This window comes from Citromicrobium bathyomarinum, from assembly GCF_021021475.1.
In the GTDB taxonomy this organism is placed as follows: Bacteria; Pseudomonadota; Alphaproteobacteria; order Sphingomonadales; family Sphingomonadaceae; genus Alteriqipengyuania; species Alteriqipengyuania bathyomarina.
On the sequence record NZ_JAINWL010000001.1, the window covers coordinates 615654 to 835070 of the forward strand.

237 protein-coding genes and 1 tRNA gene (1 of these 238 cut by a window edge) are annotated in these 219417 nt (G+C 65.6%); 103 read left to right on the forward strand and 135 right to left on the reverse strand.

Annotation, left to right across the window (positions count from 1 at the left end; translation table 11 throughout):
- Nucleotides 1-228: 228 nt before the first annotated feature.
- The 32 genes from K7H93_RS03080 to K7H93_RS03235 all read right to left on the reverse strand — a co-directional run bounded on the left by K7H93_RS03080 (nt 229) and on the right by K7H93_RS03235 (nt 20798).
- Complete coding sequence (locus tag K7H93_RS03080) at nt 229-912, reverse strand: SRPBCC family protein (RefSeq protein WP_230782432.1); 684 nt, start codon at nt 910-912, stop codon at nt 229-231.
- Nucleotides 913-981: 69 nt separating this feature from the next.
- Complete coding sequence (locus tag K7H93_RS03085; protein ID WP_054523769.1) at nt 982-1629, reverse strand: adenylate kinase; 648 nt, start codon at nt 1627-1629, stop codon at nt 982-984.
- A 60-nt stretch (nt 1630-1689) separates the two neighbouring features.
- The gene (gene secY, locus K7H93_RS03090) at nt 1690-3054 is read right to left on the reverse strand and encodes a preprotein translocase subunit SecY (RefSeq protein ID WP_010234711.1); all 1365 of its coding nucleotides are present in this window, start codon (nt 3052-3054) and stop codon (nt 1690-1692) included.
- A gap of 106 nt (nt 3055-3160) precedes the next feature.
- Nucleotides 3161-3694, reverse strand: coding sequence for a 50S ribosomal protein L15 (gene rplO / locus K7H93_RS03095; RefSeq protein ID WP_010234709.1), 534 nt, complete (start codon nt 3692-3694; stop codon nt 3161-3163).
- Between the two features lie 96 nt (nt 3695-3790).
- Nucleotides 3791-3970, reverse strand: coding sequence for a 50S ribosomal protein L30 (gene rpmD, locus K7H93_RS03100; RefSeq protein ID WP_010234707.1), 180 nt, complete (start codon nt 3968-3970; stop codon nt 3791-3793).
- A gap of 6 nt (nt 3971-3976) precedes the next feature.
- Entirely contained in the window at nt 3977-4834 is an 858-nt protein-coding gene (gene rpsE, locus K7H93_RS03105) for a 30S ribosomal protein S5 (protein WP_230782435.1), read from the reverse strand.
- Complete coding sequence (rplR, locus tag K7H93_RS03110) at nt 4834-5178, reverse strand: 50S ribosomal protein L18 (protein ID WP_054526092.1); 345 nt, start codon at nt 5176-5178, stop codon at nt 4834-4836. The genes rpsE and rplR overlap by 1 nt, the downstream gene beginning before the upstream one ends.
- Before the next feature lies 1 nt (nt 5179).
- Nucleotides 5180-5713 carry a 50S ribosomal protein L6 gene (gene rplF, locus K7H93_RS03115; RefSeq protein ID WP_010234701.1) on the reverse strand — a complete coding sequence of 178 codons (534 nt, stop codon included), beginning with the start codon at nt 5711-5713 and terminating at the stop codon, nt 5180-5182.
- Nucleotides 5713-6108 (reverse strand): 30S ribosomal protein S8, encoded by a 396-nt coding sequence (gene rpsH, locus K7H93_RS03120; protein WP_029140270.1) that lies wholly within the window; start codon nt 6106-6108, stop codon nt 5713-5715. The genes rplF and rpsH overlap by 1 nt, the downstream gene beginning before the upstream one ends.
- A gap of 11 nt (nt 6109-6119) precedes the next feature.
- On the reverse strand, nt 6120-6425 hold the full coding sequence (gene rpsN, locus K7H93_RS03125) for a 30S ribosomal protein S14 (RefSeq protein WP_010234696.1): 306 nt from the start codon (nt 6423-6425) through the stop codon (nt 6120-6122).
- A 43-nt stretch (nt 6426-6468) separates the two neighbouring features.
- On the reverse strand, nt 6469-7053 hold the full coding sequence (rplE, locus tag K7H93_RS03130) for a 50S ribosomal protein L5 (protein WP_029140269.1): 585 nt from the start codon (nt 7051-7053) through the stop codon (nt 6469-6471).
- On the reverse strand, nt 7046-7366 hold the full coding sequence (gene rplX, locus K7H93_RS03135; RefSeq protein WP_029140268.1) for a 50S ribosomal protein L24: 321 nt from the start codon (nt 7364-7366) through the stop codon (nt 7046-7048). Before rplX ends, rplE begins: the two co-directional genes overlap by 8 nt.
- Complete coding sequence (gene rplN, locus K7H93_RS03140) at nt 7366-7734, reverse strand: 50S ribosomal protein L14 (RefSeq protein WP_010234690.1); 369 nt, start codon at nt 7732-7734, stop codon at nt 7366-7368. The genes rplX and rplN overlap by 1 nt, the downstream gene beginning before the upstream one ends.
- A gap of 61 nt (nt 7735-7795) precedes the next feature.
- Complete coding sequence (rpsQ, locus tag K7H93_RS03145; protein ID WP_010234688.1) at nt 7796-8089, reverse strand: 30S ribosomal protein S17; 294 nt, start codon at nt 8087-8089, stop codon at nt 7796-7798.
- A gap of 10 nt (nt 8090-8099) precedes the next feature.
- The gene (rpmC, locus tag K7H93_RS03150; RefSeq protein ID WP_010234686.1) at nt 8100-8315 is read right to left on the reverse strand and encodes a 50S ribosomal protein L29; all 216 of its coding nucleotides are present in this window, start codon (nt 8313-8315) and stop codon (nt 8100-8102) included.
- Nucleotides 8315-8749 carry a 50S ribosomal protein L16 gene (rplP, locus tag K7H93_RS03155; RefSeq protein WP_010234684.1) on the reverse strand — a complete coding sequence of 145 codons (435 nt, stop codon included), beginning with the start codon at nt 8747-8749 and terminating at the stop codon, nt 8315-8317. The genes rpmC and rplP overlap by 1 nt, the downstream gene beginning before the upstream one ends.
- Nucleotides 8750-8770: 21 nt before the next feature.
- On the reverse strand, nt 8771-9466 hold the full coding sequence (gene rpsC / locus K7H93_RS03160; RefSeq protein ID WP_010234682.1) for a 30S ribosomal protein S3: 696 nt from the start codon (nt 9464-9466) through the stop codon (nt 8771-8773).
- A 1-nt stretch (nt 9467) separates the two neighbouring features.
- A complete protein-coding gene (gene rplV / locus K7H93_RS03165; RefSeq protein WP_010234680.1) occupies nt 9468-9845 on the reverse strand; it encodes a 50S ribosomal protein L22 in 378 nt (125 codons plus the stop codon).
- Nucleotides 9845-10120 carry a 30S ribosomal protein S19 gene (gene rpsS, locus K7H93_RS03170; RefSeq protein WP_010234676.1) on the reverse strand — a complete coding sequence of 92 codons (276 nt, stop codon included), beginning with the start codon at nt 10118-10120 and terminating at the stop codon, nt 9845-9847. The genes rplV and rpsS overlap by 1 nt, the downstream gene beginning before the upstream one ends.
- Before the next feature lie 8 nt (nt 10121-10128).
- Complete coding sequence (gene rplB / locus K7H93_RS03175; RefSeq protein WP_010234673.1) at nt 10129-10965, reverse strand: 50S ribosomal protein L2; 837 nt, start codon at nt 10963-10965, stop codon at nt 10129-10131.
- Nucleotides 10966-10982: 17 nt separating this feature from the next.
- Nucleotides 10983-11291: a 50S ribosomal protein L23 gene (locus K7H93_RS03180; protein WP_197635652.1), complete on the reverse strand. Its 309-nt coding sequence runs from the start codon at nt 11289-11291 to the stop codon at nt 10983-10985.
- A complete protein-coding gene (gene rplD, locus K7H93_RS03185; protein WP_197635651.1) occupies nt 11284-11907 on the reverse strand; it encodes a 50S ribosomal protein L4 in 624 nt (207 codons plus the stop codon). The genes K7H93_RS03180 and rplD overlap by 8 nt, the downstream gene beginning before the upstream one ends.
- A 2-nt stretch (nt 11908-11909) precedes the next feature.
- Entirely contained in the window at nt 11910-12749 is an 840-nt protein-coding gene (gene rplC, locus K7H93_RS03190; protein WP_230782436.1) for a 50S ribosomal protein L3, read from the reverse strand.
- 322 nt (nt 12750-13071) lie between these two features.
- A complete protein-coding gene (gene rpsJ / locus K7H93_RS03195) occupies nt 13072-13383 on the reverse strand; it encodes a 30S ribosomal protein S10 (RefSeq protein WP_010234663.1) in 312 nt (103 codons plus the stop codon).
- 163 nt (nt 13384-13546) lie between these two features.
- The gene (gene tuf, locus K7H93_RS03200) at nt 13547-14737 is read right to left on the reverse strand and encodes an elongation factor Tu (protein ID WP_197635650.1); all 1191 of its coding nucleotides are present in this window, start codon (nt 14735-14737) and stop codon (nt 13547-13549) included.
- A 95-nt stretch (nt 14738-14832) separates the two neighbouring features.
- Nucleotides 14833-16965 carry an elongation factor G gene (gene fusA, locus K7H93_RS03205; RefSeq protein ID WP_230782437.1) on the reverse strand — a complete coding sequence of 711 codons (2133 nt, stop codon included), beginning with the start codon at nt 16963-16965 and terminating at the stop codon, nt 14833-14835.
- Nucleotides 16966-17085: 120 nt separating this feature from the next.
- Nucleotides 17086-17556, reverse strand: a complete 471-nt coding sequence (rpsG, locus tag K7H93_RS03210; protein WP_010234654.1) for a 30S ribosomal protein S7 — start codon at nt 17554-17556, stop codon at nt 17086-17088.
- A 143-nt stretch (nt 17557-17699) separates the two neighbouring features.
- A complete protein-coding gene (rpsL, locus tag K7H93_RS03215) occupies nt 17700-18071 on the reverse strand; it encodes a 30S ribosomal protein S12 (protein ID WP_010234651.1) in 372 nt (123 codons plus the stop codon).
- Nucleotides 18072-18523: 452 nt separating this feature from the next.
- Complete coding sequence (locus tag K7H93_RS03220) at nt 18524-18982, reverse strand: hypothetical protein (RefSeq protein ID WP_230782438.1); 459 nt, start codon at nt 18980-18982, stop codon at nt 18524-18526.
- A gap of 84 nt (nt 18983-19066) precedes the next feature.
- The gene (locus K7H93_RS03225) at nt 19067-19279 is read right to left on the reverse strand and encodes a cold-shock protein (RefSeq protein ID WP_230782439.1); all 213 of its coding nucleotides are present in this window, start codon (nt 19277-19279) and stop codon (nt 19067-19069) included.
- Nucleotides 19280-19584: 305 nt separating this feature from the next.
- Complete coding sequence (locus K7H93_RS03230) at nt 19585-20502, reverse strand: reverse transcriptase family protein (protein ID WP_230782440.1); 918 nt, start codon at nt 20500-20502, stop codon at nt 19585-19587.
- Nucleotides 20499-20798, reverse strand: coding sequence for a helix-turn-helix transcriptional regulator (locus tag K7H93_RS03235; protein WP_230782441.1), 300 nt, complete (start codon nt 20796-20798; stop codon nt 20499-20501). Before K7H93_RS03235 ends, K7H93_RS03230 begins: the two co-directional genes overlap by 4 nt.
- Nucleotides 20799-21531: 733 nt before the next feature.
- Between K7H93_RS03235 and K7H93_RS03240 the strand changes: the two genes are divergently transcribed.
- A complete protein-coding gene (locus K7H93_RS03240) occupies nt 21532-22104 on the forward strand; it encodes a hypothetical protein (protein WP_230782442.1) in 573 nt (190 codons plus the stop codon).
- A gap of 141 nt (nt 22105-22245) precedes the next feature.
- Here K7H93_RS03240 and K7H93_RS03245 read toward each other — a convergent pair whose 3' ends face one another.
- From K7H93_RS03245 to K7H93_RS03255, 3 genes are all read right to left on the reverse strand, one after another.
- Nucleotides 22246-22929, reverse strand: a complete 684-nt coding sequence (locus K7H93_RS03245; protein ID WP_230783148.1) for a Fe2+-dependent dioxygenase — start codon at nt 22927-22929, stop codon at nt 22246-22248.
- A 23-nt stretch (nt 22930-22952) separates the two neighbouring features.
- Nucleotides 22953-25286 (reverse strand): TonB-dependent receptor, encoded by a 2334-nt coding sequence (locus tag K7H93_RS03250; protein WP_230782443.1) that lies wholly within the window; start codon nt 25284-25286, stop codon nt 22953-22955.
- Nucleotides 25287-25517: 231 nt separating this feature from the next.
- Nucleotides 25518-26267 carry a PilZ domain-containing protein gene (locus K7H93_RS03255; RefSeq protein WP_230782444.1) on the reverse strand — a complete coding sequence of 250 codons (750 nt, stop codon included), beginning with the start codon at nt 26265-26267 and terminating at the stop codon, nt 25518-25520.
- Nucleotides 26268-26789: 522 nt separating this feature from the next.
- Between K7H93_RS03255 and K7H93_RS03260 the strand changes: the two genes are divergently transcribed.
- Nucleotides 26790-28448 (forward strand): hypothetical protein, encoded by a 1659-nt coding sequence (locus K7H93_RS03260; RefSeq protein WP_230782445.1) that lies wholly within the window; start codon nt 26790-26792, stop codon nt 28446-28448.
- Here K7H93_RS03260 and K7H93_RS03265 read toward each other — a convergent pair whose 3' ends face one another.
- The 4 genes from K7H93_RS03265 to K7H93_RS03280 all read right to left on the reverse strand — a co-directional run bounded on the left by K7H93_RS03265 (nt 28449) and on the right by K7H93_RS03280 (nt 33027).
- A complete protein-coding gene (locus K7H93_RS03265) occupies nt 28449-29252 on the reverse strand; it encodes a LysR family transcriptional regulator (RefSeq protein WP_054526101.1) in 804 nt (267 codons plus the stop codon).
- Nucleotides 29253-29349: 97 nt separating this feature from the next.
- Nucleotides 29350-30582 carry a M16 family metallopeptidase gene (locus K7H93_RS03270; protein WP_230782446.1) on the reverse strand — a complete coding sequence of 411 codons (1233 nt, stop codon included), beginning with the start codon at nt 30580-30582 and terminating at the stop codon, nt 29350-29352.
- A gap of 679 nt (nt 30583-31261) precedes the next feature.
- Entirely contained in the window at nt 31262-31660 is a 399-nt protein-coding gene (gene apaG, locus K7H93_RS03275) for a Co2+/Mg2+ efflux protein ApaG (protein ID WP_010234635.1), read from the reverse strand.
- A 95-nt stretch (nt 31661-31755) separates the two neighbouring features.
- Nucleotides 31756-33027, reverse strand: coding sequence for a Glu/Leu/Phe/Val family dehydrogenase (locus tag K7H93_RS03280; protein ID WP_230782447.1), 1272 nt, complete (start codon nt 33025-33027; stop codon nt 31756-31758).
- A gap of 216 nt (nt 33028-33243) precedes the next feature.
- Here K7H93_RS03280 and K7H93_RS03285 point away from each other — a divergent pair, with 216 nt between their 5' ends.
- Nucleotides 33244-33552, forward strand: a complete 309-nt coding sequence (locus K7H93_RS03285) for an excalibur calcium-binding domain-containing protein (protein WP_082385021.1) — start codon at nt 33244-33246, stop codon at nt 33550-33552.
- Nucleotides 33553-33592: 40 nt separating this feature from the next.
- On the opposite strand, the gene K7H93_RS03290 is transcribed toward K7H93_RS03285, so the two are convergent.
- Nucleotides 33593-34798 carry a trans-sulfuration enzyme family protein gene (locus tag K7H93_RS03290; protein WP_230782448.1) on the reverse strand — a complete coding sequence of 402 codons (1206 nt, stop codon included), beginning with the start codon at nt 34796-34798 and terminating at the stop codon, nt 33593-33595.
- Nucleotides 34799-34953: 155 nt separating this feature from the next.
- Here K7H93_RS03290 and K7H93_RS03295 point away from each other — a divergent pair, with 155 nt between their 5' ends.
- Entirely contained in the window at nt 34954-36249 is a 1296-nt protein-coding gene (locus tag K7H93_RS03295; RefSeq protein ID WP_230782450.1) for a phospholipid carrier-dependent glycosyltransferase, read from the forward strand.
- Nucleotides 36250-36345: 96 nt separating this feature from the next.
- Here K7H93_RS03295 and K7H93_RS03300 read toward each other — a convergent pair whose 3' ends face one another.
- The 5 genes from K7H93_RS03300 to K7H93_RS03320 form a co-directional block, all read right to left on the reverse strand.
- Nucleotides 36346-37434 carry a glycosyltransferase gene (locus K7H93_RS03300; protein ID WP_230782453.1) on the reverse strand — a complete coding sequence of 363 codons (1089 nt, stop codon included), beginning with the start codon at nt 37432-37434 and terminating at the stop codon, nt 36346-36348.
- Nucleotides 37435-37462: 28 nt separating this feature from the next.
- Nucleotides 37463-38059, reverse strand: coding sequence for a DNA repair protein RecO (gene recO / locus K7H93_RS03305; protein ID WP_230782455.1), 597 nt, complete (start codon nt 38057-38059; stop codon nt 37463-37465).
- Between the two features lie 161 nt (nt 38060-38220).
- Nucleotides 38221-38457: a hypothetical protein gene (locus tag K7H93_RS03310; RefSeq protein ID WP_230782456.1), complete on the reverse strand. Its 237-nt coding sequence runs from the start codon at nt 38455-38457 to the stop codon at nt 38221-38223.
- Between the two features lie 152 nt (nt 38458-38609).
- On the reverse strand, nt 38610-39032 hold the full coding sequence (locus K7H93_RS03315) for a GFA family protein (RefSeq protein ID WP_222825831.1): 423 nt from the start codon (nt 39030-39032) through the stop codon (nt 38610-38612).
- Nucleotides 38999-39853: a sterol desaturase family protein gene (locus K7H93_RS03320; protein ID WP_230782458.1), complete on the reverse strand. Its 855-nt coding sequence runs from the start codon at nt 39851-39853 to the stop codon at nt 38999-39001. The genes K7H93_RS03315 and K7H93_RS03320 overlap by 34 nt, the downstream gene beginning before the upstream one ends.
- A 185-nt stretch (nt 39854-40038) precedes the next feature.
- On the opposite strand from K7H93_RS03320, the gene K7H93_RS03325 reads away from it, so the two are divergent.
- The 7 genes from K7H93_RS03325 to K7H93_RS03355 all read left to right on the forward strand — a co-directional run bounded on the left by K7H93_RS03325 (nt 40039) and on the right by K7H93_RS03355 (nt 46724).
- Nucleotides 40039-40692 carry an iron-containing redox enzyme family protein gene (locus K7H93_RS03325; RefSeq protein ID WP_230782459.1) on the forward strand — a complete coding sequence of 218 codons (654 nt, stop codon included), beginning with the start codon at nt 40039-40041 and terminating at the stop codon, nt 40690-40692.
- Between the two features lie 11 nt (nt 40693-40703).
- Nucleotides 40704-41363, forward strand: a complete 660-nt coding sequence (locus tag K7H93_RS03330; RefSeq protein WP_230782461.1) for a GNAT family N-acetyltransferase — start codon at nt 40704-40706, stop codon at nt 41361-41363.
- Between the two features lie 40 nt (nt 41364-41403).
- Complete coding sequence (locus tag K7H93_RS03335) at nt 41404-42090, forward strand: hypothetical protein (protein ID WP_222825827.1); 687 nt, start codon at nt 41404-41406, stop codon at nt 42088-42090.
- A gap of 117 nt (nt 42091-42207) precedes the next feature.
- Complete coding sequence (locus tag K7H93_RS03340) at nt 42208-43143, forward strand: fatty acid desaturase (protein WP_230782463.1); 936 nt, start codon at nt 42208-42210, stop codon at nt 43141-43143.
- Nucleotides 43140-44315, forward strand: a complete 1176-nt coding sequence (locus K7H93_RS03345) for a phytanoyl-CoA dioxygenase family protein (protein ID WP_230782465.1) — start codon at nt 43140-43142, stop codon at nt 44313-44315. The genes K7H93_RS03340 and K7H93_RS03345 overlap by 4 nt, the downstream gene beginning before the upstream one ends.
- Nucleotides 44312-45496, forward strand: coding sequence for a CapA family protein (locus K7H93_RS03350; protein WP_230782466.1), 1185 nt, complete (start codon nt 44312-44314; stop codon nt 45494-45496). Before K7H93_RS03345 ends, K7H93_RS03350 begins: the two co-directional genes overlap by 4 nt.
- On the forward strand, nt 45489-46724 hold the full coding sequence (locus K7H93_RS03355) for an MFS transporter (RefSeq protein WP_230782467.1): 1236 nt from the start codon (nt 45489-45491) through the stop codon (nt 46722-46724). The genes K7H93_RS03350 and K7H93_RS03355 overlap by 8 nt, the downstream gene beginning before the upstream one ends.
- Nucleotides 46725-46854: 130 nt before the next feature.
- Here K7H93_RS03355 and K7H93_RS03360 read toward each other — a convergent pair whose 3' ends face one another.
- From K7H93_RS03360 to K7H93_RS03370, 3 genes are all read right to left on the reverse strand, one after another.
- Nucleotides 46855-47100 carry an accessory factor UbiK family protein gene (locus K7H93_RS03360; RefSeq protein WP_010234617.1) on the reverse strand — a complete coding sequence of 82 codons (246 nt, stop codon included), beginning with the start codon at nt 47098-47100 and terminating at the stop codon, nt 46855-46857.
- Nucleotides 47101-47156: 56 nt separating this feature from the next.
- Nucleotides 47157-47711, reverse strand: coding sequence for a TspO/MBR family protein (locus K7H93_RS03365; RefSeq protein WP_010234614.1), 555 nt, complete (start codon nt 47709-47711; stop codon nt 47157-47159).
- A gap of 108 nt (nt 47712-47819) precedes the next feature.
- Entirely contained in the window at nt 47820-48575 is a 756-nt protein-coding gene (locus tag K7H93_RS03370) for a TlyA family RNA methyltransferase (protein ID WP_230782468.1), read from the reverse strand.
- 35 nt (nt 48576-48610) lie between these two features.
- Between K7H93_RS03370 and K7H93_RS03375 the strand changes: the two genes are divergently transcribed.
- The 3 genes from K7H93_RS03375 to K7H93_RS03385 all read left to right on the forward strand — a co-directional run bounded on the left by K7H93_RS03375 (nt 48611) and on the right by K7H93_RS03385 (nt 51578).
- Entirely contained in the window at nt 48611-49165 is a 555-nt protein-coding gene (locus K7H93_RS03375) for a hypothetical protein (protein WP_230782469.1), read from the forward strand.
- 520 nt (nt 49166-49685) lie between these two features.
- On the forward strand, nt 49686-50801 hold the full coding sequence (locus K7H93_RS03380) for a branched-chain amino acid aminotransferase (protein WP_230782470.1): 1116 nt from the start codon (nt 49686-49688) through the stop codon (nt 50799-50801).
- Nucleotides 50802-50906: 105 nt separating this feature from the next.
- Nucleotides 50907-51578 (forward strand): hypothetical protein, encoded by a 672-nt coding sequence (locus K7H93_RS03385; protein WP_230782471.1) that lies wholly within the window; start codon nt 50907-50909, stop codon nt 51576-51578.
- A 68-nt stretch (nt 51579-51646) separates the two neighbouring features.
- On the opposite strand, the gene K7H93_RS03390 is transcribed toward K7H93_RS03385, so the two are convergent.
- The 6 genes from K7H93_RS03390 to K7H93_RS03415 all read right to left on the reverse strand — a co-directional run bounded on the left by K7H93_RS03390 (nt 51647) and on the right by K7H93_RS03415 (nt 58681).
- The gene (locus tag K7H93_RS03390; protein ID WP_230782473.1) at nt 51647-52885 is read right to left on the reverse strand and encodes a GGDEF domain-containing protein; all 1239 of its coding nucleotides are present in this window, start codon (nt 52883-52885) and stop codon (nt 51647-51649) included.
- Nucleotides 52886-52926: 41 nt separating this feature from the next.
- Nucleotides 52927-53814, reverse strand: coding sequence for a DMT family transporter (locus K7H93_RS03395; RefSeq protein WP_230782475.1), 888 nt, complete (start codon nt 53812-53814; stop codon nt 52927-52929).
- Between the two features lie 93 nt (nt 53815-53907).
- Nucleotides 53908-54303, reverse strand: a complete 396-nt coding sequence (locus tag K7H93_RS03400; protein WP_230782478.1) for a hypothetical protein — start codon at nt 54301-54303, stop codon at nt 53908-53910.
- A 58-nt stretch (nt 54304-54361) separates the two neighbouring features.
- Nucleotides 54362-56434: an NAD(+) synthase gene (locus tag K7H93_RS03405; protein ID WP_230782480.1), complete on the reverse strand. Its 2073-nt coding sequence runs from the start codon at nt 56432-56434 to the stop codon at nt 54362-54364.
- 95 nt (nt 56435-56529) lie between these two features.
- On the reverse strand, nt 56530-57552 hold the full coding sequence (locus K7H93_RS03410) for a sensor histidine kinase (RefSeq protein WP_230782482.1): 1023 nt from the start codon (nt 57550-57552) through the stop codon (nt 56530-56532).
- Nucleotides 57553-57667: 115 nt separating this feature from the next.
- Nucleotides 57668-58681, reverse strand: a complete 1014-nt coding sequence (locus K7H93_RS03415) for a DNA topoisomerase IB (RefSeq protein ID WP_230782484.1) — start codon at nt 58679-58681, stop codon at nt 57668-57670.
- Between the two features lie 224 nt (nt 58682-58905).
- Between K7H93_RS03415 and yghU the strand changes: the two genes are divergently transcribed.
- Nucleotides 58906-59766 (forward strand): glutathione-dependent disulfide-bond oxidoreductase, encoded by an 861-nt coding sequence (yghU, locus tag K7H93_RS03420; RefSeq protein ID WP_230782486.1) that lies wholly within the window; start codon nt 58906-58908, stop codon nt 59764-59766.
- A gap of 123 nt (nt 59767-59889) precedes the next feature.
- Here the strand turns inward: yghU and argE are convergent, their stop codons facing one another.
- On the reverse strand, nt 59890-61041 hold the full coding sequence (gene argE, locus K7H93_RS03425) for an acetylornithine deacetylase (RefSeq protein ID WP_230782488.1): 1152 nt from the start codon (nt 61039-61041) through the stop codon (nt 59890-59892).
- A gap of 84 nt (nt 61042-61125) precedes the next feature.
- On the opposite strand from argE, the gene K7H93_RS03430 reads away from it, so the two are divergent.
- Nucleotides 61126-61200, forward strand: a tRNA-Gln gene (locus tag K7H93_RS03430).
- A gap of 37 nt (nt 61201-61237) precedes the next feature.
- Here the strand turns inward: K7H93_RS03430 and K7H93_RS03435 are convergent.
- The gene (locus K7H93_RS03435; RefSeq protein WP_230782490.1) at nt 61238-63109 is read right to left on the reverse strand and encodes an ABC-F family ATP-binding cassette domain-containing protein; all 1872 of its coding nucleotides are present in this window, start codon (nt 63107-63109) and stop codon (nt 61238-61240) included.
- A gap of 81 nt (nt 63110-63190) precedes the next feature.
- Nucleotides 63191-65011, reverse strand: coding sequence for a DNA helicase RecQ (gene recQ, locus K7H93_RS03440; protein ID WP_230782491.1), 1821 nt, complete (start codon nt 65009-65011; stop codon nt 63191-63193).
- A 134-nt stretch (nt 65012-65145) separates the two neighbouring features.
- On the opposite strand from recQ, the gene ubiM reads away from it, so the two are divergent.
- Nucleotides 65146-66318, forward strand: coding sequence for a 5-demethoxyubiquinol-8 5-hydroxylase UbiM (gene ubiM, locus K7H93_RS03445; RefSeq protein WP_230782493.1), 1173 nt, complete (start codon nt 65146-65148; stop codon nt 66316-66318).
- A gap of 44 nt (nt 66319-66362) precedes the next feature.
- Nucleotides 66363-67403: a fatty acid desaturase family protein gene (locus K7H93_RS03450; RefSeq protein WP_230782495.1), complete on the forward strand. Its 1041-nt coding sequence runs from the start codon at nt 66363-66365 to the stop codon at nt 67401-67403.
- Nucleotides 67404-67413: 10 nt separating this feature from the next.
- Here K7H93_RS03450 and K7H93_RS03455 read toward each other — a convergent pair whose 3' ends face one another.
- The 4 genes from K7H93_RS03455 to K7H93_RS03470 are packed head-to-tail and all read right to left on the reverse strand — an operon-like array spanning nt 67414 to nt 72998.
- On the reverse strand, nt 67414-70344 hold the full coding sequence (locus K7H93_RS03455; RefSeq protein ID WP_230782496.1) for a CHAT domain-containing tetratricopeptide repeat protein: 2931 nt from the start codon (nt 70342-70344) through the stop codon (nt 67414-67416).
- Between the two features lie 7 nt (nt 70345-70351).
- Nucleotides 70352-70966, reverse strand: coding sequence for a hypothetical protein (locus tag K7H93_RS03460; RefSeq protein WP_010234574.1), 615 nt, complete (start codon nt 70964-70966; stop codon nt 70352-70354).
- A complete protein-coding gene (locus K7H93_RS03465; RefSeq protein WP_230782497.1) occupies nt 70966-72285 on the reverse strand; it encodes a sensor histidine kinase in 1320 nt (439 codons plus the stop codon). Before K7H93_RS03465 ends, K7H93_RS03460 begins: the two co-directional genes overlap by 1 nt.
- A gap of 29 nt (nt 72286-72314) precedes the next feature.
- Complete coding sequence (locus K7H93_RS03470) at nt 72315-72998, reverse strand: response regulator transcription factor (protein WP_010234570.1); 684 nt, start codon at nt 72996-72998, stop codon at nt 72315-72317.
- A gap of 290 nt (nt 72999-73288) precedes the next feature.
- Here K7H93_RS03470 and K7H93_RS03475 point away from each other — a divergent pair, with 290 nt between their 5' ends.
- From K7H93_RS03475 to K7H93_RS03505, 7 genes are read left to right on the forward strand one after another with little or no spacing between them, the layout of a single operon-like run.
- Nucleotides 73289-73639, forward strand: a complete 351-nt coding sequence (locus K7H93_RS03475) for a hypothetical protein (protein WP_156323719.1) — start codon at nt 73289-73291, stop codon at nt 73637-73639.
- On the forward strand, nt 73639-74778 hold the full coding sequence (locus tag K7H93_RS03480; protein ID WP_230782498.1) for an SEL1-like repeat protein: 1140 nt from the start codon (nt 73639-73641) through the stop codon (nt 74776-74778). The genes K7H93_RS03475 and K7H93_RS03480 overlap by 1 nt, the downstream gene beginning before the upstream one ends.
- Nucleotides 74779-74793: 15 nt before the next feature.
- Complete coding sequence (locus K7H93_RS03485) at nt 74794-75669, forward strand: tetratricopeptide repeat protein (RefSeq protein ID WP_230782499.1); 876 nt, start codon at nt 74794-74796, stop codon at nt 75667-75669.
- Nucleotides 75669-76286: a hypothetical protein gene (locus tag K7H93_RS03490; protein WP_230782500.1), complete on the forward strand. Its 618-nt coding sequence runs from the start codon at nt 75669-75671 to the stop codon at nt 76284-76286. Before K7H93_RS03485 ends, K7H93_RS03490 begins: the two co-directional genes overlap by 1 nt.
- On the forward strand, nt 76277-76903 hold the full coding sequence (locus tag K7H93_RS03495) for an SEL1-like repeat protein (RefSeq protein WP_230782501.1): 627 nt from the start codon (nt 76277-76279) through the stop codon (nt 76901-76903). The genes K7H93_RS03490 and K7H93_RS03495 overlap by 10 nt, the downstream gene beginning before the upstream one ends.
- Complete coding sequence (locus tag K7H93_RS03500; protein WP_230782503.1) at nt 76900-77730, forward strand: hypothetical protein; 831 nt, start codon at nt 76900-76902, stop codon at nt 77728-77730. The genes K7H93_RS03495 and K7H93_RS03500 overlap by 4 nt, the downstream gene beginning before the upstream one ends.
- Nucleotides 77727-78539, forward strand: a complete 813-nt coding sequence (locus K7H93_RS03505; RefSeq protein ID WP_230782505.1) for a tetratricopeptide repeat protein — start codon at nt 77727-77729, stop codon at nt 78537-78539. The genes K7H93_RS03500 and K7H93_RS03505 overlap by 4 nt, the downstream gene beginning before the upstream one ends.
- Before the next feature lie 34 nt (nt 78540-78573).
- On the opposite strand, the gene K7H93_RS03510 is transcribed toward K7H93_RS03505, so the two are convergent.
- From K7H93_RS03510 to K7H93_RS03520, 3 genes are read right to left on the reverse strand one after another with little or no spacing between them, the layout of a single operon-like run.
- Nucleotides 78574-79998: an efflux transporter outer membrane subunit gene (locus tag K7H93_RS03510; protein WP_230782506.1), complete on the reverse strand. Its 1425-nt coding sequence runs from the start codon at nt 79996-79998 to the stop codon at nt 78574-78576.
- On the reverse strand, nt 79998-83243 hold the full coding sequence (locus K7H93_RS03515) for an efflux RND transporter permease subunit (RefSeq protein ID WP_230782507.1): 3246 nt from the start codon (nt 83241-83243) through the stop codon (nt 79998-80000). Before K7H93_RS03515 ends, K7H93_RS03510 begins: the two co-directional genes overlap by 1 nt.
- A gap of 3 nt (nt 83244-83246) precedes the next feature.
- Nucleotides 83247-84428 (reverse strand): efflux RND transporter periplasmic adaptor subunit, encoded by a 1182-nt coding sequence (locus K7H93_RS03520; RefSeq protein ID WP_230782508.1) that lies wholly within the window; start codon nt 84426-84428, stop codon nt 83247-83249.
- A gap of 120 nt (nt 84429-84548) precedes the next feature.
- Between K7H93_RS03520 and K7H93_RS03525 the strand changes: the two genes are divergently transcribed.
- Complete coding sequence (locus K7H93_RS03525) at nt 84549-85169, forward strand: TetR/AcrR family transcriptional regulator (RefSeq protein ID WP_230782509.1); 621 nt, start codon at nt 84549-84551, stop codon at nt 85167-85169.
- Nucleotides 85170-85197: 28 nt separating this feature from the next.
- Here the strand turns inward: K7H93_RS03525 and bchJ are convergent, their stop codons facing one another.
- Entirely contained in the window at nt 85198-85824 is a 627-nt protein-coding gene (bchJ, locus tag K7H93_RS03530) for a bacteriochlorophyll 4-vinyl reductase (protein ID WP_230782510.1), read from the reverse strand.
- Nucleotides 85814-87439 carry a magnesium-protoporphyrin IX monomethyl ester anaerobic oxidative cyclase gene (gene bchE, locus K7H93_RS03535; RefSeq protein ID WP_230782511.1) on the reverse strand — a complete coding sequence of 542 codons (1626 nt, stop codon included), beginning with the start codon at nt 87437-87439 and terminating at the stop codon, nt 85814-85816. The genes bchJ and bchE overlap by 11 nt, the downstream gene beginning before the upstream one ends.
- Nucleotides 87440-87580: 141 nt before the next feature.
- Between bchE and K7H93_RS03540 the strand changes: the two genes are divergently transcribed.
- The 11 genes from K7H93_RS03540 to K7H93_RS03590 all read left to right on the forward strand — a co-directional run bounded on the left by K7H93_RS03540 (nt 87581) and on the right by K7H93_RS03590 (nt 96688).
- Entirely contained in the window at nt 87581-88279 is a 699-nt protein-coding gene (locus K7H93_RS03540) for a Crp/Fnr family transcriptional regulator (RefSeq protein ID WP_010234539.1), read from the forward strand.
- Between the two features lie 76 nt (nt 88280-88355).
- Nucleotides 88356-90044, forward strand: a complete 1689-nt coding sequence (ccoN, locus tag K7H93_RS03545; protein ID WP_230782513.1) for a cytochrome-c oxidase, cbb3-type subunit I — start codon at nt 88356-88358, stop codon at nt 90042-90044.
- A gap of 9 nt (nt 90045-90053) precedes the next feature.
- A complete protein-coding gene (gene ccoO, locus K7H93_RS03550; protein ID WP_230782515.1) occupies nt 90054-90800 on the forward strand; it encodes a cytochrome-c oxidase, cbb3-type subunit II in 747 nt (248 codons plus the stop codon).
- A complete protein-coding gene (locus K7H93_RS03555) occupies nt 90797-90961 on the forward strand; it encodes a cbb3-type cytochrome c oxidase subunit 3 (protein WP_010234532.1) in 165 nt (54 codons plus the stop codon). Before ccoO ends, K7H93_RS03555 begins: the two co-directional genes overlap by 4 nt.
- Entirely contained in the window at nt 90951-91856 is a 906-nt protein-coding gene (gene ccoP / locus K7H93_RS03560; protein ID WP_054526137.1) for a cytochrome-c oxidase, cbb3-type subunit III, read from the forward strand. The genes K7H93_RS03555 and ccoP overlap by 11 nt, the downstream gene beginning before the upstream one ends.
- The gene (ccoG, locus tag K7H93_RS03565; protein ID WP_420840372.1) at nt 91849-93429 is read left to right on the forward strand and encodes a cytochrome c oxidase accessory protein CcoG; all 1581 of its coding nucleotides are present in this window, start codon (nt 91849-91851) and stop codon (nt 93427-93429) included. Before ccoP ends, ccoG begins: the two co-directional genes overlap by 8 nt.
- Nucleotides 93426-93872 (forward strand): FixH family protein, encoded by a 447-nt coding sequence (locus K7H93_RS03570; protein WP_010234524.1) that lies wholly within the window; start codon nt 93426-93428, stop codon nt 93870-93872. The genes ccoG and K7H93_RS03570 overlap by 4 nt, the downstream gene beginning before the upstream one ends.
- Nucleotides 93869-96016, forward strand: coding sequence for a heavy metal translocating P-type ATPase (locus K7H93_RS03575; protein WP_420840373.1), 2148 nt, complete (start codon nt 93869-93871; stop codon nt 96014-96016). Before K7H93_RS03570 ends, K7H93_RS03575 begins: the two co-directional genes overlap by 4 nt.
- Complete coding sequence (gene ccoS, locus K7H93_RS03580) at nt 96013-96201, forward strand: cbb3-type cytochrome oxidase assembly protein CcoS (protein WP_230782517.1); 189 nt, start codon at nt 96013-96015, stop codon at nt 96199-96201. Before K7H93_RS03575 ends, ccoS begins: the two co-directional genes overlap by 4 nt.
- Complete coding sequence (locus K7H93_RS03585; protein ID WP_054523720.1) at nt 96188-96418, forward strand: hypothetical protein; 231 nt, start codon at nt 96188-96190, stop codon at nt 96416-96418. Before ccoS ends, K7H93_RS03585 begins: the two co-directional genes overlap by 14 nt.
- A 12-nt stretch (nt 96419-96430) precedes the next feature.
- Entirely contained in the window at nt 96431-96688 is a 258-nt protein-coding gene (locus K7H93_RS03590) for a hypothetical protein (RefSeq protein WP_230782518.1), read from the forward strand.
- A gap of 38 nt (nt 96689-96726) precedes the next feature.
- Here K7H93_RS03590 and K7H93_RS03595 read toward each other — a convergent pair whose 3' ends face one another.
- Complete coding sequence (locus tag K7H93_RS03595; protein ID WP_230782519.1) at nt 96727-98040, reverse strand: radical SAM protein; 1314 nt, start codon at nt 98038-98040, stop codon at nt 96727-96729.
- A 177-nt stretch (nt 98041-98217) separates the two neighbouring features.
- Here K7H93_RS03595 and K7H93_RS03600 point away from each other — a divergent pair, with 177 nt between their 5' ends.
- Both K7H93_RS03600 and K7H93_RS03605 read left to right on the forward strand, forming a co-directional pair.
- Nucleotides 98218-98886: an OmpW/AlkL family protein gene (locus tag K7H93_RS03600; RefSeq protein ID WP_230782520.1), complete on the forward strand. Its 669-nt coding sequence runs from the start codon at nt 98218-98220 to the stop codon at nt 98884-98886.
- Nucleotides 98887-98911: 25 nt separating this feature from the next.
- Nucleotides 98912-99283, forward strand: coding sequence for a carboxymuconolactone decarboxylase family protein (locus K7H93_RS03605; protein WP_010234513.1), 372 nt, complete (start codon nt 98912-98914; stop codon nt 99281-99283).
- A gap of 9 nt (nt 99284-99292) precedes the next feature.
- Here K7H93_RS03605 and K7H93_RS03610 read toward each other — a convergent pair whose 3' ends face one another.
- Nucleotides 99293-100009: a Crp/Fnr family transcriptional regulator gene (locus K7H93_RS03610; protein ID WP_010234511.1), complete on the reverse strand. Its 717-nt coding sequence runs from the start codon at nt 100007-100009 to the stop codon at nt 99293-99295.
- A gap of 88 nt (nt 100010-100097) precedes the next feature.
- Complete coding sequence (locus K7H93_RS03615; protein ID WP_230782521.1) at nt 100098-101006, reverse strand: LysR family transcriptional regulator; 909 nt, start codon at nt 101004-101006, stop codon at nt 100098-100100.
- 126 nt (nt 101007-101132) lie between these two features.
- On the opposite strand from K7H93_RS03615, the gene K7H93_RS03620 reads away from it, so the two are divergent.
- Together K7H93_RS03620 and K7H93_RS03625 are read left to right on the forward strand one after the other, a co-directional pair.
- A complete protein-coding gene (locus K7H93_RS03620) occupies nt 101133-101831 on the forward strand; it encodes a pirin family protein (protein WP_230782522.1) in 699 nt (232 codons plus the stop codon).
- Nucleotides 101832-101858: 27 nt separating this feature from the next.
- Nucleotides 101859-102452, forward strand: a complete 594-nt coding sequence (locus tag K7H93_RS03625) for an FMN-dependent NADH-azoreductase (protein ID WP_230782523.1) — start codon at nt 101859-101861, stop codon at nt 102450-102452.
- 58 nt (nt 102453-102510) lie between these two features.
- On the opposite strand, the gene K7H93_RS03630 is transcribed toward K7H93_RS03625, so the two are convergent.
- From K7H93_RS03630 to K7H93_RS03650, 5 genes are all read right to left on the reverse strand, one after another.
- Entirely contained in the window at nt 102511-103200 is a 690-nt protein-coding gene (locus K7H93_RS03630; protein ID WP_230783151.1) for a retropepsin-like aspartic protease family protein, read from the reverse strand.
- A gap of 60 nt (nt 103201-103260) precedes the next feature.
- A complete protein-coding gene (gene egtD, locus K7H93_RS03635) occupies nt 103261-104247 on the reverse strand; it encodes an L-histidine N(alpha)-methyltransferase (RefSeq protein WP_230782525.1) in 987 nt (328 codons plus the stop codon).
- The gene (gene egtB / locus K7H93_RS03640; protein ID WP_230782527.1) at nt 104247-105512 is read right to left on the reverse strand and encodes an ergothioneine biosynthesis protein EgtB; all 1266 of its coding nucleotides are present in this window, start codon (nt 105510-105512) and stop codon (nt 104247-104249) included. The genes egtD and egtB overlap by 1 nt, the downstream gene beginning before the upstream one ends.
- Before the next feature lie 136 nt (nt 105513-105648).
- Nucleotides 105649-107019, reverse strand: a complete 1371-nt coding sequence (locus K7H93_RS03645; protein WP_054523712.1) for a class II 3-deoxy-7-phosphoheptulonate synthase — start codon at nt 107017-107019, stop codon at nt 105649-105651.
- Nucleotides 107020-107136: 117 nt separating this feature from the next.
- Nucleotides 107137-110187, reverse strand: a complete 3051-nt coding sequence (locus K7H93_RS03650; RefSeq protein WP_230782529.1) for a M16 family metallopeptidase — start codon at nt 110185-110187, stop codon at nt 107137-107139.
- 139 nt (nt 110188-110326) lie between these two features.
- Between K7H93_RS03650 and K7H93_RS03655 the strand changes: the two genes are divergently transcribed.
- From K7H93_RS03655 to K7H93_RS03695, 9 genes are all read left to right on the forward strand, one after another.
- Complete coding sequence (locus K7H93_RS03655) at nt 110327-110905, forward strand: NifU family protein (RefSeq protein ID WP_054526146.1); 579 nt, start codon at nt 110327-110329, stop codon at nt 110903-110905.
- Between the two features lie 44 nt (nt 110906-110949).
- Nucleotides 110950-111558 carry a malonic semialdehyde reductase gene (locus K7H93_RS03660; RefSeq protein ID WP_230782531.1) on the forward strand — a complete coding sequence of 203 codons (609 nt, stop codon included), beginning with the start codon at nt 110950-110952 and terminating at the stop codon, nt 111556-111558.
- Between the two features lie 87 nt (nt 111559-111645).
- Nucleotides 111646-112245 (forward strand): tRNA (adenosine(37)-N6)-threonylcarbamoyltransferase complex dimerization subunit type 1 TsaB, encoded by a 600-nt coding sequence (tsaB, locus tag K7H93_RS03665; protein WP_230782532.1) that lies wholly within the window; start codon nt 111646-111648, stop codon nt 112243-112245.
- Complete coding sequence (locus tag K7H93_RS03670) at nt 112242-112724, forward strand: GNAT family N-acetyltransferase (RefSeq protein ID WP_010234485.1); 483 nt, start codon at nt 112242-112244, stop codon at nt 112722-112724. The genes tsaB and K7H93_RS03670 overlap by 4 nt, the downstream gene beginning before the upstream one ends.
- Before the next feature lie 131 nt (nt 112725-112855).
- Nucleotides 112856-113299, forward strand: coding sequence for a Ros/MucR family transcriptional regulator (locus K7H93_RS03675; RefSeq protein WP_029140253.1), 444 nt, complete (start codon nt 112856-112858; stop codon nt 113297-113299).
- A gap of 147 nt (nt 113300-113446) precedes the next feature.
- Nucleotides 113447-113869: a Fur family transcriptional regulator gene (locus tag K7H93_RS03680; protein ID WP_010234482.1), complete on the forward strand. Its 423-nt coding sequence runs from the start codon at nt 113447-113449 to the stop codon at nt 113867-113869.
- Entirely contained in the window at nt 113841-114779 is a 939-nt protein-coding gene (locus K7H93_RS03685; protein WP_230782534.1) for a lysophospholipid acyltransferase family protein, read from the forward strand. The genes K7H93_RS03680 and K7H93_RS03685 overlap by 29 nt, the downstream gene beginning before the upstream one ends.
- Before the next feature lie 40 nt (nt 114780-114819).
- On the forward strand, nt 114820-115530 hold the full coding sequence (gene gntA, locus K7H93_RS03690; protein ID WP_276530709.1) for a guanitoxin biosynthesis heme-dependent pre-guanitoxin N-hydroxylase GntA: 711 nt from the start codon (nt 114820-114822) through the stop codon (nt 115528-115530).
- Entirely contained in the window at nt 115527-116117 is a 591-nt protein-coding gene (locus K7H93_RS03695; RefSeq protein WP_230782537.1) for a DUF1989 domain-containing protein, read from the forward strand. Before gntA ends, K7H93_RS03695 begins: the two co-directional genes overlap by 4 nt.
- A gap of 24 nt (nt 116118-116141) precedes the next feature.
- Here K7H93_RS03695 and K7H93_RS03700 read toward each other — a convergent pair whose 3' ends face one another.
- Entirely contained in the window at nt 116142-116681 is a 540-nt protein-coding gene (locus K7H93_RS03700; RefSeq protein WP_230782538.1) for a hypothetical protein, read from the reverse strand.
- Between the two features lie 87 nt (nt 116682-116768).
- Between K7H93_RS03700 and miaB the strand changes: the two genes are divergently transcribed.
- Nucleotides 116769-118106 (forward strand): tRNA (N6-isopentenyl adenosine(37)-C2)-methylthiotransferase MiaB, encoded by a 1338-nt coding sequence (gene miaB / locus K7H93_RS03705; RefSeq protein ID WP_230782540.1) that lies wholly within the window; start codon nt 116769-116771, stop codon nt 118104-118106.
- 18 nt (nt 118107-118124) lie between these two features.
- Here miaB and K7H93_RS03710 read toward each other — a convergent pair whose 3' ends face one another.
- From K7H93_RS03710 to K7H93_RS03725, 4 genes are all read right to left on the reverse strand, one after another.
- Nucleotides 118125-119021 carry a hypothetical protein gene (locus K7H93_RS03710; RefSeq protein ID WP_230782541.1) on the reverse strand — a complete coding sequence of 299 codons (897 nt, stop codon included), beginning with the start codon at nt 119019-119021 and terminating at the stop codon, nt 118125-118127.
- Nucleotides 119022-119240: 219 nt separating this feature from the next.
- The gene (locus K7H93_RS03715) at nt 119241-120155 is read right to left on the reverse strand and encodes a hypothetical protein (protein WP_010234474.1); all 915 of its coding nucleotides are present in this window, start codon (nt 120153-120155) and stop codon (nt 119241-119243) included.
- Between the two features lie 137 nt (nt 120156-120292).
- Nucleotides 120293-120907: an RcnB family protein gene (locus K7H93_RS03720; protein WP_230782542.1), complete on the reverse strand. Its 615-nt coding sequence runs from the start codon at nt 120905-120907 to the stop codon at nt 120293-120295.
- Between the two features lie 182 nt (nt 120908-121089).
- Nucleotides 121090-122121 carry a hypothetical protein gene (locus K7H93_RS03725; RefSeq protein WP_230782543.1) on the reverse strand — a complete coding sequence of 344 codons (1032 nt, stop codon included), beginning with the start codon at nt 122119-122121 and terminating at the stop codon, nt 121090-121092.
- 225 nt (nt 122122-122346) lie between these two features.
- Here K7H93_RS03725 and K7H93_RS03730 point away from each other — a divergent pair, with 225 nt between their 5' ends.
- Nucleotides 122347-123390, forward strand: coding sequence for a PhoH family protein (locus tag K7H93_RS03730; RefSeq protein WP_054523703.1), 1044 nt, complete (start codon nt 122347-122349; stop codon nt 123388-123390).
- Nucleotides 123391-123437: 47 nt separating this feature from the next.
- Nucleotides 123438-123728, forward strand: coding sequence for a GIY-YIG nuclease family protein (locus tag K7H93_RS03735; RefSeq protein WP_230782544.1), 291 nt, complete (start codon nt 123438-123440; stop codon nt 123726-123728).
- Nucleotides 123729-123823: 95 nt separating this feature from the next.
- On the opposite strand, the gene K7H93_RS03740 is transcribed toward K7H93_RS03735, so the two are convergent.
- The 6 genes from K7H93_RS03740 to K7H93_RS03765 all read right to left on the reverse strand — a co-directional run bounded on the left by K7H93_RS03740 (nt 123824) and on the right by K7H93_RS03765 (nt 130623).
- Nucleotides 123824-124741, reverse strand: coding sequence for an OmpA family protein (locus K7H93_RS03740; protein ID WP_230782545.1), 918 nt, complete (start codon nt 124739-124741; stop codon nt 123824-123826).
- A gap of 243 nt (nt 124742-124984) precedes the next feature.
- Complete coding sequence (locus tag K7H93_RS03745; protein WP_230782546.1) at nt 124985-126052, reverse strand: serine hydrolase domain-containing protein; 1068 nt, start codon at nt 126050-126052, stop codon at nt 124985-124987.
- An 84-nt stretch (nt 126053-126136) separates the two neighbouring features.
- Nucleotides 126137-126919 (reverse strand): helix-turn-helix domain-containing protein, encoded by a 783-nt coding sequence (locus tag K7H93_RS03750; RefSeq protein ID WP_230782547.1) that lies wholly within the window; start codon nt 126917-126919, stop codon nt 126137-126139.
- Nucleotides 126920-127018: 99 nt separating this feature from the next.
- Nucleotides 127019-128221 carry a GGDEF domain-containing protein gene (locus K7H93_RS03755; RefSeq protein WP_230782549.1) on the reverse strand — a complete coding sequence of 401 codons (1203 nt, stop codon included), beginning with the start codon at nt 128219-128221 and terminating at the stop codon, nt 127019-127021.
- A gap of 178 nt (nt 128222-128399) precedes the next feature.
- Complete coding sequence (locus K7H93_RS03760; RefSeq protein WP_230782551.1) at nt 128400-129890, reverse strand: sensor histidine kinase; 1491 nt, start codon at nt 129888-129890, stop codon at nt 128400-128402.
- Between the two features lie 76 nt (nt 129891-129966).
- Nucleotides 129967-130623, reverse strand: coding sequence for a DUF2239 family protein (locus K7H93_RS03765; RefSeq protein WP_230782553.1), 657 nt, complete (start codon nt 130621-130623; stop codon nt 129967-129969).
- A 77-nt stretch (nt 130624-130700) separates the two neighbouring features.
- On the opposite strand from K7H93_RS03765, the gene K7H93_RS03770 reads away from it, so the two are divergent.
- The 4 genes from K7H93_RS03770 (at nt 130701) to K7H93_RS03785 (ending at nt 133624) form a co-directional block, all read left to right on the forward strand.
- A complete protein-coding gene (locus K7H93_RS03770) occupies nt 130701-131042 on the forward strand; it encodes a GIY-YIG nuclease family protein (protein WP_230782555.1) in 342 nt (113 codons plus the stop codon).
- 172 nt (nt 131043-131214) lie between these two features.
- On the forward strand, nt 131215-131697 hold the full coding sequence (gene ybeY / locus K7H93_RS03775; RefSeq protein ID WP_230782557.1) for an rRNA maturation RNase YbeY: 483 nt from the start codon (nt 131215-131217) through the stop codon (nt 131695-131697).
- A gap of 24 nt (nt 131698-131721) precedes the next feature.
- On the forward strand, nt 131722-132660 hold the full coding sequence (locus K7H93_RS03780) for a hemolysin family protein (RefSeq protein ID WP_230782559.1): 939 nt from the start codon (nt 131722-131724) through the stop codon (nt 132658-132660).
- Between the two features lie 79 nt (nt 132661-132739).
- Nucleotides 132740-133624, forward strand: a complete 885-nt coding sequence (locus K7H93_RS03785; RefSeq protein WP_230782561.1) for a LysR substrate-binding domain-containing protein — start codon at nt 132740-132742, stop codon at nt 133622-133624.
- Nucleotides 133625-133702: 78 nt separating this feature from the next.
- Here K7H93_RS03785 and K7H93_RS03790 read toward each other — a convergent pair whose 3' ends face one another.
- Entirely contained in the window at nt 133703-134164 is a 462-nt protein-coding gene (locus K7H93_RS03790) for a peptidylprolyl isomerase (RefSeq protein ID WP_054526160.1), read from the reverse strand.
- A 117-nt stretch (nt 134165-134281) separates the two neighbouring features.
- Between K7H93_RS03790 and mgtE the strand changes: the two genes are divergently transcribed.
- A complete protein-coding gene (mgtE, locus tag K7H93_RS03795) occupies nt 134282-135742 on the forward strand; it encodes a magnesium transporter (protein WP_230782562.1) in 1461 nt (486 codons plus the stop codon).
- Between the two features lie 50 nt (nt 135743-135792).
- Here mgtE and K7H93_RS03800 read toward each other — a convergent pair whose 3' ends face one another.
- The 4 genes from K7H93_RS03800 to K7H93_RS03815 all read right to left on the reverse strand — a co-directional run bounded on the left by K7H93_RS03800 (nt 135793) and on the right by K7H93_RS03815 (nt 137864).
- Entirely contained in the window at nt 135793-136182 is a 390-nt protein-coding gene (locus tag K7H93_RS03800) for a hypothetical protein (protein ID WP_230782563.1), read from the reverse strand.
- Nucleotides 136183-136426: 244 nt separating this feature from the next.
- Nucleotides 136427-136984 carry a gamma carbonic anhydrase family protein gene (locus K7H93_RS03805; protein WP_230782564.1) on the reverse strand — a complete coding sequence of 186 codons (558 nt, stop codon included), beginning with the start codon at nt 136982-136984 and terminating at the stop codon, nt 136427-136429.
- A 37-nt stretch (nt 136985-137021) separates the two neighbouring features.
- Nucleotides 137022-137411 carry a PaaI family thioesterase gene (locus tag K7H93_RS03810; RefSeq protein ID WP_230782565.1) on the reverse strand — a complete coding sequence of 130 codons (390 nt, stop codon included), beginning with the start codon at nt 137409-137411 and terminating at the stop codon, nt 137022-137024.
- 3 nt (nt 137412-137414) lie between these two features.
- The gene (locus K7H93_RS03815) at nt 137415-137864 is read right to left on the reverse strand and encodes a YiiD C-terminal domain-containing protein (RefSeq protein ID WP_054523689.1); all 450 of its coding nucleotides are present in this window, start codon (nt 137862-137864) and stop codon (nt 137415-137417) included.
- A gap of 235 nt (nt 137865-138099) precedes the next feature.
- Here K7H93_RS03815 and K7H93_RS03820 point away from each other — a divergent pair, with 235 nt between their 5' ends.
- The 5 genes from K7H93_RS03820 to K7H93_RS03840 all read left to right on the forward strand — a co-directional run bounded on the left by K7H93_RS03820 (nt 138100) and on the right by K7H93_RS03840 (nt 140982).
- Nucleotides 138100-138546 (forward strand): TetR-like C-terminal domain-containing protein, encoded by a 447-nt coding sequence (locus K7H93_RS03820; RefSeq protein ID WP_230782566.1) that lies wholly within the window; start codon nt 138100-138102, stop codon nt 138544-138546.
- Between the two features lie 40 nt (nt 138547-138586).
- Entirely contained in the window at nt 138587-138976 is a 390-nt protein-coding gene (locus tag K7H93_RS03825; protein ID WP_230782567.1) for a DUF1489 family protein, read from the forward strand.
- A gap of 66 nt (nt 138977-139042) precedes the next feature.
- Nucleotides 139043-139288: a hypothetical protein gene (locus K7H93_RS03830; RefSeq protein ID WP_010234413.1), complete on the forward strand. Its 246-nt coding sequence runs from the start codon at nt 139043-139045 to the stop codon at nt 139286-139288.
- A gap of 148 nt (nt 139289-139436) precedes the next feature.
- Nucleotides 139437-139781 (forward strand): DUF4168 domain-containing protein, encoded by a 345-nt coding sequence (locus K7H93_RS03835; RefSeq protein ID WP_054523685.1) that lies wholly within the window; start codon nt 139437-139439, stop codon nt 139779-139781.
- Nucleotides 139782-139959: 178 nt separating this feature from the next.
- Complete coding sequence (locus K7H93_RS03840) at nt 139960-140982, forward strand: restriction endonuclease (protein ID WP_230782568.1); 1023 nt, start codon at nt 139960-139962, stop codon at nt 140980-140982.
- Between the two features lie 18 nt (nt 140983-141000).
- On the opposite strand, the gene K7H93_RS03845 is transcribed toward K7H93_RS03840, so the two are convergent.
- From K7H93_RS03845 to K7H93_RS03860, 4 genes are all read right to left on the reverse strand, one after another.
- Complete coding sequence (locus K7H93_RS03845; RefSeq protein WP_230782569.1) at nt 141001-141288, reverse strand: hypothetical protein; 288 nt, start codon at nt 141286-141288, stop codon at nt 141001-141003.
- 255 nt (nt 141289-141543) lie between these two features.
- Nucleotides 141544-142227: a DsbA family oxidoreductase gene (locus K7H93_RS03850; RefSeq protein WP_230782570.1), complete on the reverse strand. Its 684-nt coding sequence runs from the start codon at nt 142225-142227 to the stop codon at nt 141544-141546.
- On the reverse strand, nt 142224-143129 hold the full coding sequence (nudC, locus tag K7H93_RS03855; RefSeq protein WP_230782571.1) for an NAD(+) diphosphatase: 906 nt from the start codon (nt 143127-143129) through the stop codon (nt 142224-142226). Before nudC ends, K7H93_RS03850 begins: the two co-directional genes overlap by 4 nt.
- Complete coding sequence (locus K7H93_RS03860) at nt 143122-144435, reverse strand: serine hydrolase domain-containing protein (RefSeq protein WP_230782572.1); 1314 nt, start codon at nt 144433-144435, stop codon at nt 143122-143124. Before K7H93_RS03860 ends, nudC begins: the two co-directional genes overlap by 8 nt.
- Before the next feature lie 110 nt (nt 144436-144545).
- Between K7H93_RS03860 and K7H93_RS03865 the strand changes: the two genes are divergently transcribed.
- On the forward strand, nt 144546-144767 hold the full coding sequence (locus K7H93_RS03865; protein WP_010234394.1) for a hypothetical protein: 222 nt from the start codon (nt 144546-144548) through the stop codon (nt 144765-144767).
- A gap of 7 nt (nt 144768-144774) precedes the next feature.
- On the opposite strand, the gene K7H93_RS03870 is transcribed toward K7H93_RS03865, so the two are convergent.
- Nucleotides 144775-145827, reverse strand: coding sequence for an A/G-specific adenine glycosylase (locus K7H93_RS03870; protein WP_230782573.1), 1053 nt, complete (start codon nt 145825-145827; stop codon nt 144775-144777).
- Between the two features lie 29 nt (nt 145828-145856).
- Between K7H93_RS03870 and K7H93_RS03875 the strand changes: the two genes are divergently transcribed.
- The 4 genes from K7H93_RS03875 to K7H93_RS03890 all read left to right on the forward strand — a co-directional run bounded on the left by K7H93_RS03875 (nt 145857) and on the right by K7H93_RS03890 (nt 151490).
- A complete protein-coding gene (locus tag K7H93_RS03875) occupies nt 145857-146459 on the forward strand; it encodes a DUF721 domain-containing protein (protein ID WP_230782574.1) in 603 nt (200 codons plus the stop codon).
- Nucleotides 146459-147169 (forward strand): thioredoxin domain-containing protein, encoded by a 711-nt coding sequence (locus K7H93_RS03880; RefSeq protein ID WP_230782575.1) that lies wholly within the window; start codon nt 146459-146461, stop codon nt 147167-147169. Before K7H93_RS03875 ends, K7H93_RS03880 begins: the two co-directional genes overlap by 1 nt.
- 102 nt (nt 147170-147271) lie before the next feature.
- Nucleotides 147272-148045, forward strand: a complete 774-nt coding sequence (locus K7H93_RS03885; RefSeq protein ID WP_010234385.1) for a DsbA family protein — start codon at nt 147272-147274, stop codon at nt 148043-148045.
- A gap of 22 nt (nt 148046-148067) precedes the next feature.
- Nucleotides 148068-151490: an AAA family ATPase gene (locus K7H93_RS03890; RefSeq protein ID WP_230782576.1), complete on the forward strand. Its 3423-nt coding sequence runs from the start codon at nt 148068-148070 to the stop codon at nt 151488-151490.
- 19 nt (nt 151491-151509) lie between these two features.
- Here the strand turns inward: K7H93_RS03890 and K7H93_RS03895 are convergent, their stop codons facing one another.
- Nucleotides 151510-152124 carry a LysE family translocator gene (locus tag K7H93_RS03895; protein WP_230782577.1) on the reverse strand — a complete coding sequence of 205 codons (615 nt, stop codon included), beginning with the start codon at nt 152122-152124 and terminating at the stop codon, nt 151510-151512.
- A gap of 64 nt (nt 152125-152188) precedes the next feature.
- Between K7H93_RS03895 and K7H93_RS03900 the strand changes: the two genes are divergently transcribed.
- Nucleotides 152189-152641: an Lrp/AsnC family transcriptional regulator gene (locus K7H93_RS03900; RefSeq protein WP_230782578.1), complete on the forward strand. Its 453-nt coding sequence runs from the start codon at nt 152189-152191 to the stop codon at nt 152639-152641.
- Between the two features lie 22 nt (nt 152642-152663).
- Here the strand turns inward: K7H93_RS03900 and K7H93_RS03905 are convergent, their stop codons facing one another.
- Genes K7H93_RS03905 through rpmF form a run of 5 tightly spaced genes read right to left on the reverse strand, consistent with a single transcriptional unit; the run spans nt 152664 to nt 155860 of the window.
- Nucleotides 152664-153134, reverse strand: a complete 471-nt coding sequence (locus K7H93_RS03905) for a MerR family transcriptional regulator (protein ID WP_230782579.1) — start codon at nt 153132-153134, stop codon at nt 152664-152666.
- Nucleotide 153135: 1 nt separating this feature from the next.
- Nucleotides 153136-153540, reverse strand: a complete 405-nt coding sequence (locus tag K7H93_RS03910; protein ID WP_255351380.1) for an integration host factor subunit alpha — start codon at nt 153538-153540, stop codon at nt 153136-153138.
- Between the two features lie 51 nt (nt 153541-153591).
- Entirely contained in the window at nt 153592-154572 is a 981-nt protein-coding gene (locus tag K7H93_RS03915; protein WP_338080277.1) for a beta-ketoacyl-ACP synthase III, read from the reverse strand.
- Nucleotides 154569-155651, reverse strand: a complete 1083-nt coding sequence (plsX, locus tag K7H93_RS03920; RefSeq protein WP_230782580.1) for a phosphate acyltransferase PlsX — start codon at nt 155649-155651, stop codon at nt 154569-154571. Before plsX ends, K7H93_RS03915 begins: the two co-directional genes overlap by 4 nt.
- Before the next feature lie 26 nt (nt 155652-155677).
- Nucleotides 155678-155860 carry a 50S ribosomal protein L32 gene (gene rpmF / locus K7H93_RS03925; protein WP_010234375.1) on the reverse strand — a complete coding sequence of 61 codons (183 nt, stop codon included), beginning with the start codon at nt 155858-155860 and terminating at the stop codon, nt 155678-155680.
- A gap of 232 nt (nt 155861-156092) precedes the next feature.
- Here rpmF and K7H93_RS03930 point away from each other — a divergent pair, with 232 nt between their 5' ends.
- Nucleotides 156093-156491: an MAPEG family protein gene (locus K7H93_RS03930; protein ID WP_230782581.1), complete on the forward strand. Its 399-nt coding sequence runs from the start codon at nt 156093-156095 to the stop codon at nt 156489-156491.
- Nucleotides 156492-156525: 34 nt separating this feature from the next.
- Here K7H93_RS03930 and K7H93_RS03935 read toward each other — a convergent pair whose 3' ends face one another.
- Complete coding sequence (locus K7H93_RS03935; protein ID WP_230783153.1) at nt 156526-157167, reverse strand: MBL fold metallo-hydrolase; 642 nt, start codon at nt 157165-157167, stop codon at nt 156526-156528.
- Between the two features lie 118 nt (nt 157168-157285).
- Between K7H93_RS03935 and K7H93_RS03940 the strand changes: the two genes are divergently transcribed.
- Nucleotides 157286-157687, forward strand: coding sequence for a cytochrome c (locus tag K7H93_RS03940; RefSeq protein ID WP_230782582.1), 402 nt, complete (start codon nt 157286-157288; stop codon nt 157685-157687).
- Nucleotides 157688-157716: 29 nt separating this feature from the next.
- On the opposite strand, the gene K7H93_RS03945 is transcribed toward K7H93_RS03940, so the two are convergent.
- On the reverse strand, nt 157717-157962 hold the full coding sequence (locus K7H93_RS03945) for a Flp family type IVb pilin (protein ID WP_230782583.1): 246 nt from the start codon (nt 157960-157962) through the stop codon (nt 157717-157719).
- A 292-nt stretch (nt 157963-158254) separates the two neighbouring features.
- On the opposite strand from K7H93_RS03945, the gene K7H93_RS03950 reads away from it, so the two are divergent.
- Entirely contained in the window at nt 158255-158761 is a 507-nt protein-coding gene (locus K7H93_RS03950) for a hypothetical protein (protein WP_230782584.1), read from the forward strand.
- A gap of 3 nt (nt 158762-158764) precedes the next feature.
- Here the strand turns inward: K7H93_RS03950 and K7H93_RS03955 are convergent, their stop codons facing one another.
- Nucleotides 158765-159460: a S24 family peptidase gene (locus K7H93_RS03955; RefSeq protein ID WP_230782585.1), complete on the reverse strand. Its 696-nt coding sequence runs from the start codon at nt 159458-159460 to the stop codon at nt 158765-158767.
- Nucleotides 159461-159572: 112 nt separating this feature from the next.
- Here K7H93_RS03955 and K7H93_RS03960 point away from each other — a divergent pair, with 112 nt between their 5' ends.
- The gene (locus K7H93_RS03960; RefSeq protein WP_226661047.1) at nt 159573-159773 is read left to right on the forward strand and encodes a hypothetical protein; all 201 of its coding nucleotides are present in this window, start codon (nt 159573-159575) and stop codon (nt 159771-159773) included.
- On the forward strand, nt 159763-160110 hold the full coding sequence (locus tag K7H93_RS03965) for a hypothetical protein (protein WP_230782586.1): 348 nt from the start codon (nt 159763-159765) through the stop codon (nt 160108-160110). Before K7H93_RS03960 ends, K7H93_RS03965 begins: the two co-directional genes overlap by 11 nt.
- Nucleotides 160111-160201: 91 nt before the next feature.
- Here the strand turns inward: K7H93_RS03965 and K7H93_RS03970 are convergent, their stop codons facing one another.
- From K7H93_RS03970 to cysS, 4 genes are all read right to left on the reverse strand, one after another.
- Complete coding sequence (locus K7H93_RS03970; protein ID WP_230782587.1) at nt 160202-161632, reverse strand: aldehyde dehydrogenase family protein; 1431 nt, start codon at nt 161630-161632, stop codon at nt 160202-160204.
- A 28-nt stretch (nt 161633-161660) separates the two neighbouring features.
- Complete coding sequence (locus K7H93_RS03975) at nt 161661-163322, reverse strand: acetolactate synthase large subunit (protein WP_230782588.1); 1662 nt, start codon at nt 163320-163322, stop codon at nt 161661-161663.
- 66 nt (nt 163323-163388) lie between these two features.
- A complete protein-coding gene (locus tag K7H93_RS03980; RefSeq protein WP_230782589.1) occupies nt 163389-164327 on the reverse strand; it encodes a D-2-hydroxyacid dehydrogenase in 939 nt (312 codons plus the stop codon).
- 119 nt (nt 164328-164446) lie between these two features.
- Complete coding sequence (cysS, locus tag K7H93_RS03985; protein ID WP_230782590.1) at nt 164447-165898, reverse strand: cysteine--tRNA ligase; 1452 nt, start codon at nt 165896-165898, stop codon at nt 164447-164449.
- Between the two features lie 100 nt (nt 165899-165998).
- Between cysS and K7H93_RS03990 the strand changes: the two genes are divergently transcribed.
- A complete protein-coding gene (locus tag K7H93_RS03990; RefSeq protein ID WP_230782591.1) occupies nt 165999-166586 on the forward strand; it encodes a DUF998 domain-containing protein in 588 nt (195 codons plus the stop codon).
- Here K7H93_RS03990 and K7H93_RS03995 read toward each other — a convergent pair.
- From K7H93_RS03995 to K7H93_RS04005, 3 genes are read right to left on the reverse strand one after another with little or no spacing between them, the layout of a single operon-like run.
- A complete protein-coding gene (locus K7H93_RS03995) occupies nt 166583-166999 on the reverse strand; it encodes a hypothetical protein (protein WP_230782592.1) in 417 nt (138 codons plus the stop codon). The genes K7H93_RS03990 and K7H93_RS03995 overlap by 4 nt on opposite strands.
- 59 nt (nt 167000-167058) lie before the next feature.
- Nucleotides 167059-167544 carry a DUF8051 family protein gene (locus K7H93_RS04000; RefSeq protein ID WP_230782593.1) on the reverse strand — a complete coding sequence of 162 codons (486 nt, stop codon included), beginning with the start codon at nt 167542-167544 and terminating at the stop codon, nt 167059-167061.
- Between the two features lie 12 nt (nt 167545-167556).
- The gene (locus K7H93_RS04005) at nt 167557-168234 is read right to left on the reverse strand and encodes a nitroreductase (RefSeq protein ID WP_230782594.1); all 678 of its coding nucleotides are present in this window, start codon (nt 168232-168234) and stop codon (nt 167557-167559) included.
- A gap of 119 nt (nt 168235-168353) precedes the next feature.
- Between K7H93_RS04005 and K7H93_RS04010 the strand changes: the two genes are divergently transcribed.
- A complete protein-coding gene (locus K7H93_RS04010) occupies nt 168354-169025 on the forward strand; it encodes an N-acetylmuramoyl-L-alanine amidase (RefSeq protein WP_230782595.1) in 672 nt (223 codons plus the stop codon).
- Between the two features lie 18 nt (nt 169026-169043).
- Here the strand turns inward: K7H93_RS04010 and K7H93_RS04015 are convergent, their stop codons facing one another.
- From K7H93_RS04015 to fsa, 5 genes are all read right to left on the reverse strand, one after another.
- Nucleotides 169044-169340: a type II toxin-antitoxin system RelE/ParE family toxin gene (locus tag K7H93_RS04015; protein ID WP_230782596.1), complete on the reverse strand. Its 297-nt coding sequence runs from the start codon at nt 169338-169340 to the stop codon at nt 169044-169046.
- Nucleotides 169337-169621, reverse strand: coding sequence for a ribbon-helix-helix domain-containing protein (locus K7H93_RS04020; protein WP_230782597.1), 285 nt, complete (start codon nt 169619-169621; stop codon nt 169337-169339). Before K7H93_RS04020 ends, K7H93_RS04015 begins: the two co-directional genes overlap by 4 nt.
- 68 nt (nt 169622-169689) lie before the next feature.
- Nucleotides 169690-170139, reverse strand: coding sequence for a hypothetical protein (locus K7H93_RS04025; RefSeq protein WP_230782598.1), 450 nt, complete (start codon nt 170137-170139; stop codon nt 169690-169692).
- A gap of 23 nt (nt 170140-170162) precedes the next feature.
- On the reverse strand, nt 170163-171986 hold the full coding sequence (cobT, locus tag K7H93_RS04030) for a cobaltochelatase subunit CobT (protein ID WP_230782599.1): 1824 nt from the start codon (nt 171984-171986) through the stop codon (nt 170163-170165).
- Between the two features lie 10 nt (nt 171987-171996).
- On the reverse strand, nt 171997-172650 hold the full coding sequence (gene fsa / locus K7H93_RS04035) for a fructose-6-phosphate aldolase (protein WP_230782600.1): 654 nt from the start codon (nt 172648-172650) through the stop codon (nt 171997-171999).
- Nucleotides 172651-172707: 57 nt separating this feature from the next.
- Here fsa and K7H93_RS04040 point away from each other — a divergent pair, with 57 nt between their 5' ends.
- Nucleotides 172708-173349 carry a DUF2490 domain-containing protein gene (locus tag K7H93_RS04040; RefSeq protein WP_230782601.1) on the forward strand — a complete coding sequence of 214 codons (642 nt, stop codon included), beginning with the start codon at nt 172708-172710 and terminating at the stop codon, nt 173347-173349.
- A gap of 14 nt (nt 173350-173363) precedes the next feature.
- On the opposite strand, the gene K7H93_RS04045 is transcribed toward K7H93_RS04040, so the two are convergent.
- Nucleotides 173364-174056: a DUF4197 domain-containing protein gene (locus tag K7H93_RS04045; RefSeq protein ID WP_230782602.1), complete on the reverse strand. Its 693-nt coding sequence runs from the start codon at nt 174054-174056 to the stop codon at nt 173364-173366.
- 59 nt (nt 174057-174115) lie between these two features.
- Between K7H93_RS04045 and K7H93_RS04050 the strand changes: the two genes are divergently transcribed.
- From K7H93_RS04050 to K7H93_RS04065, 4 genes are all read left to right on the forward strand, one after another.
- The gene (locus tag K7H93_RS04050) at nt 174116-176293 is read left to right on the forward strand and encodes a primosomal protein N' (RefSeq protein WP_230782603.1); all 2178 of its coding nucleotides are present in this window, start codon (nt 174116-174118) and stop codon (nt 176291-176293) included.
- A 71-nt stretch (nt 176294-176364) separates the two neighbouring features.
- Complete coding sequence (locus K7H93_RS04055; RefSeq protein WP_230782604.1) at nt 176365-177885, forward strand: tetratricopeptide repeat protein; 1521 nt, start codon at nt 176365-176367, stop codon at nt 177883-177885.
- A 65-nt stretch (nt 177886-177950) separates the two neighbouring features.
- Nucleotides 177951-179525: a cryptochrome/photolyase family protein gene (locus K7H93_RS04060; RefSeq protein WP_230782605.1), complete on the forward strand. Its 1575-nt coding sequence runs from the start codon at nt 177951-177953 to the stop codon at nt 179523-179525.
- On the forward strand, nt 179522-179995 hold the full coding sequence (locus tag K7H93_RS04065) for a carboxymuconolactone decarboxylase family protein (RefSeq protein WP_230782606.1): 474 nt from the start codon (nt 179522-179524) through the stop codon (nt 179993-179995). Before K7H93_RS04060 ends, K7H93_RS04065 begins: the two co-directional genes overlap by 4 nt.
- 8 nt (nt 179996-180003) lie before the next feature.
- Here the strand turns inward: K7H93_RS04065 and K7H93_RS04070 are convergent, their stop codons facing one another.
- On the reverse strand, nt 180004-180759 hold the full coding sequence (locus K7H93_RS04070) for a siderophore-interacting protein (protein WP_230782607.1): 756 nt from the start codon (nt 180757-180759) through the stop codon (nt 180004-180006).
- Between the two features lie 128 nt (nt 180760-180887).
- Here K7H93_RS04070 and K7H93_RS04075 point away from each other — a divergent pair, with 128 nt between their 5' ends.
- Together K7H93_RS04075 and K7H93_RS04080 are read left to right on the forward strand one after the other, a co-directional pair.
- A complete protein-coding gene (locus K7H93_RS04075; protein ID WP_230782608.1) occupies nt 180888-182267 on the forward strand; it encodes an NAD-dependent succinate-semialdehyde dehydrogenase in 1380 nt (459 codons plus the stop codon).
- A 70-nt stretch (nt 182268-182337) separates the two neighbouring features.
- Nucleotides 182338-182943, forward strand: coding sequence for a TetR/AcrR family transcriptional regulator (locus K7H93_RS04080; RefSeq protein ID WP_230782609.1), 606 nt, complete (start codon nt 182338-182340; stop codon nt 182941-182943).
- On the opposite strand, the gene K7H93_RS04085 is transcribed toward K7H93_RS04080, so the two are convergent.
- The 4 genes from K7H93_RS04085 to ada all read right to left on the reverse strand — a co-directional run bounded on the left by K7H93_RS04085 (nt 182940) and on the right by ada (nt 186660).
- Nucleotides 182940-183923 carry a hypothetical protein gene (locus K7H93_RS04085; RefSeq protein ID WP_230782610.1) on the reverse strand — a complete coding sequence of 328 codons (984 nt, stop codon included), beginning with the start codon at nt 183921-183923 and terminating at the stop codon, nt 182940-182942. The two genes, K7H93_RS04080 and K7H93_RS04085, sit on opposite strands and share 4 nt — an antisense overlap.
- Before the next feature lie 85 nt (nt 183924-184008).
- A complete protein-coding gene (locus tag K7H93_RS04090; protein ID WP_230782611.1) occupies nt 184009-185094 on the reverse strand; it encodes a transporter in 1086 nt (361 codons plus the stop codon).
- A 66-nt stretch (nt 185095-185160) separates the two neighbouring features.
- Nucleotides 185161-185559, reverse strand: a complete 399-nt coding sequence (locus K7H93_RS04095; RefSeq protein ID WP_230782612.1) for a hypothetical protein — start codon at nt 185557-185559, stop codon at nt 185161-185163.
- Nucleotides 185560-185616: 57 nt separating this feature from the next.
- On the reverse strand, nt 185617-186660 hold the full coding sequence (gene ada / locus K7H93_RS04100; protein ID WP_230782613.1) for a bifunctional DNA-binding transcriptional regulator/O6-methylguanine-DNA methyltransferase Ada: 1044 nt from the start codon (nt 186658-186660) through the stop codon (nt 185617-185619).
- Between the two features lie 80 nt (nt 186661-186740).
- On the opposite strand from ada, the gene K7H93_RS04105 reads away from it, so the two are divergent.
- Complete coding sequence (locus K7H93_RS04105; protein ID WP_230782614.1) at nt 186741-188399, forward strand: trypsin-like peptidase domain-containing protein; 1659 nt, start codon at nt 186741-186743, stop codon at nt 188397-188399.
- Here the strand turns inward: K7H93_RS04105 and K7H93_RS04110 are convergent.
- The gene (locus K7H93_RS04110; protein ID WP_226661110.1) at nt 188396-189229 is read right to left on the reverse strand and encodes a TauD/TfdA dioxygenase family protein; all 834 of its coding nucleotides are present in this window, start codon (nt 189227-189229) and stop codon (nt 188396-188398) included. The genes K7H93_RS04105 and K7H93_RS04110 overlap by 4 nt on opposite strands.
- Nucleotides 189230-189472: 243 nt before the next feature.
- On the opposite strand from K7H93_RS04110, the gene K7H93_RS04115 reads away from it, so the two are divergent.
- The 8 genes from K7H93_RS04115 to K7H93_RS04150 are packed head-to-tail and all read left to right on the forward strand — an operon-like array spanning nt 189473 to nt 195575.
- A complete protein-coding gene (locus K7H93_RS04115; RefSeq protein WP_010234281.1) occupies nt 189473-190027 on the forward strand; it encodes a F0F1 ATP synthase subunit delta in 555 nt (184 codons plus the stop codon).
- A 43-nt stretch (nt 190028-190070) separates the two neighbouring features.
- Nucleotides 190071-191600 (forward strand): F0F1 ATP synthase subunit alpha, encoded by a 1530-nt coding sequence (atpA, locus tag K7H93_RS04120; RefSeq protein WP_197635467.1) that lies wholly within the window; start codon nt 190071-190073, stop codon nt 191598-191600.
- Nucleotides 191601-191624: 24 nt separating this feature from the next.
- Entirely contained in the window at nt 191625-192503 is an 879-nt protein-coding gene (locus K7H93_RS04125) for a F0F1 ATP synthase subunit gamma (protein ID WP_230782615.1), read from the forward strand.
- Entirely contained in the window at nt 192503-192898 is a 396-nt protein-coding gene (locus tag K7H93_RS04130; RefSeq protein WP_230782616.1) for a hypothetical protein, read from the forward strand. The genes K7H93_RS04125 and K7H93_RS04130 overlap by 1 nt, the downstream gene beginning before the upstream one ends.
- 18 nt (nt 192899-192916) lie before the next feature.
- A complete protein-coding gene (gene atpD, locus K7H93_RS04135; protein ID WP_010234273.1) occupies nt 192917-194386 on the forward strand; it encodes a F0F1 ATP synthase subunit beta in 1470 nt (489 codons plus the stop codon).
- Between the two features lie 7 nt (nt 194387-194393).
- The gene (locus K7H93_RS04140; protein ID WP_230782617.1) at nt 194394-194882 is read left to right on the forward strand and encodes a hypothetical protein; all 489 of its coding nucleotides are present in this window, start codon (nt 194394-194396) and stop codon (nt 194880-194882) included.
- Between the two features lie 5 nt (nt 194883-194887).
- Nucleotides 194888-195145: an ATP synthase F1 subunit epsilon gene (locus tag K7H93_RS04145; protein WP_054526215.1), complete on the forward strand. Its 258-nt coding sequence runs from the start codon at nt 194888-194890 to the stop codon at nt 195143-195145.
- Between the two features lie 40 nt (nt 195146-195185).
- Nucleotides 195186-195575 (forward strand): VanZ family protein, encoded by a 390-nt coding sequence (locus K7H93_RS04150; protein WP_230782618.1) that lies wholly within the window; start codon nt 195186-195188, stop codon nt 195573-195575.
- Between the two features lie 9 nt (nt 195576-195584).
- Here K7H93_RS04150 and K7H93_RS04155 read toward each other — a convergent pair whose 3' ends face one another.
- From K7H93_RS04155 to glmU, 3 genes are read right to left on the reverse strand one after another with little or no spacing between them, the layout of a single operon-like run.
- Nucleotides 195585-195887: an HNH endonuclease gene (locus tag K7H93_RS04155; RefSeq protein WP_230783154.1), complete on the reverse strand. Its 303-nt coding sequence runs from the start codon at nt 195885-195887 to the stop codon at nt 195585-195587.
- Nucleotides 195877-196485 (reverse strand): hypothetical protein, encoded by a 609-nt coding sequence (locus K7H93_RS04160; RefSeq protein WP_230783155.1) that lies wholly within the window; start codon nt 196483-196485, stop codon nt 195877-195879. Before K7H93_RS04160 ends, K7H93_RS04155 begins: the two co-directional genes overlap by 11 nt.
- Before the next feature lie 5 nt (nt 196486-196490).
- Nucleotides 196491-197846 carry a bifunctional UDP-N-acetylglucosamine diphosphorylase/glucosamine-1-phosphate N-acetyltransferase GlmU gene (gene glmU / locus K7H93_RS04165; RefSeq protein WP_230782619.1) on the reverse strand — a complete coding sequence of 452 codons (1356 nt, stop codon included), beginning with the start codon at nt 197844-197846 and terminating at the stop codon, nt 196491-196493.
- 60 nt (nt 197847-197906) lie between these two features.
- Here glmU and K7H93_RS04170 point away from each other — a divergent pair, with 60 nt between their 5' ends.
- The 4 genes from K7H93_RS04170 to K7H93_RS04185 all read left to right on the forward strand — a co-directional run bounded on the left by K7H93_RS04170 (nt 197907) and on the right by K7H93_RS04185 (nt 203300).
- Nucleotides 197907-198596 (forward strand): HAD-IA family hydrolase, encoded by a 690-nt coding sequence (locus tag K7H93_RS04170; RefSeq protein ID WP_230782620.1) that lies wholly within the window; start codon nt 197907-197909, stop codon nt 198594-198596.
- 123 nt (nt 198597-198719) lie between these two features.
- A complete protein-coding gene (locus K7H93_RS04175; RefSeq protein ID WP_230782621.1) occupies nt 198720-200870 on the forward strand; it encodes a prolyl oligopeptidase family serine peptidase in 2151 nt (716 codons plus the stop codon).
- A gap of 244 nt (nt 200871-201114) precedes the next feature.
- Nucleotides 201115-202044: an SDR family NAD(P)-dependent oxidoreductase gene (locus K7H93_RS04180; protein ID WP_230782622.1), complete on the forward strand. Its 930-nt coding sequence runs from the start codon at nt 201115-201117 to the stop codon at nt 202042-202044.
- Nucleotides 202045-202142: 98 nt separating this feature from the next.
- The gene (locus tag K7H93_RS04185) at nt 202143-203300 is read left to right on the forward strand and encodes a hypothetical protein (protein ID WP_230782623.1); all 1158 of its coding nucleotides are present in this window, start codon (nt 202143-202145) and stop codon (nt 203298-203300) included.
- 64 nt (nt 203301-203364) lie between these two features.
- On the opposite strand, the gene K7H93_RS04190 is transcribed toward K7H93_RS04185, so the two are convergent.
- Genes K7H93_RS04190 through K7H93_RS04205 form a run of 4 tightly spaced genes read right to left on the reverse strand, consistent with a single transcriptional unit; the run spans nt 203365 to nt 206384 of the window.
- Nucleotides 203365-203718, reverse strand: coding sequence for a DUF2794 domain-containing protein (locus tag K7H93_RS04190; protein WP_010234252.1), 354 nt, complete (start codon nt 203716-203718; stop codon nt 203365-203367).
- Entirely contained in the window at nt 203718-204443 is a 726-nt protein-coding gene (gene epsC / locus K7H93_RS04195; protein ID WP_230782624.1) for a serine O-acetyltransferase EpsC, read from the reverse strand. Before epsC ends, K7H93_RS04190 begins: the two co-directional genes overlap by 1 nt.
- Nucleotides 204444-204472: 29 nt before the next feature.
- Complete coding sequence (locus K7H93_RS04200) at nt 204473-205063, reverse strand: P-loop NTPase family protein (RefSeq protein WP_230783156.1); 591 nt, start codon at nt 205061-205063, stop codon at nt 204473-204475.
- A gap of 46 nt (nt 205064-205109) precedes the next feature.
- The gene (locus K7H93_RS04205; RefSeq protein WP_230782625.1) at nt 205110-206384 is read right to left on the reverse strand and encodes a heavy-metal-associated domain-containing protein; all 1275 of its coding nucleotides are present in this window, start codon (nt 206382-206384) and stop codon (nt 205110-205112) included.
- Nucleotides 206385-206456: 72 nt separating this feature from the next.
- Between K7H93_RS04205 and purM the strand changes: the two genes are divergently transcribed.
- Both purM and purN read left to right on the forward strand, forming a co-directional pair.
- Entirely contained in the window at nt 206457-207554 is a 1098-nt protein-coding gene (gene purM, locus K7H93_RS04210) for a phosphoribosylformylglycinamidine cyclo-ligase (protein WP_230782626.1), read from the forward strand.
- 135 nt (nt 207555-207689) lie between these two features.
- Nucleotides 207690-208649, forward strand: a complete 960-nt coding sequence (purN, locus tag K7H93_RS04215; protein ID WP_230782627.1) for a phosphoribosylglycinamide formyltransferase — start codon at nt 207690-207692, stop codon at nt 208647-208649.
- Between the two features lie 113 nt (nt 208650-208762).
- On the opposite strand, the gene K7H93_RS04220 is transcribed toward purN, so the two are convergent.
- The 5 genes from K7H93_RS04220 to K7H93_RS04240 form a co-directional block, all read right to left on the reverse strand.
- On the reverse strand, nt 208763-209728 hold the full coding sequence (locus tag K7H93_RS04220; protein WP_230782628.1) for a diguanylate cyclase domain-containing protein: 966 nt from the start codon (nt 209726-209728) through the stop codon (nt 208763-208765).
- A gap of 230 nt (nt 209729-209958) precedes the next feature.
- Complete coding sequence (gene ndk, locus K7H93_RS04225; protein WP_010234237.1) at nt 209959-210381, reverse strand: nucleoside-diphosphate kinase; 423 nt, start codon at nt 210379-210381, stop codon at nt 209959-209961.
- A gap of 97 nt (nt 210382-210478) precedes the next feature.
- The gene (locus tag K7H93_RS04230) at nt 210479-210973 is read right to left on the reverse strand and encodes a DNA polymerase III subunit chi (protein WP_230782629.1); all 495 of its coding nucleotides are present in this window, start codon (nt 210971-210973) and stop codon (nt 210479-210481) included.
- Nucleotides 210922-211074: a DUF2256 domain-containing protein gene (locus tag K7H93_RS04235; protein WP_230782630.1), complete on the reverse strand. Its 153-nt coding sequence runs from the start codon at nt 211072-211074 to the stop codon at nt 210922-210924. Before K7H93_RS04235 ends, K7H93_RS04230 begins: the two co-directional genes overlap by 52 nt.
- A gap of 21 nt (nt 211075-211095) precedes the next feature.
- Nucleotides 211096-212556 (reverse strand): leucyl aminopeptidase, encoded by a 1461-nt coding sequence (locus tag K7H93_RS04240; RefSeq protein WP_230782631.1) that lies wholly within the window; start codon nt 212554-212556, stop codon nt 211096-211098.
- Between the two features lie 143 nt (nt 212557-212699).
- On the opposite strand from K7H93_RS04240, the gene K7H93_RS04245 reads away from it, so the two are divergent.
- The 5 genes from K7H93_RS04245 to K7H93_RS04265 all read left to right on the forward strand — a co-directional run.
- The gene (locus K7H93_RS04245; protein ID WP_230782632.1) at nt 212700-215030 is read left to right on the forward strand and encodes an LPS-assembly protein LptD; all 2331 of its coding nucleotides are present in this window, start codon (nt 212700-212702) and stop codon (nt 215028-215030) included.
- Between the two features lie 139 nt (nt 215031-215169).
- Nucleotides 215170-216570, forward strand: coding sequence for a peptidylprolyl isomerase (locus tag K7H93_RS04250; RefSeq protein ID WP_230782633.1), 1401 nt, complete (start codon nt 215170-215172; stop codon nt 216568-216570).
- 4 nt (nt 216571-216574) lie between these two features.
- Complete coding sequence (gene pdxA, locus K7H93_RS04255; protein WP_230782634.1) at nt 216575-217462, forward strand: 4-hydroxythreonine-4-phosphate dehydrogenase PdxA; 888 nt, start codon at nt 216575-216577, stop codon at nt 217460-217462.
- Nucleotides 217459-218283 carry a 16S rRNA (adenine(1518)-N(6)/adenine(1519)-N(6))-dimethyltransferase RsmA gene (rsmA, locus tag K7H93_RS04260; RefSeq protein WP_230782635.1) on the forward strand — a complete coding sequence of 275 codons (825 nt, stop codon included), beginning with the start codon at nt 217459-217461 and terminating at the stop codon, nt 218281-218283. Before pdxA ends, rsmA begins: the two co-directional genes overlap by 4 nt.
- Nucleotides 218284-218324: 41 nt before the next feature.
- Nucleotides 218325-219417, forward strand: the 5' portion of a protein-coding gene (locus tag K7H93_RS04265) for a hydrolase (protein WP_230782636.1). Its footprint extends 119 nt past the window's final position; 1093 of the gene's 1212 nt are visible here — the first part of the coding sequence; its start codon is at nt 218325-218327; the stop codon falls past the right edge of the window.

A 219417-nucleotide genomic window follows, 5' to 3' on the forward strand; every position in this document is an offset into this window, starting at 1 on the left:
GATGCAATGAATCGGACGAACGGCGCACATAGGCGTGAGAGCGCATAGCGTCAACAGCTACGCGCGAATAATCGCGCCGGCCGCGAAAGCGACCATACGCGACCCTGTTCGTGAGACCGAATCTAGCCCGTGTGCGGGGCTCTGTCAAAACCGGCGTGCGGCAGATGTCCCCCACAACTGCGCGGCACAGCCGCCGCTTGGTTGCGACCGCGCCCTGAACGAGAACGATCAGCGCCCTTCGGGAATGCCGGTGGTCGGCGTCTCCTCGCCCTCCCCGGTGCCCGCGCCGAACGCCGAATCGAACGAATCGCCGTCCTCTTCCTCTGCTGCATCGATCGGGCCCCCCAGCGCCTTGGCCAGGCCGAGCACCTGTTCGCCAATCACCCCGTCAACCGCCTTGGATATCTCGTCGATCTTGAACCGCATCGTTCCGCCGACGACGTATTCCCACGTGATCCGCGTGCCCGCAGGCTCACCCTCCTCGCGCTCAATCGGCTGAAGCGTGATCGTCATCACCCCGTCGACCGGCTCGCTCTGCAGCGGCCCCAGCCCGCCCCGCATGCGCAGCACCTTGTGCGGCACTGCCTGCACCACCATCATATGCTGAACGCTGCCTTCCAGGCCGTAGCTGTCGGGCCCGTCCTCGGCCGGGATCTTCTCGCAGAAGCAGCCCCCCGCCTGCGGCGTCAGCGTCATGTTCGATGCGTCGGCAGACCAGGTGCGGGAATCGTTCCACCAGTCGCCCGGCGCGATCAGCGCGAGCCACGCGTCCTCGGGGCTGGCGTCGACATCCACCGCGTGACGGACAACGAAATGGGTGGGCGAGCTTTCGGTCACCTCGGCACCAGCAGGCACGGCGGCAATCAGCGGCGCGGCCAGCAGGGCCAGGGCTTTGGCGGCAGTACGGATCATCGAGAGGCTCCCTTTCACGCGCCCGCTATTCCACGGGCGCGCGGCAAAGGAAACCGCCTAGGAGGCAGATCAGCCTTCCAGCAGCGCGTCGATGCTGGAGCTAACCTCTTCGATCGAGCCCATCCCGTCGACCCGCGCAACCAGCCCCTGTTCCTCATAGTAGGGCAGGATCGGCGCGGTTTCGGAGCGGTAGACCTCCATGCGGTGACGCACGGTCTCTTCGTTGTCGTCGGGCCGGCGCTTGAACTCGGTGCTGCCGCACTTGTCGCACACGCCTTCGGTCTGCGGCGGCTTGTGCCGGTCGTGATAGCCCTCGCCGCACGCGGCGCAGGTGAACCGGCCGGTGATCCGGTCGACCAGCGCTTCCTCGTCGACCTGGAGTTCGATCACCCGGTCGAGCTTGCGGCCATGCTTCGCGAGCAGCGCATCGAGCTGCTCCGCCTGCGCACGGGTGCGCGGATAGCCGTCGAAGATCGCGCCGGTATCGGCCGACATGGAAGCCAGCTCGTCGTCGATCAGCGCAGAGACGATATCGTCGGAGACGAGTTCGCCCGCGTCCATGATCGCCTTGGCCTGCTTGCCGACGGGCGTGCCCGCCTTGACCGCTGCGCGCAGCATGTCGCCGGTCGACAGCTGGCGCATGCCGTGATGATCGACGAGCCGGTGCGCCTGCGTCCCCTTGCCTGCGCCCGGAGGCCCCAGAAGAATGATGTTCATGATGCCTGTGTCCCCTCGCCACGCTCGATCAGCGCAGGCGGCTTAGAGGCAGCGGGCGCCTTAGCGCAACCGCCCCTTCAGCTTCGCCTTCTTGATAAGGTCGCCATACTGGTGTGCCAGCAGGTGTGACTGGATCTGGCTGATCGTATCCACCGTCACGTTGACCACGATCAGCAGGCTGGTGCCGCCGAGGAACAGCGGAATGCCGGTCTGCGCGATCATGTATTCGGGCAGCACGCAGACCAGTGTCAGGTACGCCGCGCCGACCACGGTAATACGGGTCAGGACATAATCCAGATATTCGGCAGTCCGCTTGCCCGGGCGAATGCCGGGAATGAACCCGCCATTTTTCTTCAGGTTATCCGCAGTTTCCTCCGGATTGAACACCACCGCCGTGTAGAAGAAGCAGAAGAACACGATCAGGATCGCGTACAGCGCCATGTAGATGGGCTGCCCATGCTGGAGGTAGAAGTTCAGCTGGTTGATCGTGCGCCCCACCCCGCTGTTGGGGTCGACCGAGCTGCCAGCGAACTGGCTGATCGTTAGCGGCAGCAGCAGCAGCGAGCTGGCGAAGATCGGCGGGATCACGCCCGAGGTATTGATCTTGAGCGGCAGGTGGCTGCGATCCGCCTGCATCATGCCGCGCTGGGTCGCACGCTTGGGATACTGGATCAGCAGACGGCGCTGCGCGCGCTCCATGAAGCTGATGAACAGGATCAGGCCGATGATCATGACGATGAAGCCGATGATCACGCCCGCGCTGATCGCACCGGTCCGCCCGCCTTCGAACATGTTGCTCGCAAAGCTCGGGAACTGGGCGACGATGCCGGCCATAATGATCAGCGAGACGCCGTTGCCGATGCCGCGCGCGGTAATCTGTTCACCGATCCACAGGAGCAGCATGGTTCCGCCCACGAGGCTGATGACCGCGCCAATGCGGAACATGATGCCCGGGTCGACGACCGCCTGCAGCCCGCTCTGCGCACCATAGCTTTCGAGCCCGGTGGCGAGGAAGTAGCCCTGGATGACACACAGGAACACCGTGCCGTAGCGGGTGTACTGGTTGAGCTTCTGGCGCCCGGTCGCGCCTTCTTTCTTCAGCGCCATCAGCGTGGGATGCAGGGCCGAGGCCATCTGCACCACGATCGAGGCGGTGATGTAGGGCATCACGCCGAGCGCGATGAGGCTCATGCGCTCAAGGCTGCCGCCCGAGAAGGTGTTGAACAGGTCGAGCACGCCTCCGCGCGTCTGGTCGTACAGGTCGCCCAGGATCTGCGGGTTCACACCCGGCAGAGGGACGAAGCTGAGGAAGCGGAACGCGATCAGGGCAACGACCGTGAACCAGATCCGCTGGCGCAGTTCCGTCGCCTTGGAGAAATTCGCCAAACTGAGGTTGGACGCGAGATTATCGGCGCGTGATGCCATGAGAAAACCGTGATCCTGCAAATTCGACCGGGCTATGCCGGCTGCCGCAGAGAGAGATAGGTGTGGCGGGCGCGGTTGTCGAACCCCCGCGCCCGATTACCCGAAATCAGGCCTTGGAGCCCGCTTCCTTGTTCGCCTTGGTGCGAGCAGCCTTCTTCTCGTGCTCGGGCTGCTTGGCGGCGATGACTTCCACCTTGCCGCCGGCCTTCTCGACCGCTTCGATCGCGCCCTTGCTGGCGCCGGCCACCGTGAAGGTCGCCTTGGTGGTCAGCTCGCCCTTGGCCAGCAGACGTACGCCGTCCTTGCCACCGCGGGCCAGGCCTGCGGCCTTGAGCGCTGCGTGGTCGATGTCCTTCTTGGCGTCGAGCTTCTTGGCGTCGATGAACTTCTGGACCATGCCCAGGTTCACTTCCGCGTAGTCCTTGCCGAAGGGGTTGTTGAACCCGCGCTTCGGCAGACGCATGTGCAGCGGCATCTGGCCGCCTTCGAAGCCCTTGATCGCGACGCCTTCACGGGCCTTCTGGCCCTTCTGGCCGCGCCCACCGGTCTTGCCCTTGCCCGAGCCGATGCCCCGGCCGATGCGCATGCGGCCCTTGCGGGCGCCTTCGTTGTCGCTGATCTCGTTGAGTTTAAATGCCATGATGCACTCGCTTTCGCTTTTCTTCGCGCTGATAAAAATGGAAACGGCCCGCTACACCGAGCGGGCCGCCGCCGTCAATTCCAGTCGAAGGGCCGTTTAGCCCTCGACCACCTCCACCATGTGCGGCAGCTTTGCGATCGCGCCGCGCACTTCGGGGGTATCTTCCAGTTCGACCACCCGGTGCATCTTGCCCAGGCCGAGGCCGATCAGGATCTTCTTCTGGCTTTCGGGACGCCGGATGGGCGAGCCGATCTGCTTGAGCTTGATCTTAGCCATCAGTGATTACTCCGTGAGAGCCGCGGCATCCGCCTCGGCTTCCGCTTCGCTGGTGCCACCGCGCGACAGCAGGTCGGCGACCTTCTTGCCGCGACGCTGCGCCACCGACTTGGGCGAGCTCTGATCCTGCAGCGCATCGAAGGTTGCGCGGATCATGTTGTAGGGGTTGGACGTGCCGACCGACTTGGTCACCACGTCGGCCACACCCAGGCTTTCGAACACGGCGCGCATCGGACCACCGGCGATGATGCCGGTACCCGGAGGCGCGGTGCGGACGGTCACCTTGCCGGCACCGAAACGGCCCTTACCGTCGTGGTGCAGCGTGCGGCCTTCCTTGAGGGCGACGCGGATCATGTGCTTGCGCGCAGCGGCCGAAGCCTTGCTGATCGCCTCGGGCACTTCGCGGGCCTTGCCGTGGCCGAAGCCGACGCGGCCCTGGCCGTCGCCAACCACCACGAGCGCGGCGAAACCGAAGCGCTTACCGCCCTTCACCGTCTTCGAGACGCGGTTGATGTGAACCAGCTTCTCGATGATGCCGTCATCTTCTTCCTGACGACCACGATTGCCATCGCGGCCACCACGACCGCGACCACGGCCACCATCGCGGTTACCACCGCCACGATTATCGCCACCGCGACCACCACGCCCCTGGCGCGGCTGGCCCTCGGCACCCTGTGCGGGGCTCTGGTTGTCAGCTGCTTCGGAAGGCGTGTCGGCGATCGCCGGCTCTTCCTTCGTCACCGCATGCTCGGTTTCCGCTTCCGCGACGTTTGCGTCGGCCTTGGCCTTCGCAACTTCGGGGGTTTCGGGAACGCCGGGCGCCTGCTCGGGCGTGCTTTCGGTGTTGTTTTCGTCAGCCATCATCAGAACTCCAGCCCGCCTTCACGGGCGGCATCGGCCAGCGCCTTGACGCGGCCATGGAACAGGAACCCGCCGCGATCGAAGACGACCGTGGTCACGCCCGCCTTCTTGGCGGCGTCCGCGATGCTCGAGCCGACCGTCTTGGCGGCGTCGATATTCGCGGTCGAGCCTTTCACGCCCAGCGTCGATGCGCTGGCAAGGGTCTTGCCGGCGGAATCGTCGATGATCTGCGCGTAAATGTGCTTGCCGGTGCGGTGGACCGACAGGCGCGGCTTGCCACCGGCATTCTTGCGAAGCGCGGTGCGCACGCGCTGGCGGCGACGTTCAAAGAGGGAAAGCTTTGCCATCTTACTTCTTCTTCCCTTCCTTGCGGAAGATATACTCGCCCTGGTACTTGATGCCCTTGCCCTTGTACGGCTCGGGCTTGCGCCAGCGGCGGATTTCAGCGGCGAACTGGCCAACGGCCTGCTTGTCGATCCCGCTGATGATGACCGTGGTCTGATCGGGCGTTTCCACCTTCAGGCCTTCGGGCACGGTGAGGTCGACGTCGTGGCTGTAACCGAGCTGCAGCTTCAGGGTCTTGCCCTGGGCGTTCGCACGGTAACCGACACCGCTGATCTGCAGCGTCTTGGAAAAGCCGTCCGTCACGCCTTCGACCAGGTTCGACACCATCGTACGCTGCATGCCCCAGTGGCTGCGCGCAGGCTTGCTGTCGTTGACCGGGTCGACCGCGATCGAGCCGTCTTCCAGCTTGTACGACACGAGGTCCGACAGGCCCATGGTGAGGGTGCCCTTGGGGCCCTTCACCGAAAGGGTGCCGTTATCGATCTTGGCCTCGACCCCACTCGGGATCGCAACCGGACGTTTGCCGATGCGGCTCATCAGAACACCTCCGCCAGCACTTCGCCACCGACGTTCTGGCTGCGGGCTTCCGCGTCGGAAAGCACGCCGCGCGGCGTCGAGACGATCGTGATGCCAAGGCCGTTGCGCACCGTCGGCAGCTCGCGGCTGGCCGAATAGATGCGACGGCCCGGCTTGGACACGCGGGCGACATGCTTGATCGCAGGTTCGCCTTCGAAATACTTCAGTTCGATCCGCAGCGCCTTGTGCTTGCCGGTGTCGTCTTCGCTGTAGCCACGAATGTAGCCTTCGCGCTGGAGCACTTCGAGCACGTTCGCGCGCAGCTTGGACGCCGGCGAAAGGACGGAGTCCTTCTTCGCCTGCTGGCCGTTGCGGATGCGGGTGAGCATGTCACCCAGGGGATCGGTCATAGCCATCTATCGATTCCTCACCAGCTCGACTTGGTCAGGCCAGGGATCATGCCCTTGTTGCCCAGGTTCCGCAGTTCGATGCGGTTGATGCCGAACTTGCGGTAGTAGCCGCGCGGGCGACCGGTCGTGGAGCAGCGGTTGCGGACCCGGGTCGGGTTCGCGTTGCGCGGGATTTCAGCCATCTTCAGGCGCGCGATGAGACGCTCGCTCTCGTCGAGCGAGGTATCGTCGGCAATCGCCTTAAGCTTTGCGTACTTGTCCGCGTACTTCTTGACGAGCTTCTTGCGACGCTCGTTCTTGTTGATGGAACTCAGTTTCGCCATTGGACTTAAGCTCTCTTCGTTTCTTGCTTCAGCGGAGAGCGGCTCACGCCGCCTCCTTCTCTTCGTCGGCCTTTGCTTCGGCCGGGAACGGGAAACCGAACAGGCGCAGCAGTTCGCGTGCTTCCTCGTCGGTCTTCGCGGTGGTGGTCACGATGATATCCATGCCCCGGACCTTTTCGATCTGGTCGTAGGAGATCTCGGGGAAGATGATCTGCTCCTTCAGACCCATGGCGTAGTTACCACGGCCGTCGAAGCTCTTCGGGTTCAGACCACGGAAGTCGCGAATGCGCGGCATCGCGATCGTCACCAGACGATCGAGGAATTCGTACATCCGGTCACGACGCAGGTTGACCTTGCAACCGATCGGCATGCCGTCGCGCAGCTTGAACTGTGCGATCGACTTCTTGGCCTTGGTGATGACGGGCTTCTGGCCCGCGATCAGCGCCATTTCCTCGGCTGCGGTCTGGACCTTCTTCTTGTCCTGGCTCGCCTCGCCCACACCCATGTTGAGCGTGATCTTCTCGAGCTTGGGGACCTGAAGACGGTTCGTGTAGCCGAATTTCTCGGTCATGGCCTTGACGATTTCGTTCTCGTACTTGGCCTTCATGCGGGGCGTGTAATCAGCCATCGATGGTCTCCCCGGATTTCACGGCGACGCGCACTTTCTTGCCGTCGCGTTCTTCGATGCGCACGCGGGTCGGCTTGCCGTCCTTGGGATCGGCGAGAGCCACCTTGGCGATGTGCATCGGCGCTTCGTAGCGATCGATCCCGCCCTGCGGGTTCGTCTGGCTGGGCTTGCGGTGACGGGCGATCATGTTGACGCCTTCCACCACGACCTTGCCGTCTTTCGGCAGAACCTGGGCGACCGTACCGGTCTTGCCCTTGTCCTTGCCCGAAAGCACGACGACGTTGTCGCCCTTCTTGATCTTGGCCATGCCCATTACAGCACCTCCGGAGCAAGCGAGATGATCTTCATGAAGCCGCGGCCGCGCAATTCGCGCACCACCGGGCCGAAGATACGGGTGCCGATCGGCTCTTCGTTCTTGTTGACGAGCACCGCGGCGTTCGAGTCGAAGCGGATCACGCTGCCATCGGGGCGGCGGACATCCTTCTTCGTGCGAACGATCACCGCACGGTGAACGTCGCCCTTCTTCACTTTCGCGCGCGGCTGGGCTTCCTTGACGGAAACCACGATCACGTCGCCGACGCTCGCGAACCGACGCTTAGAGCCACCCAGCACCTTGATGCACTGGACGCGCTTTGCGCCGCTGTTGTCCGCGACGTCGAGATTGGACTGCATCTGGATCATCGATCCGGTTCCTTCTCTTGGCTTGCCGGGACAGTTGCCCGGCAGTTCCTAAAACGTCTGTTTAGCTGTTGCTCGCGGCTTCGACGTCGAGGTCGGCATCAACCGCCTGCACGCCACCCGCGACGACCCGGTCCTTCACGGCCCAGGTCTTGGTCTTCGAGATCGGCTTGGTCTCTTCGATCCGCACGATGTCGCCGAGTTCGTACTCGTTCTTCTCATCGTGGGCGTGATACTTCTTCGAGCGCCGGATGATCTTCCCGTACAGCGGGTGCTTCACCTTGCGTTCGACAAGCACGGTCACGGTCTTGTCGGTCTTGGTGGAAGTGACCCGACCAATCAGAATACGCTTGGGCATGGTCTACTCCTTACGCCTTGCTCTTCGCCGCAGCGGCGCGGGTGCGCTCGCTCTGCAGCGTCTTGATGCGCGCGATCGTCCGGCGGACCTCCTGAACACGAGCGGGACGCTCGAGCTGGTTGGTCGCTGCCTGGAAACGCAGGTTGAACGCCTCACGCTTGAGCTCGGTAAGCTCCGCGGTCAGCTGGTCGTCGCTCTTGGCGCGCAGATCTTCAGTGGTGCTCACTATTCGCCTCCCAGGTGCGAGGTGTCGCCCAGACGCGCGACAACCTTGGTCTTGATCGGCAGCTTCATGGCGGCACGTTCGAACGCTTCGGCGGCCAGCGGGCCGGACACGCCGTCGAGTTCGAACAGGATGCGGCCCGGCTTCACGCGTGCGGCCCAGTATTCGACCGAACCCTTGCCCTTACCCTGCCTGACTTCGGCAGGCTTCTTGGACACGGGCACGTCGGGGAACACGCGGATCCAGAGGCGCCCCTGGCGCTTCATGTGACGCGTGATCGCACGGCGGGCCGCTTCGATCTGGCGAGCGGTGATCCGCTCGGGTTCCATCGCCTTCAGCCCGTAAGAGCCGAAGTTCAGTTCGGTACCGCCCTTGGCATTGCCATGGATCCGGCCCTTGAAGGCCTTGCGATACTTGGTTCGTTTCGGTTGCAGCATGGTTCTTTCCTAATCCTGCAATCAGCGCGCCGGACGCACGCCGGAAGTCTGCGCTTCCATCATCAGGCGGTCCTGCGCGGTCGGATCGTGGGCGAGGATCTCACCCTTGAAGATCCAGCACTTGATGCCGATGATGCCGTACGCGGTCAGCGCTTCGGCTTCGGCATAGTCGACGTTCGCACGCAGGGTGTGAAGCGGCACGCGGCCTTCGCGATACCATTCGACGCGCGCGATTTCCGCACCGCCGAGACGGCCGCCGCAGGTGATCCGGATACCTTCGGCACCCAGACGCAGCGCGGACTGCACGGCGCGCTTCATCGCACGGCGGAAGGCCACACGGCGAACCAGCTGGTCCGCAATGCCCTGCGCAACGAGCTTGGCATCGATTTCCGGCTTGCGGATCTCGACGATGTTCAGCTTCACTTCGCTTTCGGTCATGCGCGAAAGCGTCGTGCGCAGCTTCTCGATGTCGGCGCCCTTCTTGCCGATGATGACACCGGGGCGCGCAGCGTAGATCGAGATGCGGCACAGCTTGGCCGGACGCTCGATCACCACCTTCGAAATCGCGGCCTGCGGCAGCGAATTCACGATGTGCTTGCGGATCTCGATGTCTTCCTTGAGCAGCTTGGCATAGTCACGCCCTTCGGCGTACCAGCGGCTGTCCCAGGTGCGGTTGATCTGCAGGCGCAGACCGATCGGATTGCTCTTCTGGCCCATCTTACGCTTCCTCGACTTCGCGCACGACGATGCGCAGGCGGCTGAAGGGCTTCAGGATGCGGGTCGACTTGCCGCGACCGCGCGTGTGAAACCGCTTCATCGTGATCGACTTGCCCACGCTTGCCTCGGCGACGACCAGTGCGTCGACGTCGAGATCGTGGTTGTTTTCGGCATTGGCGATCGCGGAGGCGAGCACCTTGCTCGCGTCCTTGGCCATCGCCTTCTTCGAAAAGGCGAGGATGTTCAACGCCTCTTCAGCCTTCTTGCCGCGGATCAGCTCGGCAACGAGGTTCAGCTTCTGGGCCGACCCACGGATCGTGGTGCCAACTGCCAGCGCCTCGTTATCGGCGACGCGACGGGGAGCTTTCTGCTTGCTCATCAGCGCTTGCCCTTCTTGTCTGCGGCGTGACCCGGGAAGGTGCGCGTGGGCGCAAATTCACCGAGCTTGTGGCCGACCATCTCTTCCGAGACGGACACGGGAATGAACTTGTGGCCGTTGTAGACGTTGAACGTCAGCCCAACGAACTGCGGCAGGATGGTGGAGCGGCGCGACCAGGTCTTGATCGGCGCGGTGCTGGCCTTTTCCTGTGCGTCCTCGGCCTTCTTCAGAAGGCTGAGTTCCACAAACGGACCTTTCCAAACGGAACGTGCCATTGCTGCGATTACCTCTTCTTCTTCGCGTGGCGCGAACGGATGATCATCTTGTCCGTCTGCTTGTTCTTGCGGGTGCGGGCGCCCTTGGTCGGCTTGCCCCACGGGGTCACCGGATGGCGGCCACCGCTGGTCTTGCCTTCACCACCACCATGGGGGTGATCGACCGGGTTCTTGGCGACACCGCGGGTAAGCGGACGACGGCCCTTCCAGCGGGTGCGACCGGCCTTGCCGAAGTTCTGGTTCTGGTTGTCGGGGTTCGAGACCGCGCCAACCGTACCCATGCAATCGGCCCGCAGGTAACGCTGCTCGCCCGAGTTGAGACGCACGATGACCATGCCACGGTCGCGACCGACCAGCTGGACGTAGGCGCCTGCCGAACGGGCGATCTGCCCGCCCTTGCCCGGCTTCATCTCCACGTTGTGGATGATGGTGCCGACCGGCATGTTGCCCAGCGGCATCGCGTTGCCCGGCTTGGTGTCGACCCGCTCGCCCGCGATCACCTTGTCGCCAACGGCGAGGCGCTGCGGCGCGATGATGTAGGCCAGCTCTTCGTCGGCATACTTGATCAGAGCGATGAAGGCGGTGCGGTTGGGATCATATTCGATCCGCTCCACGGTGCCTTCCACGTCCCACTTGCGGCGCTTGAAGTCGATGTAACGATACTTCTGCTTGTGACCGCCCGCGATCCCGCGGCTGGTGACGTGGCCCTTGTTGTTGCGACCGCCGGTCTTGCGCTTGCCTTCGGTAAGCGCCTTGACCGGCTTGCCCTTGTAGAGCCCGGACTTGTCGACCAGGATCAGGCCGCGACGGGCCGGACTGGTCGGCTTGTAATTCTTGAGTGCCATGGTTCCGTCCTAGCTCCTCAGATGCCGCTCGTGACGTCGATGGAATCGCCGTCCTTGAGCGTCACGATCGCCTTCTTCATGTCGTTGCGACGGTAGGGCTTGCCCCGCCAGCGCTTGACCTTGCCCTTGGTGACGATGGTGTTCACCCCGGTCACCTTGACGTCGAACAGCGCTTCCACCGCATCGCGGATCTGCGGCTTCGTGGCGTCGTTCGCCACCTTGAAGACCACTGCGTTGTTCTCGCTCGCGAGCGTCGCCTTTTCGGTGATGTGCGGCGCGAGGATCACGTCGTAGTGCCGCGCGTCGATTTCCTGCTTCTTAGCCATTGAAGCGCGCCTCCAGCTTTTCGACCGCATCCTTGGTGAGGACCAGCGTATCGTGCTTCAGGATGTCGTAGACGTTGGCGCCGATCGCCGGGATCACGTTGACGCCGGGCAGGTTGCCCGCAGCCATCTTGAAACCGTCGTTCACGCTTTCGCCGTCGATCACCAGCACCTTGCCGTTGAAACCGGCCTTTTCGAAGTGACCCTTGAGAGCCTTGGTCTTGGCGTCCTTCAGCTCGAGGCTGTCGACGATGACCAGGCCGTCCTTGGCCTTGCTCGACAGCGCCATGCGCAGGCCGAGCGAACGGATTTTCTTGTTCAGCGACGGGTTGAAGTCGCGCAGGCGGGCGCCGTGCGCCTTACCACCGCCGATGAAGATCGGAGCGCCGCGATCGCCGTGGCGAGCGCCGCCCGAACCCTTTTGGCGACCGAACTTCTTGCCGGTGCGGGCCACGTCCGAACGCTCACGCGTCGGGCGGGCGGTCGCGCGGCGCTTTTCCAGCTGCCACGTCACCACGCGGTGAAGGATGTCGGCGCGAGGCTCGACACCGAACACGGCATCGTTGAGCTCGATCTCGCCGGCCTTACCGCCGTCGATTTTCTGTACCGCGATCTTCACGATCAGGACTCCTTGCCTTCGTCGGTGCCTTCGGCGTCAGCCCCGGCATCCTGCTGCTGCATCAGCTTTTCCTGCTGCTCGGGCGTCACTTCGGTGTGCACCTCGTGCTCCGCACCGCTCTCGACCAGGCCGGCATCGGCGTCGTCGCTCGAGAATTCGTCGGCGTTGCGGCGCATCGCACCGGGGAACGGCGCATCGGCCGGCATCGGCAGCTTCACCGCGTCTGCAACCAGCATCCAGCTGTTCTTCGCGCCGGGCACGGAGCCCTTGACGAACAGCAGACCGCGCTCGGTATCCGTACGGACGATTTCGAGGTTCTGCTGCGTGCGCTGACGGTCGCCCATGTGGCCAGCCATCTTCTTGTTCTTGAACACGCGGCCCGGATCCTGACGGTTACCGGTCGAACCGTGCGAACGGTGCGACAGCGAAACGCCGTGCGTGGCGCGCAGACCGCCGAAGCCCCAGCGCTTCATCGCACCGGCAAAGCCCTTGCCCTGCGTGTAGCCCTGCACGTCAACCTTCTGGCCGGCGATGAAGTGATCGGCGGTGATCGTCGCGCCGACGGGAAGGAGCGCGTCCTCACCCTCGACGCGGAATTCCGCAACCTTCATCTTCAGGCCAACTTCCGCCTTCGCGAAAGCTTCGCGCTGCGACTTGTTGACGTTCTTCTGCTTCGCTTCACCCGAACCGACCTGGACGGACCAATAGCCATCACGGTCTGCGGTGCGGTTGGCGGTGACCTGGCACCCTTCCAGAGCGAGCACGGTCACGGGAACGTGCCGGCCGTCTTCCTGAAACAGGCGGGTCATCCCGACCTTCTTGGCGATTACGCCAGTGCGCATCGTTAAACTCCTAAACCAGAGGCACGAAGGGACCATTCCCGCCGTGCGTGACGGGCCGTTATCAACGACCCCAGCCCGAAGTTTTGATGCATCGCCCGTCCGGGCTGATTGCGCCCATGCAACAAGGCATGAAGCGCGAGACGGGAGACGCAGCCCGGAGCATGCTCCGGCGGTATCTCAAGTGAAGAAGACCCGAAGACCTTCCGAACGCGACCCTCGCAAAAGCGAGAACCCGTGCCGCACGAGGCGGACTTGAAAACTCGTCCGGTCGTTTAACGTCCGACCGGAAGGACCAGCGCCCGGCCTGGCCGGGCAGCCAAAATCAAGCCAGCTTGATTTCGACGTTCACGCCCGCGGCGAGGTCCAGCTTCATCAGCGCGTCGACCGTCTGGGCGTTGGGCTGCACGATGTCGAGCAGCCGCTTGTAGGTGCGCACCTCGAACTGCTCGCGCGACTTCTTGTCGATGTGCGGGCCGCGGTTCACGGTGAACTTCTCGATGCGCGTCGGCAGGGGAATAGGTCCACGGATGAGCGCGCCGGTGCGGCGTGCAGTATCCGCGATCTCGCCCGTTGCCTGGTCGAGCACGCGGTGGTCGAAGGCCTTGAGGCGAATACGGATATTCTGTGCGTCCATGTCCTAGTCTACCGATGCGAAAGAGCCACGAAGAGCCACCCCGTCTGGGCCACCCTTCAAAAATAAAGAACCGCCCCACCAAACCGAAGTTTTCGGTGAGGGGCGGCCCTCGTGAAATCTGACCGGCGGGGAATCGAATCCCCCGCCGGTGGAAGCGCCTATATTAGACGGTGATCTTGCTGACAACCCCCGAACCGACGGTGCGGCCACCTTCGCGGATTGCGAAGCGAAGACCTTCATCCATCGCGATCGGCGCGATCAGCTTGACCGAGATGGTCACGTTGTCGCCCGGCATCACCATTTCCGTGCCTTCGGGAAGGATCACTTCGCCGGTCACGTCGGTGGTGCGGAAGTAGAACTGCGGGCGGTAGTTGGCGAAGAACGGCGTGTGACGGCCACCTTCGTCCTTCGACAGCACGTAGACTTCGGCGCTGAACTCGGTGTGCGGCGTAACCGAACCCGGCTTCGCGAGGACCTGGCCACGCTCGACGTCTTCACGGGCAACGCCGCGAATCAGGGCGCCGATGTTGTCGCCGGCTTCACCGCGATCGAGCAGCTTGCGGAACATTTCGACGCCAGTGACGGTCGTCTTCGAAGTGTCCTTGATGCCGACGATTTCGACTTCGTCGCCAACGTTCACAACGCCGGTTTCGACACGGCCGGTCACAACCGTACCACGACCCGAGATCGAGAACACGTCTTCGATCGGCATCAGGAAGGCCTGGTCGACCGGACGCTCCGGCTGCGGGATGTGCTCGTCAACGGCCTTCATCAGCTCGATGATCGAATCCTTGCCGATGTTGTCGTCGCGACCTTCGAGAGCGGCCAGAGCCGAACCCTTGACGATCGGAATGTTGTCGCCGTCGAAGTCGTAGGCGCTCAGCAGTTCGCGAACTTCCAGCTCGACGAGCTCGAGGATTTCCTCGTCGTCGACCTGGTCGACCTTGTTCAGGTACACGACCAGCGCGGGCACGCCGACCTGACGCGAGAGCAGGATGTGCTCACGGGTCTGCGGCATGGGGCCGTCGGCAGCGTTCACCACCAGGATCGCGCCGTCCATCTGCGCCGCACCGGTGATCATGTTCTTCACATAGTCAGCGTGGCCAGGGCAGTCGACGTGCGCGTAGTGGCGCGCTTCGGTTTCGTATTCGACGTGCGCGGTCGAGATCGTGATCCCGCGCTCGCGCTCTTCCGGCGCCTTGTCGATGTTTGCGAAATCGACGGCCGCACCGCCATAGGTTTCAGCCATCACCTTGGTGATCGCCGCGGTCAGCGTGGTCTTGCCGTGGTCGACGTGACCGATGGTGCCGATGTTGCAGTGCGGCTTGTTCCGCTCGAACTTTTCCTTCGCCATTTCTCTTAATACCTCTGTCTTAAATGGGAATTTGTGCGGGAAAGAAGGCGGCGCCCGCTCAAAATCAGGCGCCGCCCCTAAACCGATCGCTCGCCTTAGGCAAGCTTCTCCTTGACCTCTGCCGCAACGTTTGCGGGCACTTCGTCATAGTGCGAGAACTGCATCGAGTACTGCGCGCGTCCCTGAGTGAACGAACGCAGCTCGTTGACGTACCCGAACATGTTGGCCAGCGGCACGAATGCCTCGACCGCCTGCGCGTTGCCGCGCGTGTCGGTGCCCTGGATCTGGCCACGACGGCTGTTGAGGTCACCGATGACGTCACCCAGATAGTCTTCCGGGGTCACGACTTCCACCTTCATGACCGGTTCCAGCAGCTTGATGCCTGCCTTCTGGGCCACTTCGCGCATTGCACCGCGACCGGCGATTTCGAACGCGATCGCGCTCGAGTCGACGTCGTGGTACTTACCGTCGATCAGACGGATCGAGAAGTCGATGATCGGGAAGCCGACCAAGTGACCGCTCTCGGCCTGCTCGCGGAAGCCCTTTTCGATCGCCGGGATGTATTCGCGCGGGATGTTACCGCCCTTGATCTCGTCGACGAATTCGATGCCAGCGCCGCGCTCACCCGGGGTGACGACGACCTTGACCTCACCGAACTGACCCGAACCACCCGACTGCTTCTTGTGGGTGTAGGTCACTTCGACTTCGCGGCCGAGGTATTCGCGGTAGGCCACCTGCGGCGCACCGACGTTGGCTTCGACCTTGAACTCGCGCTTCATGCGATCGACCAGGATGTCGAGGTGAAGCTCGCCCATGCCCTTGATGATCGTCTGGCCCGATTCGTGGTCGGTGCTGACGCGGAAGCTGGGATCCTCGGCAGCTAGGCGGTTGAGCGCAACGCCCATCTTTTCCTGGTCGGCCTTGGTCTTGGGCTCCACCGACAGCTCGATCACGGGCTCGGGGAATTCCATCCGCTCGAGAATGATCGGCTTGGCCGGATCGCACAGCGTGTCGCCGGTGGTCGTATCCTTCATCCCCGCCAGAGCGACGATGTCGCCGGCGAATGCTTCTTCGATGTCCTCACGGTTGTTGGAGTGCATCAGCAGCATGCGGCCGATCTTTTCCTTCTTCTCCTTCACCGAGTTCAGGACCGAGCCCTTGCTGAGCTTGCCCGAATAGATGCGGGTGAAGGTGAGCGAACCGACGAACGGGTCGTTCATGATCTTGAAGGCGAGCGCGGCGAACGGCTCGTCGTCGGACGACGGGCGGGTTTCTTCCACGTCGCTGTCGGGCAGCACGCCCTTGATCGCGGGCACGTCGAGCGGGCTCGGCATGTAGTCGATCACCGCGTCGAGCAGGGGCTGCACGCCCTTGTTCTTGAACGCGGAGCCGCACAGCACGGGCACGAAGGCGCGGGCCATGGTGCCCTTGCGGATCAGCTTCTTGAGCGTCGCCACGTCGGGTTCGTTACCTTCGAGGTACGCTTCCATGACGTCGTCGTCCTGTTCGACGGCGGTCTCGATCAGCTTCTCGCGGTATTCGGCAGCCTTGTCGGCCATGTCCTCGGGGATCGCGACGTGCTTGTAGCTCGCGCCCAGACCTTCCGATTCCCAGATGATCGCACGGTTGCCGACCAGGTCGACCACGCCCTGCAGATTGCTCTCTGCGCCGATCGGCAGATAGAGCACCAGCGGGGTCGCGCCGAGACGTTCGATGATGCTGTTCACGCAGTAGTAGAAGTCTGCGCCGGTACGGTCGAGCTTGTTGATGAAGCACATGCGCGGAACGCCGTACTTGTCGGCCTGGCGCCATACGGTTTCGGACTGGGGTTCGACGCCCGCGACGCCGTCAAAGACCGCGACCGCACCGTCGAGCACGCGCAGCGAACGTTCGACTTCGATGGTGAAGTCGACGTGGCCGGGGGTGTCGATGATGTTGATCCGGTGCTTTTCCTGGTTCGCACGCAGGGCTTCGGGATCGGACATCGGGTCCATCGTGGGATCTTCGGCGGTCCAGAACGTGGTCGTCGCGGCCGAGGTGATGGTGATCCCGCGTTCCTGTTCCTGCTCCATCCAGTCCATCGTCGCGGCACCATCGTGCACTTCGCCGATCTTGTAGGACTTGCCGGTGTAGTAGAGGATACGCTCGGTCGTGGTGGTCTTGCCGGCATCGATGTGCGCCATGATGCCGATATTGCGATAGCGCTCCAGCGGATAGTCGCGGGCCATTGTCAATTCCTCGGAAGAGTCAGAGTGAGGGGGGAGCCGGATAAGCCACCCCCATATGGGGTCTTTTGTGACCGGTTGAAGACGCGCCCGCCGTATGCGCGGCGCGCCCTGCCCCGGATCCTACCAGCGGTAGTGGCTGAACGCGCGGTTCGCATCCGCCATGCGGTGCGTGTCTTCGCGCTTCTTGACCGCGTTGCCGCGATTGTTCGCCGCATCCATCAGCTCGCCCGAAAGACGCGCCGCCATGGTCGTTTCCGGACGACCGCGCGCGGCGGTGATCAGCCAGCGGATCGCCAGCGCCTGCGCACGCTCGGGGCGCACTTCCACAGGCACCTGGTAGGTCGCACCGCCGACGCGGCGGCTGCGCACTTCGACCTGCGGCTTGATGTTGTCGAGCGCGGCGTGGAACAGTTCGACCGGGTTGGCCTTCGCCTTGGTCTCGACCGTGTCGAGCGCGCCGTAGACGATCTTTTCCGCGACGGCCTTCTTACCATCGAGCATCAGGTTGTTCATGAACTTCGAGAGCACCAGATCCTTGAACTTGGGATCGGGCAGGATTTCGCGCTTCTCTGGGCGACGACGACGACTCATTTCAGTGTCTCCAAAATCTCAGATACGTCGGCCCGGACCTGATCCGGGCCAGTGCTTTATTCTTCCTGCGAATCGCCTTCATGCGATGGGGCGCAAAGGAAGAAGCACCACCCCGGATCGCGTCCGGGGTGACGGGGAATGGCTTACTTGGGCCGCTTGGCGCCGTACTTCGAACGGCTCTGCTTGCGGTCCTTGACGCCCTGCGTGTCGAGCACGCCGCGCAGCACGTGGTAGCGCACGCCGGGAAGGTCGCGCACACGGCCGCCGCGGATCAGCACGACGCTGTGTTCCTGCAGGTTGTGGCCTTCGCCCGGGATGTAGCTGATGACTTCGCGCTGGTTGGTCAGGCGAACCTTGGCCACCTTGCGCAGAGCCGAGTTCGGCTTCTTCGGGGTCGTCGTATAGACGCGGGTGCAGACGCCGCGCTTCTGCGGGTTCTGCTCCATCGCAGGGACCTTCGACTTGGTCTTCTGCGGGGTGCGGCCCTTGCGGACCAGCTGGTTGATCGTCGGCATATTAGTCCTTCGGTTAAACTAACCGGCCTCGTCAGGTCCGTTTGCCCTTCACAGCCGGATACGGCGCGAAAGCGCCACCGGCTCAGGACAAACGGGCTTGAGCGGGACCGTCCATCTTGCTGGATGGCTTCGCGTGTGCGTTCGAATGAAGTGTATCGGGGTCGTCCATCGCGAGTCCCCGCGGAAGCTGGGACCTTGCCTCTGCCCGGCGCAGCGCCTGCGGCACGAGACCCCAGCGTGCGCTGGGGATCACGAACAAACGAGCCTGAAACGCTCCACCCGAACACGCCCGCAAGGGGCCATCCGGATTACTCTGACGGCTGCCCGGCCCTGGTGGGGCTCCGAAAAACGAAAAGGCCATCGCGAGTCGCGACAGCCCCGGGACAAAACCGGCAATGTTCAGCTCTATAAGCCTTGGCGGGAGCTAGCCCTCGCCTCGGTTGGTGGTGCGCTTAGTTGGATTTGGGGGCTGGGTCAAGGCCGTCGGTTGGCGGCGCGGCGCTCAATTGGCGCAAGTGTTCGGCAAGCGCCAACCCCAGATCCTGGTAGCGATACGGGCCGACGTGATATTCGGGTACCGATCTCTCGGCCACCCCGAAAGGCAGGGTCGGCCCGGGCAGGTCGGGCGGATCAAGTGCGCCGCCCTCATCTTCCCACGCCTTCATCGGCTCCGCTGGCTCGCCAGCCTCCGATGGTTCGGTGTAGGAGCCATAGATGATGGTCGCGTGCCCCTGCGGCGGGGCGGGATTGCTGGCGGCACCGGCACTCGGTCGCACGTCGCGCAACGCGCGGATGCGCTCGGCATATTCGGCAACCTTGGCGAAATGGTCGTCGCGCGCGGCGGTATCGCCGGAAGCACTGGCCCGCATGACTGCGGCCTGGTGCGCGTGAAGCAGTTCGTTCAGTTCCATGGAAAACCCCCTAAGTGCCGTGCAAACCGGTAAGGCAGCGGCCCCGGGCGCAGCGCATGCGCCGGACCCGGGGCCGCCATCGGATCAGGCCTTCTGGGGCTCCAGGTTGGTGGCCTGCGCCTTGGCACCGCTGACCTGCTTCGTTTCGTATCCGAAGCGCTGGCCCTGCTTGGGCTCGGCAGCGTCATCCTTGAGGTCGGCCTTGGAGAAAGCGAGCGCATCGCCGCCCTTTTCGGGGGTGATCATGCCACTGCCCTTGCCGGTGTCGTAGCTGTGAATCTTGCCATAATGAGTCATGATTTTATCTTTCGATTTCGCGCAGGCGTTCATCAGCGACCGCTTGTGCGCGGGCTAAGAGGCGAAATGGAAAGAAGGAAGGGCAACTGGCCCTCGGGACCGTCGATCGCGACTGGTAGCTGACTAATAAATGGTGCCAATTCGCTCAGTTACAAGGTGCTGGTAGGAGCTACAGGCAAAGAAAACGGGTTATTACGTTTCTCGACGGGCTTGGGGTATTACTTTCTATGGTCCGCTGTATAGGCGCCCGCGGGAGCTAGCCATCGCCTCGGTTGGCGGTGTGGGTGATTGGATTTGGAGGTGGGTTAAGGCGCACTCTGACCATCATGCCCTTCGACCTGACGCCTCTGCGCAATACGCCCTGCGATCTTCCGGTCGATCATTTCCCGCTCCTTCTCGCGAGAAGCCTGGCGTTGCGCTCGCAGTTCCGCCAACCGCTTGAACTGACGATTAGGCAATCGAAGACCACCGTTGGTCACGATTACGCCGGTAATATCGGCGGGACGGCAAAAGAGACCAACCTCCTTGTCTCGGCGCAATCGCATACCGTGCTTGTGTACTATTTTCTTCACACCCCAGACGGCCTCACCCGGGATCACCGGGCCAGAAATTGTTAGGTCATCAGCGTAGACACTGTGAATGAGCCCCCGCTCGTCAACCAAACGCGCGATCTCATTCCACATTCCAACCTTTGAGTAGAAGGCTACGACCGGACTACAGGGCGAGCCTTGCGGCAAAGAACCATCCTTGGTGACCAATGACGTCAAGATCGATGCAACATCCGGCGGGCAGTGGAGTTCATTCAAAAACATTCCGGCAACTGCCGATGTGGTGCAACTTGGGAAATAATCTGCAATATCCAGCATGCAGAAAGCGGTCGAGCCAAGATGTCTCGCCGCATTATCGACATATGATCGACCTTTGACCGGACTAAAGAGCCAATCAGGGGGGCGCGCACTGGATAATAGTCGGCCTATTCGGCGTTGAACCTGCTTGAGATGCGGATGCGGGATATCGATAGGCCGGAATGCGCGAGCCTCATCCGCATCCGGCTCTTCCGAGCGCCACTCGTCACCCTTTTTGGACTTCCATCGCCGGACGTAAGGCAAGTCTAAATTTAAAGCAGCAGCCAGTGCCTCAGGCTTGAGCAACAAACGTTCAGCTAATAGCCTCCGATTTGAAATGCGAAATAGCGCATTTCCTCTAAGTGAAGCTACCTTCACCTTCCCTCTTCCGAGCGCGCCTCAATAAGCTGCAACAAGCTTAGAACTTTTGAAGCGATGTTTTTGCGAATTCCTTCGCCAGATTTCGCACTTTGCACATTCTCTGAAAAGAAGATTATCTCAGATACCGGAATGCCGAATTCAGAAGAATATTTCTCCAGTAAATCAATAGAAGGGTTCTTCATTCCCTTCTCTATTTCAGAGATATGAGAACTTGAAGCCCCTAGGCGACTTGCAAGCTCATTCTGCTTCAGGTCGTTGAAAACTCGAATGAGCCGGAGAGCCTCTCCTAACATGGTAAACTCCTTTCCAAGCTCAGCTAGATATAGGTTAGCGATCACTCAAAGAATTCGAAAACTCTCAGCGCGAACCGTAAGACACGATAGACACAGAAACCGACTTTGAGGGCCAGTCTCAGAGTTCGCGGATTTCTGAGCTGCCCCAGAAACCCGTTACGCTCTCGCCCGATTTTACTCGGTCGATCACGCGATCGCTGTTGTCGGTGTGAGTCAGAAGAATCAGACATATCTAATTCCTTTCTTCGTTGGCCCCAGCACACAGCCCACCGCGGACTGCACTGACTGGGGGCTCTCACCCAACGAAGAGTCGGACCCGACAACTTCACCAAATATCTAGACGCGATAGCGGCTCTAGCTATCGCGTCTGCTTCCCCCGCGCGCCCTCGGACCCCCGGGGCCCGGCCTTGAGCGGAAAAAACGGTAGAGGCTAAGCCTCCTCGCTCCATAATCGAAGCTCAGTATGAGAACTTGTTCCGAAGAACTCACATTCCCTACATAGCGGACGCTTTCCGCATTGCAAGGATTATATTCGCTCTGAGCGAATTATTTTCATCTGTCCTACTCCGCCACGTTCTGCAATCTACCTGCGGCTATGCCCTCAGATGAGTCTTTCGATGGGTCCGCCGAGGACCGTCGCTCAAACACGCCCTCCCCGGCTCCACGCGATACAGGTTCCGCTTCGGGGCAAGCCGTCTGCCACCGGCGGACGGGTCGCCAGGCGACCTCCGCCGTGGCCTATACCGGTGATCTGCCCGAGGACGACGATCCGCTGCTCTCCTTCGCGCCCTACCTGCACACACATCCGCGCTCCAACTCGATCACGCCCGAGCGGCAGCGGCGGTTCGTCGCCACGCTCGCCGCGACGGGGATCGTCACGCAGGCGGCGCGTTCCATCGGGAAGAGCGTGGAGGCGCTCTACAAGCTGCGCAGCAAGCCCGGGGCGGAAGGGTTCGCCGCCGCGTGGGATGCGGCGCTGGAGCGGGGGATGCAGCGGCTGGAGGATTGTGCGCTCGAACGCGCGCTCAAGGGCACGCCCACGCCGATCGTCTCGGGCGGGAAGCTGCTCGGCACGTGGGACAAGCCGGACAACCAGCTGCTGCGCTTCCTCCTCCAGCATCGCCTGCCCCAGCGCTACGGCATCCAGAATCTCGGCCCCGGCCATCCGGTGTACGAGAGCATCCGCAAGGAGGTGCTGGAGGAACAGCGCCGCAAGGACGCGGTGAGCGAACAGGAAGTGTTCGATTCGCTCGAAAAGAAGCTGTCGCTGATCCGCGAGCGGTACGGGATTGCGGAGGGGAGTTAGCGCCAGAGCGATCCCGTCCCTACACCCGTTCGTCCTGAGCTTGTCGAAGGGCGACCGCGCCAACGCCCTTCGACAAGCTCAGGGCGAACGGTGGGTGGGGAGGCGCGCTCAGAGCGAAGGGACTCGCAACAGTGGCCCGCCTCAGCTCTGCGCCCAGCGGCGCACGAGGTTGTGGTAGAGCTGGGTGAGCTTGAGCACCTGGTGGTCGGTCGCGCCGCGATCCGCGCTCAATGCCTGGACGCTGGTGTCGAGGTCGAACAGCATTTCTCGCGCCGCGTTGTCTGCCACCAGCGATTGCAACCACAGGAAGCAGCTCACCCGCTCGCCCCGCGTCACCTCGGCCACGCGGTGCAGCGTGGTGGAGGGGTAGAGCAGCAGCGAACCGGCGGGGTACTTGTGGCTCTGCGCGGGGCTGTTGCCCTCCACGATCAGCTCGCCCCCGTCATACTCCTCCGGCGGGGTGAGGAACAGGGTCGCGGACAGGTCCGTGCGGATGCGCGCGCCGGTGGCCGCGTGGTAGCGCACGGCATTGTCGACGTGCAGGCCGAAGGTCTCGCCCACGCCGTAGCGGTTGAACAGCGGGGGGAAGACCGTGTGCGGCAGGGCGGCGGAAAGGAAGGTGGCGCTCTCCATCAGCGCGCTGCTGACCACCTGCTGGGCGGCGCGGGCGGCCTGCCCATCCTCGGGCAATTGCCGGTTGCGCTTGGCCTTGGCTGCGCCCGCGCCGCTGGTCGCGTTGCCATCGACCCACGGCGCGGCGAGGAGGCGGGCACGCAGGTCCGCCGCCTCCTCGCTCGTGAGCACATCGGGGATGTGCAGCATCATCATCGCAGCCTCGCTTGCGCCTGTCAGAAGTTGGCGGTCAGCGTGAAGAAGGCCGACCGGCCCGGCGCGATATAGCTGAACGGCGAGCCGGAGCGATAGATCGCATCGTAATAGCGCTTGTCCGTCAGGTTGAGCACGTTGACCCGCGCCTCCAGATTGTCACTGATGCGATAGCGCGCGACCGCGTCGAACCGGGCGTATCCCGGCACCATCGCCGTGCCTGCGAGCTGGCTGCCGCCGTACATCTCGTCCTGGTAGTACACCTGGCCGCCGATCTCGAACCGGCTGGTGACCATCACCGTGGCGAGCAGCTGCGCGGTGTGCTGCGGGATGTTGGCGAAGCGGCGGCCGACATTGTCCGGGTTGGCCGATTCGGTGATCGTCGCATCGGTGTAGGTATAGCCGCCGAACAGCTGGAGCGTGTCGGCGATCGAGCCGGCGAAGGTCAGCTCCACGCCCTGGCTGCGCAGCGTGCCCACATTGGTGTAGGGCTGTCCGCGCCCTCCGCTTTCGCGCGCGTTCTCCTTCTCGATCCGGAACGCCGCCGCGGTCAGCAGCAGGTTGCCGCCGAACAGTTCCGCCTTGGCCCCCGCTTCCCACGAGGTGTTCTGTTCGGGCTGGAAGTCGATCGTGTCGGTGCTGATCCCGTCATAGCTCGCCCCCGCCCCGTCGAGCTGCTCGCCGCTGGGGTTCGAACTGGTCGCGTAGGAGACATAGAGGGTCGAGGAGGCGGAGGGCTTGTACACCGCCGAAGCCTGCCAGTTGAAGAAATCCGCGCTGTAGCTGAGCGATTGCGCAGGCTGCGGGCCGAAGAACCCGTCCGACGGGGGGCTGTAATAATCGACATCGAAGGTATCGAGCCGCCCGCCCAGGACCACGCGGAACGCGTCGGTAAACTTGATCGTGTCAACCAGATAGGCCCCGAAATTGCGCGCCTTGGTGACGGTCGGCCCGGTCTGGGTATCGGGCCCGATCGGGATCTCGTAGCCCAGCACGGGGTCCGGATCGAACAGGTCGTAGACGAACCCGCCCGGCACCGCGATGACATTGCCCTGCGCATCCTCGACCGCAGACGGCACGTCGAGCCGGTAGGCATCGATCCGCTCGTCGCTGAAATCACCGCCGAGCACGATTTCGTGCGTAATCCCGCCGGTGCGCGCGGTCGCAGTCGCGTAAGTGCTGTTCGCCCAATAGGAATTGTTGCGCCAGCTGCTCTTCATCGCCGGGCTGACGGTAAATTCGCTCTCTGGCACCGGCACGCCGCCGCTGCGCGGGCAGTCGCCGTTTGCATTGCGTTGCACGGTGCACAGCTTGGGCTCGCTCACCGCGTAGCGGTTCCAGGTCTCGCCATAGCGGGTGATCGAGTGGAACGAGAGGTCCGCAATCGGGCTCCATTCGATCTCGACCGTGCCGATGTCCGCGCCGTTGGAAATGAAGTCGCGGCCCACCACGCCGTAGAAATTGTCGCGATCGACCAGATAGGGCTGCTGCGTGGTCGAATCGAACGGGTGGCCGTAATCGGGCACCCCGTCGAGGCGGTAGAGATAGTAGTCGGCATTGATGCTGAGCGTATCAGTGATCGCGAGCGTGCCCGCGATCGCCCCGCCGTAGCGGCGCGCACCAACATAGTCGCGGCCCGGCGTATCGGCATCGTGATACAGGCCGTTGACGCGGATCGCAGCCGCATCGCTCAGTTCGTAGTTCGCATCGATCGTGCCGCGATAATAATTCTCGGTCCCCACGCCGCCCTCGGCGACGACGAAGTCGTTGCCGAACTGCGCGCGCTTGGACTGCAGGCTGACCAGCCCGCCGGTGGTCCCACGCCCGCCGAACACCGCGCTGGGGCCCTTGATCACCTCGAGCTGTTCGACCGCGAATATCTCGCGGCTGGTCACGCCCGGATCGCGCAGGCCATCGATATAGACGTCGTTTCGCGCCTCGAACCCGCGGATGAAGATACGGTCACCGAAAGCATTGCCACCCTCGCCCGTACCCAGCGTCACGCCCGGCGTACTGCGGACGATCTCGCGGAAGCTGGTCGCGCCGATATCCTCGATCACTTCCTTGGTGATGACCGTCTGCGACTTGGGCGTGTCGAGCACCGAGTCGGTGAATTTACCGTCACTCGATTCCGCCTTGTAGGGCGCTTCGGGCTCCGCATTCACGTTCACGTCGGGGCGCTGGCCGGTGACAACGATATCGGGATTGCGCTGCTCGTCGGCGTGGGCCGGAACCGCGATGAACGCCGCGCCGAACGCGCCGGCGAGCAGCGCGGTGCCCTGTCCGCTGGCCGAGGGGCGACCGGCGGAGCGGCGGGTGGACGGGCGTGAACCACGGAAAAAATTGGAATCGGACAAAAAAAACCTCCCTGAAGCTGGGAGGCGCTATTGCGAGTGCGTAGCATTAGTGCAAGTCCAATTCGGTACGGGCCGGTCTTTTCTTCCTCGCTGCATCGCTGATGCCACGATACCGCGCGCAAACGGCTGGCGGCGGGCGCATCCACACGAGCCGCCACGCAAACTGCCACGCAGGGCCATCGGCCCGGGTGGTTTGGGGTTTGCGGCAGCCAGCCTCTTGCTGACGGCGTTCTAGAGGAAGCGTCGCAGCGGTACTTTAGGGCCGGACGGAGGCTGCGGCCCCTCGTCGTCCATCTCCGGCTCGCGCTGCGGGGCAGGTGCGCCCGGGTCGGCCGGGGTCGGCCGGGTCATCACGCGCGCGCTCGGCCCCTCGCCTTCGACCAGCTGCATCAGCTTGGCAGGGGGCAGCGGGCGTTCGAAGCGGATACCCGCAACCTCTCCATCGATCCGCACCAGCGTGGCGTTGTGCAGCGCCTGCCCGCCCAATTCGATGGTGCACAAGGTGCCCGGCGCAATGCCCTGAAGCCCCTTCGCCGCGAGACCCGTCAACGAAATATCGGTCAGTTCGCCCCAATGGCCGCGGCAGGCGGCCCACACCCGCACCGGCACCCGCACCGGGATGCGCGTGGCGCGCTGACGGGGCACCGCAAGCGGCTGCGGCGGGCCGGAAATATTGGCGAGGCCCAGCCGGTTGCCCTTGACCCAGGCGACCCGCGCCTCGACCTGCGCGATCCCGTCCCACCAGTAGACGACCGCGTCGCCGGGATTCACCGCGACCAGCGCCTCCAGCATCGCGCCGCCATCGCTGACATTGCGCAGGATCGCAGGGTGCGCCTCTCCCCGAACCATCAGGCAGGCGAGTTTGAAGGTCGCAATCTGCCGTTCGTTCTTGCGGCGATCGCCCCCCTCGGCCACCTCGCCATGGCCCGCGTCGACCGCTTGGCCGCGCTGATAGTCGGCGATGTTCGTCAAGTTCGACATTCCTGAAACCCATGGTGTCTCGGTTGGCACGGCGGGCGGACGCAAAGCCCCCCCCGCCGCTTTGCTAGCGGACCATGGTTAGGATCGGGTAACCGGCCGAATGGGTATTTGTGTGGCAGGCTTTGCCGCCACGAATTCTCTGCGAGCGCGGACCGGTGAGAGGCGCAGGGGCTGCCCTGCAGAACGCCGAAAAGGGGCCGGACGCACTGCAGGGCAGCCATGCTCCGCCCCGCTCGAGATCGCAGCGGGTGGAGCGACGATGGCAGACGCCCCGGAGCCACGGGGTGATGGTGGCTCGCCGGGTTGGCCTTGGGGAAGGGTTCGGGAACGCCTGCCATGGTTTGTCTTATGCATCGGTCAAGCATTGCAAGGCAGTGTTTCACGGCGAACGTCACGTTACATGGCGGATAAAAAAGGATTTTCGTAACCAATATTGTGATATGCCCATGGCAGGCGAGCCAAATACTAACGCGAATTTTAACTGTTACAGCGTGTCGGCTAGCCGGAAAGGCAGGCTGCGATGTGACCGCAGAGCCCGTTCCAGCATATGATTTCGCGGATGAACTTTCCGCCGAAGTCGCGCGGGTTCTTGCCGATCCGGCATTCGTAAAGGCACCCGTGCAATCGCGCCTGCTCAGCTATCTGTGCGAACAGACCCTGGCAGGGGAAGGTCCGCTAAGCCAATATGCTATCGCGGTCGACGGGCTGGGCCGCGAAGAAGGCTACGACCTGACCAGCGACAGCTATCCCCGGGTTCAGATATCGCGCCTACGCCGCAACCTGACCGACTACTACACCCGCATCGCGCCGGGACACGGGCTCGCGGTCCATCTCGACAAGGGGGACTACCGGCTCCACCTTGCCCCGCCCGGGAAGGCCTATCCGGAACGACTGGGCAACAGCCATGCCGAGCCGCAGGACGATGCCGACGCTGCGCGCACCGTGCCCTCCGATGCCGCACGCCCGGCACGCGGATCGCGTGATCTGCTGCTGCGCGCGGCAGGCGCACTCGCCGCGCTGGTGATCCTCGCCTTCGGCCTGTCCAACCTCTTCTCCGGGAGCTGGGGCGGCACAGGCTCGGCGGGCGCAGCAGCGCCGCGGATCGCGGTCGAGGTGGACATCGCCCCGCCCGCGCTTGGCAAGCTCGGCGACCCGCAACTGGCCGAGCATGTCCGCTTTGACATGGAAAGCCAGGTCGCCGGTTCGTTTATCGCCACCCTCGCGCGCGCAGGTACCGCAGCCGATTACCGGCTGACGCTGCACAGCGCGCCCGCCCTCGACGCGCCGGATCGCCTGCGGCTCGAACTGTTCGATCGCGAGGGGGCGCGCGCCTATGTTTCCACCCTTGCCCTGCCCGCCAACAGCGAGACGCTCGACGCAGTGCTTGGCGGGGAGCTGGCCCAGTTGCTGACCCCGGACGGACTGGTCGCGCAGCTCGAACTCAAGGCGCATGACAGAGCGAGGAGCGACTATCTGTGCTTCCTGCGATCAGAGAGCGCCGCGCGGCCGACCGTCACCTCGACACATATCTTGCCCGCCCTGCTCGACCGCTGTCTCGCGCGCTATCCGCGCAGCGATTACGCGCCCCTCTGGCTCGCGCGCAAAGCCCTCCTCCTCTATCAGGCGGACCTGCGGCAGGGCCTGCCGATCCGCCGCGAGGGCGAGGCTTGGGATCTGACCACCCGCGCGCTGGAGGCCGATCCCTTCAACAGCTACGCCAATGCGCTCGCCGCGCGGATCGTGCTCGCCGATGGGGAGTGCGCCGCTGCCGAAAGCTATTTTCTCAACATGATCGAGCGCGGTGGCTATTACCCCGTGCTCGCAGGGATGATCGCGACCGAGGCCGCGCCCTGCGGATCCGAGTTCGCGCAGGCCGCCGGCGACTGGCGCGCCCGGATCGGCGCGATGTCGCGGGGCAACCGGACGCTCGACCCGCTCAGCCAGCTCTACGTCATGCTCGCTGTTCTGGCGCTGGAGGATCGTGCCACGGCCGAACGGCTCGCCAGCACCCGGCCGATCCAAGAATCCTCCGCCGATGTGGAAGGCATGCTCGACGAACTGATCCGCGCGGTCGAGAGTCGCGACTATGCGCGCTCCAACGCCACCGAGATCGAGGCGCATCTCGCCCGCTTCGTGTGGAACCCGCAGGCGCGCACCGCGATCATGCGCAGCTTGCGCTGATCAGATCGACGCCTTGAGGTACTCGACCAGCGCGCGGACCTTCTTCTGCCGCCATTGCGGCGGCGGCGCGACCAGCCAGTAGGACCGGCGGCCTTCGACCGGCCCTTCCTCCACGCGCACCCGCCCCGCATCGATCGCCTCGCTCGCCAGAGCGAAGGGCAGCCGGGCAGACCCCATCCCCGCGATCACGCTGGCAAGCGCCTGGCCCGCACTGCCAACCGCAATGCACGGCTCCGCGTCGGTATCGCGACCATCGCCGGGCCAGCCGACGCTGCGCCCCTTGGCATGCGGGCTGTCGACCGGGCCGACGGTGACCCACAGCGGCTTGGAAATCTGCTCGCCGGGAAACTCTTCTGGCCCCTCGGCCAGCCAGATCGCGAGGTCGAGATTGGCCTCGGAGAAATCCGCCCGCTCGCGCTCGCGCAGCTGGAAGCGCACGCCGGGCCGCTCGGCCTGGAACGCGGCGAGGCGCGGGGCGAGCCAGCTTTCGAGGATGCCGCGCGGCGCGCCGATGGCGTAGCGATCGACCGCCTGCCCCGCCTGCATCGCGGAGACGCTTTCCTCGAACCGGAGGAAGCCCTCGCGCAGATTGTCGAGCCCGGCCTCGCCTTCCTCGGTCAGCTCCAGCCCCTTGCTGGTGCGGCGAAACAGCACGGTGCCGAGGTGATCCTCCAGCGCGCGGATCTGCTGGCCGACCGCGGCGGGCGTCACCGCCAGCTCGTCCGCCGCCTTGGTGAAGGAGAGGTGCCGCGCGGCGGCATCGTATACGCGCAGGGCGTTGAGGGGCAGGAGCGTGCGCTTCATATCGCGCGCATCGCTAGCCAGCGAGGGCGCTTGCGGCAAGCCGGGTTACGCCAGAGCCACATCTGTGGGAACGGCGGCGCGGCCAAGATGCCTATGCCTAGTGCGGGATCTGACACGCTTCCTCGGGTACGGCATCATTGATGGCCTTACGAATGGCTGCGTTTGCATTCGTCTGCGAGGCGAGGTCGGCTGAGGTCACACGCAAGTGCCGGCTGCCTTGCGCCCTTTGGTCCAGCCACCACTTGCGCCCTTCGGAAGCATCCAGGCCTGGCAGCAGAGACCTTGCAACCGCCAGCATCTCGCCGGGCGGAAGCAGATCACGATCCAGCGTCGCGGCATTGGCCAGCTGCAACGCCAAGTCGAAGTTCGCGGCTTCGTTCGCGCGGCCCGCACGTTGTTCGAGTTCCGCGATCAGGCTCTGCTTCGCCGCAGCCCATTCGGCCTCGGTGAAGCCGGTCTGCCCGATGTCGCACGCGGTTTGCACGAGGTTGGCGGCGGCTTCGCGCCAGCGACCCGGGACAAAGTCGTCCCACATGACCAGGAAGCGGAAATTGTTCGCGCCGTTCTCTATGAAGAACCCGTAGCTGCCAGCCGGGTAGGCTTCGCGGCCTGTCGCGAGGCGGTTGTTGATCACGCGCATCATCAGCAGGTCGAGCAGATCGGCTTCGGCCTGGCTCGCTCGCGATGTGAGCGGCTCGTATGGCATCGTGAGCGAGAATGTCGCGCCCTCGCGCGCGTAGCGCAATGCCGAGTGACTGACCGGTGCGATGCGCCCGCTATCGAATGTCGGGACGGGGGCGTGCTCCGGCGCGGGCCCTTCGCCCTGCCAATCGCCAAACTGCGCGTCGATCAGTGTCGCAATCTCGTCAGGATCGACGTCGCCGACGATCACGATGGTGGTGTTTTCCGGCCGATAGAGGCGCTGATAAAGCGCGCGAACGGCGTCTGGGCTGGCAGTCGGCACGTCGTCGGAGTTCTGGGCATCGATCAAGTCGGTCGGCGATCCGGGAGCGATCGCCGCAATCAAACCAGCATGGATATCATTGCCAAGCCGCTTGTCCGCCATCTCGCGCATCACGGTGTCGCGCTGCTCGTCGATGATGTGTGCCGGAAAGAGGAGCTCGCTTGCAACCTCACGGTAGAGACCAAGCAATACGTCTAGATCGGCAGTCTGGTTGGTCCGGGAAACGACAAAGTAATCTGACTCTCGCCAGGTCGTGGTGCCGCCTGCCGGACTGGGCAAGGAAAGGGGAAAGCCGACCTGACGGAAACGACGAATTTGGTCGGGCGCGGATCGCGTCGAACTGGCGAAGGCGAGATGTTCGATCAAGTGCGCCAGCCCGCGTTCCCCGGGTCGGTGTTCGGCAAGGAAGCCCCCTTTTCACCCGGACTCTCATGGCCACCCCCGGTTCCGCTGACGTTCGCGGAAGAATGACATAGCGCAATCCGTTCGGCAGTTGCCCCCGCATAATGGGACGCCAACTCTCTTCAGGAGAAGTCGGCTTTTCCTGTTCGATCGCGGAAGGCTCGTCACCCGGACGAGCAAGCTCCTGTGCGAAAGCGCATGTCGAAGCCGTCAAGGCGACAAGAGACATCAAGCGGACGGAAAACCTGGTCAACAAAGCCCCCTCTCCCTTCAGGCTAGGTTGCTACACGAATATGATTATCGTTCCGAAAGAAAAGCATACGTCTCGCCAACAGAGCCAGCTTTCGACAATGCCCGTCTCGCAGCCAGCGAGTTAGTTTTGGCAGAAGCGGTATTCTGCGCCGGAATTGCCATGAGCATACATGCATTGAACGCTGCGAATTCATCTGCGCGGCCTCGGCTCCCACCATCGGTGGTCGCTTATGGACGCACAGCGCAAGCGCGGCGCTTGGGGCACCACATCCAGCCTTTCTGGCGGCCGACAGGCGAAGCAACCCGGGCTGGCCCAACGCTCCATCGCACCATATTGCCTAGTCCCGATCTGCGGCCGGTCGTCGCAACGACGATTGCCGAGCGCGCGCTCTCAGTGCGCGGTGGCAGGCGCCGCGAGGGGGAAGAAGGGAATGCGCACCTCGATCGGGGAGCCGTCTTCGCGATGGAAGGTGTAGAAGCCCTCCATCGATCCGAAAGGCGTCGTCAGCGGGCAGCCGGAGACGTAATCATGGCTGCGTCCCGGGGTGAGCACCGGCTGTTCGCCGACCACACCCTCGCCATCGACATGGCGGACGAGGCCTTGCGCATCGGTGATCCGCCAGTGGCGGGTCATCAGCTGGACCCGCTCGCGCGAGGCGTTCTCGATCCGGATATGGTAGATCCAGAACCACTTGCCCGCTGCAGGATCGCTCTGCTCGGGCAGGAAATTGACCGTGACCCTGACGGTTATGTCTTCGGTCGTGGCGGCGTGGTCGAACAGGTTCTTCATCACGATTCGCGAGCGTAATGCGATTTGGGCCGAGGGCAAGGCGGTGCGTCGTTTCTTGCCCACAGGCCGACGCGCAGCTTGCCCCGCCCCACAGCTCAGCTCTTGCCGAAATCCGCCCGCGTCCCGTGCGCGGAAATCGCGGCACACAGGCGGCGCAGCGCCACCGCATAGGCCGCCGTGCGCATGTCGGTGTCGCACTCCTGCATCACCTCGCGCACATTTTCGGACGCTTCGGCGATCGTGTCTTCCAGATAGTCGTCGACATCGTCGGAGTTCCAGTCGATCCCCTGCCGGCCCTGCACCCACTCGGCGTGGCTGATCGTCACCCCGCCGCCATTGGCGAGTATATCGGGCACCACCTCGATCCCCGCATCCTGCAAGGCTTTGTCGGCGGCGGGCAGGATCGGGCGGTTGGCGAGTTCGACGATCGCCTTGCACCTGAGCGCCTTGGCATCCTCCGCATCGGCGATCACTCCGCCCAGCGCGGCGAACACCAGCACGTCGCATTCGGTCGCCAGCACCTCCTCGGTATCGTCGGACGACTGCGCATCGCCCTTGCCATAGGCGGTGACCTTGCCTTTCTCCTCCTTCACCCGCGCCAGCGCCTCGATATCGAGCCCATCCGGGTCGGACACCGTGCCGGAGGAATCGGCAACCGCGACGATTTTGTGCCCCGCATCGGCGGCGGCCTTCGCGAACCACAGCCCGGCATTGCCGAAGCCCTGCAGCGCGACGGCCAGCCCGCCATCCTCGCCCAGCCCGGCAAGGTCGCGCATCTCCTCCAGCGCGATATGCGCGCCGCGCCCGGTCGCGGGCGTGCGCCCCGGCATGCCGCCCAGCGACACGGGTTTACCGGTGAAGGCATGCGGCTGGATCGAGCCCGCGATCTCCGAATATTCGGAGACCATCCACGCCATCTCGCGCTCTCCGGTGGCGACGTCGGGCGCGGGCACATCGCGATCAGGGCCGAGAATCTTGGCCGTCGCACGCACGTAGCCGCGCGCCACGCGCTCCTTCTCCATGGTCGAAAGGTCGTGCGCATCGACCTCGACCCCGCCCTTGCCGCCGCCGAAGGGCAGGCCCATCAGCGCGCATTTCATGGTCATCAGGAAGGCCAGCGTCTCGACCTCGTCCGAGTGGACGCTGGGGTGGAAGCGGATGCCGCCCTTGGTCGGCCCGAGCGCGGAGTTGTACCGGCAGCGCCAGCCTTTGAGCGCCAGCGCCGAGCCATCGTCGCGCCGGATATTGACCGAGGCGGACAGCGTCTCGATCGGGTTGAGCAGATGCGAGACGACCTCCTTGTCGAGCCCGACCATCTCCGCCGCCCGCGTCATCCGCTCCTGCGCAGCTTCGAGTAGTTCGCCCATGTGTGTCGTCTCCTGTTTTTCTGCATTCACAGGAGAGAACGTGTGGGCGCGGCGGCGTTCCGGCGGTTCGCGGGGCGATGGCGCAGGGGAAGAAGGGAAACACCAGCCCCGGGCCCGACTGGAGCTGGTGCTTTTCCTGCGCGCATGTGCGGTACCACTGCCGCCCGCGCCCGGAATTCATTTCTCAAGATCGCAGCAACATGCTTAGCTCGCACCATGCGGCTGACTATTCTCGCCTCGCTCGCACTTCTATCGACCCCGGTTACCACGGTAGAGGTATCCGCCCACCCCGGCGGGCTCGATGCCAAGGGATGCCATAACAACCGCAAGACCGGCGACTATCACTGCCACCGGCAGCGGCGTGCAACCCGGCCCGCGAGTGGAAATTCGGTCGATGGCAGCGTCTATTTCCCGAACTGCACCACCGCCCGGGCAGCGGGTTTCAGCAATATTCGTCGCGGGCAACCCGGCTATCGCCCGGAGCTGGACCGCGACGATGACGGGATTGCCTGCGAGTCGAATTAGCCCGGCGATGGGGCCGCAAAAGTGGAGGCTTCAGCCCCGGTCAGAACCCCGCCGCGCCCAGCGCCCGGTCGATATCCTCGCGCAGATCCTCGATGTCCTCCAGCCCGACATTGATCCGCACCAGTCCCTCGGTCACGCCCATCTCGACGCGCGCCTCTTCGCTTAGGCCCGCATGCGTGGTGCTGGCGGGATGGCAGGCGAGGCTGCGCGAGTCGCCGATATTGTTCGACAGATCGACCAGCTCCAGCGCGTCGAGAAAGGCGTGCGCCTTGGCGCGGCTGCCGAGATCGAAGGCGAAGATCGGCCCGGTGGCGCGCATCTGCTTCAAGGCGAGCGCGTGGCGCGGGTGGCTTTCCAGCCCGGGATGCAGGATGCGCGGCACGCGCGGTTCCATGAATGCGCCCAGCGCAACGGCGTTCTGGCTCTGCCGGTGCGCGCGCAGGTCGAGCGTCTCCAACCCTTTCATCACCACCCACGCATTGAAGGGCGAGAGGTTGGGCCCGGTGTTGCGCTGGAACGGCAGCAGCACCTCGTCGATCCATTGCTTCGTCCCGCACACCGCGCCCGCGAGCACGCGGCCCTGCCCGTCCATCAGCTTGGTCGCGCTATACGCCACCACGTCCGCGCCGAACTCCATCGGCCGCTGCAGCGCGGGCGAGGCAAAGGCATTGTCGACCACGGTGGTAATCCCGTGCGTCTTCGCGACGCCGCAGACATGCTCCAGATCGACCACGTCGAGCGTCGGGTTGGCAGGCGTTTCGAAGAAGAACACCTTGGTGTTGGGGCGGATCGCGGCTTCCCACGCGGCATTGTCTGCGCTGTCGATGACCGTCGTCTCGATCCCGAAGCGCGGGAGCAGGTGGTCGACCAGCCAACGGCACGAGCCGAACGCGGCGCGCGCGGCAACGCAGTGGTCGCCTGCGGAAAGCTGGCACAGCAGCGCGGCGGTCATCGCGGCCATCCCGCTCGCCTGCACGCGGCATGCCTCGGCCCCCTCCATCAGCGCGATGCGTTCTTCCAACATCGCGACCGTGGGGTTCTGGAGGCGCGAATAGGTCATCCCCTCAGCCTCGCCCGCGAAGCGCGCGGCGACTTCGGCCGCATTGTCGTAGGTATAGCCCGAGGTGAGGAACAGCGCCTCGCTCGTCTCGCCATGCTCGGATCGCCATGTACCGCCGCGCACGGCCTGCGTTGCGGGGCGCCACTTGAAAGTGACGGAGCGATCCATTCCGGTGGTCTTCTTCATGGGGCCACCGGCTAGGCCCGTGCGCGCGTGCGGGCAAAAGGAAATTGCTTCTCGGCAGCCAAGCCACACTGCGTGGCCAATCGGCAACGCGGGCACCGCGATGATCATCGGCCCGCTTGTCGCCGTGCCTCGTCGCCCGTATCGCATGGCCCGCAATGACCCGAGCGCACGCGACCCGCGTTCCTGCAAGCGACGATCCCTTGCTGGCCTGCCTCGGCCTGACGCTGGGCTTTTTCCTGCTGTGCCTGTGGCGGCTGTGGCTGCCCAGCGGGCCCTACTTCGATGAAATCCATTACCTTCCTGCCGCGCGCGAGCTGCTGACAGGGTTCGACTATCGCAACCCGGAACACCCGCCGCTGGGCAAGGAGATCATCGCGGCCGGTATCTGGCTGCTGGGCGACGGGCCGTGGGGCTGGCGGATCTTCTCCGCGCTGGCGGGCGCGCTCGCGCTGTTTGCCGGGATGCGCGCGCTGTGGCACGCGAGCCACAGCCGCGATGCGACGCTGGCCTATGGCGTGCTGCTGGCGACCGGCTTCCTGCTGTTCGTCCACGCGCAGATCGCGATGCTGGACATCTTCATGGCGGCCTTCTTCCTCACCGCGCTGTGGCTGTTCGCGAGCGCCTGCCGCCAGCGCCGCGAACCGCGCGCGCGGCTGGACCTGATCGCGAGCGGGATCGCGCTGGGCCTGTCGATGGCAGCCAAGTGGAACGCCGTGCCGCTCGCCCCGCTCCTCGGCCTGTTCTTCCTCGCGATGCGGATTGATGCTGGCACCTCGCGCGAACGTTTCGCCGACGGGGATGCCAGCCCGGTGCGCGGGGTCTCGCTGGTCGAGGCGGCGCTGTGGCTGGGCGTGTTGCCGCTGACGGTTTACTCCGCGACCTTCTGGCCCGCCTTCCAGGTCGAGAACGGGCCGTTCGCAGGGATGGACCTGCTCGGCGCGCATATGCACATGCTGGAATTGCAGGAGAGCGTGAAGGAAGCGCATCCCTACCAGTCGACCTGGGACCAGTGGGTGCTGAACACCCGCGCGATCTGGTACCTGTACGAGGTCACCGACGGCGCGCAGCGCGGGGTGATGCTGATCGGCAATCCGCTGACCATGTGGCTTGGGCTCATCGGAGCCGCATGGTGCGCCTTCGCCGCGCCGTTCCGGCGCCGGGCCGACGCGGCCTTTGCGGTGACGCTCTACGCGGCGAGCATCGGCTTCTGGATCGTCGCAGCCAAGCCGATCCAGTTCTACTACCACTATTTCCTGCCCAGCTGCTTCCTGCTCGCCTGCCTGGCGCTGCTGCTCGCGCGGCTGCGCGCGACGGGGTTCGGCTGGGCCTACTGGGCAGTGCTGGCGGGCAGCGTGGGCGTGTTCGTCTATTTCTACCCGATCCTGAGCGCGGCGCAGCTGTGGGGCGAGCAGGCGTTCAACCAGTGGATGTGGCTGGCTGGGTGGCGTTAAGGCCTCCTCCCGCTTGACGGAGAGCTCAGGTAGGCGTGTACCCAGGCTGACGCCGAAGAACCCCCTCCCCATGAAGAGGGCAGAACCGGCTGCCCTTTAGACCCGCCCCCACACAAACCGGTTCGACAGCGCGTAATTCCACACCGCGGCGACCACGATCCCAGCCAGCGCGGCGAGCAGCCAGTAGGTGCCGCGCGCCTGCAGCAGGCTGGCCAGCGCGACATTGGCCAGCGCTCCGACCGAGCAGGCCACGCAGAACACCGCCCAGCCGCGCAGCACGGCGGGCACGCTGCGTAAGCGCTGGTCGCGGTAGGTCAGCCAGTTGTTGAGCCAGAAATTGAAGCTCATCGCGGCAAAGGTCGCCAGCGCCTGCGCGGCGGTGAAGCCGCTGCCCAGCATCCGGTAGACGACCGCCAGCACGCTCAGATGGACCAGCACGCCCGCCCCGCCGACCGTGCCGAACAGCGCGAAACGCGTGGGCACGATCCGGCCGAGATGCCGCTCGTACAGGCCGACCAGAAACTCGAACGCCACCGCCCGGTCGAGCTTGCTCTCCCCCGCTTGCCGCGCGGCGAAATGCATCGGCACCTCGGCCACCCGCAGCCGCTGGGGCGAGGCGGACAGGATGTCGAGCAGCACCTTGAACCCGATCCCCGACAGACGCGGGGCGAGCGCGCGCAGCCGTGCGGTCTCCATCGCGAAGAACCCGCTCATCGGGTCGCTCAGCTCGACCCCGGTTAGCATCCGCGCGAGCCGGTTGGCCAGCCGCGATCCGCGTTCGCGCCGCGCGCTGGGCAGGCCATCCGCGCTCGCCCCCTCGGCAAAGCGGGAGGCGACCACCAGGTCCGCCGCGCCGCCGCGCAGGTGTTCGAGCATGTGCGGGATCAGCGCGGGGTCGTGCTGCAGATCGGCATCCATCACCACGACCACGGGCGCGGCGGTGGCGCACGCGCCCTCGATCACCGCCGAGGCAAGTCCGCGCCGCCCGATCCGCTGGATGATCCGGATCTTGCGGTTGTGGAGCGCGATCTCGCGCAGCGCATCGGCGGTGCCGTCGGTGCTGTCGTCGTCGACGAAGATCGCTTCCCAGCGCAGTTCCGCCAGTTCCGCGTCGAGCTTTTCGATCAGCGGGACGATATTGTCGCGCTCGTTGAGCGTGGGCAGGATGACCGCGATTTCAAGCACTCAGGTGTGACCCCCAATGGCCGAAAAGTCAGGCAATCCGCGCCAGCCGCTCCAGCAGCCGACCGCGCGCGGCCATAGCATCGCCATGCCGCTCGGCAAGCAGGTAGCGCTCAAGCGCGGGGCCGAGCGCACCCAGCGCGGCGAGCGTTTGCGGCAGATCGCCCGCCTCGGGCTTCATCCCGCCATAGCCAAGCTCGCGCAGCAGCAGCACCTCGTAGGAGAGCAGCGCGGGTGCCCAGCCGCGTGCGGAGGGCGCATGGCAGATCGCATCGAGCAATCCGCCCAGCGCATCGTAGAGGCTGGGATAGGGATTGCGCTCGGGCAGGGTCGAGGCGGTCAGCGCCGTGACCCACAAAATCGCAGCGGCGGGCAGCGGCTCGTTCAGCCACGGCGCGCGGCTGGTCACCAGCTCGACCTTGCCGAAGGGCAGTTGGCTGGCCGAGCGTGCGCGGATATCCGCCTCCACGCTGTTGCCTGGGATCACGACGGGCCGCAGCCGCCGCCCCTGCCCACCCGCGACATAGGCCGCGACCATCCCCGCCTCTTGCGTAAGCGCGCGCAGGATCACTGCATTCTCGCCATGCGGGCGCGCAGCGAGAACGATTGCGGGGGCCTTCAGCTGCATGAGTTACCGGCGTACGCGCTGCGGCGGATTCGTGGTCGTATGGAGCGAGCGCCGAGCATCGGTGCGGACTAGCGGGTCGCTGCCGGTTTGGCGAGATTGTGCTGGCCTGAAGGTCGGTTGGGCCCCTGCCTGCGCAGGGGCGACGATCTGTTTCGCGAAGCCTACCCCGCCATTGCCTCATTCGACGCCTTGACCGCCATCGAGCGCGGGCGGGCCATCGACCAGTTGGCCTGCATCCGCACCTCCGGATTTGGCGCGCACCAGATTTCTCCGGTGGCGTCGATCGCGGTCACCCACAGCAGGTTGTGTTCCTGCCCGTAGTCGATGACGCCCAGCGCATAGCCGTCTCCCTTGCCCAGGACATGGAGCGGGATTGGGGGATCGAGTTGTGTGAACATGGCGCGACAACCTCTCTTGCAGCGAGAGAACGCACGCAAAGGCCGGGCGCACCCGATCCAACATTTCATAGATTTCGATGCAAAAGCGGTGGCTTACCGCCAGCGGGCGGAGTTACTTGCGTTTGCCTTCCAGCGCATCGAGCCGCGGCGCTTCAGCGCGTCGCAAACTGCTGATATTCGTCCAGCGCCTGCCAGCCGAGCCAGGGCTCGTCATGTTCCATCCAGATATGCGCGATCGGTCGCTCTCCCGGATCGTCGTCCAGGGTGGCGACGCGCAATACCAGCTGGTCGGAACCATCGAGCATGGCGGCCAGCTGACTGCCGCACACCGAACAGAACATGCGATGCTTGCCTGCGGAGGATTCGAACTGCGAGAGCCGGTTCTCCCCCCGGGTCCATCGAAACTGGTCACGGCGAACCCGGGCAACAGTTGCGAAGGGTGCCGAATGCGCTTTGCGGCATGTTCGGCAATGACAATGGCCGATCGGCCCATCGAGCCGGTCAAGCTCGAACCCGATAGCCCCGCAAAGGCAGCTCCCCCTCAGCGCGGGTTTTGCGTCCCGTGTTCCCGCCACATCTCGACTCCCCTGTCTTGCACACTCGTGTCCTGTACATTCCGGTCGTGCGCAATGGCGTTCCGCGCATCACCGCCGTCTCGCGAGGTTACTTCGCGGAAGACCTCCTTGTAACGCGGATGCTCGGTGCCCATCAACCGGTCCCACCAGGTAAAATAGAGGCCGAAATTGTGCCGGAAATGACCGGTGTGGTGCAGGTCGTGATGCGTGGTCGTGGTGAATTGATCGAGAACGACGTTGTCGACGGTAAACCTGGGGAGGATTTCAACGCCGGTGTGACCGAGCACGTTTCGGGTCAATGCGAAGATCACGAAGACCTGCACGACAGCCACAGGCGTGCTGACGATCCCGAACCACAGCGGGAAGAACGCCGCATGTACGACCGCTTCCGGGATATCGAACGAATAGGAGGCAAATGGCGTCGGGGTGACGGACTTGTGATGCGTGAGATGGAAACGCCTGAACACTTTGGGGTGATGAAACAGCCTATGGCTCCAGTAGAAATAGGCGTCATGCACCACCAGCATCAGCACGAATACGCCGGCGCATTCCAAAATCGTCGCCCGACCACTGGTGTCGAGATGCATCCAGCCCTGTGATGAGCCGATCAGAACAATATACGCGCTAAGCGAGAAAACGACCAGACACACCAGCGACTGCCCGATCTCGCGGCGATAATCGTGCCACCCGATCCGTTGCCGACGGATCACCCTTCCGCGGAACCGAGTGCGGCCCACGGCGATGGCGAGCAGCCAGGCAGCGGTCGCAAACGCGAAATAAAGCGCCAAACGACCTTCGAAAACGAGCCAGAAATCAGACAAACCGGCACCTCCGATGTATTTTTCAGATCACAACCTCTCACTTCACCTAATCAAGAGCGCGCAATAAATATAATATAATTACCTCCGGAACGGTTGCTAAGTAACATTCATTATCGACTTTCTTGCTGTTGCCACCACCGAACCCGAACGCCAGCCTGTGGTCATTCGATCGGGGGGAGCATTCAATGCAAGCTGAACAGGTGCGGTCGCTTCGCGCGACAGCGGATCGGGCGATCGAAGACTTCGCCGACAACAAGGTAATAAAGGCCATCAAGGCGGGCGAATGGACGCGTGCGGATTACCAGTCGTTACTTTTGACGATATTCCCGCAGGTCCATCAGGGCACAATGTCCTTTGCGCTGGCCGCGGGGAACTGCGCGACCCGGCATTCCGCCGTGCGCGAGTTTCTCGTCCACCACGCTGAAGAGGAAATGCTGCACTACCAGTGGATCGCCGACGACCTGCGCTCGATAGGCTATTGTGGCCCAGACCCGCGCACGCTTCTGCCCGGCCCGCATGTGCAGGCCTATATCGCCTTCAACTTCTACAACGCGCATCACTTTCCGCCGTCCCGCATCGCCAGCTCGCTGGTCCTTGAAGGGCTGGGTGCAGCGCTCAAGGCCGAAGACCTTCTGCCCTTCCTGGAGAAGGAGGGCCTGACGCCTGCGAATTTCTCCTTCTTCCTCTCTCACGCCACCACCGACAAGCAGCACATCCAGGATCTGTGGGACGTGATCGCCGAAATCGAGATCGACGACGAAGGGTTCGAGTGGTTCCTGCACGCATGCCGAACCGCCGGATTCTACTACAAGTCGATGTACGACAGCACGATCGACTAGCGGGGGCGGCGATGGATTTGCATCAGCAGGTGGAAACGATCGACGTGCGCATTCGCGAGGGCGCGTGCGCAGGCGAATTCGCCGCTGCCGTGCGCGAGCTGTGGCAGGACATTTATGTCGCCGAACTCGGCTGGGTCACCGGAGAGGCGATCCGTCACAACGACGAATACCACGAATACTCGACCTATGTGCTGATCGATCTGGTCCGCGACGGAGAGCCGATCATGCCGGTTGCCACGGCTCGGATCGTGGAGGATTCGCAGCAAGGCCTTCCGATCGAGCGCTTCCTGCCACTCGGCCCGCTCAAGGAAGACCGGCACCTCATCGAAGTGCAGAAACTCATGGTCCGGCCCAGCTTCCGGTCGCGGCGGTTCCCCTCCGCCCCGCTTGGGCTGATGTCGCTGATCATGCAGCGCTCGATGCAGTTCGCGGTGACGAACAATGCATCGATGATCATCGCCGATGTCTTCGACGATCCCCAAGTCAGCCCGATAGGCCCGCTCAGGCAGATCGGCTTCGAGCAGATCGGCGTACCTTTTGTCGACACCGAACTGGGATCGCCAGTGGCCAGCGTCGCAATGGCGATCAGCCGGGGCATGTTTTTGCGCTCGCTGGTCGGCGGTGCCGATACGACCATGCTGCGCTTTCTTCGCGGCGAACTCAGCCGGTGAGAATGAACCGAGCCCTGTGGCTCCGACTTAGGAGGTTTCAATGCCAAACGCGCTTTCGATCGGCCAGCCGGGTGATCCGCTCTACGACGCGGTCGCCACGATATACGTCAATTTCTATCTCTCCGAACTGCGCATCATAGATCTGTGCGCCAGGTGGATACCAAGGCGGCATATCACGCGCGAGAAGTACTATCTGGTGCATCATGCCAACGACGAGGTTCGTCACGCCGAGCTCTTCAGGAAGGCGTTCGAAAACCTCGGGGGCACGATCGACGAAGCAGCAATCGAAAAATACCAGGTCAGGGACATGGAGGATCGCTTCGACCGGCTGTTCCGGTCCGATGACGAGATCGAAGTGCTGATCGGCCTCAACATGTACGCCGAAGGCGTCCTCGCGATGATGGAATTGCGCCAGCTCGGAAAGAACGCCCCCGAACTGTTTCCAGATTTCCTGCAGATCGCCCAGGACGAGAAAACCCATCTGGCTTTCGGAGCGAAGGTGCTCGGCCGGATTCTGGAGGATGAGCCAGAACAGCGTCAACGCGCGACCGAGATCGCGCGCGGCTACCGGGAACATCTGGGCTCTTACCTGGCCACTACCGTATCCGACATGATCGATTTCGGGGTGTCGATCAGCGCACTGGACGAGGATTACCGGCAGCAGGCGATCGAACTCTACGAAGAGATCATGGACCGCATCAATATCGATGTGCGCCTGGTGCACTGACGCATCGACGACACGCCGACGGGTTGGCCCCTTCATCCGGATAGCTTGATGAACCACGCAAACACCAGTCTTCCCGACCGCCAGCGCGAAGTCCGCGAATACCTGGGGCCGGACCGCGTGCGCGCGCTCCAGCGGCCGATCCGGGTGCTGGACTACGGCATGATCATTGCGCTTCCGGCGCTTTCGATCGCCGTTCTGGCAGCATGCTTCCTCGTCCAGTCGCCGGTCGCGCTGGTGCTTCTGACACTCGCGCAGGGCGCCATCTTCCAGCTGTTCGGGCTGCTGAATCACGAATTCTTCGTCCACCGCAAGGTCGGCGGGCGGTTTGGTCATGGCCTGTCCATGCTCTTCACAGCCCCGATCCAGCTCAGTGCGACACGCTACGCCGATGCCCACTGGGCACATCACGAGAACGTGGTCACGCCCGAGGATTCCGAAGCTTACAAGAGCGACATCGACACCCGGCTCAAGCGGTATCTGTTTATGACCGCAATCGGCACCAAATGGGCCGCATCCGGCAAGATGGGCGTAGGACGCGCGCCCTATTTCGCGCTCCGTCGGCCCACCGCGAGGGCGATTTCACGCGCGCGCGTGGAGGCGACCTTGTCGGCGCTGATCCTGGTCGGTGCGGTTGTCGCGGCGTTCTTCGCACCCAAGGCGATTCTGTTCGGATATCTGCTGCCTTTGCTGCTGGTCCTGCCCGCACTCAATGCGATCCGCATCCTCATCGAACATGCCGAGATTCAGCCCGATAATCCGTTTTCGATCGCGTCTAGATTTCGCTGCGGTGTGTTCGAAGAGATCCTATTCCTGTTCGATTCGGGCGAATATCATCTGATCCATCATTTTCTGCCCAATGTGCCGTTTTACCGGATGCGTACCGCACGCGCCGCGCTGCACGACTTTTTCGATAATCGCGATGTTCGCCGCACGCGTGGTTGGTGGCGCCTGCTGCGATCCTGGTACTTGGGCAATCGCAGACACGGAACGTGGTGGTCCGCCCAAACCGCGCCAGTGGCAAAGTCCACCATCGTCGGAGGGCGGCAGGGATGAAAGCGATCCTCGAAGAACTCAACGATACCCAGATCACCGCAGAGCTGGCGGCAATTGGGCGACTCTCGCCGGTCCAGTCGGCCAAGCTCAATGCGCTTTTCGCGTATTGCATGGCGCTGAAGGCGAAAAATCTGGCGCTGATTAAGGATCACGGCTTCTACATTGCGGGAGCCGAGTACAACAGCAAGCAGGCGATAGACCTTGACGGTCACATCCCCGCAAGGCTCGCCCAAGCCGATCTCGATCTGTTTTCCATGCACGGCGTTGCCGGCCCTTTCAGGTTGATCGACGACGCCGAGGCGCGCGATCTGGAACGCCACATCGAAGACCTGGCCTTCTCACGCGACAACCCGGTCTATCGTCTTATCGCCGGCAGGGATCGCGCGGAAGCGGACCTGCTGCTCGAAGAGCGAGACGTCATTCTGGGCGTGAACATGTTCATGTTCGACACGCGGGTTCGCGCGATCTTCAGCGATCCGGATTTGCTTGGAACGGTCAAGGATCTCATCGCGACGGACCGCGTCACCTGCTGGCGTTCACAGATCTTCCGACAGATGCCGGACGGGTCGCGCACCTTCTATCATCAGAATGTCGATTTTGCGGATATGAGCCGCCACCCTTCGTTTGCGCACCGGTCCGGGAAACGGTTCGAACCGAACTCGGCGCTCTCGATCTGGATTTCGCTGAGCGACTCGACGATCGAGTCCGGGACGATGTCGATTCTGGCGGGGAGTTTCGTCGACACCCGCGCCTACGATCTTCAGAAATACTTCCTGAACAACATCGATCACATGTTGAATGCGGTTTCCTTCTTCCCCCCCATACAGATCCGGGAGATGCTGAAAATATTCCTCTTTTCCCGAGGCGGCCATCGGGGAAAGTCGAAGGTGCTGATGATCCTCGCGCAATTCTTCTACGAGGACTTGTTCCAGGGCGAGTTCACCGAAATTCCCTTCATCGCAAAGCCAGGCGAGTATTACGCGTTCACATCTTTCAACCTGCACGGCTCGCGCCCCACCGCGCCGGGCCTGCGCCGCTCGACCTTGGTGGGCCGCTACGTCGACGACCACAGCGTCGATGTCGGCGACAACGACTTCATCCTTCCGATCAAGGGCGGCGGGGTGCCGGTATCGCCGGCCGGTGAAGGATTTATCGCAAAGCTGAATGCATGAGGCCGCAGCCGGCTCTTGCGCGTTCCGCTCGTGCCGCGGCAGAACCATGGCCAAAAGCGCTTAAGCAGGCCCGAACTCAAGCCGAACTGGCGCGCTACGGCCGCTATCGCTGGTGGGTGCGCGCTTTCTGGGAGATTCGCTTCTTCTTCCCCAAATGGCGACTGCCCGCGTCCTTTCCACGCGCGCCGATAGCTGCGGGCCAGCGTGCGGCCGACGATATCACGCTGGTTTTCGGCGGCGATGTGATGGTCAAAACCGGCGATCGGCCGGTTGTATTCGCCCCCTCTCTGCAGGAGACCTTGGGCTCCGCAGACATGTTCTTCGGCGCTCTGGAGGCTCCTGTCGTTGCGCGTGATCGGGATGAAGCGGTGCGCTATCCGCGCGGGCTGACAATGCCCCCTTTCGCGATGCCACTGGAATTCCTCGAACGGCAATGCGCGCTGGCCGGACTGGCACCGGAGCGCGTCTGCCTGTCCGTCGCAGCCAATCATGCCGGTGATCTGGGTGTCGAGGCATTCCATCATGGCTGCGCGCTGCTGAAAACTAGGGGTTTCCAGATCGTCGGCGAGCACGTGGCGGATGGTCGCCTGGCCGATATCGTGCAGATCGGCGAGCTGCGGCTCGCCATTCTGGCGTGGACGCGCTGGATGAATGACGATCCCTTCGAGTGGGAACGGCCGGGGGTCAATCGCCAATTCCATGTGGATGCGAGCGATCTCGCTGCGGAGCTGACGGATCGGCTTGCCGGATTGGCGATCGCGCTGCCGCATTGGGGTTACGAGATGCGGACAGAACCCTTGTCGGCCAATCGTCAGCTGGCCACCGACCTGCGCCGCGCAGGCTTCGGTCTGATTGTCGGTAGCCACCCGCATATGCTGCAACCGCTAGATTATCAGCGCGGTACGCTGTGCGCTTATAGTCTGGGCAACTTCACCTACACCTTGTCGAACATCGCGAAGCCCGGACGATCGTGGCGTAGCTGCCTGAGCGGGTTACTCGAAGTCAGCGTGAGCCGAACCACGGGCGCGATTTCCGGGTATCGGCTGATCCCAATCGTCGAAACATTCGATGGCGAGGACTGTCATCTCGTCCGCCTCGATGAGTACGACGGTCCGCTCAAGAGCAGTTATGATGCGATGGTTGCCAACCTTTTCCCACCATCCGATGCAAACCATGGGTGAGCCGGCTGCAGCCCGGGACTCCATGCGCCTGCCACCGCCCTTGCTCGCCTTTTTCCTCTCGGCCCTGGCCGGGACGATTGGTCACGCCATGTTCGTCTACGGTATCGTGGTGATCCTCACCGACGCCGGCGACGGCGCGCTGCAGGCATCGATTGTTTTCGCGGTAGCCTTCCTGGTGATGGGACTGATGACTCCGGTGCGTGGTTTTCTCGGGGATGTGGTGCCAATCGCTCGCCTGATCCGTAACTGCGGGTTCGGTATGGCACTGGCGGCGCTAGCATTTGCACTGGCAGTTCCCCTTTCCCCGGCCCCGTCCGTCCTGTTTGTTGCGGCGCTGTTGTCCAGTGCGCTCTATGGCTATGCCGCGGGGGGCGTCGCGGGCAACAGGATCGCGATGGTCGCACTGGTCACGTCGCGAACGGCCACGCCGACGATCATCCTGTCGATGATGACGGTTTTCGGCTTCACCTTCGGCCCCCTGCTATATGCCGTCGGGCGGGTCCAGTTCGGGGATTTCGCGGCGATGATGATCGTCGCCGCCATACTGCTGCTATCCGCGCTCAGCCTTCCGCAACCCGATGGGCAGCACGAAGCGAGCGGCGGCGACCGGTCCGGCGCAATGCGCGGTATCCTGGACGGCGTGGCGCATATATTCAGCAACCGGTCGCTTTGGCAGGCACTGCTACTCGGCATCGTTCCCACGCTGTTCGTTCTCGGCCCGGTGCAATCGGTCATGCCGCAGATGCTCGCGAGCGCATTTCCGGGCAAAGAAATTTTCCGCGGCCTGGTGTTCGTCGCGCTCGGGCTCGGCACGCTGGTCGGCGGGATCGTGAGCACCCGGTTCGCGCAATCGCCCTCGCGGCAATCCCTGGTGATCTATGCAAGCCTACTGGCCTGCGCGGCGATCGTAGCGGCCACATCATTCCTGTCGCAGGTCAGCGTGCTGGTGCTGATCTTCATCTGCGGGATAGGCCTGGGCGTACCACACGCGATCGTGCCCGTGATTCTGCAAGACCGGGTCGATAACAGCATGCGCGCACGAACGATGGCCGCGCTGACGTTGAAATTGACCGGAGTTCCAGCGATCGGTGCCGCACTGTGCGGCATCCTGGCCAGCGCATCGAACGCGCGCTTTGCTCTGCTGGTCCTGGGTTGCTGCGGATTGGCCACCGGCCTGCTGCTTGCCCGCTTCGACAGGCCATCGCAATCCGCCTCTGCGATCGACTAGTCCTTGATCCCAAGTTCATTCCGCCCCGGATTCTCTCGCGACGAAGCAGCGCGCGCATAGGCGGCGCGTGTCCATCCACGGTCGAGGGGTTTGACGACAACGGCGCTACGCGCCCGCGAGCGGGGCAGAGTTACTTGCCCTTGCCTTCCAGCGCATCGAGCCGCTTTGCCAGCGCCTCGTTCTCTTCGCGGGCCTTGGCGGCCATCGCCTTGACCGCCTCGAACTCCTCGCGGCTGACGAAGTCGAGCCCGCCGACCGTTTCCTTGATCCGCTCGCGCGCGCTCTGCTGCGCCTCGCGGGTCATCCCGGCAAAGGTGCCCGCGGCACCGTTCACCAGCTTCACGAAATCGGCGATCATGGGGTTCTGGCTCTGCATGGGGCGAGAGATGGCGCGTGGGCTCCGGTTTGTCCAGAGCCACGCGCGCTCCCCCGTTAAAGATCGATCCGCTGGATCGCGCCGGTCGTGTCGGCTCCGTCTGCTTGGGGATTGAGCTCACGTATCTCGTAATTGAGATACGCGGCGAAGCAGACCCAGGCGAGATAGGGCACCAGCAGCAGCGCCGCGATCTTCCGTACGCGCAGGAACAGGATCATCGTGATCAGGATCATCACCGCCATCGCGACGATCACGATCAGCGCATAGGTGATCTCGTGCTGGCCGAAGAACAACGGGGTCCACGCGAGGTTGAGCGCGAACTGGACGATGAAGGCGGCGATCGCGATGCCCCGGCCCTTGGCGCCCCAGGCGGAGCAGACCAGCGCGAAGGCAAGGCCCATCATCACGTAAAGGATGCCCCACACGATCGGGAACAGCGATGCATCGGGATAGAAATCGGGCTTGGCCAACGCGGCGAACCAAGGATCGCCCTCCCCCGTTCCAGCCAGCTGGCCCGAAAGGAAGCCAAGCAAAACAATGGCAGGAACGCAGAACAGCGCCCAGCGGATAAAGCTAGCGCGCAGCTGCGCGCGTGAGGCCAGCGTGGTCATCAAACCTCCAAACGGGGAATATCTGCGATTCGCCTTGCCGGGCGTATACCTTAACAACAAGCAAGTTGCAGACATTATACCGAATTGGCACGCGGGCCGCGTTTACCATTAACCGCGCGATGCGCTGATCAGGAATTCGACATTGCCCTTGGGCCCGGTGATCGGGCTTTCGACGATTCCCTGCACCTGCCAGCCGCTCGATTCGAGCCACGCGCGCGCCTCTTCGCACACCCGCGCATGCAGCGCCGGGTCGCGCACCACACCGCCCTTGCCGACTTCCTCGCGCCCGACCTCGAATTGCGGTTTGATGAGGGAGACGAGGCGGCATTGCGGGGCGGCGAGTTCCAGCGGGCGTTCAAGCACCTTGGCCATGCCGATGAAGCTGGCATCGCACACCACCCAGTCGCAGGATGCATCGATCTGCTGGGACGTGAGGATGCGCGCGCTGGTCTGTTCGAGCACGGTCACGCGCTCGTCCTGCCGCAGCTTCCACGCGAGCTGGTTGGTCCCGCTGTCGACCGCGAACACGCGCGCCGCGCCGCGTTGCAGCAGCACGTCGGTAAACCCGCCGGTCGAGCTGCCGATATCCATTGCAACCGCGCCGGCCGGGTCGAGATCGAACGCGTCGAGCGCATGGGCCAGCTTCATCCCACCCCGGCTGACCCAGGGATGATCGCGCCCGCGCACCTCCAGCTCGGCATCCTCGGCCAGTGGCTGGCCGGGCTTGGCGATCTTGGTCTCGCCTGCAAAGACGACGCCCGCCATCACCAGCGCCTGCGCGCGCGCGCGGCTCTCCGCGAGGCCCCGGGACACCAGCAGCTGATCGACACGCATCTTCTTCGCCATGGCGGGCGTGATAATCATGGACCCGTCCGGCGTCCAAGCGCATTATCAGGGGCATGAGCAAACCCCGCGTCTTTTCCCCCGCCCGTATCGCCCTGGCCCTCTCGCTGCTGGCGGTGACCTGCTGCCAGACGCCAGAGCCTCCGCCACCCGCGCCGGTACCCGCTCCGCCGCCGCCCCCGGCTCCCACGCCGCAGCCCGTCCCGCCGCCGGCGGAGAACTGGATCGACCGCCCGCAGACGCCGGGCGACTGGAGCTATCTGGTCGAGCCTGGCGAAACGCTGGCAATCTTCGGCACGCCCGGCGCGACCAAGCTGGCCATCGTGTGCGAGGTCGCCACCCGCAAGGTCGGCATTGTCCGCGCCACTTCCGTGGCCGAACAGGGCGAAGTCGCGATGCGGATCAGCACCGAGACAACCTCGCGCCCGATGATGGCGAAGCCCGCCTCGGGCTCGCCTGCACGGGTGCTGACGACGCTGGACGCGCGCGACCCGCTGCTCGACGCGATGGCGATCACGCGCGGGCGTTTCGCGGTGGAAGTGGAAGGCGAGCCCGGCCTCTACGTGCCCGCCTGGGCCGAAGTGACGCGGGTGATCGAGGATTGCCGCTAGGCGCACTGCGCTGCTGGCGAAGAACCGTCGATTTGGGCAAGGTGAGGCAAGCCGGCCCGGCGCGATTTACGCCGCGTCGCCGTTCATTTCGCGAGCGCACAAGTATGACGGGGAAAAACATATTTACAAGGCTTGTGCTGGCGAATCGCATGACTCAAAAAGGTGTCTGAGGGCGACGGCCCACGTCGCTTCTCGGCCCCCGGTGATACGGTGCGGGTCTTGGCTTACAAGCGCGAAAGGAGGTGATCCGATGTCTCATGGTTCAGCAGAGAGGTCGGCAAGTTTCCGCGCGGAGCACTATCGGTAAAGTCGCATACCCTTAGAGGCTTCGTGAGCGGCACTTCCTGGCCGCTGACCATGAAAGGGCAGTCTCTCCGACGGGCAGAGGCTGCCCTTTTCATTTGCTGCAGGCGCGTAACTTATGAAAAGTTTTTTGCCTCAATCGTGAAATTTTTTGCAAAACCCCTTGCCCCGGGCGGTGCACGCGCATAACCGCCTCGGCCAAGGAGATATGAGCCCTATGGCCGACGCGCCGATGACCGATTTCGCCCACCTGCCCCACCCCGCCCCCGTGCCGTCCGAAACCCGCGACCAGGCGCTGGCGGACCCCGGATTCGGGTCGATCTTCACCGATCACATGGTGACGATTCGCTTCGACGCGGACCGCGTGGAGCGCGGCGAGGATGGCTGGTACGACGCGAAGCTGTGCCCGCGCGAGGCGATCCCGCTCGATCCGGCGGCCGCCGTGCTGCACTACGCGCAGGAAATCTTCGAAGGGATGAAGGCCTACCGTTGGGAGGATGATTCCGTCGCACTGTTCCGGCCCGAACAGAACGCGCGCCGCCTCAACGCCAGCGCGCGCCGGATGGCGATGCCCGAACTGCCCGAGGAACTGTTCCTCGAATCGATCCGCCAGCTGGTCGCCAAGGATCGCGACTGGATGCCGACGGTCGAAGGCGGATCGCTCTACCTGCGGCCCTTCATGTTCGCGACCGAAGCCTTCCTCGGCGTGCGCCCGGCGCGCGAATATCTGTATTGCCTGATCGCCAGCCCGGTCGGCAGCTATTTCAAGTCGGGCGTGAAGCCGGTCGACGTGTGGGTCAGCCGCGATCACACGCGCGCGGCCCCCGGCGGCACCGGCGCAGCGAAGACCGGTGGCAACTACGCCGCCAGCCTCGTGCCGCTGGCCGAGGGGACGAAGCAGGGCTGCCAGCAGACCGTCTTCCTCGATGCAGTCGAGAAGAAATGGATCGAGGAACTGGGCGGGATGAACCTGTTCTTCGTGTTCAAGGATGGCAGTGCGATCACCCCGCCGCTGACCGGCACGATCCTGCCCGGCATCACCCGCGACAGCCTGATCCAGATGCTGCGCGACGAAGGCCTGCAGGTGCGTGAGGAGCCCTATTCGATCGACCAGTGGCACGCCGATGCGGCCAAGGGCGACCTGATCGAGACCTTCGCCTGCGGCACCGCCGCGGTCGTCACCCCGGTGGGCAGCGTCAACGGGCCCGACGGCACATTCACCATCGGCACCGGAGGCACCGGCCAGCTGACGCAGAAGATGCGCGACCGTCTGGTCGGCGTGCAGATGGGCACCGCGCCCGATCCGCATGGCTGGGTGATGAAGCTGGACTGAGGTCGTGCGCCCGTCACAATGCCGATGCATGGTGAAACGGTGAAGTCGCTCGCTGCTCTTTGCCGACTTGCTGCACTCTCGTGCACGATAGCAGCCACTTCACCGGTGCATGCACAGGAGACGCCGCCGCTCGAAACCGAGGGCCCCACTCTGTACGAGATTGGGCAGACGGTGAAGGCCTTGGCATTCGACAGCAGGCGCTTTTTTGAATCAGAAGGCGGCTCCAGACCATTTCTTACCGCCTATTATGGTGGCGATGATTACGACTATCCCGTCTATGCATTCGCCCTGAAATACGACTGGATTTGCCAAGGGCCGCAGAGCGATCGGACCTGCGCAACCAGGATCGCCGCCCGCATGGTCCCCGCAGCCGAACTCCCCAACGAGCAGCGGCCGCGATGGGCAGCAACCGCGCTGCTAGGCGAGCTTCGCCGGCGGGGCGCGTTCAGCCGGGCTTCGATTGCCGAGCATCTGTCCGACGCAGGCGCACGATGGCTGGAAGCCGACGTATCATCGTGCCCGACGGCCCGCCATCTGATCCTCCCCAGACTACGTGCCGATTGGTTCCCGTTCGAAATCACGGACGCGCGTCCCGCTCTGCCGCCAATGCATGCCGATACCGTAACCGTCGAATATTCGTGGGATGGCGCGACCGCCCGGTACAGCGGACCTGTGGCCGAAGGGTCTCCGGCAGAGTGGGCAAACCAGCTGGTCAGCGCACTCGAACCATGCTGGAAAGCCGCAGAGGCGACAGCACCGTGGAAGGTCGCACGCTAGATCAACATTCATGCCTGGCCCGCATGACCAGACGATTAGGGGAACTGACGCCCCAGGCAGAGGCAGCGTTACGCGCGGCTTTCCAAGGTCGGCGGAGGCACCTCGCCTTTTCGGCTCCCTGCAAGCCGCACAAGGTTTCGCCCCGCCTGCTTCGCTTCGTAGAGTGCGGCATCGGCGCGCTCGATGATTGCGGTGGGCGAGCGATCGGCGCGATTGCGCAGCGCCACGCCCATGCTGACGGTTACGGACCGGCGGCGGTCGCCACCGATTACTGCGCGCTTCGCTATCGCGCTGCGAACCTTGTCTGCCAGAGTCAGCGCCGCGTGCTCATCCATGTTTTCCAAGACGGCGATGAATTCCTCTCCGCCGAAGCGCGCCACTGTCCGCCCCTCGCCGGAGAGATCTTTCTCCAGAAGCCGGGCGACCTGCACCAGCGTGCGATCGCCCGCGATATGACCGTAGGTATCGTTGAACCGCTTGAAGTGATCGACGTCGATCATCACCACCGCCAGCTCCATGTGGGCAGCGAGCGAGGTTTCGAAGACGGTATGGAACACGCGCTCCAGGTGGCGGCGGTTGGGCAGACCGGTCAACTCATCCATGTCGGATAGGGCCCGCAGTCGCTCGTTCGCCTCCATCAGCCTGCGCGAGGCGACTTGCGCGCGCAGTGCATAGAGAAAGTTGCGATCTTTCAAATGGGCGGTGCGCAGCGGCAGCAGCAGGCTCATCGCTCCGCTGGCACTTATGAAACCGACCAGGATGGCGGCCTCCTGCCCAAGCTCCGGGGTCGATGCCCACACGCCCCACAGGACTGCGATCGACAACGCGGCCATCAGCGCCAGCCATGGCAACCGCAGCGGAAGAACGACGACCGCCATCGCCAAAAGCAGGCCCGATGCCATCACATATTCCTGCATCTCGCGGATCGCGACATGCATTCCGAGATAGCCCGCGACGCCGACGAATGCCGGAACCGCAAGAAGCGTGGTCCAGCGCTGCGCTTGCCAGCTGCCATAGAATGCAGCTGCGATGGCCAGCAGATAGAGCGGAGCGACGAGTCCCAGCCGCAGGGGCAGCGCGGCCTCGAAAACCCGGGGCCCGGCCGTATAGTCGAGCAGGAGGCACCCAATACACCATATCAGCCCCATGGCGTTCAGAAACGCCAGCTCACGCCGGCGGCGGCCCATCTTGTGCGAATACCACATCTGCCTGAGCGGTTCGGGCCACGCACGAAAGGGCAGCCCCCTTTCGGCAGCATGCTCGATCTCCTCGTCGAGAGTGGCGTGGATTCCCAGTTCAGGTCGCATCGCCCCATTGTAGCGGGGAACTGGTTAAGGCGTTGTTCGCGCTAGAGTCTCGAGCGCACGAGAAACCTTTTCGTGAAGGTCTCGCTGGGCCGCAGGACCAGAATCGACACCCCCGCCACCGCGATCGCGCCGCCCACGAGCAGGGGAACGCCGACAGGATCGCCCGTCAGCCACGCGCCCAGCGCCACGGTCATCAGCGGATGCAGCAGGGTGAAAGGCACGACCAGGTTGGCATCGTGATCCTTCAGCGCGTTGAAGTAGATCACATGAGCATAGACCGACACCACCAGCCCGGCGAAGATCAGGCAGCCGAGCACCTGCCACGGATGCGCTGCGAGCGGCGCGACCAGATCGCGCTCGGTCGCGAGCGAGAACGGCAGCAGCACCACGAAAGATGCAAGCGCAGACCACGCCTGGAGCGGCTTGCCCCCAACGTCGATCTTCTTGACGTAGACCGCCCCCAGCGCCCCGACGAGGCACGACAGCCCGATCCAGCCGAGCCCGGCCGAACTCTGAAGGCCCGAGGGGGATGAGATCGCGATCACCACCCCGCCGATCGCCAGCGCAATGCCGACCCCGCGCCGCCAGCCGACATCCTCGCCCAGCAGCACGATCGCCAGCAGCACGGTCATCGGTGCGCCCGACAGGCTGACGATCCCGGCGGTCGACGGATCGGCATAGGACAGGCCGATCGCGAACAGCGCGAAAGACCCGCCGCCGATGGCAAGCCCGACGGCAGCGACCAGCGGCCAGTTGCGCGGGAGCGGGCGCAGCAGCTGGAACAGCACCAGCAGGGTCAGCAGTGCGCGCAGCGCGGCGTAGAACAGCGGCGGCATTCCCAGATCGTCCACCGCGACCTTGCTGACCACCACGTTGAGCGCCCAGAGCAAATTCACGAGGATCAGCAGGAGAATCGTGCGGGCGGGCATGGTCCGCGCGTTAGCGGCAGGCAGGGTGCGGGGCAAATCGGCCTACCGCGGCAGGCGCACGCATAGCGGACCACCCGGCAGAGCGTGGGCGCGTTACTTCTTCGGAGACTTCGGTGCCTCGATCGCGGCCAGATCCTGCATCGCGCGCGAGTAGATATCCATCTCCCGGCGTTCCGCGTCCGTCACCACGCCATCCTCGCCGTAACTCGCCGCCAGCAGGCCGATCCTCGCCTGTGCGCGGTCGAGCTTGCGCTTCTCGCGCTTGGTCAGCTGTCGGCTCTCGCGCAGCTTGTCGAACTCGCTGTCGGTCTTGCGCAGATCGCTCAGCACCGCGACGGCGTTCTCGTCCGGACCCGGCGCACTGCGCAGCTCCTGATAGGAGCCTGTATTGGGGAGCGCGACGCGGCCCATGCCGGTGTCGGCGCACGCGCCAAGCGCAAGAGCGAGTACCGGAGCGGCGGCAACCAGAAGGCGATGAGGCTTGTTCATGACGGTCTCCCTGCTGGCCGCGAAACTCCGCCCGGGCGCATGAATTGCTGATTAACCGCTAGCTTTCCGGGATGTTCGCTTCGATCTCTGCCAGCCACAGGTCGGCGACCGCATCGCTGGGTGCGCGCCAGTCGCCGCGCGGGCTGAGCGCCCCGCCCATCGAGACCTTGGGACCGTTGGGCATCGCGCTGCGCTTGAACTGGCTGAAGCCGAAGAAGCGGCGGCAGAACACGGCCAGCCACTTGCGGATCGTCGCGAGGTCGTAGGCCTGCTTCGCCTCGTCGGGGAAGCCCAGCGGCCACTTTCCGCTCTCAGCGTCCTTCCACGCATGCCACGCCAGAAACGCGACATGGCTGGGCGACTGGCCATGGCGGGCGATGTGGTGAAGGAAGAAATCGTGCAGCGCATAGGGGCCGATATGGTCCTCGGTGCTCTGGATCGCGCCGTCGGCCCCTGCGGGGACCAGTTCGGGGCTGATCTCGGTCCCCAGCACATCCTCCAGCACCTCGTTCAGGTCGTGGCTGAACTGGTCGGTCTCGATCATCCAGCGCATCAGGTACTGGATCAGCGTCTTGGGCACGCCCGAATTGACGCCGTAATGGCTCATCTGGTCGCCCACGCCGTAGGTGCACCAGCCCAGCGCCAGTTCGGACAGGTCGCCGGTGCCGATCACGAAGCCGCCGTGGTGGCCCGCCAGCCGGAACAGGTAATCGGTGCGCAGCCCCGCCTGCACGTTCTCGAACGTGGTGTCGTACACCTCCTTCCCGTCGGCGAAGGGGTGACCGATGTCTTTCAGCATAAGCTGCGCTGCGGGCACGATGTCGATCGTCTCGGCAGTGATCCCCGCCGCGTCCATCAGTTTGAGCGCATTGTCCTTCGTCCGGTCGGAGGTGCCGAAGCCGGGCATGGTATAGCCGCGGATGGTCTCGCGCGGCAGGCCCAGCCGGTCGCACGCGACGCACGCGACCAGCAGCGCGTGGGTCGAATCGAGCCCGCCCGAAATGCCGAGAACAAGGCTCTTGGGCCTGGTCGCCTCGATCCGCCGCATCAGCGCATCCACCTGGATGTTGACCGCCTCGTAGCAATCCTCGTGCAGGGTATCGGGATCGTCCGGCACGAAGGGGAAACGGCGCACCGGGCGCTTGAGGCCCCACCCGCCGACCGTCTCCGCAGCGCGCATATTGTGGGTGAAGGTGACGCGCCGATACCAGTCTTCGGGGCGGCCCGCCGCCTCACTCGCATCGTGGAAAGTGCCGTTCTGGGTGCGGTTGTTGACGATCCGCTGCGTGTCGATGTCGATCACACACAGTTCCGCGCCGCGATCGAAGCGGACGCTTTCCTGCATCAGCTCACCCAGCTCGTAGATCACGCCCTGCCCGTCCCACGCGAGGTCGGTGGTGCTCTCGCCGTGCCCGCTTGCCGAATAGGCATAGGCGCACATGCCCCTGCTGGAGCTGGAGGCGCAGTGCAGGTGGCGGTCGCTCGCCCGCCCGATGGTGACGGGCGAGGCGGACAGGTTGGCGAGGATCGTCGCCCCCGCCATCGCGGCCATCATGCCCGGCGGCTGCGGAGCCCAGAAATCCTCGCAGATCTCGACCCCGAAGACGAAGCCGGGAAGGTTGTCCGCGGCGAAGATCACATCGGTTCCGAAGGGCGCCTCGTGCCCCGCAATCGTCACCTCGAGCCCCTGGCAATTATGCCCGCGCGTGAACTGCCGCTTCTCGTAGAACTCGCGGTAATTGGGCAGGTAGCTCTTGGGCACCACGCCCAGCAGGCGGCCATCGGCGATCGCCAGCGCGCAGTTGTACAGGCGCGATCCGCGCCGCACGGGCGCGCCGATCACCAGCACCGGGGTCAGCCCGGCGCTTTCCTCAATAATCCGAGCGACCGCCGTTTCGGCCGCATCGATCACCGCGCTCTGCAGATGCAGATCGTCGATCGCGTAGCCGGTAACGCACAGTTCGGGATAGACCGCGAAGTCGACCCCCGCCTCGTGCGCGTCGCGCGCGATCTGGACGATGCTCTTGGCATTGCCGGAGACGTCCGCCGGGCGCACGCAGGGCGTGCAGGTCGCAACGCGCACGAAGCCGTGCGTGTGCAGGTCGAAGAAGGGGTGTGCGCTCTGGCCCATTGCTGGCTCAGCGTGTGCCCGGATGGCGCGCGGGGCACAAGGGCTCACACAAGGGGCGCCGCACGAAACGATCCGCGAATGGCCCTTCGGGCACGCTAGGCCGTCAGCGGCAAGCGCGCCAGCGTCACGCGGCAGCCATGCTCGTCGACTTCGATGTCCTGCTCGGCCCTGGCCTGGTGCGCGAAGGTGCGCATCAGGCTCTTGCCCAGCCCGCCATCGGCATCGCTGTTGGCGGCGGTGCCCGCACCATTGTCGCGCACTTCCAGCCGCCAGTCATTGGTCGACCCGGCAAGCACGATGGTCAGCTCCCCATCGCGGCCGTCGCCGAAGGCGTATTTGGCAGCATTGGTCAGCGCTTCGTTGAGGAACAGGCCGATCGCCACCGCCTGGTCGCGCGGCAGCGGGATCGGCGCGATCCGGCATTCGACCTTCACGTTATCGTCGAAGGACGCGTGGACCAGATGGTCGACCACATCCTCCAGATAACTCGCCATATCGATCGCGCCTTCCTTGCGGTCGGCCCCGTCCACCGCCAGCTGCGCATAGGCGCGGCTGAACGAGAACACGCGATTGGCGGCATCTTCCAGCGCGGCGGCGGCGGCGGGATTGTTCTGCCGGCGCTTCTGCAGCTCGATCATGCTGGCGACCAGCGCGAAGTTGTTTTTGGTGCGATGCTGCAGTTCGGCCATCAGCCACCGCCGCCGTTCCAGCGATTCGTGCAGCTCGGCCTCGCGCACGCGGACCGCCGCGCGGAATACCTCGGCGAGAGCGACCACGACGCAGGATGACAGGAAGTTGATCAGCACGCGCGACTGATCGCTCGCCACCTCGAACGCGAACGACCCGTGAAATGGCAGCACGACGTACCACGCCCACAGGAAGGCAACGATCAGGCAGATGATGCCGGCCAACAGCCGCCCGAACAGCGTGGCGATCAGCACCATGGGGTAAACCAGCGCGAAGGGGCCTGCATTGGGAGCGACGATATCGATGAGCGTGCGAAGGCCGATCATCGCCAGCGCCAGCGCAAGACCGAACAGAACTTGCGCGACAAGCGGTGGAAAATTCCCAGGCAGGAAATTGGCCGCGTCGACAGCGGTCAGCTTATGGTTGGGCAAATGCGTCCCTCTTTCGCGCCTATCCCACCAGATTCGGCGCTGACAATGCTACCCCACCCCTAGCATCGAGTTTACGCGGACGCGATTGCGCCATGTTAGTTTTGCGAAAAAAACGTCAGGCGGCGAGGATGTCGTGCGGGGACGGCGCATCTTCGAGGAATTCGATCAGCCCGCGCTCCTCACGCGCGAGCCACTTGGTCCGCCGGGGCAGTTGCAACCCCTCGCGCCATTCGCCCTGCCGGTCCATCAAATCGAAGATCGCCGGGTGAATATAGCTCTTGCGGGTGATCGCGGGCGTATTGCCCAGCCGTTCGGCGACCGTCTCCGTCACGGTCTTGATGGTCAGATCATCCTTCGCCCCCGCCAGCAGTCCGAATGCCATCGCGCTCGCATGCCAGGTGCGGAAGTTCTTGGCGCTGAAATCCTCGCCCATGGTCTCGCGCAGATAGGCGTTGACGTGACTGGAGGTGACATCGCGCACCGCAGCCTCCCCATCGGCGGCAGGATCGACAAAGGAGAACAGGTCCTGCCCGTCGAGATCCTGCATCTGGCGGACGATCTTCGCCAGATGAGTGTCGGTCAGTTCGAGATCGCGGTGTTTGCCCGACTTGGCGCGGAAGCGGAACCGCAGTGTCTTGCCGCGCACCGTGACATGGTGGCTCTTGATCGTGGTCGCGCCGAAACTGCCATTGTCGCGCGCATAGGTGTCGTTCCCGATCCGGATCGCGCCCAAGTCGAGCAGCCGCACCACCCCGGCCAGCGCGCGCGCCAGACCCAGATCGCGCGCACCCAGATCGTCGACCACCCGCTTCCTCAATAGCGGCAGGCGTGCACCGAAGGCGAGGCAGCGGTCGAACTTCTCGCTCTCCCGGCTGGCACGAAATTGCGGGTGATAGCGATATTGCTTGCGCCCCTTCGCGTCGTATCCGGTGGCAAGGATGTGCCCGTTGGGCGCGGGGCAGAACCAGCAATCGCTATAGGCGGGCGGCAGAGCGATCGCATTCAGACGTTCGCGCTCTGCCGCGTCGCGGATCAGCTCGCCATCCGGGTCGTAATAGGCCCAACCGCGCCCGGCACCCTTGCGGGTGATGCCGGGCAGGCTGTCGTCGACGAAAATGAGCTTTTCCATGAGGTTACATCCGCAGGAGGTGTTGTTGGAACGACTCCCTCACCGCGCGGCGGTTCCCGGCGATCGCCGTTCGCAGCCAGCGCGGTTGCGGAAGCGATAGGAAACTTTGCGCGCTGCGCAGATCATCTTGCCGGCCCAGGCGGGGCGCCGCGCTTGCGCTCGCCTGCGCAGAGCCCACCTTGTCGCCATCGATGCCTGCCCCATTTGCGATAAGGAATTGCCCGATGAGCGAATATACGCCCCCCAAGGTCTGGACCCACGATGCGGAGAACGGCGGAAGATTCGCCAATATCAACCGCCCCACCGCCGGTGCGCGCGAGCAGCGCGAGCTGCCCAAGGGCGACAACCCGTTCCAGCTCTACTCGCTCGCAACGCCCAACGGGGTGAAGGCCTCGATCATGCTGGAGGAGCTGCTGGAGGCGGGCCATCCGGCGGAATACGACGCCTACACGATCAATATCGGCGATGGCGACCAGTTCGGCTCCGGCTTCGTCGCGATCAATCCCAATTCCAAGATTCCCGCGCTGGTCGACCGGACCGGGGTTGAAGCGATCCGGGTGTTCGAGAGCGGCGCGATCCTGCTCCACCTCGCGGAGAAATTCCGCGCCTTCCAGCCCACCGGGCAGGCACGTGCGGAAATGCTCAGCTGGCTGTTCTGGCAGATCGGCAGCGCGCCCTTCATCGGCGGCGGCTTCGGCCACTTCTACGCCTACGCGCCCGAGAAGTTCGAATACCCGATCAACCGCTACGCGATGGAGACCAAACGCCTCTTCAGCGTCGCCGACCAGCGGCTGGGCGAGAGCCGCTTCCTTGCGGGCGAAGATTACACGATCGCCGATATCGCCACCTTCGCGTGGCTCGCGCCCTTCGTGGAAGGCAATATCTATAACGACGCGAAGACCTTCCTCTCGATCGACGAATACGCCAACGTCGCGCGCTGGGTCGAGGAGATCGCCGCGCGCCCCGCGGTGCAGCGCGGACGGATCGTGACCAAGGTGTGGGGCGATGAGGATTCGCGGCTGCGTGAACGGCATTCGGCGGCGGATTTCGAGGGCAAGGTGCTGAAGCCCAGCAAGCCGGTCTAAGCTCACTTCCAAATCCCTTCGTCGCCCCGGACTTGATCCGGGGTCCCGCTTTTTCGGGTGCAGCGCCAGAAGAAGCGGGATCCCGGCTTGAGGGCCGGGATGACCATGTGCGATGTCGGGGGACTACCCCAACCTCTCCGCCAGCCGCTGCATGAAAGTCGCACCCTTCTCCAGCTCCGACAGCGCGATCCATTCATCGGGCTGGTGCGCCTGCTCGATCGAGCCGGGGCCGCAGATCACTGTCGGGAACCCCGCCGCCTGAAACTGCCCGCCCTCGGCCGCGAAGGCGACCTGACCGGGCGGGCTGTTCTCACCCGTCAGCGCGCGGACGAAGGCAACCGCATCCTCGCTGCCCTGCGGCGTCATCGGCGGGGTACCCGCGTGCTGCTCCACCTGCACGCCAGCGTCTGGGAAGCGACTCTTCAACTCGGTATCCAGCGCCTCGCAGCGTGCCTTGAACGGCGCGAGGATCGCCGCGGCATCCTCGCCCGGCGGGCAGCGCAGGTCGAACTGGAAGCGTGCGTGCCCGGCAAGAATGTTCGACGCGGTGCCACCCTCCATCACGCCGATGGTCAGCGTCGCCTGCGGCGGGTCGAAGCCGTTGTCCGGGTCCGCCCGCGCACGCAATTCCTCCGCCAGCGCCAGCAGCTCGTGCATCAGCCCGACCGCGACGGCGTTGGCTGAAATCCCGTGATCGACCAGCGAGGAATGCGCGGCATGCCCGCGCACGCTGACTTCGTGCACCGCGATCCCCTTGTGCCCGGTGATGATGCCCATCAAGCTCGGCTCGCCCACGATGGCGAGGCGCGGGGACGGGATATCCTGCGCCATCCGCGCGATCATTGCAGGTGCACCCTGGCAGCCGACCTCCTCGTCATAGCTCAGCGCCAGATGCACCGGCAGCTTGCCCGCGACGAAGCGCGGCACGAAGGCAAGCGCGAGGGCGATGAAGCCCTTCATGTCCGCCACCCCGCGCCCGAAGAGCTTCCCGTCCGCCTCGCGCACGGTCCACGGATCGCTCGACCAGTCCTGCCCGTCTACCGGGACCACGTCGGTGTGGCCCGACAGGATCAACCCGCCTTCGACCTTCGGCCCGCAGGTCGCGAACAGGTTCGCCTTGCGCCCGTCGTCGTTGGGCACCCGCTGCGATTCGACGCCGTGGCGGGCGAGATACGCCTCGACCCATTCGATCAGCGCGAGATTGCTGTTGCGAGAGGTCGTGTCGAACCCGATCAGCGTGTCGAGGATTTGGCGGGCAGTGGCGAGATCGGTCATCGTCACGGCTTACCGTGCCCGCTGCACCATGGCACCCCTTCACATTGCCGTTCGCAACGCTATAGGGGCGCACTCGCCTGCTGATGGGGTGTAGCCAAGCGGTAAGGCACCGGTTTTTGGTACCGGCATGCGCAGGTTCGAATCCTGCCACCCCAGCCAGGCTTTTGCGACGCCAAAGCGCCCTATCGCTTGGCCGCTAAGCGTCTTCCAGTGATTCGATCTGCTCGCCCAGCGCGAGCCATTCGGCTTCGGCCTTGGCCAGCGCGTCGCTCACCTCGGCGCGCCGGATCAGCAGGTCGTCCATTGCGATCCCGGCGAGATGCGCGGGCGCGCTGGCGGGATCGCACATCGCCTCGTCGATTTGCGACAGGCTCGCCTCCAGCTTGGCCATCGCCTTCTCCGCCGTAGCCAGTTCGGACTTGAGGAAGCGCGCCTTCGCGCGAGTCTTGCCGGGATTCGCGGGGGCTGGCTTTGCGGGGATGGAGCCGGACGACTTCTTGGGCTGGTTACGGCCCATCACGAAGTCGATGTAATCGTCCATGCTGCCCGAATATTCCTTGGCGGTGCCGCCATCGACCAGCATCAGGCGATCCGCCGTCAGCTCGACCATGTGGCGATCGTGGCTGATCAGGATGACGGCGCCGGAATAGTCGTTGAGCGCCTGCACCAGGGCCTCGCGCGCATCGACGTCGAGGTGGTTGGTCGGCTCGTCGAGGATCAGCAGGTGCGGCGCGTCGCGGGTGATCAGCGCCAGTGCCAGCCGCGCGCGTTCCCCGCCGGAGAGTTTCTCCACCTTCTGCGTCGCGCGCGGGCCGGAGAAGCCGAACCGGCCCAGCTGTGCGCGCACGGCGGCGGGCGTCTTGCCTTCCATCGCGCGCGACATCAGCTCCAGCGGCGTCTCGTCGCTGGCGAGCTCTTCCACCTGATACTGGGTGAAATAGCCGACCTTGAGCTTGCCCGGCGCGTTCATCGCACCTTCGACCGGGTCGAGTTGCGAGGACAGCAGCCGCGCGAGCGTGGTCTTGCCGTTGCCGTTGCGCCCGAGCAGACCGATCCGGTCGTCCGCGTCGATCCGCATATTGAGCCGCTTTAGGATCGGCGGTGCATCGCCATAGGCCACCGCCGCCCCGTCGAGCGTGATCATCGGAGAGCGCAATTCGCCGGGAGAGGGAAATTCGAAGCTGAGCGAGGGGTCTTCCATCAGCGCGGCGATCGGCTGCATCTTGGCGAGCATCTTCGCGCGCGCCTGCGCCTGTTTGGCGGTGGAGGCGCGGGCGCTGTTGCGCGCGACATAGTCCTGCAGGCGCGCACGCTGCGCATCCTGCGCGGCCTTGGCCGACTCCAGCTGCGCCGCGCGCTCGGCACGCTGTTTCTCGAACGCGTCGTAGCCGCCGGTATAGATCGTCAGCTGCCCGCCCTGCAGGTGCAGGATGTGGTCGACCACGTTGTTCAACAGATCGCGTTCGTGGCTGATCACCAGCAGCGTTGCGGGATAGGACTTGAGGAAGTTCTCCAGCCACAGCGTCGCTTCGAGATCGAGGTGGTTCGACGGCTCGTCGAGCAGCAGAATGTCGGGCTCGGAAAACAGCAGCGCACCCAGCGCGACGCGCATCTTCCACCCGCCCGAGAAGCTGGACAGCGGGCGGTGCTGCATCTCTTCATCGAAGCCCAGCCCGCTGAGAATCTTCGCCGCGCGCGCAGGCGCGGTGTAGGCGTCGATCGCCAGCAGCCGCTCGTGCACTTCGCCCAGCCGGTCGACATCGGTGCAGGTGTCCGCCTCTTCGAGCAGGCTGGCGCGCTCGACATCGGCGGAGAGCACGGCCTGTTCGGGCGTGATCGCTCCGTCAGGCGCTTCCTGCGCGATATAGCCGATGCGCGCCTTCGACGGCTTGCCGATCGATCCGTCGTCGGGCTCGATCTCGCCGATCAAGGTCTTCATCAGGGTCGACTTGCCCGCCCCGTTGCGACCGATCAGCCCGACCCGCGCGCCCTGCGGAATCGTCGCGCTGGCGCGTTCGAGAATGGGCCGGCCGCCAAGCCGGACAGTGATACCGTCGATCGTAAGCATCGCGGGCCCATAGCAGCACTGTCGCCCGGCCCCAATGACCGGAATCGCGGTTGGGCTGGAATTCGGGACTTTCTGGCCGAGCTAGCGCTCGTGCTGGCGGATCACCTCCAGAAACGCGTCCCCATAGGCCTCAAGCTTCTTCGCCCCTATGCCGGGCAATTCGCCCAGCAGGGCGCGGGTCTGCGGGCGCAATCCGGCCATGTCGCGCAGCACCGAATCGTGGAAGATGACGTAGGGTGGAATCTGGTTTTCCTTCGCGATGTCGCGCCGCAGCGCGCGCAGCGCGTCGAACAGAGGGTCGCCCACGGGGTTGAGCGCCTGACCCGAGCCTGCCCGGCTGCCGCGCTTTCCGCCTGCCCGCTTGGGCGGAATGACCAGATCGAGCGGTTCTTCACCCTTGAGAAAACCCCGCGCCTCGGGGCCCAGCATCATCCCGCCATGCTCGGTCGACAGCAGCGCGCCGCGCACCAGCAGTGCGCGGTGGACCGGCTTGAGCAGCGCGGCTTCCTCCCCCTCGACGATGCCGAAGACCGACAGCTTGTCGTGCCCCTGGGACCGGCTGCGTTCGCTCGACTGGCCGATAAGGATGCTCTCGACATAGCCCGCGCCGTACATCTGCCGGGTGCGCGCCACGGCGGAGAGGTATTTCTGCGCCACCACCGTCGCGTCGACCGCCTTGGGCGGATTGAGGCAGTTGTCGCAATTGCCGCAGGTCTCGGGCGGGTTCTCGCCGAAATGGCGCAGCAGGATCGCGCGGCGGCATCCGGCAGTCTCGACCAGCGCGCCAAGCGCCGCGAGCCGCGCGCGCTCGCCCTGCTGGCGGGCCTCGCCGACCTCGCCGATGCGCATGCGTGCCTTGGCGAAATCGTCCGCACCCCAGAATAGCTCCGCGGTTGCCGGGTCGCCATCGCGGCCCGCGCGGCCGGTTTCCTGGTAATAGGACTCGATCGACTTGGGCAGGCCCGCATGCGCGACGAAGCGCACGTCGGGCTTGTCGATTCCCATCCCGAAGGCGACCGTGGCGCAGATCACCATGTTCTCGCTCGCGACGAACGCCGCCTGGTTCGCCGCGCGTACCTCGGGCGGCAGGCCCGCGTGGTAGCAGCGGACCTCGCGCGTCCCGTCGGACAGGGACTCCGCCAGCCGCTCGGTCGCGGCGCGGGTCTGCGCGTAGACGATGCCGGGGCCGGGGTTCTCCGCGAGCAACCTGCGCAGCTGCTGCGTCAGCGAATCGCGCGGACGAATGGTGTAGCGGATGTTGGGCCGGTCGAACCCCGCGACGATGAGGCCGTCGGGCGCGATCCCCAGTTGGGTCAGGATGTCGGACCGGGTGTGCGCATCCGCCGTCGCGGTCAGCGCGAGGCGCGGCACGTCCGCGAATTGGTCCATCAGCGGGCGCAGCAGGCGATAGTCGGGCCGGAAATCGTGCCCCCATTCGGACACGCAATGCGCCTCGTCGATCGCGAACAGAGATATGCGGCACTGCGCGAGCAGGTCGCGGAAATGGCCCTGGCTCGCGCGTTCGGGCGCGACGTACAGCAGGTCGAGCTCGCCCGCGCGCAGGCGCTGGACGGTTTCGGCGCGGTTTTCGTCAGCGCTGGTCAGCGTGGCCGCGCGAATCCCGTTGGCGCTGGCGCTGCGCAACTGGTCGTGCATAAGCGCGATCAGCGGGCTGATGACCACGCAGGTCCCCTCCAGCATGGTCGCGGGCAGCTGGTAGGTCAGCGATTTGCCCGCGCCTGTGGGCATCACCGCGAGCGTCGACTGGCCCGCCATGACGCGGTCCACGACCTGCTCCTGGACACCCCGGAACGACCGGAATCCGAAAACTTCGTGCAGCTTGTCCAGCAAGTGCGGAGCATCGGCTGCGCTCGGGACGGAGTTACGCGGTTGGGCGGTCATGGCGGCGGCCATGCCAGATCGGCCGGAGCCAGAGAAGCACCTGCCCCGCGACACCCCCGAATTGATCTTGCGCAATGCCCGCGCGCCGCAGCCGCGCTAGCGCCACCCGAAACGAGCGATCCAGGGATACAGCAATGCGCGATTTCGATATCATCGTGGTCGGGGCCGGGCCCGCCGGACTTGCCTTTGCCCGTGGGCTGAAGGGCAGCGGGCTGACCGTCGCGCTGGTCGAACGGCAGCCGGCAGAGGTGCTGGCGGAGCCGCCGGTCGATGGGCGGGAAATCGCGCTCACCCACAGATCGGTTGCCACGCTGGAGCGGCTCGGTGCGTGGAGCCACATCGCGCCCGACCAGATCTTCGCGCTGCGCGCCGCACGGGTCTATAATGGCCGCTCTCCGCTCGCGCTCGGCTTCGATGCCGACGGCGGGCCTCAGGACCGGCTGGGGTGTCTCGTCTCCAACCATCTGATCCGCCAGAGCCTGTTCGACGCGATGGAGGGGCAGGATGGCGTCACCCTGCTCGCGGGTACCGGGGTCGAACATGTCCATGCCGATCGCGCAGGTGCGCGGGTGACGCTGGCCGACGGACGCACCCTGACCGCGCGGCTGCTGGTCGCCGCCGATTCGCGCTTTTCCGCGGTTCGCGAACAGCTGGGCATTTCTGCGGAGATCAATCGGCTGGGCAAGTCGATGCTGGTCGTGCGGCTCTCGCACGAGAAGGCCAATCACGGCATTGCGACCGAATGGTTCGATCATCGCCAGACGATCGCGATGCTGCCGCTGGGCGAGCATATGTCGTCCGCCGTGCTGACCCTGAAGAGCGCCACGATAGAGCGGATCGCGGCCTACCAGACCGAAATTCTCGCTGCCGAGATCGAGGACCGGTTCGACCGCCGATTGGGGACCATGCAGTTCGTCTCCGGACCGCACGTCTATCCGCTGGCAACCACCTATGCGCGCCACTTCGTCAGCGACAGTTCAGCCTTGATCGGCGATGCGGCGGTTGGAATGCATCCGGTCACCGCCCACGGCTTCAACCTCGGCCTGCAATCGGCGGCCACGCTCGCCAGGCTGGTGCGCGGTGCGGCGCAAAAGGACCGACCCATCGCATCGCCACTGTTGCTGCGACGCTACGAAACGCGCCATCGGCTGGCCACCAGGCCGCTTTATAGTGGCACCAACCTGCTGGTGCACCTATATACCGCAGAAAGCCCCCGCGCGCATGTCGCACGGCGGGCCGCACTGGAGGCGGCGGCGCATTTCGCCCCTCTCAACACCGCGATTTCGCGGATGCTGTTGCGACACTGACCATGGCAAGTGCCACCATCGCCCCACGGAAGATCGACAAGACAATGCTGTTAGCCCCTGCCCCCGGATCGGAAGACAAGGAAATGCTGCGTCAGGCAGCAATGCTGACGCGCGACCTGCATACGCCCAACCCGATGATGTACTGGGGCGATTGCTTCGGATCGGCGGCGATCGGCTATGCCGCGCTGCTCGGCGCGATTGCCAGCGGGAATGCCTGGCTGACCGCCGCGCTCGTGCTGGTCTCGATCCTGACGCTGTATCGAGCGGCGCTGTTCATTCACGAGATCACCCATCTCGACCATCGCAAGCTGCCCGGCTTCCGCCTCGCTTGGAACATCGGGATCGGTGCGCCGCTGATGCTGCCCTCGTTCCTCTACGAAGGCATCCACGCGGTTCACCACTCGCGTGCGCATTACGGGACGGAGCGCGATCCGGAATATCTCCCGCTCGCGCACATGCGCCCGTGGACGCTGCCGCTGTTCACCATCGGCGCGGTCGCGATGCCCGCTCTGATGTTCCTGCGCTTCGGTATTCTCGGCCCGCTGTCGTGGATGATCCCGCCGCTGCGGCGCGTGATCGTCGAGCGGTTCTCCGCGCTCGAAGTGAACCCGGCCTACCACCGCCCCACGCCCGAGGGTGACTTCGCGCGCCGCTGGAAGGTGCAGGAGGCTGCGGCCAGCGTGGTCGCGGTCACCATCCTTGCGACCACCGCGCTCGGCATTCTGCCGCTGCGTGCCTTTGCACTGTATTGCGCGGTCGTCGCGGGCGTCGCGCTGCTCAACCAGACGCGCACGCTTGTCGCCCACCTGTGGGAGAATGATGGCGAGCAATTGTCGCTGACCGATCAGTATCGCGACAGCACCAACGTGCCCGCCGCCTTCCCCGGCGTGCTGTGGGCACCGGTCGGCCTGCGCTTCCACGCGCTGCACCACCTGCTGCCCCGCCTGCCCTACCATTCGCTGCCCGAGGCGCACCGCCGCCTGAGCGCCGCGCTGCCCGAGACTTCGGCCTATCCGCAAGCCAATTACGGCTCGCTCGGCTCGCTGCTCAAGCGGCTCGGCATGGCATCGCTGCGCCGCCACTAGGCGCGCACCGCTACCCCTCGATCAGGACGAAGGGCGCCCAGGCAAACGGGCTGTCCGCGCCTTCTATCTTGCTGTCCTTTCGCAGGGTCCGGATCGCTTCGCGCAGTGCATCGGTTTTGGACATGCCCTTGCGGTAATTGAGCACCGCCTGCGAGCTGACAAAGGCGGCAATATCGTCGCGCACCTTCCAGTGGGACACCAGCAGATCGCGCGCGCCCGCCTGCCGGAAAGCATGCGCAAGGCCGGAAAAGGCCGGAAGCCCGCCGCCCATCCCCGCCGCGCTGTCGCACGATGACAGGATGATCCATTCCGCCCGCATGTCGAGCTGGGCGATCTCGCTTGCGGTCAGCACGCCGTCGTCTTCCCCGGTGTCGCCCTGCGCATCGCCGGGCGAAAGCACCAGCGCGGGCTCCGCAATCCCCTCGATCTCGCCCGCGACGATGCCGTGGGTCGCGATCACCACGATCTCCGCGCGGGCGGTCGCTTCCTGCCGGATCGCCGCCTCGCTCGCATCCGGGCCGATATAGAGGCGCTGGCTGCGCCACGGAGCGGATGCCGCGATCGAGCGGATCTCCTGCGCGGTGCCCGGCAGCGCGGGCAGCGCGGCAAGAGCGTTCACGTCGATCGCGGTGCGCGAGAAATAGTCGGCGATCCGCGCGGGCGCGCCATCGGGCGAGAGCGTGGCGGTGGCCAGGGCCGGGACCGCCCGGGTGAACGGGGACGGCGCGGCAAAGGCGACCAGGCTCAGCGGGCCCTGATCGGGCTTCCGCTCCTCCGGCTCCCACGCAGACAGGCCGGACAGGTAGCTGAGCGAAAAACGGTCGAGCAGCCAGCCGTTCCCGGCATCCCCACCCCACCCCTGCAACAGCGAAAAGGGGAGCGAAGCGAGCGGACCGTTGGCGTAGATCTTGAGCGAGCGAGTCTCGCCCAGCTGCGCCATGACCTCCGCCGGAAACAGCGCCTGCCCGAGCTTGCGCGAGGCTGCTTCGTCGAACGATCCCACCCGCACGCTGCTGCCCAGAGCATTGGCCAGATCGACCACATCCTTGCGCGTCGCGGACAGCTGGATCGCCCGCGCGCCCGAGGGTGTGACCAGCAGCGCGTAGGTGCCGTAATAGATCGGGGTGACCGCCAGCACGGCCTGGCCATCGCCCAGCCGCGCCTGCATGTCTGCGATAGAGGGTTCGGGCAGCACCCGCGCCGCCGCCCATTGCGGGAAGCGCTGCTGCAGGCTTTGTTCGATCTGCTCGCCGGCCGATTGCGCCTGCGCAAAGTCCTGCCGCAGTGCGTCGGTCGGCTGCCCCTGCGCGATCGCCAGCAACAGCGCTCCGTCCGCCCGGTCGAGCGTCTGGCGCGCCTCGTCCAGTTCGCGCAGTCCGGCGGCGAGGTCGGGATTTTCGTCGCGCAATTTCGCCGCCCTTCGGCCCGTCGCACGGGCGAGGTTGGCATCGCTGACCAGCGCCATGGCGGACAGCATCAGAGCCGGGTCGTCCTGCTGCGCGGCGATTTCCATCACCAGATCGATGGCCGCCAGGTGGCGCACCGGCAGCGCCGCGCCGTCCTCCAGCTTCACGAACCGGCGGGTCGGCTCGATCACGTGCCCCGCAGCGGCCACCAGCGCCTCCGAATCATCCCCCTGCGCATAGGTACGCAACAGCGTGGCGAGCGCGATTTCGAAGGCATCGGTCGACTCGCTCGCGCGAACAGCATCGTCGAACTGCTGCGCAGCGGCCAGCGCTGCATCCCGGTCGCCCGTCAGCATCCGCGCGCGGACCAGATCGGGGATGACCCGGCCCAGCGCCTCCACGTCGCTGCTATCCTCGCCCAGCCGCGTGCGTCCTTCCTCCAGCAACCCGGACGCTTCGGCCGGTTTGCCCAGCGCGAGCGAGGCCTGCCCATTGTAGGCAAGCGCCATGATCGGGAAGGCGCTGGCCGGCCCCTGATAGCGCGCCATCAGCGCCTCAGCCTCGGTAAACAGCGGCTGCACTTCCTCGTAACGCTGCCGTTCGAGCAGGATCGTGCCCAGATTGTGGATGCCGTAGCCGAAGATCAGCGTGTCCGCGCCCTCATGCTCTCGCTTGAGCTCCAGCGCACGGGTCAGGAACTGCGTCGCCTCGACCGGCCTGCCCGAATTGGCGAGGATGATCCCCAGCATCTCGAACGCGCGGGCGTAGGTCGGGTCGGACGGGTCGACATGGGCGATCGCCCGGTCGACGGCGGTGCGCGCGAAGCTCTCCGCCTCGTCCATCCGGCCCGCGCGGCGCAGCGTCTGGGCATAGCTGTAATAGCTGGCGATGGTGTCGGGGTGATCGGCCCCAAGCGCGGCCTCGCGCGTGTCGAGGCTGGCCTTCTGGTAATCGACCGCCTCCTGCGTGCGCCCGATGCGCAGGGCCGTCTGCGAGAGCGAGAATTCGAGATTGGATTTCGCCGTGAAGAACCCCGCGCTCTGCCCCTCCGGGTCCAGCCGCAGGAACCCGGCATAAGTCTTCTCCACCATGGCGAGGCCACGTTCCGGCTCCCCCTTCTGGGTCAGCAGCAGCCCGATCAGCGCGGCCCCCTCGGCCATCTTGGCCGGGTATGCTTCGAGGTAGGGCTGTGCACCCGCAACCCCTGCTTCGGCCATGGCGAGCGCTTCGTCGATCTCGCCCTGCCGATAGAGCTGGGAGGCGATGCTGATCTTGGTGATGTGCGCCAGCGGGTGTGGCGATCCGTCGGCCAGCAGCGTGCGCTGCGCGGCCTCCTGCAGCGCCTGCCAGGCGGCGATGATCTGCGCCCTGCCCTCCGCATCCTGCGCACCATTCGTCTGGAGATCGGTCGCGCGGTCTTCGAGCGCTTGCAGCTGCGCATATTGCGACAGGTCGGTCGAGTAGGGATTGCCGCCCTCCTGCGCCAGCAGCGGTGCCGCCGGGGCCAGCACCAGCAGGCAGGCCGACGCCAGCATCGCGGCTCTAGTCGAATACGATGTGATAGCGCGCATCGCGTGCCCCCGAGTTGACCAGTTCTATCCGGTAGCGCTGCGTATAGGCCGGGATGAAGCGGCACTCGCGCGCGTGGGCGGGCGATTGTTCGCACACCATGTTTCCATCCGCCCGCGCGATCCGCAGGCGCAGTCCGGTTCGCGGTGCGGTTCCCGCTGCCACGCTGACCGGCTTGCCGCCCAGCATCACCTGCTCGGTGCGCAGCTTGCCTCCGGGCGCAAGCCTGCCGCTGATATAGGCCGGGCCGAGTACCCGCCCGCGCATCGGCCGCTGTTCGGGCGGCAGGGCGCTGCGCCACGCCTGCAGCGCCGCTTCGCCGGGCGGATCGAATGGCCGCGCCCCGGCCAGTTCGATCGCGCGGACATGCTCTGCCAGCCGCTCCATCTGGTTCGCCGCGAAGGCCGTATCGGCCTCGATCAGGTCGTTGGCGAGCCGTTCCGTGCTGGTCATGCCACCGCTCGGCGCGGGAGCGACGCCAGATGGAGCAGGCTCGGGCGGGACGGCGCAGCTGGCCAGACCCACCGCCATGACGATGGCCGCTGCCGGAGCGGGCCACGCCCGCAGATATCCGCCACGCACCGCCATCACGCGTCTCGCATGTCCGCCGCAGGGACGAGAATGAAGGTCGCGCCAGGATGTGTCGGCGCGACGCGCAGCGAAAGCTGGTGACGCTCCGCAATCGCGCGCGCCAGTGCCAGTCCCATCCCGCTGCCTTGAATGTCCGGATCCGTATCCCTGCCGCGATAGAAGCGTTCGAACACCTTCTCCCGCTCGGCCTGCGCGATGCCGGGGCCATCGTCCGTCACGGCAAGCCGCGGGCCGGGTTCCAGCGTCACCCGGATCGCGCCGCCGGGGCGATTATACTTGAATGCATTGTCGAGCAGGTTGGTCACGATCCGGCCAAGCTGCGCTTCATCCCCCGGCACAATCACCCCTCCCGCGACGTCCCATTCGAAACGATAGCCCGCTTCGTCGGCACTGTCTTGGTACAATTCGCAGATCTGGCGCACGCTCGCGCTGAAATCGACCGGCTTCATCCCGCGCGTGTCGCCGGTCTGCGCCTTGCTGGAGGCGATATCGAGCAGCGCCTCCAGCATCGCGACCAGCCGTTTGATGTCCCCGCGCGCCTCGACGAGATTGGCGCGCGCAGCCAGCGCGGGATCCTGCGCGATGGCCTTCTGGATACGGCTGTCGAGATGCATCAGCGGCGTGCGGATTTCGTGGGCGATCTGTTCCGAGGTCTCGCGATAGGCGAGCATCAGCTGGCGCGCGCGTTTGACCGCCTGCGAGGCCTGGCTGGCGATCTGGTCGATCTCGTCGGGCCGCTCGGGCGCGGCCAGCCGGTCGAGCGCGGGCTCGTCGCTGCGGCGAAAGGCCTCGCCCACCCGCGCGATCTTTGCCCGCACCCGCACGTTCGCGGCTTGCGCGAACAGCGCGATGCAGCCGACGAACACCGCCCCGCCAAGCAGGAAGACCAGCCCCACCCGGGTTAGCAGGAAGGCGCGATCGGGCGGCTCGTGCGCGACCAGCAGCGCAAGGTCTTCGGAGATCAGCGTCGCGCGGGCATAGGCCTGCGTGCGGCTGCCGATTGCGATCATTCCGCTTTCGGATATCTGCGAATCGAGATCGGGCCAGCGCGCCAGATCGCCCGCGATCGGGTTTCCGGCCCGGTCGGCGAGCAGATAGTGCGCGCGCCCGGCGTCGATCGGCACCATCGCCAGCCGGTCGGCAATGCGCTGTTCCAGCTCGGCCTGCCCACCGCTCGCGTAGATATCGACCAGACCGGTCAGATCGACATCCACCCCTTCACGCGTCGAGGCGGCGAAGCTGTCGCGGATGGTCTGGTCGGTGATCCACCACAGGCCCGCCAGCAGCACTGCCGACAGCACTGCCGAGAGCAGCACTATGCGGGTAAAGATGGAGCGCGGGGCGACTATTGGCCGCGCCCCTGCAACAGGCGGTATCCGGTGCCCCACACGGTTTCGAGTGCAGGACTGTCGAACCCCTCCTCAAGCTTGCGCCGCAGGCGACCGATATTGACGTCGACCACATTGGTCTGCGGATCGAACGACATGTTCCACACATCGCGCAGCAGCATCTCGCGGGTCACGACCTCGCCCGCGTTTTCCATGAAATAGCGGAACAGCTCGAACTCGCGGGGGCTGAGCGGAATGTGCCGGTTGTCGCGAAACGCGGTGCGCGCCTTCACGTGGCATTCGAAGGCGCCGAACAGGATCACCGCGCTGTGTTCGCGCCCCGACGCGCGCCGGTGCAGCGCGCGCACCCGCGCGACCAGCTCGATCGCCTCGAACGGCTTGGCGAGGTAATCGTCGGCCCCTGCCTCCAGCCCCTCGGCCCGCTCGCTCGTCCGGCCGAGCGCGCTCAGCATCAGGATCGGCGTGCTGATCGCGCTGCCGCGCAGGCGGCGGATGATGTCCAGCCCGTCGGCATCGCCCAGCATCCGGTCCATCACGATCACGTCGAAGGATTCGAGGCCCGCCCGCTTGAGGCCGTCCGCGCCGTTGGTCTCGACCGCGATCGTGTCGCCTTCGCGGCGGACGATGTCTTCCATCTCGCGAGCCGCGCGCGGATCGTCTTCGACGTAGAGTATCTTCATATCGCCGCTTCCTTCCCTCCCCCTCGACCCACATAGCCGCGCCGAAGCCGCCATTTGTCCCGGTTTTTCGCCGGGCTTCAAGACGAATAGCGCCCGGCACTCTCTCGCGACTAGCAAGCCGCGCGGCCATATTCCCGTGACGATCGCTGTTAGGGTCTCCCCCAGCCGACCCTCCGCCCCTCGCGCAGCCACCACCTAACAGCGATCGTCATCGAACTATCAGCAATCGTGCATACTGGCCGGCCCGCCAGCGGCGTAGGCTGCCTGCCATTGTTTGTGGGAGGGGCCCGATGCATTCGAGGATTGGCTGTGTCGCCACGCTGGCCGCCATGTCGGCGACGATCCCGGCCCCTGCCGCGGCGCGGGACCATACGCCTGGAGAAATCGCCAGAATCATGGCCGACTGCGCGCATGTCGTGGAGGTGGCCGAGACCAGCGGTGCGACGTTCGCCCATTCGTCCGGCGACTGGAAGAAGTGGCTGGTCGACTATTCCCGCGCGCACGGCGTCTCCGCCACCCGGCAGATCGATCTGGTCCAGGCCAGATATCGCAAGCGCGCGCGGGTTCTGGGCGGCGACGAGGCGCATAAGGACATGCTGCGCAGGGCGCGCTCGTGCGACAAGCGGCTGGCGGGCCTGTGATGCTGGCCCGGATCAGGACCGCCTGCCTCACGCTGGGCGCTACGCTGAGCATTGCTCTTGCCACATCGACCCCGACACCGACGCTCGCGCAGACGGCGGGCACCCTCCAGCAGAGCATCGCAAGCTGCGATCGCGGCGACCAGGCAGCGTGCCTCGCCGCAGGGCTCGCGCTGTCCGACGTGGAGAACCGCGCCTACGATCCCTTCCTCGCCTTACGCTTCCTCCAGCAGGCCTGCGCCGCGAACCAGACAGCGGCCTGCGGACGGCTGGCGCTGATCTTCTTCGCGGGCGAAGGCGACGTCGAGCGCGATCTGCCCAGCGCGGGCAACTTCGCCACTCGCGCATGCGCCGGAAACGACCGGGACGGGTGCGAGGTTGCCGAAGCCGTGTTTGCCGAGCCCGGATCGCCGCAGTTCGATGCCGAGAAGGCGCTGCGCTATCGCCGCGCCAACTGCACCTTCGGCAATCGCCGCTCGTGCATCGACCTGGCCCGCATCCTCTACGCGATGGACGATGCGCTGCCTGCCGAACAGATCGCGCTGGCCGCCTGCGTGCCCGGCGATCCGGCGAGCGCGCAGGTGTGCGCCTTCGGCCAGCGGCTGCAATCGCTGCGCCGCAAGGCGGAGGCCGCGCGTGAGGCCGCGATCCAGGCCGCGCGTAATGCGCAGGCGCGCGAACAGGCGGTGTTCGACCAGTATATGGGCCGCCGCGATTATGACGGCGCGCTGTACTATTCGCTCTATCACCTGCGCTCGAAAAGCCACGCGGAGACGGCGATCATGGCGGCGGCGCGCGCGGGCGCGCTCTCGACCATTTTCCGGGACCATTTCTACGTCCTCGAATACTGGTTCCCCTCGGGCCCCGTGGCGCAGATCGCCGCCTCGCAGATCGCGCAGATCAGGCAGGCCAATGATTGCGGCATCTGGAACTGCACCAATACGCCCGGTGCCAGCGAAGCGCGGTGGCGCGCGGCGGGCGGCGGGCGAGCGAGCAGCTCCTATTCGGGAAGCGGCTCCTCCTACACCCCGTCTCCGATGCCCAGCAGCGCCTCGATCGCCAAGCAGACCCGCGACAAATACCGTTCGTACAATTGCACCGGCTCCCGGAGGCTCTCCAGCAGCCATCCGGCCTGCCAGTAGATCAGGGAGTTACCGATGAAAGTTCTTGCACTTACCGCCACGCTGTTTGCCGGCCTTGCCGCGTTCGCTCTTGCACCGGCGACGGCGCAGGTCGAGGCAGGCGGAGACAGCAACGCGATGGCTGGGCAGGCCGCCTATAACGCGGGCGACTTCGCCACCGCCCGCGCGAAATACGAAGTCGGCTGCTTCACCGAAAACAACAGCGCCGCGTGCACCAATCTGGGTGCGATGGCGACCAAGGGCGAAGGCGGAGCTGCCGATCTGACGACCGCCCGCCGCGCTTACAAGATCGGCTGCACCAAGGGTCAGGCAGAGGCCTGCGAGAACTATGGTTCGATGCTGATCAACGGGCGCGGCGGGGCAAAGGATTACGCAGGCGCGATCACACCGTTGAGCACTGCGTGCGATGCCAGCTTTGCCACCTCATGCTACGACTTGGGTGCGACCTATTATTTCGGTCGCGTGGGGAGCGGACCGGACTACGCCAAAGCCCGTGAGTACTTCACCAAGGCATGCCCCGGCCAGGCTGCGGACGGCTGCTACGCACTGGCGATCCTGCAGCGCGATGGCGGCGGCGGGCCGGTCGATGCCGCAGGAGCGGCAAAGTCCTTCAAGCTGTCGTGCGAGGCGGGCAAGTCCGACGGGTGCCTCGATTACGGCGTTGCGCAGTATAACGGAGCAGGCATTCCGCAGGATTTGGCGGGTGCGCGCAGCAGCTTCGCCCAGGCATGCAACACCGGCAATGCGGGTGCGTGCATGAATGCAGGGATGATGGCGCGCGACGGACAGGGCGGCGCGGCCGATCCGGCGGCGGCCAAGCGGCTGTTCGGTTTGGGCTGCAAGCTGGGCATTCAGGACGGCTGCACCATGGCCGCCCAGATCGGCGGCTGATGATTCTCTCCGGCGTGCGGCCTGCAGCGATGCTGCCAGTGGCGGGCGCGGCGGCAGCGGCCATCGCTCAGCCCGCCGCCGAGCCCGAGGACGGCCCCTCGGACGAGCAGGTGTGCGAGTTCCGCTATACCGAGATCACGCTCAACGCCTTGTCCGGCCCCGCCTCGCGCAAGGTCGGCGAGGACGAGCTTGCCTGGGCACGGCAGCAGGAGGAGCGCAAGGCGCGCGGAGAGCCCTGCGCCCTGCCAGAGGATGGCGCCGCCGCCTTCAGGGAAGCGACCACGCTCAACGCAGCGTTCGAGGCGGGCACGCGGCTGGCCCTATCCCCGCAAACCACCGGCGAGCGGCTGATCTGCGCGGCCGTGTGGAACCGCTGGAACTATGCCGTCGAAAGCGCGCCGGGCGACGAATTCCGCCAGGCCCTGCGCCGCGAACTCTCCGCCGCCAACGCCGTCAGCCGTGAGGGGTTCTGGCGCAAGCAGGCAGACAAGACCGCGAAGCGCGGTGATGACCGGGTCGAGGCTGAGGAGAAGGCCGACGATCTCTACGCCGCCTACGCCAATGGCGAGGAACGCGGCGCGGACCGGCTGATGGAGTGGCTGGCGATATGTCGATAGCACGAACCCGTACCGCTGCGTTCGCGGCAGGCGCGTGGCTGGCCCTCGTATCGGGCGCCCATGCGGCATCCGACGCCCCCGCGCCGCAAACGCGCAGCGAACAGCAGATCCGGCAGGACCGCGAAAACGCCGACCGGCTGATCGCAGGCGGTGCCGCGCCAACCGCCCGAGCGGTGCTACGCTCGCTGTGCTTCGACGATGCGGACGATGTTTCGTGCCAGAACTACGGCGTCATGGCGATGACCGGCGAAGGCGGCGCGCCAGACCAGGCAGGCGGCCGCGCGGCCTTTGCCCGCGGGTGCGATCTGAACCTGCTCGAAGCGTGCCAGAACCTGGCCGATGCGCTGGTCGCTGGCGAAGGCGGCCCGGTCGAGGATGTCCGCGCGCTCGCGCTCTATCTCGGGCTTTGCCAGCGCGGCTACGGCGGGCGCAACTGCCACCGCGCGGCGATGATGGTGGAGGACGGGCGCGGGATGACGCAGCCGGACAGGGCCAAGGCGCTGGAGGGTTACGCTGCCGGATGCGCGAAGCGGTTCCGCCCATCGTGCACGCGCGAAGCCGAACTGCGTCAGGAAATCGAGCGCGATGGCGCGAACATCGAAACGGAGGGACAATGACCGCATCCAGATCTCGCATCGCTGCAGCTCTGGCGGGCGCGATGCTTGCCGCCGCTACCCCTACCAGCGCGCAGGTTGCCGAGCGAGAGATCCCGGACGAGTATCCGGTCTACGAATTCGCGTGCCCGGACGGCGGATACCAGAGCGGCTGCGATGCCAGCGACATAGAGCGCGCGGTCGACCTGGAAGGGGTGCAGGCGGCGGACTTCGCCCAGCGGTGCCTTTATCGCACTGAGGCCGAATGCAGCGTGATCGCGAGCGGTCAGGTCAACCGCGCAACGGACGATCCGGCGCTGCACTGGCAGATCCTCGGCCTGCAACCCTCCGACGGGCCATATGCCGAAATGCTCGTCCTCGGCGAGATCGGCGGCCCCCTTCCCGCCACGCTGCTCAGCCAGCAGGTCGATGGCTATTTCGATCCGCCGGTCGCCGCGCGGGACGGCGATGGGCGGTTCATCCTGCACGTGCCCGCGCGCAATCGCGGGCTCGGCAATGTGGACCTGGTGCTGTTCACCAGTGGCGATGGCTGGAACTGGACCAGCGCGGAGCAGATCATGCGCCAGGTCGACCGGCTGCTTCCGCAAGGGTTCTGGATCGCCTCCCCGGTCGGCTTCAATTTTCGGGAAGGCAGCGCGTTCGCGCTGGTCCGCCGCGACAGCGATGCGGGCTGCTGCGCCACAGGCGGCGTGGTGAATGTCGACTTCGAGCAGACCGACCACAGCCTGAATGTCAGCCGGGTGAGCTTCACACGGACGCAGCCGGTCGGCGAGGTGCACGAAGCCATTCCCGAAGACCCCTCGGGAATGGTCGAGGACGACGCGGGATGATCGCACGAGGCGGGGCGGCGCGAGGGTCGGCAATGTGGGCGGCGCGCAGTGCCCTGCCACTGCTTGCGATCGGTATCGCGGCTAGCCTTGCCACCGCCGCTCCTGCCCAGACCGCCCCGACCGAGAATCTCGCGGCTGGCGAGCTCACCGCCGGTGACCTCGTGGACGATCGCCTTTCGCCCGAAGCCCTCACCGCCGACTGCGACACCCAGCGCGATGCGGATTCATGCATGGCGATGGCGATGAAGAGCTACGAGGGGCGCGGGGTGGCGATGGATCACCGGCTCTCGCGCCGCTTCTCCGCCAAGGCGTGCGCGCTGGGTCAGGTGCTGGGGTGCAACATGCTCGCCGCGCTGCTGGAAGACGGCGCGGGCGGGCCGAACGATCTGGAAGGGGCGGCGCGCAATTACCGGCGCGCGTGCGATCAGGGCTATGACGGGGCCTGCTTCAACCTCGGCCAGCTGCGCTATAACAATTACGCTGGGAATCCCGCACACCTCGTCGAAGCGCGGGCAATGTTCGCCAGAGGGTGCGAAGCCGGGTTTGCGCAGTCGTGCAACAACAGCGCGGTGATGCTGAAATTCGGCGAAGGCGGCCCTGCAGACCTGCCCGCTGCACGCGCGCTGTTCGAACAGGCATGCGCGGCGCGCGAGGCCAATGCCTGCGGCAATCTGGGTGCCATGCTGCTGCTCGGCGAAGGCGGCCCGGCGGACCGAAAACGCGCGGTGCCGCTGCTTTCCTCGGCCTGCAAATCGGGGGTCGACTTCGCGTGCGACCTCGCGGCGTCGCCTGATTCCGGGGCGAAATGAGCCGGGGAGCCGGAGCACAGCCCCGGCCCCGCCGCTACCTCTCGCTGCCGCCGCCCAGCGCCACGAACAGCGTGGCGCGGTTCTGCAGCCATGCCCGCTCGGTCGCCAGCAGCTGCTGGCGCGCGCTGAACAGGTTGCGTTCGGCATCGAGCACTTCGAGATAGTCCGCCACGCCCTCGCGATAGCGCAGGCGGGCAAGGCGGGCGATCCGCTCTTGCGCCTCGACCGCGCGTTCCAGCGTCGCGACCTGCTCGGCCAGCCAGCGGCGTCCGGCGAGCGCGTCGGACACTTCGCGAAACGCAGTCTGCACCGTCTTGTCGTAGGTCGCGACCTGCTCCACTTCGAGCGCCTTGGCGAGGTCGAGATCGGCCTCGCGCGCGCCCCAGTCGAAGATCGGCAGCGAGATCGTCGGCCCGAAGCTCCAGCCGAAACCGCTGCCCGAAAACAGATCGTCGAGGCTGTCGGAGGCGAACCCGGCATTGCCGGTCAGCGAGATGGTCGGGAAGAAGGCCGCGCGCGCCGCGCCGATATTGGCCCGCGCCGCGCGCAGCTGCTCCTCCGCCGCGATGATGTCAGGCCGTACAAGCAGCAGGTCGGACGGCAGACCGGCGGCAAGGCGGCGATCATCGGCCTGGCTCTCCAACGGCAGACCGTCCGGCAAAGCGTCGGGCACCGTCCCGCCGACCAGCACGCCCAGCTGGTTGCGCAGCTGTGCCAGCGCCAGCTGCTCGCTCGCAAGCTGCTGTTCGGCCTGCGTCAGCAGGGTTTCCGCCTGTCGAAATGGGAGCGCGGAGGTGACCCCGTTATCGAGCCGCAGCTTGGCGATCCGCAGCCCTTCGCGGCGGCTCTCCGCGGTCGCTTCGGCCAGCGCGATCTGTTCCTGCGTCTCGACGATCTCGTAATAGGTCGTTGCGGTGTCCGCGATCAGCGAGAGGTAGAAGGCCCGCTGCGATGCGACCGAAGACAGGTACTCGGCCCGCGCCGCATTGCTCAGGCTGGCAACGCGGCCCCAGAAATCGAGCTCGAAGCTGCTGACGCCGACGCCCACGTCGAAGCGATTGAAGGTGACCGAGTCGGGCGCGCCTTCGACATCGCCCGTGTCGAGCGAGGGATTGACGCCCAGCTGCTGCCGGGTGCGCGTGCCGCTGGCATTGGCGACCACGGTCGGCAGCTGGCGGCTGTCCTGAATGCGGTAGCGTGCGCGCGCCTGCTCGATCCGCGCGGTCGCAGCCAGCAGATCGCGATTGTTCTCCAGCGCGGTGCCGATCAGCTGGACGAGCCGCGGGTCGTTGAACCACTCGCGGTAGCTTAGCTGCGATGCCACAACGCTGCCATCGGGCCGGTAGTCCGGATCGAAGGCGGGCGCGGTCGCGGCTTCGGGCCGGACATGCTCGGGCGCCATGCTGGCACACCCGGCCAGCGCGGTCGATACGAGTGCGAGAGCCATGAAGCGTTTCATCAGGCTTTCTCCCCTTCTGCCTCAGGGCCGGATTTGCTGTCTTCGGGATCGTCCAGATGCCCGGCGGCCTGCGGTTGCTTGCGGCTGATTTTGCGCCGGACCAGCAGGTAGAGCATCGGGATCAGGAAGATGCCCAGCACGGTCGCCGCGATCATGCCGCCCATCACCCCGGTGCCGACCGCGATCCGACTGGCCGCGCCCGCTCCGCTGGCGAGCACCAGCGGGACCATGCCCATGGTGAAGGCGAGCGAGGTCATGATGATCGGCCGCAGGCGCAGTTTGGCAGCGGCCTTGACCGCGTCGATCCGCCTCAGGCCACGCTGTTCCTCCTCGATCGCGAATTCGACGATCAGGATCGCGTTCTTCGCGGCAAGGCCGATGATGGTGATCAGTCCGACGTTGAAATAGACGTCTGCCGACAGCCCTCGAAACATCGAGAACAGCACTGCGCCCAGCACGCCCATCGGCACGATCAGCAGCACCGCCAGCGGCACCGCCCAGCTTTCGTACAGCGCGGCGAGCACCAGGAACACGATCACCACCGACAGGCCCAGCAGCAGGCCGATCTGGCCGCCCGCCTGCTTTTCCTCGTAGGAAATGCCGGTCCATTCGTAGCCGATGCCCTGCGGCAGCTGTTCGGCCATCTGCTCCATCGCGGTCAGCGCGGCGCCCGAGGATTTGCCCGGAGCGGCCATCCCCGACAGGGTCATCGCCGGATAGCCGTTGTAGCGCGACAGGCTCTGCGGCGAGGCGGACCACTTGGCACTGGCGAAGGCGCTGAACGGCACCAGTTCGCCCTGATCGTTGGGAATGCGTAGCGCGAGCACGTCTTCGGGCGTCATGCGATAGGGCGCATCCGCCTGCACCAGCACCTGAAGCACGCGGCCCTGCCGGTTGAAGTCGTTCGCATAGGCAGACCCGAAGGTGATCGAGAGGGCGGCGTTCACATCGTTCAGCGAGAGGCCGAGCGCGCGGGCCTGGACGCGGTCGATATCGATCTCGACCTCGGGGCTGGGCCCCTGATCCTCGGGCCGCAGGTTGGCGATGACGTCGCTTTGCGAAGCCATCCCCAGCAGCTGGTCGCGCGCTGCGGTCAGCGCCTCGCGCCCGACCCCGCCGCGGTCCTGCAGCTTGAGCGTGAAACCACTCGCCTCACCCAGCGACTGGATCGCAGGCGGCTGGATGACGAAGGCCAGCGCGCCTTCGACCTGGCTGAACACGCCAGTTGCATCCTCCAGCATCGCCCCTGCACTGCTACCCTTGCCGGTGCGTTCGCTCCACGGCTTGAACGATGCGAACATGATCGCGTTGTTCTGGCCCTGGCCGAAGAAGCTGAAGCCGCGCACGACGACCAGGTTCGCCACCTCGTCACGCTGCATCCAGTAATCGGCAATCGGCTCCAGCGCTTCGTCGGTCCGCTCCTGCGTTGCCCCCGGAGGGGCCTGCACGGCGGTGATGAGGTAACCCTGGTCTTCCGTCGGCAGGAACGCCGTCGGCAGGCGCATGAACAGCAGCACGGTGACAAGCGCCAGCGCCAGGAACACCGCGAGCGCACGGAACGGGCGGGACAGGATGCGGTCGTTGGCCCGGCCGTATTTCTCCTGCATCCGCGAGAACCAGCGGTTGAAGCGGGCGAAGAAGCGGGCGGACTTGCCCCGCGCACGTGCCAGCCGGCCACGCCAGCCGGGCTGCGCCTCGGCCTCTTCATCGACCTCGATCTCGGTGGCGTGGTCGTGTCCCTTCTCGATCGGCTTGAGGAAGGTCGCGCACAAAGCCGGGGTCAACGACAGGGCGAGGAAGGCGGAGAAGAAGATCGCAATCGCCAGCGTGACCGAGAACTGGCGATAGATTCCGCCCGTCGAGCCGGGGAAGAACGCCATCGGCAGGAACACCGCGACCAGCACCAGCGTGATCCCGATGATCGCGCCGCTGATCTGGCCCATCGCCTTGCGGGTGGCTTGGACCGGCGGCAAGCCTTCCTCGCGCATGATCCGCTCGACATTCTCGATCACCACGATCGCGTCGTCGACCAGGATGCCGATCGCCAGCACCATGCCGAACAGCGACAGCACGTTGATCGAAAAGCCGAAGATCCACAGGCCCAGACACGCACCTGCCAGCGCGATCGGCACGACCAGCGTCGGGATCAACGTCGCGCGCCAGTTCTGCAGGAACAGGAACATGACGAGGAAGACGAGGAACATCGCCTCGACCAGCGTCTTGACCACTTCTTCCACCGAAGCTTCGACGAAGGGCGTGGTGTCGTAGGGGACCGACCAGGTGATATCGCCCGGCAGGCCCGGCGCGATCTCTTCCAGTCTCTCCTTCACGCCTTCCGCTGCGGCGAGCGCGTTGGCGCCGGTCGCCAGCTGGACCGCCATACCCGCCATCGGCTTACCGTTGAGCGTGGTCGAGCTGGCGTAGCTTTGCGCGCCGATCTCGACCCGCGCAACCTCACCAAGCCGCACCACTGCCGCGCCGTTGCTGGCGCGCAGGATGATGTTCTCGAACTCTTCGGCCGTGGTGAAGCGGCCATCGGTGGAGATGGTGGCGGTGATCTGCTGCCCGTCGGCCAGCGGCTGGGCGCCGATCGAACCGCCCGCCGTCTGAGCGTTCTGCTCGCGGATCGCGGCGAGAACGGCAGAGGGCGAGAGCTTGTAGGAGGCCAGCGCGTCCGGATCGAGCCAGATGCGCATCGCATATTCCGATCCGAACAGCTGCACATCGCCCACGCCGTTCACACGGCGCAGTTCGTCGACCACCTGAGTGGAGGCGATATTGCCCAGATCATTGGTATCGTACTGCCCCCCCTTGGAGGTCAGCGCGACGATCATCAGGAAGCCGGAATTGGCCTGCCGCACGGTGATGCCCTGTCGGCGAACCTCTTCGGGCAGACGCGCCTCGACCGTGCTCAGCCGGTTCTGTACCTCGGTCTGCGCAATATCGATGTCGGTCCCGGCCTCGAAGGTCACGGTGATGGTCGCGGTGCCGTTCGAGATGCTCGACGAGGACATGTAGAGGAAGCCGTCGACCCCGTTGAGCTGCTGCTCGATCACCTGAGTGACGTTTTCTTCCAGAGTCTCGGCATCGGCGCCGGGATAGACCACGCTGATCGTCAGCGAAGGCGGCGCGACTTCGGGATACTGCTCGATCGGGAGCGCGCGCAGCGCGAGGAAGCCTGCCAGCAGGATACCGAGCGAGACGACCCATGCGAAGATGGGCCGGTCGATGAAGAAGCGTGACATTGGTTACTCGGCTCCGCTGGTACGGGCAGGCTGCTGCTTGGCGGCGGGCTTCTTGGCGGCGGGCTTGCCGCCCGCGGCCTTGTTGGTGATCTTCACCGGCGCACCGGGGCGGATCTTCTGCAGATTGCTGACGATCACCTTGTCGCCGGGCTTGAGCCCGCTTTCGATGATCCAGTTGCCGTCGACCATCGCGCCCAGCTGGACGGGGCGCACGGTCGCCTGACCCTCGCCATTGACCACGAACACGCTTCCGCCATCCTCGGTCAGCGAAACCGCGCGCTGCGGCACGACCAGCCCGTCGGGCACCTGACCGGCATAGATCTGCGCACGCACGAATTCACCGGGCAGCAGCAGCCGGTCGGGATTGGGGAATTCGGCGCGCAGTTCGACCGTACCGGTCTCCTGGTCGACCGAGAAGGCAAGGAAGTCGATATAGCCGGGAATGGGGTATTCGGTCCCGTCGGAGAAGGTCAGGCGTACTTCGACCCGATCATTGTCGTCCAGATCGACCTGCCCGCCGGTGATTGCCCGACGCAGCTTGAGCACCTCGCTCGCGGCCTGAGCGAAGCTGACATAGACCGGCGAGATCTGCTCGATCCGCGTCATCAGCGTGCCCTCGCCCTGGCTGACCAGCGCACCTTCGGTCACCTGCGCCCGGCCCGCCCGGCCGGAGATCGGCGCGCGCACGGTGGTGTAACCGAGCTGGAGCGAGGATGATTCGAGCTGGGCGCGGATCTGCGCGACATTGGCATCGGCCTCACGCGCGGCGGCCAGTGCGGCGTCGTATTCCTGCCCGCTGATCGCGTTCTCTTCCACCAGCGGACGATAGCGTTCGACCACCGCACGCGCATTGGCTGCGGTCGCCCGTGCGCGGGTCAGCGCGGCCTGGGTCTGCGCATAGCTCGCGCGCAGTTCACGCGGGTCGATGCGGAACAGCGGCTGGCCGGCGCGCACGTCCGTCCCTTCCTCATACAACCGCTGCTGCACGATCCCGGTAACCCGCGCGCGCACCTCTGCCGTGCGGACCGGTTCGACCCGGCCGGGCAGTTCGATGACGTTGGGGATGCTCTGGCGCTTCACGGTGATCGTCTGGACCGGGACCGCCTGGGGCGCGGGCGCTTCTTCGTTAGAGGAGCATGCGGTGAGCATGAAGCAGGCCGCCAGGCCCGCGAGGATCGGCTTCATGGGGGGAACGCCTTCTTACTTAGTCAGCTTTTGTGCAGGTGCGAAGGTGTAATAGTGATTACACCCTTGCAACGCAACCCGCCTTGCTAGAGTTTTGAGCGCGGAGGCCAAAAGCTTGAAATGACGACCTGTGTTAGCGATTTCTGCCGTCTGGACCGCCGCAAGCGGGCGATCGTCGATGCTGCGCGTACGCTTTTCATCGAGCAAGGTTACGAGCGTACGACCGTGGGCGATATCGTCGAGAAGGCCGGAGGCTCGCTGTCAACCGTATACAAGGTTTTCGGCAGCAAGGACGGACTGCTTGAAGCGGTGGTGTTCGAAAAAGCCGGTTCGGGCGAGGCGATCATCAATCGCACCATGTCGCAAGGTGGCTCACCCGCTGCGGTTCTGCATCGGCTGACGGAGGAACTGCGGGCGTACTTCCTCGACCCGGAAATGGTCGCACTGGTGCGTATCGTGATCTCGCGGAGCATCGAAGACCGGAATTTTGCGCAACTCTTCTACGAACGTACCGCCACCCGCACCGACCGCGCGCTGGCGCGGATGTTCGCCCAGTGGCAGCAGGATGGGGTGGAGATGGTCGGCGATCCGGAGATGCTGGCCGAGATCTTCCTGGATCTGATCGTGAGCGATCCTCACGTCGAGGCCATTCTCCACGGCAGCGAGCGGACCCATTCGCCCGAACGGGTCCGCGCCAGGACCGAGTTTTTCCTCGCCGGAACCAACCTGGCGGATCGCTGAGCCCCCCGCCCGGCGCGCGCCGCGATAACTACATCCGTTCGATCCGGTAGGACCGGGCCATCAGGCTCTCCGCCCCGCAGCTTTGCGCCCGGCATACGCAGCGCGGGTCCACCAGCCGTTTGTACAGTCGTTCAAACACGGCGGCGTACCAGGCGAACAATGTCGGCTGCGGCGCGATCGAATCGTCCGCCTGGCGGCGATCGATCGTGAAGCCCCAGCTCCCATCGCTCGCGAACCGGCCCGCGCCCACGAAGGTCCACGCATGGCGACGAATCGCGGTCATCAGCAGTGACGCGGCGACCCACGCCGGGCTCAGCTCCAGCAGCCGCACCGCCGGCCGGGGAATGCGATGGGCGATGATGTAGTCCGCCGTCCTGCGCCCCGCCTCCTCCGCGATCCCGAAGCACGCAACCGGATCCCACACCGCCATCCAGCGATGCAGCCGCAGCGCCTCTATCTCGGGAATCATGCAGGTGCCGCCCGGCACGGCGTCGATCTGCGCATGCGCGAGTACGGTGTCGCAGGCGACCGGCCCGAAATCCTCGCGCATCACCTCGGCCAGGTGGATCACCGCGTGCGGGCCGATCAGCGCGGGAGCCGCCTCGTCGGCAAGCCCGGCGGCGTCCCGCGCGGCCAGGGCCGACTCAGGGGACATCGATCCGGTCCGGGTGGCGTTCGGCAGCGCGGCTTTCGCCCCGCTCCTTCATCTGCTTTCGCACCGCTTCACGCCGGGCGGCGGCCTGCGCAGCGCGATCGGCACTGCTCTGCCAGTCGGTCGCCGCATCGGCCGCAGCCTCGCGGCTCTCGTCGAAGTGCCAGTCGACCTTCTTGCGCGTCTGCGGGCCCCAGTACCCCGCCTTGCCCAAATCGTAGAAGCTGCGTTTGAAGCCCGCGCGCAGGAAGGCGTAGAGGCAGCCGAGCAGATAGCGCCGCCGAAAGCCCGTCCCGCGCCAGGGATAGTGGAACAGCGCCTTTTGCATGTAGAACCGGCGGTAGTTCTTCATCACTCCGTTGAGCAGCTCGCCCCGCTCCATCGCGGCGGGCTTCATGATCGGGGTGACGAAATTGTACTTGCTGAAATCGTGGATCTCGACCTGGTCCTTGATCTCCTCGAACAGCGGCGTGAACGGCCAGGGCGTGTACATCGCCCAGTTGGCGAGGTCGGGCTGCCAGTCCCACGCCATCTTGTAGGTTTCTTCGAGAGTCTCGGGGGTCTCGTTATCCAGCCCGACGATGAACTGCGCCTCGACGAAGATGTCCGCCTCGCGCAGCAGGCGGATCGCCTGCTTGTTCTCCTCGACCTTGGTTTCCTTGTTGAACCGGTCGAGCTTCATCTGCGCGGCGGCTTCGGTGCCCAGGCTGACATGGACCAGCCCCGCCTTGCGATAGAACGCCAGCAATTCGCGGTCGCGATAGATGTCGGTGACGCGGGTGTTGATCCCCCACTTGACCTTTTCGGGCAGGCCGCGGTCGATCAGCTCCTGGCAGAACTCGATGAATTTCTTGCGGTTGATGGTCGGTTCCTCGTCCGCGAGGATGAAGAAACCGACGCCGTGCTTCTCGTGCAGCTGCTCGATCTCGTCGACCACGTCCTTGGGGTCGCGAATCCGGTAATCGCGCCAGAACTTCCACTGCGAGCAGAACGAGCAGGTGAATGGACACCCGCGCGCGAGATTGGGAATCGCAACGCGGGTGCCCAAGGGCAGATATTTGTACAAATTCCAGTCGAGCACATCCCAGTCGGGGGTCAGCGTGCTCATGTCCTTCACCGTATCGGCGGCCGGTGTCGCGACGATTCGCTCTCCGTCGCGGAAGGCGAGCCCTTTGATACCTTCGCGATCCTGCCGCCAGCGACCGTCGCGGATGGCGCCGAACAGGTCGAGCGCGATCTCCTCGCCCTCCCCGCGCACGATCACGTCGATATGCGGGGCCTCGGTCAGCACCTGCCGGTACATGAAGGTCGCGTGTACGCCACCGAGCACGCGCACCGCGTCGGGGATCGTGAGCGCGGCAAGCTCCAGCACGCGCTCGGCAGCGTAGATGGATGGGGTGATCGCGGTGGTGCCGACGACGTCGGGCTGCAGCTGCGCCATGCGGCGGGCAAGCTCCTCGTCGTCGACCTCTTCGGTCATCGCGTCGATGAAGTGGATGTCGGTGAAACCCGCGCGCTTCAGCGGGCCGGAGAGATAGGCGACCCAGGCCGGCGGCCAGGTGCCGGCAATCTCGGCCCCGCCCGATCTGTAGTTCGGATGGACGAACAGAATTCTCACCGGCACTCTCCCCTGCGCACGCTCTGATGGCTGCGACCCGGGGCCACCATCGGCTCCGCTGGGCACAGGGGCATTGATCCAGATCAAGGCAGCGCGGCGTGCCTGCGGCTAGTCCGATTCCCAAGAGGAAAGGACTACCCCATGAACTTCCCCGACCTGTTCGACGCATTCGACGCCGCCGTGCTGCCCCCGGGGCTACCCGATGCGGTGATCCTGCGGCTGCGCCACGACACTGTCGCAAGGGAGCTGGCGGCAGGCGAGCAGCTCGATCTCGATCCCGCGCGGGCATACTTCGCCTTTCTGGGCGCAGGTGCATGCAAGCTGGCAGCCTTCGTTTCCAGCGCGCGCGAGCAGATCGTCAGCTTCCATTTCACCGGCGACGTCGTCCACGTGCCCGCGCAGGGCCGTTACGGCTTCACGCTGACCGCGCTGACCGACGCGCAACTGCTGGTGATCCCGGCGGAAAGCCTGAACCGCTCCGGCCCGGATAGCTGCGGCATGCTGCGGCTTGCCTCGCGCGAGACGGAGAATGCACTGGCGCGCAGCCGGGAAACCTCGATCATCCTCGGTCGACGCTCCGCACAGGAGCGGGTGGCATCCTTCATCCTCGCCATCTGGGACCGGCTTGGCGCGGATTCGCGAGGCGAGGGGTGGATCGACCTGCCGATGTCGCGCGGCGAGATCGCGGACAGCCTGGGCCTGACCATCGAAACCGTCAGCCGCCAGTTCAGCGAGCTGCGCGATCTCGGCCTGATCGAGACCGAGGGGCGATCCGCCCTGCGGGTGATCGACCTGCCCGGCCTGTCGCGCTGCGCGGGACAACTGCCGGTCGCGGCATAATTTCACGAAATTGATCTCGATCAATGCGTTCAAATCCGGGCGGTCCTAACCGGCCCGCAAACGGAAGGGGCAATTAATGCAAATTGAGGCAGCACTCGCGAGGGCCGGACTGTGGTTCGTCCTTCTCCTCCTGTCATTGGCCGTGGCAGTCTCCGCCAAGGACGCCGGTTTTGCCGCGCACGCGGTGATCATCGGGATCGTCTCGTTCGCGATGATCTGGATAACCGCGGGCCGGTTCGATCCGGTCGGCGGCGGTCGCACGTTCTTCAAGATGCCCGACTCGCCGTCTCAATATGACGACGAGATCGTGCGCTGGGGTGCGATCGCAACGATGTTCTGGGGCGTTGTCGGCCTGCTCGCAGGCGTGTTCATCGCCTCGCAAATGGCCTTCCCCTGGCTCAACGTCGAACCCTACCTCAATTTCGGACGGCTGCGCCCGCTGCACACCTCGGCGGTGATCTTCGCCTTCGGCGGCAACGCACTGCTGGCGACCAGCTTCTACGTCGTCCAGCGCACCTGCCGCACGCAGCTGGCGCTGCCCAGCCTCGCCCGGTTCGTGTTCTGGGGCTACCAGCTGTTCATCGTGCTCGCCGCGACCGGCTACCTGCTGGGTGTCACCCAGTCGAAGGAATATGCCGAGCCGGAATGGTACGTCGACCTGTGGCTGACGATCGTGTGGGTCGCCTATCTCGCGGTGTTCGTCGCCACGCTGCTCAAGCGCAACGAACCGCACATCTACGTCGCCAACTGGTTCTACCTCGCCTTCATCGTGACCATCGCGATGCTGCACGTGGTCAACAACCTCGCAGTGCCGATCAGCTTCCTGGGTTCGCGCAGCTACAGCGCCTTCTCGGGCGTGCAGGATGCGCTGACCCAGTGGTGGTACGGCCATAACGCGGTCGGATTCTTCCTCACCGCGGGCTTCCTCGCGATGATGTACTACTTCGTGCCCAAGCAGGCCGAACGTCCGATCTACAGCTATCGCCTGTCGATCATCCACTTCTGGTCGCTGATCTTCCTCTACATCTGGGCGGGTCCGCACCACCTCCACTACACCGCGCTGCCCGACTGGGCGCAGACGCTGGGGATGGTGTTCTCGATCATGCTGTGGATGCCCAGCTGGGGCGGGATGATCAACGGCCTGATGACCCTCAACGGGGCATGGGACAAGGTCCGCACCGATCCGATCATCCGCATGATGGTGATGGCGCTCGCCTTCTACGGGATGAGCACCTTCGAAGGCCCGATGCTGTCGATCAAGAGCGTCAACAGCCTGTCGCACTACACCGACTGGACCATCGGCCACGTCCACTCCGGCGCGCTGGGATGGAACGGGATGATCACCTTCGCCTGCCTGTACTACCTGTTCCCGCGGCTCTGGGGTCGTGAGCGGATGTACAGCCTGCGGATGATCAACTGGCACTTCTGGCTCGCGACGCTGGGGATCGTCTTCTACGCCGCCAGCATGTGGGTGGCGGGCATCACCCAGGGCCTGATGTGGCGCGAATACGGGCCCGACGGCTACCTGGTGAACAGCTTCGCCGACACGGTCGCCGCGCTCCATCCGATGTTCATCATGCGGATGACCGGCGGGCTGCTGTACCTCTCGGGTGCACTGGTGATGAGCTACAACGTCTGGATGACGCTGGCAGGCAAGCTGCGCGACGAAGCGCCGATGACCAGCCCCAGCTACGACCCCGCCAAAGACAAGCCAATCGTCGGATCGCGGCCCGCCGCCCATCCCGACAGCGTGCCGGCCGAATAGGAACCTGCGATGAGCCTGACCGAAAAACACAAGAAGCTGGAACGCAACATCACGCTGCTCGCCGTGGCTACCTTCGTGACGGTGGCGATCGGCGGGGTGGTGGAGATCGCACCGCTCTTCTGGATCGACAACACGATCGAGGAAGTCGACGGCGTGCGCCCCTACAGCCCGCTCGAACAGGCGGGGCGCGACATCTACATCCGCGAAGGGTGCTATTCGTGCCACAGCCAGATGATCCGCCCCTTCCGCGACGAGGTGGAGCGCTACGGCCACTACAGCCTCGCGGCGGAAAGCATGTACGACCACCCCTTCCAGTGGGGGTCGAAGCGGACCGGGCCGGATCTCGCCCGCGTGGGTGGCCGCTATTCGGACGAATGGCACATCCAACACCTGGAGAACCCGCAGAGCGTGGTGCCCGAGAGCATCATGCCCAAATACGGCTTCCTGAAAGAGCGTGACCTCAAGGTCGCCGATGCGAAGGCGATGCTCAAGGCGCTCAAGACGGTCGGCGTGCCCTATAGCGACCGCGATCTGGAGCAGGCCGAGGCCGATCTCTACGCGCAGGCCGATCCCGACATTGCCGCGGGCGACCTGGCAGAGCGCTATCCCAAGGCGCAGATCCGCGACTTCGACGGCAACCCCGAACGGGTGACCGAGATGGATGCGCTGATCGCCTATCTCCAGATGCTCGGCACGCTGGTCGATTTCGAAAGCGCCGCACCGTTCGAAGAGCTCGCTCAGGAGAAAGGCCGATGACCTTCTACGAAGAGCTGCGTCACTTCGCCGACAGCTTCGGCCTGATGGCCATGCTGCTGTTCTACCTTCTCCTGTGCCTGTGGCCGTTCCGGCCCGGCGCCAAGCGCCGCATCAACAAGGCAGCCCATTCGATTTTCGAGGATCAGACCGATGGCAAATAAGCGCATCGACGAACCCACCGGCACCGAAACCGTCGGCCATGAGTGGGACGGTATCGAGGAGCTTAACACGCCCCTGCCCCGCTGGTGGCTGTGGACCTTCTACCTCACGATCATCTTCGCGATCGTCTACGTCATCCTCTATCCGGCATGGCCGATGGTCGACAAGGCGACCGAGGGCGTGCTCGGCTGGTCGAGCCGCGGCCAGCTGGCCGAAAAGATGAGCGCTGCCGAAATGGCCCAGCAGGGCTTCCGCGATCAACTGGCGAATATCCCGATCGAACGCCTGCCGGACGACAGCGCGCTGATGGCGCGCGCGGTTGCGGGCGGACAGGCGGCCTTCAAGGTCCATTGCACCCAGTGCCACGGCTCGGGCGGTGCGGGCGACCAGCAGCTGGGCTACCCCAACCTCAACGACGATGCCTGGCTGTGGGGCGGTGACCTGAAGGCGATCGAGTACACGATCACCCACGGGATTCGCTGGCCGGACGACGACGAGACCCGCTTCAGCCAGATGCCTCCGTTCGAAGGCGCGCTGGACGATGCCCAGATCAATGCAGTGATCGACCACGTCCTCTCGCTCAGCGGCAAGGCCCAGCCCAACGCCGCCGGAGCGCAGATCTTCGGCGATAACTGCGCCGCCTGCCACGGCCCGCAGGGTAAGGGCGGACGCGATGTGGGCGCGCCGAACCTGAGCGATGCGATCTGGCTGCGCGGCAGCGAACGCTCGGCCCTGCAGCGTCAGATCCTCAATCCTCGCATGGGCGTGATGCCCGCCTGGGGCGAAAGGCTCGATCCGGTGACGATCAAGATGCTCGCCGCCTATGTCCATTCGCTCGGGGGAGGCGAAGACTTCGTAGAGGTCGCGGAAGATCCCGAGGTGGAGGTCGATGAATAGCCCTGAGAACTCTAACAAGGACCGCGACTGGTCGGTCGTGCTGAAAGACGGGGTCGCCAAGACCAACGAGCCCGTCTCCAGCGCCACCGCCTCGACCGGAGCGCCCACCCACCGGCACGAACCGCACGAGCCGCCGCGCACGCAGATGCCCGAAAAGCTCTACGAGAAGCGCAAGGCGGTTCATAACAAGCGGATCGACGGGCCTTTCCGCCGCTTCAAGTGGTTCGTGATGTTCGTCACCCTGGCGATCTATTACGTCACCCCGTGGATCCGCTGGGATCGCGGGCCCTTCGCGCCCGATCAGGCGGTGCTGGTCGATCTCGCCCATCGCCGCTTCTACATGTTCGGCATCGAAATCTGGCCGCACGAATTCTACTTCGTCGCAGGCCTGCTCATCATGGCCGGGATCGGCCTGTTCCTGGTTACCAGCGCGGTCGGCCGTGCATGGTGCGGTTATGCCTGTCCGCAGACCGTGTGGACCGACCTGTTCCAGCATATCGACCGCTTCGTCGATGGCGACCGCAATGCGCGCGCCCGGCTCGACAAGGCTCCGTGGGGACCGAAGAAGATCGCCCGGCGCGCGTTCAAATGGTCGATCTACCTCGTCATCAGCCTGGCGACGGGCGGGGCGTGGATTCTCTACTTCGCCGATGCGCCGACGCTGTTTCAGGACTTCTTCACGCTCCAGGCGCCGATGGTCGCCTACGCGACCGTGGGCATCCTGACGCTGACCACCTTCACGCTGGGCGGCTTCATGCGCGAACAGGTGTGCATCTACATGTGCCCCTGGCCGCGTATCCAGAGCGCGATGCTCGACGAGAAATCGCTGATCGTCACCTACAAGGACTGGCGCGGAGAGCCACGTGGCAGCCTGAAAAAAGCGAAGAAAGACCCCGAGCATTTCGGCGACTGCATCGACTGCAACCAGTGCGTCGCGGTGTGTCCCACGGGGATCGACATCCGCGAGGGGCCGCAGATCGGCTGCATCACCTGCGCGCTGTGCATCGATGCGTGCGACCGGGTGATGAAGGATATCGGCCGCCCGCGCGGGCTGATCGACTACGCCACGCTGGAGGACTGCCGCGAGGAAGCGCTGGGCCACCCCGCAAAGCCCGTCTGGAAGACGCTGCTGCGCCCGCGCACCCTGATCTACTTCGGTGTGTGGGGCGCGATCGGTGCCGCCCTGCTGTTCGCGCTGGGCACGCGCACGCATACCGATCTGACAGTCTCGCCAGACCGCAATCCGCCGTACATGCTGATGAGCGACGGATCGATCCGCAATTCCTACACGCTGAAGCTGCGCAATATGGAAAGCCGCCCGCGCGAGATGGTGGTCGCGATCGAAGGGCTGCCGGGCGGGAAGATGTGGACCGACACCATCGGCGCCGATGAAGCCGCGCCCACGCAGAGCTTCAACGTGCCCGCCGACCAGATCCGCACCGTGCGGGCCTATGTCGTCGCACCGAAAGACGCGACCTCGCGCGAGTTCACCTTCCGGCTGACCTCGCAGGACGAGCAGCGTGAAACAGACACCGTCGAAACCCGCTTCGACGCACCGGCAGGAGGATCATGATGCGCGAATTTACCGGCAAGCACATGGCGGGCGTGATGGTCGCCGGCTTCGGCATCGTGGTCGCGGTCAATTTCTACATGGCCTCGCTCGCCACCAACGGCTTCGGCGGCGTGGTGGTCGAAAATTCCTACGTCGCCAGCCAGAAATATAACGGCTGGCTGGCGGAGGCCGCGCGGCAGGAAGCCACCGGGTGGCAGCTCGACGCGAGCCGCACGGAGGATGGGCTGGTGGTGGTCGAGACGCAGAACGCGCCCGAGACCGCGATGCTGACCGCGGTCGCGCGCCACCCGCTGGGGAAGAAGACCACCCGCACCCTCGCCTTCACCCGGCAAGATGATGGCCGCTTCATCGCGAACCAGCCGCTCGACGCTGGACGCTGGACGCTGCGGATGACCCTCTCCGACGGGGATCGCAAACGGGTGATCGAGGCACCGCTGTCGTGAACACCTCCGTCGACGCGCGGCCAACCGTGCCGACCGCGCCCAGCGCGGCGGATGCCCCGACCAGCCTGCAGACGACGCGGCTGACCGTGCCGGGGATGCGCTGCGCCGGGTGCATCTCCAAGGTGGAGCGCGGGCTGCTGGCGCTCGACGGCGTATCCGCTGCGCGGGTCAACCTCTCGGCCAAGCGGGTGACGGTCGATCACTCGGAAACGCTCGACGATATCGCGCTGGTCGACGCGCTGGAGCGGATCGGGTTCGAAGCGCAGGCGATCGAAAGTCCCACCGCCCAGCCCGCCCCGCCCGACCGCGAACTGACCAAGGCGCTGGCGGTGGCAGGCTTCGGCATGATGAACATCATGCTGCTGTCGGTCAGCGTATGGTCCGGAGCCGACGGCGCCACGCGCGAGCTGTTCCACTGGCTTTCCGCGCTGATCGCGCTGCCGGTGATCGCCTATGCCGGGCGGCCCTTCTTCGGCTCTGCGCTCACCGCGCTGCGCCACGGGCGGACCAATATGGATGTGCCGATCTCGATCGGCGTACTGCTCGCCACCGGGCTCAGCCTCTACGAGACCGCGACCGGGGGCGAGAACGCCTTTTTCGACGGCGCGACCATGCTGCTGTTCTTCCTGCTCGCGGGCCGCGCGCTCGATGCCGCGATGCGCAACCGCACGCGCGCAGGCATCGCCTCTCTGCTGAGCCGGATGGGCCGCCACGCGACGATCCAGCTGCCCGACGGCTCGACCCGTCGGCTGACCGCAGAGGAGCTGGAACCGGGAATGACCATGCTGGTCGCCGCGGGCGATGCACTGGCCGCCGACGGCACGATCGAGGCCGGGACCAGCGCGATCAACAACGCCATGCTGACCGGCGAGAGCACGCCGGAGGATGTCTCCATCGGGCAGAGCGTGCATGCGGGCGCGGTCAATCTGCTCGCGCCGATTCGGGTGCGGATCACCGCCGCCGCGCAGGACACCGCGATCGCGGAGATCGCGCGGCTGATGGACGAGGCCGGGCAATCGCGCAGCCGCTATGTGCGGATCGCGGACCGTGCCTCGCGTCTCTATGCCCCGGTGGTCCACACGCTCGCCCTGCTCGCCTTCGTCGGCTGGATGATCGCAGGCGCAGGCTGGCACCAGTCGCTGGTGATCGCCATCGCGGTGCTGATCATCACCTGTCCGTGCGCAATGGGGCTGGCCGTGCCCGCGGCGCAGGTCGTCGCATCGGGCGCGCTGCTGAAGAAAGGCCTGCTGGTAAAGGACGGCAGCGCGCTGGAACGGCTGGCAGAGGCCGATATCGCGGTGTTCGACAAGACCGGCACTCTGACCCTGGGAGAGCCCGTTGCAGAGCTTGCGCATGTCGGTGAGCATGCTCTGCCTGTCGCGCTCGCGCTCGCGCTGTCGAGCCACCATCCGCTCAGCCGCGCGCTGACCAAGGCGCTCAGCGCGCAGGGCGTGAAGCCTGCGGCCATCAGCCAACCGGAAGAGATCGCGGGCGAAGGCGTGTTCGCCATGTTCGACGGGCAGCGCGTCAGCCTCACCCGTCCGCTGGGCGATGGCGGCGCGACCGCGACGCAGCTGCGGATCGCCAGACAGTGCTGGACCATCCCCTTCCACGACACGCTGCGTCCCGATGCGGCCGACGCCATTGTGCGGATCGCGGCGGCGGGGCTCGATAGCCGGATCATCTCCGGCGACGCGGACACGGTCGTCTCCGGCGTCGCGGCGGACCTCGGCATCAGCGGGCACGGGCGCGTCTCCCCCCAGGCGAAGCTGGCCGAGCTGGAGCGTCTGAAGGCCGAGGGTAAACGACCGCTGATGGTCGGCGACGGGCTGAACGACGGGCCGGCACTGGCCGCCGCGCATGTCTCGATCGCGCCGGGTACGGCCAGCGATGTGAGCCAGCAGGCCGCCGACGCGGTGTTCGTGGGCGAGCGGCTGATGCCCGTCGCGCTCGCGGTGGTCGCCGCGCAGCGCACGATGCGGGTCGTGCGGCAGAACTTCGGCTTCGCGATCGCCTACAACATGCTCGCCATTCCGCTGGCGCTGGCCGGGCTCGTGACCCCGTTGATCGCGGCGATCGCAATGTCGATCAGCTCGCTGGTGGTGGTCGCCAATTCGCTGCGGCTGGCACGGGCAGCACGATGAGCGGGCTGACCTTCCTGATACCGATCGCACTGGCGATGGGGGGCATCGGCCTTGCCGCGTTCTTCTGGGCGGTGGGCAATGGCCAGTACGACGACATGGACGGGGCGGCGAACCGCATTCTGATCGACGAGGAACCCGGCGATGAGGATCGCGGCAAGGGGGAGCGCGCCGATGATCAGGCCTGACTGGCTGCTGCTGATCGGCCTCGCTCCGATGATGCTCGGCCCGCTGTCCAGCGGCGGCGATTCGATCACCGCGCAGCTGTGCAGCGGCGGCGTGATCCGGATTCCGGTCGATGGAGATGAGCCAGATCAGGTGCCCGAGCAGCCCTGCTTCAAAGCCTGTCACGCGGGCAATTGCCGCAAACGCTCGGACAAGGGCGACACTCTCGAACTCGAGTAAAGGAGAACGCGGATGCCGCCGTGGCTTTTGCCTGCGCTGATGGGCTCGCTTGCGACGACCAGCCTGATCGCGGGTATCTGGCTGCTGCTGCATCTGCCGGATGTGGCGCGGATTTTCGCTGCCGCTGGGCGCGGCGTGATTATTCGCAATTCGGGCAGGAAATATGCCTCTCACGGGGCCGTATGGTTCGCGCTGATCCTGTTCAACGGCGGATGGATCGCCTGTCTGGCGCTGTGGATCTTCGTGATCGGCAGCGATAGCGCTGCTTGAGCTGACCGGCCACGCGGGCCGGTCCGCACCAGTCTTCCTCACACGGCCGAGCTGAACTGGCGCGCCGACACCGTGCGATAGGGATCGAACAGCGCCGCGATGGTGCGCGCATAGGGCAGGCCGTCGGGCTCGATCGAGAGCCACTCGCGATCAATATGCGCCAGCCCGCGATCGATGAAGGGCGTCAGTCGCGGGGTCACTTCGGCCAGCAGGCGCGAACCCACGCGGCTGCGCCCGTCGCACAGCAGCCGCTCGATGATCGCCCCGCGATAGCGGTCGTCGGCAGAGCGGTGAATGCCGCGGGTCACGGTCAGCTGACCATCGCCCGCCTTCATCCGGTAACGGCCCGAATTCTTCTCGTTCTGCGCGAGCAGGCCCGGGAAGCTGCTGATCGCCGAGGCGCCCAGCCCGATCAGCACATCGCTGGGGTCATCGGTGAAGCCCTGAAAATTACGCCGCACCCGGCCACTGGTGGCCGCCGCCGCGAGCGGATCGCTGCCCGCCTTGGCAAAGTGATCGAAGCCCACGGGCACATAGCCATGGGTAAGGAAATAACCGAAACCGGCCGAGGCCATTGCGAAGCGCTGATCCCGGTCGGGCAGGTTGGTCGCGTCGATCACGCGTTGGCGCGCGACGATATGCGGCACATGCGCATATCCGAACAGCGCGACCCGGTCCGCACCCAGCACGCGGGTGCGGTGCATCGAATCCTCCAGATCATCGAGCGTCTGGCCCGGCAGGCCGTACATCAGATCGAAGTTGATCGAGGCGACGCCCGCCTCGCGCAGCCAGTCGACCGTCTGCACGATCAGCTCTTCGGGCTGGACCCGGCCGATCGCCTGCTGGCAATGCTCAGCAAAGGTCTGCACGCCCAGACTGGCCCGCTCCACCCCCACGGCGGCGAGCACCTGCGCCCATTCGCGGCTCATCGTGCGCGGATCGAGTTCGATCGAGAAGACCGGATCGTCGATCTCGAACTGGATCGTCAGCGCGTCGATCAGGCGCAGGAATTCGACCGGAGCGATCGCGTTGGGGCTGCCCCCGCCAAAGGCGATCCGGCGCACGCGAGTGCCCCGGGGCAGCAGCGCGGCGACCGTCTCGATCTCGCGATGAAGCGCGCGCAGGTAGCTTTCGAGCCGCTTGCGCTTGTTCGCCTTGCCCGTGTTGCAACCGCAGTAGAAGCAGATCTGCTCACAGAACGGGATATGGAGGTAGAGCGATACGTCCCCCTCCGTCCGCTCCAGCGCGGTGCGATAATGGCAGGCCGGCAGGACGTCGAAGTCCGCCGCGGTCGGATAGCTGGTGTAACGCGGCACGGGCGTTTCCAGCAGTTCGGGATGATAAGGCCACATGGCGGTGCAGCCTAGTCATACGCGGCGATGCGTCTTTGCGCTGGATCAATTTTGCGCGGAATTCCGACGAATTGTCATTCTTGATCTGGGTCAATGCAGCGCAGCGCCGACGGGCCCATCTCTCCCCTCGCCGCCCGGACGGGGCGGCTGACATGGAATGCGAGAAGGATCGAAGAGATGAAGCGTCTGTTTGCCGCAATGCTTGTTGGAACCGCCATGCTGGCCACGCCTGCCGCGGCTAAGGATGAACAGGGCAACATCCAGGTGAAGCTGCTGGGCACCGTCGTGATGCCGGACGGGGCGATCAGCGCCGTCAATGTCGACACGGTCGGCCTGCCGGGCGACACCCAGACCGAGGCCAACGACAATGTCGTGCCCACGCTGGCCGTCGAATATTTCGTGTCGAAGAATTTCTCGATCGAGACGATCTGCTGCATGACACAGCATGATGTCGACGCGGTATCGGGCCTGCCGGGTGCCGAGCTTGTCGCCGATGCGAAGCTGATCCCTGCCACCGTAACCGCCAAGGGTCATTTCGACCTCGGCCCGGTGAAACCCTATGTCGGCGCGGGCGTAACCTACTTCCTGTGGGTCGATGTCGATCCGGGCGAAGCCACGCTGCCGCTGGGCGTGACCGAAACCGACCTGTCGAACGAATTCGGCTTCGTGCTGCAGGCCGGGATGGACGTGCCGCTGGGCGATAGCGGGTTCGGCCTGACGCTGGATGCGAAGAAGTACTTCGTCGACACCACCGCCAGCTGGTACGCGGGCGACACGCTGGCCATCCAGACCGAGCACGATCTCGACCCGTGGGTGCTGAGCGCAGGCGTCAGCTACCGCTTCTGACCGATCGGCAGGGAGGACCGGCCCGATGACTCATACCGACTTCAAGGACTGGCCCGCCCTGGCCGCCAACCTCATCCCGGCGATCAAGCAGCTGCATCGCGGCGCGCCGGAGGTGATGAAGGGCTTTCGCGACATGGGGGCAGCGGCGCATGGCGCCGGTGCCCTCGACGCGAAGACCAAGGAACTGCTGGCGGTCGCGATCTCGGTCGCGGTGCGCTGCGACCCGTGCATCGCCTACCACGTGGATGGCGCGCGCAAGCATGGGGCCACACGGGAAGAGATTGCCGAGACTCTGGGGCTGGCGATCTACATGGGTGCAGGACCCAGCGCGATGTACGCGGCGCAGGCGCTGGAGGCCTACGACCAGTTCGTGGACGAGGCGGGCGGCGGTGAATAGCCGGGACGGCTAGCTGGCCAGATCTTCCAGCGCTTCGCGGTCTTCGATCGCGACTTCGCGGCGGTTGGGCAGCGAGACGACACCGGCTTTCTTGAGCTTGGTGAATTCCCGGCTGACCGTTTCGATCGTCAGCCCCAGCACGTCCGCAATCTGCCCGCGGCTCAGCCGCAGGGCGAAGGCACCCGGCTGCGTGCCGACCTCTTCCTCGACCGGAAATCTGGTCGACAGGTCGAGCAGGAAGGTCGCCACGCGCTGTTCCGCCGTCATCCGGCCGAGCAGCAGCATCCATTTGCGCGTCCGGTCCAGCTCGGCCAGCGTGCGCTCCAGCAGCTTGTGCTCAAGCTTGGGATGTTCGCGCGCGAAGCGGTCGAAATCGGCGCGGCGGAACACGCAGACCAGCACATCGGTCAGTGCCTCGACCGAATAGGGGGTCGACTGGCCGAACGGGCGACCGATGAAATCGGCGGGAAAGGCGAGGCCGAGGATCTGCTCCTTGCCGTCGGCGGTGCTGGTCGAGAGCTTCAGCATCCCTTCCACGACATTGGCGACGACGACCGCATCATCCCCCTCCCACAGCAGGTTTTCACCCGCGCTGAGATGGCGGCGCTGGCCGATCGCATTGAGCGCGATGATCTCTTCATTGTCGAGATCGCCGCAGATCGCGCGGTTGCGAACCGTGCAGGCGTCGCAGAAATTCGCGGTGCGGGAGAGGAAAGGTTCATTCATTGCTGCTCAGCGCCATAACCGGTTTGACGATGCGGGTGAAGGCTCGCAGTGTAAGACCGTGACTAGGCACAGGTTTTGTGCCGCGCAGTCAGCGATCCTGCCCCAAACCCAGCGTCACGAACCGCTCCAGCAGCCACGATGTCGCCGGGCCCGGGGCCGCATCGGCGCGATGGATGGCGGAAAAGCGGAAAGGCCCTCCGGTATCGTCGGGCATGGCCAGCCTGACCAGCGTGCCCGCAACCAGATCCCCCTCGATCATCGGCAGCGGCATGTTGCCCCACCCGATCCCCTCGCGCAGCAGCGCGTGTTTCGCGCCGAGGTCCGCCAGCCGCCACGTGTGCGGGGACTGGACCGCAAAGTCGCGCCCCTGCGTCAGCGGAGAGCGGTCGGTCAGCACCAGCTGGATATGGTCGCGCCCTGCCCCCGGCTTCAGCCTGGTTGCGCGGGCCAGCGGATGGTCGGGCGCGGCGACCGGCACCAGCAGGACCGAGCCTGCCTCCACCCGGTCGAGCCCTTCGATCCCGGCGGCGACCGGCCCGGCAATCCCCAGCCCTGCCTTGCCATCGAGCACCAGCGCGGCGACCGCGCCCAGCGCCTCGACATGCAGGCGCAGCGGCACGGTCGGAAATTCGCTGGCGAAGCCGCGCAGCACCTGCGCCAGCCGCTCGGCAGGCAGCATCACGTCGACCGCCAGACTGACCTCGGCCTCCAGCCCTTCAAGCAGGCCCTTGGCCCGCGCGCGCAATCCGGCGAGCCCGGCGGCGACCACCCGCGCATCGGCCAGGATCGCCTCGCCTTCCTTGGTCAGCACCGGTTTCTTCGTGCCCTCGCGCGTGAACAGCGTCAGGCCGAGCTGCGCCTCGAGATTGCTCACCCCATAGCTGATGACCGACACCGCCCGGTTCAGCCGCCGTCCGGCGGCGGCAAAGCTGCCCTCCTCGACCACGGCGAGGAAGATCTGCAGCTGGTCGAGCGTGGGGGAGCCGGGTTCGGACATTTCGACTTTCTCGAACAATTGGATCGAACTTATCCCACTTCGCAGCAGGGGTGCGCAAGTCTAAATCTGAACCAACGCAGCGGAACCGGCACCTGCCGATGTCCGCCAAAGGCAAGGAGAATCGCAATGATCGAACTGCGTCCTTTCGATAGTCTCGGTGGCGAAAACCACGGCTGGCTCGATGCCAAGCATCACTTTTCTTTCGCCAACTACCACGATCCCGCGCGCGTCCACTGGGGCAATCTGCGCGTGTGGAACGACGACACGATCCAGCCGCACACCGGCTTCCCGCCGCACCCGCACCGCGACATGGAAATCATCACCTATGTCCGCAAAGGCGCGATCACGCACGAGGACAGCCTGGGCAACAAGGGCCGCACCGAAGCGGGCGACGTTCAGGTGATGAGCGCGGGCACCGGCATTCGCCATTCGGAATATAACCGCGAGGACGAGGTGACGCAGATCTTCCAGATCTGGATCATCCCGACCAGCGAAGGCGATGCCCCACAATGGGGGGCCAAGCCCTTCCCCAAAGGCGACCGCGCGGGCCAGTTCGTGACGCTCGCCAGCGGTTACGAGGAAGACGCCGACGCCCTGCCGATCCGCACCGATGCGCGGGTGGTGGGCGCGACGATTCGCTCGGGTGAGACGGTCGAATACCCGCTCGGCGCCAACCGCAAGGCCTACCTCGTGCCCGCAACCGGCTCGGTCGAGATCGACGGGCAGACCGTCAACGCACGCGATGGCGCAGCGATCAGCGATCTCGATGTGCTGCGGATCACCGCCAGGGAAGACAGCGAAATCGTCCTCGTCGACGCGGCCTGAAACCTCTCACAAGAAAAGGAACACCCCATGACCAATATCCTGCATGTCACCGCCAGCATCCGGAGCGGAGAATCCGTCTCGCGCAAGCTTGGCAATAAGCTGGTCGAGAAGCTCAGCCAGGGCACCGACGCCACCATCGTGACCCGCGATCTGGCGGTCAACGACCTGCCGCTGATCGACGCGGACCGCTTTGCCGCCAACCTGACCCCGCCGGCCGATCGTGACGAGAAGCAGCAGGCGCTGGCAGACGTCGCCGACGCGCTGATCGCGGAACTGCAGGGCGCCGATACGCTGGTACTCAGCCTGCCGGTGTACAACTTCACCATGCCCTCCACGCTCAAGGCGTGGGCCGATCTGGTCGCGCGCGCCGGGACCACGTTCCGCTATACCGAAAGCGGCCCGGAAGGCCTGCTGACCGGCAAGAAGGCCTATGTGGTGATTGCCAGCGGCGGCACGCCGATCGGCAGCGAACTCGACTTCCTGACCCCGTGGCTGCGCCACTTCCTCGGCTTCCTCGGGATCACCGATGTCGAGATCATTGCCGCCGATGGCATCATGGGGATCGATGGCGAGCAGAAGATCGAAGCGGCCGCGCAGACCATCGAGACGCTCGCCGCCTGACGGCAAGCGCCTGAACGCTAACGTCCGCCGGGGTGCAGCAATGCGCTCCGGCGGATGATTATATCCGATCTGCCCCCGTAGTGCCGACTTGCTGGTCCTGAGGGACATTCGGCACCAGGATCAGCACGCCCTGCTCCACCCGCCACTGCGCCAGCCGACTGAGCAGGTTCATCCCGATCACATTGGTCTCGCCGATATTGGGCGCGAGCACCGCGTCGAGTCCGAAGGCGGCGACATTACCGAAGCGCAGTTCCTCGATCGTGGTCGTGCCGACCGAGATCGTGCCGTTGGCGGTGGTCATCATCACCGGCAGGCGATCGCGCCGCTCCTCCAGCCCCGCCGCGCGTGCGGTTGGCTCCGAAATCGCGGTCAGCGTCGCGCCGGTATCCACCAGGAAACGCGCGGGCACGCCGTTGACCTCTGCGTTGAGCCAGTAATGCCCGTCCGGCGAAAGCTCCACACGCGTCTCCCCGCCGACCACGCTCTGTTCGGGCAGGCCGACCTCCGACATCGCGACATCGAACCGCGGGTCGAGCCGGGCGAGCTGGAGCACGATCAGCACCAGCACGCCGCACAGCACCAGCGTGCTGCCGGTGCTGACGATCCGCCCGATAAGGAGATCGCGCCGGGCGAGCGCAGCGCCCAGCCAGCCGATCAGCATCGCGGCAACCGCGATGATCAGCAGGCCGCTTTGCGGGATGCTGCCTATACTGGCGGCCAGCCGGTCGAACACAGGGGCGAAGTCCATCATCGCAATATAGGCCACACTGGCGTGCTAATCCATGAACAGGATGGCGAGGACGAACGCTCAGGGCGCGCTGCGCGGGATGCTGGCTTCGGCGAGGACCACGCTGAAGCGCTCCTCCCGGTCGAGCCAGCGGCCCACCGGTGTCCACTCGCCCGCCAGCAGCTGCTTGTCCGCGCTGCGCCGGTCGAACTTGTGGCTGTTTTCCGTGTGGATCGTCTCGCCCGCCTTCATCGCGAACTCCTCGCCTGCGATTTCGAAGGCGATGTCCTCCTGCGCGACAAGATGCATCTCGATCCGCGCGAACTGGTCGTTCCAGCGTGCGGCATGTTCCAGCTTGTCGACCGGAATTGTCCCGCCCAGCTCACGGTTGATCCGCCGCGCGAGGTTGAGATTGAACTCGGCCGTCACCCGCCCCGCATCGTCGTATGCGGCTTCGAGCACGCGGGTGTCCTTGATCAAATCCATCCCGACCAGCAGCATGGAACCTTCGCCAAGCGTCTCGCGCATGGTGCGCAGCAGATCGGTCGCGGTGCGCGCAACCATGTTGCCGATGGTGCCGCCGGGGAAGAAGCCGAGCTTGGGCATCTCGGCCACTTCCTCGGGCAGTTCGACGCGGCGCATGAAATCGGCCTCCACCGGGAAGACCGGCAGGCCGGGGAACTTGGTCGACAGATCGGCGGCGGCGGCGCGCAGGAAATCGCCTGCAATATCCAGCGGCACATAGGCCGCAGGGTCGATTGCGCTGAGCAGAGCGGGCGTCTTCACCGACGATCCGCTGCCGAACTCGACCACGGCGCGCCCCGGCCCGATCGCCTCGGCGAAGTCCGCCCCGCGCTCCTGCAGAACCTGCGTCTCGGCGCGTGCGGGGTAATATTCCGGCACTTGGGTGATGTCTTCGTAAAGCTGAGATCCGGCATCGTCGTAGAGCCAGCGTGCGGGGATCGCCTTTTGCCCCTCGCGCAGGCCCGACAACACGTCGGAGCGAAACGCACGGTCGACGCCAGACTCGTCGAGGTCGACGAGCTTGAGCCCGGTTTGATCGGTCATCAGATGTCCTTCGCGAGCCTGAGGCCGGTGAACTGCCAGCGCTGGTGCGGGTAGAAGAAGTTGCGATAGGAGGCGCGCGAATGGCCGCGCGCGGTCGCGCAGCTCGCCCCTTTGAGGACGAACTGCCCGCTCATGAACTTGCCGTTATATTCGCCCACCGCGCCTTCTGCCGGCTGGAAGCGCGGATAGGGCAGATAGGCGCTGCGGGTGAACTGCCAGCAATCGCCGAACAGTCCGGCCGAGCCGACCGGATGGACCGGGCCTGCAGCGTCGAGCTGGTTGCCTTCGCCCGGCTCGTGCGCGGGCGCTTCCTCGGCATGCTGTCCGCGCGCGACCGCTTCCCATTCGAACTCGGTCGGCAGGCGGTATCCCGCCCACGAAGCGAAGGCATCGGCCTCGTAATAGGAGATGTGCGTGACCGGTGCATGCGGGTCGCGCGGCTGCCACCCGGCGAGCGTGAAGTGCTCCGCCCCTCTATCGCCATCGCGCCAATAGAGCGGTGCTGCGATGCGGTTCTCCTGCACCCAGGCCCACCCGTCGCTAAGCCACAGCGCGGCGTTTTCATACCCGCCATCGGCGATGAAGGCATCCCATTCGGCATTGGTGACGAGCGTGTCGGCCAGCGCGAAAGGCTCCAGCAGCACACGGTGACGCGGCCCTTCGCAATCGAAGGAGAAGCCCTCACCCTTGTGGCCGACCGCGCCGATCCCGCCGGGATGCCCGGTCCAGCCGCGCTCGCGCGCCTCGGCCGCGGGCAGCTGCGCGTCGAACATCGCGGGGCCCAGCGGGTTCTCGAACAGCGCGTGCTTGATGTCGGTCAGCAGCAATTCCTGGTGCTGCTGTTCGTGCGCGACGCCCAGCTCGATCAGCGGCGCGAGGTCGGGATCGCCCAGCAGCTCGCCCATCGCCTGCGTGACGGCGGCCCGCCAGTCGAGCACTTCGTCTACACTCGGGCGCGACAGCATGCCGCGCGAAAACCGCCCGATCCGCGCGCCTTCGGCTTCGTAATAGGAATTGAACAGGAACGGCCAGCGTTCGTCGTGCAGGGTGTAATCCGGCAGGTGGTCGCGCAGCAGGAAGGTTTCCCAGAACCACGTCGTATGCGCCAGATGCCACTTGGCGGGCGAGGCGTCTTCCATCGACTGGATGGTCGCGTCGCTCTCGCTCAGCGGCGCGGCAAGCGCCTCGGTCAGCGCGCGGGTTGCAAGGAAGCGTTCTTCGAGCGGGCTCTCCTCGCTCGATGTTCGCAGTCTGGTTGAAGCCACGGATTCTCTCCCACTTGGCGAGCAATCCTGTCCCACCCTAGGGCAAGGAATGCAGCAGGGGAAACCCGGTTTCCGAAATTATCCTTTGTGCAGTCGAGAGGTCTGTCTTGGGCCGTCGCGCCAGCGAACCTTGAACCTACGCCGCCGCAGCCGCGCGATCGACCTGCGGCTGGAGCATCTCGGCGATCGAGAACGCCAGCTCCAGCGCCTGCGCCGCGTTGAGGCGCGGGTCGCAATGCGTGTGGTAGCGGCTCGACAGCTCGTCGTCGGTGATCGCGACTGCGCCGCCGACACATTCGGTCACGTTCTGACCGGTCATCTCCAGATGGACCCCACCCGGATAGCTGCCTTCGGCCCGGTGGACCGCGAAGACATCCGCCAGCTCGGCCTTGATCCGGTCGAAGGGCCGCGTCTTGTAGCCGCTTTCCGATTTGACCACGTTGCCGTGCATCGGGTCGCTCGACCACACCACCGGGTGCCCTTCCCGGCGCACTGCGCGGATCAGCTTGGGCAGGTTCGCCTCGACCTTGTCGTGGCCGTAGCGGGTGATCAGGACCATCCGCCCGCTCTCGCGGTTGGGGTTGAGCGTATCGAGCAGCCGCAGCAGCACATCGGGATCGAGGCTCGGCCCGCACTTCACCCCGATCGGATTGCGGATGCCACGCATGAATTCGACATGCGCACTGCCTTCGAACCGCGTGCGGTCGCCGATCCACAGCATGTGCGCACTGGAATCGTACCACTGCCCGCTGTTCGAATCGCGCCGCGTCATCGCCTGTTCGTAAGGCAGCAGCAGCGCTTCGTGGCTGGTGTAGAAATTGGTGCCCTGCAACTGCGGCAGCTCGCTCGGGTCGATCCCGCAGGCGGCCATGAAGTCGAGCGCTTCGGTGATCCGGTCAGCCATGGCGGAGAATTTCTCCGACCATTGCGAACGGCCCATGAAGTCGAGCGTCCAGTCGTGCACCTGCCGCAGGTTGGCATAGCCGCCGCCCGCGTAGGCGCGCAGCAGGTTGAGCGTGGAGGACGCCTGATAATAGGCGCGGACCATGCGCTGCGGATCGTTGCGCCGCGATTCGGGCGTGAACTCGATCCCGTTGACGTTGTCGCCGAAATAGCTCGGCAGGGTGACATCGCCCTGCGTCTCTGTATCGCTGGAGCGCGGCTTGGCGAACTGGCCCGCCATCCGGCCGACCTTCACCACCGGCAGCGACCCGGCATAGGTCAGCACGACCGCCATCTGCAGGATCACACGGAAGGTATCGCGGATCGTATCGGGCGCGAATTCGGCGAAGCTCTCCGCGCAATCGCCCCCTTGCAGCAGGAACGCCTGCCCTGCCTCGACCCGCGCCAGCTCGCCGCGCAGCGCATCGGATTCGCCTGCAAAGACGAGCGAGGGGCACGCGGCCAGTTCGCTCTCGGCTCGCGCCAGCGCGTCTGCATCTTCATAGGCGGGCAGGTGCTTCGCCTCGAAATTCGTCCAGCTATCGGGGCTCCATTGGGAAGCCATGGCACTATGCTCTTTTTGGTTCGATCGGTTCGCGTATGCAAAACGACTGGCAATTGCGTTGCGCGCACGCAAGCCTAATTGTTCTTTGCCGGCTGTCGATCTGCCTTTGCGAAACCCTCACTCGGGCAGATCGGTGCCCTCCGGAATGATCGCGATCTCCAGCGGCTCGCGCGCTTCGAGATATTTCGCGGCGAGCGCCTTCATCCGATCCGGCGTGGTCATCGAGTAATCGTCGAGCAGCGTGCGGATCACCCCGATGCGCGAGGGATCGCGGGTGGAGCCGCGCAGCTGCCACATCCAGAAGCCGTTGCCGGTGGTCGCACGCAGAATTGTCTGGCGCAGCGGTTCGGTCACGCGGGCAAGCTCGTCCGCGGTCGGGCCGGTGGTCGCCAGATCGCGCGCGATCTCGTCCGCCGCCGCGTAGAACGCGGGGATATCGTCCGGGCGCAGCTGGGCGAGCGCGATGATCGTGCCGCCGCCGACATCGTCGTTGGGCCAGTCCACCCGCACCTGCGGCGCGTAGCTGGCACCTGCACGCTCGCGCATCTCGTCGAACAGCCGGTTCATCATCAGCTGGCCGAGGATTTCGAGCTGCCGCCCCTCGCGCACCTGCGCAAGGCCGCTGCCCGCCGGCCAGGCGACCACTGCAGCGGCCTGGTTGGCATCGCCGCGATGGTACAACACCTTGCGCGCGCCAGCCTCCGGCACCTCGGGATTTGCAGCAAGAGTTGCAGGATCGATGGCCTCGCGCGGGGGCAGTGCGCCGAAGCTGGTCTTCAGCGCTTCGATCGCCTGTTCACGCTCGAAATCGCCGAAGATCAGGACCTCGATCGGGCCCTTCTTCAGCAACGGCTCCCACACCTTGCGGAAGCCTTCCGGCGTGGTGCCCTCGACCATCTCCGGGCTCGGCGTCGCGAAGCGCGGATCGCCGTTGCGGATCAGCGTTTCGAGATCGCGGTTGAGCAGGCCGGCAGGGCTGGTCGCATAGGTATCGTAGGAAATGCGCGCCGCCGCCTTGGCGCGGATCACCGGCCGCGCGTCCCACTCGGGCTGCGCCAGCTTGGCCGCGAACAGATAGAGCTGGTCGGCCAGATCCGCCGCGCGGGTATCGGCGGAGAAGGTGAAGTTGGCGAGATCGACGGTGAAGTTGAACCCGAACTTGCGCCCCGTCGCCAGCCGGTCGAGATCTTCCTGGTCGAGCCCGGCGAGGCCCGAACTGATCAGCGCGGTTTCGCCGAGCGGGATATAGGCTGCGCTATCCTTGTCGAACGCGCGGATACCCGCGCCCCAGTGGACATTGACCGCGACCCGGCCCGGCTCTGCCTGGTTGGGCCACAGCAACGCGGTAACGCCGTTGGACAGCTCAACCCGCTCGATATCGAGCACGCCGAGCGGGCCCTCTTCCACGACTGCACCCGGCGTGCCGATCTTGGGCAGATCGTCGAAAGAGACCGTGCTGGCGGCGATGCGCGCGGACCCATCCGCCGCGACCGGCGCGGCCAGCGCCTTGCGCAACTGCTCGGCAGTGGCTTCGCCTTCCTGCGGGGTCACATAGGTGCCGCGGATCACCTCGCCATCGAACAGCTTGCGCGTGCGCTCGAGGATCGCCTGCGGGGTCACCCGTTCACGCATCCCGCGAAAAATATCAAGCACCGTCTGCGGCGAGGCGACGGTTTCGCGGATATCGACCGCGTTGACCAGCGTATCGGCAATCTGCGCGCCGGGTTCGACATCGGCTTCCTCCACTCCGGCCACGAAAGCGACCTCGAATTCCGAAATCTCGCGGGCGAGTTCTTCCTCGGTCGGGGGATTGGTGGTCGCATCGGCGATCACCGCGCGCACGTCTTCCAGCGCGGCCTGCCAGTCCTGCGTCAAGGGCGCGAAGCTGACGAAGGTTGCGTCGGCGCTGCGGCTGACGTCTTCCTGCTGGACCTGCGCGTAGAGGTAGTCGCCGCCGCCGCGCGCACGCGCTTCGAGCCGCCGGTTGATCAGGGACTGGGCGAGCGAATCCATCAGGATGCCCTCGTTATAGGCAATCGTATCCTGCACCGGACGCCATGGACGCATCACCCCATAGGTGAGCGAACGCGGCAGATCGGGTTCGACGATCACGGTCGTCTCGCCCACCGGATTGGCGGGATCTGCCCCCGCCGGAGCCTTCGGGTCGCCGAAATCGGGCGCGGATGCGTCCTTCCCATCGACGTTCCAGTCGCCGAAATACTTCTCGATCAGGCTGGCGAGCGCGACCGGGTCCGCATCGCCCGCGACCGCGATCACGGTCTTCTGCGGGCGATACCAGCGCTTGTAGAACGCCCCGACCGTATCGGCATTGGCGGCAAGCAGCGTCTCCTCGGTTCCGATTGGGGTCCGGTCGGCGAGGCGCTGGCCGTTGAAGAAAGTCTCGCGGCTGGTGGTTGCCACGCGTTCGCCCGCGCCACCGCCACGCTCGCGCTTTTCGGCGAGCACGATCGGCACTTCGGTGCGCACGTTGACCTCGTTGATGACCGGGGCCTGCACCATGCCCGAGAGCAGGCGGAACGCCTCGTCCAGCTTGGCGGGAGAGGCTTCGGGCAGGTCCAGCTGGTAAACCGTCTGCGTCGGGCTGGTCACCGCATTGGTATCATTGCCGAAGGTCGCGCCCAGCCGCTGCCAGGTGGGGATCGTCTCGCCCACATCGAGGTAGCGCGACTGGCGGAACAGCAGATGTTCGAGCAGGTGGGCAAAGCCGCGCTCCTGATCGGTCTCGTAGAGCGATCCCGCGTCGATACGGATGCGGATCGAGACCTGATCGGGCGGCACGCCGTTCTTGCGGGTGGCATAGCGCAGGCCATTGTCGAGCACGCCGAAGCGCCACTGGCGATCGACCGGGACATTGCTACCCTCGTACAGCCACGGGGTTTCGTCGGGCGACTCGAGCGTGGCGGCGGTCGCCTGCGGCACGTCGGCCGCCGGGGTCAGCGTGGCGGCGGCCTGTCCGGGCGCTTGCTTGTTCGTATGCGCGGTGTCGCGCAGCCCGGCGTTCTTCTGCGGGGAGGCCTGCGCCTGTTCGGCCTGCGGTGCGCCCGCCGCCATATCGGGCGCGTCCTGCATTCCCGGGCTCGCGCATGCCGCCGCCAGAAGGGGAAGAAGCAGGGCGAGGCGGCTGAGACCGGAGGAAACGGAGTGCATGTACGTGCCTATAGGGAGGAAAGGCGTGAAGGCCTAATGAACAAAATGGCGGGACCGCGACAGAAATTGCCCATCGGCCAATGATCGTGACGCGCCATCGCTTGTCGCGTTCCCGCCACGCCCCTACATCGGGGGCGATATGTATATTGAAACCGAAACCACACCCAATCCCGCCACGCTCAAGTTCCTGCCCCAGCGGCAGGTCATGCCGCAGGGCACGCGCGACTTTGCCAACCCGGAAGATGCCGAGGCAAGCCCGCTGGCGCAGGCGCTGTTCGACACCGGCGAGGTGACCGGCGTGTTCTTCGGCTCCGACTTCGTCTCCGTGACCAAGGGCGAAGGCGCGCAGTGGACCGAATTGAAGCCGCAGATCGTCGCCGTGCTGCTCGACCATTTCGTCTCCGAAGCGCCGCTGTTCCACGGCGGCAGCGCGGCTGGCATCGCGGTCCCGGCTGAGGATACGCTGACGGTGGAAGAGGACCCGGCCGATGCCGACATCGTCGACCAGATCAAGGAACTGCTGGAAACGCGCATTCGCCCCGCGGTCGCGGGCGACGGCGGGGACATCGCCTATCGCGGCTACCGCGACGGGGTGGTCCATCTCCAGCTGCAGGGCGCATGCGACGGCTGCCCCTCCTCCACCGCCACGCTCAAGCACGGGATCGAGGGCCTGCTGAAACATTACGTGCCCGAAGTCGTTGAGGTGCGGGCGGCCTGATCGGCCCCTCCCCCTCCCCGGACCCGGAAAGAAAAGAACATCCCATGACCAAGCAGTTCCACGGCCACGAATTGTCGCACGAAGCGCTCGAACAGCTGTTCCTCGAAGCGCGCAGCTATAATGGCTGGCTCGACAAGAGGGTGTCCGAGGATCAGATCCGCCACATCTACGACCTGCTGAAGATGGGCCCGACTTCTGCCAACCAGCAGTCGGCTCGCTTCGTATGGTGCCGTTCGGACGAGGCGAAGGAAAAGCTCGCCGCCCACGCGATGGACGCGAACAAGGACAAGATCCGGACCGCGCCCGTCTGCGTCATCATCGGCTACGACATCGATTTCCACGAAGAACTCCCGTGGCTGTTCCCGCATACCGACGCGAAGAGCTGGTTCGAAGGCGATGTCGAGGGGCGGATCACACAGGCCAAGCGCAACTCCGCGCTGCAGGGTGCCTATCTGAAGCTGGCGGCGCGCGCGCTGGGCCTCGATTGCGGGCCAATGTCGGGGGTCGACCTCGAGAAGGTGACCGAAGACTTCTTCGCCGACCAGCCGCAATACCGGGCGGACTGGATCTGCTCGATCGGCTATGGCGACAAGGACTCGATTTTCGATCGCAGCCCGCGACCCGAATTCGAAAAATTCAACCGCATCGACTAGGGTCTTCGACCCAGGGTCGGATGGCGCGGGCCGGAACACGGTCGCGCGCGTTGCAGGGGGCAGACGATTACTGTTGCGCGTACACTGGTGATCGACTGCGCCACCCCGGCGTGTTCGGTTGCGCTGTTTGAAGATGAAGAGCTGATCTCGGGCACGTTCGAGGTGCTCGGTCGGGGCCACGCCGAACGGCTGGTGCCGATGATCGCCGACCTGCCCGAACGCGGGCGGGCATCCAGCATCGCGGTCGCGCGCGGTCCGGGCAGTTTTACCGGCGTGCGGATCGGCCTCGCGGTGGCGCGCAGCCTCGCCTTTGCGTGGGGCGCGACGCTGCAGGGCTATTCCACGATGGCGCTGGTCGCGGCGATGGCGCGGCAGCAGGCGGGCGCGCAGGTGCTGACCGTCGCGATGGAAGGCGGGCACGGAGAATGGTTCGTGCAGGGCTTTGCAGAAGACGGCTCGCCACAGGCAGAGCCCGTCTCCATGCGGCCCGAAGATGCAGTCGCCAGCTTCCCTGCGTCGCTGGTTGCAGGCAGCGTGGCCGACCGCTTCGCCGAACTGGCGGGTTCCGGGACCGCGATCCAGACCTACAGCGATGCCCGCGCCTTTCCCGCACTGGACCAGCACGCGCTCTCGCCGGAAACCGCACCGATCTATGGCCGCGCGCCCGATGCGCGGATGCCGTCATGAGCGCGGACGGTGTCAGCGAAGCCGCGATCGACGCGATCATGCGGATTATGGACGCCGCGTTCGACCCGCAGTGGGGCGAGGCGTGGAACCGATCGCAGGTCGCCTCCGCGCTGATCCTCTCGCATACTCACGCAAGCCTGCTCGGCCTCGACGGCACCGTGCCCGCCGATCCGGACGAAGCGGTCGGGTTCGCGATCGTGCGCGCAGCACCGGGCGAAGAGGAAATCCTGCTGATCGCGGTCGAGCCCGCTGCGCGGCGCTGCGGCGTGGGCCGTGCGCTGATCGCAATGCTGGCCGCCAATGCAAGGCTGCGCGGCGCGGAACGCCTGTTTCTGGAAATGCGGGAGAACAATCCGGCCCGTTCGCTGTACGAAAGCAATGGCTTCGCACCGATCGGCAGGCGCAAGAATTACTATCGGCTGGGTGACGGTGCGCGCATGGACGCGATTACCTTCGGGTTGGACCTCACCGACAAGTAGTTAATACTATCTGCAGACGCTTGAGAAAAAGCAGTCGCGAGCATTGCATTTGGCAAGTGAATCGCACAAGGGGAAATGCGTATGCGGCCCCTCCCCCTCCCACCTCGCATACGAAAACCCTAGAGGATTTAATGGACGAGCAAGAAATGGAAATGACGCAAACGCTTATCGCGTTTACGTCCAACATCGTGGAAGCCTACGTCAGCAACAATTCGGCTGAACTCGACGAAGTGCCGGTGCTGATCAACAATGTCTATTCGGCTCTCAGCAGCCTCGGCGGCGGTGCTACCCAGGAAGAAGAGCGGCCCGAACCTGCAGTTTCGGTGCGCGCCTCGGTCAAGCCCGATTACCTCGTGTGCCTGGAAGACGGCAAGAAGCTCAAGATGCTCAAGCGCTACCTGCGCACGAACTACGACATGAGCCCCGAGGAATATCGCGAGCGCTGGAACCTGCCGAGCGACTATCCGATGGTTGCCCCCAACTACGCCGAAAAGCGCCGCGAGCTGGCGAAAAAGATCGGCCTGGGCCGCACGCCCGGCCAGAAGCGCGGTCGTCGCAAGAAAACTGCCGAATAAGGCAATCCGCCCGCCGGTCGATCTTGCGAAAAGGTCGACCGGCGAGGCCTGATCGGGGCCTAATCGGGGCTGGAGCGGGGCTTGAGCGGGGCTTGAGCGGGCCGCGCACCCCGCCTATGCCTCCGGTGAAAGCCCGAGGAACCCCCAGTGCCCCACAAAATCGATCTCGAACAATTGTGTGCCGACAAGGGCCTGCGCATCACCGAACAGCGCAAGGTCATCGCACGCGTGCTGTCTGACAGCGAAGACCACCCCGATGTGGAGCAGCTGCACGAGCGCGCGTCCAAGATCGACCCCGGCATTTCGATCGCGACCGTCTATCGCACGGTGCGCCTGTTCGAAGAGGCCGGCGTGCTCGACCGGCACGATTTCGGCGATGGCCGCTCCCGCTATGAACCCGCGCCCGAATCGCACCACGATCACCTGATCGACGTCGAAAGCGGCAAGGTGGTCGAATTCGTCGACCCCGAGTTGGAGGCGCTGCAAAAGCAGATCGCCGAGAAGCTGGGCTATCGCCTCGTCGATCACCGGATGGAATTGTATGGCGTCCGCCTCGAACGCGACAACTGATACCCGGTCCGACTGGGAGACCCGGCAGGCCGCCGCGCGGGGCGAGAAGACGCCGATCTCCTTCATGGGCTGGGTCCGGCTATGGACCCGCACCATCGCACTTGTGTTGCTGATGATGCTGTTTGTGGTGCCGCTCTACGTCACCCGCATCTTCACCTACGGATCGCCCTGGCCCAAGTGGTATCTGGCGATTGCCGCGTGGATCGTCGGTGCGCGGGTCGAGCGCCACGGCACGCCGCTGCGCCGCGACGTGTTCTTCGTGGCCAACCATGTCAGCTGGGTCGACATCCTCGCGCTCGCGGGCGCGAGCGGCACCGCCTTCGTCGCCAAGGCGGAACTGGCCAAGGCGCCGCTGGTGGGCTGGCTGTGTTCCTTGAACCGCACCGTGTTCGTCCAGCGCGAGGACCGGCTGCGCGTCGCCGACCAGATCAACGCGCTGCGCGAGGCGCTGATGGACAACTGGTCGGTCACCGTCTTCCCCGAAGGCACAACCACGGATGGGCATTCGCTGCTGCCCTTCAAATCCTCAATGCTCAGCGTGCTGGAGCCGCCGCCACCGGGCGTGCTGGTGCAGCCGGTGGTGCTCGATTACGGTGCGATGGCCGAATGGATCGGCTGGATCGGCGAGGAAGGCGGCCTCAACAACTACAAGCGCGTGATGGCGCGCAAGGGCACCTTCCCGGTCAAGCTGTTCTTCCTCGAACCCTTCAGCCCGATCGAATATCGCGGGCGCAAGGCGATCGCCGCCGAAGCACGGGTACGGATCGAGGAGTGCCTGCGCGAAACGATGGGCCACGAATTGCGCCCCTTCGACCACGACGTCGCCCCGATCCGCTACAGCAAGGCGAAGCTGCCGCCGGTGGAGCCCCCCGCCGATCACGCTTCAACGGACGACCTCCCGACAAACTAAGCCGTACGGCGTCAGAACGCGTTGTGCTTATTAGCCAAAGTTGAGTTCGCACCCCGGCCCACGGGCGCAGCATTGTGCCGCTATGGATGCCAATACGATTACCGACCAGCGGGTCGAACAATTCGAAAACGTGATTAAGGATCGCTCCTTTCCCTGCGTCGGTGCCAAGTCGGCGCTGGCGACGGGGAACATGGAGTTCGTGCTCGCGCGCGATCTCACCAGCGCGTGGAACGACCTCAAAATCCATGAGGCGCTGATGCACTGGGCCAAGCGCGATCTGCCGCCCGACCAGTTACGCAGCCTTGTGGTGATTTTCGATTGCCCGCTCGATCTGGACGAGGTGCAGTTCGAGCATGCTATGTGGGAGCGGATACAATCGCTTTCGGACAAGGACGTGTGGCTCTCGCAAAAGCCCGATCCGACGGTCAGCAGCAATCCGGCCGAGCCCGATTTCTCGCTGAGTTTCGGCGGGCAGGCGTTCTTCGTAGTCGGCCTCCACCCCAACGCCTCGCGCCCCGCGCGCCGCTTCCCCAAGCCATCGCTGGTGTTCAACCTGCACAAGCAGTTCGAATGGCTGCGCTACAGCGGGGTGTACGAGAAGATGCGGCAGCGTATCCTCGACCGGGACGTGTCGCTTGCGGGCGACCTCAACCCGATGCTCGCCCGGCACGGCGAGAGCAGTGAGGCACGACAATATAGCGGGCGCGCGGTCGAAGCGGACTGGGCCTGCCCGTTCCGGGGGCGGACATGAGCGAGACGATCGAGATACCGCCGCGCAGCGGCACCGCCTTCGTGGTGGAGGCTGGACAAGCCTTCACCGTGATCGACCCGCAGGGCACGCAGGTGTCCGACATGGTCGCCTATTCGCGCGACGACGTTCGCGAAGTCATGTCGAACGGTCGCACCTTCGACTACGAAGAGACGATCCACCTCACCACGGGCAACCGGCTGTGGTCCAACCGCTCGAACGTGATGCTGGAGATCGAGGAGGACAGCCTCGGCCAGCACGACTATCTGCTGACCCCGTGCAGCGAGGATACCTTCCGCCATTTCTACCCGGACAAGCCGGTCCATCGCGGGTGCATGGGCAACCTGGCCGAAGCGCTGGCGCCTTACGGGATCGAGCGTGATGCGATACCGACCGCGTTCAACGTGTTCATGAACGTGCCGGTCGACGGCGGATCGGGCAGGCTTTCGGTCGATCCGCCCGCAAGCCAGCCGGGCGAGGCGGTCCGTTTCCGCGCGCATATGGACCTAGTGGTCGGGCTGACTGCATGTTCGGCCTATGCCTCGAACGGGGGCAGCTTCAAGCCGATCCACTACCGGATCGAGGGCTAAGGTTTACCGGGGTGGGCGGCCCGACTAACCGCCGCTTGCCTCGTCCGACGTCGCGTCCGCGATGCGCGACAGAGTCAGGGTGCTGGGCGCTTCGAGCCCCTCAGCCCCTCGATACACTTCGGTCCGTTCCACCGATCCGTCCGCGCGCGCAGCATAGTCGATCGTGAAGGTGTGGCTTTCGCCCTCGTCGAAATCGGTAACGTCGAGAAAACGGAACGCGATGCGATCCGCTTGCCCGGGCAGCGACGCCAGACGCGGCTGATTGCCCTGCGGACAGTAGTGTGTCGCGATGACCCGATCGCCGTCCAGATGATAGACCGTCATCGAATGCAGGCCCGTTGCGGTTTCCCAGCGTTCCACCATCGTATGGCCGCGCGCCGTCTTCTCGAAGACGATCCGCAACGCGTCTGTCTCCGCCACTTGCCACTGGCCCTCCAGCGACGCGATCCACGCGAACTGCTGCTGGGCAGGCGTCGGGGACGCTTCCCCTGCGCCGGCTGGGGATGCAGCGGATATGGCGGACAGGGCGAGCGCGGCCAGGCCAGGGAAAGCATGCTTCGACACGCACGCAATCATGCCTGCCCGCGGAGGATTTACAAGCAGCATGTTTGTTGAGCCTGCCAGCTCCATTCGCTATAGGCGGCGCTTCCCATGAAACCCACCAATCCTCCCAAGACCTACCGGGTCAAAAGCTTCGGCTGCCAGATGAACGTCTATGATGGCGAGCGGATGGGCGAGCTGCTCGCTGCGCAAGGCATTACCCCCGCGCCCGAGGGCGAGGAGGCGGATCTGGTGGTGCTCAACACCTGCCATATCCGCGAGAAGGCGACCGAGAAGGTTTACTCCGACATCGGTCGGTTGCGGCGCGAAGACGGCACATCGCCGCTGATCGCGGTCGCTGGCTGCGTCGCGCAGGCAGAAGGCAGGGAGATCATGACCCGCGCGCCCGCCGTCTCGATGGTGGTCGGCCCGCAGGCCTACCAGAACCTGCCCGCGATGCTGCAGCGCGCGGTCTCCGGCCAGCGCACGACCGAGATGGACTTGGCCGCAGAGGCGAAGTTCGCCGGCCTCCCCCAGCGCCGCACCGCGCCTGCGGCGGCGTTCCTCACCATCCAGGAAGGCTGCGACAAGTTCTGCACCTATTGTGTCGTGCCCTATACCCGCGGCGCGGAAATCAGCCGTTCCTTTGCCGAACTGGTCACCGAGGCGCAGCGGCTGGTCGAAGGCGGCGCGCGCGAGATTACGCTGCTGGGCCAGAACGTCAGCGCGTGGAGCGGCGAGGACGCGAAGGGCCACCGCACCGGCCTCGCCGGGCTGGTCCGCGAGCTGGCGAAAATCGACGGGCTCGCGCGCATCCGCTACACCACCAGCCACCCGGCGGATATGGATGAAGAGATCATCGCCGCGCATGGCGAGCTCGACAAGCTGATGCCCTATCTCCACCTGCCGGTGCAGGCGGGCAACAACCGCGTGCTCAAGGCGATGAACCGCAGCCACACGGTCGAAAGCTACCTCCAGCTGCTCGAACGCTTCCGCGCCGCGCGACCCGATCTGGCGCTGAGCGGCGATTTCATCGTCGGCTTTCCGGGTGAGACCGAGGCCGAGTTCGAGGATACGCTCAAGGTGGTGGACGAAGTCCGCTACGCACAGGCGTTCAGCTTCAAATATTCGCCCCGCCCCGGCACGCCCGCTGCGGGCATGGACGGGCAGATTGCTCCGGACGTGATGAAGGACCGCCTCGCCCGGTTGCAGGACCGCCTCAACCGCGACCAGCACGCGTTCAACACCGCCAGCGTCGGCAAAAGTTGCGAAGTGCTGGTCGAGCGAAAGGGCAAGCTGCCGGGCCAGTGGCTCGGCAAGTCGCCGTGGCTGCAATCGGTGTTCTTCGAGCGCGAGGACACGCAGGTCGGCGATCTGGTGCAGGTCAGGCTGGAAGAGGCCGGGCCGAACTCGCTACGCGGCGAATTGCGCAAGCCCGCGCTGGCCTGATGCCTCTTGCGGGCCTGCTCAGTCCGCGCCGCTCTCGCCAAAACTCCGTTCCAACCGTCGATACATCGTCCACGTCGCATCGTGGATTTGCGCATCGTCGGCCGTGGCGGGCAGGCGATAGACCGCCTCGAGATAGGCGCGGTCGAAAATGGTCAGGTCTTCTGGCGCTTCGAGATCGTCGTCGAACAGCGACAGGATCGTGGGGATGCCGGTAACCCCGCCCCCCGTGGTGTCATTGATCGAGACGAAGGTGCGCATCGCAGCGTGATCGGCAAGCTGCTGCAGCGTCTTGCCCGGCACGCGCTCGCTGTCGATCACGATGATCGCGCCGGTCATCTCGACGCGCACCTGGTTGGTCAGCCGCGAGCTCGAATACTGACTGTTCAAGGGCACTTCGATGTTGTTGATCTTGTAGGAGGTGAACTCGCGCCCGTCCTTGCCTTTCACATGCGTGCCATGCCAGGCCTGCACCGCGCCATTGCCGAGCTTGATCCGCTCGTATTCGTAATCGCGCAGGGTCGCGAACAGCTTGGGCTCTGCCTCGCGCAAGTCATCGAGGTTTTTCGCGCCGTCGCGCACGAAAGTGACAAGCACGTTGACCAGGCAGCCATCGCCGCCGACGGGAACGTCGATTTCACGCGCGGTCTCTTCCATGCGCGCGATCAGGGTGCGGGCATAGTCGGCCTTCATGCCCATCACACCGAAGCAGACTTGCGAGTAGAATTTGGAAATCGGCTTGTCATAGCAGGCCCGGCGGGTGATCGCGCGGGTCATAGTTTCGACCGCTTGCTCGCGTTCGCGGACGCCTTCGACCACGATATCGTCGATCGGATCGGGTGTGGTTTCCTGTGCCGCGAGTGGCATGGAAAGCAGCAGAGGGCTGACGATCAGCGCGGCGTACGTCTTGCAAGGCATGGCAACGACTCCCTTGATCGCCGCCAGCATGCCCTGTTTTTCCAATTCAGCCCAGCCACTCTTGCGCCTGCGAAGACGCCCAAGGGCAACCACGCTCGCAGCTTCGAGCGCGAGACCACGCAGATCGGCGATCTGGTTCAGGTCGCGCAGGAAGAGGCCGGGCCGAACCCTCTGCGCGGCGAACCGCTTGCACAGCCGGCCTTGGCCCGAACCCGCGCGCTAGTCGTCGTAGCCGTCGATGTCGGGCAGGCCTTCCAGCTTGCGATACATGGTCCAGGTCGCGTCGTGGATCTGGCTGTCGTTCGCGGTGGCCGGAAGGCGATAGACCGTCTCCAGATAGGCGCGGTCGAAGGTCGTCATCCCGTCGGGCGCGTCGGTCCCCTCTTCGAACAGCGAGAGGATCGTCGGGATGCCGCTGGCCCCGCCGGTGGAGGTATCGTCGATCGACACGAACGCGCGCATCGATGCGTAGTCGGCCAGCTGCTGCAGCGTCTTGCCCGGCACCCGGTTGCTGTCGATGATGACGATCGCACCGGTCATGTCCACGCGCACCTGCTTGGACAGGCGCGAGGAGGAATACTGGTTGTTGAGCGGCGCGTCGCCCATCCCGCTATCGGTAAAATCGCGCCCGTCCTTGCCCTTCAGCTGCGTGCCGTGCCACGCGCGCACCGCGCCGTTGCCGCGCTTGATCCGGTCGTATTCGTAGTCGAGCAGCGTGGCGAACAGCTTGGGCTCGGCCTTGCGCAGTTCGTCCAGCTCCTGCTCGCCGTCCTTCACGAAGGCGATCAGGATATTGGGCTGGCACCCCTCGCCGCCGACCGGCAGGTCCACGCTGCGCGCGTTCTCTTCCATCCGCGCGATCAGAGTGCGGGCGTAGTCCGGGGTCATTCCGATCACCCCGATGCAGACCTGCGAGTAGAATTTGGAAACCGGCTTGTCGACCCGCGCCCGGCGCGTGATCTGGCGGGTCATCGCCTGGACCTGCTCTTCCTTCTCGCGGATACCCTCGACGATGATCTCCATCCCCTGGGCGGACGCGTCGGGCTCGGCCTCTTGCGCAGGCTCCTGCGCGGCAACCGGCGAAACGAAAGCAACAGCCAGACCGAAGGCTGCGAGCGGGAAGAGGCGGCGCATGTTCAGGACTCCAAGCGGGGGTGCCGCATGCAGTACCAGCCAAGCCGCTGCTTACAAAGACTGAGGGCGCGCCCTTTCGACGAACGACGCCCGGCGCTCCGCGAAGGGAGCGCCGGGCGCGCATACTGGCATTCACATCACCAGAAGAAGCGGTCGTACACCACCAGCACGCGGCCGTTGCGGGTGTCGATCAGCAGCACATCATTGCCGTAGCGGATGTAGCGCTGGTAGCCGTAGCGCGGCTGCGGCAGGTAGTAGTCGTAAGGGTCGACCCAGTAGCGCGAGCCCCAGAACAGGTTCGAGTTGAGCCGCCCGCCGACCCGCACCGGGCGATAGGCGAGCCCACGCGGGGCGTAATAGGAACCCCGGCGGAAGGCATTGCGCTCGGCCTGCCGGTATGCGCGCCAGTCGCGGTAATCGCGGCGCGCCTGGCGATAGTCGCGGCGGTCGTCACGACGGTCTTCCCGCCAGTCGCGGCGGTCCTCGCGCTGGTCCCGACGCCATTCGCGGCGGTCATCGCGGCGATCCTGACGCGCATCGCGACGATCGTCGCGCCATTCTTCACGCCGGTCCTCGCGCGCCTCGCGGCGGTCGTCACGCCGGTCGTCGCGGCGCTGCTGCGCGGCATAGGCTTCGCGCGATTCGAGCCGGGCATTCCACGCCGCCTGTTCGGCGGGGCTACGCTGCTGGGCACTGGCAGCGGTGGGCAGGACCAGTCCTGCGGCAACCGCCATGATCACAAGATTTCGCATTCCGGTCACTCCTGAACAATGCCCACCACCGGGCATGCGTTCATATTTACGCCGCTCAATATGAACGCATGGCGCATGAGGCCGTTCAGGATCGCATTTTTTGTGTCGCGCAATGTATCGCGCGGTCGTCTGGCACGACAACCGCGCGATCGACTACATCGAGTTCAGCGCTTCAACAGCGCCTACTCGCTCAAGAGCGACCCGACATCGTCCTGGATATAGGCCACCACCGCGCCTTTGCGTCCATCATCCCCCGGCTCTCCGGAGCCGAGATCGACCGGGTTTGCCGCGGGGCCCTCACTGCCGGCCGGTGGGCCATCGCAAGTACCCGGCCATGATCCGCGCGACCCTCCTTTCCCTTTTGAGCCGGGAGCTCCGGGGCTGCCCGCAGATCCCCCTTCACCACCCCAATTGCTGATCGATGTATATTGCAGAACGTCGATCACTGAACGCGGACCGACGAAGTTGACGTTCACCCCGTTGCTCCCATTGCCGCCATCGCCGCCGCGGCCGCCGCTGCCAGCGCGTCCACCATCGCCGCCGCCACCAGGCCCCCTGCTACAGATGCCCAGCCTGGCCTTGCCATCTCGCCCGTCGCCGCCGGCTTGCCCATCGCCGCCGCGCCCGCCATCGCCACCTTCGCTCCCGTCGATACCCGGCATCCATATCCTGAGATTGACTTTGGTCGAGGAAGGATCGGACGAGCCCTGCGCACCGATGCGGTTGGTGATGATCCAGATGTCCGGCAGACTGATGGTCTCGCCCTTGCGCCCAGTGGCCCCGCTCCGGCCAGTGACCCCGTCCCTGCCGTCTCTGCCGTCACGGCCCGCCTTCGGGTATGCGGCGGCCTGATCGGGCGCGTCCGGCTTGTTCGCCTGCACATCGATCGGCCGCATGATTTGCGCCCCGACCTCCGCATTGGCGAAGAGAATTTCTTCGGCGAAGAAGATTACACGAGGCCAGTCGAACTTGCTGATCTGAGCGATCGCCCCTCGGTTGAAAACGATTTTATCGGCGACGATGACCGGACGATCGATCGTTTCGGTACCGACATTGAATATCGTTTCCCGCTCGGCTGACTTGAGGGCGGTAAAAATCGGCTCCGGCAATTCGCTCTCCGAAATCTGGAGAGCATCGACAGTCGCCTCCTCCCCCTCTTGAGCAGACAACGGAGTCAGAGCTGCACAGGCTACCGCAGTTGCGAGCAAGATCACCTTACTATTCATCATTCCCTCCCCTTACCGTGATGATATTTACATTGATTTACTCGGAATATAAACCTCCGCATAATTACCCAAGACCAGCTCTACTTTTTTTGGCCTGCCTCCCACCGCGTGACAAGGCGATGACTTTCCACCGGCGCGAGATGCTGCCGCTTGCCTCCCCCGCCGCGCGCCTTACATTCGGGACTCGCAATGCCTCGAGCCTGAAAGGAGCGCATGGGCCGCAGACCAACTCGCGCCGGAGAGCCCCGGCTTTCCCCGCCACCGCACCCCCAGCGCGAAGTACGCCGCGCACGGGCCGAAATGAATTTCGAGAACCAGTCGCTGCTGGTCCCGCTGTTCGGCCAGTTCGATGCCAACCTCGTGCAGGTGGAAAACCGCCTGTCGGTGTTCATCTCCGCCCGCGGCGACAAGGTGATGATCGAAGGGCCGGAGGATTCGGTCGCCCGCGCGCGCGACGTCCTGCAGGCGATGTACGACAAGCTGGCGCTGGGGCAGGATCTGGACGAAGGCGCGATCGAGGCGATCATCGCGATGACCAACGAACCCACGCTCGACGGGATCATCAAGGGCCGCCGCGCGGGCGAGGACGGCGCGCCGCCGATCATGATCCGCACCCGCCGCAAGACCATCGTCCCGCGCAGCGCGGTGCAGGCGCATTACATGCGCTCGCTCAGCCGCGACGACATCATCTTCGCGCTCGGCCCCGCAGGAACAGGCAAGACCTACCTCGCGGTCGCGCAGGCGGTCGCGCAGCTGACCAGCGGCAGCGTCCAGCGCCTGATCCTCAGCCGCCCGGCGGTGGAAGCGGGCGAGAAGATCGGCTTCCTGCCCGGCGACATGAAAGAGAAGGTCGATCCCTTCCTGCGCCCGCTCTACGACGCGCTGTACGACTGCATGCCGCCCGAGCAGGTGGAACGGCACATCGCCAGTGGAGTGATCGAGATCGCGCCGATCGCCTTCATGCGCGGACGCACGCTGGCCGATGCCTTCGTGATCCTCGACGAGGCGCAGAACACCACGCGCGAGCAGATGAAGATGTTCCTCACCCGCTTCGGCCAGAACAGCCGGATGGTGATCGCGGGCGACCCCCGCCAGGTCGACATCCCCGGCGGCGACCGCATGAGCGGCCTCGCCGACGCGGTTGAGAAGCTGGAAGGGATCGAAGGCTTCGGCACGATCCGCTTCACCAGCGCCGACGTGGTGCGCCACCCTATCGTGGGGCGGATCGTCGATGCGTACGAGGGGACGGGGGAGTGAGAATTTTCCCTCGTCACCCTCGCGAAGGCGGGGGTCCCGCTTAGCTGATGGCCAAGGGCGGTTGGGTCTACATCATGGCCGACCGCTATCGTGGGACGATCTACATCGGCGTGACGGCGGATTTGGCTGCGAGAATTCACCAGCATCGCAAGGGCGACGGCTCAGACTTCGTCATGCGTTACGGACTCAACCGCCTCGTCTACTCCGAACACCACGACCGGATCGAGGACGCTATAGCGCGCGAGAAGGCGATGAAGAAATGGCGTCGCGAGTGGAAAATCCGTCTGATCGAGGGGCAGAACCCGGACTGGTTCGACCGGTTCGGTGATATCCTGTGACGTTGGAAGGAAGCGGGATCCCCGCTTTCGCGGGGATGACGTAGAAGCAAAGAAAAGAGGCGGACCTTTCAGCCCGCCCCCTTTGATCATCGGTCTCAGCCACCCATTCCGTCGACAGCCTTGCTGACGAGGATGTTCACCGCAACGCGGCGGTTCTGCTGCTTGCCGTAGTCGGTGGAGTTGTCCGCCACCGGGTCGGCCTGCGCCATGCCGGTCGGCGTCAGCATGCGATACGGCTTCCAGCCGCACTGCTGCTGCAGGTAGTTCACCACCCGCTCGGCGCGCTTCTCGCTCAGCTCCTGATTGATCTCGTAGCTGCCGGTCGAATCGGTGTAGCCGACCACCAGTAGCAACGCGTTGTCCATCTGGTCCGCCTGCGCGGCGGCGCTGCACAGCTCCGCCTGCGCCTGGCCCGACAGCTTGTATTCGCCGGTATCGAAATAGACGTTGGTCGTGCCCTTGACGTTGTAATTGTCGATATCGGCCACGCGCCCGCGCAGCGCTTCGGTCGCGGCGGTCTGTTCGGCGAAGCCCTGCTCGGTCCCGCGCTGAATCATCGCGGCGGTCTTCAGATCGCTGTCCTTCATGCTGATCCGCTGGGCGATCAGGCCGTCTTCCCACTGCACGGTCCGCACGGTGATGGGCACACCGTTATACAGCTGCTCATCCTCAAGCGACGTCCGCGCCAGGCCGAGGAAGCCGCCGCGTGCCTTGATCTCGGTTTCCGGGGAGACGAACACGACGGTCTTCGCACCGTCTTCGGTCGTCACCTGGATGCGGTTGTCGCTGCGCGCGGAGATGAACCCGTCGATCTCGGGCCCCTCGGGCAGGTTGGAGATCTCGTCGGGAAGCATGCCGGTGACGGTCAGCGTGGTGTCGGCGGTGGTCTCCGCAGAGGTGTCCGCCCACTGCTGCTGTGCCGAAACGCTCGCCGGCATGGCCAGAACGGCGATCCCGCAGACCAGCGCGGCCCTGGTGGAGGTGAAGGTGGAGGTAGAATTGCTCTTCATCATTGCGACTCCATCGAATTGGTCGCGCGAGCCTGTGCTGGCCCGCGAGAATGGAACCGGTCGCCCGTTGCTGGCAGACCGGCGTGTGAAGCCCCCGTCAGAGATGTGACGAACGTCGTCTGACGAGGAACCCCAATGCCGACCCGTTGGGCCGGTTCCGGAGCGATCCGGGGCAACAGACCGATTCACGATGGCTTGAGCCAGAAGAGGGACGGCCCGTGCGCTTTCGCGAATGCGATGTTGGGCCTATTCGCGCGCGCCCGAACGGCGGAAAAGCTCGGGCAGAATGTAGTCCTGATACAGCCGCTCGCTCTTCGCGTGCGCATCGCGCTGGCCGTAATTGGTTGCGGTGATGACCGTGACCGAGCCGGTTTCGGGCTGGATGATCACCTTGTTGCCGCCATTGCCGTTCATCAGCCGCGCGTGCAGCGTGCGATCGCCGAGGGTGAACGGCTGGATCCACAACAGGTAGCCATATTCGTAACCGCGCCCGTCATCGATCGCGACCTGCGGCGTCATCGAGGATTCGATCCAGTCGCGCGGAAGCACCTGCCGCTCGCCCACGCGCCCCTGATCGAGGAAAAGCTGGCCCAGCTTGCCCAGCGTGCGGCTGGTCAGCTCCAGCCCGCCGCCGCCCATCGCCAGGCCCAGCGGGGTGAACTGCCAGGCGATATTCTCGACCCCCAGCGGGCCGAACAGGCGCTCCTGCGCGAACTCCTCCAGCTGCTGCCCGGTCGCATTCTCGACCAGAGCGCCCAGCGCAACCGTGCCAGCGGTGCAGTAGGAGAAGGCGCGGCCATAGGGGCTGTCTTCGGGCCGGGTCTCCCACGCGGCAAAGCCCTTCACCGGCAGGTCGAGATAGAAGCCGACCCAGTCCTCTATCAGATACATCCGCTCCTCATTGCCGCGCGAATACGGGTTCGAGTCGTTGCATTCGGCGATCGAGCTCATGGTCAGCAGGTCTTCCACGGTGACCTGTTCCTTGCGCGGATCGGGATTGACGGGCGCGTAGTCTGGCAACAGGCTGCGGATGCGCGTGTCGCGGGCCAGCCTGCCGTCGCCTGCCGCGATCCCTGCGAGCATGCCGGTGACCGTCTTGGTGGCAGAGCGCGTGTTGCGCAGCGCGTCGGCACCGCCATCGTCGAAATAGCGCTCGGCGACGGTCTCTCCATCCTGCATCACCACCACGCTGGTGATCCCGGCGAAGTCGTCGGTCTGCGCGGCATCGAAGGCGGCGAAGAAATCGGGCGCCTGCTGGGCGAGCAGCGCGCCGGGGGTGAGAAAACACAGTAATGCGGCAATCGGGAATTTCACAGGGTCGGCTCCTTGTTCGGGTATCCCGACGGCCCTGCCCGCATGGCGCGCGCCTTTCTTGTATTTTTCAAACATGGTGCGCGCTTATGCCAGCCCGCTCGCCCGGCGGAACCTGAGCGGGGGCAGGCCTGCCCGGCGGCGAAAGAAGCGGGTGAAATGGGCCTGGTCGCAAAAGCCCAGCTCGAGCGCGATCTGTGCGATCGGCTGCTCGCTGCGGGCGAGCAGGTCGCACGCACGCTCGAACTGGCGCTCGCGAATCAGCTCGCCCGCGGTGCGCCCCCAGGCGGCACGGAAGGAGCGAGCGATGTGAACCGGGTGCATGTCCGCCTCGCGCGCGAGTGCATCCAGCGTGACGCCTCGCGCATCCTCTTCCATCACCATCTCATAGGCGCGGCCAAGCCAGCCGGGGCCAGGTGCATCGTCCGCTGGCCGCGTCTTCGACCGCGCCGTCTCGGCGACTTCTTCGAGCAGCAGCGTGGGCGCATCGAACTCCAGTTCGCCGACCACGCTGAGCATCCGGGCAATGTCGCGCGGGTTGCGCGAGGCGCGCGCGGGGCCTTCGTGAGAGGCTTCGGGCGCGAGGTTCAGGGTGAGAAACCGCCCCTCGGGCCGCAGGAAACGGTCGCGATGCGCGGTACCCGCCGGATTGTCGACCAGGATCGGCGCGCTGGTGACCGGCGGTGCCCCTTGCGCCGAGGTGATGTAATTCCCGCCAAACACGAACACGAGGTGGCGGTCTTCGTGGACATGCGGCTCGATCTCGATGTCGAGCGGTTGGTACACGCCGAAGCGGACATCGCGCACCGTGCGATGGCGGGCCATGTCGCCCCAGATCTGGCCAGGCCCGCGCTGGAGGGACTGCTGCATGCGATCATCCTTTCGGGCAGGATCGACACTGGCAGACTTGCCCGAGGTGGCTCCCCCGTCAATCGACCACAGACATTGATTGTCCGCCCGGTGGCGCGATCAGGTCTTCGCCACAAGCTTGAGGTCCGGCGTGCCGGAAGGCGGCTGGGACGGCGTCTGGCCATCGACGGGCGGTGCGACCTCGCAGCGGTTTCGGCCCAGCCCCTTCGCGCGGTAGAGCGCCTGGTCGGCGCGCCGCAGCGGCCCGCCCATCGCCTCACCGGGCAGCGCGCTGGCCAGCCCGATGCTTACGGTCACCGGGTCGGTCTCTGCGAAGGTGAGGCGCGAGATCGCCAGCCGCATGCTCTCGCAGGTCAGCAGCGCCTCCGCCTCGTCCTTCAGCAGCAGCAGGACGAATTCCTCCCCGCCGAGCCGCGCCAGCCGGGCAGCGGAGGGGCGATGCCGGTCGAGGCAGGTGGCGACCGCGCGCAGCACCTTGTCGCCGACATCGTGGCCGAAGCGGTCGTTGAAGGTCTTGAAATGGTCGATGTCGATCACCGCGACCACCGCCGGCTCGTCCGCCTCGGCAGCGGCCAATTCGTCGAACCAGCGGTCCATCGCGCGTCGGTTGGGCAGCCCGGTCAGCGGATCGGACAGCGCCTGCGCCTGCGTGTTCTGCACCACCGACTGGAGGAAGTTGATGATGATCAGCAGCCCCGCCGCGACCATCAGCACGCCGCTGGTGGTCTGCGAGATCACCGCATACAGCGTGTTGGCATACTCGCCCTCGGTCCGACCACTGCCCAGATAGCTCGCGAAGATCGCCTTGATCGGGAAGTGGACTGTGAGGACCAGAAACAGCACGTAGAGCATGGTGTTGATCGGCGACGGGCGCGCGTGGCGCCTGACCGCGTAGGCGCACAGCGCGGCGGCCATCCCATACCAGCTCTGGAACAGCAGCAGGTTCCATAGCGCGTCGCGCGGCGCATCAAGCGTGAAGAGCCGGTACAGGAACCCGCCCGCCAGAATGGCGATCGCAACCTTCCAGAAGGGTTTGCGGTCGTGGAAATGGGACAGCGCCAGCGCGAGGCCCAGCATCGCGGCCAGGAACAGGGTGAACCCCAGCAACCGCATCGCGTCCGGGTTGACGCCGAACCACACGGCCAGATTCGCCAGCGGGTCCGCCAGGCCGAGCAGGAAGCACAGCGCGAACCAGCGCGCCTTGCTGACCACCGGATGGGCATGGGCCACGGCCATGAAACCTGCGACGAACATGATCGCGATCGACAGGTTCATCAGTAGTGGCAGAATCGCCTGGGGCATTGGTCTGGCAGTTACCTCTTGCGATCGGAGCGCCCCCCACTGCGCGAGAGGTCGCGCGGGTGCTAGCCCCTGCAAGCTTGAGATTGGGTAAAAGCGCGGGGCCAAGGCAAGCGCGTGATCGACCTGTCGGCCGCCGACTTGCGAGGTATCGGCCCGGTCGGACCGGGCGCCGACCGGGTCAGCCCGGCATGATCGGCGAGCTGATCGGGCTCTCTGCATTCGGTTCGTGATTCGCCCCGGATTCGAGCATCACCTCCAGCGCGCAGACCACGCCTTCCGGCTCGAACCGCAGGTCGACCTTGGTTCCCCGCTTGGAGGTTATGCCGGTGCGGATCAGCCGGGTGCCGAAGCCTTCGCGCGGCGCAGACGCCACCGGCGGCCCGCCCCGCTCGCGCCAGGTCAGCGAGAGCACGTCGCAATCATCGCCCGCGTTCACCGACCAGCCGACCTGCACCCTGCCCGCATCATCGCTGAGCGCACCGTACTTGATCGCGTTGGTGGTCAGCTCGTGCACGATCATGGTCAGCGCCAGCGCGACTTCAGGGTTGAGCAGGAAGTGCGGCCCGTCGAGCAGCACGCGCCCGTCGAGTGGGCCGAAGGATGCCGCAACGGTGAGGTCCAGGATCTCGCGCACGCTCGCCGGGCTCCAGCTCGATTCGGTCAGCAACCCGTGCGCCGCGCCCAGCGCATGGAGACGTGCCTTGAAGGTCGCCATCGCGGATGCGGAATCGGGCACGTTGCGGAAGGTCTGCTGGGCGATGCTCTGGACCACCGCCAGCGTGTTCTTGACCCGGTGGTTCAGCTCCTGGATCAGCAGTTCCTGCCGCCCCTCGTACTCGACCTCTTCGGTCACGTCGTAGCCTTGCACGATGATCCCGGTCACCGTCCCGTCCCCGTCGGAAATGGGCTGGAAGATGAAGTTGAGCACGCGCCTGGAGTGGGCAGGGTCGTGGTCGCCGTCGAGCAGCACAGGCTCGCGCCGCCCGATATAGGCTTGGCCGCTTTCGTAAACCCGGTCGAGCGTGGCAATGAAGCCCTGCGCGACGACTTCGGGCAGCGCATCCTCGACCGTCTTGCCCACGATATCTTCGCGCCCGACCAGCCGCAGGTAGGATGCGTTGGCCATCTGGAACACATGGGTCGGCCCACCCAGCACCGCGACGAAGCCGGGCGCCTGCTGGAAGAATTCGAGCAGGCGCTGGCTCTCGCGCTCCAGATTGCGGTTGCGCTCCTGAATTGCCCCCGCCCGGCGCATCACCCCCACTTCGTCGCGGAGGCGGCGCAGTTCCTGCAGTTCGGTTACGTCGACGGTATGCTGGAGGATATAGTCGGGCTTGCCATCGGGCCCGTGAAGCGGGGTGTGCGTCGCGCTCCAGTACCGGCTTTCCATCCCGCCATCGGGGCGCGCAATGTCGTAGCGGATCAGCGCGATCTCGTCCGGCTCGCCCGTCTCGAGCACGTGGTCGAGCGACTCCCGGAGCTGGCGAAAACTCTCCGAATCCGGATCGGCGGGGAAGGCGTCGAACATCTTGCGATCGATGATGTCCTCGCGCGCGCGCATGGTGACCGCGCAGTACGCGCGGTTCATCCACACCAGCCGCAACTCCCGATTCATCAGGACGTACGGGTTCGGTGAGGCTTCGGCCAGTTCGAGAAAATCGATATTCAAGGCGGCCCTTCGCGTTGCGCGGTGTTTCCTAACTCGCCGTAAACGCAAATGTTCCCCGCGGGGTCTCCCGCTGCCGCTATCCGTCTGCCTCATCCAGTCCCGCAAGCCGATGCACATAGGCGGCCACATCGCCAGGCCAGTCGGCGATGTTTGCGGCCAGGGCGGCGTCATCGCCAACGAACAGCGCGCGCAGCGCCTCCTCGTAGCCGGGCTGGTCGCCCGCCAAGTCCGTCATCACGCGATATGTGCGTTCGGCACGGACCCTGCGCGGCACGGGCCGCGTGGGGTGAACAGGGTGAACAGAGTCAGCGGGGGGAGCGGCGACAGCCGCACCGCCCTCCTCCCGCCGCGCCGCATCGATCAGCCGGCGGATCACCTGGGACGCGCTGCCCGGCTGCTGCTCCAGCCAGTCCCAGTGGCGCGGCAGCAGGGTGACCTCGCGCCCGACCACGCCCAGCTTAGGCCGCCCGCGCCCGCGCGGTTTTTCCTGGGCTTGCGCCGGGCCGGGCTTCGCCGCTCCGCGATCCGCAAGCCGGGCCAGTACGTCCGCCTCGCTGCCCCGCAGATCCAGATCTATCACCCTGCCGCTGGCATCGTCGAACACGAGCAGCGGGCCATCGGCACCGTCCCTGTCGGCCTTGCGCACCGCAAGCGCCACCAGGTCTAGCGGGCCGGAGGCGAGCAGGCTGTGGCCTGCAAAGGCAGTTGCGGCGATGTCGGCAGAATCGGTCATGCGCGATTATTGCCCGGATAAAATCCTTGCGTCAATATAACCCGGGTAATAATAGGCCGCGCCGAAAGGAACGAGTCATGAAGGGCGAAGCCCGCAAGGCCGCGATCGCGGCATACAAGGACCGCACGATCGCAACCGGAGTCTACGCGCTGCGCTTCGCCGGGGAGGACCGCGTCTGGGTCGGCGGGGCGAAGGATATTTCGGGGATCGAGAACCGGCAGCGCTTCACCATGCGCACCGGCGGCCACCCGCGCCGCGAGCTTCAGGCTGCGTGGAAGGAGCACGGCGAGGCGGCTTTCAGCTTCGAGATCCTCGAAACGCTCGACCTGCCCGACGATGTGACCGATTTCATCCGCGCCTCCCGCCTCGAAGACCGGGTCGCGCACTGGCGCGAAGCACTGTCGGCCACTCCGGTCTAGGCGGGCCATCAGCACACTTTCCTACCCGGGCCCGGATTCGCTAGGGGAGCATAGATGATCACGCGCGCGCCCTCCCTTGAGCCCTCCTCACCCGGACTTCGCAGGCGGGCCGTTTTTTCGGTCCCTGGACTGTGTGTCAGGTGTGTCAGGCGCTCGCCTTGCGGAGGCCGTCATGGAGCTTGAGATCGACGTCGAGCACTGGCCGGATGGCGAATGGCACGCGCTGGCGAGCCGCGCGGCGGATGCTGCCGCTCGGGTCGAGCCCGCGCTGGCCAATGCTCGGCTGGAGGCGAGCATCCTGTTCACCTCGGATGCGCAGGTTCACGAATTGAACCGCGACTGGCGCGAGAAGGACAAGCCGACCAACGTGCTCAGCTTCCCGATGCTGGAGCGCGACGAACTGCTCGATCTCGCACCCGTTGGCCCGCCCGCACTGCTGGGCGACATCGCGCTCGCGCATGAGACCTGCGCACGCGAAGCGGCCGAGAAAGGCATCGCGCTGGAGGCGCATGCGAGCCATCTGGTGGTCCACGGCCTGCTCCATCTCGCCGGGCTCGATCACGAAATCTCGCCAGCGGACGCACAGGAAATGGAGGCGCTGGAGGTGAAGGCGCTTGCACTGCTGGGCCTGCCCGACCCATATGGTGACGCTTGAGAAACAGGAGAGCATTTCAGGGCCATGCCCGAAAACGATAGCGACAAGTCTGCTGGCGCGGGAGACGCGGACAGTAGAGGCGGGCTCTGGCTCGCCATGCGCAAGTTCTTGAACGGCCAAGGCAGCGAACGCAGCCTGCGGCGCGAGATCGAGGACGCAATCAACGAACGCGATCGCGAGGAGGGCGAGGAAGAAGCCCACGGCGGCGATTCGCACGACGACGGCGATCTCTCGCGCGAAGAGCGCGAGATGCTGCGCAATCTCCTCCATTTCAGCGAACACGATGCGGACGACGTGGCGATCCCGCGCGGCGAGATCGTCGCGGTGGAAGCCGGTGCCTCGTGGGAGGAGCTGCTCGAGGTGTTTACCGAACACGGCCATTCGCGCCTGCCGGTCTATCGCGAGCAGCTCGACGAGGTGATCGGGATGATCCACATCAAGGACGTCTTCCCATACCTCACCGGCGGCAAGCCGGCCCCGTCCGAGTGGACGACGCTGATGCGCCAACCGCTCTACGTGCCGCAGAGCCGCGGTGCGCTCGACGTGCTGGCCGACATGCGCGCCAAGCGCATGCACCTCGCGATCGTGGTCGACGAGTTTTCCGGCACCGACGGGATCATCACGATCGAGGATCTGGTCGAGGAGATCGTCGGCGAGATCGAGGACGAGCACGACGACGAGCGGGAGGACTGGATCACCCCGATCGGCGACGGCGTGTGGGAAATCGACGCCCGGGCCGAGCTGGAGGATATCGCCAAGCGGATCGACCCGGCACTCGCCGAAGTCGAGGAATCGGTCGATACGATGGGCGGCCTGACCTTCATCCTCGCCGAACAGGTGCCGCAGGTCGGCACCAGCGTGGAGCATCCCAATGGCTGGACGATCGAGGTGATCGAGGGCGACGAAACCCACGTGAAGAAGGTCCGCCTGCACGCGCGCGAGGAGGCCAGCGAGGAGGAGTAGCGGTGTCGCCTGCTTCGCTACGCCTATCCGCGCAAAATAGGGCTTTTGCGCGCCCCAGCATCCTGCCAAGGTCGCCTTGATGGTCAACCGCCGCCTCCCTCCGTTGCGCTCGCTCGAAGCGTTCATGCACACCGTCCGTCTGGGCTCCGCCCGTGCGGCGGCGAACCAGCTCGGGCTCAGCCCCTCGGCGCTCAGCCGGCGGATCGCCACGCTGGAAGAGTTCATCGGCAAGAAACTGTTCACCCGCGCCCGCCAGGCGATGCAGCTGACCGACGAAGGCGCGGCATTTCACGAGGCGGTGCTGCCGCATTTCGAAGCGCTCGCCCGCGCGGTGGAAGGCCAGTCGGAAAGCACCAGCCTGCTGCGCCTGCACCTGGGCGTCCTGCCGCTGTTCGGCACCCAGCGGCTGTTCCCCCGCCTTGCCGAGCTGCGGCGGCTGCACCCGATCCTGCATATCGACATCGACACCGGCCCCCATCTGGAAGACCGGGTGGGCGATACGCTGGACGCGGCGATCATCCTCTCGAACCGGCCCAGCGCCGGCTTGCACGCGGTGCGGCTGGACGAGAACAAGGTTCACGCGATCACCAATGCCGAACTGGCGGCGACGCTGGGCGACACGCCCGACGCCGGCCTGCTGGCGCGGCAGACCTTCCTGATCCACAACGGACTGCCCGAAAGCTTCACCGCGTGGAAGGCGGCGCTGGATCTCTCCGATCTGGAGCCTGCCGCGATCGATCACTATGATTCGGGCCAGCTGATGCTCGCCGCCGCGGCGCAGGGTCTGGGCATCGCGATCATGCACGACGACCACCGCCGCCGCGCAGCCGACAACCGGCTGGTCAACCTCTACGACGCGGAGGTCGAGAGCCCCTATTCCTACTGGTTCGTGTGCAAGCCCGGCGCGCTGGAAGAGCGCCCCGTGCGCATGTTCCACGACTGGCTGGTCAAGGCAGGACTCTAGGCAAAGAAAAAGGGCCCGCCTCGCACGGAGGGGGGCCCTTCTTCTCATTGCGCCGCTCCGGCGCCGTTCGAAGCGGAGTTACGAAACGCTCGCCTTCACGATCTTGCCCGGCTGTGCGGGCGGCTCGCCCTTGGGCAGCGCGTCGACGTGGTCCATGCCGCTCTCGACCTGACCCCACACGGTGTACTGCCCGTCGAGGAATTCGGCGTCGTTGAAGCAGATGAAGAACTGGCTGTTGGCGCTGTCGGGCACCTGGGTGCGCGCCATTGAGCAGGTGCCGCGGGTGTGCGGTTCGGAATTGAACTCGGCCTTCAGGTCGGGCTTGTCGCTGCCGCCCATGCCGGTGCCGGTAGGGTCGCCGCCCTGCGCCATGAAGCCGGGGATCACGCGGTGGAACACCACGCCATCGTAGAACCCGTCCTTGGCCAGTTCGGTAATCCGCTCGACATGGCCGGGCGCCAGGTCGGGGCGCAGCTTGATGACGACGTCCTTGTTTTCGCCGTCGCCGGTGTCGAGCGTGAGGGTCAGTTTCTCGGCCATGGGGAATCTCCTTGCAAATTTGCCTTGCCGCCCGGCTAGCGGCAGCGCGCGCGCCTGTCACCCTGCGCGGCGTCTCGCGCTTGCTTTTGCCCCGCATCCGCTTAGGGGCGCAAAGCCATGAGCGCCGATCCTCTCCTCGACGAAACGATCGCCCCTGCCGGTCTGGCAGCCGAGGAGGACGCCCACGAAGGGGGCCGCCCCGACGACCGCGTCGACGACGAGCGGCACGACGAGGAAAACCGCCTCAAGCCCGAATATCTCCGCGCGGTGCGCACCGCGCTGGAGGAAGACCGGCGCGGCGAACTGTACGAACTGGTCGAGCCGCTGCATCCGGCCGACGTCGCCGACCTGCTCGAACTGCTCGACAATGACCAGCGCGCCGACCTGACCATCGCGATCAGCGACCTGATGACCAGCGAGGTCGTCGCCGAGCTGAACGACTGGGTTCGCGAAGAAATGATGGAGGGCATGCCCGCCGAGGCAGTGGCCCTGATCGCGGAGCAGCTGGAAACCGACGACGCGGTCCAGATGATCGAGGACATGGGCGCGGACGAGCGCGAAGCCGTCCTCGCCGAGATGGACGCGGAGGACCGCGCCGCGATCGAAAGCGCACTGTCCTACCCGGAAGAGACCGCCGGGCGTCTGATGAGCCGCGAATTCGTCGCGGTGCCCGAGCATTTCACCGTCGGCGACCTGATCGACTACCTGCGCGTCCACGGCACGCTGCTGGGCGATTTCTTCGAAGTCTTTGTGGTCGACGAGGCGCATCATCCGGTCGGCACCTGCGCGCTCAGCTGGATTCTGACCACCCCGCGTCAGGTCGCGCTGACCGATGTGATGAAGCGCGACCAGACCGTGATCCCGGTCCTGATGGATCAGGAAGAGGTCGCGCTGATGTTCCAGAAATACGCGCTGATTTCCGCCGCGGTGATCGATTCGACCGGGCGGCTGGTCGGCCAGATGACGGTCGACGACGTGGTCCACATCATTTCCGAAGAAGCGGGCGAGGACGCCCTGCTGCTCTCGGGTGCGGGCGACGGCGACATCAACGAGCCGATCCGCGAGGCCTTCTCCAGCCGCGTGCGCTGGCTGGTCGCGAATCTGGGCACCGCGCTGGTCGCCTCGCTGATCATCGCGGCTTTCGGTGCAGCGATCGAGCAGCTGGTGGCGCTCGCGATCCTGATGCCGATCGTCGCCAGCATCGGCGGCAATGCGGGCACGCAGACGATGGCAGTGACCGTCCGCGCGATCGCGACCAATCAGCTGACCCGCGCCAACACGGGCAAGATATTGCTGCGCGAAATGCGCGTCGCGATCCTCAACGGCGTGACGATCGCCGTGCTGGTCGGCATCGCCACCGCGCTGGTGTTCGACTGGAAGCTGGGCGGCGTGATCGCGCTGGCGATGGTCATCAACGTGGTGACGGCCGGGCTGGCGGGCGTGCTGGTCCCGGTGCTGTTCGAACGCGCCAAGCAGGACCCGGCGGTGGCATCGTCGGTATTCGTGACGATGGTGACCGACTCGATGGGGTTTTTCGCGTTCCTCGGGCTCGCGGTGGCGAGCGGGCTGGTGGGGTAGTGGGCCGAGAGGGCTGCAAAATTCCGGTCAGCTAACGGCAGCTTTGCGGTTCAGCGCTTAAATAGCCTAAACGTTGGGACCCCACTTGAGATCACGTCAAGGCAGCCCGAGCCAGTCAGGAAACGATAGTGTTTCGGCGAGCCTACTACTTCGCGCCAAGCTCCAGATTGCGCTTTGAAAAACGGGTCACCCTCAACTCGATATGCGAAGTGGTGCGGAATCAATCCAACCCAATCGTCTGGGCCGCTCTCGGTGCTTAATGGGAACTCGTCCAGCATACGAACGATGACATCTGATCCAAGGAAGCTCACCTCTAAGAGCCGGTCGTCATCCGATGTTGCGAAGGTTGCGGTTTCGCGGAGCCAATCAAAAGACAGCAGATCTGCGTCGTCCGCGTTTTTCCAAGGAGCTTTGCTCTCGATTGGGAAATATTCGATCATCCAAACGGGTTAGCGCTTAAAGCAGTCGAGCGCCACGCCCTGGTGTACCCGCCTTCCACGACGATGACTTCACGAGGCAATTGGTAGAAGTATGGTCCCGACTTATAATGCCATCGTCACCCCGGATTTGATCCGGGGTCAAGCTTCCTTCCAGCGGAGCACCCGAAGCAGCCTTGCCCCGGATCAAGTCCGGGGCGACGGGTCGCTGGCGCTCAGCCTGACCAGCATCCCATTGCCGAGCACATCACGGGACAGCCCCGCCTCCCATCGAGGCCAGCGCTGCAATCTCGTCCTCGCCGAGACAGTCCCGCCCCTCTGCGAACGCACGCGCGATCATCCCGTAGAAGCGCGCGTTGAACAGGTTCGCCGCACTGTTGTCGCGGGTCGCCACCAGCTTTGCGGGCACCCCGGCGATAACGCTGTTCTCCGGAAACACCTTGCCTTCGTTCACGATGCTGTGCCCGGCGACGATGGAATTGGTGCCGATCTCAGCGCCATCCATAATCGTCGCGTTGATGCCGATCAGGCTGCGGTCGCCGATCGTGCAGCCGTGCAGCGTCGCGTGATGGGTGATCGAGCAATCCTCGCCCACGATCGTCCCATCCCTCGCGCCGACATGGATCATCACGAAGTCCTGGATATTGCTCCGCGCCCCGATCCGCACCTCGTGCATCTCGGCGCGGATCACGGCGTTGGTCCAGATCGACGCGCCAGGGCCGACAGAGGTCCTGCCATAGAGATGCGCGCTGTCATGGATGAAGGCCGGTGCGTCGAGGCGAACCGAAGGGCCGATATGTCCCATCGCAAATGCACTCCGTCGAAGAGATTGGGGGGCGCGGCTAGAGCACGAGCTGGGTCTGCGTCACCACGGCGACGGGTTTGCCATCGGTCCGCGTCATCGTGGTCTGCCACACCGAAATCCGCCTGCCGATGGAGAGCGGTTTCGACACCGCCGTGACCCTCTCCCCGATCTTCGCCGCGCCCAGGAAGTTGGTCTTGCTCTCGATCGTGGTGGTCCCCTTCGCCCCCTCGGGCAAAGACACGAACGCCCCGACCGCACCCATCGCGTCGGCAAAGGCCATCACCGCGCCGCCGTGGATGATGCCGCCGGTGGTGCAAAGCTCGTCGCGGACATCGAGATAGCCCTCGATCGCTTCGGACGTGGCGCTGGTGATCTCGACGCCGACCAGCCTGGCGAAGGGCATGGAATGGGCGGGGTTGGCCGACATTGCTCAGCGCCCCTTCGACACGTGCCACTCGACACGCATTGCACCGACCTCTTCGCCGCTCTCGTCCGCCAGCGAGACCTCGACAGGGAAGCGGACCTTCCCCTGCGCCTCGAGCTCTTGAAGCAATCCCGACGCCTGCTGCCCGATCTTCGCGCGGGCCGTGATCGGCCCCTTGGCGATCTTCGAATACCGAATGGTCGACTCCGCAGCGACCGGGCGGACCTGCATCAGCACGGGCATGAACGCGCCCGCCATCGCTCCGCCCGATGCCGCCTCCGCCAGCGTGAACAGCGCCCCGGCATGCTGCGAGCCGATGTGGTTCCTGGTGTGCGGCTGCTCGTCCAGACGCGCGGTGGCGGTGCCCTCGCCGACCTCGACGATCTCGACACCGACATGATTGGCGAAAGGAACGGTCTTGCCCAGCTGCTCGCGCAAGAGATCGAAAACCTGCATGGTCACTCCTATATATCCAGTGGATACATTGAGAGCCCATGCGAGCGATTCTGTCAACTGCGCGTCGTGCGGGAGGCGGTTTGTCATCCCGCACCCCCTCGCTTATCGAGGGCCGGAAGACTCGCGGAGAGACGGGATTACTGCGCGCACGACATACCACCACGGCGATCTCAAGGCCGAAGCGCTGTGGGCAGCGCTGCGTGCGATCGAAGCCGGTGACGGAAACGTGCCGAGCATGCGCACGCTCGCCGAAACGCTCGGCGTGGGGCACCGCGCCTTGTACAACCACTTCGCCGACCGTGAGGCATTGCTTGCCGCGATTGCCGCCGAAGGCTTTGCGAGGCTGGCGGAAAGTCTCGGCACCGCACAGGACGAGCGATCGCATCTGCGGGCCTACATCGATTTCGCGCTGAAGCACCCCGGCCTCTATGCGGTGATGATGGAGCGCCCCTATGCCAGCTTCAACGACGACGCCGCGCTGTCCGCTGCGGTGGACGAGGTCATCGCCGCATCGCTCCATGCGATTGCGCGGGACGGCGACGATCCGGATACGCAGCGGCGCGACGTGATGCGGGTGTGGATGCTCGCCCATGGCGGCCTCGCGCTTCACCGGGCGGGCGCGCTGAAAATGCGCTCGGATGCCTCGTTTGCCGAGGAGCTGATGCGCATCGCGTTCCGCTAGGCAACTTGCCCCGGCACGACGCCGCACCTACCTCACCCCCATGCCGCTCAACCTGACCAAGATCGCGTTCGGCGCGCAGTCTTTCTCCGACCTCGAAAGCTGGTACGCGAACCGGCGCAGCCCCAACCTCACCACCCGCTATCGCCCGACGCGGTGGGAAGAATGCATCGGCGGGTCGCTGTTCTGGATCCACCAGCACAATCTGGTCGCGCGCAGCGAAATCCTCGGCTTCAGCGAGACCGATAATGGCCGCTGGTCGATCGATCTCGAACCGCGGCTGATCCCGGTCTACCCGCAGCCCAAGCGCGCGCACCAGGGCTGGCGCTACCTAAAGGGCGAGCCCCCTCGCGATCTGGCGGAAGGCGAGGAGGTCGGCGACGTGCTGCCCGGTGCGCTGGCGACCAAGCTGCAACGGCTCGGGCTGATCTAGTCGCGAGTTTCGGAAAATCGGAACGCTACCCTGCCCCTAACCATTGAAGGGGAAAGGAGAATTTTTATGCCCGAACGTCAGAGCCGCCATCCCGACAACGAACTGATCGACCGGATGACCGAAGACGAAACGCCCGACCAGCAGGGATCTGCCGGTGGCGACGTCAACACCCGCGTCGGTGCCCGCGCCGATGTCAACCGCGCGACCGATCCTGACAATCGCGAACCTACCGTTGGCTCGGACAATCCCGAGCAGGACGCTCGCAAGGGCGAGAAGACAATGCGGGCGATCAAGAACGGCAATCAGGCCTGATCGCTTTTTCGGGTGGGGCGGCGCTTTTCCCTCTGGCGCGCCCCACTCGTCCAAACTCATTCACGGCCCGGCGCGCTATGGTTGAGCTGCGGGCCGGTCGTCACGAGGTGCGCGCCCGTATCGATTTTCACGAACGGGAGACATTCTCATGAAGCTTCTACTCAGCACGATCGCCACCGCATCCCTCGCCATCGCCGCGCAGCCCGCGCTGGCCCAGCAGGCAGAGGCACCCGCCGCCACGGAAATGGCGCCGGTTTCGGACTCCGAACTGGAGAACTTCATCATCGCCGCGTCGATGATCGGCAATCTTCAGCAGAATGCCGAGATGGAGAAGGCGGAGAAGGATCAGAAGGCGATTCAGATCCTCTCGCAGGCCCAGCTGACGCCGACACGCTTCAACAGCATCGGCGCTGCGCTCCAGACCGACAAGAACCTGCAGGCCCGCGCCGAGCAGGCCGTGACCAAGCTGCGCGCACAGCAAGCCGAAGGATGATTACCCGCCTACAGAAAGCCCCGCCCGCGATGGCGGGGTTTTTTGTGCAAATTTACCGAGGGCGATCGCGTCCGGCACACTGTCCCACAGCCGAGTGACATTGGTCCGCAGATCGGGCTAACCTGGCCTAGACTAGCGTGTCCGCCACCGGGCCCGCGCAAGGACCGGAGGGAACCAAGTGAGCAAGGTCTGGGGCATCCATATGCCAGAGTGGGTTGGCGACGATCCCATCGATCATGGTTACGCCTGCCTGGGCTGGCCGGATGTGGGAGACATCTTCGCGTTTCCGCCTGACCGCGAAGCTTACAAATCAGCCCTGCAACAGGCCTATCCGGATAAAAAACCGGGCGCGATTCCCGTCGATGCGGGCACCCTCTACCGCTTTGCGCACGAGGTGCAGAAGGGTGACGTCATTGTCTATCCCTCGAAGCACAACCGGATGGTCAACATCGGTCGCGCCACCGGGAAGAAATGGCACAGGACCGGCAACACCAATGGTGGCGAGGATTTTCCAAACTTCATCGGTGTCGAATGGATGGCGCAGTTCCCGCGCAGTGACTTCAACCAGACCGCGCTGAACGAGATTGGGTCTTTCATCACACTGTTCCGGGTTCGCGAAAATGCGCCGGCATTCGAAGCAAAGATCGACCCGAACAAAGCACCGACGCCTTCGGATCCCGACGTGGATGAAGCGATCCCCGATGACCTTGCCACGCAGAATGCCTCGCAGCTTGCCGTCGAGAACACCCAAGACTTCGTCGTAAGGCGTATTACGACAGGCTTGTCAGGCTACGAATTCGAGCATTTCGTTGCACATCTGATGGAGTGCATGGGCTACACGGCAAGGGTATCGGAAAAGTCCGGCGACGGCGGCGTCGATGTTATCGCGCATACCGACGAACTCGGTTTTCAGCCGCCGATCATCAAGATCCAGTGCAAGCGGCAAACGGGCCAGATTGGCGAGCCTGACGTCAGCCAGCTACTGGGCACGCTGGGCGAAGGGGAATTCGCTCTCTTCGTCACCCTCGGTTCGTATAGTCGTCAGGCCCGGGTCCGCGAGCGGAATACACCGCGCCTGAGGCTTCTCGACGGCGAAGAACTGGTCCAGCTAATTCTCGAACATTATCCGCAGCTCTCGCCGCGCTACCGCACAATGATTCCCCTTAGACAGATCTACGTACCGGACCTGATTTCCGACTGAGTCCGCCGTGCCGGTAACCTAATCCTTCCCCAGCCATGGTGCTTCGACGCTCCAGAAGATCACGTCGACGCCCAGATAGTCGCGCGCGAAGGCGACGAACTCTTCGCGGGTGAACTTCTGCCCCGTCTCGGGGTTGGTGTAGGTCAGCGTCGGCTCCTGGATCGCCATTGCGATCAGCGGCAGATCGTCCTTGTGGCGATTGAAGAAGGGGTAGCTGTTTTTCGTGTGCGCGCGCTTATGCGGGACGATGTCCGGCCCGCCCGTGCCGATGCCCTGCTCCACCGCGAGCGCGAAGGCGCGCTCCATATAGCGGTGGTCGTTGTTCCACTCGCAGGGCCAGAAATTGATGGGTCCGTCTCGATCGCGCTGAAATCGTACTCGCCCTTCTCGGGTTCGAGCATCCGCCACGGATAGACGACCTGCGCGCCCTCGATATCGGGGCGGTCGAGCAGGTCGAGGTGCTCCGCCAGTTCGCCGGTGTAGATGAAATTGCGCGGTTCGTCGGCGGCAGCGGGGCTGGCCGCAAGAATGCCGAGCCAGCACAGCAGCGCCAGCGCGATCCTAGCCCGCATCCGCCACCTTCTCCGCCACCCGGCGCAGCGTATCGGCATAGGCCTCGGCAGGCTGGGCGCCGGGGATCAGGAACTTGCCCGCAACCACCATTGCGGGGACGCCGGTGATGTTCATCTCGTACGCCCCGCGTTCCTCGGCACGGACCTTGGCGGTGTACTCCTCGCTTTCGAGCGCGGCTTGCGCCCCTGCCCGGTCGAGCCCGGCTTCCTCCGCAATATCGAGCAGCACATCGGCTTCGCCAATCCGGCGGCGCTGGTTGAAATGCGCGTGGAACAGCGCGAGCTTGAGCTGCGTCTGCTTCTCAGGCCCATGCTCTTCCAGCACCCATGTCAGCAGCTTGTGCGCGGCCAGCGTGTTCCACATCATCGCGGGCGGAGCAGGCTCGCCGCCCTCATAATCGAGCGACACGCCCGCGCGCTGCGCCGCCTCACGCATCTGGTCCTGCACGCCGCGCGACTGTTCCATCGTGCGGCCGTACTTGCGCGCGATATGCGCGGTGCGCTCTTCGCCCTCTTCGGGCATATCGGGGTTGAGCTCGAACGCGTGCCAGCGGACCTGCGCGTCGATCTCGCCATCGAGCTGGTCCAGCGCCTGCCGCAAGCCGCCCCAGCCGACGAGGCACCACGGGCACATGACATCGGACCAGATGTCGATCGTAAGCGTCTGCGTCATTGGGCGATCCACCAGCGGAAGAGTTGATGCGCGATCGTGTGCGGCGGAGGCGCGACGATGGGTGCGTCGTCGCGCCCTGCCAGTGCGGCCTCCACCTCCTCGCGGGTGAACCAGCCGGCCTCGGCCAGTTCGGTCTCGTCGAGCGTAATCGCGTCGTCGTCCGCATAGGCCATGCAGCCGAGCATCAGCTGGCTGGGGAAAGGCCACGGCTGGCTGAGGATGTAGGAAACGTCGCGCACCACCACGCCGGTTTCCTCCAGCACCTCGCGCGCGACGCCTTCCTCGATCGTTTCGCCCGGCTCGACGAACCCGGCGAGCGCGGAATAGCGCCCCTCCGGCCAGCCCAGCCCGCGGCCCAGCAGCAGCTTGCCGTCATATTCGACCAGCATGATCGTGACCGGGTCGGTGCGCGGGAAATGCTGCGCGCCGCAGCCTTGATCGGTGTCGCAATTGCGCTGCCAGCCGCCCTTGGCGACATGCGTCGGGTGGCCGCATTGCGCGCAGAAGCGGTGCCGCGCGTGCCAGTCGATGATGCTGCGCGCGCCGCCGTACAGCGCCAGCTGGTCGGGCGTGAGGCTGGTCATCAGCGACCATAGTTGCGGGTTGGCCATGCGCGGGCGGGCATCGCCCTGCGGCGGAACCGCGGCGAAACACGCTTTCTCGCCCCCATCCGCCCGGTCCAGGCCGAGGAACACAAACTCGGCATCCTGCGGCGCATCGGCCAGCGTGCCCCACGCCAGCCGTCCGCCGTCATCCATAGAAGGCATCAGCCCGTCGAGCAGCAGCAGCCGCGCCTTCCAGTTCATCATCCCGGCCAGCGCATCGGGATCGGCGCGCATGTTGTCCGCCCGGTCGAGCGGAGAGCCGGAGAAAGCGATCGGGTACGCGGTACGATCAGCCATTGGTTGCGGCGGCCAGATCCTTGCGCACCAGATCGGGGAATTCGCCCTGGATGGGGTAGGCCTCGCTCGGCATGTACTGGGCGAAGAACCCGGCGCGCAGGCCCGATGCGAAATCGACGAAGGCCGCAGTGCCCGCAGCGCCGCCCCAGCCGAACGCCTTGTCGACCACGCGCCCGCCAGCGCCGAAGCCCTGCCCTTCGACCCACGATCCGGCGAGATCGACCGTGCCGGGCAGGATGTTCGAGGTGCCGATATTCACCGCAGCCTCGCTCAGCACGCGGGTGCCGTCGATCATGCCCTTGCCCAGCAGCATGCGCAGGAAGCGGTCGTAATCGTGCGGACTGCTGACGAGGCCGGCCCCGCCGAAGGGGAAGGCAGGCTTGTCGAGGTAGATCGAGGTCGCCGCCGGGTCGATCGGGAACATCTGCCCGTTGAGGATGCCGTAATTGGTGGTCAGCCGCCCGACTTCGCTTTCCGGCACGGTGAAGAAGGTGCTGGTCATCCCGGTCGGGCCCAGGATCACGTCGTGCATCACCTGATCGAACGGCTTGCCTTCGACCACTTCGATCACCCGACCCATCAGGTCGAGCCCGACCGAGTAGGACCACTTCGTACCCGGCTGATAAACCAGCGGCACGGTGGCAAGCCGGTCGGCGAAGAGCTCGAGGCTTTCGGCAGGTTCGATCGTCGGGATGCCGGGGATCGGCATCCGGCTGACCTGACCGGGGGCGAGGCCCAGCCGGTAGTATTCATCCTTGAGCGCGCCCTGCTGGATGATCTGGTAGCCAAGGCCGGAGGTGTGGGTCAGCAGCTGGCGGATCGTGATCGGGCTCTTCGCCGGTTCGAGATTATCCTCGCTGATCGCGCCGTCATATTCCTTCTGCACCTGCATCTGCGCGAAGGCGGGCAGGATGTCCGACAGCGGCTGGTCGAGCGCCATCTTGCCTTCGGAGATCAGCTGCATCGCGACCATCCCGGTAATCGGCTTGGTCATCGAATAGATGCGGTAGAGCGAGTTGAGGTCGGCCTTCGTGCTGCCGCCCAGCGCCAGCGTGCCGCCGCCGACCGAGTGGGCATGCGGATCCTGCTTCCTGCCCAGTGCGGCGATCGCATTGGCGAGCTTCTTTTCGGACAGGTATTTCTCGATCTCGGCGGAGAGGTGCGGCCATGCCTCGCTGACATCGTGGGCGAACAGCGCGCTGCCGAAAGGCAGGCTCGCGAGCATCGATCCGCCCGCGAGATAGGCCCCGCCTCGCAGCAGGCCGCGACGCGACAGACCGCTGTCCGTAAATTCCCGATAGGCCATCTCTTGTCTCCGCTAATCCGTTTCGCGGCAAAACTTAAAGCCCGCCCGTCTGCCGTCAATCGCGCATTTTCTGTCTTGCCAGCCGGAGGTGCGTTAACCATATAAGACACATGCTCAACATCCTTTCCTGGCTGTTCGGAATCGTCGGCCTCATCATCGTCATCCCCGCAACCATCCCGTTTCTGGGCTGGGCGAACTATTTTGCCATGCCGTTCCTGATCCTCGGGATCATCCTCGGCTTTCTGTCGTCGAGCACCAGCGGGCGGACCTTCTGCATCATCGTGACCATCCTGGCGGTGATCCGGCTGTTCCTGGGCGGCGGCATCTTCTAGCTTTGCGTTAGATCAGGCGTTCGCGCGCCGCGATCGCCAGCCGCGCAGCCTTGGCGAACAGGGTCGGCAGGCCCGCCTCGCCGATCCGCTCGACCGGCCACCATTCGCCCTGCGCCAGCCCCGTCTCCTGTGCGTTCTCCAGCCGCAGCACGCTCAGCTCGATCACGAAATGCGTGAAGGTGTGGCGTACCACGCCCGCCTCTTCGCAAACGCCCGCCAATGGCGGATCGCCCGATCCATCGCCTGCCGCCGACCAGCCATCGTCGGGCAGCGCGCGCATTCCGCCGAGCATTCCCTCGGGTGCCCGCTGGACCAGCCACACCGCCCCCTCACGCTCGATCCAGTAGGCCCTGCCCTGCCGCACGGGCTTGGCCTTCTTCGCAGCCTTGACCGGCAACCGCTCGGGATCGTGTCCGCGCGCCGCGCAATCCGCCGCGAGCGGGCAGGCGTCGCAGTTCGGAGCGCGCGGGGTGCAGATGCGGCTGCCCAGATCCATCATCGCTTGCGCGAAATCGCCGCTGCGTTCGTCCGGGGTGATCAGATCCGCCCCCTCGCGGATCGCCGGCCTCGCTCCGGGTAACGGAGTGTCGATGGCGAATAACCGCGCGACCACCCGCTCGACATTGGCATCGACCACCACCGCGCGCCGCCCGAAGGCGATCGCAGCGATTGCGGCGGCGGTGTACGCACCCACGCCGGGCAGCGCGCGCAGCTCTTCCTCGGTTTCGGGAAAACCGCCCAGTTCGGCGACCACGCCCGCCGCCTTCACCAGATTGCGCGCACGCGAGTAATAACCCAGCCCCGCCCAGGCAGCCATCACATCCTCCTGCGGCGCGGCAGCGAGTGCCTCTACGCTCGGCCAGCGGGTCGTGAACGCGGCGAAGTATGGTTTCACCGCCGCCACGGTGGTCTGCTGCAGCATGATCTCGGACAGCCACACGCGATAGGGATCGGCGGGCTGCTCGCCCGGAGCGCTGCGCCACGGCAGCGCGCGGGCGTGCTCGTCGTACCAGGCAAGCAGCCGGGCCGGAATTTGCGCACAGGTCTCTCTGGTGGTCACGCGCCGCCTATGGCATCGGTGGCCGCGCGATGGAACGCAAGCCTCCCCCCAAATCCGCGACCGGCAGGAAAAGCGCGAAGAAGACCGGCCCGAAAGGCGGCCCAAAAACCGGGCCAAAAACCGGGAACGTGCGCCCGTTCGAGCGCTCGCGCGGCAGCGGGGTGAAGCCGGTCGGCGATCTGATGCCGCAGGTCGGGCGCACCGCGTTCCGCCGTTACGGCTTCGTGCAAAGCTCTGTCGTGACCCGCTGGCCGGAGATCGTCGGGACGGACCATGCCAAGGTCTGCGCGCCCGAATCGATCCGCTTTCCGCCGGGCGAGCGCGCCGATGGTATCCTCCAGCTGGTGGTCGCGCCCGCCCATGCTCCGTTGATCCAGCATGTGATCCCCGAAATCATCGAGCGGACCAACCGCTTCTTCGGCTATCGCGCGGTCGCGCGGGTCAAGCTGCGGCAAGGTACGGTTCAGCCGCGCGCGGTAGAGCCCCAGCGCAGCACGAGGCCGCCCGAACTCAAGCCGATTCCGATGGAACTGGGCGAGTCTTTGCGCGATATCGGGGACCCCGAACTGCGCGCCGTGCTCGAAGGGCTCGCGCGCACGCTGGGCGACGACACGAACGGAGAAACGCATTGATGACGCGTATCATGGCCACCCTGCTGGTGATGCTTGCCGGTCTGGCAAGCCCGGCAGCGGCGCAGAACTGGCTGCAGACGGTCGAACGAACGCCCTTTTCGCACATCGTCGGCAATCCCGATGCCCCGGTCACGCTGACCGAATATATCAGCTACACCTGCCCCCATTGCCGCGAATTCGCGATGCAGGGAGAGGAAATCCTCAAGCTCGGCTACGTCTCGAAGGGTGATCTGCGCTACGAATATCGCAATGTCGCGGCCAACCCGGTCGATCTGACCGCGACCATGATGGCCCGCTGCGGCGCGCCCGAAAAGTTTCCCGGCAACCATTCAGCACTGATGATGGCGCAGCCCCAGTTCAATGCGCTGCTGCGGCTCGCGACCAAGTCGCAGACCGACCGGTGGTTCAACGGCGACAAGGCCGCGAGCCGCCGCTCCGTTGCGAGCGACCTCAACCTCTACGCGATTTTCGAGCGGCGCGGATATACCCGGGTGGAACTGGACCGGTGCCTCGCCGACCAGGCGCTTGCAGACCGGATCGAAGGCGCGATCGAGGCCGATATCGTGACCTATGGTCCGATCTCGACTCCCAGCTTCGTCGTCAACGGCACCATGCTGGAAGGCGTGCACACCTGGGACCAGCTGCAACAGGCGCTGGCCAGCGCGGGCGCGCCGGGGGCATCTGCCCAGTCCGGCGATCCCGCCGACTAGCGTTGCCCGGCTGCGGTGCCGGTGGAGAACCTGCGCCCCGCACCTTCCGAATCGCCAGACCTTCCGCCTAAGCTTTCCAATCGGCACGAAAAGGACCGCCCGATGAACGCCCCGATCAAATCCGTGATCCGCTCCAAAACCTTCGCCCTTACCGCGCTGGCCCTGCCGCTCGCGCTTGGCCTGGCCGCCTGTGGCTCGGGCGATGACGCCGAAGCCTCGATCAGTGGCGAGCCGGTGGCCGAAGTCTCCGCGCCCGACGGCCAGGTATGGTCCGAAATGGCGCAGAAGACCGATCGCGGCGGCTATCTCGTCGGCAACCCGGATGCGCCGATCAAGCTGGTCGAGTACGGCTCGCTCACCTGCCCGGCATGCGCCGCCTTCTCGATGCAGGCAAGCGAGCCGCTGATGAACGACTATGTCGACAGTGGCCGGGTCAACTTCGAATTCCGCAGCTTCGTGATTCACGGCCCGCTCGACCTCGCGCTGACCCGGCTGGTCGATTGCGGCACGCCCGAGCAGGCGGTGCCGCTGGCCGATCAGGTCTGGGCCAACCTGCCCACGATCATGCAGCCGCTGCAGGAGCGCGGCCCGCAGCTCGAAGCCGCGCTGAACCTGCCCGAGGACCAGCGCTTCGTCGCCTTCGCCGACACTGCCGGCCTGCTCGATTTCTTCGCCGCGCGCGGGGTCAGCCGCGATCAGGCACGCACCTGCCTCGCCGATGCCGGCCGGCTGAGCGAGATCGCCGATGTGTCGGAAACCTACGGCACGCAGGACGATATCACCCAGACGCCGACCTTCGTGCTGAACGGCAAGAAGCTCGACGATTCGAGCTGGACCGCAATCGAAGCCGCCCTCCAGCGCGCGGGCGCGCGCTAGGCGCGGGTAGCGGGCACGGCGGATGGAGATCCGGCAGCTTCGCCTGTCTGGCTTCAAGAGCTTCGTCGAGCCCGCAACCCTGCGCATCGAACCCGGGCTGACCGGGGTCGTCGGCCCCAACGGCTGCGGCAAATCCAACCTGCTCGAAGCGATCCGCTGGGTGATGGGGGAAACCTCCGCCAAGTCGATGCGCTCGGGCGGGATGGAAGACGTGATCTTCGCCGGCACGGCCGAGCGTCCCCCGCGCCAGTTCGCCGAAGTGGTGCTGACCGGCGCGGACGATTCCGGCGACGAGCTGGAAGTGGTCCGCCGGATCGAACGCGGCGCGGGCAGCGCCTACCGCGTCAACGGCAACGACGTGCGGGCAAAGGACGTCGCGCTCGCCTTTGCCGATGCGGCGACCGGGGCCCACTCCCCCGCACTCGTCAGCCAGGGCAAGATCGCGCACATGATCGCGGCCAAGCCGGTCGAACGACGCGCGATGCTGGAAGAAGCGGCGGGGATCGCCGGGCTGCACGTGCGGCGCAAGGATGCCGAGAGCAAGCTGCGCCAGACCGAGAGCAACCTCGCCCGGCTGGAAGACTTGCTCGCGGGGCTCGACAGCCAGATTACCTCGCTCAGGCGGCAGGCCAAGCAGGCGGAACGCTATGCGAAGCTGACCGACGAGATCGGGGTCGCCGAGGCACGGCTGGTGTTCGCCCGCTGGCGCGATGCCGCAGCCAGCGCGCAGGCCGCGCGCAAGGCGGCGGGCGAGGCGGAGGCCGCGGTCGAGGCGGCCAAGACGCGTGCGGGCGAGACCGAGACGGCGCAGCGCGATGCGGCGGAAAAACTCGCCGACGCGCGCGATGCGCTGGTCGCCGCGCGCACCGATGCGGGCGCGCAGGAGCAGCGGCTCGCCAGTCTGGAGAAAGAGCGTGACGCAGCGCTCGCCCGGCTGGCCGATCTCGACCGGCAGGCCGCGCGGCTGGAAGAGGATCGCGAGGATTACGGGCGCACCGGGCGCGATGCGGCGGATGCGCTCCAACGGCTCGAAGCCGAACTGGCGGCGAGCGAGACGTCGCGGGCGGAAGCCGAGGCTGCGCTGCCGCAGGTGATCGCGGATGCCGAGCGGGCCGAGCAGGCCGAACGTTCCGCAGAGCTGGAGCTCGCGCGCGCCAATGCGGATTACGCCGCGCTCGATGCCGAATGGCGTGTCGCGCGCGCCGCGCTCGACACGGCGGAGCGGCGGATCGCCAAGCTTGCGAGCGAGGCGGAACGGCTGGAGGAGAGCGCGCGCCAGCAGGCCGGCGCGCAGGACCCCGAGCAGGCGCTGGCCGAGGCGCAGGCCGCCGCAACGCAAGCGGGCGAAGCGCAGGAGGCGCTGGCGGGGCGCATCGAAGGCCGCCGCGAGGCGCGCGATGCCGCGCGCAAGTCGCTGGAGCAGGCGCAGGAAGCGCTCGCCGAAGCGCGCGCCGAACTCGCCGGGGTGGAGCGTGAACACGCCGCGCTGGAGAAGGACCAGCGCACCCGCGACAAGGCGCGCGCGGCCAAGGCGGGCAAGCCGGTCGCGCTCGATCGCGTGCGTGCCGCGCCCGGTTACGAGGCGGCACTCGCCGCAGTGCTGGGCCGCGATGGTCGCAGCCCGCTGGGCGCCATGCCCGAGGCGGAGGATGGACGCTTCTGGACCGGCGCGCCGCAGCCCGAGCCGGTGGCCGATTCGCTGCTGCACCATCTCGGCGATTGCCCCGAGGAACTGCGCGCGCGCCTCGCGCGGGTGCAGGTGGTCGAGGCGGATGATGGCCGCGCTCTGGAGCCGGGCACCTGGCTGGTCACGCTGGCAGGCGCGCTGCGCCGGTGGGACGGGCTGGTCGTGCGCGGCGAGGGCGGCGCGGAGGCGGCGCGGCTCGAAGCGGCCAACCGCCTCGCCGCGCTGGCCGAACGACTGCCCGAATTGCAGCAGTCCGCCGCCAATACGGACGCCCGCGTGGGCGAAGCGCGCGCGGCGCTCGATGCGGGACAGGCGGATTTCTCCCGCGCCGAAAGCGAGCGCGAAGCGGCCGCGCAGGCCGAGCGCGAGGCGCTGCGTGCGCTCGACCGCGCGGAGGCGGCGCTCGCCAGCCATGCCGAACGGGCGCGCCAGCTCGAACAGGCGCGCACCGACCTCGCCGACCAGCGCGCCACTGCAACGCGCGAGCTGGAGGCAGCACAGGCGACGCTGGCCGGGCTGACCGATCCCGAAGCGCTCGCCGCGCGGCGCGATGCGGCCCGCTCCGCCCACGAGACCGCGCGTGCGCAGCTCTCCGCCGCCACCGCCGCGCGCGCGGCGCAGGAACAGGCGCTCGCGGTCGCAAAGGAGCGCGTCTCCGCCCATCGCGCCGACCGCGCGCACTGGGATCGGCGGGCGGACGAGGCTGCGCGCCGGCTGGCGGAGATGGACAGCCGCTTTGCCGAGATCGCCGCCGCGCGCGAACAGGTCGGCGATCAGCCCGAGCGGCTGGCCCACGACCTAGAGACTGCGCGGACCAGCCACCGCGAAACCGCCGCGCGGCTCGCCACCTTGCAGGACACGCTCGACACCGCGCAGTCGGCCGCCGACGCCGCCGATACAGCGCAGCGCGCCGCCAACGAAGCGCTCTCCGAAGCGCGCGAGCGGCGCGCCCAGCTGGCCAACCAGGCCGAGAACGAGGACGCGCGGCGGGCGGAGATGGCGCGCGTTTCGGGCGAGCGCTTCCACAAGCCCCCGCCGCTGCTGCCCGCCGCATACGAGTTCGACGAAGCGGATGTAGCCGACCGGGAGGCCGAGTCCGAAACGCTCGACAAGCTGACCCAATCGCGCGAACGGATCGGCCCGGTCAATCTGGTCGCCGCCGACGAACTCGCCAAGATCGAGGAAGAGCACGGCTCTACCACTGCCGAGCGCGAGGAACTGACCGAGGCGGTGCACCGCCTGCGCGGTTCCATCGGGCAGCTGAACCGCGAGGGACGCGAGCGGCTGCGCGCCGCGTTCGAGCAGGTCGATACGCATTTCCAGAAGCTGTTCGCGCGCCTGTTTGAAGGCGGTGTCGCGCATCTCGCGCTGATCGACAGCGACGATCCGCTGGAGGCGGGGCTGGAGATCTACGCCCAGCCGCCGGGCAAGCGGCTGCAATCGCTCACGCTGCTATCGGGCGGGGAACAGGCGCTGACCGCGATCGCGCTCACCTTCGCGCTGTTCCTGACCAATCCCGCACCGATCTGCGTGCTCGACGAGGTCGACGCCCCGCTCGACGACGCCAATATCGACCGCTTCTGCGACCTCCTGGAGGCGATGACGCAAGAGACCAGCACGCGATACCTGATCGTGACGCACAACGCGGTCACGATGAGCAGGATGCACCGCCTGTTCGGGGTGACCATGATCGAGAAGGGCGTCAGCCGCCTCGTGAGCGTGGACCTGCAAGCCGCCGAATTGCTAGCGGCGGAGTAGGCGATCGGGCAGCCTCCGACTACCGGACGAACTCCGCGACCAGGACCGGTGCAAGCGTGGCGAGCAAGCATGCGGCCATCGTATAGTTGAATGCTCTCAATCGCGCAGGATTCGACAGCCACCGTGCGGCCTGCGTGCCCAGCCCCGCCCAAGCGGAGACGCAGGGCAGATTGACGATCCCGAACACCGCCGCGACGAGCATCAGCGCCCCAGTAGAATCGCCGGGCGCGTAGAGGGTGATCGCGCTCAGCGCCATCATCCACGCCTTGGGATTGACCCACTGGAACAGCGCGGCCTGCAGGAAGGTGAAGGGGCGCCCCCGCCCACTATTGCTGCCGACCGGGGCGGCATTGGCGATCTTCCACGCCAGCCACAGCAGATACAGCGCGCTGACCACGGTGAGCACCAGGCGGATGACCGGAAACATCTCGAACAGCCGCGCCAGTCCCAGACCGACCAGCAACAACATCACGACGAAGCCGCAACCGATACCGAGGATGTGCGGCACGGTGCGACGCATGCCGAAATTCGCGCCCGACGCCATTACCATGACGTTGTTCGGCCCCGGGGTGATCGAGGAGACCAGGGCGAAGCCTGCAAGCGCGGGGAGCAGATCGAATGTCATGTGCGCCATAATATGCAATTCATCGCCGAATGAAGTTGCAATCATCGCTCAATCACGGCTATCGACGCAATAAATGCGCGCGATTGACACCATCACTCGCAAGATATTGCACGAGCTCTCGCTGGACGGGCGAATCAGCAATCTCGAACTCGCGCAGCGGGTCGGCCTGTCGCCGTCGGCATGCCTGCGGCGGGTGCAGGAGCTGGAGCGCAGCGGCGTCATCGATGGTTATCGCGCGGTACTCAACCGCGCGGCGCTGGGCATCGGCTTCGTCGCCTATGTCGCGGTCGGGCTGAACAAGCACACAAAGGCCGCGCAGGAGGCGTTCGAGGCAAAGATGGCCGATGCGCCCGAAGTGACCGAGTGCCACAACGTGACCGGCTCGGTCGAATACCTGCTGCGCGTCGAAGCCGCCGACCTGACCGATTACAAGCGCTTCCACACCCAGATCCTGGGCACGGTCGAGCAGGTGCAGTCGATCACATCCTACGTTGTCATGGGATCGCCGAAAGACGAGCGCGCCTGACGGTCAGCGCGCGATTGGCAAGCTACTCGGCGATCGCCGCCGCCAGCCCCTCACGGATCGCCTTCAACTCGTCGAGCAAGACCCGGTCGGCGGCGCGGCGCAGACGCGGGTGCGGTTGCTGTGCGGACGGTTCGTCGTGGTCGGGCAGGTCGCGCGCGGTCAGGTAACGGCGCACGCCCTCGCGCGGTGCTTCTGGTTCCTGGTCGTCCCCGTTTGCAGGATTCATGCCTGCCCGCCCCTTCTCGATCGCCGCGCGTGCGCCCTTGAGAGTGTAGCCTTCGCCATTCACCAGCCGGTCGATCGTTTCGACCAGCGCGACATCGTCGGCCCGGTAATAGCGGCGCCCCCCGCTCCGTTTCAGAGGCTGCAGCATCGGGAACTGCTCTTCCCAATAGCGCAGCACGTGTGCCTTGATGCCAAGCGCCTTGCCAAGCTCGCCGATGGTCCGAAGCGCGTCTGCGTCCTTGCCATCGTCGAAGCTGCGGCGGGCCATGTCAGCTTCCGTCTGCGATCCGGTCGCGCAGGGTCTGGCTGGCGCGGAAGGTCATCACCCGGCGCGGGGTGATCGGCACCTCGACCCCGGTCTTGGGATTGCGGCCGACGCGTTCCTTCTTGTCGCGCAGCACGAAGCTGCCGAAGCCGGAAATCTTGACGTTCTCGCCGTCCTTCAGGGAATCGCACATATGCGCGAGGATCGATTCGACCAGCGCCAGCGATTCCGCGCGGCTGAAGCCGAGTTTGCGATTGATGGTTTCGGCCAGATCGGCCCTGGTCAGCGTACCCGCCGAGCGCGACATCGTGAGGAATCCCTTTTTCTGTTCTTGCCGGGTGTTCTCGAAAGAGCCTCGATAAACCGCCGAAAGCCTAGCAATGATTACGTGGTGCCGCAAATGCGACACAGCGTTTTTTGCACCATCGGCGATTCGCGTGCCCTACGGGGCCGCGCGGGCTCAGAGCCGGACCAGGCTTGCGCCCCATGTGAACCCGCCGCCCATCGCTTCGAACAGCACCAGATCGCCCGGCTTGATCCGCCCGTCGGCACGCGCGGCAGCGAAGGCGAGCGGCACGGATGCGGCAGACGTGTTGGCGTGCTTGTCGACCGTGACGATCACCTTTTCGGGCGCCAGGCCCAGCTTCTTGGCGGTCGCTTCCAGAATGCGGATATTGGCCTGGTGCGGCACGACCCAGTCGATCTGGTCGACGGTGATGCCTGCCTTGGCGACCACATCGCCCAGCACCTGCGCCAGATTGCCGACCGCGTGGCGGAACACCTCGCGCCCCTTCATCCGCAGGTGGCCCACGGTCTGCGTGGTTGAGGGCCCGCCATCGACATAGAGCAGGTCGTGCTGCGCGCCGTCGGCATGGAGCTGCGAGGTCAGGATGCCCGGCCCCTCGCTCTTCGCGGTATCCTCGGCAACGTCCTGCGCTTCCAGCACGATCGCGCCCGCGCCGTCGCCGAACAGCACGGCGGTGGTGCGGTCTTCCCAGTCGAGAATGCGGCTGAAGGTTTCCGCGCCGATCACCAGCGCGCAGGTCGCCTGCCCGCTGCGCAGCATCGCGTCGGCGGTGGTCATCGCATAGAGGAAGCCGGAGCATACCGCCTGCACGTCGAACGCGGGGCAGCCATTGCAGCCCAGCGCGGCCTGAACTTTGGTGGCGGTCGCGGGGAAGGTGTTGTCGGGCGTCGCGGTGGCGAGAACGATCAGGTCGATCTTCTTCGCGTCGACCCCCGCATCGGCGAGCGCCGCGCGGGCGGCCGCGATCGCCAGCGTCCCGGTGGTTTCCCCCTCGCCCGCGATATGGCGCTGGCGGATGCCGGTGCGCTCCACGATCCACTCGTCGCTGGTGTCGAGCCGGCCTGCCAGCTCTGCATTGGTCACGACGCGTTGGGGCATGGCAGAGCCAGCCCCGCGGATGAGGGAGCGGATCACTTGGCGCTGCTCTCGATCTTGCTTGTGTCGGTGCGGATACGGTGGCCATTGGCCATCAGGCTGTCGCCCAGTTCGGCGAGGTCTTCGCCGATCCGCGCGGTGAGGTCTTCTTCGAGCAGCCGCGCCGCCACTGCGACCGCGTTGGCGACGCCATTGGCCGTGGCGCTGCCGTGGCTTTTCACGACCACGCCGTTGAGGCCGAGGAAGACCGCGCCATTGTGGTTGTTGGGGTCGAGATGGTGACGCAGCAGCTCGGTCGCGGGGCGCGAGACGAGGAAGCCGATCTTGGAGCGCAGCGAGGAGCGGAACGCGGTCTTGAGCAGGTCGGTCACGAACCGGGCCGAGCCTTCGATGGCCTTCAGCGCGATATTGCCGGAGAAACCGTCGGTCACCACCACGTCGACATCGCCGCGGTTGATCTTGTCCGCTTCGACGAAGCCGTCGAAATCGATCGCCAGCGTCTTGGCCGCGCGCAGGTGCTTTGCCGCTTCCTGCACTTCGCCGGTGCCCTTGATGTCTTCGGTGCCGATGTTGAGCAGGCGCACGCGCGGACGCGGACGCCCGGTGACGATGCGGGAATAGGCCGCACCCATGATCGCGAACTGGACGAGATTGCGGGCATCGCACTCGGTATTGGCACCGAGGTCGAGCATGATGACGTCCTGCTCTTCGAGCGTGGGGAGCAATGCGGCGAGCGCGGGCCGGTCGATCCCCGGCAGGGTGCGCAGCGCGACCTTGCTGATCGCCATCAGCGCGCCGGTATTGCCCGCGCTGACCGCAGCGCCAGCTTCGCCGCGTTTCACCGCGGCGACAGCCTCGCCCATCGACGTGCCCTTGGCACGGCGGAGCGCCTGCGAAGGCTTGTCCTCGCCTTCGACCACCGATTCGCAATGGCGGATCTCGGCCGCACCGGCGAGCCCGGGATGGCTCTCCAGCGCGCGCTCGATCTGCGCACGGTCGCCCATCAGCAGGAAGCTGAACTTCTCGTGCCGACGGCGGGCGAGGGCTGCACCCTCGACCATCACGCGCACGCCTTCGTCGCCGCCCATCGCGTCGACGGCGATACGCGGAAGACTCATGCGATTACGTCCTTACCGTGATGGGCTCAGAGGCCCTTGGGCTCAAGCACCAGGCGGCCATTATAATGACCGCAGTGGCCGCACATGTTGTGCGGGCGCTTCAATTCGCCGCAATTGTCGCATTCATGGAAGGCTTCGACCTTCAGCGAATCATGCGCGCGCCGATTGCCCCGGCGATGCGGCGATACTTTTCTCTTGGGGACGGCCATGGCGGCACCTGTTCTAAACGGTTAAAAATCAATACTTGAGAGCCGCCCTTAAGCGAGGGGAAGCACCTGCACAACGGCTATGTCGTGCGGCGCTCACGCTCCGTCAATGGCGGCAAGAGGCGCGCGCTATACCGATTCTGCCGCGCGATGCAAGCGCAGCTTGGCGCTTGGCCATCGCGAACACCGCGCTAAAGCCTGTCCCCCTCACACGATCTGCACGGGAGAGAATGCGATGGATATCATGCTGCCGGTGTCGCTGACCAGCGCCGCCATGTTCGGGCTGCTGGCGCTGTGGCTGGCGGTGCGCTGCGGCCGCGCGCGGCTGAAGGCGAAGGTCGGCCACGGCGATGGCGGCAATCCCCTGCTCGCCCGGCGGATGCGCGCCCAGCTCAATTTCGTCGAAACCGCGCCCTTCGTGCTCGTGCTGATCGTGCTGATCGAGCTGGCCGGGCGCGGCGGGATGTGGCTGCACCTCCTCTCGATCCTGTTCGTGTTCGCGCGAATCCTGCACGGCGTGGGAATGGACGCGGAGAGAGGCGGGCTGCCGAGGCAGATCGGTGTGATCGTGACGATGCTCACGCTGCTGGGGCTGAGCGTGTTTGCCGCACTGATCGGATTCGGGGTGGTCTGAGCGCCCCTCTCTTAACGGAGGGGCGCTGCCGCGCTCACGTCAGCGCCGCGTCGCCCACGAAGGGGTTGGTGCGGCGTTCCTGGCCGAAGGTGCTGGTCGGGCCGTGGCCGGGGATGAAGGTGACATCATCGCCCAGCGGCCACAGCTTCCTGGTGATCGCATCGATCAGGCTCTGATGATCGCTCATCGGGAAATCGGTGCGCCCGATGCTGCCCTGGAACAGCACATCGCCCACGATCGCGAACTTGCGCTCGCGGTTGAAGAAGATCACGTGGCCCGGCGTGTGGCCGGGGCAGTGGATCACCTCCAGCGTCAGGTTGCCGACGGTGACGGTGTCGCCATCCTCCAGCCACCGGTCGGGCTCGAAACTCGCGGCCTCCATCTGGAACCGCGCGCCGTCTTCATCGAGCCGCGCAATCCAGAACCGGTCCGCCTCGTGCGGGCCTTCGATCGGCAGGCCGAGTTCCTTCGCCAGCATCCCGGCCTGCCCGCAATGGTCGAGATGGCCGTGGGTGATGAGGATCTTCTCCAGCTCCACCCCCGCCTTGGCGACGCCCGCCTTCAGCTTGTCGAGGTCTCCGCCGGGGTCGATCAGCGCGGCCTTGTTGGTCTGCGTGCACCAGATCAGCGAGCAGTTCTGCTGCAGCGGCGTCACCGGCAGGATCGCGGCTTTCATGGGGGAGGCTTGGGAAGAGGCGTTGGTCTGGGTCATGCCCCCCGAGATGGAACACCGATTGATCGGTGGCAAGGGCGGCAGTACCCTTCCCCAAGGCCTGAAAAAGGGATCGCAGACCATGAAGCCGCAATTCGTCCTGCTCGCAGCCGTGGGCACTCTCGCACTGGCAGCCTGCCAGCCGGATACGCCCGTGCAGTCGGCCACCGCTGCCGAGCCGCAGCCGAGCCGCGCGGAGCTTGCCCAGACCGATGCCGACGGCGTGCCGATGCTGGTGGGCGCGGTGTGCGGCAGCTGCCATGCGGTGACGCCGGGCACGCTCTCGCCCCTGCCGCAGGCGCCGACCTTCCCCGAAATCGCCAATCGCGAAGGGCTGACCCGCGAAACGCTGACCGCCTATCTGCGCGATGCGCACAACTACCCGGACATCATGGATGTGGGGCTGACCGACGCGGATGTCGCGCTGGTCACCGATTACATGCTGTCGCTGAAAGATCCCGACTACCGCCGTCCCCCGTCCTGAAAAACAAGCCGGAAGGCGCGCAGATCGCCTTAGCGTGGGACGCGATTGCCACCGCCCGGTCGACCGGGGACGCGCGGGGGCGTTGCCGTGGCCGCAGGAGCGGGCTCGTCCGCAGCAGGCTCCAGCGCGACCGCCGCATTGGAATAGCTTTTAGCCGTCTCGGTGCCGAGCGCGTTGAGCGCCCCGACGAGGCCGACCCCGATCAGCGCCATGATGACTGCATATTCGATCGCCGATGTGCCCGTCTCGTCGCGCAGCAGATGTCTGGTAATCATCACGCCCCCCGGATTGCGCGGGAAGCATGACGCTCGAAGGTGAAGAATCCTCTAAACGACGCAGAAACGTTAGGGATACGGACTCCTGCACCGAGCCAAACTCCGTCACGGTCGAGACTGATCAGCGCGGCCTGGCTCGCCTGCGCGCTCCAGACCCGCAAGCATGATCGCCCCATTGATGTGGAGGTGATTGCAAGGATCATGCGCCGGATCGGTGGCCTCGCCCCCTTCGACCGACTGCTCCTCTCGCGCAGCTTGCCATTCCCAAGCAGCGCGCTCAAACAGTGACGCCATGAACCCTTGGCCGTCGTTATTCTGCATGCTCATCTTGGCCAGCTGCGGCTCGCCAAAGGAAGAGGGAAGGCCCGATGATAGCGAGCGGGGCGCCGCGCCGGAGCTAGCGGTCGACGAAGCAGCCAAGAGCTCGTCACTCGTCTTCCCGCTGTTCTATCGCGAAAACGACAATCCAAAGGGCTTCACCAAGGTCGTCGGGTCGATGGATTCAATGGGAGAGAATGCCCCTCCAGGCAGCGAACATCAGGCCTTTGTCTCCGCACTACTCAAATGCAGTCCGGGGGCAGCGTGGTACGAGGCAACCGGCAACTGGTATGCGATCGTCATGCCATCGGAAGACTCGGCAAGCTGGTCCTCTGTCGATCATGGTCCGCCAGCCGATGACGAAATCATAGAATGCGTCAGAGAGAACACATCGGTGACCTTTTTCTATCGAAAGGCGGACAGCGGCACGCAAACATGGAGACTCCGGTCGGCCGATGATCCGTCTCGGGACGTATTTTAGCGCTCACAACCGCCCGCTCTTCCACACCACGCGGCCGAGCACCTCGATCTCGTCCAGCCCGACCTCCACTGGCGGGTAGGCGAGGTTCTGGCTGAGCAGGGCGATCCGCCCCGCCCCCGCGCTCGCCAGCCGCTTGACCATCAGCGTGTCGCCCATGCGCACGACGTGGACCCCATCCCGCTCGAACCGCGATCCGCGATCGATCAGAATCTCGTCGCCGTGGCGCAGCAGCGGCTCCATCGAATCGCCCTCCACCGTGAGCGCGGAGAGCATTTTCGGATCGAACCCGTTTTCGCGCAGCCAGCGGCCCGAAAAACCGAAATTGTCGAACGGCGCCTCGCCATTGGCGAATTGCCCCGGCCCGGCCGCTGCGGCGAGCGAGAGGCGCGGGATCGCGTGGAAATCCTCGTCGCCCGCAGAGTAGCGAGACGCACCATAGGATTTTTCCTCCGCGCCACTCATCTCGGGGGCCAACTCACTCTCGTCGACACCGAAGAACTGGGCCAGCGTGCGCCGGTCCTGCTCCTCCAGCTTGCGCGGGCTCCCCTTGCGGATGAACTGCTGCAAATAGCTGGAATTGCGGTCGATAAGCTTGGAAAGCGCCGAAAGGCTTGAGCCGCGCGCCTGCGCGAGTTCGAGCAGGCGCGCACGCGCCGGATCGCCTGGCAGGCTGCCCACAGAGGGTCGATCATCGCTCATACACAATTTCCTATAGCGAAAGATTTTTCCTAGACAAGTAGGATTTCACAGGCGAGCAATCCTTCACCGCGGCGCCGAATCGACCTGTCAAAGCCATCTGTGAGGGAAATTTATGCTGATTCGAAGGATAGAGAGGTTTTTGCGCGAATTCGACATGCCCGCGACGAAATTCGGGCGTCTCGCGACGCATGATCCACGCTTCGTGCTCGACCTGCGCAACGGGCGCATGCCGCGCTCCGGCACTGAACGGCGCGTGGACGGCTTCATGGCCGAATGGCGCGCCCGGATGGAGGAGCCGCGCCATGCACGCTGAAGCCCTTCCCACCCTCGCCCCGCGCCGGGGCAGCGCCGGGAGGCTCGAACGCGCGCTGATCGCGCTCGCCGGGGGCGAGGGCCGCGTGCTCGACCACCGCGAACGTGGCTGGGCGAGCATCACCTTCGCAGGCACGCGCCACACGGTGCGGCTGGCGTTCGACACGCCCGAGGGGATCGCAGGCGGCGAACTGCTCATCGCCGAGCTGCCCGATCACGAATTCGCCCTGCCCGGCCAGCTGGTCGCGGATGCGACGGTCAGCGCGGTCGACCATGCCCTGGCCCCCTCACCCCGGCTCACCGTCACCTGCGAATTGCTGCTGCTGGAGGACGGATGAGCCAGTGACCGTGGCGGGGGTGGTTTTTAACCCCCTGGACTGTGTGTCAGGTGTGTCAGGGGCCGCGGGACACCGGCCCAGAACACGCCGGTCACCGCCGGATCACGAGGTTCCTGATCTCGGTCATGTCCTCCATCGCGAAGCGCACGCCTTCGCGGCCCAACCCTGAGTTCTTGACCCCGCCATAGGGCATGTTGTCGACCCGGTAGCTGGGGATCTCGTTGATGCAGATGCCGCCGTAATCCAGCCGGTCCCACGCATCGAACATCTTGAACAGGTCGCGGGTGAAGATGCCCGCCTGCAGCCCGAATTCGGAGCGGTTGGTTTCCTCGATCGCCTCGTCGAAGGTGGAGAACTTCATGAGGACGGCAAGCGGCCCGAACACTTCCTCGTTCACCACCTTGGCATCGCGGTCGACGTTTTCGAGCAGGGTTGCAGGGATCATCCGCCCCCCGCGCGTGCCGCCGCACAGCAGCTTTGCGCCATGGTCGAGGGCTTCCTTGGTCCATGCCTCGACCCGTTCGGCCTCGCCGTCGTCGATCATCGGGCCGATGAAGGTGTCCTTGTCCTTCGGATCGCCCGCGACGAGGGCCTTGGCTTCCTCGACCAGCATGTCGCGAAACTCGTCGTACACATCCTCGTGAATGAGGATGCGCTGGACCGAGATGCATGACTGGCCGGACTGGTAGAAGGCGCCCTTGATGACGCGCGGCAGGGCATCCTTCAGGTCGGCATCACGGTCGATGATGACCGCGGCGTTGCCGCCCAGCTCCATCACGACCTTCTTCTTGCCTGCCCGCGCCTTCAGCGCCCAACCGACCTCGTCGGACCCGGTGAAGCTGAGCAGCTTGAGGCGTTCGTCGGTGGTGAACAGGTCCGCGCCGTCGCGGCTGGCGGGCAGGATCGAGAACGCGCCCTTGGGCAGGTCCGTCTCCGCCAGCACCTCGCCGATGATGATCGCGCCCAGCGGGGTCTTGCTCGCGGGCTTGAGGATGAAGGGGCAGCCCACGGCCAGCGCCGGCGCGATCTTGTGCGCGGCAAGGTTGAGCGGGAAGTTGAAAGGAGAGATGAAACTGCACGGGCCGATGGGCACACGCTTCCAGATCGCCTGATAGCCCTTGGCGCGTTCGGAGATGTCGAGCGGCATAACCTCGCCGCCCAGCCGCACGCTTTCCTCGGCAGCGATGCGGAAGGTGTCGATCAGGCGGGTGACCTCGCCCTCGCTGTCGCCGATCGGCTTTCCGGCCTCGACGCACAGCGCATAGGCGAGTTCGTCGAAGCGTTCCTCGAACCGCTTCACGCAGTGCATCAGCAAGTCCTGCCGCTGATAGCTGGCGAGCCGCGCCATCGGCTCCGTCGCCTCGACCGTGCCGACGATCGCGTCGTCGATGATCTCGGGCGTGGCGAGCGCGGTGCGGAAGGCGACCTCGCCGGTGTACTTGTCCGTCACCTCGAGATCGGTGTTGGGCTGCGCGGCCTCGTTGCGAAGGTAGAGGGGGTAAGTGTCCTTGAGCTGTGGCACGGGGGCAATCTCCTTTACCAAGGCAACCTCAAAGCTGCGCGCTGCGTTCCTTGATCTCGTGGTTGAGCAGCGAATCGTTTTCCGAATAATCGACCGGGCAGTCGATCACATGCACCCCGCCCGCATCGCGGCATTGGGCGAGCAGCTGTTCGAGGTGCTCCGCGCTCTCGACCCGGTGACCATGCGCGCCGAAGCTTTGCGCGTAGTCGACGAAATCGGGATTGCCGAAGGTCAGACCATAATCGGCCAGCCCCATGTTCTTCTGCTTCCAGCGGATCATGCCATAGGCATCGTCGCGCAGGATCAGCACGGTCAGGTCGACGCCCAGCCGCACCGCCGTTTCCAGCTCCTGCCCGCTCATCATGAAGCCGCCATCGCCGCACACCGCCATCACCTTGCGCTCCGGGTGGACCAGCGCGGTGGCGATCGCACTCGGCAGTCCCGCACCCATGCTGGCGAGCGCATTGTCGAGCAGGATCGTGTTGGGCAGGTGCGCCATGTAGTTGCGCGCGAACCACAGCTTGTAGACGCCGTTGTCGAGGCAGATCACCCCCTCGCGCGGCATTGCCCGGCGGATCGCGGCGACCAGGAATGGCGGGAAGATCGGGAAGCGGCGATCCTCCATCAGCGCGTCCGAATGCTCGAGCTCCGCCTCGCGGTAACGCAGCATGCAGCCTGCATCCCAGTCCTCGCGAGGGGTGATCGCTTCCTTCATCTGCCAGATCGCGTTGGCGATATCGCCGATCACCTCGATCTGCGGGAAGTAGACCGGGTCCACCTCCGCCGTGTTGTACGACACGTGGATCACGACGCGCTTGTCGTCGCGGTGCATGAAGAAGGGCGGCTTCTCGATCACGTCGTGCCCGATCGAGAGGATGCAGTCCGCTTCCTCGATCGCCCGGTGGACGAAATCGCCCGAAGACAGCGCCGCGCAGCCGAGGAACAGCGGCCGCTCCTCGTCCAGCACGCCCTTGCCCATCTGGGTGGTGACGAAGGGAATGCCGGTCTTGTCGACGAATTCGCCGAGCATCTTGCTCGCCATGTTGCGGTTTGCGCCCGCGCCGATCACCAGCAGCGGCTTCTTCGCGGCTTCCACCGCCTCGACCGCGATCCGCACCGCCTTGGGCTCGGCGGAGGGACGACGCGCGACCGAGGCTTTCAGAGGCGCGGCGACGGCCTCCTCCGCCGCAATGTCTTCTGGCAGTTCGAGATGGGTCGCACCGGGCCGCTCTTCCTCGGCCAGCCGCACCGCCTCGCGCACCCGCGCGGGCAGCGTCTCCCCGCTCGCCAGCTGGTGCGCGAACTTGGTCACCGGGTTCATCATCGCGACCACATCGAGAATCTGGAAACGGCCCTGCTTGGAATGCTTGATCGGCTTCTGCCCGGTCACGGTCAGCATCGGCATCCCGCCAAGCTGGGCATAGGCGACCGCGGTCAGCGCATTGGTCGCGCCCGGCCCCAGCGTGGTCAGGCACACCGCCGCCTTGCCGGTCAGCCGGCCATAGGTCGCGGCCATGAAGCCCGCGCCCTGTTCATGCCGGGTGAGCACCAAACGGATGTCGGAGCGCGAGAGCGAATCGAGCAGGTCGAGGTTCTCCTCGCCCGGAACGCCGAAGACATATTCGACGCCCTCCGCCTCAAGGCATTGGACGAACAGATCGCTCGTCTTGATCGCTTGTCCCTCGGCCATCGCTCTCTCCCCTCCTGGTGTGCCCGATCTATACGGGCGGCGGCACGGATTGGTTTCGCGAAGCGTTCAGTAAGCCAGCGCGGGGTCGAAGCGCGGCTCGACCGGTTCGCCCGCGTGCCAGCGGGCCAGATTCTCGATGAAGCGGTCGGCGCTGCGCTGAAACATCTTGCTCTGCGCGCGGCCCGACAGGTGCATGGTGACCTGCGCATTGCGCAGGCTCCACAGCGGATGATCCTCGGGCAGCGGCTCGGGGTCGGTCACGTCGAGCAGCGCGGCCTCGATCCGCTTAGCCTCCAGCGCATCGACCAGCGCATCCTGGTCGACCACATCGCCACGCGCGATATTCACCAGCACGGCGTTGGCCTTCATCGCCGCGAGTTCGTCCGCGCCGATCATGTGGTGCGTTTCGGGGGTCGAGGGCACCGCCAGCACGACCCAGTCGAATTCGCCCAGCTTGCCGCGCCATTCGTCCGGCTTCAGCGCACCATCCGCGCCCGAGCGGCGCACCGGCACCACCTCCATGTCGAAGGCTTCGAGCCGGGTCTTCACCAGCTGCCCGATCGCGCCGAGGCCGAGCAGCAGCACTCGCTCGCCCGCCAGCTCGCGCTTGCCGGGGCTGTCCTGCAGCCACTCATGCCGGTCCTGCGCGCGGACGACCTCGCGGTAGCCCTTGGCATGGGTCAGCATCAGCATGACGACATATTCGGCGATGGTGATCGCGTTGATGCCAGCGCCGTTGGTGACGATCGTGCCGCGCTGCTCCAGCAGGTCGAGCGGCAGGAAATCGAGACCGGCATAGATCGAGTTGAGCCATTTGAGGTTGGTCGCGGCGGTCACGACCTCGCACATCGGGCCGGGCTGGTTGAAGTCGAACCAGCCGATCTCCGCACGCGGCGCGAGTTCGATCGCCTCCTCCTTGCTCATGAACCACAGCGGCTCGACCCAGTCGGGCAGGCGCGGCTCCACCAGCGGGCGGATCAGGGCGGACAGGACTGCGGTGGTCAAAGGCTCAACCTCTCTTGTCTCGTCGGCCCGGACTTGATCCGGGCCAAGGCTTCTCTTTCACGCGCACGGACCAGAAGTGAAGCACCACCCCGGATCAAGTCCGGGGTGACGGTTTGGCCTCACGCCAGCTTCCATTCCCAGCCGAGCGGGTCGCCATCCATCACCTCGACGCCCTTCGCGGCGAGTTCGTCACGGATCGCGTCGGAGGTGGCAAAGTCCTTCTCCGCCCGCGCGGCCTTACGGCGCTCCAGCGCGTCCTCGATCTCGGCTTCGGTGATGATCGCGTCTTTCGGGCGGAGCCGCAGATCGGTCCGCGCGAGGTCGAGCAGGCCGAGGCCGAGGACGGCGTCCATCCGTTCAACCACGGCACGCTTGATCCCGGCATCGACCTTCTTGGTCGCGAGAGCATCTTCTAGCGCGGTCAGCGCGATTGCGGTGTTGAGATCGTCGGCCATCGCGTCCTGGAACTTGGCAAGCGCAGGGGCAAACTTCGGATGATCGGTCGCAGCGCTTTCCACCTCGCGCAACGGCTGCACCGCCATCACCATCCGCTTGAGCCGCGTCAACGCCGCGCCGAGGCCCTCCCACGAAAACTCCAGCTCGCTGCGGTAATGCGCCTGGAGGCACATCATCCGGTAGGCGAGCGGATGGTAACCCTTGTCGATCAGCAGCTGCAGCCGCAGGAACTCGCCCGACGACTTGCTCATCTTGCCCGACCGCTCGACCAGGAAGTTGTTGTGCATCCATATCTTCGCGCCCGAATGCGCGGCATCGTCCAGCCCGCCGCAGCCGCAATAGGCCTGGTTCTGCGCGATCTCGTTGGGGTGGTGGATCTCGCGGTGGTCGATCCCGCCGGTGTGGATGTCGAACGGGAAGCCGAGCAGCTTGCCGCCCATAACACTGCATTCGAGATGCCAGCCCGGTGCGCCGCGGCCCCAGGGCGAATCCCACTCCATCTGCCGCGTCTCGCCCTCGGGCGTGGTGCGCCAGATCGCGAAATCGGCGGCGTTGCGCTTGCCCTCGACCGTGTCGATCCGGCCCTCGCCCTCTTCGGTGACCGCACGCGCCAGCCGCCCGTAATCCTCCACCGTCGAAACATCGAAATAGAGCCCGCTTTCCAGCTGGTAGCAGTGCTTCGCCTCGATCTGCTTCGCGAAGTCGATCATCTGCTCGATGTAATCGGTCGCCACAGACCATTCGGCGGGCTCACAGATGTTGAGCGCTGCCACATCCGCCTTGAACGCCTGCGTATAGTGCTCAGCAATGTCCCAGATCGACTGCTTCTGCGTCGCAGCCATCTTCTCCAGCTTGTCCTCGCCCGCATCCCCATCATCGGTCAGGTGGCCGACATCGGTGATATTGATGATGTGGGTGAGTTTGTAGCCGCGCCAGCTCAGCGTCCGCCCCAGCACATCGGCGAACACGTAGGCGCGCATGTTGCCGATATGCGGGTAGTTATAGACCGTCGGCCCGCAGGTATAAACGCGCGCCTCGCCCTCATGGACCGGAACGAAGGGTTCCAGCTGGCGGTTGAGAGAATTGAACAGCTTGAGTTGCGGCGCGTCGGTCATAGCCCGCGCAAATGCGCCAAGCGGCACGGCTGCGCAACACCGGAGCGAGCATATCAGCAAGGATTCAGGAACCGACACGCTTTCACGCACGCTGGGCGGCGTGGCCATCGCTGGCTGCGCGATCGCGGTTGTATGCGACCTGCTGGGCGCCAGCCTTTCCGACCGCATCGGGCTGGCCAGCGACACGATCAGCAATCTTGCTGCGGGCAAGTGGGACATTCTTTCCGACCTCGGCATTTATGCCTTCGTCGTCGGCGTGCTCGCCGTGACCATCGGCCTGGTCCGCTGGCGCGTATCGCGCTGGGACTGGCGGCTAGGCACGGTTCTGCTGGTGGTGCTCGCGGTCGATTACACGCTGATCGCCGCGTACGAGGCCTATTCGACCGGAGAGGGCATGCAGATCCACTACAAGCTGGTCTACCTAATGGGCGTCGCATTCCCGCTCACCGTGCTGCTGACCGCAGGCCAGTTGTACGAGATCGACCGGCGGCTGGGCATTGCGATGTGTGTCGGCGGGGTGTTGTGGGCGATCGCCGCGCCGTTCCTGTTCGTCGTGCCGACCGGGTGGGACGGGCTCTACGAGCGCGCGCTCGCCTTCGGCAAGCTGGGCTGGTTCGTTACCATGGGCGTGATGATCTGGCGCGACCCGGACATTGTCCGCCGCGTGCCCGAGGACGAGCGGAGCTAGAGCCCTTCGCAGTAATCCGGATTGTCCGACGTGTCGCCGAACTCGCAGCCACGCTTCAGCTCGGCGCGGATCGTGTCGCAGGAATTCTGGATATTGCACGCGGGCCGCGTGGCGGGCGACATTTCATAGCACTGCTCCGACAGCGTTTCCGCCTCCTTGCGCCCGAGCTCGGCAAGGCAGGAGCCTTCGACCGGCTCGGCGGTGCTGTTGTCGAGCGCGGGGCGGCTATTCGCATATTCGTCGGTCGGCGGAGTGGGTTCGGCCTCGCTCGGGCCGACCGGGTCGATCACCGGCGCAGGGTCGGAGGCCTGCGTAGCGCTCGGCTCCGCATCGGGCTTGGCCGTGTCGGGTGCGTCACATGCCGCGAGCGCGCAGACTGCCGCCATGGTCGAAATCCAGCCGATGATACGCATGTCCGCTCCTTCAAATCCGTGCCATGTTCAATTCTCGGCACGGATGGCGGTTCCGCGTCTCAGCCGCCCATCGCGGCGATCGTCGCGAAGATCACGATGCCGATACCTGCGATTCCCATCACGATGGTCAGGCCGCGCGGGATCGCCGCGCCTTGCCTGCCTCCCGCATCGCGGGTGCCAGCGGTCAGCACCGCTGTGGCGAGCAGGATGGCTAGCGCAGTGCCCAGCCATTCGAGCGTTTCGAGCAGCGAGGACATCGGCACCGGCGTCACCGGGAAGATCTTGAACAGGTCGAGCAGATAGGTCGCCGCAAAGCCGACCGCCGCCGCCATGCTCCACACCCGCCGTACGCCGCCGCGCCAGGTCAGCCATGCCAGCACCAGCGAGCCGAGGCCGAGTACGGTGAGGAAGATGTTGAACGCCGCCAGCACGCTCGCCGGATAGGCGCTGAAATCGCGCGTCTCCACGAAACCGCCGGGGATCATCAGCGCGAGGTTGATCGCCGACAGCGCGAGCAGCAGGGCAACGAGATGGCGCGGGTTCATGCTCGGGTATCCTTATTCGAAGCCTTCGAACCGGACATGCTCGTCCAGCGGCACCCGGTTGCGCTCGAAGCTGTTCACCGGCGCATCCGGATCGCGATAGCCGATGCCCACGCCGCAGAAGAAGCGGTGCGTTTCGGTGCTCACGCCAATGTGCGCCATGATCGGATCGGCGTAGTAGGCCATGAATTCCTGCGGGCAGGAATCGAGCCCCTGCTCTCGCAGCAGCAGCATGATGGTCTGAAGCCACATGCCGGTATCGGACCATTGCGCCTCCTTCATCATCCTCGGGAAATAGCACAGCAGCAGCACGGGCGCGCCGAAGCTGACCACGTTGCGCCCCATCGCGGCGGCGCGGCCCGCCTTGTCCTCGCGCGCAATGCCGAGCGATTCGAACATGCTGGCGGAAAGCTCGTAGAGGCGCTGCTTGTAGCGGTCCTCCTGCTTGGGCGCGTCCCAGTCGTAGTCGGGCTGCTTCATCTCGGCGCTGCGCAGCTTTTCGCGCAGCTGCGCGAGCGGTTCGCCGGTCAGGATGGTCGCTTCCCAAGGCTGGTAGTTGCAGCCCGAGGGGGCCCAGCGCGCGGTCTCCATCACCTGCCGGATCGTATCGAGAGGCACCGGCGTATCGAGGAAATCGCGCACCGACCGGCGCGAGGTGACGGCTTCGGAAACGGACATCGGGGTATCGCTCATGCGCGGCTGGCTAGCGGCTGACCGCCCCCGCGCCAACCCGGCAGGCTGTATTTCGTGCTGTCCTACTCGCAAAACCCGCTCTAGCTGGATTCGCCCTGCGACCCTTTCGGGAGGACCACATGGGCGACCCCACCACCTATCATTTCGATCTCGACCCCGCGCTGCGACCGGCGCACGCTCCGCTGGAGGAACGCTGGTGGCCGGGCATCCGCGATGCAGCGCTCAAGGCATCGAGCGCGCGGATTTACGATCCGATAAAAGGCGTGCGCGCGGTGGTGATCCACGCGACGGCGGGCGGCAGCGCTGCGGGCGCGGCGAGCGTGATTTTCGATCGCAAGGCAAGCTTCCACTGGCTGGTGCCCGACGAGGACGAACCGCAGCATGAGCAATTCGTGTGGGCCACCTGTCACGAGGCACGCGCGGCATGGCACGTGCGCAATGCCTGCTCTCACCCGGCGATCTGGGACGGGCGCGGACGGATCAACCACTGGTCCCTCGGAATCGAAGTGGTGAACCGGCAGGTGCGAACGGACGCATTCTCCGACTGGCAGGTGGAGGCGACCGCGCAGATCGTCCGCTATGCCTGGGCCAAATACCCCAACCTGCGCCATGTGGTGAGCCATGCGATGCTCGATCCTGCGCGGAGGAGCGATCCGGGGAGCCTGTTTCCGTGGGAGCGGCTTCGTGAGGCGGTGCTGGATGTTCGGCAGGATGAGGTGCCAGAACTGGTTGCAGAAGCGGCAGAGATGAAAGCTGTCAGACCGTCTGCACCGTTCTGCATGACTGTGTGAAGCAGCGGCCGCGTTCGCTTACTGGTCGCGCAGGATGGTAGGGATGTCGCGGGCCGAATGCAGGACGCGCGCGATTTCGACCCGCTGCTCATGTTCGCGGAAGACGATCAGATATCGGCGGTGGACAGCGGCACGCACCGGCACTGGCCAGTCCGTTCTGACAGGGTAGGCGTGGGGATGCTCGGCGACAGCCGTGATGCGAGCGAGCAGTTCGTCGAGAAATGTCTCTGCCCGCTCAGGGTTGTCGCGCGCAATATAGTCGACGATCTCGCGTAGGTCTGCGCGAGCCGCCTCGGAGATGACGAGTTCGGTCATTCATCCTTGCCGGCATAGTCGGCCACCTGCTCTCGCACCCGATCGCGCAATTCGGCGTAGACCTGATCGGCGGGGTAAAACGGCCCCGCCAGCCCCTTTTCGATCTCGGATCGCAACCACTGGCGACGGGCCTCGCCCTTGTCGCGCTCCTCGCCCCAATCCCGCAGCGCCTCACGGACCACTTCGCTGGTGGTAGCGTATTCGCCGCGCTCCACCGCCGCGCGGAGCCGCGCAGCCATTTCGGTGGGCATGGTGACGGTGATGCGTTCGAGCTTACTCATGCGTATGCATATATCATACGAGGTGTGACTGAGCTACTACGAGACCGGCCGCCCTGCGAACCCATTCGCTATTCATCATCCTCGTAATACCTGCGATAAAGCTCCTCCCCCTCTCGCCTTTCGTCGGCGTAAGTCCGATCCGGGCCAAGTCGCAGGTAGGGTGTTGCCGGCAGAGCATCCGACGGACAGCGGTCAAGTTCATCAGGGTCGTCGCGGAGGATATTGTATGTGCCCGCCGAATTGCGGCGCAGGTAGAACGTCATGGTCTTGCGGACGTAATAGGTGTGAAGGACTGCCAAGGTCTCGAGCCGACCTTTGTCGACGTCACCCTCCAAGACGCGGCGCACATCGAGATCGACGAACCACGGCCAGCTCATGATTATCACACTCGGATCGTCGGATTGCGGAAAGACCGTCGGTACTTGCGCGACAGGTTTGGCGCGCACCTTGGCGTCGTAGCATTCGATGTCGGAGGCAGATGCGACTGTCGGAACGCAGGCCGTGAATCCCAAGGCCAAGAAAGCCAAGGGCGCAAGCTGCCTCACCCCTCAACCTCGAACAGATCCGCCATCTGCCCGATCATCGTGCCGCCAAGTTGCTCGACATCCATGATCGTAACCGCGCGTTTGTAATACCGCGTCACGTCATGGCCGATGCCGATGGCGACCAGCTGGACGGGCGAGGCTTTCTCGATCCACTCGATCACCTTGCGCAGGTGCGCTTCCAGATAGCCTGCACGGTTTACCGATAGCGTCGAGTCGTCCACCGGCGCGCCGTCGGAGATCACCATCAGGATGCGGCGATCCTCGGGCCGGGCGAGCAGGCGCTGGTGCGCCCACATCAGCGCCTCGCCGTCGATATTCTCCTTCAGCAGCCCTTCGCGCATCATCAGGCCGAGGTTGCGGCGCGCGCGGCGCCAGGGCTCGTCAGCCTGCTTGTAGACGATGTGACGCAGGTCGTTGAGGCGGCCGGGCTGCTGCGGCTTGCCGTCGGCGAGCCATTTCTCGCGCGTATGCCCGCCCTTCCACGCGCGGGTGGTGAAGCCGAGAATCTCGGTCTTCACCCCGCACCGCTCCAGCGTGCGCGCGATGATGTCCGCGCTGATCGCGGCGATGGAGATCGGGCGGCCGCGCATCGAGCCCGAATTGTCGATCAGCAGGGTGACGACCGTGTCCTTGAACTCGGTCTCCCGCTCGACCTTGTAAGAAAGCGAATGGCCGGGGCTGATGACCACGCGCGCCAGCCGCGCGGCATCGAGCATGCCCTCTTCCTGGTCGAAATCCCAGCTGCGGCTCTGCTGCGCCATCAGCCGGCGCTGGAGGCGGTTCGCCAGCCGCGTGACGACATGCTGCAACCCGGTCAGCTGGCTGTCGAGATAGGCGCGCAGCCGGTCGAGCTCGTCGGCATCGCACAGCTCGGTCGCGGCGATTTCCTCGTCGAACTTGCGCGTGTAGACCTGATATTCGAAATCGTCGGGAATGTCGGTCCAGTGGCGGTTCGGGCGCACGGGCATCATGCCCTCCTCGCCGTCGTCGCCTGCGTCGTCGCTGTCGCCGTCCTCTTCGGAAAGCTCGCCCTCGCCATCCTCGTCGGCATCGCCTTCGGTCATTTCGGAGGCGGCTTCGGGGCTCTGCTGCGGCGACTGGTCGCCCGCGTCTTCCTCGTCGGTATCGTCCTCGGGCGATTCGCCCTCGTCCTCGTCGCCGTCCTCGTCCGCATCGTCGGGCGCGCTGTCCGCGCCCTCGATCAGGTCGAGCTGGCGGAGCATCTCGATCGAGAGGTCCTGAAACGCCTTCTGGTCGTCGAGCTTGTCCGCCAGTGCGGAGAAATCGCCGCCGGTGCGCTCCTCCACGAATTTCCGGACCAGATCGACGCCCTTCTGCGCGCGGCTCGGGATCGGCCTGCCGGTCAGCGCCTCGCGCATCATCAGCGATACGGCGGTGGAGAGCGGCACGTCGCGAGCCTCAGTAGCGCGGGCGATGGGGTCGCTCGCGGCGCGCAATTCGGTCGCGGCCGCGAGGTTCTCGCCCACGCCCGCAAACCCTTGCGCGCCCAGCGCCTCGTACCGGACCTGCTCGACCGCGTCATAGACCGCCCGCGCGACCGGATCGCCCGGCGCGCCCGAATCGTGCAGCGCATTGTCGTGCAGGCGGATTTTGAGCGCGAAGCTATCGGCAAAGCCACGCGCTTCGGCAGCCTGTTCGGGCGGCAGCTGGCGCCCGGGCAGCGGCACGCGGAAGTTCTTGCCCGCTGCGCCGGGACGGTCTGCGCTCCACGCGACTTCCACCTCGGGCTCGCGCGCAATCGCTCGCGCGCCGCCGGTCAGCGCGCGTTTGAACCGGTCGAGAGGAGTTTCTTCGCTCAAGCCCGAAACCTCAGAGAATGCTCTGACCGGTCGACTGCCAGTCCTTCAGGAAGTCCTCGATGCCCTTGTCGGTCAGCACGTGGTTGACGAGGCCGCGGATCACCTTGGGCGGCGCGGTCATCACGTCCGCACCGATCTTGGCCGCCTGCAGCACATGCGTCGCATGGCGCACGCTGGCGACGAGGATTTCGGTCTCGAACGCGTAGTTGTCGTAGATCAGCCGGATATCCTCGATCAGCTGCATCCCGTCGAAGCCGTTGTCGTCGTGGCGGCCGACGAAGGGCGAGATGAAGGTCGCACCGGCCTTCGCGGCCAGCAGCGCCTGGTTGGCGGAGAAGCACAGCGTCACGTTCACCATCGTGCCATCGTCCGTCAGCGCGCGGCAGGTCTTGAGCCCATCGAGCGTCAGCGGCACCTTGATGCAGACGTTGTCTGCAATCTTGCGCAGCTTGTCGGCCTCTTTCATCATCGTCTCGTGATCGAGCGCGACGACTTCGGCGCTGACCGGGCCATCGACGATCCCACAGATTTCCTTGGTCACCTCAATAAAATCGCGGCCCGATTTGTGGATCAGCGAAGGGTTGGTGGTCACCCCGTCGATCAGGCCGGTTTCGGTCAAGTCGCGGATGTCGGCGATGTCGGCGGTGTCTGCGAAGAATTTCATTTTGGTCACATACCTGTCATGGAAGCGTCACACCCGAACCCTGTTCAAGGATTCCCGATGCGATCAGTCAATCTTGCGGCGCGCGCCCTCCCACTTGCCGCCGCGACCGTGCTTTTGCAACCGAGCGCAGCTCTGGCAGATGAAAGCGAATTCTGGATCGAGCTGGCGGCCAAGGGCGATATCGCCGAGGGCACCAGCCTGAAGGTGGAAGTGGAGCAACGGCGCAAGGCCGGACCCGACGAATATATCGTCGGTGCGGTGGTCGATCACGAGATCGGCGATGGCTTCTCGCTGGGTGGCGGGATCGAGATCCACGACATCGACGGCTTTACCGAGGTTCGCCCCTACCAGCAGGTCGGTTTTTCGACCGGGATCCTGTCGCTGCGCACACGGATTGAGGAACGCTTCTACGACAATTCCGACCGAATGGCGCTGCGCCTGCGCCAGCGCGTACAGCTGAGCGACACGATCGCCCCAAAGCTCAAGGCGAGCGCATCGGCGGAGCTGCTGTACCAGCTGCGCGACCGCAATGATGGCGGGCCGGAGCGGGTCGACCAGCTACGCTTTGCCACCGGACTGACCTACCGCGTGGCGGAGCGCTTCGAGGTGAGCGGCGGCTACCTGCTGCAACTGCGCCCGCGTCCGGGCGGCGACACCTATACCCACGTGCCCCAGCTGAGCGCGGCCTACCGCTTCTAACCGCTCCCCGCGCTTCAGCGTCGCCCGGCGAGGCCCAGCGCACCGATCAGCACGGGATCGTTGGTGCTGCGTGGATCGGCGCGGATCGCCGCTTCCTCGCGCCCGATCTCGGCCCACACGGTATCGTCGATCTCGTTCGCGAGCCGCGCCGCCACCCCGCCGACATCGACCCCGGCCAGCGCCGAGACGAGCTGGCCGATCACCGGATCGCGCGCCAGCCGCATCGCATCGCCGAGTTCGGGCACCATCGCATCGACCAGCCGCGGGCCAAGGTCCGCGCGCAGATAACTCGTCGCGGCGGTCGGCCCGCCGGTGATCAGCCCGATCGTGTTCTCGACCCCGATCAGCTGGATGGAATCATAAATGATCGGCGCGGCGCGCTCGCTCGCCTCGACCGCGAAGCCTGCAAACTCCCGCTCCAGTCGCGACTTGACCAGACCCGAGGTGAGAATTCCGGCGAGCACATTGCCCCGCGCGCCGAGAAAATTGTCGAGCCCGGCCTGCGCGATCTGCTGGTCCCAGAAGCCGCCCGGCGCAGTCAGCCGGGCGAAGGCGCGCTGGCTGGAGAGCAGCAGCAGCCGCTCGATCACGTTGGTCACGCGGGTCTCGTAGGTCGCGCAGCCGCCCAGCAGCATCGCGCCCGCGCCGGCACCGAGCGCCCCCAGCAGGCTGCGCCGGTTCAGGCCATTTTCCAGAATTCCGGTCATCGTCTCACCTTCCATGCTTGTGGCGCGGGAGCCCCTGCACCCATATTGGCGGACGACCCATGCGCCGTATCCGCCTCCTCGTCCTCAACGCCGCGCTCGGCGTACTCGATTACCGCGTGCCCGATGGCATGGCGGTCGAGCATGGTAGCGTCGTGGTCGCCCCGCTAGGCCCGCGCCAGGTCACCGGCATCGTGTGGGAGGAAGAACGCCTTCCCGGCGAGTCGGTGCCCGAGGCAAAGCTGCGCCCGATCCTGTCGGTGCTGCCGGTGCGCCCGCTGCACGCACAACTGCGCCGCCTGATCGAATGGACCGCCGACTATTACTGCGCCTCGATGTCTTCGGTCGCACGGATGGTGCTGGCCAGCGGGGGCGCGCTGAAGGGCGGCGTCACCGTCACCGAATACCGCCTGACCGACACGCAGCCCGACCGGATGACCCCGCAGCGCAAGCAGGCGCTGGAAAAGCTGGTCGACCGGCAGGGCACGATCCGCGAACTGGCCGCGATTGCGGGGGTCTCTGAAGGCGTGCTGCGTGGGCTGGTATCGCAGGGCGTGCTGGAGCCGGAAGAGGTCGACGCTGACCGCCCCTACCCGCGCGCGCAGCCCGACCATGCCGAGCCGGTGCTGTCGCCGCAGCAGGCCGAAGTCGCGGACGAGCTGGTCAGGGCGGTCGAAGCGAAGGAATTCGCGCCGATCCTGCTCGACGGGGTGACCGGATCGGGCAAGACCGAGACCTATTTCGAACCCGTCGCCGCCGCGATCCGCGCTGGCAGACAGGTGCTCGTCCTGCTCCCCGAAATCGCGCTGACCGAGAATTTCCTGCGCCGGTTCGAAGACCGCTTCGGCGTCACTCCGGTGCTGTGGCACTCCTCGCTCAAATCCTCGGAGCGCCGCCGGGCATGGCGCGCGATCGCCCGCGCGCCGGAAGAGGGCGGCGCGCAGGTGGTGGTCGGCGCACGCTCCGCACTGTTCCTGCCCTATGCCAATCTCGGCCTGATCGTGGTCGACGAGGCGCACGAGATCAGCTTCAAGCAGGATGACGGTGTGCGCTACAACGCGCGTGACGTCGCGGTGATGCGAGGCCATTTCGAGCGGATTCCGGTGGTGCTGGCATCGGCCACCCCCGCGCTCGAAAGCCTGCACATGGCGGAGACGGGCACCTACCGGAAGCTCGACCTGCCGAGCCGCTTCGGCGGGGCCTCGCTGCCCACGATCCGCCTGCTCGACCTGACCGAGGAGCCGCCCGAGCGCGGCCGCTGGCTCGCCCCGACGCTGGCACGCGAGCTGTTCGCGCGGATGGAGCGCGGCGAGCAGACGCTGCTGTTCCTCAACCGGCGCGGCTATGCCCCACTGACGCTTTGCAGGAATTGCGGATACCGCTTCCAATGCAAGCAATGCAGCGCTTGGCTGGTCGAACATCGCTTTTCCCACCGGCTCGCCTGCCACCATTGCGGGCACGAGGAGCCGACGCCCGAAGCCTGCCCCGAATGCGGGGAGAAAGACAGCCTCGTTCCCTGCGGCCCCGGGGTGGAGCGCGTCGCCGACGAAGTGCGCGAGATCGCACCCGAAGCGCGGATCGCGGTTGCCACGTCAGACACCCTCAACACGCCCGCGCGCGCCGCCGAGTTCGTTGCGATGGCGGAAAGCGGTGCGATCGACGTGATCGTAGGCACGCAGCTAGTCACCAAGGGCTTCCACTTTCCCGACCTGACTTTGGTCGGCGTGGTCGATGCGGATCTGGGGCTGGAGGGCGGCGACCTGCGCGCGGCCGAGCGTGTCTATCAGCAGATCGCACAAGTCGCGGGCCGCGCGGGCCGCGCCTCCAAGCCGGGCGAGGTGCTGATCCAGACGCGCCACCCGGAAGCACCAGTCATCGCCGCGCTGGCGGAGGGCGACCGCGATGCCTTCTACGCCGCCGAGCTGGAGGCGCGTCGCCACGCCAATGCCCCGCCCTTCGGGCGCTGGGCCGCGATCATCGTGTCGAGCGAGGACGACAAGGAGGCGCGCCTGGCCGCTGCACGGATCGGCGATGCGCGCCCGCGGCTGGACGACATCATGATCCTCGGCCCCGCACCTGCCCCTCTCGCGCAGCTGCGCGGACGCTATCGTTATCGCCTGCTGATCAACGCCAAGCGCACAGCCGCGCTGCAGGATGCCATTCGCGACTGGCTCGGCCCGCTGGAACTGCCGCGCGGCGTGCGCGTGGGGATCGACATCGATCCGTACAGCTTCGTGTAACGCCCGCGCGAACCTTGCCCCTTGCTTTCAAGCCGTTAGGGTAGCGCCAAAGGACATTTCGGGGGGTCGATATGAAGAACTGGGTCGCGGGCCTGTGCGCGCTGCTGATGGCGCTGGCAATGGCGGTGCCCGCCAGCGCGGCGGATTGGAAGAAGGCGGAAACGCGCCACTTCGTCATCTATTCGGACGGCAGCACCAGCCAGCTGGAGGACTATGCAATCCAGCTGGAAAAGTTCGACGCTCTCCTTCGACTGGTGTTCGGTCGACCAGCAAGTGAACAACCGATTCGACTGCGCATCTACCTGCTGCGCTCCATGGGCCAGGTCGAGGATCTGCGCGGTCGCAACATCGCGGGCTTCTATTCCCCGCGGGTCGAGGGCAGCTACGCAGTCAGCAACCGGGAAGCGAACGACCGCGGCCTTCGCACGCTGTTTCACGAATATGCGCATCACTTCATGTTCAACAATTTCGGCATTCCCGCTCCTGCCTGGTTCGTGGAAGGCTTCGCCGAATATGTCTCGACGGCAGAATTCAAATCGAACGGAGAATGGATCTTCGGCTACCCCCAGAAGGACCGGGCCTATTCGGTCAACAACGGGCAGAAGATTCCGATCGAGGCGTTGCTGACTTCCGACGTCTCCGAGATTCGGGATGGTGGCGCTTTCTACGGCTGGTCGTGGGCATTGACCCACATGCTCTATTCGGACCCGAAGAAGCGCGGGGACCAGATTCAGGCCTACCTGCGCGAGATCAATAGCGGGACCGAGAACCTTGAGGCGGCGCGCAAGCACTTCGGCGATCTGGACGAGCTGGAGAGCAACTTGCGCCGCTACGTGCGGGGATCGATGGGCTATTCGAAGTCCGACCTTACGCTCGCCTACGCCCAAGACATTCGGATCACCGATCTGTCGTCATACGAGGGCGAACTTGTCGAGCTGACCTTGGAAAGGATCGCCCGATACGAGCCCGAAGCAACGCGCGACAAGCTGCGCAGCCTCGCGGAACGCGGCGAAGGCACAGCCGAAAGCTGGTACCAGCTCGCGGAGATCGAATTCGCACTCAACCACAAGGAGGAGGCCGGTTACGACTTCAGCGCGGCCGAGGCCGCGGTCGACCGGGCGCTCGCACTCGACGGCAACCATGTGAGAGCAAACCTCCTCAAGGGCAGGCTGCTGCTCGAACCTTTCGACCATGGGGACGATCCGGATCCGGCCAACTGGGCGGCAGCCCGCGAATTCATCGGCAAGGCCAACCGGCTCGATCCGGCCGACCCGCTCGCGCTATACGACTTCGCCAACAGCTATCTGCGTGAAGGCGCCAGCCATCCGCAAATGACCGATGCCCTGAAGATGGCATTCTCGTTGGCGCCGGAAGCCGCGGAAGTGCGATTCGCCTACGCCACCCAGCTTGCGCGTGAGGGACGATACGATGACGCGATCTTCCTCCTGAAGGTGCTGGCCAACAATCCGCACGGTGATCGCGGGGCGAAAGCGGTGATCGAAGCGCTCACCAAAGCGCGCGACAGCGGAGGGGTAGCCTCGATCCGCTTCGAGCCCTCGGAGGAAGAGGACGAGAGCACAGGAGACGAATAGGGTCGCGGATGCACATCTGCGGGGGGTCCATCGGAACACTGCGGCTCCCTGCCGATTGACCGTTGATGCCATCCCCCGCCGAACGCCCCGTTCTCGTCCCCATCCTGGGCGACCAGCTGACCCGAACCATCGCCTCGCTGCGAGGGTGCACGAAGGACGACACCGTCATCCTGATGATGGAGGTGTGGGACGAGGCGACCTATGTGCGCCATCACAAGCAGAAGATCGTGCTGATCTTCTCCGCGATGCGCCACTTCGCAGCCGAACTGCGCGATGCGGGGTGGACCGTCGACTATGTCGAACTGACCGACACGGACAATGCGGGCAGTTTTACCGGCGAGATTGCCCGCGCGGTGGAACGCCACGATCCGCGCGCAATCCACGTGGTCGAGGCGGGCGAGTGGCGCGTGCAGCAGGCAATCGAGGAATGGCCAGACAAGTTTAGTTGCGACATCGAAATTCTGCCCGACGACCGCTTCGTGTGTTCGCTGGCCGAATTTCGGGAATGGGCGGAGGATCGCGACAGCTTGCGGATGGAATTCTTCTATCGCGAGATGCGCAGGAAAACCGGGTTGCTGATGCATGGCCATGGCAAGCCCGAGGGCGGCGAGTGGAACTACGACAGCGAAAACCGCAAGCCGCCCAAAGAAGGGCTGTCCGCGCCGCAACGCCCGCTGTTCGAGCCCGACGACATCACACGGGAATGCATCGATCTGGTCGAAGAGAAGTTCGGCGACCATTTCGGCAGCCTCGAGAACTTCGGCTGGCCGGTCACTCGCAACCAGGCGGAAGAAGCCGCCGACGCCTTCTTCGCCGAACGGATCGAGTGCTTCGGCCCCTACCAGGACGCGATGGTCCACGGGCAGGACGACCTGTTCCACTCCATGCTGTCGACCAGCATCAACCTCGGCCTGCTCGATCCGCTCGATCTGTGCCGCCGTGCCGAGAAGGCGTACGAGGAGGGCAAAGCCCCGCTCAACAGCGTTGAGGGGTTCATCCGTCAGATCATCGGCTGGCGCGAATATATTCGCGGCTTTTACTGGCTGCAAATGCCGCACCTCCAAGAGGCAAACGCGCTCAATGCCCAGCGCGGGTTGCCGGAATTCTTCTGGACCGGCGAGACCGACATGCGCTGCCTTGCCGACTGCATCCGCTCTACGCGTGACAATGCGCATGCGCATCATATCCAGCGCTTGATGGTGCTGGGCAATTTCTGTCTGATCGCAGGAATTTCCCCGCGCGAAGTGCAGGACTGGTATCTGGTGGTCTATGCCGACGCCTACGAGTGGGTAGAGCTGCCCAATGTCGCCGCGATGGTGCTCTATGCCGATGGCGGCAAGCTCGCGAGCAAGCCCTACGCAGCGTCAGGAAATTACATCAATAAAATGAGCAACTACTGCTCCGACTGCGCCTATTCGGTCAGCAAGAAGACCGGCGAAGGCGCCTGCCCCTTCAATTCGCTCTACTGGCATTTCATGGACCGCCATCGCGACACGCTGGAGAGCAATCACCGCATCGGGCGAATCTATTCCAACTGGGACCGGATGGGCGAGGATAAGCAGGCCGCCTATCTCGAAACCGCGCAAGACTTCCTCGATCGGCTGGAACCTGCAGACAAAGGATGGGCACGAGAACAATGACCATGCAAAACGCCAACCACCAGCGGCTCGATTATTACGCGGCGGCACCTGCGCAGGCCAAGGCGCTCGGCGCGCTGCACTCGGCAGTGACGCAGTCGAGCCTGCCGGACGAACTGATCGAGCTGGTGTTCCTGCGGGTCAGCCAGATCAATGGCTGCGCCTATTGCATTGCGTTGCACACGCGCGCGCTGGCTAAGGCGGGGGTCGCGCACGAGAAGATGGCGCTCACCGCAGCATGGCGCGAAGCGGGCGATGCCTTCGACGCGCGCGAGCGTGCCGCGCTCGCCTTTGCCGACAGCCTCACGCGGATCGAGGAGACCGGCGCGCCGGACGCGGATTACGCGCTGGTCGAGCAGCAGTTTTCGGATCAGGAACGCGCGGAACTTGGCATTGCCATCGCCACGATGAACGCCTTCAACCGGCTCGCGATCGGTTTTCGACTGCCGGTCCCCGCACAGCGGACGAGCTAGCTGCCGCGCTAGACGGTCTGCGTCTCCGCATCCTCGCGCTTCACGCGCTTGTGCTCGTCCTCGATCAGGCCGGCCTTCCAGTAGCTGGAAATATAGAGCGAGTCGCCGCGCAGGCCCAGCTCGTCGCGCAGCAGCGCGCGCAGGTTGCGCATGGCCGAAAATTCGCACGCAGCCCATCCGGCAAGCTTGCCCTGCGGCAGCGCGATGCGGCGCAATTCGTCCGACAGCAGGGCGGGCTGGCTGCCCGGCTCGCGGTTGACCAGCCAGCGGACCTCTATCCCCTCCGGCTTGTCGAGCTCGACCTGGTCCGCATCGTTCTGGATTTCGATCACCGCGACACCGCGTGCGTCGTTGGATAGCGCGACCAGATTCACGGAAATCGCGGGAAGCGCGGTCATGTCGCCCGCGATGAGGTAAAAATCGTGTGCCTCGGGCAGCGGCTTTGCGGCGCCGGGGCCGCCGACCTTGATCGTCTCGCCGGGCTCCGCCGAGAGCGACCATTTGGTCGCCGGGCCAGCCGCATCGTCGCCATGCAACGCGAAGTCGATATCCAGCTCGTCCTCGCGCTGGTCGCGGATCGTGTAGGTCCGCACGATCGGCTTGCCCCTCGCATCCTCGCCAAGGAACAGCTTGAGATAGCCACCCTGCTGACCGGCGGGAAATCCTTCGAGGCCCGGCCCGCCGAGCGTCACGCGCTGGAGAGAGGGGGTGATGCGGTCGCGGCGCAGGACGATGAGTTCGCGGGGATCTGGTCTGGTGCTCATGCACCGCCACCTAATGCGAACGCCTCGCATTTTCAATGCGCGTATCGCCGCAGAATCTGCAACCTTGTGGAACGAGCCCCTGCCGCAGGATTTGGACAGGAGTACCCCCAAACGAAAGATTACCCCCAATGACTCAGATTACGACCATCAACCCCGCCACCGGCGAGCAGATCGACAGCTATACGCACCTCTCGAAGGACGAAGCCTTCGCCAAGGTCGATGCCTGCCACGATGCCTTCAGCGAGTGGAAGCTGCGCAGCCTCGAAGAGCGCGCCGAAGTGCTCAAGGGCCTCGGCAAGGCGCTGCGCGACAACAAGGAAGAGCTCGCCCAGCTGATGACCGCCGAAGTCGGCAAGCTGATCAGCGCGAGCCGCGACGAGGTGGAGCTGTGCGCCGCGATCTGCGACTACACCGCCGCCAACGGCCCCAAGGAACTGGCCGACGAGCCGCGCGACCCGAACAATGCCGGGCGCGGGATCGTCACCTATTCGCCCATCGGCGTGGTCTACGGCATCCAGCCGTGGAACTTCCCCGCCTATCAGGTGATCCGCTACGCGATCGCCAACCTGATGACCGGCAACGGCGTGCTGCTGAAGCACGCAGCCAACTGCACCGGTAGCGGGCTCAAGATCGCGGAGATCTTCGCCAAGGGCGGCCTGCCGGAAAACCTGTTCACCGTGCTGGTGGTCGACCATGATACGTCGGACGAGCTGATCGCCTACGACAAGGTGCGTGGCATCACGCTCACCGGGTCGGACGGCGCGGGCCAGCACATCGCGGAGGAAGCGGGCAAGGCACTGAAGAAGACCGTGCTCGAGCTCGGCTCCAACGACGCCTACATGGTGCTGGAGGATGCCGACATAGACAAGGCGGTGGGCATCTGCGCCACCGCGCGCCTCTACAACAACGGCCAGACCTGCATCGCGGGCAAGCGCTTCATCGTGACCGAGAAGGTCTACGACGAATTCGTCGAGAAATACGTCGCGAAGTTTGAGGCGATCAAGACCGGCGACCCGCTGGCGGACGATACCGACATGGGCCCGATGGCCCGCGAAGACCTGCGCAAGACCCTGCAGGAGCAGGTCGACGAATCGGTCGAGAAGGGCGCAAAGATCGCCTGCGGCGGCACGATCCCCGAAGGCCCCGGCGCCTTCTACCCCGCCACCGTTCTCACCGATGTCGCCCCCGGCCAGCCTGCCTATGACGACGAGCTGTTCGGCCCCGTCGCCAGCGTGATCAAGGCGAAGGACGACGAGGATGCGATGCGGATCGCCAACGACAGCCGCTATGGCCTTGGGGGCGGGATCATCTCCAAGAACGTCGACCGCGCGATCGAGCTTGCCAGCAAGCACTTCGACACAGGGATGGTGTTCATCAACACCTTCGGCCTGGCCGATCCCTCGATGCCGTTCGGCGGCGTGAAGAACTCCGGCTACGGGCGCGAGCACGGCGGCTTCGGGGTGAAGGAATTCGCCAACGCAAAGGCGATCTTCGTCGGCGCGGAGTAAGCGCGAATCAGCCTGACTCGGGTGCTGCACCCGAGCTTGTGATCGGCCATGCGAGACGGTAGCGTTTCGCATGGCCGATGCGATTCAATCATCCGAGAAATCGAAGCCTCGCGGTCGCCCGCGGAGCGAAGCCTCTCGCGAGGCGATCCTGATCGCGGCGCTGACGATCCTGGTGCGCGACGGCTATCAAAAGCTGACCATCGAAGGTGTCGCGCGCGAGGCGGGTACGGGCAAGAGCACGATCTACCGCTGGTGGGACGGGCGCAGCGATCTGGCGATCGACGCGTTCTTTTCCGCGGTCGACGAAACGCTCGACCTGCAAGACACCGGCTCTGCCGAGGCCGATTTCCGCGCGCAAATATTGGGGATGGCGGACCAGCTTCGCGGGCCCACGGGCCGCGCGTTTGCGGCAATGCTCGCCGGTGGGCGCGACAGCCCGGCGGTCGCCAGCGCGGTGCGCAAGCGCTGGCTCGACCCGCGCCGCGACTGGGCGCGCAGGCGGATCGCGTGGGCGGCCAAGGCCGGGCAGCTGCACGATGGGGTCGAGCCGCGCGCCGCGCTCGCCCTGCTCTACTCCCCGCTCTATTCGCCGCTGCTGTTCGGCAACGACATTCCCTCGCAAAAGGATCTGGCAGCCTGCGTCGATCTTGCCGCACAGGCGATCTTCAGACGCTAGCGCAACCTGCCGAGCTGTTCGTGGAAGGCAGCCGGGTCATCGAGCTTGAAGGCCACCTTGTCGACCAGCCGCTCCCGGCGCAGCGGACCCGACACCCGCATGGGCTCGTGCAGATCGAACACGATGTCCGGCCAGGCGAGCAGCGCCGCGTTGAGCGTGGTTTTCGCCTTCACCTCGGCGGCATCCGAAGGCCCGCGCACTGCGGCGATCCGGTCGAATGGCACCAGCACATCGATCAGAAGCCCCGCGCGCACCCGGACGCCCTTGTCCGTCAGCAGAACGGGACGCAGCCTAAGGCTCTTCAAGAGGGCGACGATCCACAGCACGCCCCAGACGCTGAGCGCGAGCAGCACCCACGCGACCGTCCGGCTCCACAGCATCACCAGCAGGTGGACCACCGAAAGTTCGATCATCTGCAGGGTCAGGAGCACCCAGAGCATCGGCGCGAGATAGCGGTGGTAGGCAAAGCCGGTGGCACCTTCGGGCACATCGGCGGGCTTGCGCCAGCTCAGCAGCGCAAGATGGAGCACGCGTGCTTCGGCCAGCGCCAGCGCGACCAGCGGGCGCGGCAGGATCTGCGCCAGCGCGTCCTCCATCGAGCCGCCCGCGCGCCGCACTTGCCATGCCTTCCGCCCCGACCAGCCGAGGTAAGCGAAGATCGTAAGCCCCAGCGCCAGCGGGACGGCAGGCACGCCCATGATGGCATCGCGCACCGGCCCGCGGGGGCCGATCAGCAGCACAAGACTGGCAAGGGCGAAGGCTCCCAACAGCGCTTTCGCACCGGGCCGACGCGCTTCGTGTTTCGCGATCGTGCCCAGCGCGAGCGCATCCGCCACGATCCAGCACAGCAAGATGGCAGCAAGCCCGGGATTGGCCGCCGCCCAGCCGCTTGCGGCGAGCGATAACGCGGCGACGACCGCGAAGGGCGGCGCGAGTGTCGCCAGGGTTCTGCGCGACAGCACGGTGTCGAAGGCGGACATGCCCGTTCAATAGGGCGAGAGGCCCCGCACCGGCAATCGAAAACGGGCCGAGGCGTCATGCCCCGGCCCGCATCGTGGCTGCTTGTCAGAAGGCTTTCTGCCAGCCGACCGTCAGCATCCAGTCACCCGCCATCTGCGGGCCGTTGAGATTCTGGTATACCGGCACGCCCAGTTCGATCCCCAGCCGGTGCCCCGCCAGCGCGCCGTGCGGCGCGACGAGGTTGACGCCGCCGATCAGATCGACCCGGTCGCCACCCTGAAAATCGGGATTGGCGGTCTGGACAGGCCCCATGATCGCAGGATCGATTCCCTGAATGCGCCCCGTCGTGCGCGCCTTTACGCGGCCCGAGAAGCTGATCCACTGCGCAGGGCGGTAGCTGAGCCAGGCGGTCGCCTCGTAACTATCGCCGAAGGCATAGCCCCACTTGTTCTCGTCGAGCTTGATCGAGGCCGCAGCCTGCGCACCGAAGCCGATCGCGCCGCGACGACCCTTGTAGGTCAGCGCAGGCTCCAGATCGAAGGTACCGGTCCCCGCCTGCATCGCATAGGGCACGCGCATGGTCGGCGTGTCGCCCATCGGGGTGAGGATCTGCGCGGTCTCGTCGGTCGATCCGGTCGGCAGGCTGACGCCGGCCTTCAGGGTCAGCTCGTCGGTGTCGATCGCACCCTTCGGCGGCAGGCCAAGCAGCGGAACCAGCGCGGCGATCTTGGTATCGCCGAACGCCTTGGGGTTGGTCTGGAACGTGCCGCGCACATTGGTGCCCATCCCGCCCATATAGGTGGTGAGGTCCATCTCCTTCTCGACGTAATTGCCCATCACCATCAGCGTGACTACGTCCGACGGGGCATACATCGCGCCCAGCATGTACATGTCGCTGCGCATCGCGGTGGGAACGATCCGCAGGGTCGGTGGCTGGCCGGGCATGCCGGCGAAGCGGTTGGGCACGGTGGTGACGATGGTGTCGGGCGAAACCTCGTCGGTTCCGATCCGGTTGCCGTCCATCTCCATGTGCATCGTCCTGAAAGAGAGCATGAACTCGCCCTTCCTGTGGGCATGATCGCCCATCACGCCGATCGGCGCATGATCGTCGGCGTAGGAGCCATCCGCATAGGCAGGCGAGGCGAGGAGCGCGGCGCACAGCGCGCCCGCCCCCAAAGAAGCATATTTCATAGTTCGATTGTCCTGATTGTCTGGATGCGTGTCGCCGCACCGCGAGCGCGGCGGGCGCGTGACCAATCAGGCGTGCGGCGGGCCCGTGGATGGCGGCAGCCCGCGCGGGAAAATCCCGGTCAGCGGATGCGCGACCGGCATCTGGTCGAGCTGGGGGAGGTCCGGTTGCAGGATCGCGAAGCCGAGTGTCGGCACATCCGCAACCGCGCCCACTGCGTAATCGCACGGCGAATCCTTCGCCATGCCGTGATCGTCGTGATCCGATCCCGCCGCATCCTTGCCGTGAGCCATCGACTCCATCTCGGCATGCATCGCATGCTCAGGCGACGGATCGGGCGCTTTCACCTTGGGGCAGATCATCAGAATGATGCCGCCATCATCGGCGCGCGCGGGCATATAGCCTGCGGGGGCAGACAGCACGCCAAGCACGGCGAAAACGGCAAGGATCAGACGAAGCGCGACCACGACGCGGTGCCGCCTAGTGCAAATCGTGCGGCACGCAAGCCTGCGTGAAGAGCAGGCCTAGCCCTCGCGCTCCCGCTTCAGCAGTTCTTTCTTGATCGCGGTGCCATAGGCATAGCCTCCGATTGCGCCGTCGCTGCGGATCACCCGGTGGCACGGGATCAGCACTGCAACGTTGTTCGCCCCGTTGGCGCTGCCCGCCGCACGCACCGCTTTGGGATTGCCCGCCGCCGCCGCGATCTCTGAATAGCTGCGCGTTTCGCCCGGCGGAATTTCGCGCAAGGCCTTCCAGCAGGCTTCCTGAAAGGCGGTGCCTGCGACGTCGAGCGGGATGTCCTGCGCGCGCCCCGGACGCTCGACCGCAGCGATCACCCGGTCCAGCAGCGCAGAGAATTCAGCGCCCCCCTCGGTCAGCTCCGCCTGCGGGAAGCGGGCGCGCAGATCTTCCTCTCCTTCGTTGAACGAGAGGCGGCACACGCCCTTGTCGGTCGCCGCGACCAGCATTGCGCCCAGCGTGGTCTCGACCACCGCCCAGCGGATCGTCACGCCGCGCCCGCCATTCCTCCATGCGCTCGCGCTCATGCCCAGTTTCCCTTCCATCGCGGCGTAGAAGCGGCTCGGCGCTTCGTACCCCGCATCATAGATCGCATCGGTCACCCGCGCGGCTCCGCTCAAGGCGTCTCGCGCGCGTTCCTCCTTCAGCGCGCGCGCATAGGCGGCAGGCGAGAGGCCGGTGGCGCGCTTGAACACGCGGCTGAAATGCGTGGGCGAATAGCCGGTGATCGCGCCCAGTTCGTTCAACGTCGCGCTCTCCCCGCTGCGGATCGAATCGATCGCGGCACGCACCGCCGCTTCGTCTCGCGATACGTCGTCGGGCAGGCAGCGCTTGCAGGGCCTCAGGCCAGCCGCACGCGCCTGCGCTCCGTCGACGAAGAAGCGCACGTTGGATCGCGCAGGATGGCGCGCCGCGCAGCTGGGCCGACAATAGATGCCCGTCGACAGCACGCCGGTGACGAATTGCCCGTCATACGCCCGGTCGCGCCGCATCACGGCGGCCCAGCGCATATCGTCGTCGGCATCGCAGGGGGCGGGTCGGGTCGTCATGGTGAAAGGCCTATACACAATGCGCAGCCACCGCATCCCGAAGCTTGCGGCCAAACCCGCGCGCGGTCAAAAGAGCGCCGATGACGCGAATCCTGATCCTGCTCGCCCTGTTGATCGCGCCGCTCGCGATGCCCGCGCCCGCTCATGCGGAGCCTGCGGATATCGATGCCGCCGCGCGCGGCGTGGTGCGGATCGTGATCTTCGCCAAGGGGACCGACAGCCAGGGCGGGGAATCGCTCTATCCGCTCAGCCACGGGACCGGCTTTGCCGTCTCTCCGCAGCGGATCGTCACCAATGCCCACGTCGTGCGCGAGGCGCTGGCGGGCGGAACGCTGGGTGAGGACCGGGTGATCGGCATCGTCCCGCCCGATGGCGATGCCTCCGCCTTTGCACGCGTGGTCGCGGTCGATCCGGGGACCGATCTTGCCCTCCTCGCCATCGAAGGATCGCTGCGCCTGCCGCCGCTCACGCTGGTCGGCGGGCGGCCGGGGGCAAGCGGCGATGCGGTGACATCGGTCGGCTATCCGATGAATGTCGACCGCGCGCAGGGTCTTTCGATCGAGGATATCGTCCGCTCGCAGCCGCCGGTGAAAAGCCGCGGCTTCATCTCAGGCGAGCGGCCCAGCCGCCAGTTCGACACCATCCTGCACACCGCACCGATCGCGCGCGGCAATTCGGGCGGCCCGCTGCTCGATACCTGCGGGCGGGTGCTGGGGGTCAATTCCTTCGGCGCGGAAAGCGACGGGACCGATGCCGAGTTCTACTTCGCGGTCTCCAATCGCGAGCTGATCCCGTTCCTGCGCGCCAACAAGGTCTCTGCCCAGCTCAACGACCTGCCCTGCCGCAGCCTGGCCGAGATCGACGAGGCGGAGCGCGAACGGCGCGCTGCCGCCGCCGACGCGGCGCGCGCGCAGATGGAAGCCCGCTCCGAGGCGGCGAGCGAGCGGCGCTCGCGCCTCCAGCTCGAAGCTGCGCTGGCGGTGCAGGAAGAGCGGGAAGACCGCATCGCGCTGGCCCTGCTCGCCCTGCTCGCCGCGATCGGCCTCGGCGTGCTCGGCTATGCGCTCGCCCAGCGGCGCGAGAAGGAGCTTGCCGCCGGGATGGCGGTGACCGAGGACGAGGCTGAGGACGATCCCGAGTGGGACGACGACGCGCGCACCACCCTGCCCCACTGGCTGCCCTATGCCTGCTACGCGGTGGCGGCGGTGCTCGTCTTGACCGCAGCGGCGCTCTATCTGACGCGACCCGGCCTCGATGCCATCGACCGGCGGGTCGCCGCCGCGCTGGGCGAGGAGGCGGGCAGCAACCAGGTCTCCAATGATTCGGCCGCAGCGACCGCAGGCCATTTCGTGTGCACGCTGGAGCCTTCGCGCAGCCGGGTGACCGGCGATGCCGAGCGTTCGGTCGATCTGCGCTGGTCGGCGGAAGGCTGCGTCAACGGGCGCACGCAATACGGCTTCGCCAGCGGCCAGTGGGCCCGCGTCTTCGTGCCCAATGAAGAAGACGTCGTCAGCGTCGCCCGGTACGATCCGCAGACGCGGACCTATCGCGCCGACCGCTACCTGCTGTCGCGCAACGCGATGGCCGCCGCGCGCGAGGCGCGTGGTTCCTACGCAGCGCCTTCGTGCGAGGCGCAGGACGGTGCGGCTCAGCTGGGCCGCCAGCAGGAGGCGGTGCTCTCCGCCTTGCCCAGCCAGCCGAACGAGCGGCTGGTCTATTCCTGCCAGCCGGCAGACTAGGCCGCCAGCGCCTCGCCGGTCAGGGTGATGCGGTGCATCGTGCGCGCATGGCCCTGATAGTCGTTCATCGCCATGTGCCAGGTGGTCCGGTTGTCCCAGATCGCGACCGAGCCCGGCTGCCACTCCACCCGTGCGGTGTTGTCTGCCGAAAGGGCGGTGGCGAACAGGCGCTGGAGCAGCGGCATGCTTTCTTCCCGCGTGCGCCCGACGATGTGGGTGGTGAAGGCCGCGTTGACGTACAGCAGCTTGCGCCCCGTCTGCGGGTGACGGATCGCCACCGGGTGCCTCGCGCCGGTGGTCATCTGCTGACCGCGCAGCGATTCGGCCATGTCGGTCTGCGCGTAATAGCCGTCAGGGCTGTAGACGTGGTCGGCGCTGTGGAATGCCTCCAGCCCCTCGATCTCGGCTTTCAGATCGTCGGATAGCGCGTCGTAGGCCGCGCCCATATGCGCGAACAGCGTGTCGCCGCCAGTGGGGGGCAGCTCGCGCGCGACCAGGATGGAGCCCATCGCCGGGATCTGGTCGTAGGAATGGTCGGTATGCCAGCCGCCGCCGATATTGGTCGTTTGGTCCGCGCGCTTGCCGACCACTGCGATTTCCGGAAAGGCATCGGTCAGCGGGAAGTAATTGTTGATGTCGATCCCGCCCCACGCCCGCGCGAAGGCGATGTGTTCCTGCGGCCCGAAATCCTGATCGCGAAACACAGCCACGCCATGTTCCCACACGGCAGTGCGAATCTCGTCCAGCAACGCGGCGTCACCGGTCGCCTCGGCCAGTTGCACTCCGCTCACTTCCACCCCGCAATGCGGAGCCAGCGCCGTCATCTGCATTATCACCTCCCGATGCCATCTCTCCCGCGCCCAAGTCTTTTTGTACGGGGTCGCGCGAGCCAGCCTACGCCTGCCGCACACCTTTGCGCAAACGAATCCACTCGCCCTCGGCTTGCGCTTCTCAAACCCCAATGCTAGGCGCGCGCCAGCTTCGCCGGGGTGCCCAACCCTATCCATTGGACGCGCCCCGCTAAGGCAGGCTACACACTCGTTTCTTTCCGGACCCGAAGAGGACCCCCAGGCGTGGAGATTTCCGCCGGTATTCAGGCTAGCCTTGCAGGGCGTTACGCAGTCGCGCTGTTCGAGCTCGCTGCCGAAGATGGCGTGGTGAGCGCGGTCGAATCCGATCTCGAGACGCTTTCCGCCGCACTGGCGGAATCGTCGGAGCTCGCTTCGCTGATCACCAACCCCCAGCTCGGCCGCACCGCCAAGGCAGGCGCGATCGAACAGGTCGCGAAGTTGCTCGAGCTCAACACGCTGACGCGCCGCTTCCTCGGCGTGCTGGCGGAGAATCGCCGGCTGGCCGAACTTCCGCGCATGATTCGCGCCTTCCGCGACATCGCCGCCGCCCAGCGCGGCGAAGTGAGCGCGGACGTGATCAGCGCGCACCCGCTGACCGAAGACCAGCTCTCCACGCTGAAGGCAAAGCTGACCGCGCGCGAAGGCCGCACGGTCAAGCTGACCAGCAGCGTCGACCCCGATATGCTCGGTGGCCTCATCGTCACCATCGGCTCCAAGCGGATCGACGGATCGATCCGCACCCGTCTCAACGCGCTTACGCAGGCAATGAAAGGCTGACAGCGACCTCCTTCGGGAGGGCTGTCGATGAAAGGCTCAGGCAATGGATATTCGCGCCGCTGAAATCAGCAAGGTCATCAAGGACCAGATCGCAAACTTCGATTCGCAAGCGCAGGAAAGCGAAGTCGGCACCGTGCTTTCCGTCGGTGACGGGATCGCCCGCATCCACGGGCTGGACAAGGTCCAGGCCGGCGAAATGGTCGAGTTCAACGGCGGCGTGAAGGGCATGGCCCTGAACCTCGAAGCCGACAATGTCGGCGTCGTGATCTTCGGCTCGGACACCAACATCAAGGAAGGCGACACCGTTCGCCGGACCGAAACTATCGTCGACGTGCCCGTGGGCAAGGCCCTGCTGGGCCGCGTGGTCGACGCGCTGGGCAACCCGATCGACGGCAAGGGCCCGATCGCCACGACCGAGCGTCGCCTCGTTGAACAGAAGGCCCCGGGCATCATCCCGCGCCAGGGCGTGCACGAGCCGGTGCAGTCGGGCCTCAAGGCGATCGACGCGCTCGTCCCCGTCGGCCGCGGCCAGCGCGAGCTGATCATCGGCGACCGTCAGACCGGCAAGTCCGCCGTCGCGATCGACACCTTCATCAACCAGCGCGATGCGCACAAGGGCGATGACGAGAACGAGAAGCTGTACTGCATCTACGTCGCGGTCGGCCAGAAGCGCTCGACCGTCGCGCAGATCGTCAAGCAGCTCGAAGAAAACGGCGCGATGGAATACACCATCGTTGTCGCCGCGACCGCGTCGGAGCCCGCTCCGCTGCAGTATCTCGCGCCCTATACCGGCGCCGCGATGGGCGAATTCTTCCGCGACAACGGCATGCATGCCGTGATCGTGTACGACGACCTTTCCAAGCAGGCCGTCGCCTACCGCCAGATGTCGCTGCTGCTGCGCCGTCCTCCGGGCCGCGAAGCCTATCCGGGCGACGTGTTCTACCTCCATAGCCGCCTGCTTGAGCGTGCGGCGAAGATGAGCGATGCGATGGGCGGCGGTTCGCTGACCGCGCTGCCGATCATCGAAACGCAGGCCGGCGATGTGTCGGCCTACATCCCGACCAACGTGATCTCGATCACCGACGGCCAGATATTCCTCGAAACCGACCTGTTCTTCCAGGGCATCCGCCCGGCGATCAACGTCGGCCTGTCGGTCAGCCGCGTGGGCGGTGCCGCACAGACCAAGGCGATGAAGAAGGTCGCGGGCTCGATCAAGCTGGAGCTGGCGCAGTACCGCGAAATGGCGGCCTTCGCGCAGTTCGGTTCGGACCTCGACGCCTCCACGCAGAAGCTGCTTAACCGCGGTGCGCGCCTGACCGAGCTGCTCAAGCAGCCGCAGTTCTCGCCGATGCCGATGGAAGAGCAGGTCCTCTCGATCTTCGCGGGCACCAACGGCTATCTCGACTCCGTCGCGACCGACCGGGTGACCGAATACGAAACGCAGATGCTCAGCTTCATGCGCCACGAACATGCGGACATCCTGAAGGACATCCGCGAAACCAAGAAGTTCGAAGGCGAGATCAAGGACCGCACGGTGGCCGCGCTCGACGCGTTCGCCAAGCAGTTCGCCTGAAGCCCAGCGAGATAGGGAGCCACGATGGCTAACCTCAAAGAACTCAAGGGCCGGATCAAGTCGGTCAGGTCGACGCAGAAGATCACCAAGGCCAAGCAGATGGTCGCGGCAGCGAAGCTGCGCCGTGCGCAGGAGGCTGCCGAAGAGGCACGCCCCTACGCGGAGCGGCTGAACGCCGTCATGGCCAGCCTGGCAGCCAAGGTGGGCGATACTGCCTCGGCCCCCAAGCTGCTGACCGGCACGGGGAGCGACCAGCGCCACCTGCTGGTGGTGGTCAACACCGACAAGGGCCTGTGCGGCGGTCTCAACGCCAACATCGTCAAGGAGGCGCTGCGCAAGGCCGCCGCGCTCCGTGAAGCTGGCAAGACGGTCGAATTCTATCTCGTCGGCAGGAAGGGGCGCGCCCCGATCAAGCGGGCCAATGCCAGCGCGATCGCCAAGCACTTCGACACCTCCGACGTGCGCACCCCCGGCTTCAACGAGGCGGAAGCGATCGCCAACGAGCTGCTCGAAATGTTCGAGGCAGGCGCGTTCGACGTCGCGCACCTGGTCTATCCGGTCTTCAAGTCCGCGCTCGCGCAGAACCCGACCGTGCAGCAGCTGATCCCGGTCCCCGCACCCGAAGCGGGCGACGTGCCCAAGGCGGATGCCGTGGTCGAATACGAGCCGGGCGAAGAGGAAATCCTCGAAGCCCTGCTGCCGCGCTATGTCCGCACGCAGCTGTTCGCCGCGCTGCTCGAACGCGAGGCGTCCGAACAGGGTGCCTCGATGACCGCGATGGACAACGCGACGCGCAACGCGGGCGACCTGATCAAGAACCTCAACATCGAGTACAACCGCCAGCGTCAGGCTGCGATCACCACCGAGCTGATCGAAATCATCGCAGGGGCGGAGGCACTGTAATGCTGGGCCGCTCCATCATCCTCGCATCGCTCTTCGCGCTCGCCGCCTGCGCCGAGCCGGTGGATGATGACGCCACCACCGATACGGCCGACATCGAGGCCGCGCCGGTGGTCGAGCAGAGCCCCGCCGCGCCCGAACCGGTCGGCGCCACCGCCGAGCTGGAAGCGGACGAAAACGTGCCCTCGCTCGCCGAGGTGCAGGTCGCGCTGCAGCAGTGCGCCAAGGATCGCAAGGTTCTGGACGCGCAGTGCGAGGCGACCGGCGAAGGCACGGAATTCACCTGTACCTATTCGCTCGACGGCGACACGCCCGAAACCGAACGCGAGGCCATGATCGCCGCCGATGGCGCGAGCTATGTCCTCATCGATATTCCCGAAGACTGCCAGCAGCTGTAAACCGCTAGGATAAACACAATGGCCACCGCCGCAAAAACCACCACCAAGCCCAACCTTACCGGTAACGGCACGATCGCGCAGGTGATCGGTGCCGTCGTCGACGTGCACTTCGAAGGCGAACTGCCCGCGATCCTGACCGCGCTGGAAACCAAGAACGGCGATTCGACGCTGGTTCTCGAAGTCGCGCAGCACCTGGGTGAAAACACCGTGAGGACCATCGCGATGGACGGCACCGACGGCCTGACCCGCGGGCAGGAAGTCACCAACACCGGCGCACAGATCTCCGTGCCGGTCGGCCCCAAGACGCTGGGCCGGATCATGAACGTGATCGGCGAAGCGATCGACGAGCGTGGCCCCATCGGCGCTGAAAAGACCGCCCCGATCCACGCCGAAGCTCCGGAATTCGTCGACCAGTCGACCGAATCGAGCATTCTGGTCACCGGCATCAAGGTCATCGACCTGCTCGCCCCTTACGCGAAGGGCGGCAAGATCGGCCTGTTCGGCGGCGCGGGCGTCGGCAAGACCGTGCTGATCCAGGAACTGATCAACAACATCGCGAAGGGCCACGGCGGCGTGTCCGTGTTCGCGGGCGTGGGTGAACGTACTCGCGAAGGTAACGACCTGTACCACGAATTCCTCGACGCGGGCGTCATCGCCAAGGATGCCGAGGGCAACGCGACCAGCGAAGGTTCGAAGGTTGCGCTCGTCTTCGGCCAGATGAACGAGCCTCCCGGTGCGCGTGCCCGCGTGGCGCTGTCGGGCCTGACCATGGCAGAATATTTCCGCGATGAAGAAGGCCAGGACGTGCTGTTCTTCGTCGACAACATCTTCCGCTTCACGCAGGCCGGTTCGGAAGTGTCCGCACTGCTCGGCCGTATCCCGTCGGCAGTGGGCTACCAGCCCACTCTCGCCACCGACATGGGCAACCTGCAGGAACGCATCACCTCGACCAACAAGGGCTCGATCACCTCGGTCCAGGCCATCTACGTGCCGGCCGATGACCTTACCGACCCTGCGCCGGCCACCTCGTTCGCCCACCTTGACGCGACGACCACGCTGAACCGCGCGATTTCGGAGCTGGGCATCTACCCGGCGGTCGACCCGCTCGACTCCACCAGCCGCGTTCTCGAACCGCGCGTCGTGGGCGAAGAGCACTACGAGACCGCTCGCAAGGTTCAGGAAACGCTGCAGAAGTACAAGTCGCTGCAGGACATCATCGCGATTCTGGGCATGGACGAGCTTTCGGAAGAAGATAAGCTGACCGTCGCCCGCGCGCGCAAGATCCAGCGCTTCCTCAGCCAGCCGTTCCACGTCGCCGAGGTGTTCACCAACATCCCGGGCCAGTTCGTGCAGCTCGAAGACACCGTGAAGAGCTTCAAGGCGGTGGTCGACGGCGAATACGACCACCTGCCCGAAGCCGCCTTCTACATGGTCGGCGGGATCGATCAGGCGGTCGAAAAGGCCAAGAAGATGGCCGAGGACGCGTAAGCGGGCCATGGCTGATGGGCAGCAGGTGAGTGCGCCGACCGGCGTCGACCTGCTGCTCCGCCGGCTGTTGCAGCTCGGCATTGCGGACTTCCTGCTGATCTCCGCCTTCGACATTCACCGCTGGCGGCGCGACAACTGGCAGGATTTCGACGAAATGTTCCAGATCGCGGCGCGGATGGTGTTCGACCAGCCCGCACAACCGGTCTGGCTCTATGCCTTCGCTTTCCCGTTCGTCGCGATCAATTTCGGCTGCATGGTCCAGTGGCTGCGCGGAAAGCGCGCGCCGATCATGCTGCCGCTGTTCGTGATCAGCGCGATCGCCATCGCCGCAATGCCGCTGGCCGCGTGGCAGATGGTCGTCTACCGGATGATCTGGCCCGACATCCTGAGCTTCATCGGTTATATGATCGGCGGCGGAATAGCGATTATCATCGGGCTGCGGCTCGACAGCACATCACAGGCCGCGGCAACCCTGCGGCCCGACACGGAGACCTGAAGATTATGCCCCTCCACTTCGAACTGGTGACCCCCGCCCGCCACGTGCGCAGCGACGACGTGCACATGGTCGTCGTGCCCGGGACCGAGGGTGAATTCGGCGTGCTGGAAGGCCACGCGCCCTTCATGTCGACGATTCGCGACGGCGCGGTGCAGATCTTCAAGACCGCCGGTGCGAGCCCCGAAACGATCGAAGTGCGCGGCGGCTTCGCCGAAGTGGGCGAGAACGGGCTGACCATCCTCGCCGAGCACGTCGAAGGCTGATTTCCTGGCCGGGGCTCCTGCCCCTCCCACGGGTCGCGCCATGATCGTCTCCCCCCGCCTTGCCCGCTTCGCGCGGATCGCGCTGGTCGTGGCCGCGCTGGGTGCCTTCGCGCTCGCCATCCTGCCGACCGCGCCGGGGCCGGAGAGCATGAACGACAAGGTCAATCACGCCTTTGCGTTCTTCGTCCTCTCCGGGCTCGCCTATGCCGGGTGGCCCAAAGCAGGCGCGGTTCGAATCTTCGCGCTGCTGACCGCGTTCGGCGGGCTGATCGAGATCGTTCAGGGCCTCGATCTGATCGGCCGCGATGCGGATATCTACGATCTGTTTGCGGACATAGTCGGGATCGTGATCGGCCTCGTCACCGCGCGGCTGGTGCTGCGTTTTGCGCCCGAACTGACCGAAGAACTGCGCGAAAAGCTGAGCGACTAGCGTCCTTCGCTAACGCGTCGGCGCGTGGAAATCGGGCGGCTTGTCCGCGATCCAGCGCACGAATTTCGCCAACGCCGGATTGTCCTTCAGCCGCTCCGGATCGTCGCCGATCCTGGCCAGCTGCGCATTGGTGAAATTGGCGTGGATCGTGCGGTGGCAGATCGGGTGGACGGGCACGGTCGCCCGCCCCTTCTTCGCCTTGGGCACCGGATGATGCCATTGCAGCCGGGTCGCTATGGGCCGCCCGCATAGCCAGCAGACGAGCGGACCATCATCGCGCCCGGTCCCGGATGCCTTGCGGCTAGTCGTAATAGAACAGCTCGTCCGCGACGCCGCCGTAGGAATCGCCCGCCATCACATCGACCGATTCGATCTTGGCGGTGCAATTGCGCTCGGCAATCACATCGCCGCCGCGCACCACCAGCACGCCATCGGTGAATTCGGGCTTGTTGCCCTCTTCATCGAAGCCGGTACGCACGGTGCGGCTATAAACGATATAGCGCACGCCGCCATTGGCGAACTCTATCTGAGCCTCGCCACCGCCCGAGTAGGCCACGCTGGCAAAGCGCCCACCGTCGAGCACGATCTCGGGCTTGCCCGAACCGCCGAACCGATACTGCGCGGTCTTCTGCCCCTGCGCATTGGTGACGCCGCATACGGCGATCCGCTTGGTACCGGCTGCGCAGGAAAACAGCTCCCGCTCGTCGGATGCGCAGGCCACCTTCGCCACAGCGGGAGATTTCTCATCGACCGAAGCATCGGCTTGCGCAGCGTCCTCTTGCGCCCCGGAAGCCTCGTCCGCAGCCTTCGCGGGAGCTTCGACGGCGTAATCCGCGCTCGCCCCGCTGGTTTCCGCGGTAGCATCGCCACAAGCCGCCAGCGCAAGCGCACCGCAGCCGACCAGAATCATTCTCTTCACTTGGCTTCACCCTTTTTCTTTTTCTTCATTGTATCGTGGAAACGATCCGCCCAGCCGGGTTTGATTGACTGCTCGGCCCGCTCCATCCGCAACTCGCCCGGCGCGACATCGCGCGTCACCGTGCTGCCCGCCGCGACGATCGCGTCCGCCCCGATGGTGACCGGGGCGACCAGCGCGGAGTTGGAGCCGATGAAGGCGCGCTCTCCGATGGTTGTCTTGTACTTGAAGTAGCCGTCGTAATTGCAGGTGATCGTACCCGCGCCGATATTCGCGCCCGCACCTATCTCCGCATCGCCGAGGTATGTGAGGTGGCTCGCCTTGGCACCCTGGCCCAGCGTCGACTTCTTCATCTCGACGAAATTGCCGACGAAGGCGTCCTTCTCCAGCACCGCGCCGGGCCGCAGCCGCGCATAGGGGCCGACCTGCGCGCCTTCGCCCACGGTCGCACCCTCCAGATGGCTGAAGGCCTTGATATGCGCGCCATCGGCCACACGCACGCCGGGGCCGAAGACCACATTGGGGTCGATCGTCACATCGCGCCCGATCTGCGTGTCATAACTGAAGAACACGGTTTCGGGCGCGCGCAGCGTGGCCCCGTTCGCCATCGCTTCCTCGCGCTTCAGCTCCTGCCACTGCGCTTCGGCGCGGGCGAGTTCGGCGCGGCTGTTGATGCCGGCGACCTCGCCCGGATCGCTCGCGGTCACGGCGGCGCAGGTGTCGCCATCGGCGATCGCGATATTGACGATGTCGGGCAGGTAATATTCGCCCTGCGCATTGTCGTTACCCACCCGGCGCAGCAGGTCGAACATGTCCCGCGCACGCGCCGCCATCAGGCCCGAATTGCACAAGGTGCACGCACGCTCTTCCTCGTTCGCGTCCTTGAACTCGACCATCTTGGAAATCCGGCCCTCGTCGTCCGCGATCACGCGGCCATAGGCGAGCGCGTCTTCCGGTTCGAAGCCCAGCACCACCACCTTGGGCGCATCCTCGGCATGCAGCCGGTCGAGCATCGCACGCATGGTCTCCCCGCGCACGAAGGGCACATCGCCATAGAGCACCAGCACATCGCCGGTGAAATCGCCCAGCGGCTCTTCCGCCTGCTGCACCGCGTGGCCCGTGCCAAGCTGCGGCTCCTGCACGCGCGTTTCGGCATCGTCGCCCAGCGCGGCTTCCAGCTGATCGCGGCCTGCGCCGACCACCACCACCTTGCGCTTGGGCCCCAGCGTGTCGATCGAGGCCATCAGGTGATGCAGCATCGCCCGCCCCGCAATCGGGTGGAGCACCTTGTGCAGGTCGGACTTCATGCGGGTGCCCTTGCCCGCGGCGAGAATGATGGCTGCGAAATCTGTCATATGCGGGGCTGTGCCACCATCGGCTTGCAGATTGAAGAAGGTTTCGCCACGCAGGCCCGCATGAGCGATTTTCCCTTTGACGCGATAGGCCTCGATCTCGACGGCACGCTGCTCGACACCAAGGCAGACCTTGCCGCGGCGGTAAACCACGCGCTGGCAGATGGCGGCTACCAGCAGGTGCCTGGCGAGAAGGTGGAGGGACTGATCGGCGGCGGCGCGAAAGTGATGCTCGCCCGCGCGATCGAAGCCCAGGGCGGCAGCATGGCGGAGGAAGACTTCCGCCCTCTCTACAAGACGCTGCTCCGCTATTACTCGCAGCACAATGCGGTCCACACGCAGCCCTTCCCCGGCGTGATCGAGACGCTGGACGAGCTGGCGGCGATGGACGTGAAGCTGGCGGTGGTGACCAACAAGTTCGAAGGCTTCGCTGCCGAGATTCTCGAGCAGCTGGATTTGACCGACCGCTTCGTGACGCTGATCGGCGGGGACAGTCTGGGCAAGGATGCGGACGGCAATTTCCGCGCCAAGCCGGCCGCCGATCCCGTCCTCACCGCGATGGAGCGGTGCGGGTCGCGGCGCCTGGCCTTCGTCGGCGACAGTACCTACGACGTGATGGCTGCGCGCGCGGCAGGCGTACCGGTGGTCGCGGCAGGCTACGGCTATTGCGACAAGCCTGCGCAGGATCTGGGCGCGGACGCAGTGATCGATAGCTTCGATGCGCTGATCCCTGCGCTTCGCGGGCTCGCCTGATGCGGGCGCGCAATCGACAAACAGACAGCCGCTTCCGTCGAGCGACATTGGCAAGCCCCGCCCCGCGCGGGACAAGTGCCTCACATTTCACTCACTTTCATCCGTTCCAGGGGGAGCCAGCCGATGAAATCCACCTCCATCCGCGCGATCATCGCATCGCTCGCCGTATCGGTCGCTTGCGCGCCGCTTCTCACCAGCCCGCTTGCCGCGCAGGATACCAACGCCGTGGTTGAACCCGACTTCGAAGCCGAGAACGATCCCTTCATCTGGCTGGAGGAAACCCGCAGCGAGCGCGCGCTCGAATGGGTCGAGAGCGAGAACGAAAAGACCGTCGCCGCGCTGCAGACCGACCCCCGGTTCGAGGCACTGAAGGCCGAAGCGCTGGCGATCTACGACGCCGAGGACCGCATCCCCAGCGTCTCTTTCAGGCATTATGGCCTGGTCAATTTCTGGCAGGACGCGAAAAATCCCAAGGGCATCCTGCGCCGTACCACGCTTGAAAGCTGGCGGACCGACAATCCGGAATGGGAGACCATCCTCGATGTCGACGCGCTTGCCGCAGCCGAGGGCAAGGAATGGGTTTATGGCGGGATGACCTGCCTGCCGCCCGACGGCACACGTTGCATGGTCTACCTGTCCGATGGCGGCAAGGATGCGAGCATTGCGCGCGAGTTCGACCTCGACACGCTCGACTTCGTGGATGGCGGTTTCGAACTGCCCGAAAGCCAGGGCAGCGCCAGCTGGGTCGATCAGGACACGCTGCTGGTCAGCCGCGATTTCGGCGACGGCACCGTCACCGACAGCTTCTACCCCTTCACCACCCGCGTGTGGAAGCGCGGCACCGCGCTGGAGGATGCGCCGGAAATCTTCCGGGGCGAGAAAAGCGATGTCTCTGCCGGGGCCTACCTGCTGCGCGATGGCGAAGGCACGATCCACGGGCGCATGGCCTATCGCGGCGTATCCTTCCACGAGCGAGAATATTTCTACGAAATGGACGGCGAGTGGGTGAAGCTGGACCTGCCCGCCAAGGCCGGCCCCTATGGCATCATCGACGGCCAGATCCTGTTCTCGACCGATGTCGACTGGGAAACACAGGGGCAGACGTTCCCGGCGGACTCGCTGGTCTCCGCCGATCTGGAAGAATGGAAAGCCGATCCCAACGGCGCCAAGAAGACGCTGGTGTGGAAGCCCGCCGATCGCCAGACAAAGCGCGGCGCAAGCTCCACCAAAAGCAGCCTCTATGTCAGCATCCTCGACAATGTCCGGGGGCAGGTGCTGAAGTTCGATTACGTCGATGGCGCGTGGACCAGCCAGCGGATCGCCCTGCCGGAGAACGCGACCGTCGGCGTGGCAACGGCGTCGGATGAGACCGACCAGATCATGTTTACCTCGACCGATTTCCTGTCGCCGGGCACCTATTACTACGCCGAGAACGGCGTCGATCTGGAAGTGGTCAAGGAAAGCCCCGAGCGGTTCGATGCCGCGGGCATGGAGATCGAACAGTTCGAGGCGACCAGCCCGGACGGCACCAAAATCCCCTACTTCCTCGTCAAGCCCAAGGGCATGGCGATGGATGGCAGCACCCCGGTGCTGATGGGCGGCTATGGCGGCTTCCAGGTACCGCGCCTGCCCTCCTATCTCGGCAGCACGGGCAAGATGTGGCTTGAGCGCGGTAATGCCTACGTCCTCGCCAATATTCGTGGCGGCGGCGAGTTCGGCCCGAACTGGCACCAGAGCGCCATTCGCGAGAACAAGCAGCGCACGTGGGACGATTTCATCGCTGTCGGCCGCGATCTGGTCGCACGCGGAATTACCAGCCCGGAGCATCTGGGCGTCGAAGGCGGATCGCAGGGCGGGCTGCTGGTCGGCACTGCCTTCACCCAGGCACCCGACCTGTTCAACGCCGCGATCGTCCAGATCCCGCTGTTCGACATGCTGCGCTACCAGTATATCGGCCGCGGAGCCTCGTGGATCGGCGAATATGGCGACCCGCGCATTCCCGAACAGCGCGCATGGATCGAAGGCTACTCCCCCTATCAGAAGCTGCTGGAGCAGAAGGACTACCCGCGGGTGTTCTTCGTCACCTCCACCGCCGACGACCGCACGCACCCCAGCCACGGGCGCAAGGCCGCCGCGCGCATGGCGGCGCAGGGCGACGATTACCTCTATTACGAGGATACCAAGGGCGGCCATTCGGGCGGCGTAGACAACGAACAGCGCGCGACGCTGCGCGCGATGCAGGTGGTCTACCTGCTGCAGCAGCTGGCGGACTGAGGGACATGACCGCTCCTCCCCCTTGAGGGGGAGGTTGGGTGGGGGTGTACGGCGCTGGCAGTAAAGGTCGTACACCCACCCCCAACCCCTCCCTCAAGGGAGGGGAGTCTATGATCCAGCTCGAACCGCCCACGGCCTGCCCCTACGGCATGGCGGTCCATCCCGCGCGGTGTTGCCAGAATGGCTGGAACCTGCCACTCCGCAGCCAATTTTCACGTTCTGGAACCCTAGCGGAGAGACACTCATGAGCATCTCGTTCAAAGACAAAGTCGCAATCGTCACCGGTGCAGGCGGGGGCCTCGGCCGCGCTTATGCGCTCGAACTCGGGCGGCGCGGCGCGAAGGTCGTGGTCAACGATCTGGGCGGTTCGCGCGACGGCACCGGTTCGTCCGACGCGGCGGCTGCCGTGGTCGAAGAGATCGAGAAGGCTGGCGGCGAGGCGATGGCCAATGGCGCATCGGTGACCGAATACGAGCAGATGGAAAAGATGGTCGCCGACGCCAAGCAGAAGTGGGGCGGGGTCCATGTCCTGATCAACAATGCCGGCGTGCTGCGCGATAAAAGCTTCGCCAAGATGGAGCCGGCCGATTTCGAATTCGTGGTCGACGTGCACCTCAATGGATCGGCCAACGCGACCAAGGCCGTGTGGGAAACCATGCGCGAGCAGGCCTATGGCCGCATCCTGATGACCGCCAGCTCCACCGGGCTGTTCGGCAATTTCGGCCAGGCCAACTACGGCGCAGCCAAGCTGGGCCTCGCCGGCCTGACCAAGACGCTCCAGATCGAAGGCGCGAAGTACAACATCAAGGTCAACACTCTGGCCCCCGTCGCGGGCACCCGGATGACCGAAGACCTGTTCCCCAAGGAAGCGTTCGAGCTGTTCGCGCCTGAAAACGTGGTCCCCGCAGCGCTCTACCTCGTCAGCGAAGATTCGCCGACCAATGCCATCGTCGGCGCGGGCGCGGGCGGCTTCCACTCGGCATGGGTGGTGATGAACGACGCGGTGTGGCTGCCCGAGGGTGAGCGTACCGTCGAAGGCTTCGCCGCCAACTGGGCCAAGATCAGCGAGCAGTCCAACCTCAAGGCCCCGCAGTCGGGTGCCGAGCAGTCGGGCGCGATCCTCGCCGCGATGCAGAAGGTCACCGGCACCGGGCCCGACTCGGCTCGCGGCTGATCACCGACGAACGACAGACCCGCTCCGTCGGGCTGTATTGACACGCTAACACACTGGTCATAGCCTCCCTTTCCGAACAGGCAGGGGAGGCTTGGCCGGTGTATTCCGAAGAAGACATCAATTCCGCCGTCGCGGCGGGCGCGCTTTCGGAGGATGCTGCGGCAGCCTTCCGTGCGCACATGAGCGAGGTGCGCGGCATTTCGCGCGGGGACGAGGAGAATTTCCGGCTCCTCAACTCCTTCAACGACATCTTCGTCGCGATCGGCATCGCGATCATGCTGTTCGCCGCAGGTGCGATCGGGCAGCAGATCGGCAAGCTTATCGTACCGGTGCAGGCCTGGGACTGGTCGGTCGAGGCCTCCGAAGCCGCATGGGCCGCCTACCAGCAGCAAAGCAGCCTGAGCACCGCGGTATCGGTCGCCATCGCCGCCGGGCTGGTCGCGCTCACCGCGTGGCCGCTGGCCGAGTTCTTCACCCGCAGGCGGCGCATGGCGCTGCCCAGCATCATCCTGCTGCTGGCCTTCGTGGGCGGCGTGTTCGTCGGCACTACCGCGCTCGGCGTGGTGCTGGTGGGGACCGAACAGGGCGAGCCGCTGGCAGGCTATTTCGTGGCTGGAGCAGGCCTGATCGCCGCGCTCGCTGCGTGGCTGCACTGGCTGCGCTTCAAGGTGCCGATCACGATTGCAGCGGGCGCGGCGGCGCTCTCGGCGACGGCGATCGGGCTGGCGCTGTCGGCGCTAGCACCGCTCGATATCGACAAGGGCAATATTGCGCTGTGGCTGGTCTTCGTCGCAGGCCTCGCAGTGTTCGCCTTCGCAATGCGGTGGGATCTTCAGGACCCGGCGCGCACCACCCGGCGCAGCGATGTGGCCTTCTGGCTCCATCTACTCGCCGCACCGATGATCGCACACCCGATCTTCTCCACACTGGGCGTGGTCGGCGGATCGGATATCGGAATCGGCAAGGCGATCGCGGTGCTGGCGATCTACATCGTATTCGGAATCGTCGCGCTGATCGTCGACCGGCGCGCACTGCTGGTTTCGGCGCTAATCTACGTGCTGTTCGCGCTCGCCTTCCTATTCGACCGCTTCGGCGCGGTGGAACTGACCGTGGCGCTCACCGCGCTGGTGATCGGCTCTGCCCTGCTGACGCTGTCGGCCTTCTGGGCCCCAATCCGGCGCGGCGTCCTTGGGATCATACCCGAAGACTGGCGCGAGGCGCTGCCCAGCAGCGAGCGGGTGCTGGTGGCGGCGTAGCGGCCTACCGTCGGACATCAGAAGAAGGCCCGTCATCCTCGTGGATGGCGGGCCTTTTCTACGCCTAGTCCTCGATCGCCTTGACCAGCCGCCGTTCGAGCGGGGCGAGGACGCCCGCCAGCTCGTGTCCGCGCTTGAGGATCTGGCCGTGTTCGCCGAACAAGGTCCACATGCCCTGCTTGTTGCGCAAGGAAGGGCGCTTTTCCACGCGCGCCTGCGGGCGTTCGGCAGCGCGGCGGAAGGCGGCGAAGCTGGCCGCATCGCGCCCGAAATCCATCGCGTAATCGCGCCATTCGCCCGCCGCGACCATCCGGCCGTACAGATCGAGGATGCGCATAAGCTCTTCGCGCGCAAAGCCCACCTGGCTCGGTTTCGCGCCGGGGAAAGCGAGTACGGTGCCGCCGGGACCGGCTGCCATCAGCTACCCGATCCGCTGCGGCGCATGGGGTCGCGCTCCGGCGCCCCGGGCGCCGCGCGATCCGCCTTCAGCGCCTCAATCTCGGCACGCAGAGCGGCGAGTTCCGCCTCCATCGCGTCCGCGCGCCGCTTGCCGACCGTCGACTGGTCTTCGCACGGTTCGTCGCACGGAGTGCCGTAGGGGATGAACTCGCGCAGCCATTCCTCGGCAGGCACCAGGGTCGATCGCGCCTTCATGCCGATCATCGTCGCGCCCTCTGGCACGTCGTCGGTGACGACCGCGTTGGCACCGATCCGCGCGCGCTGGCCGACTGTGATAGGGCCGATCACCTGCGCGCCCGATCCGATGATGGCGTAATCGCTGATCGTCGGGTGCCGCTTGCCTGGCTGTCCGTTGGTCGGGTTGGTCCCGCCCAGCGTCACGCACTGGTAGATCGTCACCCAGTCGCCAATCTCGGCGGTCTCGCCGATCACGGTAAAGCCATGGTCGATGAAGAAGTATTTCCCGATCGTTGCGCCCGGATGGATGTCGATCGCGGTCAGGAAGCGCGAGAAATGGTTCACCAGCCGGGCGAGGAAATAGAGCTTGGCTTCGAACAGCCAGTGCGCGACCCGGTGCAGCCCCAGTGCGAGCACGCCCGGATAGAGCAGCACTTCCCACCGCGACCGTGGCGCGGGGTCCCGCTTCTTAACGGAGTCGAGATAGTCGATCAGACCCACGAGCATCGTGCTTTCAACATTTCACCGTTCCCCGACTAAAGCAAGCGGCCCTGATCGGGACCATATAGGGTTTCGAGCGCATCGCGGCACAGGTTACGCGTCGGGCGGGCCTGTCGTTCCAAAGCGAGACGGTCCAGCACCGCAACGAACCTTTCTGCAGCGGCAAAGCTGCGGGTCATGCGCGGAACCACATAGGTCAGCGCGTCTTCACCCAGCATCAGCCCGCGGCGCGCCGCATGGCTGACGATCAGGTCCCGCATCATGTCGTCGTCGGGCTGACCGATTTCAAGCGCCAGAGCCGCGCCCAGCCGCGATCTGAGGTCGGGCAGCGCGATCTCCCACGGGGCCTTTTCGGGGATCAGCAGCAGCGCGGCACCCTCTTCCTGCGCGCGGTTCCAGCGGTGGAACAGCGCGGTTTCCTCCATCGCGTCGGCCGGATCGATCGTCTCGCCCAGCCCGGCATGGGCGAACCAGCGCCCCAGCAGCGATTTGCCCGAGCGCGGCTCGCCTCGCAAAATCGCGGTCCGGAAGGGCCAGCGCTCCGGCTCGCGCAGCGCCTCGACCACCCCCAGATTGGCCGAGCCGATCACGATGCTGGCCGGGTCGCCCTCTTGCGCCGGAGGCAAGGGGAGCGCGAACTGGGAAGAGGGGCGCGACACCTAACGGCCCCGACTAGCGACTGATATTGAGCGAATTGCCCGCGCGCTGCACGTTGTAGCCGCGCTGCGCCAGCGCGCCGACCAGCTCTTCGATCGTGCCCTCGTAGGTCACGCTCAGCACCGAAGTACCGCCGATCGCGGCGCTGCCGATAGAGGCTCCGCGCACGCCCGGCGTCCCGCGCACGGTGTTCAGGCCCGCTTCGAAGCTTGCCGCATCGGGGGTCGGGAAATTGATGAACAGGTTGATGATGCTCGGCGCGTCGCCGCCCGCCGCCGCATCGGCCTGCGCGGCATTGGCATCGGCGACGTTCTCTTCCTCGGTCGCGGCGCGAGTGCGCGCGGCTTCCGCCTGGGCCAGGATCGCACGGCTCTGTTCGATCAGGCGGGCAATGTCGCGGTCCATCATCCCGCTGCTGCGGCCCAGCGTCTTGTCAGGGCGAATCGTGCCATCGGCCAGCGCCTTGACGAACATCTCGTCGAACCGTTCGACCGCGCGGTTCAGCATCGCGGGCAGTTCGCGCGGCGAGCTCGCGCGCAGGGAGAAGCTGCCGAGATATTCGTCGTCGGGCCCGTGGCGCGCCACGAAACGCCCTTCGACCGGGCCGCCGGGATAGACGTAATGCAGCTGCGCGATCGGCACGAGGACGTCGGCCGCGCCGAACTGGTCGAGAATCGTCGCCCACCAGTTGCGGCTGCGGCGACCGGTCTGCCCATACGTCAGCAACAGCGATTCGCCCGCCTGCCCTGCCGGCCGCACATAATCGACCCGGCTTGCGCCCGGCTGGTACTCTGCCCAGGCGCGCTGCCACGGGTTGGCCTGTTCGTACATCAGCTCGGTCCCGGCGCTGACCGTCACCGGCAGCAGCAGGATCGGTGCGGAGCGCTGCGTCTCGCCCGAACGCCCGAGATAGCCCGCTGCACGCTGGCGATCGAACGTCACGCCCAGCGTGGCGACATAGCGCTTCGGCCCGGTTTCCTCGTGCTGGATCACGATCGCGGAGACGAGGCCCTGCAGCTGGCCATCGGAAATGTCGGGTCCGCCCAGCTTTTCCCACGCTTTGCGCTGCGCTTCCTGCCAGCCCTTCTGGCGCGCTTCCTCGGGATCGTCGGCGGTTATGTTCACCTCGATCCCGCCGACATTGATGTCGGTGCTGACCATCAGCGGCGCGATCCCGCGGTCGCCCTCGACCTGCGCGTTCGCCCACCCGCCATACAGCGCGGCACCCACGCCAGCGAGGGCGAGACAGACAAGGGCGATGCGCGCGAAAGGGGAAGCCGGAAGGGTCATCGGGGAAACTCGCGGGCCTTTTGCCCAAGTGGCGATGGATTTCCAAGCGCGAAAGCGTAAGACGGGGCCGCAATGACCGACCCAGAAAAAAGCTACACCTACGAAGGTGCCGGAGTCTCGATCGCGGCGGGCAACGCGCTGGTCAAGGCGATCGGCCCGCTGGTACGCGCAACCGCACGGCCCGGCGCCGATGCAGAACTCGGCGGATTCGGCGCGTTCTTCGATCCCAAAGCTGCCGGGTTCAAGGACCCCTTGCTGGTCGCCGCGAACGACGGCGTCGGCACCAAGCTGAAGCTGGCGATCGATCACGACCGGCATGATTCCGTCGGCATCGATCTGGTCGCAATGTGCGTCAACGACCTGATCGTGCAGGGCGCGGAGCCGCTGTTCTTCCTCGACTATTTCGCGACCGGCAAGCTGGAAAGCGGCGTTGCTGAGCGCGTGATCGCGGGCATAGCGGAAGGCTGCAAGCAGGCGGGCTGCGCACTGATCGGCGGCGAAACCGCGGAAATGCCCGGCATGTATGCGCCCGGCGACTATGACCTCGCAGGCTTCTGCGTCGGCGCGGTCGAGCGTGGGGCACAGCTGACCGGCGAGAGAATCGCTCCGGGCCATGTGCTGATCGGCCTCGCCAGTTCGGGTGTGCATTCCAACGGCTTCTCGCTGGTCCGGCGGCTGGCGCAGGACAAGGGCTGGAAGATGGACCGCCCCGCCCTGTTCGACCAGGACCGGCTGCTGGTCGATCACCTGATGGAGCCGACGCGGATCTATGTCGGCAGCCTGCTGCCGCTGATCCGCGATGGCCTGATCGACGGGCTGGCGCACATTACCGGCGGCGGCCTGCTCGAAAATATACCGCGCGCGCTGCCCGACGGCACCCGCGCGAAGGTCCACGCGCAGCGCTGGCCGCAGCCGCGGCTGATGGCGTTCCTCCAGTCGCAGGGCAATATCGAGCCCGAGGAACTGGCGCGCACCTTCAACTGCGGCATCGGCATGGTGCTGATGGTGGCGCAAGAGCACGCAGAGGCGGTTACGCAGCGGCTTCAGGACGCTGGCGAAACCGTCTTCACCATCGGCGAGGTCGTCGAAGGGACCCGCGGCTGCGATGTCGACGGCACTGCCGGGCTATGGTCGGCGCAGAGCGACTGGCTTGCAGAGCATGATCACTGATCGTTATCCCTCCCCTCCCGCTGGCGGGAGGGGCCGGGGGTGGGCACGGGCCGCAAGGCCCACCCCGCTGCGCCTAGGCTTTGGCTCACGCCAAAACCAAGGCTCACTGCCCCTCCCGCAGGCGGGAGGGGAGTTTTGACGCCTCGCGCCAAAGTCGCGGTGCTGATTTCGGGCGAAGGCACCAATATGGCCGCGCTGCTCTATGCCAGCAGGCAGGGCGCGCCGTTCGAGATCGTGCTGGTCGCCAGCAACGATCCCCACGCGGGCGGCCTCGCGCTGGCCGAGGCGGAGGGCATTGCCACCTTCGCCCTCTCGCACAAGGGGATGAAGCGCGCCGAGCACGATGCCGCGATGGATGCAGCGATTCGGAAAAGCGGCGCGGAATATGTCGCGCTGGCCGGATATATGCGCGTGCTGGACGATGCCATCGTGGAGCGGTGGGAAGGCCGGATGCTCAACATCCACCCCTCGCTGCTGCCCAAGTACAAGGGGCTCGATCCCCATGCCCGTGCGCTGGAGGCTGGCGACGAGCTTGCCGGCGCATCGGTCCACCTCGTGACCACCGAGCTGGATGGTGGCGAGGTGCTGGGCCAGGCGGAGGTCGCGGTGATCGGCGGCGACACGCCCGAGACGCTCGCCCACCGCGTGCGGATCGCGGAGCACCAGCTCTACTCGCGCGTGCTGGGCGACTACGTCTCGCGCCCCTATGACCCGGACTGGCTGCTGGGACGCCTGCGCAAGCTGGCGATGGAGTTGCCCGAAGCGGAGGCGGCGACCAGCCACGGATCGCCCGGGTTCAAGATCGCCGGCAAGAGCGGCAAGTTCTTCGCCCACTTCGCGGACCGCCACCACGGCGCGCATCAGATCGCGCTGCTCGCCAAAACGAGCGGGCAGGACGAACTCGCCGATCTGGTCGAGCGCGATCCCGAAGTGTTCTTCCGCCCCGCCTATTACCACGCGAGCGGCTGGGTCGGCATCGCGCTCAACCGGCCCGACTGCGACTGGGACCAGGTGCAACACTGGCTGGAACGCTCATGGCGCAGCGTTGCCCCCAAGCGGCTGACCAAGCTGATGGATGCGGCGGAGGAGTTTTAGGGCTTTCGGAGCGCTGTTTGGCTTGAAGTACTGCCGCATCTGCGGAGCGACGCTTTAGAGACTTGCGAGTGGGTCTCACGCCCCGCTCGGATCGACGAGCGGCTCGCCCCGCCTCAGCTGCGGTCGGACACCCGCGCCCGCCGACGTCTTTTCTTGGTAGCGTAGAGCGCTGCGTCCGCACTGATAAAAAGCTCTTCGGCATCGTAGGAATGGGGATCGGACGGAAACGCGATGCCGCTTGAGGCGCTGATGGTGAACATGTGCCCTTGCCACAGAATGGGTGCACGCAAGCGGTTTAGGAAGCGGCTGATGCGCGCCTCGATCAGGTCTGCTGGCTCATCATTGCCAAGGATGACCGCGAACTCGTCGCCGCCAATCCTCGCGGTCAACAGTGCTTCGGGAAAGACCGCAGACAACCGCTCCGCGAATACCTTGAGGCAGGCATCTCCGGCCAGATGCCCCCGCCCGTCGTTGATTGTCTTGAAATCGTCAAGATCGAACAGGACTAGTGCGCCCACTCCTCCAACGGCTGAGCCATTTCGCCGCCCATTCAGGAATTTGCTTTCGTAGATTGCACGGTTGGCCAATCCGGTAAGCGCGTCGTTCTCGGCCAGACGCCGTAGCGCTTCCGAACGCTGCTTTTCCTCTGTCACATCCTGCTTTACCCCTTGCAGGATGGGAGCTTCGCCTACGCGATGGATCATCTCCCCGTGGATGCGCATCCACCGCATTGCGCCATCGGCACGCTTAACTTGAGCGTCGAGAGTGAAGATGCCGCCTCGGGCTATGGCGTCCGTACGGAGCCGCTCCAGCGCATCGCGGGACTCGTCCGTGTACATATCGAGCGCTTGCCGCCGATCGACCGCGGTCTCGCGTGGTAATCCGAAGATATCGTAGACGCCCGAGGTCCAGCTCAGCCCGTTGTCGGAAAGATTGCAGGACCAGGCACCGACCTTTGCCAGAGCAAGGGCACGGTCGACTAGCGGATCGACCCTGCCAGGCTGGCTTCCCAGCCAGGTCGGCGGTGGTGCGGTTTGCGCGCGACTGGACAGATCGGCCTGCTGAATAAGCGTCGACATGAACTGTCTGTAGGTGCGGGTATCTTAAAAGACGGTGTCTGAACCGGCGGCATTTGGTCGATGGGCAGGGGATTGGGGGCGTATACCGGATGCCCGCGCAGCGAGCCCGGAGTTTTCTGGGCGGACCGGTTTTGCGCGCCCCCGACCAATGCATAGACCCCGCCCACGAGGATAAAAAAAGGGCCCCGGATCGCTCCGGAGCCCCCTTTTTCATCGGTCAGACTAGAACCTTAGCCGACAATCTCGTCGTCGCTGAAGAAGAACGCGATTTCGGTTGCGGCGTTTTCGTCGCTGTCCGAGCCGTGCACGGAGTTGGCTTCGATCGATTCGGCGAAGGCCTTGCGGATCGTGCCTTCTTCGGCGTCGGCCGGGTTGGTCGCGCCCATCACGTCGCGGTTGCGCTTCACGGCGTCTTCGCCTTCGAGCACCTGCACCACGACCGGGCCGCTGGTCATGAAGGCGACCAGTTCACCGTAGAACGGGCGCTCTGCGTGGACTTCGTAGAACTTCTTCGCCTGGTCTTCGCTCATCTGGATGCGCTTGGAGGCGACGACGCGCAGGCCGGCTTCTTCCAGCATCTTGGTGACCGCGCCGGTCAGGTTGCGGCGGGTGGCGTCGGGCTTGATGATCGAAAAGGTGCGGGTAACCGCCATGGTCTTGTTCCTTGCGAATTGTAGGGGGAGAATTTGGTCGCGCGCGCCACTAGCAGCTTCCACGCCAACGGCAAGTCCGCGCGGGCTGCTGCGGACGTCAGGCGACCTTAACCCAGCGCCCGTCCTTCTGTTCGAAGAAACTGCGTTCGAGGCCGTCGGTCGCGCTCAGCTCGCGCCACGCGACCCGCGCCGCCTCGCGCTGTTCGTCGCCGAATAGCAGGAATACCCGCTCGAAAGTTTCGCCTGCCAGCGCATCGGCTCGCCAGTGGCCATCGGCGAGGATGCAGGCGGTTGCCGCGTTGGTGGACACGCACGCCTCGCCGATCAGGATCGGCTGGTCCGCATCATGCGCCCCGCCCGCCTGCCCGTTGGCGAGGAAGGCTTCGGGCCGCGCCTCCCACAAGGTGGTGGAGACCGATTCGCGCTGCGCCGCATCGCCGCTGACCACCAGCGCGCGCCCGCCATTGGCCAGCACACGCTCGGCAATCATCGCGACCACGCGTTCCGCCGGATCGCGGGAGAGGAGCCAGAAATCGACCTTCACGAGCCCGCGCCAGCAGATTTGACCGCCCGGCGGCACCGCTCCGAACAATATTTCACGGCGTCCCAGTCCCGCTCCCACTTTTTGCGCCACGCGAAGGGCAACCCGCAGGCCGCGCAAGGTTTGCTCGGCAGGTCGCCCTTCTTGCGCATCCTGGGCACGCGGGTTCTCGCCTAGCCCTCGATCACGTCGCGGACATACTGGTCGAGCAGGCGCACGCCGTATCCGGTCGCGCCCTTGCCGTAGGTCGCGCCCGGCTTGTTCGACCATGCCATCCCGGCAATGTCGAGGTGCGCCCAGGGCATCCCGTCCTTGATGAAGCGCTGGAGGAACTGCGCGGCGGTGATCGAGCCTGCTTCGCGCGGGCCGACGTTCTTCATGTCCGCAATCGGCGAATCGATCAGCTTGTCGTAAGCCGGGCCGATCGGCATCCGCCACACCTTGTCGCCGCTGGTCGCGCCTGCGGTGGAGAGGTTGCCCGCCAGCGTATCGTCGTTGGAGAACAGCCCCGCCTGTTCGTTGCCCAGCGCGATCAGCATCGCGCCGGTCAGCGTGGCGAGGTCGATCACCGCAGCGGGATCGAACTCGTTCTGCGCCCAGTGCAGCGCATCGCACAGCACCAGCCGCCCTTCGGCGTCGGTGTTGATGACTTCGACGGTCTGCCCGCTCATCGTCGTCACGACGTCGCCGGGGCGCTGCGCCTTGCCGTCAGGCATGTTCTCGACCAGGCCGCACACGCCCACGACGTTCGCCTTCGCCTTGCGCTTGGCCAGCGCGACCATGGTCCCTGCGACAGCACCTGCGCCGCCCATGTCCCACTTCATGTCTTCCATTCCCGCACCCGGCTTGATCGAGATGCCGCCGGAATCGAAGGTCACGCCCTTGCCGACCAGCAGCGTGGGCTTGGCGCCCTTATCGCCGCCGTTCCAGCGCATCGCGAGGATGCGCGAGGGGCGGTCCGAGCCCTGCCCGACGCCGAGCAGCGCGCCCATGCCGAGCTTTTCCATCTGCGCATCGTCGAGCACGATGATCTCGATCCCAGTCCCCTCGAGCGCCTTGCGGCAGCGTTCGACGAAGCTTTCGGGATAGAGGACGTTGGCGGGCAGGGTGACCAGTTCCTTGGTGAACTCGACGCCTTCGGCCAGCGCGCTCTCACGGGCCCACGCGGCTTCGATCCCCTCGGGCGCGCCGACGATGACCGCACTCTTGAGCGAAACCTTCTCCGCATCCTTCTGCGTGGTGCGGTATTCGTCCCACCGCCACGCGCGCAGCCGCAGGCCCAGCAGCACTGCGGCGGCGTCTTCCGCGGAAAGGCCCGCACCGGTCAGGTCGAGCGCGATCGTGCTCTCGCCCGAGGTCAGGAACTTCGCCGCCAGCGCGCCGCCCGCCTTTTCCAGATTGGCGCGGCGGTCATTCGCCTTGGGATCGCCCGCGCCTGCGAGCGCAACCCGCAGCACCTTGCCATCGCGTTCGGCGAACCCGTCGACAACCTGGCCTGCCGATCCCTTGAACCGCGACCGCTTGGCCCCTTCGGCCAGTGCGGGTTCGGTCCCGTCGGGCAGGCTGTCCTTGTTCGCGATCGATGCGATCAGGACGGCATCGGAGGGAAGGCTGTCGGCGAAGGTGATTTGCATGTGGTGGGGGTCCCTTGGATGATCTCGACCGGCGGCGCGGGGAACTACCTCCCCCGTGTCGCGCGGGCCACTAAAGAGCCGCGCCTGCGCGCGCTGCCGCAAGTGCGATTGCGATTAGGCAGGCTCGGTGCAATAGGCAAGGCATGCGCCTGACCGATCGTTCCGCGTCGCCTGCCTTTGGTGGCCGCGCCTGCCTGCTGAGTGGTGCCGCATTGGCGGTGATGGCGACGATCGCGTGGCCCAGCCTCGCGCACGCCCAGGATGCGCCGCAAAGCGAGCCGCAGAGCGGCCAGCAGGCGGACGAGGAGGGCTCGGTCGAAGAGGCGGTGTCCGACTATATCGAAGGCGACCAGCCGCCCGGCACCCCGCGCGAGATCGGTTTCGAGGCGGATAGTCTGGAGTATGATTCGCAGGCTGACACGGTGATCGCGCGCGGCAACGTGCTGCTGCGCGAGGGCGAGCGTTCGGTGCGCGCCGACGAGGTCCGGTGGGATCGCCCGGCGGGGCGGATCGATGCCAGCGGCGGCGTGCGTTACGTCGATGGCGACGGCAACCAGCTCTATGCCGAGCAGCTGGAACTGACCGACACCTTCGAGGCGGGCGCGCTGGAAGACCTGTTGCTGGTGCTGCGCGAAGGCGGACGGCTTGCAGCGGAACGCGGCGAGCGCGCGGGCGACGGGCGCATCGCGCTGACCAGAGCGGCCTATTCGGGCTGCCCGGTGGTGGGCGAGGATGGCTGCCCGAAGCGCCCGAGCTGGAAGATCACCGCAGAACGCGTCGTCTACAATCCCGACGCCAACACCGTGCGGTTCGAAAAGGGCTATTTCTCGCTGTTCGGCGCGCGCATCCTGCCGCTGCCCACGCTGGAGCTGCGCACCGACGGCGGACCGCAATCGGGCTTCCTTGTCCCCAGCCTGCGCATCTCGCGTTCCAACGGGGTGGAGGTCAGCGGCAGCTATTACTGGCGGCTCGCTGAAAACCGCGATCTTGAACTGGCTGCGCACGTGTTCACCGATGCCGCTCCGATGGCGCGCGCGACCTATCGCGCGCTGTCGGACAAGGGCGCGTTCCAGGCGACCGGCTATGCCACGGTCAGCCGGCGAATCGACCTCAACACCGGCCTGTCCCAGACCGACGAGGATTTTCGCGGCTACTTCGCCGCCAACGGACGCTACCAGTTCGACGAGAACTGGAGCTTCACTGGCTCGGTCCGCCGCGCGAGCGACCGCACCTTCCTGCGCCGCTACGACATCAGCCGCGACGACCGGCTGCGCACCGTGGGCGAGCTGGAGCGGATCGATGCCAACAGCTATTTCGTGGTCGCGGGCTTCGCCACGCAGACCCTGCGGCTGGGCCAGCCGCAGGGCGAGGTGCCGGTCGCGCTGCCGCTGATCGATTACCGCCGCCGGATTTCGGAGCCGCTGCTTGGCGGCACGGTGACGCTGCGCGGCAATACGCTGGGCATCTTGCGTGAGGACGGGCAGGATACCCAGCGCGGCTTCGCCTCCGCGCAGTGGAATCTGCGCCGGGTGACCGGCCTCGGCCAGGTGGTCGAACTGACCGCGCTGGCGCGCGGCGACATTTACAACACCAACAATTCGGCGGCGACCACGGTTGCCAGCTATCGCGGGCGCGAAGGGTGGCAGGGCCGCGCGATCGGGCTCGCCGCGATCGACGTGTCGTGGCCGCTGGTGGGCCCGATTTTCGGCGGCACCCAGGTGCTGACTCCGCGGATTCAGGTGGTCGGCACCCCGCCGATCCGCAACGCCGCGATCCCCAACGAGGATTCGCGCTCGATCGATCTGGAAGACGTGAACCTGTTCTCGCTCAACCGCTTCCCGGGGGACGACCGGTTCGAAGACGGCGCGCGGGTGACCTACGGGGTCGACTGGCAATTCACCAAGCCGGACTGGCAGGTGACCGCCAATTTCGGCCAGTCCTACCGGCTCGACGACAAGCCGATCATCTTCCCCGACGGGACCGGCCTGTCGGACAGGTTCTCCGACTTCGTTGGCCGGGCGCGCGTGCGCTACAAGGATTTCGTCTCCTTCACCTACCGCTTCCGGCTGGACAAGGACGACTTCACCCCGCGCCGGACCGAGGTGGATGCGACCATCGGATCGCGGCGAACCTATGCCGAGATCGGCTATCTCAGGCTCGACCGGAACATCCCCAATATCAACGAGGATCTGGGCGATCGCGAAGAACTGCGCGCAGCGGGCCGCGTGGCCTTCGCCCGCTACTGGTCGCTGTTCGGTTCGGCGGTGGTCAACATGACCAACCGCGACGAAGACCCGACTCTGCAGGCCGACGGGTTCGACCCGATCCGCACCCGGATCGGGATCGCATACCAGGACGACTGCATCGATCTGGGGCTCACCTGGCGGCGCGATTACGCCACCCAGGGTGACGCACTGCGCGGCAATACGTTCGAGCTCACCTTCCGCCTGCTCAACCTCGGCTTCGGCGGATGAGCGCCACGATTGGCACAGCCGCGCGAACGCGCTAGAGGCTGCCTCCGCAGAATACTCAGCAATGGTTCAGCCAGATCGCGCGAATGCGCTCCTCCGGCGGGAACCCATCGCCCGCACCAGCGACCAACAGGCTATCTTCGTGACCGACAGCATCAGCATTATCAGCAAGATCTCCACCTCGTTCGCCGCGTTTGCGATGGCGACGATGCCGATCGCGGCGCAGGCCCAGCAGGCTGGCGACGCTGCACAGCAGGGCGCTCCGCAGCCCTCCGCCGCGCAGCAGGCGGCAACGGACGGGCCCTTCGGCATCCCCGCCGAGGTGGTCAGGTCCGACCACCAGGACCCGAACATGCGCACCGCCACCGCCAAGGTGAACGGCACGGTCATCACCGGCACGGACATTGATCACCGGGTCGCGCTGGTCCTCGCCGCTTCGGAGCGCAAGGAAATCCCCGCCGATCAGCTGCAGGCGCTGCGGATGCAGGTGCTGCGTAACCTGATCGACGAAACGCTGCAGATCCAGGCCGCCGCCGCGCAGGACATGGAAGTGTCTTCAGAAGAGGTGAACCAGCGCTACGCCATCCTGGCGCAGCAGAATTTCGGCAGCAATCCGCAGCAGATGGACAAGTTCCTGATCGCCGCAGGCTCGTCCCCCGCCACGCTCAAGCGTCAGATTCAGGGCGAAATCGCGTGGCAGATGCTCCTGCGCCGCAACGTGGCCCCGTTCATCAACGTCTCCGCCGAAGAGGTCAATGACACGATCGAGCGGCTCAAGACCTCGCGCGGGCAGGAAGAATACCGCCTCGCCGAGATCTATCTGTCGGCAACGCCCGAAACCGCCGCGACCGTCGAAGCCAATGCCGAGCAGATCATGGACCAGATCCGCGCCGGCGGCAGCTTCCAGGCCTATGCCCGGCAGTTCTCCGAGTCGACCACCGCCTCGGTCGGCGGCGATCTCGGCTTCGTCCGGCTGGGCACCCTGCCCGGCCAGATGGCCGAGGTGGCGACCAAGATGACCCCCGGCCAGCTGGTCGGCCCCGTGCCAATCCCGGGCGGCTATGTCATCATGCTGCTGCTCGACAAGCGACAGGTGCTGACCGCCGACCCGCGCGATGCCGTGCTCAGCCTCAAGCAGATCGCGATCACCTTCCCGCAGGGAACGAGCCAGGATCGCGCCAACGCACGGGTGGAAGAATTCGCCAACGCGATCGGCACGATCCGTGGCTGCGGCGATGCGAACCGGGTGGCCGAATCGGTCGGCGCGAGCGTGGTCGACAATGATTCGATCACCGTGCGCGATCTGCCGCCCCAGCTGCAGGCATCGCTGATGGATCTGCAGGTCGGTCAGACCACGCCGCCGTTCGGCTCGATGGAGGATGGTGTGCGGGTGCTGCTGCTGTGCGGCCGCGACGATCCGGAAGCGAGCGGCGAACCCGATTTCGACCAGATCATGGACCGGATCGAGGAAGAACGGATCAGCAAGCGCGCCCAGCGCTTCCTCCGCGACCTCCGCGACGACGCGATCATCGAATACAACTGATCCGGTGACCACGCCGCTCCCGCTGGCCGTTACCATCGGCGACCCGGCGGGCGTCGGGCCGGAGATTGTCGCGCACATCCTGGCGCGCGAAGCCGAGCTTGGCCTGCCCCCGCTGCGGGTGGTCGGAGAGCCCGGCTCTCCGTTGCGCCCCGGCCAGCCCGATCGTGCATCGGCCCAATGCGCTCTCGACGCGCTGGGGCAGGCCGTCGCCATGGTCCGCTCGGACGAGTGCAGCGCCCTGGTGACCGGCCCGGTGGCCAAGTCCGCTATTGCCCAGATCGATCCGAACTTCGTCGGCCAGACCGAATTCCTTGCCGATGCCTGCGGGTTGCCGCGGGAGGATGCGGTGATGATGCTCGCCGGGCCATCGCTCAAGACCGTGCCGATGACGGTGCATTGTGCGCTGGCCGATGTCCCCGCGCGCCTCTCGCAAGACCTGATCGTGCAGCGCAGCCGGATCGTCCACGCGGCGCTGCGCCGCGATTACGGCATTGATGCTCCACGCATCGCCATCGCCGGGCTAAATCCCCACGCGGGCGAGGACGGGCGCATGGGGCGCGAGGAGATCGAGGTGATCGCCCCCGCCATCGCCACCTTGCGCGAACAGGGCATCGACGCCACCGGCCCGCACCCCGCCGACACGCTGTTCGCGCCGCACAAGCGAGGGACTTACGACGTGGCGATCGCGATGTATCACGATCAGGCGCTGGTCCCGATCAAGGCGCTCGATTTCGACGAAGGGGTCAACGTCACGCTCGGCCTGCCGATCGTGCGCACCTCGCCCGACCACGGCACCGCGTTCGACATTGCGGGCAAGGGCATCGCCCGGCCCGACGCGATGATCGCCGCAATCCGCATGGCGGGCGAGATTGCTGCGCGGCGGAGCCAATGACCGACCTTCCCCCCTTGCGCGAGGTGATTGCGGCGCACGGGCTCAGCGCGTCCAAATCGCTCGGCCAGAATTTCCTGTTCGACGAGCAATTGCTCGCGCGCATCGCGGCGGTGCCCGGCGACCTGTCGGGCAGGAACGTGCTCGAAGTCGGCCCCGGCCCCGGCGGCCTCACGCGCGCATTGCTGCGCGCCGGTGCGAAGGTCACCGCGATCGAGATGGACCGCCGCTGCCTGCCCGCGCTGGCCGAGCTGGGCGACGCCTTCCCCGGCCAGCTGACCGTGATCGAGGGCGACGCGCTCAAGATCGACCATGATGCGCTGTTCGAGGGCGAACCCTACGCGATCCTCTCCAACCTGCCCTACAACGTGGGCACCGCGCTGTTCACCCGCTGGATGGGCGGCGAAGCGTGGCCACCCAACTGGACATCGCTCACCCTGATGTTCCAGCAGGAGGTCGCGCAACGGATCGTCGCGCAGCCGGGCGGATCGGCATACGGACGCCTCGCGGTCCTCGCCCAGTGGCGCGGCACGGCGAAGCTGGCGATGAAGGTCCACCGCAGCGCCTTCACCCCGCCACCAAAGGTGATGAGCGCGATCGTCCATGTGACCCCCGCTGCAATGCCCGATGGCGTCTCGGCCTCGAAGCTGGAGCAAGTGACCGCCGCGGCCTTCGGCCAGCGCCGCAAGATGCTGCGTCAGAGCCTGAAGGGTGTGCCCGGTGCGCTCGATGCGCTGGAGACGCTCGGCATCGACCCGGAGCGGCGTGCCGAAACGCTCGACGTCGGGGAATTCGTGGCGCTCGCCCGCGCGCTGTCCACCTGACCGGGCTTGGCCCGCCGCGTCGCGCAGGCTAGGCCCCCGGGATGAACAGACTTTCCGGCCCCCTCCAGCAGGCTATCGACACCATCGACGGCGCGGCCATGCTCGCGCAGGTCGAGCGCTGGGCACGCATCAACTCGGGCACCGCCAACCTTGAAGGGCTCGCCCGCATGGCTCGGGAACTGAGCGAGGCGTTCTCTACCCTCCCCGGCGAGATCACGCTGGAAGAGCCCGCCCCCGTCACCGCAGTCGACGCCAGCGGCAAGGAAACCGCGGTCCAGAACGGCAAGCACTTCGTGCTGCGCGTCCGCCCCGAAGCGCAGCGGCGCTTCATCCTGACCGGGCACATGGACACCGTCTTCCCCGCCGATCACCCGTTCCAGGAGCTGACCTGGCTCGACGACGAGACCCTCAACGGCCCCGGCACGGCGGACATGAAGGGGGGCCTCGCGATCATCCTCGCCTCGCTGACCGCGCTCGAGCAGATCGAGGCATGGCAGCAGGTCGGCTACGACGTTCTGATCAATGCCGACGAGGAAACCGGATCGCTCTCTTCCGCCCCGCTGATCGAGCGGCTGGCCGAGGGCAAGTATGCCGCGCTGACCTTCGAGCCTGCGGCAACGCCCGAGGGCACCCTCGCCCATGCACGCGGCGGCAGCGGGAATTACAGCCTGACCGTCACCGGCAAGTCCGCGCACGCTGGGCGCAATCCGCAGGATGGCCGCAATGCCATCGTCGCCGCCTCCACCCTCGCGGTGCGGCTCAAGGAATTGCAGCGCGCCGATATCAGCGTGAACCCGGCCAAGATCGATGGCGGCGCGGCGAACAATGTCGTTCCCGACCATGCCGTGCTGCGCTTCAACATCCGCCCGAAGGAGCCCGCCGCAGCCGAGCGATTTGAGGCGGAAATGCACGCTCTGATCGGCGAGGTGAAGCAGGCCCAGGAGGTCGATATCACGATCCACGGCGGTATCTCGCGTCCGCCCAAGCCGGTCGACCGCAAGGCGCAGGCGCTGTTCGACCTCGTGCGCGAATGCGGCGCGGAGCTGGGTCAGGAAATCGACTGGAAATCCACCGGCGGCGTGTGCGACGGCAATAATATCGCCGCGACCGGCGTGCCGGTGGTCGATACGATGG

Excerpts from the sequence above, each read along its gene's own strand:
- K7H93_RS03080 (WP_230782432.1), bottom strand. The coding sequence starts at position 912 with ATGATCCGTACTGCCGCCAAAGCCCTGGCCCTGCTGGCCGCGCCGCTG.
- K7H93_RS03085 (WP_054523769.1), bottom strand. The coding sequence starts at position 1,629 with ATGAACATCATTCTTCTGGGGCCTCCGGGCGCAGGCAAGGGGACGCAG.
- secY (WP_010234711.1), bottom strand. The coding sequence starts at position 3,054 with ATGGCATCACGCGCCGATAATCTCGCGTCCAACCTCAGTTTGGCGAAT.
- rplO (WP_010234709.1), bottom strand. The coding sequence starts at position 3,694 with ATGGCATTTAAACTCAACGAGATCAGCGACAACGAAGGCGCCCGCAAG.
- rpmD (WP_010234707.1), bottom strand. The coding sequence starts at position 3,970 with ATGGCTAAGATCAAGCTCAAGCAGATCGGCTCGCCCATCCGGCGTCCC.
- rpsE (WP_230782435.1), bottom strand. The coding sequence starts at position 4,834 with ATGATGGCTGACGAAAACAACACCGAAAGCACGCCCGAGCAGGCGCCC.
- rplR (WP_054526092.1), bottom strand. The coding sequence starts at position 5,178 with ATGGCAAAGCTTTCCCTCTTTGAACGTCGCCGCCAGCGCGTGCGCACC.
- rplF (WP_010234701.1), bottom strand. The coding sequence starts at position 5,713 with ATGAGCCGCATCGGCAAACGTCCGGTTGCGATCCCGAGTGGGGTCGAG.
- rpsH (WP_029140270.1), bottom strand. The coding sequence starts at position 6,108 with ATGGCTATGACCGATCCCCTGGGTGACATGCTCACCCGCATCCGCAAC.
- rpsN (WP_010234696.1), bottom strand. The coding sequence starts at position 6,425 with ATGGCGAAACTGAGTTCCATCAACAAGAACGAGCGTCGCAAGAAGCTC.
- rplE (WP_029140269.1), bottom strand. The coding sequence starts at position 7,053 with ATGGCTGATTACACGCCCCGCATGAAGGCCAAGTACGAGAACGAAATC.
- rplX (WP_029140268.1), bottom strand. The coding sequence starts at position 7,366 with ATGGGCATGGCCAAGATCAAGAAGGGCGACAACGTCGTCGTGCTTTCG.
- rplN (WP_010234690.1), bottom strand. The coding sequence starts at position 7,734 with ATGATCCAGATGCAGTCCAATCTCGACGTCGCGGACAACAGCGGCGCA.
- rpsQ (WP_010234688.1), bottom strand. The coding sequence starts at position 8,089 with ATGCCCAAGCGTATTCTGATTGGTCGGGTCACTTCCACCAAGACCGAC.
- rplP (WP_010234684.1), bottom strand. The coding sequence starts at position 8,749 with ATGCTGCAACCGAAACGAACCAAGTATCGCAAGGCCTTCAAGGGCCGG.
- rpsC (WP_010234682.1), bottom strand. The coding sequence starts at position 9,466 with ATGGGCCAGAAGAGCAATCCGATCGGTCTGCGCCTGCAGATCAACCGC.
- rplV (WP_010234680.1), bottom strand. The coding sequence starts at position 9,845 with ATGAGCAAGCAGAAAGCTCCCCGTCGCGTCGCCGATAACGAGGCGCTG.
- rpsS (WP_010234676.1), bottom strand. The coding sequence starts at position 10,120 with ATGGCACGTTCCGTTTGGAAAGGTCCGTTTGTGGAACTCAGCCTTCTG.
- rplB (WP_010234673.1), bottom strand. The coding sequence starts at position 10,965 with ATGGCACTCAAGAATTACAAGCCGACCAGTCCGGCCCGTCGCGGCCTG.
- K7H93_RS03180 (WP_197635652.1), bottom strand. The coding sequence starts at position 11,291 with ATGGCTAAGAAGCAGGAAATCGACGCGCGGCACTACGACGTGATCCTC.
- rplC (WP_230782436.1), bottom strand. The coding sequence starts at position 12,749 with ATGCGCACTGGCGTAATCGCCAAGAAGGTCGGGATGACCCGCCTGTTT.
- rpsJ (WP_010234663.1), bottom strand. The coding sequence starts at position 13,383 with ATGGACGCACAGAATATCCGTATTCGCCTCAAGGCCTTCGACCACCGC.
- tuf (WP_197635650.1), bottom strand. The coding sequence starts at position 14,737 with ATGGCGAAGGAAAAGTTCGAGCGGAACAAGCCGCACTGCAACATCGGC.
- fusA (WP_230782437.1), bottom strand. The coding sequence starts at position 16,965 with ATGGCCCGCGACTATCCGCTGGAGCGCTATCGCAATATCGGCATCATG.
- rpsG (WP_010234654.1), bottom strand. The coding sequence starts at position 17,556 with ATGAGTCGTCGTCGTCGCCCAGAGAAGCGCGAAATCCTGCCCGATCCC.
- rpsL (WP_010234651.1), bottom strand. The coding sequence starts at position 18,071 with ATGCCGACGATCAACCAGCTGGTCCGCAAGGGCCGCACCCCGCAGAAG.
- K7H93_RS03220 (WP_230782438.1), bottom strand. The coding sequence starts at position 18,982 with ATGGAACTGAACGAACTGCTTCACGCGCACCAGGCCGCAGTCATGCGG.
- K7H93_RS03225 (WP_230782439.1), bottom strand. The coding sequence starts at position 19,279 with ATGACTCATTATGGCAAGATTCACAGCTACGACACCGGCAAGGGCAGT.
- K7H93_RS03235 (WP_230782441.1), bottom strand. The coding sequence starts at position 20,798 with ATGTTAGGAGAGGCTCTCCGGCTCATTCGAGTTTTCAACGACCTGAAG.
- K7H93_RS03245 (WP_230783148.1), bottom strand. The coding sequence starts at position 22,929 with ATGATGCTGCACATCCCCGATGTGCTCACGAGCGAGGAGGCGGCGGAC.
- K7H93_RS03255 (WP_230782444.1), bottom strand. The coding sequence starts at position 26,267 with ATGTCGAACTTGACGAACATCGCCGACTATCAGCGCGGCCAAGCGGTC.
- K7H93_RS03265 (WP_054526101.1), bottom strand. The coding sequence starts at position 29,252 with ATGAAGCGCACGCTCCTGCCCCTCAACGCCCTGCGCGTATACGATGCC.
- apaG (WP_010234635.1), bottom strand. The coding sequence starts at position 31,660 with ATGAAGAACCTGTTCGACCACGCCGCCACGACCGAAGACATAACCGTC.
- K7H93_RS03280 (WP_230782447.1), bottom strand. The coding sequence starts at position 33,027 with ATGGGCGAACTACTCGAAGCTGCGCAGGAGCGGATGACGCGGGCGGCG.
- K7H93_RS03285 (WP_082385021.1), top strand. The coding sequence starts at position 33,244 with ATGCGGCTGACTATTCTCGCCTCGCTCGCACTTCTATCGACCCCGGTT.
- K7H93_RS03290 (WP_230782448.1), bottom strand. The coding sequence starts at position 34,798 with ATGAAGAAGACCACCGGAATGGATCGCTCCGTCACTTTCAAGTGGCGC.
- K7H93_RS03295 (WP_230782450.1), top strand. The coding sequence starts at position 34,954 with ATGACCCGAGCGCACGCGACCCGCGTTCCTGCAAGCGACGATCCCTTG.
- recO (WP_230782455.1), bottom strand. The coding sequence starts at position 38,059 with ATGCAGCTGAAGGCCCCCGCAATCGTTCTCGCTGCGCGCCCGCATGGC.
- K7H93_RS03310 (WP_230782456.1), bottom strand. The coding sequence starts at position 38,457 with ATGTTCACACAACTCGATCCCCCAATCCCGCTCCATGTCCTGGGCAAG.
- K7H93_RS03325 (WP_230782459.1), top strand. The coding sequence starts at position 40,039 with ATGCAAGCTGAACAGGTGCGGTCGCTTCGCGCGACAGCGGATCGGGCG.
- K7H93_RS03330 (WP_230782461.1), top strand. The coding sequence starts at position 40,704 with ATGGATTTGCATCAGCAGGTGGAAACGATCGACGTGCGCATTCGCGAG.
- K7H93_RS03335 (WP_222825827.1), top strand. The coding sequence starts at position 41,404 with ATGCCAAACGCGCTTTCGATCGGCCAGCCGGGTGATCCGCTCTACGAC.
- K7H93_RS03345 (WP_230782465.1), top strand. The coding sequence starts at position 43,140 with ATGAAAGCGATCCTCGAAGAACTCAACGATACCCAGATCACCGCAGAG.
- K7H93_RS03350 (WP_230782466.1), top strand. The coding sequence starts at position 44,312 with ATGAGGCCGCAGCCGGCTCTTGCGCGTTCCGCTCGTGCCGCGGCAGAA.
- K7H93_RS03355 (WP_230782467.1), top strand. The coding sequence starts at position 45,489 with ATGGGTGAGCCGGCTGCAGCCCGGGACTCCATGCGCCTGCCACCGCCC.
- K7H93_RS03360 (WP_010234617.1), bottom strand. The coding sequence starts at position 47,100 with ATGCAGAGCCAGAACCCCATGATCGCCGATTTCGTGAAGCTGGTGAAC.
- K7H93_RS03365 (WP_010234614.1), bottom strand. The coding sequence starts at position 47,711 with ATGACCACGCTGGCCTCACGCGCGCAGCTGCGCGCTAGCTTTATCCGC.
- K7H93_RS03370 (WP_230782468.1), bottom strand. The coding sequence starts at position 48,575 with ATGATTATCACGCCCGCCATGGCGAAGAAGATGCGTGTCGATCAGCTG.
- K7H93_RS03375 (WP_230782469.1), top strand. The coding sequence starts at position 48,611 with ATGAGCAAACCCCGCGTCTTTTCCCCCGCCCGTATCGCCCTGGCCCTC.
- K7H93_RS03380 (WP_230782470.1), top strand. The coding sequence starts at position 49,686 with ATGGCCGACGCGCCGATGACCGATTTCGCCCACCTGCCCCACCCCGCC.
- K7H93_RS03390 (WP_230782473.1), bottom strand. The coding sequence starts at position 52,885 with ATGCGACCTGAACTGGGAATCCACGCCACTCTCGACGAGGAGATCGAG.
- K7H93_RS03395 (WP_230782475.1), bottom strand. The coding sequence starts at position 53,814 with ATGCCCGCCCGCACGATTCTCCTGCTGATCCTCGTGAATTTGCTCTGG.
- K7H93_RS03400 (WP_230782478.1), bottom strand. The coding sequence starts at position 54,303 with ATGAACAAGCCTCATCGCCTTCTGGTTGCCGCCGCTCCGGTACTCGCT.
- K7H93_RS03405 (WP_230782480.1), bottom strand. The coding sequence starts at position 56,434 with ATGGGCCAGAGCGCACACCCCTTCTTCGACCTGCACACGCACGGCTTC.
- K7H93_RS03415 (WP_230782484.1), bottom strand. The coding sequence starts at position 58,681 with ATGGAAAAGCTCATTTTCGTCGACGACAGCCTGCCCGGCATCACCCGC.
- yghU (WP_230782486.1), top strand. The coding sequence starts at position 58,906 with ATGAGCGAATATACGCCCCCCAAGGTCTGGACCCACGATGCGGAGAAC.
- argE (WP_230782488.1), bottom strand. The coding sequence starts at position 61,041 with ATGACCGATCTCGCCACTGCCCGCCAAATCCTCGACACGCTGATCGGG.
- K7H93_RS03435 (WP_230782490.1), bottom strand. The coding sequence starts at position 63,109 with ATGCTTACGATCGACGGTATCACTGTCCGGCTTGGCGGCCGGCCCATT.
- recQ (WP_230782491.1), bottom strand. The coding sequence starts at position 65,011 with ATGACCGCCCAACCGCGTAACTCCGTCCCGAGCGCAGCCGATGCTCCG.
- ubiM (WP_230782493.1), top strand. The coding sequence starts at position 65,146 with ATGCGCGATTTCGATATCATCGTGGTCGGGGCCGGGCCCGCCGGACTT.
- K7H93_RS03450 (WP_230782495.1), top strand. The coding sequence starts at position 66,363 with ATGCTGTTAGCCCCTGCCCCCGGATCGGAAGACAAGGAAATGCTGCGT.
- K7H93_RS03455 (WP_230782496.1), bottom strand. The coding sequence starts at position 70,344 with ATGCTGGCGTCGGCCTGCCTGCTGGTGCTGGCCCCGGCGGCACCGCTG.
- K7H93_RS03460 (WP_010234574.1), bottom strand. The coding sequence starts at position 70,966 with ATGGCGGTGCGTGGCGGATATCTGCGGGCGTGGCCCGCTCCGGCAGCG.
- K7H93_RS03470 (WP_010234570.1), bottom strand. The coding sequence starts at position 72,998 with ATGAAGATACTCTACGTCGAAGACGATCCGCGCGCGGCTCGCGAGATG.
- K7H93_RS03475 (WP_156323719.1), top strand. The coding sequence starts at position 73,289 with ATGCATTCGAGGATTGGCTGTGTCGCCACGCTGGCCGCCATGTCGGCG.
- K7H93_RS03480 (WP_230782498.1), top strand. The coding sequence starts at position 73,639 with ATGCTGGCCCGGATCAGGACCGCCTGCCTCACGCTGGGCGCTACGCTG.
- K7H93_RS03485 (WP_230782499.1), top strand. The coding sequence starts at position 74,794 with ATGAAAGTTCTTGCACTTACCGCCACGCTGTTTGCCGGCCTTGCCGCG.
- K7H93_RS03490 (WP_230782500.1), top strand. The coding sequence starts at position 75,669 with ATGATTCTCTCCGGCGTGCGGCCTGCAGCGATGCTGCCAGTGGCGGGC.
- K7H93_RS03495 (WP_230782501.1), top strand. The coding sequence starts at position 76,277 with ATGTCGATAGCACGAACCCGTACCGCTGCGTTCGCGGCAGGCGCGTGG.
- K7H93_RS03500 (WP_230782503.1), top strand. The coding sequence starts at position 76,900 with ATGACCGCATCCAGATCTCGCATCGCTGCAGCTCTGGCGGGCGCGATG.
- K7H93_RS03505 (WP_230782505.1), top strand. The coding sequence starts at position 77,727 with ATGATCGCACGAGGCGGGGCGGCGCGAGGGTCGGCAATGTGGGCGGCG.
- K7H93_RS03510 (WP_230782506.1), bottom strand. The coding sequence starts at position 79,998 with ATGAAACGCTTCATGGCTCTCGCACTCGTATCGACCGCGCTGGCCGGG.
- K7H93_RS03515 (WP_230782507.1), bottom strand. The coding sequence starts at position 83,243 with ATGTCACGCTTCTTCATCGACCGGCCCATCTTCGCATGGGTCGTCTCG.
- K7H93_RS03520 (WP_230782508.1), bottom strand. The coding sequence starts at position 84,428 with ATGAAGCCGATCCTCGCGGGCCTGGCGGCCTGCTTCATGCTCACCGCA.
- K7H93_RS03525 (WP_230782509.1), top strand. The coding sequence starts at position 84,549 with ATGACGACCTGTGTTAGCGATTTCTGCCGTCTGGACCGCCGCAAGCGG.
- bchJ (WP_230782510.1), bottom strand. The coding sequence starts at position 85,824 with ATGTCCCCTGAGTCGGCCCTGGCCGCGCGGGACGCCGCCGGGCTTGCC.
- K7H93_RS03540 (WP_010234539.1), top strand. The coding sequence starts at position 87,581 with ATGAACTTCCCCGACCTGTTCGACGCATTCGACGCCGCCGTGCTGCCC.
- ccoN (WP_230782513.1), top strand. The coding sequence starts at position 88,356 with ATGCAAATTGAGGCAGCACTCGCGAGGGCCGGACTGTGGTTCGTCCTT.
- ccoO (WP_230782515.1), top strand. The coding sequence starts at position 90,054 with ATGAGCCTGACCGAAAAACACAAGAAGCTGGAACGCAACATCACGCTG.
- K7H93_RS03555 (WP_010234532.1), top strand. The coding sequence starts at position 90,797 with ATGACCTTCTACGAAGAGCTGCGTCACTTCGCCGACAGCTTCGGCCTG.
- ccoP (WP_054526137.1), top strand. The coding sequence starts at position 90,951 with ATGGCAAATAAGCGCATCGACGAACCCACCGGCACCGAAACCGTCGGC.
- ccoG (WP_420840372.1), top strand. The coding sequence starts at position 91,849 with ATGAATAGCCCTGAGAACTCTAACAAGGACCGCGACTGGTCGGTCGTG.
- K7H93_RS03570 (WP_010234524.1), top strand. The coding sequence starts at position 93,426 with ATGATGCGCGAATTTACCGGCAAGCACATGGCGGGCGTGATGGTCGCC.
- ccoS (WP_230782517.1), top strand. The coding sequence starts at position 96,013 with ATGAGCGGGCTGACCTTCCTGATACCGATCGCACTGGCGATGGGGGGC.
- K7H93_RS03585 (WP_054523720.1), top strand. The coding sequence starts at position 96,188 with ATGATCAGGCCTGACTGGCTGCTGCTGATCGGCCTCGCTCCGATGATG.
- K7H93_RS03590 (WP_230782518.1), top strand. The coding sequence starts at position 96,431 with ATGCCGCCGTGGCTTTTGCCTGCGCTGATGGGCTCGCTTGCGACGACC.
- K7H93_RS03595 (WP_230782519.1), bottom strand. The coding sequence starts at position 98,040 with ATGTGGCCTTATCATCCCGAACTGCTGGAAACGCCCGTGCCGCGTTAC.
- K7H93_RS03600 (WP_230782520.1), top strand. The coding sequence starts at position 98,218 with ATGAAGCGTCTGTTTGCCGCAATGCTTGTTGGAACCGCCATGCTGGCC.
- K7H93_RS03605 (WP_010234513.1), top strand. The coding sequence starts at position 98,912 with ATGACTCATACCGACTTCAAGGACTGGCCCGCCCTGGCCGCCAACCTC.
- K7H93_RS03610 (WP_010234511.1), bottom strand. The coding sequence starts at position 100,009 with ATGAATGAACCTTTCCTCTCCCGCACCGCGAATTTCTGCGACGCCTGC.
- K7H93_RS03615 (WP_230782521.1), bottom strand. The coding sequence starts at position 101,006 with ATGTCCGAACCCGGCTCCCCCACGCTCGACCAGCTGCAGATCTTCCTC.
- K7H93_RS03620 (WP_230782522.1), top strand. The coding sequence starts at position 101,133 with ATGATCGAACTGCGTCCTTTCGATAGTCTCGGTGGCGAAAACCACGGC.
- K7H93_RS03625 (WP_230782523.1), top strand. The coding sequence starts at position 101,859 with ATGACCAATATCCTGCATGTCACCGCCAGCATCCGGAGCGGAGAATCC.
- K7H93_RS03630 (WP_230783151.1), bottom strand. The coding sequence starts at position 103,200 with ATGGACTTCGCCCCTGTGTTCGACCGGCTGGCCGCCAGTATAGGCAGC.
- egtD (WP_230782525.1), bottom strand. The coding sequence starts at position 104,247 with ATGACCGATCAAACCGGGCTCAAGCTCGTCGACCTCGACGAGTCTGGC.
- K7H93_RS03645 (WP_054523712.1), bottom strand. The coding sequence starts at position 107,019 with ATGGCTTCCCAATGGAGCCCCGATAGCTGGACGAATTTCGAGGCGAAG.
- K7H93_RS03650 (WP_230782529.1), bottom strand. The coding sequence starts at position 110,187 with ATGCACTCCGTTTCCTCCGGTCTCAGCCGCCTCGCCCTGCTTCTTCCC.
- K7H93_RS03655 (WP_054526146.1), top strand. The coding sequence starts at position 110,327 with ATGTATATTGAAACCGAAACCACACCCAATCCCGCCACGCTCAAGTTC.
- K7H93_RS03660 (WP_230782531.1), top strand. The coding sequence starts at position 110,950 with ATGACCAAGCAGTTCCACGGCCACGAATTGTCGCACGAAGCGCTCGAA.
- K7H93_RS03670 (WP_010234485.1), top strand. The coding sequence starts at position 112,242 with ATGAGCGCGGACGGTGTCAGCGAAGCCGCGATCGACGCGATCATGCGG.
- K7H93_RS03675 (WP_029140253.1), top strand. The coding sequence starts at position 112,856 with ATGGACGAGCAAGAAATGGAAATGACGCAAACGCTTATCGCGTTTACG.
- K7H93_RS03685 (WP_230782534.1), top strand. The coding sequence starts at position 113,841 with ATGGCGTCCGCCTCGAACGCGACAACTGATACCCGGTCCGACTGGGAG.
- K7H93_RS03695 (WP_230782537.1), top strand. The coding sequence starts at position 115,527 with ATGAGCGAGACGATCGAGATACCGCCGCGCAGCGGCACCGCCTTCGTG.
- miaB (WP_230782540.1), top strand. The coding sequence starts at position 116,769 with ATGAAACCCACCAATCCTCCCAAGACCTACCGGGTCAAAAGCTTCGGC.
- K7H93_RS03710 (WP_230782541.1), bottom strand. The coding sequence starts at position 119,021 with ATGCCTTGCAAGACGTACGCCGCGCTGATCGTCAGCCCTCTGCTGCTT.
- K7H93_RS03715 (WP_010234474.1), bottom strand. The coding sequence starts at position 120,155 with ATGCGCCGCCTCTTCCCGCTCGCAGCCTTCGGTCTGGCTGTTGCTTTC.
- K7H93_RS03720 (WP_230782542.1), bottom strand. The coding sequence starts at position 120,907 with ATGCGAAATCTTGTGATCATGGCGGTTGCCGCAGGACTGGTCCTGCCC.
- K7H93_RS03730 (WP_054523703.1), top strand. The coding sequence starts at position 122,347 with ATGGGCCGCAGACCAACTCGCGCCGGAGAGCCCCGGCTTTCCCCGCCA.
- K7H93_RS03735 (WP_230782544.1), top strand. The coding sequence starts at position 123,438 with ATGGCCAAGGGCGGTTGGGTCTACATCATGGCCGACCGCTATCGTGGG.
- K7H93_RS03740 (WP_230782545.1), bottom strand. The coding sequence starts at position 124,741 with ATGATGAAGAGCAATTCTACCTCCACCTTCACCTCCACCAGGGCCGCG.
- K7H93_RS03750 (WP_230782547.1), bottom strand. The coding sequence starts at position 126,919 with ATGCAGCAGTCCCTCCAGCGCGGGCCTGGCCAGATCTGGGGCGACATG.
- K7H93_RS03755 (WP_230782549.1), bottom strand. The coding sequence starts at position 128,221 with ATGCCCCAGGCGATTCTGCCACTACTGATGAACCTGTCGATCGCGATC.
- K7H93_RS03765 (WP_230782553.1), bottom strand. The coding sequence starts at position 130,623 with ATGACCGATTCTGCCGACATCGCCGCAACTGCCTTTGCAGGCCACAGC.
- K7H93_RS03770 (WP_230782555.1), top strand. The coding sequence starts at position 130,701 with ATGAAGGGCGAAGCCCGCAAGGCCGCGATCGCGGCATACAAGGACCGC.
- ybeY (WP_230782557.1), top strand. The coding sequence starts at position 131,215 with ATGGAGCTTGAGATCGACGTCGAGCACTGGCCGGATGGCGAATGGCAC.
- K7H93_RS03780 (WP_230782559.1), top strand. The coding sequence starts at position 131,722 with ATGCCCGAAAACGATAGCGACAAGTCTGCTGGCGCGGGAGACGCGGAC.
- K7H93_RS03785 (WP_230782561.1), top strand. The coding sequence starts at position 132,740 with ATGGTCAACCGCCGCCTCCCTCCGTTGCGCTCGCTCGAAGCGTTCATG.
- K7H93_RS03790 (WP_054526160.1), bottom strand. The coding sequence starts at position 134,164 with ATGGCCGAGAAACTGACCCTCACGCTCGACACCGGCGACGGCGAAAAC.
- mgtE (WP_230782562.1), top strand. The coding sequence starts at position 134,282 with ATGAGCGCCGATCCTCTCCTCGACGAAACGATCGCCCCTGCCGGTCTG.
- K7H93_RS03800 (WP_230782563.1), bottom strand. The coding sequence starts at position 136,182 with ATGATCGAATATTTCCCAATCGAGAGCAAAGCTCCTTGGAAAAACGCG.
- K7H93_RS03805 (WP_230782564.1), bottom strand. The coding sequence starts at position 136,984 with ATGGGACATATCGGCCCTTCGGTTCGCCTCGACGCACCGGCCTTCATC.
- K7H93_RS03810 (WP_230782565.1), bottom strand. The coding sequence starts at position 137,411 with ATGTCGGCCAACCCCGCCCATTCCATGCCCTTCGCCAGGCTGGTCGGC.
- K7H93_RS03815 (WP_054523689.1), bottom strand. The coding sequence starts at position 137,864 with ATGCAGGTTTTCGATCTCTTGCGCGAGCAGCTGGGCAAGACCGTTCCT.
- K7H93_RS03820 (WP_230782566.1), top strand. The coding sequence starts at position 138,100 with ATGCGCACGCTCGCCGAAACGCTCGGCGTGGGGCACCGCGCCTTGTAC.
- K7H93_RS03825 (WP_230782567.1), top strand. The coding sequence starts at position 138,587 with ATGCCGCTCAACCTGACCAAGATCGCGTTCGGCGCGCAGTCTTTCTCC.
- K7H93_RS03830 (WP_010234413.1), top strand. The coding sequence starts at position 139,043 with ATGCCCGAACGTCAGAGCCGCCATCCCGACAACGAACTGATCGACCGG.
- K7H93_RS03835 (WP_054523685.1), top strand. The coding sequence starts at position 139,437 with ATGAAGCTTCTACTCAGCACGATCGCCACCGCATCCCTCGCCATCGCC.
- K7H93_RS03845 (WP_230782569.1), bottom strand. The coding sequence starts at position 141,288 with ATGGAGCGCGCCTTCGCGCTCGCGGTGGAGCAGGGCATCGGCACGGGC.
- K7H93_RS03850 (WP_230782570.1), bottom strand. The coding sequence starts at position 142,227 with ATGACGCAGACGCTTACGATCGACATCTGGTCCGATGTCATGTGCCCG.
- nudC (WP_230782571.1), bottom strand. The coding sequence starts at position 143,129 with ATGGCTGATCGTACCGCGTACCCGATCGCTTTCTCCGGCTCTCCGCTC.
- K7H93_RS03860 (WP_230782572.1), bottom strand. The coding sequence starts at position 144,435 with ATGGCCTATCGGGAATTTACGGACAGCGGTCTGTCGCGTCGCGGCCTG.
- K7H93_RS03865 (WP_010234394.1), top strand. The coding sequence starts at position 144,546 with ATGCTCAACATCCTTTCCTGGCTGTTCGGAATCGTCGGCCTCATCATC.
- K7H93_RS03875 (WP_230782574.1), top strand. The coding sequence starts at position 145,857 with ATGGAACGCAAGCCTCCCCCCAAATCCGCGACCGGCAGGAAAAGCGCG.
- K7H93_RS03880 (WP_230782575.1), top strand. The coding sequence starts at position 146,459 with ATGACGCGTATCATGGCCACCCTGCTGGTGATGCTTGCCGGTCTGGCA.
- K7H93_RS03885 (WP_010234385.1), top strand. The coding sequence starts at position 147,272 with ATGAACGCCCCGATCAAATCCGTGATCCGCTCCAAAACCTTCGCCCTT.
- K7H93_RS03890 (WP_230782576.1), top strand. The coding sequence starts at position 148,068 with ATGGAGATCCGGCAGCTTCGCCTGTCTGGCTTCAAGAGCTTCGTCGAG.
- K7H93_RS03895 (WP_230782577.1), bottom strand. The coding sequence starts at position 152,124 with ATGGCGCACATGACATTCGATCTGCTCCCCGCGCTTGCAGGCTTCGCC.
- K7H93_RS03900 (WP_230782578.1), top strand. The coding sequence starts at position 152,189 with ATGCGCGCGATTGACACCATCACTCGCAAGATATTGCACGAGCTCTCG.
- K7H93_RS03905 (WP_230782579.1), bottom strand. The coding sequence starts at position 153,134 with ATGGCCCGCCGCAGCTTCGACGATGGCAAGGACGCAGACGCGCTTCGG.
- plsX (WP_230782580.1), bottom strand. The coding sequence starts at position 155,651 with ATGAGTCTTCCGCGTATCGCCGTCGACGCGATGGGCGGCGACGAAGGC.
- rpmF (WP_010234375.1), bottom strand. The coding sequence starts at position 155,860 with ATGGCCGTCCCCAAGAGAAAAGTATCGCCGCATCGCCGGGGCAATCGG.
- K7H93_RS03930 (WP_230782581.1), top strand. The coding sequence starts at position 156,093 with ATGGATATCATGCTGCCGGTGTCGCTGACCAGCGCCGCCATGTTCGGG.
- K7H93_RS03935 (WP_230783153.1), bottom strand. The coding sequence starts at position 157,167 with ATGAAAGCCGCGATCCTGCCGGTGACGCCGCTGCAGCAGAACTGCTCG.
- K7H93_RS03940 (WP_230782582.1), top strand. The coding sequence starts at position 157,286 with ATGAAGCCGCAATTCGTCCTGCTCGCAGCCGTGGGCACTCTCGCACTG.
- K7H93_RS03945 (WP_230782583.1), bottom strand. The coding sequence starts at position 157,962 with ATGATTACCAGACATCTGCTGCGCGACGAGACGGGCACATCGGCGATC.
- K7H93_RS03950 (WP_230782584.1), top strand. The coding sequence starts at position 158,255 with ATGAACCCTTGGCCGTCGTTATTCTGCATGCTCATCTTGGCCAGCTGC.
- K7H93_RS03955 (WP_230782585.1), bottom strand. The coding sequence starts at position 159,460 with ATGAGCGATGATCGACCCTCTGTGGGCAGCCTGCCAGGCGATCCGGCG.
- K7H93_RS03960 (WP_226661047.1), top strand. The coding sequence starts at position 159,573 with ATGCTGATTCGAAGGATAGAGAGGTTTTTGCGCGAATTCGACATGCCC.
- K7H93_RS03965 (WP_230782586.1), top strand. The coding sequence starts at position 159,763 with ATGCACGCTGAAGCCCTTCCCACCCTCGCCCCGCGCCGGGGCAGCGCC.
- K7H93_RS03975 (WP_230782588.1), bottom strand. The coding sequence starts at position 163,322 with ATGGCCGAGGGACAAGCGATCAAGACGAGCGATCTGTTCGTCCAATGC.
- cysS (WP_230782590.1), bottom strand. The coding sequence starts at position 165,898 with ATGACCGACGCGCCGCAACTCAAGCTGTTCAATTCTCTCAACCGCCAG.
- K7H93_RS03995 (WP_230782592.1), bottom strand. The coding sequence starts at position 166,999 with ATGCGTATCATCGGCTGGATTTCGACCATGGCGGCAGTCTGCGCGCTC.
- K7H93_RS04000 (WP_230782593.1), bottom strand. The coding sequence starts at position 167,544 with ATGAACCCGCGCCATCTCGTTGCCCTGCTGCTCGCGCTGTCGGCGATC.
- K7H93_RS04005 (WP_230782594.1), bottom strand. The coding sequence starts at position 168,234 with ATGAGCGATACCCCGATGTCCGTTTCCGAAGCCGTCACCTCGCGCCGG.
- K7H93_RS04010 (WP_230782595.1), top strand. The coding sequence starts at position 168,354 with ATGGGCGACCCCACCACCTATCATTTCGATCTCGACCCCGCGCTGCGA.
- K7H93_RS04015 (WP_230782596.1), bottom strand. The coding sequence starts at position 169,340 with ATGACCGAACTCGTCATCTCCGAGGCGGCTCGCGCAGACCTACGCGAG.
- K7H93_RS04020 (WP_230782597.1), bottom strand. The coding sequence starts at position 169,621 with ATGAGTAAGCTCGAACGCATCACCGTCACCATGCCCACCGAAATGGCT.
- fsa (WP_230782600.1), bottom strand. The coding sequence starts at position 172,650 with ATGAAATTCTTCGCAGACACCGCCGACATCGCCGACATCCGCGACTTG.
- K7H93_RS04040 (WP_230782601.1), top strand. The coding sequence starts at position 172,708 with ATGCGATCAGTCAATCTTGCGGCGCGCGCCCTCCCACTTGCCGCCGCG.
- K7H93_RS04045 (WP_230782602.1), bottom strand. The coding sequence starts at position 174,056 with ATGACCGGAATTCTGGAAAATGGCCTGAACCGGCGCAGCCTGCTGGGG.
- K7H93_RS04050 (WP_230782603.1), top strand. The coding sequence starts at position 174,116 with ATGCGCCGTATCCGCCTCCTCGTCCTCAACGCCGCGCTCGGCGTACTC.
- K7H93_RS04055 (WP_230782604.1), top strand. The coding sequence starts at position 176,365 with ATGAAGAACTGGGTCGCGGGCCTGTGCGCGCTGCTGATGGCGCTGGCA.
- K7H93_RS04060 (WP_230782605.1), top strand. The coding sequence starts at position 177,951 with ATGCCATCCCCCGCCGAACGCCCCGTTCTCGTCCCCATCCTGGGCGAC.
- K7H93_RS04065 (WP_230782606.1), top strand. The coding sequence starts at position 179,522 with ATGACCATGCAAAACGCCAACCACCAGCGGCTCGATTATTACGCGGCG.
- K7H93_RS04070 (WP_230782607.1), bottom strand. The coding sequence starts at position 180,759 with ATGAGCACCAGACCAGATCCCCGCGAACTCATCGTCCTGCGCCGCGAC.
- K7H93_RS04075 (WP_230782608.1), top strand. The coding sequence starts at position 180,888 with ATGACTCAGATTACGACCATCAACCCCGCCACCGGCGAGCAGATCGAC.
- K7H93_RS04080 (WP_230782609.1), top strand. The coding sequence starts at position 182,338 with ATGGCCGATGCGATTCAATCATCCGAGAAATCGAAGCCTCGCGGTCGC.
- K7H93_RS04085 (WP_230782610.1), bottom strand. The coding sequence starts at position 183,923 with ATGTCCGCCTTCGACACCGTGCTGTCGCGCAGAACCCTGGCGACACTC.
- K7H93_RS04090 (WP_230782611.1), bottom strand. The coding sequence starts at position 185,094 with ATGAAATATGCTTCTTTGGGGGCGGGCGCGCTGTGCGCCGCGCTCCTC.
- ada (WP_230782613.1), bottom strand. The coding sequence starts at position 186,660 with ATGACGACCCGACCCGCCCCCTGCGATGCCGACGACGATATGCGCTGG.
- K7H93_RS04105 (WP_230782614.1), top strand. The coding sequence starts at position 186,741 with ATGACGCGAATCCTGATCCTGCTCGCCCTGTTGATCGCGCCGCTCGCG.
- K7H93_RS04110 (WP_226661110.1), bottom strand. The coding sequence starts at position 189,229 with ATGCAGATGACGGCGCTGGCTCCGCATTGCGGGGTGGAAGTGAGCGGA.
- atpA (WP_197635467.1), top strand. The coding sequence starts at position 190,071 with ATGGATATTCGCGCCGCTGAAATCAGCAAGGTCATCAAGGACCAGATC.
- K7H93_RS04125 (WP_230782615.1), top strand. The coding sequence starts at position 191,625 with ATGGCTAACCTCAAAGAACTCAAGGGCCGGATCAAGTCGGTCAGGTCG.
- K7H93_RS04130 (WP_230782616.1), top strand. The coding sequence starts at position 192,503 with ATGCTGGGCCGCTCCATCATCCTCGCATCGCTCTTCGCGCTCGCCGCC.
- atpD (WP_010234273.1), top strand. The coding sequence starts at position 192,917 with ATGGCCACCGCCGCAAAAACCACCACCAAGCCCAACCTTACCGGTAAC.
- K7H93_RS04140 (WP_230782617.1), top strand. The coding sequence starts at position 194,394 with ATGGCTGATGGGCAGCAGGTGAGTGCGCCGACCGGCGTCGACCTGCTG.
- K7H93_RS04145 (WP_054526215.1), top strand. The coding sequence starts at position 194,888 with ATGCCCCTCCACTTCGAACTGGTGACCCCCGCCCGCCACGTGCGCAGC.
- K7H93_RS04150 (WP_230782618.1), top strand. The coding sequence starts at position 195,186 with ATGATCGTCTCCCCCCGCCTTGCCCGCTTCGCGCGGATCGCGCTGGTC.
- K7H93_RS04160 (WP_230783155.1), bottom strand. The coding sequence starts at position 196,485 with ATGATTCTGGTCGGCTGCGGTGCGCTTGCGCTGGCGGCTTGTGGCGAT.
- glmU (WP_230782619.1), bottom strand. The coding sequence starts at position 197,846 with ATGACAGATTTCGCAGCCATCATTCTCGCCGCGGGCAAGGGCACCCGC.
- K7H93_RS04170 (WP_230782620.1), top strand. The coding sequence starts at position 197,907 with ATGAGCGATTTTCCCTTTGACGCGATAGGCCTCGATCTCGACGGCACG.
- K7H93_RS04175 (WP_230782621.1), top strand. The coding sequence starts at position 198,720 with ATGAAATCCACCTCCATCCGCGCGATCATCGCATCGCTCGCCGTATCG.
- K7H93_RS04180 (WP_230782622.1), top strand. The coding sequence starts at position 201,115 with ATGAGCATCTCGTTCAAAGACAAAGTCGCAATCGTCACCGGTGCAGGC.
- K7H93_RS04190 (WP_010234252.1), bottom strand. The coding sequence starts at position 203,718 with ATGGCAGCCGGTCCCGGCGGCACCGTACTCGCTTTCCCCGGCGCGAAA.
- epsC (WP_230782624.1), bottom strand. The coding sequence starts at position 204,443 with ATGCTCGTGGGTCTGATCGACTATCTCGACTCCGTTAAGAAGCGGGAC.
- K7H93_RS04205 (WP_230782625.1), bottom strand. The coding sequence starts at position 206,384 with ATGACCCTTCCGGCTTCCCCTTTCGCGCGCATCGCCCTTGTCTGTCTC.
- purM (WP_230782626.1), top strand. The coding sequence starts at position 206,457 with ATGACCGACCCAGAAAAAAGCTACACCTACGAAGGTGCCGGAGTCTCG.
- K7H93_RS04220 (WP_230782628.1), bottom strand. The coding sequence starts at position 209,728 with ATGTCGACGCTTATTCAGCAGGCCGATCTGTCCAGTCGCGCGCAAACC.
- ndk (WP_010234237.1), bottom strand. The coding sequence starts at position 210,381 with ATGGCGGTTACCCGCACCTTTTCGATCATCAAGCCCGACGCCACCCGC.
- K7H93_RS04235 (WP_230782630.1), bottom strand. The coding sequence starts at position 211,074 with ATGCGCAAGAAGGGCGACCTGCCGAGCAAACCTTGCGCGGCCTGCGGG.
- K7H93_RS04240 (WP_230782631.1), bottom strand. The coding sequence starts at position 212,556 with ATGCAAATCACCTTCGCCGACAGCCTTCCCTCCGATGCCGTCCTGATC.
- K7H93_RS04245 (WP_230782632.1), top strand. The coding sequence starts at position 212,700 with ATGCGCCTGACCGATCGTTCCGCGTCGCCTGCCTTTGGTGGCCGCGCC.
- rsmA (WP_230782635.1), top strand. The coding sequence starts at position 217,459 with ATGACCGACCTTCCCCCCTTGCGCGAGGTGATTGCGGCGCACGGGCTC.